This is a genomic window from Embleya sp. NPDC127516, assembly GCF_044765325.1.
GTDB lineage: Bacteria > Actinomycetota > Actinomycetes > Streptomycetales > Streptomycetaceae > Embleya.
In genome coordinates this window covers 115344-283011 of sequence record NZ_JBIWJT010000014.1, presented here as the reverse complement: position 1 = coordinate 283011, position 167668 = coordinate 115344, and the positions used below count along the sequence as shown (strand labels likewise).

General features: G+C 71.1%; 105 protein-coding genes and 11 pseudogenes (1 of these 116 running past the window's edge). 76 read left to right on the top strand and 40 right to left on the bottom strand.

Annotation, left to right across the window (positions count from 1 at the left end; genetic code table 11):
• Nucleotides 1-189, top strand: a 189-nt coding sequence (locus ACIRL2_RS27500) for a transposase (protein ID WP_402235300.1), incomplete at its 5' end; no start/stop codon positions are given.
• Between the two features lie 819 nt (nt 190-1008).
• Nucleotides 1009-2727, top strand: coding sequence for a choice-of-anchor P family protein (locus ACIRL2_RS27495; protein ID WP_402235298.1), 1719 nt, complete (start codon nt 1009-1011; stop codon nt 2725-2727).
• 694 nt (nt 2728-3421) lie between these two features.
• Here ACIRL2_RS27495 and ACIRL2_RS27490 read toward each other — a convergent pair.
• Complete coding sequence (locus ACIRL2_RS27490; protein WP_395861378.1) at nt 3422-3988, bottom strand: TetR/AcrR family transcriptional regulator; 567 nt, start codon at nt 3986-3988, stop codon at nt 3422-3424.
• Between the two features lie 146 nt (nt 3989-4134).
• Between ACIRL2_RS27490 and ACIRL2_RS27485 the strand changes: the two genes are divergently transcribed.
• Nucleotides 4135-5604, top strand: a complete 1470-nt coding sequence (locus ACIRL2_RS27485; RefSeq protein WP_395861380.1) for an MFS transporter — start codon at nt 4135-4137, stop codon at nt 5602-5604.
• A 310-nt stretch (nt 5605-5914) separates the two neighbouring features.
• Here the strand turns inward: ACIRL2_RS27485 and ACIRL2_RS27480 are convergent, their stop codons facing one another.
• From ACIRL2_RS27480 to ACIRL2_RS27470, 3 genes and pseudogenes are all read right to left on the bottom strand, one after another.
• Complete coding sequence (locus ACIRL2_RS27480; RefSeq protein WP_402235314.1) at nt 5915-6190, bottom strand: proprotein convertase P-domain-containing protein; 276 nt, start codon at nt 6188-6190, stop codon at nt 5915-5917.
• 93 nt (nt 6191-6283) lie between these two features.
• Nucleotides 6284-7075: pseudogene (locus tag ACIRL2_RS27475) on the bottom strand (S1 family peptidase); the annotation flags it as partial.
• Between the two features lie 368 nt (nt 7076-7443).
• Nucleotides 7444-7592 (bottom strand): annotated as a pseudogene (locus ACIRL2_RS27470) (zinc carboxypeptidase); the annotation flags it as partial.
• Nucleotides 7593-8543: 951 nt separating this feature from the next.
• Between ACIRL2_RS27470 and ACIRL2_RS27465 the strand changes: the two are divergent.
• The gene (locus ACIRL2_RS27465) at nt 8544-10580 is read left to right on the top strand and encodes a hypothetical protein (RefSeq protein ID WP_402235295.1); all 2037 of its coding nucleotides are present in this window, start codon (nt 8544-8546) and stop codon (nt 10578-10580) included.
• A 453-nt stretch (nt 10581-11033) separates the two neighbouring features.
• Here ACIRL2_RS27465 and ACIRL2_RS27460 read toward each other — a convergent pair whose 3' ends face one another.
• Complete coding sequence (locus tag ACIRL2_RS27460) at nt 11034-11363, bottom strand: hypothetical protein (RefSeq protein WP_402235292.1); 330 nt, start codon at nt 11361-11363, stop codon at nt 11034-11036.
• Between the two features lie 732 nt (nt 11364-12095).
• Here ACIRL2_RS27460 and ACIRL2_RS27455 point away from each other — a divergent pair.
• From ACIRL2_RS27455 to ACIRL2_RS27440, 4 genes are all read left to right on the top strand, one after another.
• Nucleotides 12096-12347: a DUF6400 family protein gene (locus tag ACIRL2_RS27455; protein WP_395861385.1), complete on the top strand. Its 252-nt coding sequence runs from the start codon at nt 12096-12098 to the stop codon at nt 12345-12347.
• The gene (locus ACIRL2_RS27450; protein ID WP_395861387.1) at nt 12331-12576 is read left to right on the top strand and encodes a hypothetical protein; all 246 of its coding nucleotides are present in this window, start codon (nt 12331-12333) and stop codon (nt 12574-12576) included. Before ACIRL2_RS27455 ends, ACIRL2_RS27450 begins: the two co-directional genes overlap by 17 nt.
• Before the next feature lie 517 nt (nt 12577-13093).
• A complete protein-coding gene (gene thpR / locus ACIRL2_RS27445; protein WP_402235289.1) occupies nt 13094-13723 on the top strand; it encodes an RNA 2',3'-cyclic phosphodiesterase in 630 nt (209 codons plus the stop codon).
• A 166-nt stretch (nt 13724-13889) separates the two neighbouring features.
• Nucleotides 13890-14093 carry a hypothetical protein gene (locus ACIRL2_RS27440; protein WP_402235286.1) on the top strand — a complete coding sequence of 68 codons (204 nt, stop codon included), beginning with the start codon at nt 13890-13892 and terminating at the stop codon, nt 14091-14093.
• A 379-nt stretch (nt 14094-14472) separates the two neighbouring features.
• Here the strand turns inward: ACIRL2_RS27440 and ACIRL2_RS27435 are convergent, their stop codons facing one another.
• Both ACIRL2_RS27435 and ACIRL2_RS27430 read right to left on the bottom strand, forming a co-directional pair.
• Nucleotides 14473-16980, bottom strand: a complete 2508-nt coding sequence (locus ACIRL2_RS27435) for an FtsX-like permease family protein (protein WP_402235283.1) — start codon at nt 16978-16980, stop codon at nt 14473-14475.
• A complete protein-coding gene (locus ACIRL2_RS27430; protein ID WP_402235280.1) occupies nt 16977-17744 on the bottom strand; it encodes an ABC transporter ATP-binding protein in 768 nt (255 codons plus the stop codon). Before ACIRL2_RS27430 ends, ACIRL2_RS27435 begins: the two co-directional genes overlap by 4 nt.
• 161 nt (nt 17745-17905) lie before the next feature.
• Between ACIRL2_RS27430 and ACIRL2_RS27425 the strand changes: the two genes are divergently transcribed.
• The 3 genes from ACIRL2_RS27425 (at nt 17906) to ACIRL2_RS27415 (ending at nt 20520) form a co-directional block, all read left to right on the top strand.
• Nucleotides 17906-19186, top strand: a complete 1281-nt coding sequence (locus ACIRL2_RS27425) for a sensor histidine kinase (protein WP_402235277.1) — start codon at nt 17906-17908, stop codon at nt 19184-19186.
• Entirely contained in the window at nt 19174-19827 is a 654-nt protein-coding gene (locus ACIRL2_RS27420) for a response regulator transcription factor (protein WP_402235275.1), read from the top strand. The genes ACIRL2_RS27425 and ACIRL2_RS27420 overlap by 13 nt, the downstream gene beginning before the upstream one ends.
• 237 nt (nt 19828-20064) lie before the next feature.
• Nucleotides 20065-20520: a GNAT family N-acetyltransferase gene (locus ACIRL2_RS27415; RefSeq protein WP_402235272.1), complete on the top strand. Its 456-nt coding sequence runs from the start codon at nt 20065-20067 to the stop codon at nt 20518-20520.
• A gap of 720 nt (nt 20521-21240) precedes the next feature.
• Here the strand turns inward: ACIRL2_RS27415 and ACIRL2_RS27410 are convergent.
• The gene (locus ACIRL2_RS27410; protein ID WP_402235269.1) at nt 21241-21723 is read right to left on the bottom strand and encodes a hypothetical protein; all 483 of its coding nucleotides are present in this window, start codon (nt 21721-21723) and stop codon (nt 21241-21243) included.
• Between the two features lie 377 nt (nt 21724-22100).
• A complete protein-coding gene (locus ACIRL2_RS27405) occupies nt 22101-22994 on the bottom strand; it encodes a MerR family transcriptional regulator (RefSeq protein WP_402235266.1) in 894 nt (297 codons plus the stop codon).
• 86 nt (nt 22995-23080) lie between these two features.
• Here ACIRL2_RS27405 and ACIRL2_RS27400 point away from each other — a divergent pair, with 86 nt between their 5' ends.
• A complete protein-coding gene (locus ACIRL2_RS27400; protein WP_402235263.1) occupies nt 23081-23410 on the top strand; it encodes a hypothetical protein in 330 nt (109 codons plus the stop codon).
• Between the two features lie 416 nt (nt 23411-23826).
• Here ACIRL2_RS27400 and ACIRL2_RS27395 read toward each other — a convergent pair whose 3' ends face one another.
• Nucleotides 23827-24354, bottom strand: coding sequence for a hypothetical protein (locus ACIRL2_RS27395; protein ID WP_402235261.1), 528 nt, complete (start codon nt 24352-24354; stop codon nt 23827-23829).
• A gap of 273 nt (nt 24355-24627) precedes the next feature.
• On the opposite strand from ACIRL2_RS27395, the gene ACIRL2_RS27390 reads away from it, so the two are divergent.
• Nucleotides 24628-25662: a hypothetical protein gene (locus tag ACIRL2_RS27390; protein WP_402235260.1), complete on the top strand. Its 1035-nt coding sequence runs from the start codon at nt 24628-24630 to the stop codon at nt 25660-25662.
• 131 nt (nt 25663-25793) lie between these two features.
• Here ACIRL2_RS27390 and ACIRL2_RS27385 read toward each other — a convergent pair whose 3' ends face one another.
• Nucleotides 25794-28040: an MMPL family transporter gene (locus tag ACIRL2_RS27385; RefSeq protein ID WP_402235258.1), complete on the bottom strand. Its 2247-nt coding sequence runs from the start codon at nt 28038-28040 to the stop codon at nt 25794-25796.
• 949 nt (nt 28041-28989) lie between these two features.
• On the opposite strand from ACIRL2_RS27385, the gene ACIRL2_RS27380 reads away from it, so the two are divergent.
• Entirely contained in the window at nt 28990-29160 is a 171-nt protein-coding gene (locus ACIRL2_RS27380) for a hypothetical protein (RefSeq protein WP_395861411.1), read from the top strand.
• A 531-nt stretch (nt 29161-29691) separates the two neighbouring features.
• Nucleotides 29692-30510, top strand: coding sequence for a BTAD domain-containing putative transcriptional regulator (locus ACIRL2_RS27375; protein ID WP_395861412.1), 819 nt, complete (start codon nt 29692-29694; stop codon nt 30508-30510).
• A 32-nt stretch (nt 30511-30542) separates the two neighbouring features.
• Here ACIRL2_RS27375 and ACIRL2_RS27370 read toward each other — a convergent pair whose 3' ends face one another.
• Entirely contained in the window at nt 30543-32063 is a 1521-nt protein-coding gene (locus ACIRL2_RS27370; RefSeq protein WP_402235255.1) for an AMP-binding protein, read from the bottom strand.
• A 311-nt stretch (nt 32064-32374) separates the two neighbouring features.
• Between ACIRL2_RS27370 and ACIRL2_RS27365 the strand changes: the two genes are divergently transcribed.
• The 17 genes and pseudogenes from ACIRL2_RS27365 to ACIRL2_RS27285 all read left to right on the top strand — a co-directional run bounded on the left by ACIRL2_RS27365 (nt 32375) and on the right by ACIRL2_RS27285 (nt 81024).
• Complete coding sequence (locus tag ACIRL2_RS27365; RefSeq protein WP_395861416.1) at nt 32375-33388, top strand: 4-aminobenzoate N-oxygenase; 1014 nt, start codon at nt 32375-32377, stop codon at nt 33386-33388.
• Between the two features lie 58 nt (nt 33389-33446).
• Complete coding sequence (aroF, locus tag ACIRL2_RS27360) at nt 33447-34619, top strand: 3-deoxy-7-phosphoheptulonate synthase (protein WP_402235251.1); 1173 nt, start codon at nt 33447-33449, stop codon at nt 34617-34619.
• Between the two features lie 49 nt (nt 34620-34668).
• The gene (locus ACIRL2_RS27355; protein WP_402235248.1) at nt 34669-40503 is read left to right on the top strand and encodes a type I polyketide synthase; all 5835 of its coding nucleotides are present in this window, start codon (nt 34669-34671) and stop codon (nt 40501-40503) included.
• A gap of 64 nt (nt 40504-40567) precedes the next feature.
• Nucleotides 40568-42688: an aminodeoxychorismate synthase component I gene (pabB, locus tag ACIRL2_RS27350; protein ID WP_402235245.1), complete on the top strand. Its 2121-nt coding sequence runs from the start codon at nt 40568-40570 to the stop codon at nt 42686-42688.
• 139 nt (nt 42689-42827) lie between these two features.
• The gene (locus ACIRL2_RS27345; protein WP_395861424.1) at nt 42828-44063 is read left to right on the top strand and encodes a cytochrome P450; all 1236 of its coding nucleotides are present in this window, start codon (nt 42828-42830) and stop codon (nt 44061-44063) included.
• A gap of 135 nt (nt 44064-44198) precedes the next feature.
• Nucleotides 44199-55256 (top strand): type I polyketide synthase, encoded by an 11058-nt coding sequence (locus tag ACIRL2_RS27340; protein WP_402235242.1) that lies wholly within the window; start codon nt 44199-44201, stop codon nt 55254-55256.
• 19 nt (nt 55257-55275) lie between these two features.
• Nucleotides 55276-61941 carry a type I polyketide synthase gene (locus tag ACIRL2_RS27335; protein WP_402235313.1) on the top strand — a complete coding sequence of 2222 codons (6666 nt, stop codon included), beginning with the start codon at nt 55276-55278 and terminating at the stop codon, nt 61939-61941.
• Nucleotides 61942-62003: 62 nt separating this feature from the next.
• Nucleotides 62004-69047, top strand: a pseudogene (locus tag ACIRL2_RS27330) (type I polyketide synthase); the annotation flags it as partial.
• Between the two features lie 71 nt (nt 69048-69118).
• Nucleotides 69119-69865, top strand: coding sequence for a class I SAM-dependent methyltransferase (locus tag ACIRL2_RS27325; protein ID WP_395861428.1), 747 nt, complete (start codon nt 69119-69121; stop codon nt 69863-69865).
• 1225 nt (nt 69866-71090) lie between these two features.
• Nucleotides 71091-71717: a hypothetical protein gene (locus ACIRL2_RS27320; protein WP_402235239.1), complete on the top strand. Its 627-nt coding sequence runs from the start codon at nt 71091-71093 to the stop codon at nt 71715-71717.
• Nucleotides 71714-73333 carry an amino acid adenylation domain-containing protein gene (locus ACIRL2_RS27315; RefSeq protein WP_402235236.1) on the top strand — a complete coding sequence of 540 codons (1620 nt, stop codon included), beginning with the start codon at nt 71714-71716 and terminating at the stop codon, nt 73331-73333. Before ACIRL2_RS27320 ends, ACIRL2_RS27315 begins: the two co-directional genes overlap by 4 nt.
• Nucleotides 73326-74162, top strand: a complete 837-nt coding sequence (locus ACIRL2_RS27310) for a GNAT family N-acetyltransferase (protein ID WP_402235233.1) — start codon at nt 73326-73328, stop codon at nt 74160-74162. Before ACIRL2_RS27315 ends, ACIRL2_RS27310 begins: the two co-directional genes overlap by 8 nt.
• Nucleotides 74159-75433, top strand: a complete 1275-nt coding sequence (locus ACIRL2_RS27305; protein WP_395861433.1) for an aminotransferase class I/II-fold pyridoxal phosphate-dependent enzyme — start codon at nt 74159-74161, stop codon at nt 75431-75433. Before ACIRL2_RS27310 ends, ACIRL2_RS27305 begins: the two co-directional genes overlap by 4 nt.
• A 95-nt stretch (nt 75434-75528) precedes the next feature.
• Nucleotides 75529-76770, top strand: coding sequence for an MFS transporter (locus tag ACIRL2_RS27300; protein ID WP_402235230.1), 1242 nt, complete (start codon nt 75529-75531; stop codon nt 76768-76770).
• Between the two features lie 521 nt (nt 76771-77291).
• Nucleotides 77292-77648 carry a hypothetical protein gene (locus tag ACIRL2_RS27295; RefSeq protein ID WP_402235227.1) on the top strand — a complete coding sequence of 119 codons (357 nt, stop codon included), beginning with the start codon at nt 77292-77294 and terminating at the stop codon, nt 77646-77648.
• A gap of 227 nt (nt 77649-77875) precedes the next feature.
• Nucleotides 77876-79345: a hypothetical protein gene (locus ACIRL2_RS27290; RefSeq protein WP_402235224.1), complete on the top strand. Its 1470-nt coding sequence runs from the start codon at nt 77876-77878 to the stop codon at nt 79343-79345.
• Nucleotides 79346-79968: 623 nt separating this feature from the next.
• The gene (locus ACIRL2_RS27285; protein WP_402235221.1) at nt 79969-81024 is read left to right on the top strand and encodes an RNA polymerase sigma factor; all 1056 of its coding nucleotides are present in this window, start codon (nt 79969-79971) and stop codon (nt 81022-81024) included.
• 9 nt (nt 81025-81033) lie between these two features.
• Here the strand turns inward: ACIRL2_RS27285 and ACIRL2_RS27280 are convergent, their stop codons facing one another.
• From ACIRL2_RS27280 to ACIRL2_RS27265, 4 genes are all read right to left on the bottom strand, one after another.
• Entirely contained in the window at nt 81034-81189 is a 156-nt protein-coding gene (locus ACIRL2_RS27280; RefSeq protein ID WP_402235219.1) for a hypothetical protein, read from the bottom strand.
• Nucleotides 81190-81200: 11 nt separating this feature from the next.
• Entirely contained in the window at nt 81201-81344 is a 144-nt protein-coding gene (locus ACIRL2_RS27275; protein ID WP_402235216.1) for a hypothetical protein, read from the bottom strand.
• 498 nt (nt 81345-81842) lie between these two features.
• Nucleotides 81843-82760 (bottom strand): esterase/lipase family protein, encoded by a 918-nt coding sequence (locus ACIRL2_RS27270; RefSeq protein ID WP_395861438.1) that lies wholly within the window; start codon nt 82758-82760, stop codon nt 81843-81845.
• A 747-nt stretch (nt 82761-83507) separates the two neighbouring features.
• Nucleotides 83508-84965, bottom strand: coding sequence for an MFS transporter (locus tag ACIRL2_RS27265; RefSeq protein WP_402235212.1), 1458 nt, complete (start codon nt 84963-84965; stop codon nt 83508-83510).
• A gap of 214 nt (nt 84966-85179) precedes the next feature.
• Here ACIRL2_RS27265 and ACIRL2_RS27260 point away from each other — a divergent pair, with 214 nt between their 5' ends.
• The 3 genes from ACIRL2_RS27260 (at nt 85180) to ACIRL2_RS27250 (ending at nt 89654) form a co-directional block, all read left to right on the top strand.
• Nucleotides 85180-86106, top strand: coding sequence for a helix-turn-helix domain-containing protein (locus ACIRL2_RS27260; protein ID WP_402235210.1), 927 nt, complete (start codon nt 85180-85182; stop codon nt 86104-86106).
• A 474-nt stretch (nt 86107-86580) separates the two neighbouring features.
• Nucleotides 86581-88074: an APC family permease gene (locus tag ACIRL2_RS27255; protein WP_395861441.1), complete on the top strand. Its 1494-nt coding sequence runs from the start codon at nt 86581-86583 to the stop codon at nt 88072-88074.
• Nucleotides 88074-89654: a serine hydrolase domain-containing protein gene (locus tag ACIRL2_RS27250; RefSeq protein WP_402235207.1), complete on the top strand. Its 1581-nt coding sequence runs from the start codon at nt 88074-88076 to the stop codon at nt 89652-89654. Before ACIRL2_RS27255 ends, ACIRL2_RS27250 begins: the two co-directional genes overlap by 1 nt.
• Here ACIRL2_RS27250 and ACIRL2_RS27245 read toward each other — a convergent pair.
• Nucleotides 89639-91255 carry a helix-turn-helix domain-containing protein gene (locus ACIRL2_RS27245; protein WP_402235204.1) on the bottom strand — a complete coding sequence of 539 codons (1617 nt, stop codon included), beginning with the start codon at nt 91253-91255 and terminating at the stop codon, nt 89639-89641. The genes ACIRL2_RS27250 and ACIRL2_RS27245 overlap by 16 nt on opposite strands.
• Before the next feature lie 138 nt (nt 91256-91393).
• On the opposite strand from ACIRL2_RS27245, the gene lysA reads away from it, so the two are divergent.
• Nucleotides 91394-92680: a diaminopimelate decarboxylase gene (gene lysA, locus ACIRL2_RS27240; RefSeq protein ID WP_402235201.1), complete on the top strand. Its 1287-nt coding sequence runs from the start codon at nt 91394-91396 to the stop codon at nt 92678-92680.
• 964 nt (nt 92681-93644) lie between these two features.
• Here the strand turns inward: lysA and ACIRL2_RS27235 are convergent.
• The gene (locus ACIRL2_RS27235) at nt 93645-94658 is read right to left on the bottom strand and encodes a saccharopine dehydrogenase (protein ID WP_402235200.1); all 1014 of its coding nucleotides are present in this window, start codon (nt 94656-94658) and stop codon (nt 93645-93647) included.
• Nucleotides 94659-94742: 84 nt separating this feature from the next.
• Between ACIRL2_RS27235 and ACIRL2_RS27230 the strand changes: the two genes are divergently transcribed.
• From ACIRL2_RS27230 to ACIRL2_RS27220, 3 genes are all read left to right on the top strand, one after another.
• Nucleotides 94743-95375 carry a TetR/AcrR family transcriptional regulator gene (locus tag ACIRL2_RS27230; RefSeq protein WP_402235198.1) on the top strand — a complete coding sequence of 211 codons (633 nt, stop codon included), beginning with the start codon at nt 94743-94745 and terminating at the stop codon, nt 95373-95375.
• A 270-nt stretch (nt 95376-95645) separates the two neighbouring features.
• Nucleotides 95646-97028 (top strand): zeta toxin family protein, encoded by a 1383-nt coding sequence (locus ACIRL2_RS27225; protein ID WP_402235196.1) that lies wholly within the window; start codon nt 95646-95648, stop codon nt 97026-97028.
• Nucleotides 97029-97069: 41 nt separating this feature from the next.
• On the top strand, nt 97070-97735 hold the full coding sequence (locus ACIRL2_RS27220) for a nucleotide disphospho-sugar-binding domain-containing protein (RefSeq protein ID WP_402235194.1): 666 nt from the start codon (nt 97070-97072) through the stop codon (nt 97733-97735).
• A 13-nt stretch (nt 97736-97748) separates the two neighbouring features.
• Here ACIRL2_RS27220 and ACIRL2_RS27215 read toward each other — a convergent pair whose 3' ends face one another.
• On the bottom strand, nt 97749-98018 hold the full coding sequence (locus tag ACIRL2_RS27215) for a hypothetical protein (protein ID WP_402235191.1): 270 nt from the start codon (nt 98016-98018) through the stop codon (nt 97749-97751).
• A gap of 552 nt (nt 98019-98570) precedes the next feature.
• On the opposite strand from ACIRL2_RS27215, the pseudogene ACIRL2_RS27210 reads away from it, so the two are divergent.
• A pseudogene (locus ACIRL2_RS27210) lies at nt 98571-99215 on the top strand (ABC transporter ATP-binding protein); the annotation flags it as partial.
• 86 nt (nt 99216-99301) lie between these two features.
• Nucleotides 99302-100087, top strand: coding sequence for an ABC transporter permease (locus ACIRL2_RS27205; RefSeq protein ID WP_402235310.1), 786 nt, complete (start codon nt 99302-99304; stop codon nt 100085-100087).
• A gap of 139 nt (nt 100088-100226) precedes the next feature.
• On the opposite strand, the gene ACIRL2_RS27200 is transcribed toward ACIRL2_RS27205, so the two are convergent.
• A complete protein-coding gene (locus tag ACIRL2_RS27200; protein ID WP_395861458.1) occupies nt 100227-101762 on the bottom strand; it encodes a serine hydrolase domain-containing protein in 1536 nt (511 codons plus the stop codon).
• Between the two features lie 434 nt (nt 101763-102196).
• Between ACIRL2_RS27200 and ACIRL2_RS27195 the strand changes: the two genes are divergently transcribed.
• Together ACIRL2_RS27195 and ACIRL2_RS27190 are read left to right on the top strand one after the other, a co-directional pair.
• Nucleotides 102197-102463 carry a hypothetical protein gene (locus ACIRL2_RS27195; protein ID WP_395861460.1) on the top strand — a complete coding sequence of 89 codons (267 nt, stop codon included), beginning with the start codon at nt 102197-102199 and terminating at the stop codon, nt 102461-102463.
• A 140-nt stretch (nt 102464-102603) separates the two neighbouring features.
• Nucleotides 102604-103170: pseudogene (locus ACIRL2_RS27190) on the top strand (IS5 family transposase); the annotation flags it as partial.
• A 412-nt stretch (nt 103171-103582) separates the two neighbouring features.
• On the opposite strand, the gene ACIRL2_RS27185 reads toward ACIRL2_RS27190, so the two are convergent.
• Nucleotides 103583-103936 carry a hypothetical protein gene (locus ACIRL2_RS27185; RefSeq protein WP_395861462.1) on the bottom strand — a complete coding sequence of 118 codons (354 nt, stop codon included), beginning with the start codon at nt 103934-103936 and terminating at the stop codon, nt 103583-103585.
• 218 nt (nt 103937-104154) lie between these two features.
• On the bottom strand, nt 104155-105864 hold the full coding sequence (locus tag ACIRL2_RS27180) for a PucR family transcriptional regulator (RefSeq protein ID WP_402235188.1): 1710 nt from the start codon (nt 105862-105864) through the stop codon (nt 104155-104157).
• Between the two features lie 652 nt (nt 105865-106516).
• Between ACIRL2_RS27180 and dnaK the strand changes: the two genes are divergently transcribed.
• The 10 genes and pseudogenes from dnaK to ACIRL2_RS27130 all read left to right on the top strand — a co-directional run.
• The gene (gene dnaK, locus ACIRL2_RS27175) at nt 106517-108433 is read left to right on the top strand and encodes a molecular chaperone DnaK (RefSeq protein WP_402235185.1); all 1917 of its coding nucleotides are present in this window, start codon (nt 106517-106519) and stop codon (nt 108431-108433) included.
• A gap of 10 nt (nt 108434-108443) precedes the next feature.
• A complete protein-coding gene (locus tag ACIRL2_RS27170) occupies nt 108444-109025 on the top strand; it encodes a nucleotide exchange factor GrpE (RefSeq protein ID WP_395861467.1) in 582 nt (193 codons plus the stop codon).
• Nucleotides 109026-109031: 6 nt separating this feature from the next.
• On the top strand, nt 109032-109967 hold the full coding sequence (locus tag ACIRL2_RS27165; protein ID WP_402235182.1) for a DnaJ C-terminal domain-containing protein: 936 nt from the start codon (nt 109032-109034) through the stop codon (nt 109965-109967).
• Nucleotides 109967-110335 (top strand): chaperone modulator CbpM, encoded by a 369-nt coding sequence (locus ACIRL2_RS27160; RefSeq protein WP_395861471.1) that lies wholly within the window; start codon nt 109967-109969, stop codon nt 110333-110335. The genes ACIRL2_RS27165 and ACIRL2_RS27160 overlap by 1 nt, the downstream gene beginning before the upstream one ends.
• Complete coding sequence (clpB, locus tag ACIRL2_RS27155) at nt 110326-112965, top strand: ATP-dependent chaperone ClpB (protein WP_402235180.1); 2640 nt, start codon at nt 110326-110328, stop codon at nt 112963-112965. The genes ACIRL2_RS27160 and clpB overlap by 10 nt, the downstream gene beginning before the upstream one ends.
• Entirely contained in the window at nt 112962-113420 is a 459-nt protein-coding gene (gene trxA / locus ACIRL2_RS27150) for a thioredoxin (RefSeq protein ID WP_402235177.1), read from the top strand. Before clpB ends, trxA begins: the two co-directional genes overlap by 4 nt.
• 6 nt (nt 113421-113426) lie before the next feature.
• Nucleotides 113427-113687 carry a UBP-type zinc finger domain-containing protein gene (locus ACIRL2_RS27145; protein ID WP_263233558.1) on the top strand — a complete coding sequence of 87 codons (261 nt, stop codon included), beginning with the start codon at nt 113427-113429 and terminating at the stop codon, nt 113685-113687.
• A complete protein-coding gene (locus ACIRL2_RS27140) occupies nt 113687-115468 on the top strand; it encodes an FAD-dependent oxidoreductase (RefSeq protein WP_402235174.1) in 1782 nt (593 codons plus the stop codon). Before ACIRL2_RS27145 ends, ACIRL2_RS27140 begins: the two co-directional genes overlap by 1 nt.
• A gap of 238 nt (nt 115469-115706) precedes the next feature.
• Nucleotides 115707-116840, top strand: a complete 1134-nt coding sequence (locus ACIRL2_RS27135) for a hypothetical protein (RefSeq protein WP_402235171.1) — start codon at nt 115707-115709, stop codon at nt 116838-116840.
• Nucleotides 116841-116968: 128 nt separating this feature from the next.
• A pseudogene (locus ACIRL2_RS27130) lies at nt 116969-117268 on the top strand (FUSC family protein); the annotation flags it as partial.
• An 18-nt stretch (nt 117269-117286) separates the two neighbouring features.
• Here ACIRL2_RS27130 and ACIRL2_RS27125 read toward each other — a convergent pair.
• The 3 genes from ACIRL2_RS27125 to ACIRL2_RS27115 all read right to left on the bottom strand — a co-directional run bounded on the left by ACIRL2_RS27125 (nt 117287) and on the right by ACIRL2_RS27115 (nt 120046).
• Entirely contained in the window at nt 117287-117760 is a 474-nt protein-coding gene (locus ACIRL2_RS27125) for a DUF3558 family protein (protein ID WP_402235307.1), read from the bottom strand.
• Nucleotides 117761-117938: 178 nt separating this feature from the next.
• The gene (locus ACIRL2_RS27120) at nt 117939-118325 is read right to left on the bottom strand and encodes a YciI family protein (RefSeq protein WP_402235169.1); all 387 of its coding nucleotides are present in this window, start codon (nt 118323-118325) and stop codon (nt 117939-117941) included.
• Between the two features lie 1067 nt (nt 118326-119392).
• Nucleotides 119393-120046 (bottom strand): DinB family protein, encoded by a 654-nt coding sequence (locus ACIRL2_RS27115; RefSeq protein ID WP_395861484.1) that lies wholly within the window; start codon nt 120044-120046, stop codon nt 119393-119395.
• A gap of 324 nt (nt 120047-120370) precedes the next feature.
• On the opposite strand from ACIRL2_RS27115, the gene ACIRL2_RS27110 reads away from it, so the two are divergent.
• Genes ACIRL2_RS27110 through ACIRL2_RS27100 form a run of 3 tightly spaced genes read left to right on the top strand, consistent with a single transcriptional unit; the run spans nt 120371 to nt 121511 of the window.
• Nucleotides 120371-120787 (top strand): phage holin family protein, encoded by a 417-nt coding sequence (locus tag ACIRL2_RS27110; RefSeq protein ID WP_395861486.1) that lies wholly within the window; start codon nt 120371-120373, stop codon nt 120785-120787.
• Nucleotides 120784-121248: a DUF3618 domain-containing protein gene (locus tag ACIRL2_RS27105; protein WP_402235166.1), complete on the top strand. Its 465-nt coding sequence runs from the start codon at nt 120784-120786 to the stop codon at nt 121246-121248. The genes ACIRL2_RS27110 and ACIRL2_RS27105 overlap by 4 nt, the downstream gene beginning before the upstream one ends.
• Nucleotides 121245-121511: a DUF4235 domain-containing protein gene (locus ACIRL2_RS27100; RefSeq protein ID WP_402235164.1), complete on the top strand. Its 267-nt coding sequence runs from the start codon at nt 121245-121247 to the stop codon at nt 121509-121511. The genes ACIRL2_RS27105 and ACIRL2_RS27100 overlap by 4 nt, the downstream gene beginning before the upstream one ends.
• Before the next feature lie 100 nt (nt 121512-121611).
• Here the strand turns inward: ACIRL2_RS27100 and ACIRL2_RS27095 are convergent, their stop codons facing one another.
• The gene (locus ACIRL2_RS27095) at nt 121612-122220 is read right to left on the bottom strand and encodes a TetR/AcrR family transcriptional regulator (RefSeq protein WP_402235162.1); all 609 of its coding nucleotides are present in this window, start codon (nt 122218-122220) and stop codon (nt 121612-121614) included.
• A 143-nt stretch (nt 122221-122363) separates the two neighbouring features.
• On the opposite strand from ACIRL2_RS27095, the gene ACIRL2_RS27090 reads away from it, so the two are divergent.
• From ACIRL2_RS27090 to ACIRL2_RS27080, 3 genes are all read left to right on the top strand, one after another.
• Nucleotides 122364-123167 carry an alpha/beta fold hydrolase gene (locus ACIRL2_RS27090; RefSeq protein WP_402235159.1) on the top strand — a complete coding sequence of 268 codons (804 nt, stop codon included), beginning with the start codon at nt 122364-122366 and terminating at the stop codon, nt 123165-123167.
• 169 nt (nt 123168-123336) lie between these two features.
• Nucleotides 123337-123480, top strand: a complete 144-nt coding sequence (locus tag ACIRL2_RS27085) for a hypothetical protein (protein WP_395861493.1) — start codon at nt 123337-123339, stop codon at nt 123478-123480.
• Between the two features lie 136 nt (nt 123481-123616).
• Entirely contained in the window at nt 123617-124177 is a 561-nt protein-coding gene (locus tag ACIRL2_RS27080; protein ID WP_395861495.1) for a GNAT family N-acetyltransferase, read from the top strand.
• Nucleotides 124178-124384: 207 nt separating this feature from the next.
• On the opposite strand, the gene ACIRL2_RS27075 is transcribed toward ACIRL2_RS27080, so the two are convergent.
• A complete protein-coding gene (locus ACIRL2_RS27075; protein WP_395861497.1) occupies nt 124385-124855 on the bottom strand; it encodes an SRPBCC domain-containing protein in 471 nt (156 codons plus the stop codon).
• Nucleotides 124856-126050: 1195 nt separating this feature from the next.
• On the opposite strand from ACIRL2_RS27075, the gene ACIRL2_RS27070 reads away from it, so the two are divergent.
• Nucleotides 126051-126488: an SRPBCC family protein gene (locus ACIRL2_RS27070; protein ID WP_395861501.1), complete on the top strand. Its 438-nt coding sequence runs from the start codon at nt 126051-126053 to the stop codon at nt 126486-126488.
• A 751-nt stretch (nt 126489-127239) separates the two neighbouring features.
• Here ACIRL2_RS27070 and ACIRL2_RS27065 read toward each other — a convergent pair.
• The 3 genes from ACIRL2_RS27065 to ACIRL2_RS27055 form a co-directional block, all read right to left on the bottom strand.
• Entirely contained in the window at nt 127240-128028 is a 789-nt protein-coding gene (locus ACIRL2_RS27065; RefSeq protein WP_402235155.1) for a DUF1365 domain-containing protein, read from the bottom strand.
• Nucleotides 128025-129353 carry an NAD(P)/FAD-dependent oxidoreductase gene (locus tag ACIRL2_RS27060; RefSeq protein ID WP_395861506.1) on the bottom strand — a complete coding sequence of 443 codons (1329 nt, stop codon included), beginning with the start codon at nt 129351-129353 and terminating at the stop codon, nt 128025-128027. The genes ACIRL2_RS27065 and ACIRL2_RS27060 overlap by 4 nt, the downstream gene beginning before the upstream one ends.
• A 1341-nt stretch (nt 129354-130694) precedes the next feature.
• On the bottom strand, nt 130695-131741 hold the full coding sequence (locus tag ACIRL2_RS27055; RefSeq protein ID WP_402235152.1) for a TerC family protein: 1047 nt from the start codon (nt 131739-131741) through the stop codon (nt 130695-130697).
• Nucleotides 131742-132296: 555 nt separating this feature from the next.
• Here ACIRL2_RS27055 and ACIRL2_RS27050 point away from each other — a divergent pair.
• From ACIRL2_RS27050 to ACIRL2_RS27035, 4 genes and pseudogenes are all read left to right on the top strand, one after another.
• Nucleotides 132297-132407 (top strand): annotated as a pseudogene (locus ACIRL2_RS27050) (RNA polymerase sigma factor SigF); the annotation flags it as partial.
• A gap of 498 nt (nt 132408-132905) precedes the next feature.
• Nucleotides 132906-133166 (top strand): hypothetical protein, encoded by a 261-nt coding sequence (locus tag ACIRL2_RS27045; protein ID WP_402235149.1) that lies wholly within the window; start codon nt 132906-132908, stop codon nt 133164-133166.
• Entirely contained in the window at nt 133159-134592 is a 1434-nt protein-coding gene (locus ACIRL2_RS27040; RefSeq protein WP_402235147.1) for an MFS transporter, read from the top strand. The genes ACIRL2_RS27045 and ACIRL2_RS27040 overlap by 8 nt, the downstream gene beginning before the upstream one ends.
• Nucleotides 134593-135166: 574 nt before the next feature.
• Nucleotides 135167-135388, top strand: coding sequence for a hypothetical protein (locus ACIRL2_RS27035; protein ID WP_395861514.1), 222 nt, complete (start codon nt 135167-135169; stop codon nt 135386-135388).
• A 649-nt stretch (nt 135389-136037) separates the two neighbouring features.
• Here ACIRL2_RS27035 and ACIRL2_RS27030 read toward each other — a convergent pair.
• Complete coding sequence (locus tag ACIRL2_RS27030; protein ID WP_395861516.1) at nt 136038-136310, bottom strand: transposase; 273 nt, start codon at nt 136308-136310, stop codon at nt 136038-136040.
• A gap of 269 nt (nt 136311-136579) precedes the next feature.
• On the opposite strand from ACIRL2_RS27030, the gene ACIRL2_RS27025 reads away from it, so the two are divergent.
• Nucleotides 136580-136837, top strand: a complete 258-nt coding sequence (locus ACIRL2_RS27025) for a hypothetical protein (protein ID WP_395861851.1) — start codon at nt 136580-136582, stop codon at nt 136835-136837.
• A gap of 209 nt (nt 136838-137046) precedes the next feature.
• Here ACIRL2_RS27025 and ACIRL2_RS27020 read toward each other — a convergent pair.
• Both ACIRL2_RS27020 and ACIRL2_RS27015 read right to left on the bottom strand, forming a co-directional pair.
• A pseudogene (locus ACIRL2_RS27020) lies at nt 137047-137250 on the bottom strand (ATP-binding protein); the annotation flags it as partial.
• Between the two features lie 261 nt (nt 137251-137511).
• Nucleotides 137512-137604 (bottom strand): annotated as a pseudogene (locus ACIRL2_RS27015) (integrase core domain protein); the annotation flags it as partial.
• A 278-nt stretch (nt 137605-137882) separates the two neighbouring features.
• Between ACIRL2_RS27015 and ACIRL2_RS27010 the strand changes: the two are divergent.
• The 7 genes from ACIRL2_RS27010 to ACIRL2_RS26980 all read left to right on the top strand — a co-directional run bounded on the left by ACIRL2_RS27010 (nt 137883) and on the right by ACIRL2_RS26980 (nt 157789).
• The gene (locus tag ACIRL2_RS27010; protein ID WP_395861518.1) at nt 137883-138014 is read left to right on the top strand and encodes a hypothetical protein; all 132 of its coding nucleotides are present in this window, start codon (nt 137883-137885) and stop codon (nt 138012-138014) included.
• A 959-nt stretch (nt 138015-138973) separates the two neighbouring features.
• On the top strand, nt 138974-141619 hold the full coding sequence (locus tag ACIRL2_RS27005; RefSeq protein WP_402235144.1) for a S8 family serine peptidase: 2646 nt from the start codon (nt 138974-138976) through the stop codon (nt 141617-141619).
• A gap of 1 nt (nt 141620) precedes the next feature.
• Nucleotides 141621-146234, top strand: a complete 4614-nt coding sequence (locus ACIRL2_RS27000) for a DUF6603 domain-containing protein (protein WP_402235141.1) — start codon at nt 141621-141623, stop codon at nt 146232-146234.
• Between the two features lie 28 nt (nt 146235-146262).
• Nucleotides 146263-147420: a Kelch repeat-containing protein gene (locus ACIRL2_RS26995; protein WP_395861524.1), complete on the top strand. Its 1158-nt coding sequence runs from the start codon at nt 146263-146265 to the stop codon at nt 147418-147420.
• Nucleotides 147417-150695 carry a hypothetical protein gene (locus ACIRL2_RS26990; RefSeq protein WP_402235137.1) on the top strand — a complete coding sequence of 1093 codons (3279 nt, stop codon included), beginning with the start codon at nt 147417-147419 and terminating at the stop codon, nt 150693-150695. Before ACIRL2_RS26995 ends, ACIRL2_RS26990 begins: the two co-directional genes overlap by 4 nt.
• A complete protein-coding gene (locus tag ACIRL2_RS26985; RefSeq protein ID WP_402235135.1) occupies nt 150676-155940 on the top strand; it encodes a hypothetical protein in 5265 nt (1754 codons plus the stop codon). The genes ACIRL2_RS26990 and ACIRL2_RS26985 overlap by 20 nt, the downstream gene beginning before the upstream one ends.
• Nucleotides 155933-157789, top strand: coding sequence for a hypothetical protein (locus tag ACIRL2_RS26980; RefSeq protein WP_402235132.1), 1857 nt, complete (start codon nt 155933-155935; stop codon nt 157787-157789). The genes ACIRL2_RS26985 and ACIRL2_RS26980 overlap by 8 nt, the downstream gene beginning before the upstream one ends.
• Nucleotides 157790-157871: 82 nt before the next feature.
• Here the strand turns inward: ACIRL2_RS26980 and ACIRL2_RS26975 are convergent.
• The 3 genes and pseudogenes from ACIRL2_RS26975 to ACIRL2_RS26965 all read right to left on the bottom strand — a co-directional run.
• A pseudogene (locus ACIRL2_RS26975) lies at nt 157872-158059 on the bottom strand (ATP/GTP-binding protein); the annotation flags it as partial.
• 106 nt (nt 158060-158165) lie between these two features.
• The gene (locus tag ACIRL2_RS26970; RefSeq protein WP_402235130.1) at nt 158166-158546 is read right to left on the bottom strand and encodes a hypothetical protein; all 381 of its coding nucleotides are present in this window, start codon (nt 158544-158546) and stop codon (nt 158166-158168) included.
• Nucleotides 158547-158567: 21 nt separating this feature from the next.
• Nucleotides 158568-159065 carry an Lrp/AsnC family transcriptional regulator gene (locus ACIRL2_RS26965; protein WP_402235127.1) on the bottom strand — a complete coding sequence of 166 codons (498 nt, stop codon included), beginning with the start codon at nt 159063-159065 and terminating at the stop codon, nt 158568-158570.
• 145 nt (nt 159066-159210) lie between these two features.
• On the opposite strand from ACIRL2_RS26965, the gene ACIRL2_RS26960 reads away from it, so the two are divergent.
• On the top strand, nt 159211-160890 hold the full coding sequence (locus tag ACIRL2_RS26960; RefSeq protein ID WP_402235125.1) for an MFS transporter: 1680 nt from the start codon (nt 159211-159213) through the stop codon (nt 160888-160890).
• A 379-nt stretch (nt 160891-161269) separates the two neighbouring features.
• On the opposite strand, the gene ACIRL2_RS26955 is transcribed toward ACIRL2_RS26960, so the two are convergent.
• Together ACIRL2_RS26955 and ACIRL2_RS26950 are read right to left on the bottom strand one after the other, a co-directional pair.
• Nucleotides 161270-162076, bottom strand: a complete 807-nt coding sequence (locus ACIRL2_RS26955) for a hypothetical protein (protein WP_402235124.1) — start codon at nt 162074-162076, stop codon at nt 161270-161272.
• Between the two features lie 293 nt (nt 162077-162369).
• Nucleotides 162370-163881 carry a hypothetical protein gene (locus ACIRL2_RS26950; protein WP_395861541.1) on the bottom strand — a complete coding sequence of 504 codons (1512 nt, stop codon included), beginning with the start codon at nt 163879-163881 and terminating at the stop codon, nt 162370-162372.
• Nucleotides 163882-164266: 385 nt separating this feature from the next.
• On the opposite strand from ACIRL2_RS26950, the gene ACIRL2_RS26945 reads away from it, so the two are divergent.
• On the top strand, nt 164267-164503 hold the full coding sequence (locus ACIRL2_RS26945) for a hypothetical protein (protein ID WP_402235121.1): 237 nt from the start codon (nt 164267-164269) through the stop codon (nt 164501-164503).
• Between the two features lie 266 nt (nt 164504-164769).
• Here the strand turns inward: ACIRL2_RS26945 and ACIRL2_RS26940 are convergent, their stop codons facing one another.
• Entirely contained in the window at nt 164770-165717 is a 948-nt protein-coding gene (locus tag ACIRL2_RS26940) for an alpha/beta hydrolase family protein (RefSeq protein WP_402235118.1), read from the bottom strand.
• A 164-nt stretch (nt 165718-165881) separates the two neighbouring features.
• Between ACIRL2_RS26940 and ACIRL2_RS26935 the strand changes: the two genes are divergently transcribed.
• Both ACIRL2_RS26935 and ACIRL2_RS26930 read left to right on the top strand, forming a co-directional pair.
• Complete coding sequence (locus ACIRL2_RS26935) at nt 165882-166253, top strand: MerR family transcriptional regulator (RefSeq protein WP_395861841.1); 372 nt, start codon at nt 165882-165884, stop codon at nt 166251-166253.
• 225 nt (nt 166254-166478) lie between these two features.
• Nucleotides 166479-167187 (top strand): annotated as a pseudogene (locus ACIRL2_RS26930) (transposase); the annotation flags it as partial.
• A gap of 65 nt (nt 167188-167252) precedes the next feature.
• Here ACIRL2_RS26930 and ACIRL2_RS26925 read toward each other — a convergent pair.
• Nucleotides 167253-167668 carry the final stretch of an NAD(P)-dependent oxidoreductase gene (locus ACIRL2_RS26925; protein ID WP_402235116.1) on the bottom strand. The gene runs 451 nt beyond the window's last position, so the window shows 416 of its 867 coding nt (coding positions 452-867); its start codon lies off the right edge, out of view — the gene reads right to left on this strand; it ends in the stop codon at nt 167253-167255.

Sequence of the window (167668 nt, the reverse complement as noted above, 5' to 3'; positions counted from 1 at the left end):
CGGATCGCCCGACGCGGCATCGACTCCTCGACGCGTCTCGGCCGACACCGATGGGTCGTCGAACGAACCGTGTCCTGGCTCAACGCCTTCCGCCGTCTCCACCGCCGATACGAGGTCAAGGCGGCGCACTTCGGCGCGTTCGTCAGCATCGCTGCCGCATTGATCTGCTACCGCCAATATGCCAAATGAAACGACTTCTTAACGGCCGGTGGTCCCCCGGCGCGTGGTGAACCTGTACGTGGGTGCGTGGTAGCCGCTGGCGTTGCGAGGTTTTGGGGCGGTTGGCCGCCGGGGACGGCCGGATCGCGCCGGCGAACGCGAACGCGATCCCGCCGTGATCCCGCCACCCGCCCGCCCCGGCACCGGCCGCTCCGGGACCCCGTCGCGCTCGGCGGGGCTCCGAATGCCGGCTTCGGGTCGGGTCCGGGTGTCGGGGGCCTGGGCGGGTGGGCGAGGCGGCGCAGGGCCGGTACGCGTTCGGCTATCCCGACCCGCCGACGGATTGCGGGCGGTGGGCCGGCCGGGGGCAGGGCGTCTGCGTGATGCCGGAGGGTACCGGGCTGGACCGTCAGCGGCGTGGCGGTGAGGGGCCTTGGCGATCTGCATGGCTACGTCGAGCGAATGGCACCTTGAAACCACGCTGGTGGTCGTCGGGTCGCGGCGGACGGCGTGGACGCGTTGTCACCGGGCGGGCGTCGCGGTCGGCCGAGCCGGGCGATCGTGAGGGGTGAGGGGTGGTGGGGGGCACGGTCGAGGGTGCGGCGCGGCTCCCGCGGTGGGGGTGCGCGGGGCGGTTCGGTGCGCGCACCGGCGCGCGACGGTGTCACCTGTAGGTGTGGTTTGGCTGCCGAGAGGCGGTCGTCCGGCGTTGTGGGTGCTGTGCTGCTCAAGGCGATGTGCCGGACCGGTCGTGGTATCCGCGATCGGTCGGTGCGGCCTCGCCGTCCTCGGCCTGCCCCGTGGGGCGGGTCGTGGGGTCAGACACCTTGCGACGTAAGGGGTTTCGTCATGTCCACGATGAGAAAACGGCTCACCGGACGCTTCGGCAGCGTCGGTATATCGATCGCGGTGGCCGTTGCGGGTCTGACCGCACCGTTCGCCGTCGGCGGCGCGCAGGCCGCGCCCGGGACACCGGGTGTGCCGCAGGCGCCCGCGGCGATCTTCGCCGAGGGTTTCGAGAACGGCCAGGGCGCGACGCCGACCCTGCTCACGAACTACATCGGCGGTCCGCCGGTGGGCGAGACGTACACCGCCGACCCGGCCTGGTTGACCGCGTGCAACGGCTGGGTCACGTCGCCGGCCGCGTCGACCACGCCTCCCGCCGGCAGTGGGTGCGTCCCGGGCGACTGGGCCCAGGTCAAGAACCTCGCGGGCGTACTCGGTCAGTGGTCGGGTGGTTCCTCGACCACGAACCACGCCGTGACGGCGTACACCGCGGGCAATCCGGGCGCCGGCAAGGTGCAGTTGGAGACGGCGACCCCGATCCCGTTGCCCGCGGGGCGGCGCTTCATCGCGTTCTCGGTCGACATCGCCGAAGTCAACTGCTTCGCCAACCACTCCAAGTTCAGCTTCTACCTGCTCGACGGCGACCAGGCCACGCCCGCGTTCACGCGCCCGATCGAGGCGTGCGTGGATGCCACGACGACGATCGGCGGGGCCAAGGTCGGCACCTTCACCAGCAACGGCGCCGTGCTGTTCGCCGGCAACCAGGCCGGCATCCGGTTGGTGAACGAGCAGCCGAGCGGCACCGGCAACGACGTGGCCTTCGACAACGTCAAGCTCGTCGACGCGAGCCCGCAGGTCGACATCGGCTTCGCGCCGACACCGGTGCTCACCGGTGGCACCTCGACCCTGACCTTCACGATCACGAACACGAACGAGCTGGGCGCCAAGCCCGGTTGGTCGTTCTCGGACGCGCTGCCGGCCGGGCTCAAGGCGACCGGGGTGACCACGACGACGTGCGATGCCGGCTCGGTCGTCGCGCCGGCGGGTGGGGGCTCGGTCGACGTATCCGGCAACCTGACGGCGGGTCAGGAATCCTGCACGGCGCAGGTCCAGGTGACCTCGGCGGCGCGCGGGACGTACACGAACTGCGCGGCGGGCTTTACGAACGTGGTCGGGGTGAGCCTGCCGGGGTGCGCGAGCGTCGTGTTCGACACGATGCGCTTCGACGCGCACGCGTACGGGGCCGCACTGAAGTCCCCGCTCGCGAACATCGGCCCGATCGCCGCGTCCGACGTGACGTGCTCGAACGTCGCGGCGGTCGACACCGACAACGTCGCGACGGTGTCGCTGGGCGTCGTCGGCAACGCGGGCGTGGTCACCACCCGCGCGGAGGGCACGATCGACGCGAACGGCCTGCAGCGGGCGAACGCGCGCGCCGAGACGGCCGGGGTGAACCTGCTCGGCGGACTGGTCACGGCGGACGTCGTCGAAGCGATCGCCACGGTGCAGGGTGACGCGAACGGCGGTGCGACGCCGAGCGGTTCGGTGACGTTGGCGAACCTGCGGGTGGCCGGGGTGCCGGTGGTGAACCCGAACGTCAACGTGGATATCACGATCCCGCTGGTGGCGACGGTGCGGGTGAACGAGCGAGTGGTCGACCCCGGCGGTCGGGGGATCACGGTCAACGCGCTGCGGATCACACTGTTGTCCGGCGTGAGCGTCGTGGTGTCGCATGCGCGGGTGGCGCTGACGCTGCCGGGAGGTACGTGCCCGACCGCGTGAGGTGAGGCGGACGAGCTTGGGCGCGGCGGCCATTCGCGGTCGCCGCGTCCGTGCGTGTCGGCATTGGTGTCGGGGCGCGTCCCGGGATTCGATTCGGCCTCCGCGGGGCGGGGGTCCGCCGCCGATAGGGCACCGTCGGCCCGGGACCTGTTCGACAGGCGTGGTCCGGGAACGGGCCGGGTTCTCGCGGTACAAGCGGCGCACCGACACGTCGATCACCGGCGGTCGCTCGAGTGTGGAGACGGGGCCGCCCGCGTGGACCTCGACACCGGCTCTCGCCCGGTGTGGTCGGCGGCCGGCGAACCATGCACAGGGCGTATACCTGCCGGGGATGGCGGAGTTGCGGCCACCCGGTGTCTTCCTGATCCGTTCCTGCTCGATCCCCGGGTCCGGCCGGACCGGGCGGCAAACGGGGCCTTCCGGGGGATGGAGGCGTTCGGCGACGACGGAACGCCCGTTGACCTCGCGGGGGTTGACGAGTGAGGAGGCCCGGGGCGGGTCAAGAAAACGCGCGACGCGCGACGCGCGTCGCCGGCCGACGGCTTCGGCCGGGCCGCGTGGGCCGGCCGGGGGCCGGGTGCCTGAGGTGGGACGGCACACGGCACACGGCACGCGGCGGAGCACCTCACGAGGCCCTGGTGCCGCGGACCCTGTTACCGCGTCCGAGGGCCGATCACGGGGACCGGGTCAAGGTTCACAACAATCGGTCGACCAGTCCGTCGACGTAGTCCGGGGTGAGCGGGCCCCTGCCGAACAGGACGCGGATGTACATCGGGGCCAGGATGTGGTCCAGCACGCCGAACGCGTCGGGTGGGTGCTCGCCGCGTTCGCGGGCGCGATCGAGCATGGACTGCAGTTGCCGGGCGCGTTCGGCGAGGAGGTCGTCACGCGCCTGCAGGCCCTGAGGACCGTTGTCGGACAGGGCGACGGCCAGGCGCAGCAGCGCCGGACCGTCGGGTCCGGTGATCTCGCGGGCCACGTTGGCCGCGTAGGTGCGCAGGTCGCCGGCCAGGCTCCCGGTGTCGGGCATCGGCGACTGAGCGTTGAGGCGGGTGAGCGCCACGTCGGTGAGCAGGGTTTCCAGGCTGCCCCACCGGCGGTAGATGCTGCTGTCGGCTACACCCGCGCGGGCTGCGACCTCGCCGACGGTGAAGTTGCCGTAGCCGCGCTCGCTGATCAGGTCGGTGACGGCCCGGTGTACCTCCGCGCCGACGCGGGCGCTGCGCCCGCCGGGTCGTCGGGCCGGCTGTCGCTCGTTCATGCCCCCACTTTAACGCAGCCGTGACTTGCGTTTTTGAAGCAGCCCTCCTTACAGTTGCCTAACGCAGCCAATGACTGCTTTAGGGCGCCCGGAGGCCGACCGTGTCGGCCGTGGAAAGGCGCCATCGACGATGGAAAGGAATTCCCATGGCTGCATCGCCCGCGGCCGTAGGCAGTCGACCGAACCGGGCCGTGCTGCTCACGGTGACCTGCCTGGGCCAATTCATGGTCCTGCTCGACAACACGATTGTCGGAGCAGCGCTGCCCGATATGCAGCACAGGCTGCACACTCGGCTGACCGGTCTGCAATGGATCGTCGACGCGTACGTACTGCTGGTCGCCATGCTGCTGCTGTCCGGCGGTGTCTTCGCCGACCGGTTCGGCCGCAAGCGGGTGTACCTGACGGGGGTCGCGGTGTTCACCGCCGCGTCGGTGCTGTGCAGCTTCGCGCCCACGGTCGGCTGGCTGGTCGCCGGTCGGGTGCTGCAGGGCATCGGGGCCGCGGCGTTGAGCCCTGCCTCGCTGGCCCTGCTCGCCGCCGCCTATCCCGTGCCGCAGGATCGCATCAAGGCGATCGGGCTTTGGGCCGGATTCAGCGGAATCGGTCTGGCCGCGGGCCCCGTGGTCGGCGGCGTGCTGACGGACGCCTTCGGCTGGCCCGCCATCTTCCTGGTCAATCTGCCCATCGGCGTGGTCCTTCTGCTGGTCGGCCTGCGCAGCCTTGAAGAGGCCCGCAATCCGGGCGCCCCCGCGATCGATGTCCCGGGTACGGTGCTGTCCGTTCCGGGAGTGGGGGCGCTGACCTACGGGCTGATCGAGGGTGGTGCCCGCGGCTTCACGTCGCCGGTGATCCTGGGCAGCTTCACCGCCGCGGTGATCCTCCTCGCCGCCTTCGTCGCCGTCGAAGCGCGTCGTTCCGCCCCGATGCTGCCGCTGCGGCTGTTCCGGCAGCGGCTGTTCACCGTGTCCAACACCGCCATGGTCGTGGTGGGGTTCGCGCTCATGGGCTCGTCGTTCTTCTTCTCCCAGTTCTTTGTGTACGTCCAGGGCAGCTCGATCCTGCGCGCCGGTCTGCAGACCCTGCCGGCAACCCTCGCCATGGTGATCGTCAGCCCGTTCGCGGGCCGGCTCGCCGCCCGTTACGGCTTCCGAATCGTGGTCACCACCGGCCTGGCCCTGGCCGGCCTGGGACTGCTGGCGCTCGGCATGGTGCACGCCGACACCGGCTATGGGAACGTGTGGTGGCGGCTGGGAGTCGTCGGCATCGGCTTCGCCCTGACAATGTCCCCACTGACGGGAGCCGCCATCCAAGCAGTCGGCCCACAGGAAGGCGGCCTCGCTTCAGGCATCAGCAGCACCACCCGGCAGATCGGCGCGGTGCTCGGCGTGGCGGTACTCGGAGCCGTCGTCCGCACCCGGCAATCCGGCGGCGCCTCCTTCGAGACCGGCCTCAACAGCGCCTTCCTCGCTGCCGGCACCGTCACGTTGGTTACCGCCGTGGTCACCGGCCTGTGGCTGGTGGGATCCGAGCCCGCGGAAGGCTCCGCGGCGCCGCGACGTTCCACCGATCCGGATGCGGTCCCCACCTCGAACGAGGCATCCGTGAACAGCCGTTGACGGCGACACCGACCTTGACCGGGAGATGAGCCAGGGGATGGTTGGTGGGGGTGTGGTGTGGGCCGGGGCGTTGCGGCCGCCGGTGGGTGGCCCCCCGTCGCGTCGCCGCGGGGTTTGCGCGCCCGATTGACGTACGACGTGCGGCTCGGCCCGGACCGGCGCGAGAAACCGCGTCGGGCCGAGCCGAGCCTGGATCGGTATGTCCCCGGCCCGCGCCGTGCGTGGAGGGCGTTGAGGCCGAGGAAGGGGGCTATCCCTGGAACGTGGTCGTGGGAGATAGGAAGGATCGTCGGGAGGTGATCCCGCCGGACTAGAAGGTGACCTTCCAGGAGTCGATCTTGCCGGTGTCGGCGGCGGCGACGTCCTGAACCTTCAGGCGCCAGGTGCCGTTGGCGAGTTCGCTGGAGGCGTTGACGGTGTAGGTCGTGATGATGTTGTCGGCGGAGTCGCTGCCGCTGGAGTTCTTGAGTCGGTAGGCGGTGCCGTCGGGGGCCACCAGGTCGACGGTCAGGTCGCCGCGCCAGGTGTGCTTGATGTCGACGCCGACCTTGAGGGTCGCCGGCGCGTTGCCCGCGACGCCGGTCACGGCGATGTCGCTGAACACGGCGCCGCCGTTGTCCGGGATCGCGACGTCGTTGGTGTTCTCGAACGTCTCACCGTCCGGGGGATCGACTCCGCCCAATTCGCTCGCGCCCTGCGCGATGGCGGTGGCGAAGGTGCTCACCTCGGTGTACACGCCCGGTCGGCCCGGTCGGGCGCAGCCGACACCCCAACTCGTGATCCCGATCTGGATCCAGGCGTTTGCGGCATCCTTGCGGAACATCGGCCCGCCCGAGTCGCCCTGGCAGGTGTCCGTGCCGCCCTGCGGATACGCGGCGCAGATCTCGGCCGCCGGGATCAACCCCGAATACCCGGGCGACGCCTTGCACGTCGCGTCGGTCACGAACGGGACGTCGGCCTTGAGCAGGTAGCGCTGCTGTCCGCCGCCCTCGGTGGCCGCACCCCAACCGGCGATGGTGAAGGTGCCGTTGTCGTAGGTCTTGTTCGTGGCGATCGGGATGGTCGCCGCGCCGGGTATCGGGGCGGCCAGCTTGATCAGCGCCCAGTCACCGCCCGTGGGGGTGTCGTACGTGGGGGAGCTGAGCACCTCGACGGACGTGCGCTTGACAGCCGCCGGGCTGTTCAGGTCCACCACACCGTACGTGGCCGTGATGCTCGAGTCGGGTCCGGATCCGTCGACGCAGTGCGCTGCGGTCAACACGATCTGGTCGGTGTACATGGTGCCGCCACAGCCCATGGACAGCCGTACCATCCAGGGGAATTCGCCCTGGGCGGCCAAGGTGCCACCGACGATGTGCGGTGTGACGTCGCCCGGGTTGGAGGGCGGCGGGGTGGGCGACGCGATCGTCTGCCCCGCGCCGCCGGCGGCGATTGCCGTCACAGCGGCGGTAACCACCAGGAGCCTTTTGATCAGAGAATGCCTGCTTACCATTTTCTTCCTTTCGACCCGCATGGGGGAGCGCGTGGATCCGGAACCGGGGGTGTGGAAGCCGGGGTGTGGAACCGGATGGACCCCGCGTTGCGACCGGGGAAATGCTTGTTGGAGCCACCGGAGAGGAGCGAACTCCGGGCGATGGAGCAGTGGTTCGGCGCACCCGACGCACCGCGACGAGGACGGTGCGGTGCGGGTGTTGCCGACGCTCGGCGGGAAGGGGTGGACGGCGCGGAGGGCGCGCACCGCGTGGACCGCGTGGACCGCGTGCGACGCGCACACCGTTCCCGACTCGTATGGCCTGTCGCGGATCCTGCCGGCAGGTGCCGGCAGGTGACCTTCCCGGCGTAACCGTCGCCGGGGAGTTTCACCAGGTAGAGCGCCGGCCGACGGTCAGGTGTTCGCGGGGATGCTGATGGTGGGCGAACAGCCCTTCCGGTTCGTTCTCGTCGACCGAGACGTTGTCCGAAATCTTCGGCACGCACAGCGCACGGCCCGACAGGGCCGGCCGATCACCTGCTTACCGATGCCTACCGACCACAACGCTGTATTCCGCCGAGGTACGAGCTTCGGCCGACGCCGGTGCCTTGTTGCCGACCGCGGGACGCGAGGTCCACCACGACCATCGCGAGAGCAGCGGTGAAGGCAGCGGTGACGACGGACAGGCGTTTACGTCTCACACGGGTACCTCCTCACGAGGGCGCCGGATTTCGCCGACGCCGGAGGGATGTGTTCCTGTGCGTGTCGACCGGAGACCGTCGGTGGTGGCCGACGGCATCCGTCGAGATGGATCGCAGTCGATGCACTGCGCCGCAGTCCCCGACTCGGTGCGCGAGCTGCGCACACGCGGGGTGGTGTGGGTGCGCGGAGGGGACGGCCGAAGGCCGGCGGGAAACGGCTTCCGGTCGCTCCGGGGGGTGTCTGACGAGCGAACCACGGATCAAGGTGCGGAGGGACGGCCGCGCATTGAACGGGAAACCGCGCTTGACTTCCGATTCCTGACGCCGGAGGCGTTCGGTACGGGGGACGTGTTCGGCACGAGAAGTCGAGGGGTACCGCTACCAAACGCTAGCCATCGGGAACCCGGCGCGAATCGGGGAAATCCCTTGTCGTTCCCGAGCTGTGGGAGAGGGCCGGCGCGCCGTCGCCCGGGTCCGCGCTCGACGCGTACGCGGTATCCGCCGGCCGATTGTGCTGCGGCGGCGTTCCTCGCGGCGGCATCATCGGTGCCATCCCGATCGTGCGGACCATTCCGCCCGGTCCGCCCTGCGAAGGAAGTTGGGATCCGACCCATGACGACCCCGGTCCGCGGAGTGCCCGATCCGAAGTGGACGGAGGTGTGCGCGGCCGCGTGGGGCGAGCCGAAGCGCCGCCTGTCTCGCCCGAATGCCCTCAGGGCGTCGACCGGTGCCGGCGACGCCCCGCGTGCGGTCGGCGGGAGGCGCGCGTGACGCCGGTGAAAGAGCGCTCGCTCCCCCTTCCGGACCTGGTCGCTCTCGGGGCGTTGACCGGCGCGGGCGACTCACGCCAGGCCGGTCTGGCACTCGCCCGCGTCGGAGCCGAGCTGCGCGCGCAGATACTGGAGTACTGCGTGCTACGGCCGAGCGCCGTCACGTGGTGCCTGCGGGATGGTGCCGCCGCCGACCGCGCGGCGTACGCCCGTAACCGATTCCTCGACCACCGGGCGATGGCCGCGCTCGCCGCCGACCCCGATCCGGACGTCCGGGCGGCGGTGTTCTTCCACCGCAGGGTCCCGGGCTCACTGCGCCGCCGGGTGCTGGCCACCCTCCCGATCGCGCCGGTGCTGCGCGAACGGCTCATGTGCACCGACGCGCTGCCGGAACTCGGCATGGCGATGGACTGCCCCGACCCGGAACTGGCCGCCGAGACATACCGGACGATCCTCGGCAGGCGGCCGCTGCCACCTCAGGGATCCGGCGCACTGGCGGCCGACCCCGACACGTCGTCGCCACGCGGCCACGACCGGTTCACCGAGACGCTCGCGCTGCTGCGCCCGGAGAAGTGGACCGCCGACGACTGGGCCGAGACCGCCGTGCGGCACATCGAAAAGCCGTGGCAGAACGAGGAGTGCGTCGCGCTCGTCGGCGAACCCGCATGCCCGGTCGAGACCGCGCTGGCCCTGCTCGCGTACGGGCCGACCGACAACCCGTACACGTTCCCCGCCCGGGTGGCGCTGGACACGGGCACGGTCACTCCGGACGACATCTTGCGGCGCGGGCCCGGTGCCGCACGGGTCCTCGGGCTGATCGACGCGCTGCACTGGCCGCCGCCCAACGAAGACTGGATCAGGGTGACCCTCGCCGAGGAGGAGGTGGCCGCCCTCGAACAGGGCCTGTGCGAGGCGGTGCGGGCCCGGCTCGGCACGGACCCCGGCGCCTGGCGCGCGGCCGTGACACTGCTCACCCGGGACGCCGAATACCCCGGCAGTGTCCTGGCGTTGCTCGACGAGGCAGCCACCGTCCCGTGGGTGAGGCCGTCCGGCTCGGCGAAGGCGCCCGCGGGCAAGGCGCCCGCGCAGTGGACCGACTTCCGCCGGCAGCCGCGGCCGGCCCGCCCGCCGTCGGCCGGTCCTTCTCCGCTGCGGCTGCTGCTGTCCTGCGCCGACGCGGACGCGCTGTCCGCGATCCTCGCGGCGTTCGACGACGACGTCCTCCCGGAGTTGGCCGGGGTCAGCCGCAGGGCGCCGGTTGCGCCGGCGCTCGTCCCGCCGATCGCACGGGAGTTGGCCTCGCGCAGCCCCGAGGTGCTGCGCGACTTCGTCGCGGGCGTCGAGCACGACCCCGACAAGCGTGCCGAACTGATCGCGCTCGGCTTGGGCGAGGTGGACGCCGCGCTGCTCGCGGGCGACGCCCTCACCGCGTACCAGCGCGCGGAGCTCGTCGCCCGGACGACCGGCACCGCGGCGGAACCGGGCCCCGTCGCGCACCACGCCCCGGTCGAGGCCCCGATCTCATGGGACGTGGTCCTCGACGAGGTGACCTCGGGACGCGCGGAGAGGAACGTCCTCGACACCTTCAGCCGCCATCCCGCGCTGCCGGAGTCGGTCGCCGCCGCGCTGTTCGAAGCCGATCCGCAACGTTACGCCCGGCTGCTGGCGGCGCTGCCCCGGTCGACCGCCCTGGCGCTCCTGCCCGCAGCGGCCCGGGTGTGGGGCCGCCGCGAAGGTTCGGGGTGGACACTCGTGCTCCCGGCGCTCGCCGCGTGCCTGCGTTCAGGCACGCTCACGCCGGACGACCTGCTGACGCACACCGCTGCGGCCTCGTTCCTCCTGTGGGCGTTCGGCGACGAGCAGCGGAGCCGCGGGAAACTGCGGCCGCTGGCCGAGCCGTTGCGTGCGCTCGTCGACGCGCACCTCGGCGAGGATCCCGACGCGTGGACGATCGCGATGCGGCTGCTGCCGGACTTCGCGGGCTCGGTCGACGAGCTGCTCGCCACCGCCGGTCGCGCCGCCGGTCGTTCGTGAGACCGCACTGTGATGTCCCGTCCCCGGAACCCGAGCCACCGCGACAACCAGACGCTTGGGTGGGTGGTTGACGACATTCGGTGAACGGCGGGCGGTGGCTCGCGGAAACCTCCGCGCCCGGCCGCAGCGGACGTCGATCAGCTTCACATCCGGTCGCTTCGAGATCGCTTCCGATGCCTGCGGGGGTGGCGACACCCCATGGATCGACACGGCGGCGGCTTGCGGCCGCACCTGCTTGACGACGACGGTGGCCGGCGGGTCGCTCGGCCGGCTGAAGAAACCGCACCGGGCACGAAGCGCGCCGTACGCCGAGCCCCGCGACTCCGGGACCTTGTGACCACCCGGGGACTCGCCCGAACCGGGCGCTGCACGATCCGCCCCCAGTCGCCGCGCCACGGACGTCTCCGGCGGCCCGAGGGCGTCACCGACACGCCTTGTGGCGCCCCGACACGGTCAGGAGTACCAGGACGCCTCCGTCGGCCGCGACCGCCGGGGCACCTCCCGAGCGGGCATCGGCCTGCGTCCGCCGGCCGCGAGCAGGACGCTCGCCGGATCGCCGCCGAGAGCGCCCGGGAGTGTCACTTCGACCTCGATGCCGCGAGGCGGGTCGGTGGGCAGGATCGCGGTCATCACTTGCGTCCGGGCGTGGTGGCCGTGGACGCGGGCGGCGGCGACCTCTTTCCCGTCCACGAGGAGCTCCAGCTCCCGCGTCCCGCCCATCCGCAGACACACGGTGACCGAGCAACCGGCGTGCTCGCAATGAAAATGATACTCGCGGCTCATGATCGCCTTCCCCAATCGCCGATCGAAAAGGCTCCTCCACTCCATCGTGGCACCGAGCGGCGGCCGCGCCAGTTCCCCTCTCGGTTGACGGCGCAACGGACGCTGCTTCATCCCATGGTTTTCTTGGTTCTGTCGGCCGATCCCGGTCGGGTCAGTCGTCGGATTCTCCGTCCAGGATCCAGGCGATTCCTTGTGCCGGGTCTGCGATGGCCAGGTGTGTCGCGTGCGGCGATTGGGGCCTGGTGTGCCGGTGGGTTCAGGTGAGGCAGTCGACCCGAGTGACGAAGGCGGCGACGGCTCGGGGTCCAAGGGTTCCGCCGGATCGGCCAGGTGTCCGAGCGGTCGCCAAGGGGCCGGCCGGCCGTGTGCCTTTGAGGAGGGCGGTCAGTGGTCGGACCATCGCCGCGCATCACCCGCCGTGTGCGAGCGACGTCGCCGGCGCGCACTGGAATGGTCCCCGTCGTGATCGCCGCTGCGCCCCACGGTCCGCTCGGTGCATGCTGCGGGGCGCGCCGTGAAATACGTCATAGTGCCGTGGGTGGGGCGTGTCCGTCGGTCGAGGCTTGGTGGCGGCAACGGCCCGCCTGTGTCGGCTGATCCGAGGGCGCCCCGTCGATGGGCGGGGGTGGAGCGTGGCCCCGGGGCGTCTCGAGGCGACTGGGGCCGCTCTTCCCTGCGGCAACGGTGCCTGGTAGAGATGGGCGGGTTCCCCAGCACTTCGGAAGTCTCGCCATGAACCAGGACAACACTCCCGATCTCGTCCCCTTCACGATCGACCTCACCTTCGAGGAGGCCCGGCGACGGGCCGAGGTCGTCGCAGCACTCGGGCCCGACTGGGACCCGGTGGCGGTCCTGCGAGGCGAGGACGAGGCGTATGCCCTCCTCTACTCGGGCCTGGACGCCGAACAGCAGCGCATCCACGACCTGCTGGTGGCGGCCGGTGTCCTGCCGGGGGAGGAGCCGGGCCATGCGGCTGCCCATTGATCCACAGGCGGACCTCGCCCGACGCGCCTGGGTGACCTGCCCGGTCTGCGACGACGCCCGCCATTGCGCGACCTGCGCCGACCGCCGCAACTGCGGCGAGCACTGGCGCTACCTGATCTCCAACAACGGGCCGGTCGTCAACCTCCAGTGCCCCCGATGCACGCACATGTGGTCCCTGGACACCCGGCCCGGCATCACCCGCTCCGGTGACAACACTCCCTGCTTCTGACGAGTCGGAGCGGAGGCCGGGGAGGTCCGTAAGCTGTGCCGGCGGCACGCAGATGCCCCGATGAGCCGCAGGAACAGGCGATTCGGGAGGTACGTACCTCTTGGGCACCCGGGTCGCCCGGGTCGCCCGGGACCTGGGCATCCACACGGAGGCCCTGCGGAATCGGGTCCGGGGGGCCGAGGCCGACGCCGGGGGAGCGGACCGACCGCCCGACCACCGCCGAGTCGGAGGAACCGAGGCAACTCCCGAGGGAGAACGTCGAGTTGCGGCGGGCCGACGAGATCCTCAGGGTCGTCTCGGTGTGCCTGGAGCACTTTCGCCGAGATCCCGGGCGTCACCGGCGCCGACAGCCCCGCCCTGACCGGAATCACGAACATCCCCGACGACACCGAATCCCCCACGGCCGCACGGTCGTGCTCTTCCGCCACTGACAAGGACAGGTGTACCGGGCGGGATGGGGTTGTTCGCGGTCGTGCCGCAGCCGTGTTCTGATGGATGGGTGAGCGAAAACGGCTCCATGCGCTTGTTCGTGGCGCTCGTGCCGCCCCCCGAAGCGGTGGCGGAATTGCGTCGTGCCGTCGACCCGATCCGCTCCCGGTACGACGGGCTGCGCTGGACCGGGCCCCAAGGTTGGCACCTCACTCTCGCCTTTCTCGGCACGGTGGAGCCGAAGACCCGGATCGAGTTGGAAACCCGGCTCGCCCGCGTCGCCGCACGCCATCCGCCGCGGAACCTCGCGCTCACCGGCAGCGGCCGTTTCGGTGATCGCACCCTGTGGATCGGGATCCGGGGCGATCGGCGGGCGATGGCCGCCCTGGCCGTGGCCGTACGGCGCGCGGCCGGTAAATGCCACATCCCGATCGAGGGCCGGCCGTGGCACGGTCACGTGACTCTGGCCCGCGTCGCCCAAGCACGCGGGGCGGGCGGGCGGCGCCCTCCGGGCAGTGCGCTCACCGACCCGGCGGCCGATCTCGCCGGATTCGACGGGGTGGAATGGACCGCGGACCGGCTGCACCTGGTGCAGAGCGTCATCGGCAACGGCCCGGCTCGGTACCACGACGTGGCGACGTGGCCGTTGGTGGGCAGGCGCTCATCGCACGTCCGCGCGGGAACCCGGGATGGTGCCGAGAAGTCCTGCTCGAAGTGAGCGCCGCCTGAGTCGGCCGACGTTCGTGCGACGCGCTCCCACCGGATCGAACGTCACCATTCCCATGCTTCGGGGAGTCGGTGGGCGCCCCGGGAACGTTCCCGTTAGAGCCAACTTTCGGACACATCAGGCCTCGACGCTTCCGACGGGCCAGGTCTCGGGGATCGTGGACAGGATCATTCCGCCCGGGGTGGCAGTCCGCCTGGACGCCGGGGTCCACGGGCTGGTGCCTGCCCACGACCCGGGCTTGGCACGGTGGGCGGCGCATGGGCGCAACCGCGCCGAGGGCGACGTCGTGGCGGCCGGCGTCTGCGGCATCAACCTGCGTCGGCGGCAGGTCCGACTCCGAATCCTCGAAGAGGTGTGCTGACGCTCTCGGTTGGTGGCGCCCCGTCTTTGAGACCGGCGCCGAGGGCACTGCCGTTGTCGAACACCCGCCACGTCCCACGCACATCGGGCCCCGGCCCTTCCACGAGTGCGGCGGCCGCCGCCCGAGGGCATCGTGCGGTGCCTGGAACGGGAAGCGCCCACCACCGCACCATCACGTCGAACGGCCGCACGCCGTCCGGGCTGCTCCGGATCGTCATCGTCACGGCCGACGACGAGCAGCTCGTCCGGGAGGGCGACCGCGACACTGGCCCCTCTGCGCGCAGCCGGTCCTTGAACCCGGCGGCACCCGCCGCTACGGCGGCAGTCGGTGCGCCGTCGGCACCCCGACGAGCGCACCGATGCCGACCCGAACGCGGAGATCATCGCCGGTCGCGCATGACGGCTCGGCCGGCGAGGGCGGTGGCGGAGAAGACGAGTACGAAGGTGAACGTGACGATCCCGGTGTAGGTGAAGGGATCGATTGCGGGCATGATGCGGTCGCCGTTGCTCAGGGCGTACGTCATGGCGAACAGGCCGGGCAGCGCGAACGCGGTCCCGACGATGCAGGCGGTGGCGCCCAGGATGGCGGCTTCCCAGCGCAGGATCGAGCGTCGTTGGCGTGGTGTGGCGCCGACGGCCGCCAGGAGCACGAATTCCGATCGGCGGGAGAGGGTTGCCGTCACGAGGGAGTTTGTGACCGCGATGGCGATATAGCCGAAGAGGACCAGCAGTATCAGCAGCCCGAACTTGTCCTCGCCGCCCGAGGCGCCGTCGGCGTCGGCGACGGAGGCGGACCGGGTGACCTCGGCTCCGGGCACGTCGGCCAGGTCGTTGCGGATGCGGCGTTCGACCCGCGCCACCGATTCGGATGCGGGGACCGTGACGGCCAGACCCGATGCGAGTCCCGAAGCGGTGGCCGGCTGCAGGTCGTCGAGTGGGAGCAGGACATCGCCGAAACCGAGGCCGCGTTCGTACAGCGCGCTCACGTGCCGCTTGATCGACTGTCCGTCCGCCAGCACGATGGTGACCTCGTCTCCCACGTGGGCTCCCAGTTGTGCGGCACCGAGAACGCCGAGCACGACGTCGCCCTGCCGGAGACGGATCGGACTGTTGCTCGTGGGCTTGAGATCGGCGTAGCGCTCCACTTGGTCACCGGCGATGCCGAGTGCCTTCAGGGTTTGGGGGCTGTTGTCGCTGCCGGCGGGCGGCTGCACGATGACGCCGGTGGTCACGAATGGGGTGGCGGAGCCGACCCCGGGCACGCCTCGCACGAGTTCGGTCGTCCGGTCGCCGACGCCGGCACTCGACACGGTGACCGTGAGGTCGGTGCGCGCGCCCGCGTGAGCCTGTGCCTTCGACACGGTGCCGATGGTCGCGGCGCCGGAGAGCTGGACCGCGGCCAGCGCGACTCCGAGGACGATCGGGGTCATCGCGCCGCCGACGCGGGCGGCCCGGTGGCGAATACTGCCGAGGGCCATGTATGCCGCGGCGGTCCGCGCGGCCGGTCGGCGCACGATCGCGGCCGCCGCGCGCACCACCTGCGGACTCAGCGGACCGATCGACAAGGCCATCACCAATCCCGAGATCCCGGGAAGTCCACTGGCCGCATCGACGTTGGATGTGTAGGTCGGCGCCAGGGCCATCACGATGCCCACCGCGAGGAGCACCACTCCGACGACGACGCGCCGCGCCGTCCGCGGCGATCCGGACGGACCCGTGTCGCCACCCTCGAGTTGCGCCAGCGGACTGCTGCGTACGACTCGGCGCACCGCGACGCGCATGGCGATCTCCGCGGCGACGAAACCCGTAAGCATCGCCGCGATGAAGGGGAACGGGCCGAAGACCGGCTGAAGGGTGCGGGGCAGCGCCCCCCAGGATCGGATGGCGTCGATCATGACCGCTCCCACGAGTGGTCCGGCGAGCCCGCCGAGGCCCCCTGCCGGCGCGGCGACCACGCGGATCTCCGCGCGAAGCAGCCGCTTCACCTGTCGTGGCGTGGCGCCGACGATGCGGAGCATGGCCAACTCGCGTGATCGCTCGCGGATCTGGAGCGACGTCAGAGCGATGACGGTGAACACGGCGACGATGAACGCGACAGCGCCGAGCGCGCCCGAGGCGGAGACGAGTGCCGCCGTCGCCCGGCCCTGGGAGACCGCCTCGACGGGCCCCCGGGCGCTTCGATCCCACAGCCGAGCGTCGGCGGGTGGGACCAGGCGAGCGAGTGTGTGCTCGTCGGGCATCGCCTGCGGCCAGACGCCGATGACCGCCACACCGCGATCGGGGTTGCCGCGCGTTGCGATCTGCCCGTCGCTCAGATAGACGTCCGGGACGTCGACTCCCGTGTCGTCGGCTGTGGTGGTGCCCGCGAGCGTGTACTCGACGGACCGGTCGCCGAAGCCCAGCGAGACCTTTCCCCCGGTCGCCAGGCCGTGGGAACGGGCGACGTGGCCCGGCAGCACGATTTCGTCCGGCCCGACGGGTGCGCGTCCCGAGGCCAGTTCGCGGTTCCCGAGCGCGAACGCCGACCAGGGATGCGCGTCCACCGGTTCGGCGTCGCCCGCTCGGCCACCAAGGATGGCGGGCACGATGCGGTCGGCGACCACGCGGGATGCCGGCAGCGCCGCCGCGATCTCGTCGACCAAGGAGGCGGGCAGCAACGCCCGGCCCGGAACCGTCATGTCGACGTCGCCGCCGACCGGCACCGACTGCCGGGCCGCGACCAACAACGGCGCGTTGTCGTACTCGCCGGTGGAGACCCGGCCGCGGACGCCGGTCTCCAGGAGTACTCCGAACGCCCCCACGAGAACAGCCGAGAAGAACACGGTCACAGCCAGTGCGACGACCTGGCCCGTGCGCGCTCGCAGCGTCAGTCGGGCGAGCTTGTTCACCACCGCAGCCCGAGGTCGGTCAGGGTCGCCGCGATCTGCCCTTCGGTGGCCCCGTGGAGCTCGCCGTGCCAGCGTCCGTCGCGGAGGAACAGCACACGGTCCGCGACCGCCGCGGCCCGCGGGTCGTGCGTCACCAGCAACGCCCGCTGTCCGAGGTCGGTGACGATCGAACGGAGCAGGCCGAGTATGACGTCGCTCGAGGCGGTGTCCAGCGCGCCGGTCGGCTCGTCGGCGACGATCAACTCCGGGTCCGTCACGAGCGCACGCGCGAACGCGACGCGCTGTTGCTGCCCCCCGGACAGTTGTGCCGGTCGGCGCTCGAGTGTGGCACCGACACCGACGGTCTCGGCCAGATCCCGTACGCGGCGCTGGTCGATCCGTCGGCCGGCCAGTCGCAGCGGCAATGAGATGTTGTCGGCGACGGTGAGCGACGGGATCAGGTTGTAGGACTGGAACACCACCCCGACGTGCGAACGCCGCATCTCGGCCAGTTGGGCCTCGTCCAGGCCGGTGATGTCCGTGCCGCCGATGTGGATCGAGCCGGTGTCGGGCTTTTCCAGGCCCAACAGGCAGTTCAGCAAGGTGGTCTTGCCGGAGCCCGACGGTCCCATGATCGCGGTGAAACTCCGCGGCGCGACGAAGAGGTCGATGTTCGCCAATGCCCAGAACCGGGTGGCATCGGCGCCGAAGCTTTTGCTCAACCCGCTGACCGTCACGGCGTGGTCCTCATGGTTTCCGGGGCGTTCGCCCTTGTGCGTTTTCACGTAATCGACCGTAGGATCGCGGTGCTTGCGACACAGTCCCCCGCTCACCCGAGCCGCGGTGGTACGTGCGCCCACCCGGATGGTAGTGCCGGCTATACCCCTCCGGGCGGGCAGCCCGACGGGCTCTGCCGGGGACTTGGTGGTGCCAGTAGGCTCACCAGGTGAGTTCCACCGAAGGCGTCGGCACCAGGCAACGACCACGAGACGCGAAGTCCGTCCGGCGATCGGCTCTTTCGGTTCGGTACCTGGCGGCCGGCACCCTCTCCGGGCTGTACGGCCTGTTGGTTCTCGCGGTCATCGTGGTGGTGGCCGCGCTGTCGGTGGTCGGTGTCGGGCTCCTGCTCACCGGCGCCGCGTCCGGGCTGCTGCGGCACTGGTGCGACCGTGAACGGGTCAGGGTCGGACGGGCGCTGGGACGACGCATCGGTTCCCCGTACCCGAGCCCTGCCGCCGGGGCGGACGTTGCCCGTCGGCGCATCGCCGACGGCACGTCGGCCCGCGATCTGGCCGCCGTCCTCCAGCGGATCGTCGTCGGGATCCCGCTCGGCGTGGTCACCGTCCTGCTGCCGTTGGTGTCACTGCAAGCGTTGGCATTGCCGACGTACTGGTGGGCGATGCCGGACGGCAAGCCCGCCGACCAACTGTTCGAGATCACGTCGTGGTGGCTCGCACTGGCATCAGGCCTGATCGGGCTCGCCGGACTGGCCGCGTGGGCGATCGCCGCGCCCCCCGTGCGCTCCGCCGACGCGAAGCTTCTCGAACTGCTGCTCGCCCCGACTCGCGACCAGGAGCTCCGACTCCGTGCGCACATGGAGGAGCAGCGCCGACGTTCGGCCGTGGACCTGCACAGCGCCGAGCTGCGGCGGATCGAGCGGGACCTGCACGACGCGGCCCAGAACCGGCTGGTGGCCGTCTCCATGTTCATCGGCACGGCGCAACGGCAGTTGAGCACCGGAACCGGCGACGTCGCGACGGCCCTGGCGAAAGCGCAGGACGCCAACCGCGACGCGCTGGCCGAAATGCGCCGCATCATCCGGGGCGTCTATCCGCCGGTGCTCGCCGAGGAAGGCCTGGTGCCGGCCTTGGGGCTGCTGGCCGACCGGATGCAGATCCCCACCCGGCTGCGGGTCGACGCCCCGGCGCCGACACCGGCGTCCGTCGATGCCGCCCTGTACTTTTCGGTCGCCGAGGCGCTCACCAACGTTGCCAAGCACAGCAACGCGACCGAATGCGATATTCACCTGACCTGGACGGAGGACGACGGCGAGATGCGCGTAACCACCACCGTGACCGACGACGGACACGGCGGCGCCGAGCGGTCGAAGGGCACTGGCCTGGCCGGAATCGAGAGCCGGATCGAGGCACTCGGCGGCACGGTCACAGTCGCCAGCCCACCCGGCGGGCCGACGTCGGTGCGGATGGAGCTGCCATGCGAGTCGTGATCGCAGAGGACGACACGCTGCTGCGCGAAGGTCTTGCGGCGCTGTTGTCCGCCGAGGGCATCGAGGTGGTCGCGGCGCGTCCTGACGCCGATCGGCTGTACGAGACCATCGAGGAGTTCGACGCGGGACTGGCCATCGTCGACGTGCGGATGCCGCCGACGTACACCGACGAGGGTCTGCGCGCCGCGATGCAGGTCCGCGCCGTGCGTCCCGGCTTCCCCATGCTTGTGCTGTCGGCCCACGTGGAGACCAAGTACGCCGGCGAACTGCTGGCCGACGGCGCCGGAGCGGTTGGCTACCTGCTCAAGGAACGGGTGGGCGCCGTCGAGGACTTCCTGCGCACCATGGACCGCGTGGTCAGGGGCGAGACCGTGCTCGACCCCGAGGTCGTGACGACCCTGATGCGCCGCGGCAGCAGCCGCAGCCGCAGTCCGCTCACCGCCCTCACCGCACGCGAACGCGACGTGCTGCAACTGATGGCACAGGGCCACCGCAACGGCGACATCGCAGCCGAACTGCACGTCACCGAGGCCGCGATCCACAAGCACATCCGAAGCATCTTCAACAAACTCGGCCTGCTCGCCGACGACGCGGGACACCGCCGAGTACTGGCGGTCCTCACCTACCTGCGCGAACAGTGAGAGCCACGGTGTGCATCACCGACCTTGCCGGCCAACGACCCCCGCCCCATTCGGTGGAGGCGCCCCTTCCGCGAACGTGACGGTCGTTCGATGTGATGTGAGCACGAAGCGGACGACGAACGTTCCGCCCTACGGGCCTCGCAACGTGCCGCGGAGGACGAACGCCTGCTCGCGCCGGACGTGGCGCCGTCGCACACTGACGGCGATCCGGGTGGGCCGTTCGCGTAGCCTGGCGGCATGATCGTGTTCCGCGAGGCAGGGCCCGGCGATTTCGATGCCATCCTGCGTCTGTACCGGCAGTTGCACCCCGAGGACCCGTCGATACGCGACGGCGTGGGCGTGGCTGTGTTCGCCGGGATCCTGCGCTCGCCCGGTCTGCACCTGTTCGTCCTGGAGAGCACGGGCGAGGTCGTCGCGACCACCTACCTCAATGTCATTCCGAACCTCACCCGCTCGGCCTCGCCGTACGCCGTCATCGAGAACGTCGTGGTCGACGCGGAACTGCGCGGCACCGGTCTCGGCCGGCGGATCATGGATGCCACGCTCCAGGCCGCCTGGGACGCGGGCTGCTACAAGGCGATGCTGCTGACCGGCTCCCGTGACCCGGACATCCATGCGTTCTACCGGGCATGCGGGTTCTCCGCCGAGGCCAAGACCGCCTACCTCGCCCGTCCTCCGTCCACCACGGCCTGATCAGTGGGGCCGCCCCGGCCCACCCCCACGGCGGCCCCGCGCAAGCAGGGAATCGCATCGAGCGGGCACCGTTTCATGGCTCGTAACGCCGAAGGGAAGAGTTCCGGCTCCGGCGGTGGCCGCGGCGGACTGATCGGGACGCCACCCCGAGCAAGGCTGCCGCACGGCCGTGCGGCATCGGGCTGGTCGCCGTCACCTCGCGGCCGTTGAGCGGGGCGATGTGGTTGGACATATGGGCCGTAGCGCGCGGCCGGGCCGCGCCGGTGGCCGGCCACGACATCCGGGCCGCGCGTCACCCGGTCCGTTTGGTGTTCACTCAGGCGACGTTCGAGCAGCGTGGGCAGGGGATCGACCTGACGCCAACCAGGAGGCGCGAGGCCGATCAGCAGGGCCCTTGACGGGTAGGTTCTCTCCACGACGACCTCTCGCGGCCGTGCTGTCGGGCCCATGCACGCGGCTGCGGTGAGTTCGAGGCGGTGGACGACGGGGATTCCCAACTCGGCGAGCGGTCGGAGAGGGTCTCTCCGGTCACACCGGCACGGTGCGGGCGGTGGCGTTCTCTCCGGACGGGCGCCTGCCGACCACGGGAGCAGGGGACGGAGTGATGGGCCGCTGGACCGTGCACCCGAGCGGTCTTTGCGGGTGACTCGCACGTCCGTTCCGATGCCGGCCCCGGCCGGGTGAACGGGTCCGTCGCGGCCGGTGGTTGAGCCGTGGTCATCAGCCGAAGCGTGCTGTGCGCCACGAGGTCTCGTATTGCCGGCGGGAGAAGGTGAGGGTTCCGATGGAGTCGTAGTTCCAGTCGCGGTAGGTGTTTTGCAGGTTCGACCACGTCACGGTGTCTTCTCCGGCGGTGATCGTCGCGGTCAGCGCCCAGCAGTCGAAGATGCCGCAGTCGCATCCGAGCAGTATGGTCTCGCCTTCCTCGGCGCCGTGCGGGACCATGTCCGGCTTTCCGCCGAGCAGGTGCTCCAGGCTGAAACCCTGGGCGTACATGTACGTCCCGGCCAGCAACGGTGCGGGGTCCGGCGCGAATTCGTCGGCGCGCTCCGCCTGCTCCGCCAAGGCGTCGGGAAGTTCCGCGCGGCGGACCGATTCCAGGAACGAGGCGCCGTCGATCAGGTAAGCCAAAACCTCGATACTCCCACCCTCGACCGACCATTGGGGGGCGTAGGGGACCCTGCGGAACTCGATTGAATGCATGCGCCGACGCTAGTCGGCACGCGTCCACTACCGAACCGATTTTTCATACGCGGTGACGGAGCCGATCGATACACGCATCCGCCGCAAGCCGAACTGCGCGCGATGGACGCGAGGACCGCGCCGCGTTCGACAGCGGCATCACCGCCGTCGCTCAGGACCCGTACGGAACCCAGCGGCATCTCAACCCCGCCCACAAGACCCCGCGAACTCATCCGCCGATCCAGGCCCTTGGCCGCCGGGTCGTCCTCGAACCCGCGGCCGTTCGACCGAACTCGTTTCGGCGCCCGGTCCGTACGCGGACCGGATGCCGCCGTCCGCCCGGCTGAGCATTGATTTTCCGATCAGCTGCAAGGGCCAAGCTCCGTAAGGGGCCGGGTTCAGTCCCGGGCGGAGAGTTCCTGAGCCAGTTCCATGCAGCGCAGGCGGGCCGGGGAGAAGTCGTAGGGCATCTTGCCGATCACCTCGACCACACTCATGCCGCCTTCCTCCCGTGGTCCGGCAACGTTGTCGGCCTCCTCCTGCCCATCGGCGGCGTCGGGCTGCATGGCTTCCCAGGCGTCGAACAGGGCCTCGTCGTCCTTCTCCAGCCCGGACTCCTCGATGACTGCCAGCAAGGCGCTTTCGAAGGCGTGCCGCTGGGCGGCCACCTGAGCCACGCGCGGATCGTCAACGGCGACGGTGTCGTCAAGTGCCTCCTCGGTGGCGTCGAGGCGGTCGGATTCGGCTCGCAGGTCGGGGTAGGAGGCCAGGGCGATGAAGCGGGTGGCCTGGACGGCCGCTCCGAGCGGGCCGAAGATCCGCTCGGTGATCAGCAACGTGTCCAGGTCCGACTGGCGCAGGCTCTCGGGCAGGCTCTTGAGGCGGTCGGTGACGATGTCGGGGAGCAGGCCCATCCGGCTGCCCTCGGTACGCATGCGCTGTACGGCGGTCCTTTGCCGACGCAGTTCGGCTTCCTGTTCGGAGAGGGTTTCCTCCAGCCGCTCCAGGGTGGCCTCGATGTCGTCCTCGCTGTCGGTGTCGTCGGAGGCCGTGGAGGTGGTGAAGGCTTTGCGGATGTCGTCCAAGGCGATTCCGGCGTCGGCCATCTTGAGGATCCACAGCAGTCGGATCATGTCGTCGTAGCCGTAGCGGCGGCGGTCGTCGGCGCCGCGCTCGGGCTCCGGAAGCAGGCCGATTTCGTGGTAGTGGCGGATCGTCCGCGGTGTAGTACCGGCGAAGGCCGCCGCGTGACCGATCTTGACCCGGCGGGGCGGAATGAAGGACGCGTGCATGGACAGAGCCTTTCCTGAACGGAGCGGGGGTGAGTCCACTGGAACACATACCGCTACGGAAGGTGCAACCCCTGTTCGCAAGCCGGATGAACCGCCGTGGTGAACCCGCCTGGAGACCCGCCCGGCCCGAGGCCCTCGGGCTCGACGCCGACCCTGTCCGGCGGTTCTTTCGCACAGCGCCGGGCCGACGGGCACTGGCCATCACCGCCGACCCCGAGGAGGAGAGCCACCTGGCCACCGTCCACCGGTCCACGGCCCGCCGCCACCTCGGTGAGGACGCGGACCACCACCCACGCCACCCGGCGGCGGTGGTCGCCGAGCGCGCCGGCAGCACCCTGGCCGCCCACCTCTCGGTCCCCTTCCACTTCGCCGATCCGGACACCCCGGACGACCAGGCCCCCCGATGGCGGTCCTGAGCGACGATGGGTCCGTGTCCCGGACCTGCTTCCGCCACCCCGCCATGCGGGGCGTGGCCCGGGTGGTCCAGCCGCGAGGCTTTCGGCGACCCATGGCCTGTTCGATCGCCGGCTCGACCGGGCCATGTTCGTGCGCCACCGGGCGTCGTTCGGTCGAGACGGTACAGGCGGTGCACAAGGCGGATTTCGCCGTCCCGGATACGGACTTGAACCGTATCCGACACGGCTCCCGACTCATCCCCGCCACCGGTCCCGCCGCGAGTGGGTCCGGGAGTCGAACCTGCCGAACGCGGCTCCGGCGGCCACCGATCGACCTCGCCCGCCGCTCCTCCCCTGTGGGATTCGGCCCGGACGCGGAACTCGTCGCGGAACCGATACCTTTCTCGGCCGGACGCTCTGCGGCCGTGCCGGTCCGTTCACATCCTCCAGCGTTGGTCCGGTGTACCCGCCCAGGCCCATTGGGCGTCGGGTTCGACGGTGATGCCGAAGTCGTAGGCGTGGATCTCGGCGTCGTCCTGCCAGGTGATGACGGCGGCCTCGTCCCAGAGCCGTCGGGGGCCGCCTTGGAGGGCGTGCCCGGCGCCGGGGGTGTCGTCGACCAGGGCCCAGGAGTCCTTGCCGTCGTGGAGCCACCATTTCGCGCCGCCCGCGCTCGCGCCGCGGTGGACGTCGGGGAGCCTGAGCGCGAGCGCCTGCGTGTAGTTGCCGTCCGTGGACACCCCGGCGAGATGCCACGCCACGGTGTCGACGGTGTGGGTCGGGTGCGCGGTCCGGATCTCCTCGAACACCGCGTGTCCGGGCCCGCGTTGCCCACGCAGGGGCATGAACGCCACACTCTTGACGAACCGCCCGCTCGCCACACCGTGCTCGTCGACGACCAGGCGCAGCAGGCTGCCGGATCCGAACGGCGGAGAGAACGGCACCACCAACACCACGTCGGGCACGGCGTGTTCGACCCAGATGTGGGGAGGGGAGGACGCCGCCGGCGCCGGTGCTGTCGTGGGGGAGGGCGCGGTCGGGGGCGCCCGTTGAGGCGGCGGGAGGTATGTTGGCGTCCGGGCGTGCTGGGTTGCCGCTCGGGCGTTGCGGTTTGGGGGATGGGCTGTCGTGGGGCGGTTCCAGGGTCGGTTCTGGTGATGGCCTGTTCTCCGGGTTGAGCGGTTCGGCGACGTGCGCCCTGGTCGTCCCCGCCGTACCGAGTCGGAGGAAGCGCTGCGATGAACGAGCTCGGGGATGCCGCCGCCGTTGTGGAAGGCGGGAGTTCGGGTGGGGGGTTGCGCGGGTCCTCGGAGGAGGCTTCGCGCGAGTTCGTCGAGGACATCGTCGCCGTTCACGAGGGCGGCGGTGTGGTGCATTTCCTGTTGATCGCGTACGCGCCGGGTGACTCGGGCAACGCGGCGGGGTACGTCTTTCGGCGGCCCGTCGGCAGTGACGAATCGGCCGAGAACATCCTCGCGACCAACGACACGCTCCGTGAGCTGTGGTGCTCGCCGCAGGGGCATGTGTGGGCGACGAGCAGCACCGGTCTGGTTTGGACGAGCGCGCCTGTTCCCTGGGTGGACACGATGCCGCCGGACCTGGAGTTCGACACGCCCGAAGGCGATGTGACCTGGCGTCACACCGCGCTGCCCGCGCAGGCGCACAACCGTGGTCGGCCGAACCCGGCGGCCGTGTGGGGGACTTCGGACGACGACGTACACATCGCCACCTTCGGCGGCGTGCTCTACCACTGGAACGGCCGCGACTGGTCGCAGTTCCACCCGGGGATCGGCGCACCGATCGGCGCCATCCGCGGGCGCGCGGCGAACGACGTCTATGCCGCCGGCTACAACAGCACCCTGCTGCACTTCGACGGCACCGGGTGGACGCGGATCGCCGATCCGGACGGCCCCGACGCGGCCGACCTGCTGGCGGGCATCGCCTTCGACGCCGACGGCGAGGTGTACGTCGCCGGCAGATCGCGCGGCGGCCGCATACTTCGCGGGTCCGCACAGCGCGGTTTCTCGGTGGCCGTACGCGACCGAGTGGGCGCCATCGGCGTGGCGTTCGTCGAGGGACGGTTGTTCTGCGCCGCGGGGAAGGGCGGCGTCGTGGAACTGACCGCCCGGGGGCCGAAGACGCTTCGCGACGACATCGCCGCCTGGTCGATCGCCGAGGGCGAGGGCCGCGTCTACGTGACGGAGACACCGGGAGAGGCCGCGTACTCCGAACTCGACCTCGCCACCGGGCGATGGCACCGCCGGTACTACTGAGCGACGTCTGGCGCGGTACGGCCGGAACCGCGGCGCAGTTGCGTTCGGGCGGCGTATCGGGCGGCGTATCGGGTGGCGGCGACGAGCGACCTTGTGGTCATCAGCACGGACCCGCAGTGTCCGTTTCGGGGTCAGACTTCGGCCGAGTTCTTTTTGTTCGAGGTGCCGGGCAGGTGCTCCGGTGAAGCCGTGGGCGGGGGTACGGTGCCGGTTTCGCCGAGGCCGAATCGGTTGTGGAACCTGCGCAGTGGGCGGGGTGCGTACCAGGCCGAGCGGCCGAGCAGGCGCATCGCGGCGGGGACCAGGATGCCCCGTACCGCGACGGCGTCGATCAGGATGGCCAACCCGGTGCCCAGGCCGAACATCTGCATGAAGCTGATCTCGGCCGTCCCGAACGCGAAGAAGCTCACCGCCAACAGGGCGGCGGCGGCGCTGACGATGCGTCCCGTGTGCCCGAGGCCGTTGACCACGGCCGACTCGGTGTCCTCGCCCTGGTCGTGGAGTTCCTTGATCCGGCTGGTGACGAACACCTCGTAGTCCATCGAGAGGCCGAAGGCGATGCAGAACATCAGTACGGTCGTCGACACCTCCATCGGCTGTGGTGTGGAGCCGAGCAGGGACGTGAGGTGGCCGTCCTGGAAGATCCAGGTCATGACGCCCAGAGTCGCGCTCAGGCTGATCATGTTCAGGACCAGCGCGCGCAGCGGTTGCACGACGCTGCCCGTGAACAGGAACAGGAGCAGGAAGGTGGTGAGGACGACCAGGCCGGCGGCGAACGGGAGTCGGCCGGCGATGGAGTCCTTGGCGTCGACCAGTTCGGCGTCGGGTCCGGCCACCAACGGACGCGTGCCGCCGGGCCCCGCGAGCGACCTCACCGTGGTGACCAGTTTCTGGGCATCTTCCGACTTCGGCGGCAGTGCGCTCACCACGTTGATTCGTTGCGCGTCCGGCCGGCCCAGGGCCGCATTGCCCGGACCCGGGGCGGTGGAGTTCCCTTCGGTGTAGGTTCCCGTGGACGCCTCGACCCGGACGATGCCCCTGTACCCGGAGAGTTGGGCCGCGTAGGCACCCAACGGGGCTTCGTCCACAGGCTTGTCGATGACGATGTGCAGAGCCGCGGCGTCGTTGCCGGCGAAGTTCTCCCGCAGCGCGGTCGCGACCTGTCGACTGGTCGCGTCCTCGGGCAACACGCGTTCGTCGGCCATGTCGAACGTGATGCCCAGGAGCGGACTCGACGCCAGCAGCAGGACGCCGAGCATCGGCGTCGCGGCGAGTACGGGACGTCGCATGACGGCGCCTGCCAGCCGGCCCCACACGGACGTCGCGGCGTCCGGGCGCGCGGGCTTCACCCATGGCATGCGGCCGCTGTTGACTCGGTGTCCCAGGACGGCGAGCAGGGCGGGCATCACGAACAGGGCGGCGATCGCCGCGACCATGATGACGCCGACCCCCGCGTAGGCGAACGAACGAAGGAAGGACTGCGGGAACACGAGAAGCGCGGCGAGCGCGGCGGCGACCGTGGCGGCGGAGAAGGCGACCGTGCGGCCCGCGGTGAGCACCGTGTGGCGGACGGCGTCGTCCACCTCGGCGCCGGACGCGAGTCGGTCCCGGAACCGGTTGATCATCAACAAGGCGTAGTCGACGCCCAGGCCCAGGCCCAGGGCCGTGGTCAGGTTGGTCGCGAAGATCGAGATGTCGGTGATGTCGCCGAGGAGGGCGAGTTCGGCGAAGGTGCCCATGACGGCGATGGTGCCGATCACCAGCGGCAGCATGGCCGCGACCACGCTGCCGAAGACGATCAGGAGCAGCACCAGGGTCAGCGGCACGGCGATGGTCTCGGCCAGGACGAGGTCGTCGGTGCCCTGCGTCGACATTTCCTTGGCCACGGCGGTGGCCCCGCCGGCCCGGACGACGAGTTCGTTCCCGCGCGGTCCGGTGTGGGCGGCGATGATGCCCTTGACGTTCTTCGCCTGCTCCGTGTCGTCGCCCTTGACGTGGGCGAGCACCATGGCCTCGCGGCCGTCCTTGGAGCGGAGGGCGGGGTTGTCCGTGTCCCAGTACGAGATCACGTTGTCCAGGGCCCGCTCTTTCCTGAGGTCGGCCGCCAGTGCCCGGCCACCATTTGCGACGGCCGGGTCGTCGATGCCGCCTTGGCGGGCGCGGACCAGCAGGACCAGATTCGTCTCCCCGCCGAACTTCGCGTCGATGACCCGACCGGCACGGGTGGATTCGGAGGCCGGGTCGTCGAAGCCGCCCCCGCTCTGCAACTTGGCGAACGCGCCGAAGCCCACGGCGGCCATGAGGGTCACGGCCACGGCCGCGACCACAAGAATCAACCGGGACCGACGGATCGCCAGTTCGGCTACGCGCTCAAACACGTAACGTCTCCTTTGAATCACGCAAAGTGAGGCTAGCATGCGGAGTATTGCACTGATCCGAGCGGAGGAGAATTCGGGGCTTTTCGATCTTGTCGGGCGCTGAAGGCGTCGAATATGCCTGAAATCCACGGGAGTTGACGTCCGGGCCCGGGTGCCGCCCCGGGGCGGTGGGCGGCGGACGCGAACTCGTCGGTGGAAGCACGGGGTTGGCCCGCGGGTCGGTCGACTTGATCGTCGGCCTCGAGCCGGCGCGTGGGCGGTGGGGCGCGTCAGACGCCGTTCGCGCCGGATGCGGCCGGCTTCGAGCGCGGCGGGCCCGGTAGCCGCGCGCCGCAGGCAACGACGGACCCGATGCGCCGCACCGCCGCCACCTGCTCGCGCTCCCCGATTCCGGCCCGCGTCACCGTGACGAGTAATGGGATCCCCGTCCGCTCGGCGCGCGCCGATGCCGAGTGCGCCCGCCCGGCTTCGGGCCGTGTCCACGAGCCTGCCGATCGCCGGAGGCAAGGCCGTTCCCACGTGCGACGGCTTTCGGGCAACATCGTTTCCGTTCGCGACCGGACGCCGAGGGGTGCCTTCCCCGCGTTCGAGTTCGCCTGCCGCGCGCACACTCGAGGAGCTCCGTGCTCGGTCGGCAATTGCGCCGACCAGGCGGGATGTTGCCACGAGACGGCGCTCGCCCGGCTCGTGTCGCGGTGCCCGGCGACGGAGCTCGACCCTCGCCCCGAGGCCCGGCGGGACGCCGGCAGGTACCCGCCGTGCCGGCGAAGTTTCGCCCGGCGCTCGCGGGATCGCGAGTGGCGCCAGGCGCACACAGGTGGTCAACCGGCGCGCAGCCGTCGCCCTCGTGCACCCGGGCGCCCTCCTCCGGCCGTGGACCGAGTCCCGTCGTCCGCGCGATGGTTGGTGGACGCACGGCCTTGCCGACGCCGCCAGTGAGGGAGCAACGATGAGCCGCCCCGTTTACATCCGAGAGACCCGGGCCCTGCACAGCATCGAGGGCCCGGTGAGCATCCGGCCGCGCGAGATCGGCGGCGCCGCGTTCCATGCCGGCGGGCGGACCCGTCGCCATCACGCCGCAATGCTCTTCGCGCCGCGCGGACATGTGCGTGCGCGGTGATGACATAGCGGTCGAGGCATTCGCATTTCGGCGCTCCGGAGCGGGATTCGGTGACGGCGCCGTTCCGACGTGCCCCGTTTTCGTTCACCGAGTGGCATTTCGCGGAGGGTGAGGGTGGCGGCGTATCCCTCGGATGTGTTGTCGCCGTCGTGGTGGTCCGGGGGGATGCGGTGCCGGGTTCGGTGCTGATGTGCCTCGGTCGCGAACACCTCACGAATCACGGTGTTCGGGCATGTCCGTCGAGCGGCGGATCCGGAACAGGGCGATCATCCACTCGCGGCGGCCGGAGCGGGCGCTCCCGGCGATCGAGACATGTCGACGGTGCGAAGGTTCGCCCTTCCGCCTCGACGAGTACACGGCGTGCGGGTGGCATTTCCCGGTGGCGAATGCCTCCCGGTTCCTTCTTCATGCGGCACAACGAAAGTCAGGGGGCGACTCGGTCGACTCGGGGCTCGGCGGAAGCGGTCGTTCCGACCGGCGGTCAGGGGGGACGGGTGGCCATTGAATCCAGTGTTGCCAGGTGGGAGTGTGATGTCTGCGAAGGCTATGACGCAATTGTCCGATGAACTCGTGTTCAACATCCTCGGGCCGCTGGCGGTGTCGTCGACCGCAGGCCCGTTGTTGTTGGGACCGGCGCGGCAACGTGCCGTGCTGTCCGCGCTGTTGCTGGCGCCGAACCAGGTGGTGGGTGCCGAGCGGCTCACCGAGGTCGTCTGGCCGACGGGGCCTCCCGGCAACGTGGCGGCGGGCCTGCATAGTTACGTCTCCAATCTGCGCCGCCAACTCGAACCGCACTGCCCTCCGCGGGGACGCAACCGGATCCTGCGGAGGGAGCCACACGGATATCTTCTCGCGGTCGAGGGGGAGCGGGTGGACGCCTGCCGGTTCGAGTACCTACTGCGCCACGGGCGCCGGCTCCTGCGCGAGGGCCGTTTCGAAGAGGCCAGTTCGGCGCTCGAGGCATCCCTGTCCCTGTGGCGCGGCGCGCCCTACGCGGAACTCGGCGACTACGAACCGGCCGTGCGTGAGGCGGCGCGTCTGGAGGAACTGCGCTTCCTGACCTGGGAGGCCCTGTGGGAGGCCGAGCTGTGCTGGGGGCGGGACAACGTCAACGCCGTGGCCGAACTGGCCGCCCTGAGCGCGAAGTACCCCCAACGGGAACGGCTGGGCTGGCTGCTGATGGTCGCGCTGTGCGAGGTGGGTCGGGAGGCGGAGGCGGTACGGGTCTACCACCGCATCCGTAGGGCGCTGGCCCAGGAACTGGGCGTGGACCCGGGACGGGAACTCCGGTTGTTGTTCACCCGGATCATTCGTGCCGAGTCCGTCGGACGGACGTGTCTGAAGTACTGACCGCGACTCGGCGGGGGCGGGACCGGCCGGCGTCAATTGATGCGCCGGTCCCGGCCCGACCAATAGGGCTCGCGCAACACGCCCTTTCGAACCTTGCCATTGCTGGTCCGCGGCAGGGCATCCGTGAAGTCCACGGACGTCGGTGCCTTGTATCGGGCCAACCGCTCCTTGCAGTGCGAGATGAGCTCCGCGGCGGTGGGCAGGACCCCGTCCACGGGCACCACCACCGCCTTGACGGTCTCGCCCCATCGCTCGTCCGGCACGCCGATGACGGCCGCCTCGGCAATCGACGGATGGCTCAGCAGGCACGCCTCGACCTCCACCGAGGCCACGCTTTCACCACCGGTGACGATGACGTCCTTCAACCGGTCGAACAGGACGAGGTGTCCGTCGTCGTCGAAGGAGCCCGCATCACCGGTGCGGAACCAACCCTCGTCGAGGGACGCCGCGTCGGCCTCGGCATCCCGCCAGTATCCGTCGAGCACCATGTTGGAGCGTGCGAGGACCTCACCGCGCGCGCCGGTGCGCAACCGCACGCCCAGGGCGGGCGCCCCCGCCCGGGCCAGACCTCCGCTGCCCGACGACGCCCCCGGCGGACGCCGGTTGAAGGTGAGCAGCGTCGTCTCCGTCAGGCCGTACACCTGGTGGAACGTCCAGCCCAGTTCGTCCTCCACCCGGCAGACGAACCGCTCGCTCACGGGCGCGCCCGCGCACACCACACGCACGCTGCCGTGCCCGGGGATCTCGCCGGGCCACGACTGTGCCGCCCGAAGTACCGCGTCCCACACGGCCGGAGCGCCGAACGCGAGGGTAACACCGTGTTCGTGGACGCGCCGTAGGATCTCCGTGCCGTCGATCCGGCGCAACAGCACCTGCTTGGCTCCGAGTCCGGCGAGCAGGAACGGCACGCCCCAACCGTTGCAGTGGAACGTCGGCAGCGTATGCAGATAGACGTCCTGCTCCCAGATCCGGGCGTGCAGGCCGAACGTCGTCGCATTGAGCCAGATGTTGCGGTGGGTCAGGGCAACGCCCTTGGGGCGGGCGGACGTTCCCGAGGTGTAGTTGAGGGTCGCGACGGCGTTCTCGTCGGGACACGACCAGGGACGGGGGGCGATGTCGTACCGCATGATCTGGGTGTCGGTCTGCTCACCGAGTAGGAACCGCTTCGGCCCCTCCACCGAGCCGAGCACGGCCTCGACCTCCGGATCCACGAAGACGACCGAGGCATCGCACTGCCGCAGGATGTACGCGATCTCCTGGGGCGTGAGGCGGTAGTTCACCGGAACGCAGATCCGGCCGCTCGCCGAGACCGCGTAGAGCAGTTCCAGGAGCCGGGAGGAGTTGGGGCTGACGACGGCGACCCGCTCGCCGACGCCGACACCCAGGGCGTCCAGACCCGCCTGCCAGGCCCGAACGCGTCGCAGTACTTCACCGTAGGTGGTTGTGGGCACCGGGCCGGACGGCTGGTCCGGCTCGTCCACGAGCGCGGTGCGATCGGCCGCGGCCGTCTCGGCGCGGTCCAGAAAGTCGGCCAGGGTGAGCGGAACGAGCATGATGCGTCCTCACGATGGGGTCTCACGGCGGGGTTCCCGGGAACGGGACGGGCGCGAAGGCACGAAGAACACGAACGGCGCGGCCGACGGCATGCGACGGCGAAGGAGGCCAGGAAGCCGACGCAGCGGGCCGGCGCGACGACGGTGCTCGCCCACGGCGTCCGCGCCACCGCGGCTTCGCGCCCATCGTGGCATCCCCGGTCCGAATCCAGAAGACTCCCTCGGACCCGCCCAAGTCGCGTTCAAGAAACCCCCAAGTCCGGCCGGTGAGGATGCAGCGTCGCCGTGGACCACGAGACGGGGAGAGGCGAATGCGCGAGGAGTCGGGCGCGGTGACCACCTGGGCATCCGGAGGGTGGGTCGAGGAGGACGGTATCGGCAGTGCGACGCTGCGCCGCCTCGTGGAAGCGTGGCCGCGGCGTGCCGCGGTGGCGACGAGTTCCGGTGTGCTCGGCGGGCCTGCGACGTACGACCCCCGGGTGCCGGACTATCCGCTGCGGATGGTGCCGTTCGCGCAGCACCCCCGGTTCCTCGCGGCCACCGGTGAACAGCGCAGACAGGTTCTGACGGGCCTGTGGATCGGTTACAACGAACGGGTCATCGCCACCGAGCACCTCATCGCGGAGCCCGCCTTCGACCTCGTCATGCGTGGCGTATTCCCCGGGAGCGATCAGCCGCTGGTGCGGCAGGGAGTGCAACAGGCCATCGTCGACGAGAGTTTCCACACGTACATGCACATGCTCGCCGTCGCTCGGACCCGGGAGTTGCGCGGCGTGCGCAGCCGACCCGAGCAGCCCGCCCTGGTCACGTATCGGCGGTTGCGCCAGGTGCTGGCGACGATGCCGGAGGCGTGGGAGCGCGACGTCGCCGTCCTGGTCTGGGGAGCGGTGGCCGAGACCTGCATCAACTCCCTCCTGGCGCTGTTGGCCAGGGACGACTCGATCCAGCCCATGCACTCCCTGATCACCACCCTGCACCTGCGGGACGAGACGGCGCACGGCTCCGTCGTCATCGAGGTCGTCCGGGAACTGCACGCCAGGATGGACGCCGACCGCCGCCGCGCCCTGGTGCGCTGTCTGCCGCTCGCCCTGGAGGCGTTCGCCGAGCAGGACCTCTCCACGCTGCGGCTCGAACTGGTCACCGCGGGCGTCGAGGGCGCCGACGAGATCATCGGCGACCTGCGGGCCACGCCCGCCGGCCGGCGTCTCGTGCGGGACTTCTCCGGGGCGCAACGAATGATCGAACGACTGGAGTTGACCCACGCGGTGGACTTCGACTTCCCCGAGAGACCCGAGTGGTCGCCCGGCGTGGGCGTGCGCGGATGAGCCCCCCGGAGTCCGCCGGTGTCCGCCGGCCTCCGCCACCGACGCTGAAGGGTGACCGATGATCGTTGCTCGATTCCGATCCGACGTGCCGATCGAGGACCGGAGCCGGCTGACCTGCGCGTGGCATCAGCGCGGATACCGGTCGCTTCAGTGCCTGGTCGGGCGACACACCCTCGTCACCTTCCCGGACCTCGAGGCGACATCGCCGAAGGGCGCGGAGTTCGTGGCCTTGTTGCAGGCCACCCCCGCGCTCGAATGGGTCGTCGACAGCGTCGACGCACCGGCCCTGGGCAGTCTCGCGGCCACGGGCGAGCCGACCGCGGTGCGGGTGTCCGACGACTGTGTCGTGGGCGGCGGACGCTTCACCTGGATCGCCGGGCCCTGCGCCGTGGAGAGCGCAGCGCAACTCCTCGGCGTGGCACGGGAGGTGCGGGACCGAGGAGCACACCTGCTGCGGGGCGGCGCGTTCAAGCCCCGTACCTCTCCGTACGCCTTCCAAGGACTCGGCAAGGCCGGCCTGGACCTGCTGCGGGAGGCGTCCGCCGAGACCGGACTGGGCGTCGTCACGGAGGTCGTCGACGTCGCGCACGTCGAGGCCGTCGCCGAGGTGGCCCAGGTACTGCAGATCGGCGCACGCAACGCACAGAACTTCGCGCTGCTCCACGAGGTGGCGTTGACCGGCCGCCCGGTGCTGCTGAAGCGGGGCTTCGGCTGCACGGTCCCGGAGTGGCTCCACGGCGCCGAATACCTGCTGGCGGCGGGCAACGGCAACGTGCTGTTGTGTGAACGCGGCGTCCGTACCCACGGCAACACGACTCGCTTCACCCTGGACATCAGCGCCGTGCCGCTGGCGAAGCGGCTCAGTCACCTGCCGGTGATCGTCGACCCCAGCCACGCCTGCGGGCGCAGTGACCTGGTGGCCCCGCTGGCCGCCGCCGCTGCCGCCGCCGGAGCCGACGGGGTGATGGTCGACGTGGACCGGGCCGGCCACTCCGCGCTGTGCGACGGCGAGCAAGCGATCACCCCGGACGCGTTCGGGGCGCTCGTGGAGCGCACGAACCGCATGCTGCGCAGTCTCGACCCGGAACCCGACCCGGCGCGCGAGGGTCGGCCGCCGACTCCGGGGTCGCGCACGACGACCGCGACGGGCTCTCTCCCTCTTCGTGCCCACGCCCCGCGCGACGCCGGCGACGACGTCGCCGGGCTCGAACGGCGCACGGACCTCCCCTAGCGCCCGCACCCGTTCCCGGCCGTCGTACCCAGGCAGAAAGGACACAAGGATGGACCGGAACGAGGGATACGACCGGCCGTTGCGACAGCGCCTCGCGGACGCAGGGGAGGTGGAGCGGCGCCGGCTGCTGCTCGATCTGATCCGGACGCAGGCCTTGGCCGTTCTGGACCGGGACGACCGGGTGCCGCTCGATCCCGGCCGGGCGTTCGGCGTCCAGGGGGTGCGGGGGCGGGCGGCGGCACGTCTGCGGGAACGGCTGAGCGAGGTTACCGGCAACGCCCTGTCCAGCACCGCCCTCTTCGACTATCCGACTCCCGAGGCCCTCGCCGGACACCTGTGCGCCCTGCTGCTCGGCGAGCGGCCCGCCCTCGAATCGGAGCCGGGGACCGGCACGCCCGCCGAGCGACAGGCAACGATGGAGGAGCCGATCGCGATCGTGGGCATGAGTTGCCGGTTGCCCGGCAACGTGTCGTCGCCGGAGGACTTGTGGGACCTGGTGAGTTCGCAGACCGACGCGATCTCCGCGTTCCCCACCGACCGGGGCTGGAGCGTCGAGTACGACCCGGACCCCGACCACGTGGGCACGACGTGCACCCGACACGCCGGATTCCTTTACGACGCACCGGACTTCGACGCCGGGTTCTTCGCGATCAGCCCCGGTGAGGCGGTCACGGTCGACCCGCAGCACCGGTTGTTCCTGGAGACGTCGTGGGAGGCGGTCGAACGGGCCCGGATCGACCCGACCTCGCTGCGCGGCAGCCGGACCGGCGTGTTCGTCGGCATCATGTACAGCGAGTACGGCGCCCGCATCCGGCGCGTTCCGCCGAGTGCGGAGGGCTACCGGGTCGTGGGCAGCATGCCCAGCGTCGCCTCCGGGCGCCTCGCCTACAGCCTCGGCCTGGAGGGGCCGGCGGTCACCGTGGACACCGCCTGCTCCTCCTCCCTGGTGGCCGTGCATCTCGCCGCCCAGTCCCTGCGCAGGGGCGAGTGCACGCTCGCGGTGGCCGGAGGCGTCACCGTGATGGCCACGCCCTGGGGCTACGTCGAGTTCAGTCGACAGCGCGGGCTGGCACCCGACGGGCGGTGCAGGTCCTTCTCGGCCGACGCGACCGGCAGCAGTTGGTCCGAGGGGGTGGGCGTCCTGCTCCTGGAACGGCTGTGTGACGCGCGGCGCAACGGGCACCACATTCTCGCCGTCGTGCGCGGATCGGCGGTGAACCAGGACGGCGCGTCGAACGGGCTGACGGCGCCCAACGGCCCGGCCCAGCAGCGGGTGATCCGCCAGGCACTGGTCCACGCGGGCTTGACCACGGCGGATGTGGACTGCGTGGATGCCCACGGCGCCGGAACCCAGTTGGGCGACCCGATCGAGGCGCAGGCACTCCTGGCCACCTACGGACAGGACCGGCCGAGCGACCGGCCGCTGTGGCTGGGCTCGCTGAAGTCCAACATCGGGCACACCCAGGCCGCGGCCGGGGTGGCGGGCGTGATCAAGATGGTGATGGCGATGCGCCACGCCGAACTGCCGCGCAGCCTGCACATCGCCGAACCGACGCCGCACGTGGACTGGTCCTCCGGGGCGGTACGGCTCCTGCGTGAAGCGAGGCCGTGGCCGCGGATCGACCGGCCGCGCCGGACGGCGGTCTCCTCGTTCGGCGTCGGTGGCACGAACGCCCACATCATCCTGGAGCAGGCGCCCCCGGAACCCGACCGGCCTCGTGCGGCACCGGCTGCCCCGACCGCGGGGGAGCCCACCGGTACCGCGGAGATCGCAGGCCGCCCGCTGCCGTGGATGATCTCAGGGGCCGGGCGGGCGGGCCTACGGGCCCAGGCATTGCGGGTGGCGGACTTCTTGACGTCGGACCCGCAGGCGCCGGACCCGGATCTGGCCTACTCGCTGCTGAGTTCCCGGGCCGCCCTGGCCGACCGTGCCGTCGTGGTGGCCCCGGACCGGACCGCGGCGATCGCCGGCCTGGCAACGCTCGCCGACGGCGACCAGGGCCCGAACGCGGCCCTGGGGACGGCCACGGCACGGGACCGGGTCACGTTCGTCTTCCCCGGGCAGGGCTCGCAGTGGCCGGGCATGGCCACCGAACTGATTCGCAGCTCACCCGTGTTCCGGGAATCGATCGACGCCTGCGCCGACTGCATCGCCCCACACGTCGACTGGTCGCCGACGAAGGTGCTGCGCGGTGAAGCCGACCCGTCGATCCTGGACCGGGTCGACGTCGTGCAGCCCGCGCTGTTCGCGGTGATGGTCTCCCTCGCGGCAGTGTGGCGATCCTTCGGCGTGGAACCGGCCGCAGTCGTCGGGCACTCGCAGGGCGAGATCGCCGCGGCCCACGTCGCGGGCGCACTCTCCCTGGAGGAAGCGGCCCGCATCGTGGCCCTGCGCAGCCGCGCCCTGCGAGTCCTGGCCGGCACAGGCGGGATGGTCTCGGTCGTCGCCCCCGTCGAGCAGGTGCGCCGCTGCCTTGCGCCCTGGGACGGTGCCGTGTCCGTCGCGGCGGTCAACGGACCGCGGTCGGTGGTCGTCTCCGGCGAACCCGTGGCCCTGCGCGAGGCCATGGAGGCATTCGAGGCGCAGGGTCTACGGGCACGGCGGATCCCGGTGGACTACGCGTCCCACTCGGCATCGATCGACCAGATCCGGGCGACCCTCCTGGCGGAGATGTCCGGCGTGCACCCGCGACCCGCGACCGTGCCGTTCTACTCGACGGTCCTCGGCGAGCCGATCGACACGACGGCCCTGGACGTCTCGTACTGGGTGCGCAACCTCCGCGAGACCGTACAGTTCCACCGCACGGTGGACCGGCTGCTCGCCGACGGCCACACGACCTACATCGAGATGAGCCCGCACCCGATCCTCACCGCCGCCGTCCAGGAGGCGGCCGACGCCGCAGGCGCCGAGCGAGCCGGTGACGTCCTGACCGTCGACTCGCTGCGACGCGGCGAGGGCGGCCCGGCACGGATGCTGACCGCGGTCGCCGAGGCCCACGTCCACGGCGTGGCCGTGCACTGGGCGGAGGCGTTCCGCGATGTCGACGCCCGTCTGACGGACGTACCCACCTACGCCTTCCAACGCACCCGCTACTGGCTGGAGGAGGCGGCGGCACCGGAGGCGGACGTGACGACGGCCGGTCTGGACGGCGTCGACCACCCCCTGCTGGGGGCCGCGGTCGCGCTGGCGGACGGGACCGGCGGCATGCTCTTCACCGGGAGCCTGTCCACCAGGACCCATCCCTGGCTCGCCGATCACGCCGTCGCCGACATCCTCGTCGTACCGGGCACGGCACTGCTGGAGGTGGCTCTCCAAGCCGGTGCGCACGCGGGCTGCGACGTGCTCGAAGAACTGGTCCTCCAGGCCCCGTTGATCCTGCCCGAGCAGGGCACCGTCCGTCTCCAGGTGACCGTGGGCGGACCGGACGATCGCGCGCGACGGGGGATCACCGTGTACTCCCGGGACGGCGATGCCGCCGACGCGCCCTGGACCCGGATCGCCGAAGGCACCTTGGCGCGCGGCGACGGCCGTGTTGCAAAGCCCCTGCGGCAGTGGCCGCCGGACGGCGCGCAGGAGATCGAACTCGAGCACTGCTACCGCGAGTTGGCCGGGATCGGACTCGACTTCGGCGCCGCGTTCCAGGGTCTGGAGCGCTGCCGGCGCCTGGACGAGGATCTGTACGCGGACGTCGAACTCCCCGAGAGCGCCGGCGGCGCCGATCGCTACGGGCTGCACCCCGCGCTGTTCGACGCGGCCCTGCACGCCCCGGCGTTCGTGTCCGCGTCCGCCGTCCCCTCCGACGCGGCCGTGATCCGACTGCCGTTCTCCTGGAGCGGGGTGACCCTGCACGCCACGGGCGCCACCGCGTTGCGCGCCCGCATCCGAGCCACCGGACCCGGCACCCTGTCGGTCACCGCCACGGACCCGGCCGGGCACCCGGTGCTGACGGTGGAGGCCCTGGGCATGCGCCCGGTGGCCGTGCAGTCCCTGCGTCGGGCCGCGGCCGTGGCCGACGCCGCACTGCTGCGCCCGCAGTGGCGGCCCGAGCGGCAACGCGCGCGCCGTGACCCGGCGCCGGTGCACTGGGCGTGGATCGGGGACGGAGCCGCCGAGACGAACGGCCCGTTGACGGCCCGGGGCATCGTGTGCGCCCACCACCGGGATCCGGCGGCGCTGCGGGCGTACCTGGACACCGGCGGCAGCGCACCCGAGGTCCTCGTCCTCGCCCAGCCGTCGGGGCACCTCGGGCTCACGCCGGCCGCGGGATCCCCGGCCGTCGACCCGGCCACCGCCGCGCATCGCAGCGCGCACTCCGTGCTGGCCGCACTGCAGGAGTGGCCGGCCGACGAACGCCTGGCCCACACACGTGTGGTCCTGCTCACGCGCGGCGCGGTCGCCGCGGGTCCGGGCTCGCCACCCGACCCCGCCCTCGCCACGGCCTGGGCCCTGGCGGCCTCGGCGCAGTCGGAGTACCCGGACCGCATTCGACTGGTGGACCTCGACGACCGCGACGCGTCCCGATCCGCACTCGTCGACGCGGTGGCCTCGGACGCGCCCCAGGTGGCGGTGCGCGACGGAGTCCTGCTGATCCCGAGCCTGGTGCGAGTGGCGGCGGCGTCGGCGGCCCGGGGTGCGACCTGGCGCACGGACGGGACGGTCCTGGTGACCGGCGGCCTCGGCACACTGGGCCGGTTGGTGGTGCGGCACCTGGTGGTCACGCACGGCGTCCGACGGGTCGTCGTGGTGTCCCGGTCGGGCGAATCGGGCCCGGGCGCAGCCGAGTTCGTGAAGGAACTGAGCGCCGAGGGCGCCGACATCCGGGTGGTGGCGGGCGATGTCGGGGATCGTCGCGCGCTGGAGGACGTCCTGGCGTCGATCCCGACCGAGTACGCGCTGACCGGCGTGGTGCACATGGCCGGCGTCCTGGACGACGGCATCCTGGCGGCACAGACCCCCGAACGCCTCGACCGGGTGCTGCGCCCCAAGGCGGACGGTGCCTGGCATCTGCACGAGGCGACGGCCGGCTCGGACGTGGCGTTCGTCGCGTTCTCGTCGGTGTCGAGCGTCCTGGGACCCGCGGGACAGGCCGGCTACGCGGCGGCCAACGCCTTCGTGGACGCCTTGATGGCGCAGCGCCGGGCCGCGGGTCTGCACGGCGTGTCGCTGGGCTGGGGACTGTGGCAGGCACGATCGGGGCTGACGGAGGCGATGGCGGAGGCGGACGTACGGCGGATCGCCCGCTCGGGCGTCAGGGCGCTCTCCGACGCCCAGGGGCTCGCCCTGTTCGACCTCGGCTGCGCCGCCGATGAACCCGTGGTCTTCCCGCTGCGGCTGGACACCGCGGGCCTGCGCGACGGCGACGACGTGCCGCGCCTGCTGCGCGGACTCGCCAGTACCCCGGTCCGCCGGACCGCGGTCGGCGCGGTCGACACGGGGGACGAGCCGGGCGGGGAGCAGCTGGCCACCCGGCTCGCCGGCCTCCCGGAGGACGAACAGGACGATCTCCTGCTGACCCTGGTGCGCACCCACGTCGCGGCCGTGCTGGCGTACGACGACCCCCGGGCCGTCGGCGAGCGGCGCTCCTTCGCGGACATCGGATTCGACTCCCTGCGCGCCCTGCAACTGCGCAACCGCCTCGGCGGCGCCACCGGCCTACGGCTGTCGCCCACGCTGGTCTTCGACTACCCCACACCGGTCGCCCTCGGCCGACACCTGCGCGGCCTGCTGCTGCCGCATGCTCCGTCGTCGACGACGACGGTCGGGCCGCCCGCCGACCACGCGCTCCCCCCTGCTGCGCACGGGAGCGGCGAGGACCCGGATCGGCTGCGCTCGGCCTCGCGGGAGGAGGTCTTCGACTACCTCGACAACCTGCTCGACGAGTAGGCCCGCTTCGGCACGCCGAATCGGAACGATCCGGTCCCGCTCGAACCCGACAAGGAACCGCTCGATGCGTGCGTTGCTGATCGACAACTACGACTCCTACACCTACAACCTGTTCCAGCTCCTCGCCCGGGTGTACGGCAAGGAGCCGACCGTCCTGGTCAACGACGACCGGGCCTGGGCGGTGCAGGATCCGGGGGCGTTCGACTGCGTGGTGATCTCACCCGGTCCGGGCCGACCCCAGCGCCCGAGCGACCTCGGGTTCTGCCGGGACCTGCTGGACCGCTGGCCGGACGTGCCGGTACTGGGGGTGTGCCTGGGGCACCAGGCGATCGCCCACCACTACGGCGGGCGGGTGGTGCCGGGAGCGCCCCGGCACGGCCACCTCACGCGGGTCCGGCACCGCGAGGAAGACCTGTTCGACGGCATTCCCCAGGACTTCACGGCGGTGCGCTACCACTCGCTGCGGGTGGTCGAGCCCCTGCCGAGCGGCCTCCGGGCCACCGCCTGGGCGGAGGACGAGACCGTCATGGCACTCAGGCACGAGAGCCTGCCCCGATGGGGCCTGCAGTTCCACCCGGAGTCCGTCGCGAGCGAGTTCGGCGAGCAACTCCTGTGGAACTTCGCCGAGTCGATAGGCGGGCACTACGCCTCCCCACCGCCCGAGTACGCGCGCTGGGCCCCGTCGTCGGACAGTGCCCCGGCGCCGCAATTCGAGCTGGCCGTCGAGATCGTCGACCGGGAGGTGGACACCGCGGCCCTGTTCACCACGTTGTTCGCGGAAAGCGAGTACGCCTTCTGGCTCGACAGCAGCGCCCCCGGCGTCGGCGGGGCCAGGTTCTCCTTCCTCGGCGACGACTCCGGTCCCCGTGCCGAGACACTGACGTACCGAACCGGGGAGAACGCGGTGACGGTCCACGACGCCGGGGGCGTACGGGAGGAGAAGGGCACCGTCTTCGAGGTGCTCCGGGACCGGCTCCGTACCCGCGAACTGCCCGCGGCGGACCTTCCCTTCGACCTCAACGGCGGATACGTCGGCTACTTCGGCTATGAACTCAAGGCCGAGTGCGGGAGCCCGAACATCCACCGGGCACAGACCCCGGACGCGGTGTGGATGTTCGCCGATCGTCTGGTCGCGGTGGACCATCAGCAGGAGCGGACCTACGTCCTGGCCCTGAGCGGTCCGGACCCGGGCGAGGCCGAGAACGCCCGTGCCTGGGTGGCGCGCACGGCGCTGCGCGCCCGCTCGCTGCCGGACCCCGCGCCCGCCCGGCCGATCGGCTCGCCGGCCGCGGCGCCCGACCCGGCGGTCGAACAGGAGGCCGAGGAGCCGGTCCTCGCCCGCGTCCGGGCCGACTACGTGCGCGACATCGAGGACTGCCTCGCGGAACTGCGCAGCGGAGAGAGCTACGAGATCTGCCTGACCAACCGGATGCGACTACCCGCCCTGCCCGACCCCTTGGGCTATCACCTGCTGCTCAGGCGCCTCAATCCGGCGCCCTACAGCGCCTTCCTTCGGCTCGGCGCGGTCGCCGTCGTCTGTTCGTCCCCGGAACGATTCCTGCGGATCGACCGGGACGGAATCGTCGAAAGCAAGCCGATCAAGGGAACGGCGCCACGCGGCGCCGACCCGGTCAGCGACGAGGCACTACGCCTGTCCCTGACGGCGTCGGCGAAGACCCGCGCCGAGAACCTCATGATCGTCGACCTGCTCCGCAACGACTTGGGCCGGGTGTGCGAGGTGGGCTCGGTCGACGTGCCCGCGTACATGGTGACCGAGTCGTACGCGACGGTGCATCAACTCGTCACGACGGTCCGCGGCCGGCTTCGGCGCGAGGTGGATCCGGTGTCCTGCGTCCGCGCCTGCTTTCCCGGCGGGTCGATGACCGGCGCCCCCAAGCTGCGGACGATGGCCATCATCGACCGCCTGGAGCAGGAGGCGCGCGGCGTCTACTCGGGCACCATCGGCTACTTCGGGCTCTGCGGCGGCGCGGACCTCAACATTGTGATCCGCACCGCCGTGACCTCGGCCACGGACACGGTGATCGGCGCCGGCGGCGCGATCGTGCTCGACTCGGACCCCGCCGACGAGTTCGACGAAGTGCTGCTCAAGGCGAGTGTGTTGCTGCGCGCGCACACCCTGCTGACGGCATCGGGCCGGCGGAGCGGGGAGCCGCGTGCGGGCTGACCCGACGACGGCCGCCTCCTCCCGCGGGAGCCGCGACCGGGCGAGCCGTTCAAGTCGACCCCAAGACCGCACCAAGACGCACCGAACAGAATGCGCTGCTGGCTGCGCACCCGCCTTTCCCCGAGAGAAGGACAGGGATATGTCGACCGTCGAAGGGTCTGGAGCATTGCGGCAGGTTGTGCCGTTCCTGGACATCACCGTGCCGGATTTCGTGTGGGACTCTCCCGAGGTGGCCGAGGCCAGGGAACGATCCTGGGTCGCCGAAACCCCGCTGGGACTACTCGTGTTGCGCTACGCCGAGGCGCACAGCCTCTCCCGCGACGCGCGCCTGGTCTCGGGTTTCCGAGACGTCGTGGACCTGGTCGGGCCCGGCGAGGGGCTGGTGCGCGATTTCATGCGCGACTTCATGCAGAGCCTGGAGGGCCCCGATCACCGCCGCCTGCGCGGTCTGGTCACCCACGCGTTCACGGCACGCCGCGTCGCCGCGCTGCAACCGTTCATACGTGCCACCGCGGAGCGCCTTGCCGACGAACTGGCCGCCGGGGGCGAACGCGACTTCGTCGACGCGTTCGCCGACCCGCTGCCCGCGGCCGTGGTGTGCGAACTGCTCGGCTTCCCTCCCGCGGACTACGACACCGTCGGCCGCTGGTGCCGGAACACCAACCTGGTCCTCGCGCTCGGCCCCGACCAGAGCAGGGTCGCCGAGGTCGAGGAGGGCCTGGCGGGGATGTACGACTACTTCGACACGGTGATCCGCGAGCGCAAGGCGAAGCCCGGCGACGACCTGTTCTCCGACATCCTGCGCGCCAAGCAGGAGGACGGCGCTCTCGACGACCGTGAACTGCGCACCCTGATCGCGACCCTGCTGGTCGCCGGGTACCAGACCACCAGTCACCAACTCGGCCACGCCATGGTGGCGTTCGCCGCGCACCCCGAGCAGTGGCCGCTGCTGCGAGAGCAGCCGGACCTGGTCACCCAGGCGGTGGAGGAGGTGCTGCGCTGGTGCCCCACGACGACGGTGGTGGCCACCAAGTCCGCGGCCGAGGACTTCTCCGTCAACGGCTACCCGATATCGAAGGGAACCCCGGTGTGGTTGTGCGCGCACTCGGCGCAGCGCGATCCCCTGGTGTTCGAGGGCGGCGACGCGTTCGACATCACGGTGCGGCGGGAGGCCTCCCCGCTGGCGTTCGGCGGCGGCGCGCACTACTGCCTGGGCGCGGCGCTGGCGCGCGTCGAACTCGCCGAGGCCCTCGAAGCCCTGGCCGCCCGTCTCGGGCCGCCCGAGGTCGCCGGACCGATCACCTGGCGGCCCTCGACCGGGGTGTCCGGGCCGGATCTGCTGCCGTTGCGCTTCGGCGCCCCGACCGGCGCTTGACGCCGCCCGGCCAGGCGGTGCGCCCCTGAGGCGGAGGCGGGCGTCACCGGGGACGGGTTCACGGGCCCGCCGTCCGCGCCGTCCTCGGCGGGCGCGCGTCTCCACATCTTTCGCGGGAAGGGCGGCACGTTCGACATGACCCACGACATCCACGACGCCAAGATGCTGGACTATCTCAAGCGTGTCTCCGCCGAGTTGGAGCGCACCCGCGAGCACCTGCGGCTCGCCCGGGCCGAGCACCGGGAGCCCGTCGCGCTGGTGTCGATGGCCTGCCGTTTCCCCGGCGGCGTCGCCTCGCCCGAGGAGCTGTGGCGCCTGGTGGCCTCGGGGCGGGACGGGGTCGGTGCGCTCCCCGTGGACCGGGGCTGGGACGTCGAGGGGCTCTACCATCCCGACCCCGAGCAGGTGGGCACCTGCTATGCGCGGGAGGGCGGATTCCTCGCGGACATCATGTCGTTCGACGCGGGGCTGTTCGAGATCAGTCCGCGTGAGGCCCTGGTGATGGATCCGCAGCAGCGGCTGCTGCTCGAGGTCTCCTGGGAGACCTTCGAGCGGGCGGGCCTGGCCCCCGCCGCGGTGCGTGGCAGCCGAACCGGCGTCTTCACCGGGATGATGGGGCAGGACTACACGGCGCGGTTGCCCGGCGCGCTGTCGGAGCACGAGGGCAGGCTGGAGACCGGACGCGCGGCGAGCGTCGCGTCCGGGCGGGTCGCCTACACCTTCGGTCTCGAAGGCCCGGCGGTCACCCTCGACACGGCCTGTTCCTCGTCCCTGGTGGCGCTGCACTTCGCCGTACAGGCACTGCGGAACGGGGAGTGCGACCTCGCGCTGGCCGGCGGAGCCACGTTGATGTCGAGCCCGGCGACGCTCCTGGAGTTCAGCAGGCAACGGGTGCTCTCGCCCGACGGCCGGTGCAAGGCGTTCGCGGGCCGGGCCGACGGCACGGGGCTCGGCGAGGGTGTGGGCGTCGTCCTGCTGGAGCGGCTCTCGGACGCGCGGCGGCTGGGGCATCGCGTGCTGGCCGTCGTCCGGGGCAGCGCCGTCAACCAGGACGGCGCGTCGAACGGCCTGACCGCCCCCAACGGCCCCGCGCAGCAGCGGGTGATCCGCGCGGCCCTCGCGGACGCCGGGCTCACGGGAGCCGACGTGGACACGGTGGAGGCGCACGGAACGGGCACCCGCTTGGGCGACCCCATCGAGGCGCAGGCGCTGCTGGCGACGTACGGACGCGACCGCGGGGCGGACCGGCCGCTGTGGCTGGGGTCGTTGAAGTCGAACATCGGCCACACGCAGGCCGCCGCCGGAATCGCGGGCGTGATGAAGACGGTCATGGCCCTGCGGCACGGGCTGCTGCCGCCGACCCTGCACGTCGACACCCCCACGCCACACGTCGACTGGTCCGCGGACACGGTGCGGCTCCTGACCGAGTCCCGCCCCTGGCCGGCCACGGGTCGCCCGCGGCGGGCAGGGGTCTCCTCCTTCGGGATCAGCGGGACGAACGCGCACGTGATCATCGAAGCCGCCGACGAGGCGCCGACCGACGAGGCCGGGGATCGCGCGCACCACGCGCCGGCGCCGCCGGCGGCGCCGGAACCGGCAGATTCCGACCCCGGGCCGGTGGCGTGGGTGTTGTCCGCGGGCAGCCCGCGGGCGCTGCGTGCGCAGGCGGCCCGGTTGCGCGAGCACATGGCGGCGCATCCGGCCCTTCGCGCGGCCGACGTCGCCCACGCGTTGGCGACCACCCGCGCACCACTGGCGCACCGGGCCGTCGTGGTCGGCCGCCGCAACGGTGAACTCCTGCGTGGTGTCGCGGCGTTGGCCCAGGGCGAACCCTGCGCGGGACTCGTCGAGGGCGTGGCGCGCGACCCCGGCCGGACGGTCTTCGTGTTCCCCGGCCAGGGTTCCCAATGGGACGGGATGGCCGTGGAACTGTGGAACTCGTGCGCCGTCTTCCGCGAGCGCATGCAAGAGTGCGCGGCAGCCTTGGACCCGTACGTCGACTGGTCCCTGCCCGACGTGGTGCTCGGCCGCGTCGACGACACCGGCAAGGACCGTGTCGACCGGGTCGATGTCGTGCAACCGGTGTTGTGGGCGGTATTGGTGTCGCTGGCGGAGCTGTGGCGCTCGCACGGCGTCGAACCGGCCGCCGTGGTGGGGCATTCGCAGGGCGAGATCGCCGCGGCCTGTGTCGCGGGCGCGTTGTCCCTCGACGACGGCGCACGCGTCGTGGCCCTGCGCTCCCGGCTGATCGCCGAACGGCTGGCCGGTGCGGGCGGCATGGTCTCCCTGACGGCCCCGGTCGAGGAGGTCCGCGCGCGGCTCGCGGACTTCGCCGGACGACTCTCGCTCGCCGCGGTGAACGGCCCCTCGTCCGTGGTGCTCTCCGGAGACCCCACGGCGCTCGACGAGTTGACGGGCGCCTGCGCGCGGGACGGTGTACGCACTCGGCGTGTGGCCGTGGACTACGCCTCCCACTCCCCGCACGTGGAGGCGCTGCGCACGGAACTGCTCGCCCGGTTGGCGGACATCCGTCCCCGGACGGGCACGCTGCCGCTGTACTCGACGGTGACGGGCAACGTGGTGCCGGGTGAGGAGTTGATCGCGGACTACTGGTACCGCAATCTGCGGCGCACGGTCCGGCTCTCGGACGCCGTGGAGCGACTCGGCGCCACCGGACACGGCACGTTCGTGGAGTGCAGCCCGCACCCGGTGCTCGCCCTCGGCCTGACGGAGACGCTCGGCCGGCTGGGCCGGGAGGCTCTCGTGACGGGCACGCTGCACCGAGACGACGGCGGCCTCGACCGGTTCCTCCTTTCCCTGGGCGAGGTGTACGCGGGCGGCCGATCGCCCGACTGGACGAAGGTGTTCGCCGGGACCGACGTGCGCCGGGTGTCGCTGCCCACGTACGCGTTCGACCGGCAGCGATACTGGCTCGACGCCACGCCGCCCGCCGGTGACGTCGGTTCGGCCGGGCTGAGCCCGCTCGACCACCCCTTCTGGGGAGCGGTCACCGACCTTCCCGACTCCGGCGGCGTGCTCCTGACCGGGCGGCTGTCCCGCGACACCCACCCCTGGCTCGGTGGCCATGCGGTCGGCGACGTCGTCCTGCTGCCCGGAACGGCCCTCCTGGAACTGGCGGTTCGAGCCGCCGAGCAGGTGGGCTGCGACGGGGTGGCGGAACTGACCCTGGAGGCCCCCCTGGTCCTGCCGCCGCGAGGCGGTGTGCAGTTGCGGGCCGTCGTCGGTCCGGCCGACGCGGCCGGCGACCGCGCGATCACCATCCACGCCCGGCCGGAGCACACCCCGGACGGAGCGTGGACCAGGCAGGCGGCCGGATCGCTCGCCCGTACCGTCGGGCACGAAAGCCGCGCGTCGCACGCCTGGCCGCCGCCCGGCGCCGAACCCGTGCCGGTGGAGGGCGTGTACGAGGACCTGGCCGCGCTGTCCCTGCGCTACGGCCCCGAGTTCCGAGGTCTGCGGGCCGCCTGGCGGTGGGGGGACGAGGTCCTCGCCGAGGTCGTGCTCCCGGGGGACGGCGACAGCGACGGGTTCGCGATCCACCCGGCCCTGCTCGACGCCGCGCTGCACGCGGCGGCGGTCGGCGACGCCGCGACACGTGCGCGGACAGGCCCGGCCTCCGGGCCTCGGCTGCCGTTCTCGTGGTCCGGGGTGCGGATCCACGCGGTCGGCGCGACGCGGCTGCGGGTACGGATCACCCCGCTGGGCCCCGACGCCGTCGCGGTGGAGGCCGCCGACGCGACCGGGGCACCCGTGGTGTCCGTGCAATCGCTCGCCCTGCGTTCGATGGCACTCGACCGCCTTCGACCCGCCGTCGCGGAGTCGACGGACTCCCTGTTCGCCGTCGACTGGGTGCCCGCCGCGGGCGGGGCGTCCCCGACGCCCCGGTCGTGGGTCGTCCTCGACGGCGCCGAGGCGGTCGTCGCGGCTCTCGAAGGCACCGACGTCCCGGTGCACAAGGTCGCGGAACTCGCGGCGGCGACGGCGGGAGAGCATGTGCCGGGCGCGGTCCTGGTGGCGCTCCCGATGCCCGCGCCCGGCTGCGCCGACCCGCGTGCGGCCGTCCGAGACACCGTCGGGGGAGCACTGACGCTGATCCAGGCGTGGCTCGCCGACGAACGCGGCAGCTCCACCCGCCTCGTGCTGTTGAGCCGAGGCGCGGTGGCGGCGCGCGACGACGAGACGTGCGATCCGACCCTGGCCGCGGCATGGGGCCTGCTGCGCTCGGCGCAGGCGGAGAACCCGGACCGGCTCGTCCTGGTCGACTGGGACGGCACGGAACCCTCCGGCGAAGCGCTGCCCGCGGTCGTGGGCGGCGACGAGCCGCAAGTGGCGCTGCGCGCCGGGAAGGTTTTCGTACCCAGACTCCGACGGGTGCCGCCCTCCGGCGGTGATCGCGACAACACGGGCAACGGCGCCACCGGCACCCGGGAAGATTCCGAACGCCCGGACGGTCCGAAGGACTTCGCCGGCTTCGGCGGCGAGGGCACCGTTCTGGTGACGGGCGCGACGGGTGTGCTCGGCCGGGTCGTGGCCCGCCACCTCGTCCGGGCGCACGGAGTACGGCACCTGTTGCTGACGAGTCGCCGCGGCGCGGCCGCGCCCGGAGCCGCCGAACTCGGCGCGGAACTGGCGGAACTGGGCGCGTCCGTGCACTGGGCGGCGTGCGACGCGGGGGACCGCGCGGCCCTGATGGAGGTCCTCGCGCGGATTCCGGTGGAACACGCGTTGCGCGGTGTGGTCCATGCGGCCGGCGTCCTGGACGACGCGGTGCTCCCGTCGCTGTCCCCGGAACGCATCGACACCGTGTTCCGGCCGAAGGTCGACGCGGTGGTCAACCTGCACGAACTGACCCGAGACATGGACCTCTGCGCGTTCGTCGTGTTCTCCTCCGGGGCGGGCGTGTTCGGTACCGCGGGCCAGGGCGGCTACGCGGCGGCCAACGCCTTCCTCGACGCGTTCGTCGGTGTCCGACGTTCGCTGGGACTGCCCGCGCTCTCCCTGGCCTGGGGGCTGTGGGCCGAGACCGGCGCGATGACCGGCGCGATGTCGGACACCGACCGCGACCGGATGCGCCGAGCCGGGGTGACCGCGTTGTCGGCGGGAGAGGGGGTCGCCCTGTTCGACGCGGCCCTGCGGTCGGGGCTGCCCGTCGTCCTCCCGGCCCGCCTGGACCTCGCCGCCGTACGGGCACGGGCCGCCGCGGATGGCGTACCGGCGCTGTTGCGCGCCCTGGTGCGGCCACCGGCGCGGCGCGCGGCAACGGAGGTCGACGGCGACTCCGCCCTCGCCCGCGAACTCGCCGACCTCCCGACCCGGGACGGGGCAGCGAAGATCCTCGACGTGGTGCGGGCCCAGGTCGCGGCCGTCCTCGGCCACCCGGACCCGAGCGCCGTCGAACCCGGGCGCGCGTTCAAGGAGTCGGGATTCGACTCGCTCACCGCCCTCGAATTGCGCAACCGCCTCGCGCGAGTGACCGGCCTCCGGCTGCCCGCCACGCTCGTCTTCGACCATCCGACGCCGTACGAACTCGCCGAGCACGTCCACGAACGGCTGACCGGAAGGAACGGGCGTCGACAACCCCCGGCACGCGGCGCGATCGCGGCGGACGAGCCGATCGCCGTCGTGGGCATGGCCTGCCGCTTCCCGGGAGGCATCGGTTCGCCGGAGGATCTGTGGAACCTCGTGGACCGGGGTGCCGACGCCATCTCCGCCTTTCCCACCGACCGCGGCTGGTCCCTCGACTCCGCCGGCTTCGCGACGGCGGGTGGATTCCTCTCCGACGCGGCGTGGTTCGACCCCGAGTTCTTCGGCATCAGCCCGCGCGAGGCGGTGGCGATGGACCCGCAGCAGCGACTCCTGCTGGAGATCTCCTGGGAAGCGCTGGAACACGCGGGTCTGGACCCGGCGGCCCTGCGGGGCAGCCGCACCGGCGTGTTCGCCGGGCTGATGTACCACGACTACACCACGCGGCTGGGCACCATCACGCAGGACATCGCCGGATACCTCGGTACCGGCGGATCCGCGAGCGTCGCCACCGGACGCGTCGCCTACACCTTCGGATTCGAGGGCCCGGCCGTCACCGTGGACACCGCCTGTTCCTCGTCGCTGGTGGCCCTGCACCTGGCGGCGCAGGCGCTGCGCGGCGGAGACTGCGACCTCGCCCTCGCGGGCGGGGTCACCGTGATGTGCACGCCGAACGCCTTCGTCGAGTTCGCCAGGCAGGGCGCGCTGGCCGCCGACGCGCGCTGCAAGCCGTTCGCCGCCGCCGCGGACGGCACGGTGTGGGGCGAGGGCGCCGGCGTGCTCCTCGTCGAGCGCCTGTCGGACGCGGTGCGCAAGGGCCACCGCGTCCTTGCCGTGGTCCGGGGCTCGGCGGTCAACCAGGACGGGGCGAGCAACGGCCTGACCGCCCCGAACGGACCATCCCAGGAACGGGTGATCACCCAGGCGCTGGCCGGTGCCCGGCTCACGCCCGCCGAGGTGGACGTCGTCGAGGCGCACGGCACCGGCACCACCCTGGGCGACCCGATCGAGGCGCAGGCACTCCTGGCCACCTACGGCAGCGGGCGCCCCACCGACCACCCGGCGTGGCTCGGCTCGGTCAAGTCGAACATCGGTCACACCCAGGCGGCGGCGGGCGTCGCGGGTGTGATCAAGATGGTCATGGCCCTGCGCCGCGGCATCCTGCCGCGGACCCTGCACGTGGACGCGCCCTCCCCCCATGTCGACTGGTCGTCCGGCGCGGTCGAACTGCTGACCGAGGCACGACCCTGGCCCGTCACCGGGCGACCGCGTCGAGCCGCGGTGTCCTCGTTCGGCATCAGCGGCACCAACGCGCACGTCGTGCTGGAACAGGCTCCCGCCACGCCGGACCCGCACGTTCGACGCGCACCCGAGACGGGGGAACCCGAACATACCGCCGCGAACGCCCAAGCGGCCGACACACCCGTACCGTTGGTGCTCTCGGCCGGGAGCGAGCCCGCGCTGCGGGCGAGGGCGGCCGGACTGCGCAAGCGCCTCGTCGCCGAACCGGGACTCGACGCCGTCGATGTCGCCCACTCGCTGCTGACGACCCGCGCCTCGCTCGAACACCGGGCCGTGATCATCGGCGGCGACCGCGACGAACTGTTGTCCGCCCTGGCCGCCGTGGCGGAGGGCCGGCAGACCCCCGCGGCGATCGAGGGGCTCGCCGGTGACCCCGGCCGGACGGTCTTCGTCTTTCCCGGCCAGGGAGCCCAATGGCCGGGCATGGCCGCACGGTTGTGGGACACCGCACCCGTCTTCCGGGACCGCCTGGCCCAGTGCGCCGACGCGCTGGCCCCGTATGCCGACTGGTCCGTTGTGGACGTCGTCCGGGGCAGGGACACCGGAGTCGACCCGGAACGGGTGGACGTGGTCCAGCCCGCGCTGTGGGCGGTGATGGTGTCGCTCGCCGAGCTGTGGCGATCGTACGGCGTCGAACCCGACGCCGTGGTGGGGCACTCGCAGGGGGAGATCGCCGCGGCCTGCGTCGCGGGCGGCCTCTCCCTCGACGACGGCGCGCGCGTGGTCGCCCTGCGCAGCCGGGCCCTGAGGGCCATCGCGGGCCGCGGCGCGATGGTCTCGCTGGCGCTGACCGCCACCGAGGCCGAGGACCTGACGGCGGCCTGGCACGGACGAATCCACCTCGCGGCCGTCAACGGACCGGCGTCGGTGGTGGTGACGGGCGACACGGCCGCACTCGAGGACCTCCTCGCGCACTGCGAAAGGACCGGACGGTGGGCGCGTCGGATCCCGGTCGACTACGCCTCGCACTCGCCGCACGTGGAAGCCGTACGCGAGCGGATGGCCCACGACCTCGCCGAGATTCGCCCGGAGCCGGCCCGCATCGCCTTCATGTCGACGCTGACCGGCGCCTTCCAGGACACCACGGGACTCGACGGCGACTACTGGTATCGCAACCTGCGCGAGCCCGTGCGATTCGAGCCCGCCGTACGGGAATTGATCACCCGGGGCTACGGCGCGTTCGTCGAGGCCGCCCCCCACCCCATGCTCACCATGGGCCTACGGGAAATCCTGGAGGAGCACCCGGGCACGCCGGGCGTGGCCGTCGCGTCGCTGCGCCGCGACCAGGGCGGACCGGAACGTTTCCTGGCCTCGGTCGCCGAGGCGTACACCCACGGTGTCGCCGTGGACTGGTCCGCGACCTGGACCGGCCGTGCACCACGCGTCGTGGACCTGCCGACCTACCCCTTCCAACGGCGCAGGTTCTGGCTCGACACACCCGCCGGTGCCGGCGACGTGAGCGCCGCGGGCCTGGGCCGCCCGGAGCACCCGCTCCTGGGCGCCCGCGTCGAACTCGCCGACTCCACCGAGACCGTGCTGACCGCGCGCTGGTCCCTGGACACCCACCCGTGGTTCGCCGACCACGCCGTCGGTGACACGGTGCTGGTGCCCGGTACCGCGTTCGTGGAACTGGCGGCGCTGGCGGGCGCCGAGACCGACTGCCCACACATCCGGGAGCTGATCCAGGAAAAACCCCTGCTCCTCGCCGGAGACGGCGCGGTGCGACTCCAGGTCCGGGTCGGGCCCGCCGAGGAGGAGGGCACGCGGGCCCTCGGCGTGTACGCCCGCCCCGAGGACGCGGCGCCGCAGGACCCCTGGTCGTGCCACGCGCGCGGCATGCTCACCGCGGCACAGGCCGCGACCCCGGCGGCCCTCGACGGCACCTGGCCACCCCCGGGAGCCGTAGCCGTCGACCTGACCGACTTCTACGAACGGCTCGACGAGATCGGCCTGTCCTACGGCCCCGCGTTCCACGGCCTGCACACCGCGTGGCGGATGGGCGAGGAGATCTACGGTGAGGCCGCGCTGCCGGACGACATGGCGGCCGAAGCAGGCCGCTACCAGGCCCATCCCGCGCTGCTCGACGCCGCGCTCCACTCCTGTCTGCTCCGCGACCAAGGCGACGGCCCCGGTGCGGCGGCCATGCCGTTCGCCTGGAACGACGTCGCGTTCCACGGGCCGTGCGGCCCGGCGGTGCGGGTCCGGGTGTCCGCGGGGACGAACCGGGACGTGTCGGTGGTGGTGGCGGACACCGAAGGCACCCCCGCGGTGACGGTGCGCTCGCTGGCCGCCCGTCCGGTCTCCCCCGAAGGACTGCGTGCCCCGAGTGATCGCCGGGACGACCTGTTCCGGCTCACGTGGGTGGCCGCACCCGCGGCTCCCACCGGGCGGGGTGAACCGCGACACCGCGCGTGGGCGGTGCTCGGCGGCGACGACCTGGACCTGCCCCCGGAGGTGAAGCGCTTCCCCGACCTGTCCGCGTTGCGCTCCGCGACAAGTGCCGGCGAGCCCGAACCCGACCTCGTGCTCGCGGTGTTCGGCACGGACTCCGGCGCCGGTGCGGAGGCGGTGCGGGCCCGGGAGGCGACCCGTCGAGCCCTGGACGTGGTGCGGGACCGGATCGCCGAGGAGCCGGTGAGCGCGGCGCGGTGCGTCGTCGTCACACGCGGGGCGTTCGCCACGACGGACGACGAACCTCCCGGCGATCCGTCCGCCGCGGCGGTCTGGGGCCTGGTGCGCTCGGCCCAGGCGGAGAGCCCGGGCCGGTTCGTCCTGGTCGACCTCGACGCCCACCCGGCCTCCGTCGCCGCGTTGTCCGCCGCACTGGCCACCGACGAGCCTCAACTCGCGGTTCGCGAGGGGCGGATCATGCTTCCCCGGCTCGAACGTGTCCCGGTGGTCCCGATCGCCCCGGTGGACCCGGAACGCGGCGACCCGGGCACGGCGTGGGACCCCGCGGGCACCGTGCTGGTGACCGGCGCCTCCGGAACCCTGGGGCGCGCCCTGGCCCGGCATCTGGTCGTCGAGCACGGCGTACGCCGACTGCTCCTGGTGAGCCGGCGCGCCGACGAGAGCGCCGAAGCCTCGCTCCTGACCACCGAACTGGGTACGCACGGCGCCGAGGCGACGTGGGCGGCGTGCGACGTCGGCGATCGCGACGCGGTGGTCGCGCTGTTGACGTCGGTGCCCGCCGCGCACCCCCTCACCGCCGTGGTGCACGCGGCCGGTGTCCTGGACGACGGCGTGATTCCCGCGCTGACCCCGGAACGGATCGACCGGGTGTTCCGGCCCAAGGTGGACGGAGCGTGCCACCTGGACGAGCTGACCCGAACCGCGCCCTTGGCGGCGTTCGTGGTGTTCTCCTCGGCCGCGGCCACCCTGGGCAGCGCCGGACAGGGCAACTACGCGGCGGCCAACGCGTTCCTGGACGCACTGGTACGGCGGCGACGTCACGCCGGACTGCCCGCGCTGTCGCTGGCCTGGGGGCTGTGGGCCGAGAGCAGCGACATGACGGCCGGACTCGACCGGGCCGACCGGGCCCGGATGGCACGCGCCGGCGTCCAGGGCCTGCCGACCCGGGACGGGCTGGCGCTCTTCGACCTCGCCGGGACCGTGAACGAACCGCTGGTGTTGCCGATGCGGCTCGACCTGTCCGTGTTCCGGACGCGGCCCGACACGCTGCCCCCGGTGCTGCGCGACCTGGTGCGCGGCCCGGCGCGACGCAGGGGCGCCGGGGGTACGAGCGCCGGGGCGCTGCGGCGTCGCCTGGCCGCGCTGTCGCCGGCGGAGCGGGACCGGCAACTGCTCGAACTGGTCGTCGCCGAGACCGCGACCGTCCTGGGCTACCCGACCGCGGAAGCGGTGGGACGGGACCGGGCCTTCAAGGACCTCGGGTTCGACTCGCTGACGGCCGTGGAACTGCGCAACCGGCTCGCCGGCGCAACCGGCCTGCGGCTGCCCCCGACGCTGGTGTTCGACCACCCCACCCCCACGGCGCTCGCCGAGCGCTTGGCCGCGGAGCTTGCTCCCCGAGAGGAGGGGACGGACGTACCGCGTGACACCGAACGTCGGGTGCGTGACGCCCTGGCCGGCATCCCGCTTTCCCGGCTGCGCGACGCCGGCCTGCTGGACTCGCTGCTGGAACTCGCGGGCCACGCCGCCGCGGCCGAGTCGGCACCGCGGGAGCACAGCCCCGGGCCGGGGTCCGGCTCGATCGACCGGATGGACGCCGAGGGGCTGCTCGCGATGGCGCTGCACGACGGCCCGTACGGCGAGCACGACGACCCCGTCACCGACCCCGACAACGCGGCACACGCACGGACGGAGGAGCACGATGGCGGTCGCTGACGAGAGGTTCGTCGAGGCCCTGCGGGCCTCGCTGAAGGAGGTCGAGTCGCTCCGCGCGCAAACGCGCGAGCTGACGGCGGCAGCCCACGAGCCGGTGGCGATCGTGGCGATGGGCTGCCGCTTCCCCGGGGGCGTGCGCTCGCCGGAGGACCTGTGGGAGCTGGTGGCCACCGGAACCGACGCGGTCTCGGCCTTCCCCACCGACCGCGGCTGGGACACCGGGACGCTCTTCGACCCGGACCCCGACCGGTCGGGCCACACCTACGTCCGCGAAGGCGCCTTCCTCGACGACGCCTCGGAGTTCGACGCGGACCTGTTCGGGATCAGCCCGCGCGAGGCCGCCGCGATGGACCCCCAGCAGCGGCTGCTCCTGGAGATCGCGTGGGAGACCTTCGAACGCGCGGGGATCGATCCCGGCGGTCTCAAGGGACAACCCGTCGGGGCCTTCGTCGGATCGGTCCTGATGACCGGCGGCAGCGGGGGCGGGACCGGCGACGGGACCGAGGGGCACCAACTCACCGGCGCCGCCGCCAGTGTGTTGTCGGGTCGTCTGGCGTACACGTTCGGTCTGGAGGGTCCGGCGATCACGGTCGATTCGGCGTGTTCGGCGTCGTTGACGGCGTTGCATCTGGCTGTGCAGGCGTTGCGGCAGGGTGAGTGCACCCTGGCGCTGGCCGGCGGAGCCGCAGTGATGACCACCCCGGGAATCTTCGTGGAGTTCAGTCGGCAGCGGGGTCTTGCGGTGGATGGTCGGTGCAAGGCGTTCGCGGCGGGGGCGGATGGTACGGGGTGGGGGGAGGGTGTGGGTCTGGTGTTGTTGGAGCGTTTGTCGCGGGCGCGGGAGCGTGGGCATCCGGTGCTTGCGGTGGTGCGGGGTTCGGCGGTGAATCAGGATGGTGCGTCCAATGGTTTGACGGCGCCGAACGGTCCGTCGCAGCAGCGGGTGATTCGGCGGGCGTTGGCGTCCGCGCGGTTGTCGGCGGATCTGATCGACGTGGTGGAGGCACACGGCACCGGTACCGCGCTCGGTGATCCGATCGAGGCTCAGGCGCTGTTGGCGACCTACGGTCGGGAGCGGCCGGCGGATCGGCCGTTGTGGCTGGGATCGATCAAGTCGAACATCGGCCACACCCAGGGCGCCGCCGGCATCGCCGGGCTGATCAAGATGGTCATGGCGATGCGTCACGGCGTGCTCCCGAGGACCCTGCACGTCGATGAACCCTCGCCGCACGTGGACTGGGCCTCCGGGGCGGTTCGCCTGCTGACCGAGGCGCGGGACTGGCCGCGGACCGGCCGGCCGCGGCGCGCCGGGGTGTCGTCCTTCGGGATCAGCGGCACCAACGCCCACGTGATCCTGGAACAGGACCCCCGGCCCGGCACAGTCGACGACACCGCCCCGGCCCCGACCGGGACGGACATCCCGCAGGGGCCGGTACCGCTGGTGGTCTCGGCGCGGGGCGAGCGGGCCCTGCGGGACCAGGCCGGGCGCCTGAGCGATCGGATCCGCTCCCTGCCCGACGCGCGTGCGGCGGACGTCGGTTGGTCGCTGGCCACCTCACGGGCGACCCTCGACACCCGGGCCGTGGTGTGGGCGCGCGATCGGGACGAGATGCTCGCGGGTCTGACGGCCCTGGCCGACGGCCGGCCGGCCCCGGGTCTGGTGCAAGGGGCGACCGCCGAGGGCGGGCAGGCGTTCCTGTTCTCCGGACAGGGCAGCCAGCGCGCGGGCATGGGACGCGAACTGTCCGCCGCCTTCCCGGTGTTCGCCGAGGCGCTGGATGCCATCGCGGGTGGGCTGGACCCGCATCTCGACCGCCCGCTGCGGGACGTCCTGTACGCCCCCGAGGGCACGACGACGGCCGCGCTCCTGGAGCAGACCTTGTTCACCCAGGCGGCACTGTTCGCGTACGAGGTGGCGCTGTTCCGGCTGCTCACGCACTGGGGGCTCACCCCCGAGCTGCTGCTCGGCCACTCCGTCGGCGAGTTGGCGGCCGCGCACGTCTCCGGCGTCCTGTCCCTGGAGGACGCGTGCGTGCTCGTCGCCGCGCGGGGCCGTCTCATGCAGGACGTGCCCGGCAGCGGCGCCATGGTCGCGGTGCAGGCGACCGAGGCGGAGGTTCTGCCGGAGGTGGCCGCACACGCCGACCGGATGTCCATCGCCGCCGTCAACGGACCCGCGTCGGTCGTCGTGTCGGGCGCCGAGAGCGCGGTGCTCGACCTCGCCGAGCGCTGGCGGAGCAAAGGGCGCAAGACGCGGCGGCTCAGGGTGAGCCACGCCTTCCACTCCCCACAGATGGCCGCGATGTCGGACGAGTTCGGCGCGGTCGCGCGGAAGCTGGACTTCCATCCGCCGACCATCCCGATCGTCTCCGACGTCACCGGGGACATCGCCGGCGCCGACGAGTTGTGTTCGCCGGAGTACTGGGTCCGGCACACCCGGGCGACCGTGCGCTTTCACGACGGGATGTGCCGACTCGTTGCCGCGGGGGTGCGCACGTTCGTGGAGATCGGCCCTTCCGGGACGCTGACGGCGATGGCCCAGGACTGCCTCGCGCAGGCACCCTCGAACACCCGCGCCGTGCCGATCCCGGCGGGGCGCGCCGGACGTCCGGAAGCCGACACCGTACGCACGGCACTGTCCCGGGCGTTCGCCCGCGGCGCCCGGGTCGACTGGCCCCGCTTCTTCGCCGACACCGGCGCCCGCAGGACGGACCTGCCCACCTACCCCTTCCAGCACCGCCGTTACCCCTGGAGCGCCGCGGCCCCTGCCGCCGATGTGCGCGCCGTCGGCCTGGACGTGCCGGAACACCCCCTGCTCGGCGCGGCCCTGGATCTGGCGGACGCCCAGGGCAGGGCGCTGATCGGGGTGGTGTCCCGGCGGACCGAGGCATGGCTCGCGGACCACGTCGTGCTGGGCACGACACTCCTACCCGGCACCGCCGTGGTGGAGTTGGCGATCCGCGCCGGCGCCGAGGCCGGATGCCGGCGCCTGGTGGAACTGACCCAGCAGGCACCGCTGGTCCTGCCCGAACACGGTGCCGTGCGCCTACAGGTGCGGGTGGGGCCCGCAGCGGAGGACGGACGGCGCCCGCTGGGCGTGTACTCCCGGGAGGAGGACACCCGCACGGCGACCCCGGACGCACCGGACGCCCCGTGGGTGAGTCACGCCCGGGGCACGCTCGCCCCCGAGGCGGTCGCCGCGCCGGCGCGTGCGGGGGAGCCATGGCCGCCTTCGGGAGCGGAACCCGTCGCGCTCGAAGGCTTCTACGAGCGCACGGCCGCGGCCGGCCTGGAGTACGGCCCCGCCTTCCGCGGGCTCACCGCAGCCTGGCGCCTGGGGGAGGAGTTGTTCGCCGAGATCACGCTCCCCGACGCGGCGCGCTCCGGCAACGGCGGATACGCGCTGCACCCGGCGCAGTTCGACGCCGCGCTGCACGCGGCCCTCCTCACCGCGGAGGGGACGACGGTGCATCGGGAGGGCCGGCGGACACAGGTCCTCCGAGTACCGTTCGCATGGCACGAGGTGTCCTTCCACGGCGCAAGCGCACCGGTGCTCCGCGCACGATTGACCCCGGCGGGTACGGACGCCGTCTCCCTCGCCCTGTGGGACGAGCACGGCGCTCCGGTCGCGTCGGTCGGATCGCTGCGGACCCGCCCGGTCTCCACCCAGCAGCTCCGGGCGGGCCACACCCGTGACAGCCTCTTCCACGTCGACTGGGTGGAGACGGCGCCTGTTCCGTCGGCAACACGGACGCGGACCCCTGTTCTTGCCGTGCTCGGGGACGGCGCTCCGGCGGAGCGGCTCGCGGCCACGACGCACACCGATCTCGGTGCTCTCGTGTCGGCGATCGAGTCCGGTGCACCCGTGCCGGACCTGGTATTCCTGCCGTGTCACGGCGACGCCGTTCGCACCGGCGGAGCCGAGCGATCGGACGAAGTCGGCAGCACGGACGAAACCGGGTCCACCGATGCGGCCCGCACCGATGACGCGGTCGTCGACGACCCGGCAGGCGCCGCCACGGCTCTGACTCTGTCCGTGCTCGACATACTCCGGACCTGGCTTGCGCAAACCCGGTTGCACGCGTCCCGGCTCGTGGTCACCACCCGCGGCGCCGTGCCCGTTGCCGGCGACGAACCGATCGCCGACGTGGCGGCGGCCGCGGTGTGGGGCCTGGTGCGCGCCGCGCAGACCGAACACCCGGGACGGTTCCTGCTCGTCGACTCGGACGGGCAGCGCACCTCGACGGCCGCCCTGGTCGGGGCGGCGGCCGGGGACGAACCGCAACTCGCGCTTCGGGCGGGCCGGATGTTCGTTCCCCGGCTGGCCCGCGGGGTGCCGTCCGGCACGCTCGTGCCGCCTGCGGGAATCCGGGAGTGGCGGGTCGACCTCGGCGGTGGCGGCACCGTCGACGACCTGCTCCTCGCCCCCTGCCCGGAAGCCGCGGCACCGCTCGGACCGGGTAGGGTCCGGGTCTCGGTGCGAGCCGCCGGTGTCAACTTCCGGGACATCGTGATGGCCCTCGGCATGGTCTCCGACCAGCGGGCGCTGGGCGGCGAGATCGCCGGCGTCGTCACCGAGGTCGGACCCGACGTCACCGGACTCACCCCCGGAGACCGGGTGTTCGGCCTCGCGGCCGGGTGCCTGGGGCCGGTGGCCGTCGTCGATCGGCGCCTGATCGCGCGGATTCCACGGGGCTGGTCGTACGCCCGGGCCGCGTCCGTGCCCGTCGCGTTCCTCACCGCCTACGAGGGCCTGGTGGACCTGGCCGACGTACGGCCCGGCGAGAAGGTGCTCGTGCACGCGGCGGCGGGCGGTGTCGGCATGGCCGCCGTGCAGTTGGCGCGCCACCTCGGTGCCGAGGTGTACGCCACGGCCGGTCCCGGCAAATGGGACGCGGTGCGCGCCCTGGGCGTCGACGACGCGCACCTCGCCTCCTCGCGTACCGTCGAGTTCGAGGAACGGTTCGGCGCGACGAGCGACGATCGCCGTGGCGGTCGCATCGACGTGGTGCTGAACTCGCTGGTGCGGGACCTCGCGGACGCCTCCCTGCGCCTGGTGCGGCCGGGCGGCCGATTCGTCGAGATGGGCAAGACCGACATCCGCGACGCCGACGAGGTCGCCGCCCGGTACGACGGGATCGCCTACCGTGCGTTCGACCTGATGGACGCCGGCCCCGAGCGCATCACCGAAATGCTCGCGGAGATCGTCGAACTGTTCGAGCGCGGGCGGTTGCGGCCGATCCCGGTCACCACGTGGGACGTACGGCAGGCGCCCGCCGCATTCCGCTTCCTGGCCCAGGCCCGGCACGTGGGCAAGGTGGTCCTCACGATGCCTCCCGCGTGGAATCCGGCGGGTACGGCCTTGATCACCGGCGCCTCCGGGGCGCTCGGCGCGCAGGTGGCCCGACATCTGGTGGGCGCCCACCACGTGAAGCACCTCGTGCTTGCCGGACGCCGCGGACCGGACGCGCCGGGCATGGCGGAACTGCTGGCCGAACTCACCGCCGCGGGCGCCACGACGGTGCGGGCGGTGGCGTGCGACGTGGCCGAACGGGGCGCGGTGGCTGACCTGCTGGCATCGGTGCCCGCCGAGCACCCGTTGACAGCCGTGGTGCACACGGCGGGTGTGCTCGACGACGGCGTCCTGGACTCGATGACGCCCGCCCGAGTGGGCGCGGTCTTCCGGCCCAAGGTCGACGGCGGCCGGCACCTGCACGAGCTGACGCGGGACGCGGACCTGGCCGCGTTCGTCCTCTTCTCCTCCGCCGCCGGCACGCTCGGCGCCCCCGGACAGGCCAACTACGCCGCCGCCAACGCCTTCCTCGACGCGCTGGCCCGACACCGCCACGACAGCGGCCTGCCCGCGACGTCGCTGGCATGGGGCCGCTGGGCCGAGGCCGGGGGGATGGGGTCGCGGTCGGGGCACACGGACCGGGCGGAGTACACCCGCACGGGCGGCCTCTCCACCGAGGAGGGCCTCGCACTGTTCGACGAGGCACTCGCCGCCGGCCGGGCCGGGTGGGTTCCCACGCACCTCGACCCCGGGGAACTGCGCGCCGCCGCCGAGAACGGCACGCTTCCCGCGCTGCTGCGCGGCCTGGTCCACGTTACGGCGACGGCGGCGGAGCCGGGCGCGGAGCACGCCCTGCGCGAACGCCTGGCACTCCTGGGAGCCGAGGACCGCAGCGCGCTGATCCTCGACCTGGTGCGCGATCGCATCGCCCTCGTCCTCGGTCACCCGACGTCCGGGCACGTGGATCCGCAACGCCCGTTCCAGGAACTGGGCTTCGACTCGCTCACCGCCGTGGAACTGCGAAACCGTCTGGACGCCGCAACCGGCCTGAACCTGCCCACCACACTCGTGTTCGACCACCCGACCCCCGCCGCCCTCGGTCGACACCTCGAAGCCGTACTGGTGTCGGGGCTGGACGCACCGGTCGACACCGTCCTGGCCGGCCTGGACGCCTGGGCCGTGCACCTCGCGGCGACATCGCTGGACGCCGCCGGACGCGAACGAGTGGCGGATCGGTTGCGCGCGCTCGCTCGACAGGCGGGCGAACACGCACCCGCAGGAGACCGGGCACCCGACGCACGGGAGGACGCCACGACCGTCGCGGACGAGCTCGACCTGGCGACCGACGAGGAGGTCATCGACTTCATCGGCAGGGAGCTGGGGATTTCCTGACCTCGGGCCGGAGCCCGCGAGCAAGGCACAACGGTGACGTCTCGACGAGGTGGTTGCACATGGTGACGGACGACCGGATTCGGTACTACCTCAAGCGGGTCACCGCCGACCTGCACGAGACACGAGCGCGCCTGCGGGAGTTGGAGGACGCCGACGCGGAGCCGATCGCGGTGGTGGCGATGGGCTGCCGATTCCCGGGGGACGTGCGCTCGCCGGAGGACCTGTGGCAGCTGGTGGTCTCCGGAAGGGACGCGATCGGGCCCTTCCCCCAGGACCGAGGCTGGGACATCGAGGGCCTCTACGACGCCGACCCGGACCGGCCGGGGAAGAGCTACGCACGCGAGGGCGGGTTCCTCGCCGACGTGGCGTCGTTCGACGCGGGCCTGTTCGGAGTGAGTCCACGCGAGGCGCTGACGCTCGACCCGCAACAACGTCTGCTCCTCGAGGTGTCCTGGGAGACGTTCGAGCGCGCCGGCCTCACACCGGCCTCCCTGCGCGGGAGCCGCACCGGTGTCTTCGTGGGCACCAGCAGCCAGGAGTACGCGCTCCTGCTGGATCGGGCCCGGGAGAACTTCGAGGGCTACGCGACCGGTTTCCTCGCCAGTGTGTTGTCGGGTCGTCTGGCGTACACGTTCGGTCTGGAGGGTCCGGCGATCACGGTGGATACGGCGTGTTCGGCGTCGTTGACGGCGTTGCATCTGGCTGTGCAGGCGTTGCGGCAGGGTGAGTGCACCCTGGCGCTGGCCGGCGGTGCTTCGGTGATGACCACCCCCGGAATGTTCGTGGAGTTCAGTCGGCAGCGGGGTCTTGCGGTGGATGGTCGGTGCAAGGCGTTCGCGGCGGGGGCGGATGGTACGGGGTGGGGGGAGGGTGTGGGTCTGGTGTTGTTGGAGCGTTTGTCGCGGGCGCGGGAGCGTGGGCATCCGGTGCTTGCGGTGGTGCGGGGTTCGGCGGTGAATCAGGATGGTGCGTCCAATGGTTTGACGGCGCCGAACGGTCCGTCGCAGCAGCGGGTGATTCGGCGGGCGTTGGCGTCCGCGCGGTTGTCGGCGGATCTGATCGACGTGGTGGAGGCACACGGCACCGGTACCGCGCTCGGTGATCCGATCGAGGCTCAGGCGCTGTTGGCGACCTACGGTCGGGAGCGGCCGGCGGATCGGCCGTTGTGGCTGGGATCGATCAAGTCGAACATCGGCCACACCCAGGCGGCGGCGGGCGTCGGCGGCGTCATCAAGACGGTGATGGCACTGCGCCGAGGCATCCTGCCGCCCACTCTCCACGTGGACGAGCCGACCCCGCACGTGGACTGGGCCGCGGGCACGGTGCGCCTGTTGACCGAGGCGCGGGACTGGCCGCGGACCGGCCGGCCGCGTCGCGCCGGGGTGTCGTCCTTCGGGATCAGCGGCACCAACGCCCACGTGATCCTGGAACAGTCTCCGGACGACACGTTCCCCGCGACCCTCGTCGCACCCCCGACCGCCGTAGCCGTCGAGTCCGACGGCTCTGCCGACCTCGCGGACGACCCCGCGCGGAAGCTCGTCGAGGGCGACCGTGCGCAGACCGGGCCGCTGCCGTGGCTGATCACCGCGAGGAACGCTCGGGGGCTGCGAGAGCAGGCGGCCCGGCTGCGTGAGCACGTACGTACCCGCCCGGACCTGGCGTCGGCCGACGTCGCGCATTCGCTGCTCACCTCGCGCACCCTGTTCGACCACCGAGGCGTGGTGCTGGCCGACGACCGGGACGCGTACCTCGTGGGCCTCGAAGCCATCGCCGAGGGGAAGAGTGCCGCCGGTGTCGTCACGGGCGTCGCACGCGATCCCGGGAAACCGGTGTTCGTCTTCCCCGGCCAGGGCGCCCAATGGGAGGGCATGGGAGCGGACCTGTGCCGCGACTCGGCGGTCTTTCGCGAGCGGCTGCACGAGTGCGCCGAAGCGCTCGCGCCGCACGTCGACTTCTCGCTCGTGGACGTCGTCCGCGGCGCCGAGGGCGCGGCCTCGTTGGACCGCGTGGATGTGGTCCAGCCCGCGCTGTGGGCCATGATGATCTCGCTCGCCGCCCTGTGGCGCTCGCACGGCATGGAACCCGGCGCCGTGGTGGGCCACTCCCAGGGCGAGATCGCCGCCGCGTGCGTCGCCGGTGCCCTGTCCCTGGAAGACGGGGCGCGAATCGTGGCAAGGCGCTCGCGCCTGGTCGCCGAACGCCTGGCCGGCAGCGGGGGCATGGCGTTCCTCGGCCTTCCGGCGGACCGGGCCCGCGACCGGCTCTCGGCATGGGGAACACGCCTGTCCGTCGCCGCGGTCAACGCCCCCGGGTCCGTCGTGGTCTCGGGCGACGCCGAGGCGCTCGCCGAACTCCTGGACGCCGCCGAGCAGGACGGCGTGCGAGCGATTCGCGTCGCGGTGGACTACGCCTCGCACTCGGCCCAGGTCGAGGCACTGGAGGCCGAACTCGTCACGATCCTCGCCGACATCGCCCCACGGGCGGCCTCGATCCCGTTCTTCTCGACGGTCCTGGGCGGCCCCGTCGACACCTCGGGGCTCGACGCCGCCTATTGGTACCGGAACCTGCGTGAGACCGTCCGCTTCGACCCGACCGTGCGCGAACTCCTGGCGGCCGGGCACCACACCTTCGTGGAGATGAGCCCACACCCGGTGCTCGCGGTGTCCCTGCACGAGATCACGGAAGGCGCCGCGAGCCCCGGGAGCGTCGGCGAAGGCACGGTGTTGACGTCGCTGCGGCGCGACGAAGGACACCTCGGGCGTTTCCTCACCTCCCTCGCGGAGGCGCATGTCCAGGGCGTGCCGGTGGACTGGTCGGCGCACATCGGAGGGCGGGCCCACCTGGTGGACCTGCCGACGTACGCGTTCCAGCGCCGCCGCTACTGGCCCGACGCGCTGCCCGCCGCCGCCCCGGACCGGGAGAGCGACGACAGCGCGGCCGCCGTGTTCCGCCGGCGCCTCGCGGAACTGCCCGACAGCGGCAGGGGGAACCTGGTCCTGGAGACGGTTTGCGAGCATGCCGCCGCCGTGCTCAACCGCGGCTCCGCGGCGGACGTCGACATCACCCAGGCGTTCACCGACCTCGGGTTCGTCTCGATGACGGCGATGGAGATGCGCAACCGGCTCGCCACGGCGACCGGTGTCCGCCTCTCCCCGGCGGCGGTGTTCGACCACCCGACGGCCGAGAGGCTGGCCGCGTACCTGCTGGCGCGTCTCACCGGCGCCACCGAGCAGGTCGACGAGCCGGCGACGGCCGCCGTCGCCGAGCCGATCGCGATCGTCGCGATGGGTTGCCGCTACCCCGGTGACGTGGCCTCGCCCGAGCAACTGTGGGACCTGGTCGCCTCGGGACGGGACGCGATCTCCTCCTTCCCGAGCAACCGCGGCTGGGACACGGCGGGTCTGTACGACCCGACCCCGGGCCGCCCGGGCCGCACGTACGTCCGCCGGGGCGGTTTCCTGCACGACGCCGACCGGTTCGACCCGCTCCTGTTCGGTATCAGCCCGCGGGAAGCACTGGCGATGGATCCGCAGCAGCGCCTGCTCCTCGAGGTGACATGGGAGGTCCTGGAACGCGCGCGGCTGGCCCCCGACGCCGTCGCCGGCAGCCGCACCGGGGTGTTCGTGGGGGTCAGCGGTCAGGACTACCTACCGTTGCTGACCGCCGATCCCGAGGGCGGCGCCGGCTACCTGATGACCGGTACCTCGACCAGCGTCGCCTCGGGGCGGGTCGCCTACACGTTCGGCCTCGAAGGACCGGCGGTGACCGTCGACACCGCCTGCTCGTCGTCCCTGGTCGCCCTCCACCTGGCCGTCCAGGCGCTCCGCCAGGGCGACTGCACGGCCGCGCTGGTGGGCGGGGCGACGATCCTGTCCACCCCGGGGGCGTTCCTCGAATTCAGCCGCCAGGGTGCACTGGCGCCGAACGGGCGATGCAAGGCGTTCGCCGCGGAGGCGGACGGCACCGGCTGGGGCGAGGGCGTCGGCGTGCTCCTGATCGAACCGTTGTCGGTGGCCCGAAACGCCGGGCACCCGGTCCTCGCCGTGATCCGCGGCACCGCGATCAACCAGGACGGGGCGAGCAACGGCCTGTCGGCACCCAACGGACTCGCCCAGCAGCGCGTGATCCGGCAGGCCTTGGCCCACGCGGGGCTGACCGTGCGGGACGTGGACGCCGTGGAGGCGCATGGCACGGGCACCACGCTCGGCGACCCCATCGAGGCGGAGGCCCTCCTGGCCACATACGGGCAGGGCCGGCCGGCCCACGCCCCCCTGTGGCTGGGGTCGCTCAAGTCCAACATCGGCCACACCGCCGCCGCGGCCGGGGTGGGCGGGGTGATCAAGACGGTGATGGCGATGCGCACCGGCGTGTTGCCGCCCACCCTGCACGTGGACGAGCCGACGCCGCACGTCGACTGGACCTCGGGCGCGGTGGAACTGCTCACCGAGGCCCGACCGTGGCCGGATACGGGTCGTGCCCGGCGAGCCGGTGTCTCGTCCTTCGGGATCAGCGGGACCAACGCGCACGTGATCCTGGAGCACGCACCGGACGACGCGGACGCGGTGCGTGAACCCGAACCGACCCCATCGAGCGCGGGGCCGGCGCGACAGACGTCCGGCGATCGGCATGCGCAAACCCGGCCTCCGGGTTCGCCGCGGCAGGCGCCGGACCCGTTCGCCACGCTGCCCGCGGTGCCGTGGGTGTTGTCGGGCGGGACCTCGGACGCGCTGCGTGCGCAGGCCGGCCGGTTGCGCCGGTTCGTTCGCGAGCGCGCGGAACTCGCACCGGTCGACGTCGCGCGTTCCCTGGCGGCGACCCGGGCCGGCCTCGCCCACCGCGCCGTGATCCTCGGCCGGGACCGGGATGCCCTGCTGGTGTCGCTGGCGGAACTGGCCCGGGACGGATCCGCACCGGGGCTGGTCCGGGGCATGGTGCGGGGCCGGGACCGGGTCGCGTTCCTGTTCTCCGGTCCGCCGCGCGAACCGGTGGCGGAACGAGCGGGACTCGTGGAGGAGTTGTCCGCGCGGATCCCGATGTTCGCGTCGGCCCTGGCCGAGGCCGATGCCGCGATCGCGGCACGGCTGGACCGCCCGCAGGGCGAGGTTCCACCGCGGCACGGCGAGACGCCGCAGGATCCGATCCCGGCCCAGGGCGCGCTGTTCGCCGGGGAGGTGGCGCTGTTTCGGCTCCTCGAACACTGGGGGATCGAACCCGGGCTGCTGCTCGGGCGATCCGTCGGTGCGGTCACCGCCGCGCACTGCGCCGGTGTGCTGTCCCTGACCGACGCGGCCGCACTCGTCGTCGCCCTCGGCCGGGCGTCGGAGTGCGCGGCGCAGGCCGACCCGACGGTGTCCGACGACTCGGCGGTGTCCGACGACTCGGCGGGGGAGGGCGTGCGACGGGCCGTCAAGGAACTGACCTTCCGCCGGCCGCTGACCCCGCTCGCCTCCGGCCGCACGGGCCGGCCGGTGACGTACGAGGAGTTGTCCTCGTCGGAGTACTGGGTGCGGCTGATTCGGGACGACGGCGCGCCGACCGAGGCCGTGCGCGGGCTCGGGTCGCAAGGGGTGTGCGTCTGCCTTCGGATGGGGGCCGACAACACCTTCGCGGAGCGTGTGGGGCCCGGCGCCGCAGCTCCGACGGACGGTACCGAGGACACGAACGGCACGGGTGGCGCGGACGCCGCAGACGCGGCGACCGCCGCGGCCGAGAACTTCACCGTTCTGCCGATGCCCGGGCCGGAATACGACACCGAACTCGGCGCGTTCCTGGGCGCACTGGCCCATCTGCACGTCCGCGGCGTTGCGGTGGGGTGGGACAGGATGCTCGCCGACTGCGGTGCCCGCCTGGTGGACCTGCCCACGTACGCGTTCGGGCGCGAGCGATACTGGCCCGAGGGCGGCGGTCCGACGATGGGCGCGGTCCGGTCCCCGGGCGAGTACGGGTCGGTGCGGCCGGATCGGGGCCGGGAGATCAGGGAGCGCCTGGCGGCCGCGAACGGGGAGGAACGGGCGCGATTGGTCGTCGCGTGGGTTCGTACGCACGTGGCCGCGGTCCTGGGGCTGGCGGACCCGGAGACCGTCGACGCCGATCGGCCGCTGCCCGAGCTGGGGTTCGACTCGCTGACGGCGGTGGACCTGCGCAACCGCCTCGGCGCGGACACCGGCCTGCGCCTGGTGCCCGGCCTCGTCTTCCAATACCCCACGGTCGCCTCCCTGGCCCGACACCTGGTCGAGCGATGGGAGGAAACGGGGCCTGCGGGCGACGAGGACACCGGCGGCGCGGAGCCGGCACGTGCCGGGACGGGCGGGGCCGGGTTCACCCTCGGCCCCCTGTTCGCCCGCGCCGGTGACCTGGGCCGGACCGACGAGTTCGAGGAACTGATGCGACGCATCGCCCGGTTCCGTCCCATCTTCGACAACCCCGACGAGCGGTTCCGGCCGGCGCACGTCAGGCTGGCACGCGGCTCCGCGGCCCGCATCGTCTGTTTCCCGACCTTCGCCGTCGGCTCGGGAGCATCCCAGTACGCCCGACTCGCGGCCGCTTCCCGAGGCGAGCACGACGTCTGGGTACTGCCGGTGCCCGGTTTCGGTCCGCACGAGTCGCTGCCCGCATCCGTGGACGTCTTGGCACAACTCCAGGCGGACGGTGTCGTGCGGTGCGCCGACGGCGGTCCCGTGGTCCTCCTCGGCTACTCCGCCGGCGGCTGGATCGCCCACGCCACGGCGGCTGTTCTGGAAGCACGCGGAGCCGGTCCCGACGCCGTCGTCCTCCTGGACAGCCATTGGCCACGCAGCGCGATGCTCCGACACCTCCACGCCCGGATCGAAGCGGCTCGCAGATCCGGAGCATCGGACGAGCCGTGGGCACAGGAGGCCGAGGACGACACCCACCTCACGGCGCTGGCGCACTACACCGGTCTGTTCCAGGCGTGGACCCCCGCGAAGATCGGCGCGCCGACGCTACTCGTACGGGCCGCGGAGGCAGGCTTCGACGACCCGCCGCAGGACTGGCGGCCCCGCTGGCATCTGCCGCACACGGCAGTCGACACGCCCGGAACGCACTTCTCCATCATCCGTGAGCACAGCGGCCCCGTGCTGCGCGCGGTGGGCGACTGGCTCGGCGGTTCGCATCGAGACCACGACAGCCAACCACCCCGAGGCACCCAAGGAGCATGATGACGTCCGACAGCACCAGCGACAACAAGCCGCTCGAACGCCTCGACACCAAGCCGCTCGAACGCGCCCACGACAAGCCGCTCGACCACCTCGACCAGGCCGTCCTCGACGGGCAGGCCGGATACTCGAAACCCTTCCTCAACCTCTACGACCTCGTGGTGTACCGAGGCACCGCACCGCTGTTGTGGCGCTGCCCGCCGACGGTCTCCCGACGCCTGTACGACACCGGCGTGGGTGCGCGCCACATGGACATCGGCGTGGGCAGCGGGTACCTGCTCCACCACGCGCGGTTCCCGGTGCCCGACCCGCGGATCACCCTGGTCGACCTCAACCCCAACTCCCTGGCCCACACGGCACATCGCCTGCGCCGCTACCACGTCGCCACGGTGCGCGCGAACGTGCTGGAGCCGCTGCCCGTACCGGACGGCTCGCACGACTCGGTCGGGATCAGCTATCTGCTGCACTGCATCCCGGGAAGTCTGCGGGAGAAGGGGATCGTGCTGGCGCACGCCGCGGCCGTGGTCCGCCCCGGAGGTGTCGTCTTCGGCACCACGGTCCTGTCGGCCGGCGTCCCGGTGTCCCTCGCCGCCCGCAAGGCGATGCGGCTGCTCAACAAGCAGGGGGCGTTCCACAACGACGGCGACACCCTGGACGACCTCCGTGCGCAGCTCGATCGGCACTTCGATCACCACGAACTGTCCGTCCGCGGCTGCGTCGGCATCTTCCGCGGCTGGACGGCCGACTGACCGAGCTGCCACGGACATCCCGCCACCGGCAATAACTCACCCGCGGTGATGAGCCCGGTAGTACGGGATCCGACGGTCGCGCGCCGATGTCCCGTTCGACCTCGGTGACGGTCGCCGACGACCCGGTCGATGACGCACGTGCCATCTGGTTCCTCGGTTACACGCTGGTCACCGCAGGCGAGGACCTGTCCCGCAGCGAGACTCCGGTGGAGCGCGCCCTGGCCGAGGAACCGGCTTTTCGTACGGACGCGGCCGACCGGCTCACCGGGCTGGGCAGGGCCGCCCTGCCGACCCGCGACTACGAGCGGGGGCGCCGAACTCCGGGCCGCGATGGATCCGGTGCCGTTCCCGGAGCACGCGGACGGACAGGGGGGAACGGAACGGTGGTCGGGTGGGGTTCTCCAGCCCGGTTCCCAGCTCCGGGCGTGGGGACGCAACGAGCGTGGGCGTGCGGAAACCGCCGGGCCTCGGCGTCGACCGAGGCATCGCGGATGGACCGGGTGTGCGCTCGATGGGCCGTCGACCCGCGGATGTACCGAACCGCCGCCGAAGTCCCGTAGTTCTACGGATTACGTACCGCGAACCGCCTCCTAACGTCTGTGATCAACAACGAAACCTTGCCGTACGGGCGCTGCGACCGACCATCCCCGGACCAGCCCGCGGCCTGCTCGACGATCACGTGACCGGGCGTGGCGCGTGCCGTCGGCGGCACGCGGGGAGCGGCGTGCGGCGTGCGGCGAGGCTCAGCCTCTGGGTGCGGCGTAGCCGAGCCGAGAACCCGCTATATGCCCATTCACCGCGAGTGACACTACTCCTCAGGCCGAGAAATAATTACGCCAGTCGATCTTCCCAGCACCTGCCCGACGTGCAAATATTCCAAAAGAAATTGCGATCCGGCGAGCACGGTTCGTCCTCCGGAGTCTCCAGGACAGGGAAGAATGTTTCTTCGGCGCCACCGGACATGCATCGAGGCAGTCAATCCACTCGCTCCGAAAATGGATGCGCAACCCTCTTGTGGATTCCCCGGATCCTGATAAAGATTCGCTCGCAAGAGCGCGGTATTTCGCATCGCAGTCACGAGGCGCCTTCGTCGTGCGCAGTCGCCTCGCGAACGAAAGGCACGATCATTTCGGTCGAAGCAGTGTCGCTCGGATCGAGCGACACATTAAGCATCGAAGCATCGGTCCTCCAGACGGGGACTCTCCTCCCCCCGCCGTTCGGGGCCATGCTCGACAAGGTCGTGCTTCCTGCTGCTCAGGGATTCATCGGCGAGGAACGCACCATGGTCGAGGAATATCTGACCACGAACCGCCGGCGCACATACCGCAGCCTCATCGCGATCGGCGACGCCAGTCAGCAGTACCAGGACATGGCCCGACGTCTCGGATACCACTACGTCTGCGTCGATCCGCACCTGGCGCCCGGACTCGCGGGCCGAGCGCCCGCCACCGAGCCGGATCCCGGCGGATTGCTCCTGCGTCGGCGACTCGACACCGTGCGACCCGAGCACCTCCCCGTCGGTCCTGCGGTCTGGATATTCCACTTCAACGTCTTCCCGTATCTGGATGCCACATTGGAAATCCTCACCGAACTCTGTGCCGCAGACGATCTCATCGCCATCGCCACATGGAGCAAAACGGCGGAGGCATCCGAAAGGCGCGCCGTATACGACCGGTGTCTGGAACGCCACACGCGAAACGATGCCGCACAGGCCGTCGAATCCTCACTCACTCGCCGCCGCGTATCGGTCACCTTGCCGCCGCATCGCAATCACACCACGCTGCGCGGGCGCTTCGTCGACGTCCGGATACTCGATGTGGTGCCCGAAACCGACCGGGAGTTTCTCCGATGAGCGACAGCGCCAGGACCGTTTCTCGCCTCCTGCACGAGTATCTCGCCGAACCGGCACGGGAAACGCCCGACGCGGTGGCCGTCCGCCACGAGGACGGGACCACTCTGACATTCGGCGAATTGGAGGCCCTGTCCAACCGCTGGGCCCATCATCTGGTCGATGCCAAAAGCGCCGCCCGAAACGAACGCCCGTATGTGGGCGTACTCGCGACTGTCACACCGTGGTCCATCGCGGCCGTGTTCGGCGCTCTCAAAGCCGGTTACGCCTATGTGCCCCTGGACGAACGCAGCCCCACCGCCCGGCTGCGGGGAATCGTCGACCAGGCCGGGATCGACGTGCTGATCGCCGAGCCGGCCGTCCTCGACCGCCACCGGGAGATACTCGACGCCCCCGGCCTCGAATGTGTCACGCTCTGCGCCCCGGGCGCCACGCACACCGGCACGCACGGTTTCGATGTGATCGCCAAGCACAGCGCCGCCCCGATGCATCGCCGGGTCGTGGACGAGGACTTGGCCTATGTCCTGTACACCTCCGGCTCCACCGGGGTTCCCAAGGGCATCATGCTGACCCACCGCGCGGCATGCGCATTCGTCGACTGGATGCGCAAGGAGTTCGAGCTCACGGCCGACGATGTCGTGATGTCCCGCGCGCCCTTCCGATTCGACCTGTCCGTCTTCGACGTCTTCGACACCATCGCCGCCGGTGCCACGCTGATCACCTTCGACTGGGAGCGCAACCGCCCCGGAGACGCGAGGCATCGGGCGTACGTCGACCTGTTGACGGCCTCACGGGCGTCCATTCTCTACACCACGCCGTCCACGTTCGTGACGCTCATGAACCGAGGCGGCCTGGGTGAGTCGCCCACCGCGCTGCGCACCGTGATGTACGCCGGAGAGCCGTTTCCCACACCCCAACTGCGCTCCCTGGCAGCGGCCTTGCCCGGCGTACGGATAGCGAACATCTACGGACCCACCGAGACCAACATCATCACGTGCCAATGGGTGCGCGAGCACCACCTGCGCACCGACGCGCCCATTCCGCTGGGCGTGGAAGTCGACAACGTCGAGATCATCCTCGTCGACGAATCCGGAAGACTGTGCGGGCCCGGCGAGTTGGGCGAGCTGTGGTGCCGAGGCGCCACCAACACGATCGGCTATCTGGGCGAGCCGGACAAGACCGCGCAGCAGTCGGTGCTCAGCCCCTTCCACGCGGCGCCGGCCAGATTCTGGCGCACCGGCGATCACGCGGTTCGCGACCACGACGGGATACTGCACTACCGGGGTCGTCGCGATCACATGGTCAAGGTGAACGGGTTCCGCGTCGAACTCGGCGACATCGAGGCAGCGGCCGTCGCGCACCTGGCCGTCCAGTCCTGCGTCGCGCTGCCCGTCCCCTCGGACGACCCGCTCCTGGGCACTCGCATCCGCGTCTACTACACGACGCCCGACGGCAACCCTCTCGTCGCCGCACTGCTGCGCGCGCACCTGGCCGACCGGCTGCCGGCACACATGCTGCCCGACACCTTCCGACACCTCGACGACATGCCGTTCACCTCGTCCGGCAAACCCGACCGCCAGTTGCTCGCGGAACTCGATCGGGAGGCGACGCATGCCTAGCCCACCGACCGCACACGCCGCCATTCGGGCGAACAACCTCGTGTGGTGGTGTCTGTACTACGACGAACTGCTCGACGACGAGGCTTACCAACTCACGCACCTCGCGGACGCCGACGCCTTCTACAACTGCGCGCAGGCCGTGTCCGATTCCGGCGACCACACCTTCGCGGCCGTCGAGGACTTCTATCGCCGGCGGGGCATGGTCCCCGCCCTCTACACCGATCCGAACCAACCGGAGGACCTGCCGAGCCGAGCCCGTGCGCACGGCTATTCGCCCGTCCCCGCCGAGGACGAACTCTGGTTCGGGTACGACCTCACGGACGACACCGCGTTCGAGCGCCCGGATCACGACGTCCTGCGCGTCGAACCCGATCGCGTGCGCATCCTCGAGATCGACCCGCACGGTCGTGATCTGGACACCTTCCTCCGCATCAACGGCGACAACAACGATCTGTCCGCGTCGGTTCGGAGTCGGTTGGCGAACAACCTCACGCGCCGCCGGCTCCGCGGTGTCGAACTCACCCTCCTGCTGGTGACCCTCGACGGCGAGCCTGTCGCCACCGGCGCCATGGGCCTGTGCCGGGACATGGCCTTCATCTGCGAGTCCGCCACCGAACCACACGCCCGCCGCAAGGGCATCTACTCGGCGCTCCTGCGTCGACGGCTCGAAACGGCCCGCGAGTCGGGGGCGCGACACGCGTACCTGACCACCGCCTTGGACGCCCAATCGGGACCCGCCGCCCTGAAGCTCGGCTTCGAGCAGGTCTGGCGGCGCGAGTACCTCCGGCAAACCCGGACCGACAACCGATCGTTGAGGAAGACAATATGAGCAGCGCCATCGACGCGATGATTTCGGCGAGCGTCCGCGAGAGCCGTCGAGCACTCATCGGAGGCCTCTTCGACACCGTCCGGCAGTACGACGTCACGGCTCAGGGCATCGACGGCCGGCGTATCCGCGTCGACGAGGACCACTGGGTCGTGGATTTCGCGTCCTGCAACTACCTGGGTCTGGACCTGGATCCCGAGATGACCGCCACGGTCGCGGAATCGGTGGCGCGCTGGGGCGTGCATCCGAGCTGGTGTCGGCTGGTGGCCAGTCCGCGCCTGTACGTGGACCTGGAGGAGCGGCTCGCCGATCTCATGGGCACGGAGAAGACACTCATCCTGCCCACGGTCACCCTGATCTCCATCGGCGTCATACCGGCCCTCGTGGGTCGAACGGGCGTCATCCTCCTGGACAAGTCCGGGCACGAGACGATGTACGAGGGCGCGAAGATCGCCCGGGACAACGGCGCGAAACTCGTCAGCTTCCGCCAAGGCGACTTCGAGCGGCTCCGCGAACTCCTGCACGAGCACCGGGACAACCCCCGCAAGCTCATCCTCGTCGACGGGGTCTACAGCATGACCGGCGACTACGCCGACATGCAGCGGTTGTCCGCCCTGGCCGCCGAATTCGGCGCGGTGGTCTACGTAGACGACGCGCACGGCTTCGGGGTCGTGGGGGAAAAGCCGGACGAAAGCGCCCCGCTCGGCCGTGCCGGCAACGGCATCGTGCGCCACTTCGACAGTGGCTACGACAACGTCGTGTACGTGGGCGGCTGTTCCAAGGCGTACTCCTCGCTCGCCGCCTTCGTCGCGTGTTCCGCCCCCATGCAGAAGTTCATCAAGACGTTCGCCACCCCCTACGACCTGTCCGGTCCGTCACCGACCGCCTCATTGGCGACCCTGTGGTCCGGGCTCGACATCAACGAGCGCCGCGGCGACGTGTTGCGGGACCGTCTGTGGCAGCTCACCGACAAGGCGCTGGTCGGTTTGCGCCACCTGGGCTTCACGGTGGACAACACCAGCGGTTTCCCGATCCTGTCCGTCGTCATCGGCGACAGCAGCGTTCTGGTCGACACCGCGAATCGCCTCTTCCAAGCCGGCATCCTTGTCACCGTCTGCCCCTATCCGATGGTCGAACAGGGCAGTGAAGTACTGCGGATCACCGTCACGGCGGCCAACACCGACGCCGAGATCGATCACCTCCTGCACGCCTTCGGTGAGATCCGCAACCATCTCGCCGAGGTGATGCCGTCGGCTCTTCGCCTCCCGGAATGACCGAGCCCGAACCGGTCTCGGTTCCGGCGGGGCCGGCTGGATCGGCGGCGGCAGCACACCCGCCGCCGGTCCCGGGATATCGGGACCTCATCCGCATGGGTGACCTGGGGCCATTGATCCTCGTGGTCTTCCTCGGGCGATTCGCCGATGCCGCGTCGCACGTGGCCCTGCTGCTGTTCGCCCTGGAGCAGTACGACTCCCCGGCGTTGGCCTCGGTCCTCCTGTGCTGTCGTCTCCTGCCGGGACTGCTCGTGAGCCCCTTCGCCGGAGCCTTCCTGGACCGCGGCGAACCGGTACGCCTGGTCGGCGTCGACCTGGCGGTGGCCTGCGGTGTGACGCTGGCGATTCCCCTGTCGAGCCAACACCGCCTGCTCCCGGCCGTGCTGCTCGTCATGCTGGTCTGTGTCGCCTCGTTGACCAGCCCGTTCACCAACGCGGGCCTGCGTTGCCTGGTCGTACTGAGAGTGCCGAAACCTCTATGGGAACGGGCCAACGGGCTCGACAGCGCAACCTACGTCACGGCGTTGATCGGTGGCCCCGCCGCCGCGGGTGCGCTCACCGCGTGGATGGGCGCCCGATCCGCCCTGCTCATGGTCGCCATCCCCCTGGCCGTGGGTGCCGGCATCGCCCTGACCCGGCCGGCCGGCCCGCGACCCGCGCCCGCGAAGGTCTCGCTGCTCGAGGACACCCGAACCGGAGTCCGGTACCTCCTGCGGCATCGGCGGCTGCGCAATCTCGCGATCGTGGTCTGCGTCCTGAACATCGCCAACGGAATCCACGAGGTCGTCATCCCGATCGCGCTGGTGACCCGGAGCGGCGGCGGCGCGGCGACGGTGGGCGTGTTCCTGGGCATTGCCGGCGTGGCCGGCATCGTCGCCGGGTTGATCCTCGGGCGCCTGGACAGCAACGGACGCGAACCGCTCCTCTTAGCCGTGGGCATGGCAGTGGAGGCGGTGGGCCTGGCCGTGCTCGCGACCGGGCAATCCACGATCATCGTCGTCACCGGGCTCGTGGCCGTCGGCGCCTCGGGTGGGATCTTCGACGTGGCCTTCCTGACGCTGCGACAGCGCCTGACCGACCCCGCGATGTCGGGACGCGTCACGACCGTGTCCTCCGCCGTCAACCTGAGCGGCGCTCCTCTCGGCTCGCTCTTGGCCGCCCCGTTGATGGGCAGCTCCGCACACCACACGTCCACGGCCCTGCTCGCCGCCGCGGGGATCAGCGTGGCCGCCGCATGCCTGGTGCCCCTCCTCCTCGGCCGAGGCAAGGGGGAAGGCCCGGACGCGTACGCACTCACACCGCCCGGCACGAACGCCGGGTCCCGCAAAGGCGCGTGACGCGCGGACGAACGCCGAATCCCGCGAGGGCGTGTGCCGCCCGGACGAATGCCTCGCGACGCCCGACGCTCGAACGAATGCCTTGCGACGCCCGACACTCGGACGAGTACCTCGCAATGCCCGACACCTGGACGAACACCTCGCGACGCCCGACGCGAACCGCGGCCACCGCGTCGGGCGCCCCGCGTCCGCCCGGTCACGACGGGTCGCGGTCTTTGCCACCGGCGACCCTCGACGGAGGCTGCGGGCTGTCGGACACACCGCCCACCTCCCCGAACGCCGGGCAACGCGCGGCGGGCGGATCGCGCCTCGGCCCATGTTTCCGCCGGCGGCGGTGTCCGCGAGATGGACGACGCCGACGTAGGCCCGGTCGTGCTGCCCCGCCACCGTCACACGCCGGTGTGGGGCGCACCCGGAAGCGTCGGGTCCGCAGGAAGCCCGCAGGAACGCGTCTCGGGCCGCGATAGGCGCCCAGGTTCACTCGGGGCGGGCAGGCGTTCGCGAGTGGGCTCGCCGCGGCTGTGATCTTGCCGCTGCCCGGTGCCGTGCCGACCTCGACGGCCGCGCGTGGCCGCGCGTATCGGGAGCTTCTCGGCGACGGTGTCGAGGCGGACGCCCATGTGAGCCGGGCCAGGGACGTCGTCGCACGCCACCGCGCGCGTCGAACGCCCCCGCACGTTGCGGGAATCGCCGTACCCGGCGGCGGAGCCCGGGCCCGCGACGAGGCGATGATCCTCGATGCCCACGATCACCACCGGGCGCAGACGATTCGAGGCCGCTCGAAATTCGGCGTGGCCGAGGCGTCGCGGATGGGCCAGGGGTGGCTTGATGGGGCCGTTGGCCTGCGGATCCCCCGAAACGCAGCCGAGGTACCGTAGTTCTACGGATTCCGGCGCGCGAGCCGCTCGTTAACGTCCTACATCGAAGGGCACGCGCCGTCGGGAACCGACATGGCTCCGCACGGCACGTGGCCCCCGGCCCGCCCGCGGCAACTCCATGTCCACGCACCGCCGAGCGCGACCCCGCTCGGGTCGGGCAAGTGTTGGACAAAGCCCCGCGGCCCGCCAGGTTCCCGTACTCGGGCGGACGCCCACGATGTTCGAAAGTGAGGCCTCCGCCAGTGGTGGACTCGGCACGCGACGCTTCTCCCACCGAGCCTGCTGTCTTCGACGCTCGTACCCGACTCGTTGCGGCCAAGATCGAACATGCTTGGGGCAGCAGCGTCGGCGAGAAGAGCTACGGTGCCCCCGACGAGGTGGCCGAGCGTCTCTATGACGCGCTCTACTTTCCCGACCGAGTGCGGGCGGGCATCGGGGAGCGGCTCCCCGAGGGGGCGCCGGTCCCCGTACTGCGCGAGACGACACAGGCCGCTCTCGAAGCCCCGCTGGACATGGGCCCGGCCCCGGACCGCGACCGGTTCGTCCGAACGGTGTCCGACACCATCGTCCGGGGCGTCCCCGTTGCGCAGGCCCTCCTGCCGCATGCCCGGGAGCAGTTGGCAGAACTGATCCGACGCGGTGTGGAGGTCCTGGCCTGGTCCGCGGGCGAGCCGAAGCACCAGCATCACAAGCTCGGCGACATCGGGATGGTCGATCCCCGCATCGCGCCGACCGTGGTTCCGCCCGTCGAGGTCAGCCGCGATTTCGGTGAGCCTCTGTACGTGGGCACCGCGATCGCCCCGGACAAGACGGTGCCCGAGAACATGCAAAAGGTGGAGGACGCCGCGGGGAACCGTCACATGGTCGTCGTCGACGACCGGACGAGGAACCTCATCGCGTTCCAGCGGCGGTTTCCCAACGCAACCGCTTTGTGGGTCCAGTACGGCGCCCACGCGCAGAAGTCCGTGGCGAAACTCGAACGCGGTGAGGAACCCGAGCTCGCCCGGGCGATCGAACAGGGAACGATCGTTGTGGTCGCCGAGATCGGCGACCTCGTCCCCACCATCGAACGCCTCCAGCGGGAAGGCCGACTTCCCGGGGACAAAGACCTGTTGCTGGCCACGGACGTGGACGACACGCTGCTCGACAACGACCTGCGACGCGATCTCCAGCACGTCGCCACCCGGAAGGCCCTGGAGTCCCGGGGCTGGGTCGCCGCGCCGTCCCACGACGGGCCCCGATCCGAGCCGACGACGGTTGTGCGGCCGACCCGCAATCCCTGGCTCGGTCTGAACGCCCCCTCGCCCGCCCCGTCGGCCGAGGAACACAGGTCCGCCGAGGAACACAGGTCCGCCGAGGCACCCAAGGCCGCCGAGGTACCCAAGGCACCCGAGGCACCCAAGGCACCCGAGGCCGCGAAGGCGACCGACGCCCGTCCCATGGGTGGCGAGGAAGTGATCGCCGCTCCCGTGCGCAACCGGTCGACGGCCCTGGACGCGGAATCGGCGGGGACGTCGGCTCAAGCTCCCGCCGCACTGGCCGCAACCGCATTCCTCCCGCTCTCGTCGCTGGCCGGCCCAGGGCAGGGATCGGCCCGTGAGGTCAATGTCGGGATTCCGAGGCAGATGACGGCCATCCGGCACGTCGCCGCGCACCAGGACAAGGGCATCGACCTCAAAGCCCAACGCTCGCTTTGACCTTGACTCTGTCGGTGATCCTGGATGGGCGAGGTCGGATGTCAAGAGTCCGCCAGGACTTCGACAGTGGGATTTCGTGCTGGTCCAGCGCCACCAACCTTCCCCGCCCGGGTGGGCCACGCGAGGACGAAGGCCCGCACCCCGCAGCCGGCCTGACGAAGATTGTCCGCGTTTATGGGATCCGTCATTGGCTCGAGCAGAGTTGCAAGCAGATGAAGGACGAACTCGGCAGGGCCGACTTCCAGGTCCGCTCCGACCCGGTGATCCGTCGCCATCGGACTCTGGTGAACTGCGCGTTCTCGTTCTGTTGGGAGGTCCGGTTCACCGAACGGGGGTCGAGGAACGCCCCGGCGCCGCAGCCCCGCGACGACGCCGGAGAAGGAAACGCCGGAGAAGGAGGGGGACCCGAACCGCCCCGCCGCCCCCAGTGCCGTGGCGGGCCCGGGTGATCCGGGTCGTCCGCGCCTGGATGACCCCCTGGACCGTGCTGCGACGCTCCCGGCGTGCCTGGTCGAAACGCGGCGTAGCCCGACCTTGCAGTTCCATGACTATCGTGCGGTGGCGCAGACTCAGCCAGTCGGCCGAAACCGGGAACCCTCAGGTCCGCGCGGACAGAGCATGGTGTGGACCAAGACCAACTCAGACCCCGAATACGCGCAGGCGACCCGGAAGCGTTCGCCGCGCTGTTCGACGCCCATGCCAGGGTCATACACCGGCACGCCGCCCGCGTCACGGGTGATCCCTCCCTCGCCGACGACATCGTCTCGCTCACCTTCCTGGAGGCCTGGCGGCTGCGCGCCAAGGTCGCCCCCGAAGGCGAAAGCCTGCGCCCCTGGCTGTTCGGGATCGCCGTCAGCGTCCTGCGCAACAGCGCCCGCGCGGCCCGCCGCTATCAGGCGGCCCTGGCCCGGATCCCGGCCTGCGAGTCGGTCCCCGATCTTGCCGACGAGGTCGTCGAACGATCGGCCGACGCCGAGGAGTTGGCCGCCGCGCACCGTGCGCCGGCGCGCCTGCGGCGGCCCGAACGCGAGGCATTCACTCTCGTCGTCTGGGCGGGACTCGACTACGCCGCGGCGGCCGAAGCCCTGGGCGTACCGATCGGCACACTGCGCTCGCGGCTGTCCCGCGCCCGCCGCAAGCTGCGCGACCTGATGGCGGAGGAGACGCAACCGTCCCCACCGCGCGGACAGCCAAGGGCCGACCGCCTTCCGGCGGTTCGGCGGAAAGGGAGAAGACGTCGTGAAGTCCGACCACACCGAGCACATCGACCAGGGTCCGCTCCGCGCACCGGTGGTCGCCGACCTGACCGACGAGCGGCACCGGCAGCTGCGGACCCATTTCCTGCATCACCTCGCCGAGGTCGCGAACCCTGTGGCGAGTCCGCGCCCGAACGCTCGGCGCCGTTTCGGCTACGTCCTCGCGCCCCTGGTCGCCGCAGCCGTGCTCGTCGGCGCGGGCGTGGTCTCCAGAGGGTTCGACCACGATCGGCCGACCACGCCGGCCGCCGCGCCGCCGCTGATCGTGCCGATTCTTCCCGGATCGCGCTCCGAGGCCGCGGCGGTGCTCGAACGCCTCGCGGTCGCGGCCGGCCGGGAGGCGACGAACCCGCCGGGCACCGGTCGATTCGCGTCGAACCAGTCCCACAGCAGGATCTTCAGGCCCTTGAGGATCGGGCGTAGGAACCACGTTCAGCACAGGATCCGGATCCCCTTGCCGATCAGCTTGAGCAGTTCCCACAGCAGTCGCAGCGGGACCACGACGATCACGGCGATGATCCGGGCCGGCCAGCGGATCACCGCGTACAGGCGGCCTTCATCCGGCTCTCGCGACTTGGTGGTGGTCACCGTTCCGGTCCTCAATCGCTCTCCCTGGCCGGGAGCCGGGTGAGGGCGTACCAGGAGACCACCACGGTTGCCGCGTACGGGGCCGGGTTCCACCATCGCCGGATGTTGCCCAGACGGACGGTGGGCCACGCGCAAGCGGCCGGCGCGATGCCCACGGAGAGCGTGTTCGCGGCCCCGGACAGGAGGCACCAGGCCCTGCACCCGCCGCCGTCGGTGCGGGAACCGGGCGGCCTCGACTACATCGTGCACGAACTCTTCGACCGCGAGGAGGCGTTCGTCCCAGGCGACGTCGCCCACGCCGGCCCACCCTCCGGCGCGGCACGGGCCGGTCTCTCTGGTCGGTCGGCTTTCCCAACGCGCCGGCGTGTCACGTTTTGCACCCTATCGCCGGCAGTACAACCCCGACGGGGGTGTCGTCCCGGTCACCACCGGGACGACACCCCCCGTCACGCTCTCCGGTGAACTGGGCCCAGCCGCCCCGCAACCTGCGCGTTCAGTGGCGGCACAACAGCCAGACCGGCTTCCGTGATGTCTGCCCAACCGCCCCCGTTCAATAGGCGCCCTCGGTGCGGGCACCTCAGGGCAGTGGTGCGCCGTCGGCCATGGCGACGGGACGGACGTCGACGGTTACCGTCGCGGCGAACCGGGCCGGTTCACCACCGGCTGTGCCAGTACAGCGCGTTCATCGTCACTCGTAAGGGCGCGGCACCATCCCGTTGGCTTCCCCAGGCGCCACCGTTGTTGGTGTATCGGAGTGGGAACGCGCCGGCCCGGCGGACCGTACGCAGTTGGCTGTGGTCAAGGTCCGCTCGCTCCGAGTACCGCACAAGATGCTGCGCCCCGACGTCGGTGGGGGCACCATTCCCCGCGCTGACGGAGAAGTCGGCATTCGAGCCGACAAGAGTCCAGTCCGTTCCCCCCTGCGCCTGGTGGAGCTTCGGCCCGAGCCAACTCCGGAAGGCTCCGCGCGGGTAGTACATCTCCCGGCATTGCAGGTTGGCGAGGCAGCCGGCGCCCATCCAAGCAACCTTGTGCGGAGTGCCCAGGGTGACGACATCCTCCACGTACAGCGTGTCCGGCCAGGTGGGGTCGCCCTTCGCGTATCCAGCCAGCGCGGCACGGATGATGAGCCCTCCCATGGAATGCCCGACGAGGTCGACGGTCTGCCCCTTGACGGAGTACATGTCGTGGATCTTCCACGCCAGCCCGCGCCCCAGATCCTTCAGGGACGTGTCGACGGTGCCCTTCCCTTCCGGGTCGATGCGAACGTCGCACTCCGGATCGTCTTCTTCGTAGAAGCCGACACGGTGTAACGGGCCCTCCCAGCCCGACCTGTTGAACAGCGTGGCCGCGGAGTTCCACTTACTGCCGCACGCGTCGCCGGGCGTGTACCCCTTGACGAAGAAGACGGGACGCTGCGTGCTGTCCTTGCGTGTAGGCGGTCCGGCCTCGATCGCGGCCTGGTCGGATGTAGTTGCATCGAAACGGTCGAGAGCGGTCGCCGTAGTGGTCGTAGCGAACATGAAGGTGGCGCTCAGTATGAGCGTCGCGAAGGACGAGCGGATTCTCATGCGCACTCCTTTCGGGTATCGGACAGCGTGCCGAGCGCGAGCACCGCACCGAGAGTCGCAGTCACCCGGGCGTGCGCATTCGCCTGAAGGGCTGCTCCCTGTCGGTTCGGGTAGGGAATCTCTGAGCTCCCGCCGGGATTCGCCGAACCATCGCGCAGACACATGTTTGTTGACCGGTGGTCGGATCCGGCGCAGCGGCATCGCCTGTCCCGGGCCGTCGAAGTGCTTGACGCGTTCGGGGCGGGATCCTTGCGCGTCCGGCGGGACTGCTCACAGCTTGCTGATTTCGCGTCAGCCGGGTCAATGGCACGCGGCCGTCCCGGACTGTCCCGGACTGTTCGGGACAGCCGGGTCAAGGCACTGGCTGTCCCGGAACTCGGCCGGCCGGCACCGCGGAACGCGTCTCGTCCGGAAGGTCGGGGACGTCCACGCCCGCGGCCGGCCGAGGTGCGGTGGGCGCGGCGCTCGCCTGGACCGTGCCTGGTCGAGGACCCGGTGCCGGACGCGTTGCGTGCGGTCCCGGAGGAGACGGTCACCGGGGAACTCGATCGACTCGTGTCGTCGATCCCGTGGTTGCAGGCCATGGACGCCGCCGGGTGGCCCCGCTTCCTGGAGCGGATATTGCTCCCCCCAGGATCCGGCTGGGGCGTCGTGGCGGTCCGGACTCCACCCCGGATGCGCCGTCGGACACGGTCCACGCCAACGCCCTTGTCCTGCCCGGAAATCCGACGAACGGTCAGCCCGGCCTCAGCGGTCGCCGGACCGCTCGGGCCGACGCCCGTTCGCCGCGCGCCGGAGACCGATCCGGGCCGCCACCGGAACGGCGACCAGGGCCAGTACGGCCGCCGCCGTCGCGTAGGCGGCGTGGTGGCCGATCGGCCCGGGATCGCCGTGCGCGGTGGGACCGACCGCGCCGGCGATCGCGGCCAGGACGGTGGGACCCACGCCGCTGCCGATCTGAAGGGCGGTCACGGTCACCGCCGATGCCGTGCCGTGCGCGGCCGGCGGCACGTCGCGCAGACCCGTCGTGGTGATCGCCGGAAACGCCAAGCCCTGACCGATCCCGCTCACCACGAGTCCGACCGCGACCGGCCCCCAGTACGGCGTATCGGCTCCGGCCAGGCACCACAGCAGCACTCCGCCGGCGGTGAGCAGCACCCCTGTCACCAGCACCGGTCCGGCACCGAATCTGGGGAGCAACCGGCCGGAGAGCAGCGCCGCGCCTGCCACCGCGATACTGACCGGCAACACCGCGAGCCCGCACTGCGCCGGACTCAGCCCGCGTACCTGCTGGAGGTAGAGCGGCAGCAGGAACAACGATCCGGTGACGCAGAAGTAGAACGCCGCCGCCACGATCGCCGCCGTCCGCACTCCGCTCGAGCGCAGCAGCCCCCGATCCAGCAGCACCGCGCCGGGGTCTCGGTCGCGACCCCGCCGCCACCACACCGCGGTGGCCATCGCGGCGGCCACGAACACAGCGCCCGCGAGCGCACGTACGCCGGGTCGTGCGGCCAGGTCGGCGCTCAGCACGAGCAGCACGATCGCCCCGACCAGGGCCGACGAGCCCACCGGGTCCGGACGCCGCGCGCGACCGGCAGTACCCGCCGGCAACCGGCGCCACGCCGCCACCGCGGTCGCACCGGCCACCACCACCTGGAGCACGAACACCCAACGCCAGCCGACCGCGCTGGTGACCACGCCGCCCAGCACCAGGCCCACCCCGTAGCAGCCCGCCTGGGCGGACGCGAACACGCCGTACGCGCGCGACCGTGCCGGCCCGCTCGGATACACATCGGCCACCAGCGCGGTCGCCGCCGGCATCGTGATCGCGGCTCCCGCACCCTGCACCACCCGACCGACCGCGACCAGCCAGAACGCGGGTGCGACGAGCGCGAGCAGCGCGCCACAGGTCAGCGTCAGCAGGCCGGCCATCAACACCCGCCGGCGCCGGAAGCGATCCGCCAGCGCGCCACCGCACAGCAGCAGCCCGGCGAACGCCAGCGCGTACCCGGTCACCGCCCAGGACAGGTTCTGCGCGGACGTGCCCAGGTCGGCCCCCATGCTGGGCAGCGCGCTGTTGAGCACCGCCACACTGCCCGCGTCCAGACCGGCTGCCGCGCTCAGGACGACCAGGGATGCCCGGGACGGCGATCCGGGAAGTGCAGCGGCCGGCGCGGACGCAGGCTCGAAGGCGGGTGCAGGCATGGCGAACTCCGTGCTGGACGTGGATGGCGACCTCGCACCGGTCCGAGACGGACCGATCGCGAACGATGCGCGGCGCCCGGTCCGAACCGGGCCACCGCCCGGGCACCACTCTCGGCCGGAGCAGACCGCCGGACCAGATACCGCCCGAGGCCGGCCCTCGCAGGGCCACCCCCGGGGATGTCCTTGCCGGGAGCCGCGACCGATACTGGAGGACATGGCGCCACCCGTACCGTCCGTACCGCCGTCCCGGACGACACCCCCGACCGGGACCGCACCGCGGGAGCGGGCCGCCGAGACCGATCCGGCCGCGCCGCTGCCGGACCTGGCGCACTTCCTGCGCTCGCGGCGCGCGCGTCGCACCCCGGAGAGCGTCGGACTGGCGCGCACCGGTACCCGGCGACTGAGCGGACTGCGGCGGGCCGAGGTCGCCGCGCTGGCCGGGATCAGCCCCGAGTACTACACCCGCCTGGAACAGGGCCGCCAACGCCGACCCTCGACCGAGGTGTTGGACGCGCTGGCCCGGGCGCTGCACCTGGACGAGGACGCCCGCCGGCATCTGCATCGCCTCGCCGCCGGCCCGCCCCGGCCGCTCACCGAAGCGGTCGAGCCGCCACTGGTGCCCGCGGCGACCCGCCGTCTGCTGGACGCGCTGGCGGAGTGGCCCGCCTACGTGGTCAGCCCGGTCCGGGACATCCTCGCCTGGAATGCCGCGGCCTCCTGGTTGATCACCGATTTCGCCGAACTCCCGGCCGAGCAGCGCAACTTCGCATGGTTCGCGTTCCGCGATCCGCGCGCACGGCGGCTGTACGCGGACTGGCCGGCGGTGGCGCGCGGCAACGCTCATCGTCTGCGCGACGCGGTCGCGGACAACCCGCATGACCCGCGCGGCAGCCGGCTGGTGGCCGAACTGACCACGCACGGCGACCGGTTCGTCGAGTTCTGGGGGGAGCACGAGGTGCGCGGACCGACCACTGGGCACAAGGAACTGCACCACCCCGCGGCCGGCCCGCTGAGCCTGGACTACACCGTGTACGTGTTGCCCGGCCCGCACGCCTTGGAACTGGTGGTGATGACCGCCGCCGAGGACTCCCCCACCCACCGTGCGCTGCGGCACGCGGCACACGGCAGGGCGGTGCGTTGACCGGGCTCAGCGGAAAGGCTCCCCGACACGGCGCGTTCGAGACCCGCGGTGACGACGGGGACCGATGCCGATACCGGAGAACCGCCTCCCCCGCCGAAAGCCGGCTCTCCTCGACCCTCGCATACGAGCAATTCGACCACGGAAGCCATGCGGCCTGATTGGTCGGCCGCGCCTGCCCCTCGGCGCCGACGGGGCGGCCACGTACCGGGTCCGGGTCCACGCGCACGGAAGGGACCTGGAATACGACGGCAGAGCCGGCGACCCGGCGGGAGAGCGCTACCTCGTCCAACTGTGGGCAACGGCCCACGCCCCTGATCGCGTCGTGCGTCTCATCGACCGTTCGGCGTGGATCAGCCCGGCGTTGATGGCAGCCACAACCGACCGGCCGCGGCTTTGGCGCGCACGACAAGGACGGCCCCGGTGACGCCCCCATACGTTGTGCCGACCAAGCGCGGACGGAGAGTGGAGCCCAGGATGACCGAACTGACCCCGTCGGAAATCACGCGGAAGGCGCCCGGCGCGGGCAGACGCACGATCGGCGTGCTGCCGCTGGTCGGAATCTTCTTCTTCACGGTGTCGGGAGGGCCCTTCGGGCTCGAAGCCTCACTCTCCGGTGCCGGCCCGGGCCTGACCCTGCTGATGATCGTCCTGGTACCGGTGGTCTTCGGCGTGCCGAACGCGCTGGTGGCAGCGGAGTTGAGTGCCGCGATACCGGTCGACGGCGGCTACTACTACTGGACGAAGATCGCGCTCGGCAGAGGTGCGGCATTCGTGTTCGGGGCCTGGAATTCGATCGGGTCGGTGCTGAACCTCGCCCTCTACCCGATCCTGCTGGTCGACTACCTGGCCACCTGGGTCCCGGACATCGCCCGCGGGAAGGGGCTGGTGATCGTGGACCTGTTCCACGGCGGTTTCGTCGTGGACCTGCACTGGATCGTCACCGTCGCCCTCATCGTCCCGATGGCGTACCTGAACTACCGCGGCTCCAAGGCGGTGAGCGAGTACTCGGTCGGGATGATGCTGCTGGTCCTCGCACCGTTCGCGGTGCTGACGGTCCTCGGCATCTGGCATGCGGTCGGCAACGGGATCAACGTGCTCTCGCCCTTCACGACGCCGGGGCAGAGCGTCCACTCGTCGGTGGCCGCCGCGCTCAGCGTGATCGTGTGGCTCTACCTCGGCTTCGACGGCCCGAGCACCGTGCTGGGCGAGGTCGCCGACGCGCACCGGACCTACACCCGGGCCCTGGCCATCTCGGTTCCGCTGATCATCACCGGCTACCTGCTGCCCACCCTCGCCGCCATCGGCAGCGGGCTGCACCAGGGCTCGCCCGCCGACTGGGTCCAGGGCGACTTCGTCGTGGTCGGCGACGCCCTGGGCGGAACCTGGCTGAAGGTGCTGATCTCCCTGGGATCGGCGCTCTCCCTGGTGGGGCTGTTCATGGCGATCCTGCTGACGAGCACCCGGGTCCCGCGGGCGCTCGCCGCGGACGCGTACCTGCCGCGCTGGATGGCCCGGGACAGCAGACGATTCAACACGCCGGTGGGTGCGCTGTTGGCGAGCACCACCGTCGTCATCGTGCTTTCCGCCGTCGACTTCAGCTCGATCCTGCGGGCCACGGTGCTGCTCACCCTGGCCTCGATCCTGCTGGAATTCGTGGCCTTCCTGGTCCTGCGCTGGAGATATCCGCAGATGCTCCGGCCGGTTCGGGTCCCCGGCGGCCGGTTCGGCGCGGTCCTGGTCGTCATGCTGCCCACAGCGATGATCGTGTACCTGGCGTGGAGTACGGCGGTCGAAGAGGCCGCGACGTTCGGCACGAGTGTCGCGGTGTCGCTGCTGGCCGTGCTGCTGTACCCGCTGTGCCGACGGTTCGTCAAAGGCGACCGGCCGGACGCGGAGATCGACTTCTCCCAGGTCGAGCTGGGTCCGGACCGGTTCGCGGGGTTCCGTTCACGGAAGGCGGGCGTCTGATGGATGTGCAACGGGTGATCTCCGGGCTTGCGGAGCGGTTGCGGACCTGCCGGCCGGTGCCGGGAATCGCGATCAGCGTCGTCGATGGGACCGGCGAGTCCGCGTTCGTCAGCGCAGGTTTCGCGAACGCGGAGTCCGGGGCGCCGGTCTCCCGTCGCACGCGGTTCGAGATCGGTTCCATCAGCAAGACCTTCACCGCCTTCCTGCTCGGCATCCTGGCGGACGAGGGGAAGGTGGACCTCGACGCGGCGGTCGCCGACCACCTGCCCTGGTTCGCCCCGAACGGCGGCTCCCGCGCGATCACCGTCCGGCACCTTCTGCAGCACACCTCCGGCCTGGTGGCCGGGGCCGACGCGCTGCCCGATGCCGCCGCACGTGGCTACGCGCTGCGTGATGCGAGGACCTGGGCCGAACCGGGTGAGCTGTTCCACTACTCCAACGAGGGCTACAACCTGCTGGGGTTGATCGTCGAGCAGGTGACGGAGGAATCGCTGGCGGACGCCATGGCCGGACGGCTGCTGCGGCCCCTGGGCATGCGCGACTCGGCGGCGCGGATCACACACGAGGACATCGCCGAACTCGCCACCGGGTACCGGTTCCTGCGCGACGACCGGCCGCCGCTGCCGTCGGCCCCGCTCGCGCCGGCCGGCTTCTTCGAGTATTCGGCGGCCGATGGGAACGTGCTGGCAACCGCTTCCGACCTGGGCCTGTTCGCCCGCATGCTGCTGGGCCGGGGCACCCTGGACGGCACCCGGATCATCGGGCCGGAGAGTTTCCGACAGATCGTCACCGTGCCCGCCGACGCGGTCGGTTGCGGCTACGCGCTCGGCGTGGACGTGGAAGTGATCGACGGCCGCACCTGGCTGACGCACGCCGGGGGGATGGTCGGATACCGCTCGTACCTCGCCGTCGACACCGACGGCGGGCACGGTGTCGCCGTGCTGACCAACGCACCCGGCGAGTGCCAGATCATCGACCGCTTCGCCCGCCATGTGCTCGCCGTCGTCCAGGGAGCCCCGGCGGACCCGGCGCTGTTCGACCCGGAGCGGATCCCCGACGCCCAGCGCTATGTCGGGATCCACGGAACGACGCCGCGTCGGATCCGCGTCGAGGCCACGGGGGACGACCGTCTCTCGCTCATCTCGGACGAGGTGACCGGCAGGCTGTACGACGCGGGGGACGGGCGGCTGGTGTGCGATCACCCGGGATGGTCCGCCTACCACCACTCTCTGGACGGACGCTGGCTCTACGGACCCGAGTCACTGGGCCCCAGCCACTCCGCGCCGACCGCTCCTCCGCACGCACTCGCAGGTCACTACCGGAGCTACACCCCCTGGTATCCCAGCTTCGGCATCGTGCAGCGGGCGGGACGATTGCACATGATCGCCGCGACCGGCGTGGAAGCGCCGTGCGACGAACCGGAACTCGTCCCGCTCGACGACGGGACGTTCCGCGTCGGAGCCGACCCCCGGCTGCCGGAGCGCCTGACGCCCGGCCCCGCCCTGGACGGCGCGGTGCTCTGGGTCGACCTGGACGGGTGCCGCTACACGCGCTCGTTCCGGGATCAGCCGGAGCCCTGAGAAGCGCCCGTCCGCAGTTCGCGCACCCGGAGTTGGAGGTGCGCGAGCAGCATGGCGTCGGCATCGGCGAAGTCCAGCCCGGAGACCTCGCGGATACGGCGCAGCCGGTAGCGCATGGTGTTGGGGTGTATGTGCAGGGCCTCCGCCGCGGTGTCGGTGGCTCCCGCGGCGGCGAGGTAGGCGGCCAGGGTCGCCGCCAGCGGACCGTCCGGGCCCTCTTCCCGGCGCAGCCGGCGCAGCGCTCCGCCGGCGTCCGGCAGGCCGAGCGCCTCGGTCGCGTCGGCGAGGTGCAGCAGCAACACCGCCAGCGCCATGTCCTCCACGGCGCGCACGGCCGGTCCGCGGACGGCCGGGTGCCGCAGCGCCCGCAGCGCGGCGTCCGCCTGCGCCCGCACGGCGGCGATCCTGCCCATCGATTCGGCCGGGCCGCCGACGGCGACCACGTAGTCGCCGGCCAGTGGGGTCCGCGCGAGGAAGTCGCGGGCCAGGGCGACGGCCGACTCCAGGGCCGTGGCGTGTCCCGCAGGCCAGGCGGCCAGTACGTACACCACTCCGGTGCCCGCCACCAGGGCTGAACGGGGGTGCACGGCCGCCAGGAAGTACTCCAGCGTGTCCGCGAACCGGCGCAGCCCGGCGGCGTCCAGCGCGTCGGAGCCCGTGCTCCCGGCCGGTCGCGGGGCCGCGGCCAGGACGCAGACCGGGCCGGAGCCCAGCTGCAGCCGGCTCGCCTCCACCGGGTCGGCCGCCCCGCCGAGTACCGCGGCGGCCAACTCGCCGCGCTGGCGGCGGGCATAGCTGGTCTCCGTGCGCAGGCCGACCAGCTGCAGGGCGACCACGGGCGCGAATTCGCGCAGCCGGGCGGTGGCCGCCTCGTCGAGCGGCCCGGTGACGGCGGCCCAGATGTAGCCGACGACGTCCGAACCGGCCCGGACCGCGATCGCCAGCCTTGCCAGTTGATCCGCCCCGGTCGCCTCCATGTACACCGGTTCGGTGCCGGCATGGAGCCGCTCGAACTCCTGACGCTCGCGCTGTTCGGCGAGCGTCCGCTGGTGCACGGCCCGTCCCAGGATGGTCTCGATCCGCTCGGAGTCGGTCCGGTCCTGCCCCTCCGACCAGGCGACCAGCGCGGAGAAGCGGTCCTCGATGGTGACCGGGGCGCCGACGGCCTCGTAGACCGCGTTCGCCAGGGCGAACAGCTCCGCGCCGCTGCCGGCGGAGCGCACGCGCGTCCTCGCGTACTCGAGCAGCTGCTCACGGACGGTCGTCGCCACGTGCATCCAGGACGCGTCCCGGTTGACCTCGATGATCGCCGGCTTGGCGTCGGCCGACGGCGGCACCGGGGCCTTCACCGCCAGCACCTCCGCGCCGGCCTGCCGCATGGCCGCGGTCAACTCACGCAGCTCGGCCTCCGTGGTCACGCCGACCCCGAGCACCACGCACCCGGGTCCGAGCTGTGCCGGCGCACCCGGGGCATGGATGGCGATGTCGGTGAGCGGCCCGCCGCTGCCGGTCCCCTCCTGGACCAGGCGCAGCAGCGCCGGGCCGATGTTGTCCACGAGCTGACGGACGGGCAGGTGGCCCCGAGCGCCGGACTCCCGCATGGTGCACCCCCGACTCGATGGACTGTTGTGGGCGTCAAGATTGGGCGACCTGCATTGACGATGTCAACGATGATCCGCCGTGACCGAAGCGGGAGCATGGCAGGAGAGCGGGACGGATCAGTGGCACAAGGAGCGCGGATGGCAACGGTGCAGACGCAGGCAGACCGAGAACTGTTGGGGCTGTTCCCGCCCGGGACCACCCGGGACGGGAACGGCGGACTGGCGATCGGCGGCGTACCGGCGGCCGAACTCGCCGAGTCCTACGGCACTCCCGTGCTGATCCTCGACGAGGCGTCGGTCCGCGCCCGCGCCCGCCAATACGCCGACGGCCTGGCCGCCCGTTGGCCGAACTCCCGCGCCGTCTTTGCCTCCAAGGCCTTCCCCTGTACCGCCGTCATCCGGCTGCTCGTGGAGGAGGGCCTCGACTTCGACGTGGCCGGCGAGGGCGAGCTGACCCTCGCCCTCGCCGCAGGCGCGGACCCGGCCGGCCTGGTCGTCCACGGCAACGCCAAGACCGAGGAGGAGTTGCGCCTCGCCGTCGAGGCCGGCGCCGGGACGGTCGTCGTCGACAACTTCGACGACATCGACCGGCTGGAGAAGATCCTCGCCGGCACCGCGGCGGAGCAGGGAGTGCTGGTCCGGGTCACCCCCGGCATCCGCCCCGATACCCACGAGGCCGTGTCCACCGGCCAGAACGGCTCCAAGTTCGGTCTGCCCCTGCCGCAGGCCCGGGCGGCGATCGCGCGGCTGCGCGGCAGCGACCGGCTGCGGCTGGACGGCGTCCACGTGCACGTCGGGTCGCAGATCCTCGACCTCGCGCCCTTCGCGCAGGCCGTCGAGGCGGTCGCCGAACTCGGCGAATTCGCCGTCTACGACCTGGGCGGCGGGCTCGGCTCCCGCTACACGTACGCGGACCGACCGCCCACGGTGGAGGCGTACCTCGACGCCGTCACCGACGCCGCCCGACGCGTGCTGCCCGCCGACGCCCGCATCCTCATCGAGCCGGGCCGCTCGATGGTCGCCGAGTCAGGCGTCTCGCTGTACCGGGTCGTCTCCGTCAAGCGCGGCGGAGGCCACACCTTCGTCGCCGTCGACGGCGGCATGGGCGACAACCTCGAAGTCTCCCTGTATCAGCAGCGCTTCGAGGCCGCCGTCGCCGGCCGCCCGACAGGCGAGGGTGAGCTGTGCCGCCTGGTGGGCCGGCACTGCGAGTCCGGCGACACCCTCAGCGCCGGCGTCCCGCTGGCGGACCCGCGCGTCGGGGATCTGATCGCCGTGCCGGTCACCGGCGCCTACACCTATGCGCTGAGCAACAACTACAACGGCGCGCGCCGCCCGCCGGTGGTCTTCGTCCGCGACGGCGCACACCGCGCCGTGGTGCGCCGCGAGACCTACGCCGACCTGATGCGCCGGGACCTGCCGTAGCGGCGCAGTCGGCCGAGCCCGGGCCGCTCCGGCCACCGGCCACCCGTGCGTTGGTAGTCCGCCCGTCGGCCGCCTCGTCATGGTGTGGTGACCCGAACACGGTGAACAGGTCCTGGAAGAATCGCAGGACGTGCCGCTCGGGGAGCTGCTGGAGACGCTCTGTGCGCGACGCATGGACCTGTTCCCGGGCCCGGAATGGACCTGTTCCCGGGCCCGGACACGAATCGGGCGCGCGAGGGATGCCGGCGTCGGTGCCGCCGTGGGCGGTCACCGCGCGGCCGGGGGCGTGGTCGACGACCACGGTCGCGTGCTCGACCAGCGGGGCGATCGCCCCGCCGACGGCCGCGGCGTAGCTCGCCTGTCCGAACGCCAACGGTTGGTGGCCCGCCGCGTGGTGCGGGGGCGTGTGCCGATGCATGGTCTCCACGCCCGTGTCCAACGAACGCACCCGCTCCGGGTCCCGCGGCAGCTCACGCCTCGGTTGCGGCGCGCACCTGCCGGTCGGGCCCGGCGCGGGCGGTCGGCTGCCGGGCCGGAAGGGTGCGGCGGCCCGGACGCCTCGGGGGACGTCCGGCGCCGCCGGGGTGCGGGAAGGCCACGCGCCGGTGGGGGAGTGGAGCACGCGGGGCCGTGCGGCGTCCGGACCGAGGTCCGTGCCGCCGTACGCTCAACGACGCGGCACGCGACCCGGTGGCAGCGATGCGCGGCTTCATCAGTGGGTGGTACCCGCGACCGCGGAGTTGCGGCATGTGTGATTCGGTCTGCGGCTGTTGTCGGACCGCTGCCGCGGGCGCCGGCCGAGCTTTACCGCTTGGCCGACGGCTGCCACAAGCACGCGCTGGGGGTGGACGAGATCATCCGGAGTCCGGACAGGCCGCAGGTGGAAGTGGCGACCGGGCGCCTGAGGTTCGGGTGGGGATGTGTGCCGGGTCGTGCGGTGGCTCGCCCCTTGGGTGACAGGCGTTCATTCGTCGCCGGGCGCGTCGACGAACTCGGCGCCGATTTCCGCCAACCGCTCGGCCGCGTAGGACGCGTCGAGCAGCGCCTCGGGGGTGTGGACACCCGGCGGTATGGCTTCGCCGCGCAGCCCGAGCAGTCGCTCGACACCGAGGGCGATGCCCAGCGCGGTCAGCGGTCGCTGCCCTTCCGGATGGACGAGGTAGCGGTGCAAGCTGCGTGGTTGCCCTCCTGGGCCGGTCCCTTCGATGTCGATCCGGACCTCGACGGAGGCGGGGCCGCCGCGTCGCCGACCCGCGGACTCACCGACGGCGAAGTCGAAGCGGACGTTCGGCGCTCCCGTCGCCAGGGCAAGACTCGGCACGTCGAGGATGGCGATGCTCTGGCCGGGCACGAGAATCCCGTCGGTACTTGGCACATCCGTCCGTGCATCGGGCTCGGCGACCCACGTGAACACGCCGTCACGGCGTACCAGTCCGGCCGAGGTGGCGGTGGCCCATCGCTCCAGATCCGCCAGCCCCGCCGGGCCGCCGGCATCCGACTCGTCCAGGACGGCGCCGATCCGGATCGTGTCGATCCGTTCGAACTCCCTGGTGGCGTACAGCGTCGCCAGAACACCGATTCCCGCGCAGAAGTGACTCGCCACCAAGACCGGTGGACCGCTCGGCCGTTGGGCGCTCGCGACGATCTCCGGTGCGATGTCCACCAGGCCGCTGGAGATGCTCAGGTAGGGCAACCCGCGCTCCTGCGCGTACCGCAGCCCCTGCAACCGGTTGTCCCACAGCGCGGCGACGACCGCCAGATATTCTCCGTCGGCCGGGAGGCCCAGATCGGCGCGCCGCAGGTCGACGGTCGTGGCTGTGGCCGCGCCGAGTTCGTCGGCGACCCGCTGCGCGCGGCCGATGTCGCGGCCCGCGAGCGTCAGGGGCAGTTCCGGGTGCCATCGGCGCAGCACGGCGGCGGCGCCCGCACCCGCCTGCCCCGAACCGCCCAGGATCAGAACCGAGTTGGGCTGTCCCATGGTGAGTCTCCTTCGCAATCACTAACCTACATTTTGTAACCTACGTTTTGTAACATAGTCTGGGGGCGACAGCAAGGGAGGAACATGGCGACCACACCGACCCGCCTGTCCAAGCCGGCCAGGCGGGAGCAGTTGCTCGACACCGCCGTGGCGATCGTGCGCGCCCAGGGCGCCGACGGGCTCACGCTGGTCACCCTCGCCGAGGCTGCGGGCGTCAGCAGGCCGATCGTGTACGACCACTTCGGCACCCGCCCCGGCCTGCTGCTCGCGCTCTACCGGCGCCTCGACGAACGCCACCGGGCCTCGGTTATCCAGGCATTGCAAGGCGCCGCGCCCGCCGCGGAGGAGGTCGCCCGCGTCATCAGCGCCGCGTACTTCGCCTGCGCCACCGACATGCCGGAGCTCAACGCCGTTTCCGCGGCGTTGAAGGGCAATCCGGACATGGAGGCGGGCAGACAGGAGATGACCGACAGCTATGCGGACCTGATGGCCGCCGCGCTGCGGCCGTACGCGCACCTTGAGCCCGACGCCCTTCGGCTGTGCTGTGCCGGCGTGCTGGGTGCGGCCGAGGCGCTCGCCGCCGAACTGAACCGCGGGCGAGCGTCCGTGGATGATGTGGTCGACGTGCTGACCGGTCTGGTCCTGGGCGGGCTTCATCAAACCAGGGGCGGCAGGCGTCACAAGGGCGTTTCGCGGACTTCGGCGCGACATGGATAGCAGTGCGCGCGCACGCCCCCCACCCCGCGCGCATGAATCGGTCACCACCGGTCCCGGAACACCACTTGCACACCGCGTCGGCGCTCACCGGGTCCGGCCGGGCTCTCCACACGCGCACGTGGACATGCAAATCCCCTTGCCACACGGTGGCATCGGGGGCACCGAGGCGGTGGCGCCCGGCGCGTGGAGACCCTACGCTGACGGGCTCAAGTTCGGTTCTTCGCCGGCTGGGGATTCCCCGTCCTGGCATCGAGGTGGACGGCGGTCGCGATGCTCGACCCTCCCGGGCGGTTGCTGCTGAACGGCCGAGGCGCGCGGGAACAGGCCCTCTTCGACCGCGCGTTCCGGGACGAATTGGTGCCGCGTTTCCTGCCCGAGGTCGCGGGTCCCGGTGTCGCACGGCCCCAGGCGTGGTTCCTGATCGGGCAACCGGGCGCGGGCAAGACCACCCTGGCCGAAGAGATCGCCGCGCGTCTGGACGCGGACGGCGGATGCGATCGGGTCGACGCGGACCGGTATTACGCCATCCACCCCAACTTCGAGGCCGCCCGGGCCCTGGGCCCCACGGGCCCCGCCTCCGAACTGATGCCCGACATCCAGGACGTGCGCGACCGGGTCATGGCGCTACTGGCCGACCGACACCGCAGGGGTGTGGGCCGACACGTCCTGATGGAGACCACCGCACGACTGGACCGGGACTTCGCACTGCCCGCGAGAACCCTGCGCCGCGACGGCGAGGGTCATGAGATCGTCGGGGCCATGATCGCCGCTCCCGCGGCGATCAGCGCCCACGCGGTCCTCACCCGGTTCGTCGCCGGTGGACACCTGGTCGCCTCCGACGACCACGACCGGTCCGTCGAGGCCCAGTTCATCGCCGCCAGGATCATCGACGACCCCGAACTGGTCGACCGGGGACTGATGTACGTACGATCGTCGAACAGAGCGATGAGAAAATTCGATCTGGTCCACGCCCAGGGCCCATCCGGCGAGCACCGGATGACCGACCGCCTGATAGATGTGCACCTGCAGGAGATGACCCATCGGGACCTCCTGCGCTTCACCATCGAACTCGGCGTCGCTCACATGCAGGCGGGATCCGCCCTCGACGAGCCCGTGGCACGCGTCTACGAACGGGTGGCGCACCTGGTGCCCGAAGAACTCAAACCCGCGGTGGAATTGATGGCCCGACAAGCGACGCTGTTCCGGAAGCCCGAGGGCGACCTGCTCTTCCGCCCAACGGGGCGTGAGCCCGCCACACACGGGTCGGCCCCGACACACGAGGACCCCGGCCCCACCTTCGCACCCGCCGGGCACACGCGACCGCCCCGCCCGGCTGCGGTCCGTCCCGCCACGCCGGACAGCGTCACTACGGCACGCGAGCCGGGTGCTCGGCCCGCCACCAAAGGCGCACCGGTCCTGAACAACGCCATCGGGGTGGCTCGCGAACGAGGGATCCGGACACCGGTATCCGACCCGGCCGTCGACCCAGTGCTCACCCATCTGGTCGCCAGGTCTTTCGGCCCCGCGCATCCCAAGGGGGGCGCCGGCACGGAACCGGCCCTCCCGTCCCCGGGCGTCCCGGCCACGTTCCGCTCCCAACGCGCCCTGGGCGAAGGCCCGGCCCCAAGCATGGAGAGCGACTTGAGCCCGTGATGGCCACCAACCTTCGCCGGCAAACGGAGCCCACGTGGGCGATGGAGCACGTGTCCGCCGAGGAGCACCGGCAGCAGGTCACCGCCAAACGCCTGGCCGTCGCCGGAGCCATCGAGAACCGCGACGGCGCCAGGGCCTTGGAACTTCTGCGGGCACACTTCCGGTGGTCTGCCGACTCGATGATCAAGCGCACTCGCCCCGGGCCGGAACACGCCGACATGGCCTTGGCCGACGACGACGTGCTCGTGGTCGCGGCGACCGGCCGCCTCGATGGCCCCCTCCTCGTCAGGAGGCTGATGGGCGACGTTCCGGCCAACGCGCGGCCGGCCGGCTTCATATCCTTCGAACATCTGCTCCCGCACACCGATGTGTTGGTCACAAACGGCGGCTACGGGAGCGTGCACACCGCCTTCAATCACGGTGTTCCGTTGGTCGTGGCCGGCAGCACGGAGGACAAACCGGAAGTGGGGGCCAGGGTTGAGTGGAGCGGCACGGGCATAGACCTGAAGACGAGCAAACCTGACGGATCAGCCATCCGCACCGCTGTCCCGGATGTCTTGGCGAACCCCGAGTATGCGGAGCGAGTCCTCCGACTACGCAAGGAATTCTCCGAGTTCGACCCGTTGGGGACGATCGCCGAACTCATTGCCAGGATCGATCCTCCCGACCCCGCACATCCCATCACTGCTCCTGCGCCTGGGATGTAGGCATCCTTGACCTTCACGTCGCCCACGCGCATCCCTCGGTGAACACGGTGCGCCAGTCGCCGTCGGTGAGGTGGAGTTCGTCGGTGCCCATCACGGGCATCACGGTCAGGCCGCCTTGGTGGGCCTTGCGGGCCTTGAGGGCCTTGAGGGCCTTGACCCACAGACTGGTGAACGCCTGGGAGCGGATGACGTGCATCCAGCCGGGGCGGTCGATCTCCCGCTTGTAGTTCGAACCACCCATCGTGGACACGCGTTTGGCGTACATCCGCTTCACATGGTCCAACGTGACCTCTCGTCGCCGCAGTCTCCCGTAACAGGTCCAGAGTCGGATCCCCGCCGTCGTCCAGGAGCAGGCCGTCGGCGGCCAGGCGCGTGGACGCCGCAGCGGCGGCGCCGGGCCGGAGCAGTGGGCAGCCCCGGAATCCCTCGGAGCGGCGCCTCGGCAACGAAGCCCGAAGGTGGTCGATATCGGTGTCGGCGGGGGCGGGGGAACCAGGGCATCGGATATCCGAGCCCGACGCCGTCATCGAGGCCGGGGAATCCATGGCAGCCGGGAACTACGGACGCAGGCCCGAGGACAGGTCGAACGTACGCGTGTAGGTGATGGGTGCGACGAACGGCCGCCCGCCCCGTGCAGCGTGGTGCGTACTGGAACTCCCCATCATCGTGCCGGGTCGCGCTGCCTCGAACCTCCCCCGTACGGGGGAGGCCGTCCCCACGGCCGGGGGATCCGGCGAAGCACCCCGACATCGCAACCTTGAGGCACTACGGCAAGCGGACGGCCCGACCCCGTGGCCGACTCCACGACCCGACCGCACCTCAGGGAGCGAAGCACATGATCCGGATCCGGAACCTGACCAAGCGTTACGGCGACGTGCTCGCCGTCGACGACCTCTCCTTCGAGGTCGCCTCCGGCACCGTGACCGGCTTCCTCGGCCCCAACGGCTCGGGCAAGTCGACCACGATGCGGATGGCGTTGGGTCTGGACCGGCCCACGTCCGGTGGCATCACGATCGGCGGCCGGGAGTACACCGAGCTGCGCGAGCCGCTGCGACACGTGGGGGCCCTGCTCGACGCCGGTGCTGTGCACAAGCGTCGCCGGGGGTACGACCACCTGCTCTACCTCGCGCAGTCCAACCGCATACCGGTCTCGCGCGTCGACGAAGTGCTGGCCGAGGTCGGCATGACCGATGCGGCCCGGCGTCGCGCCGGCGGCTACTCGCTGGGCATGCGCCAGCGCCTGGGCATAGCCGCCGCGCTACTCGGCGACCCCGAGGTGTTGATCTTCGACGAGCCGGTCAACGGCCTGGATCCCGAGGGCATCCGCTGGATCCGCGACCTGATGCGATCGCTCGCCGCCGAGGGGCGCACGGTCTTCGTGTCGAGCCACCTGATGAGCGAGATGGCACTCACCGCCGGCCACCTCGTGGTGATAGCCGGCGGGCGACTGCTCGCCGACACCGCACTGAACGAATTCGTCGGTACGGGCGAGGCATTGGAAGACGTCTATCTCCGGCTGACCGCCGGGCGTGAGCAATTTGTGGGAGGTGGCCGAGCGTGAGCACGATGACAACGGCGCGGATGGTCGAGACGGGTTCGATGTTCCCGGCCGCCGTGCGCGCCGAATGGACAAAGATCCGTTCGGTGCCCTCGACCGGATGGCTGCCCCTGGTGACCGTGGTTCTGATCGCCGGAGTGAGCACTCTCGTCGGCGCGTTCGTCGCCGAGGGGCAGCGCCGGGAGGACGGCGCCGAATACGACCCCTTCACCCTGGTGCACTACGGCGTCAACTTCGGGCAGATGGCACTCGTGGCCTTCGCCGTCCTCGCCGTGGCCGGAGAGTACGGCAGCGGCACGATTCGCTCGTCGCTGGCGGCGGTGCCCGATCGCCGGGTGTTCGCCACCGCGAAGTTGACGGTGATCACCGCGATCGCCCTGGTCACCGCCGTCGCATCGAGCCTGAGCTGCACGCTGCTCGCACGCTTGGTCATGCCCGCCGGCGACATCTCTCTGACCGCGTCGGAGACTTGGCGGACGGCGTTCGGACACGTCGCGTATCTGACCCTGTTGGCCGTGCTGTGTGCGGGAGCCGCATTCCTGCTGCGCACCCCGATGGCCTCGATGGGCCTGCTGATGCCCCTGTTGTTCCTGGGCACGGCCGCGCTCACGGCCATACCCGGGGTGCGCGAGGTGGCCCGGTTCCTGCCGGACAAGGCGGGCCAACGCATCATGCGACTGCGCGACTTCAACGCGCACGAGGTCGACCCGTGGCTGGGCATCGGTGTCATGGCCGTGTGGGCGATGGCGGCGACCGTCGCCGCGCTGGCCGCAGTCCGCAGGCGCGACGCGTAACGGCCCCGGCCGGCGTGATCGGGGTGGGTCGGGCAGCCGGCCCAATCCTCACCACCACACGCCAATTGCCCGGGGCCACTTCGGGCACTCCACCGGTGTCGTGCCCCGAGCGGTCATCCGGCATCCGGACTGCGCGGCGTCAGGTGATCTGTGGCAGCACGCGGTCGCTCTGGCACACGTAGCGCGTGCCGTCCAGGGTGAAGCACTTGAGCGGCTCCCAGTCGCGAACGCCGGGCAGGCGGTGGACGTAGAGGTCCCGGCCGGCGGGGTGGAGCTCGAACTCGCTGGGGGTGCCTCCCGTGAAGGTCCGGCGCAGGAACAGCCCACCGCCGCGTTCGAGGATCTCTTCGAGCACCCCCACGCGTTGGTATCGGCCCAGGTAGCCTCCCGCGTCGTGCGGTGGCCTGGTGCCGTCGGGGGCGTGCGGCGGGCGGGGCGCGACTCCGGCGAGGTCGGTGAAGATCTCCCGGTACAGGTCGTGGTAGAGCGCCTGGGCGTCGCCTCCGTTGGTGAGCAGAACGACCGCGAGACGGGCGTCGGGCAGTACACGAAGATAGGACGACTGACCCTGGGTCCTGCCGTCGTGGCCGTACACGGACCGACCGTTCCAGTCCCAACGGGCCCACCCCAGGCCCCAGCTGTCGCCGGTGTCCGGGGTGTTGGGCGTGGCCGTCTGGAACGAGCGCATCTCCTCGGCGGCGCGCGCCGACAGCAGCCGGGTGCCGTCGGGCCCGAGGCCGTCGTTCAGGTGCAGGCGGACGAAGGCGAGCACGTCGCCGACACTGGAGCACACGATGCCGCACGGGCCCTGCGAGCGGGGCATCCACGTGGGGTCGACGCGCGGCCGCCCGTCCGGTCCCGAGGTGTGACCCGCGGCGGCGCGATGCGCGAGCACGTCCTCCGGCAACGTGTGGCTGCGGGTCAGGCCCAGCGGCCTGATCACGCGTTCGCGCAGCGCGGTGTCCCAGGTCGTGCCGGTGCGGCGTTCGATCAGCCGGCCGGCGAGGATCAGGCCGACGTTGCAGTACGAGTGCGCGCGGCCCAGCGGGTGGACCGCCGGAACGTCCTTGAGCAGGGCGGTGAACCGCTCCAGGCAGTCATCGCCGCGTCCGGTGTCGGGGAGCACGTCGCCGTCGATCCCGCTGGTGTGGGCGAGCAGGTGACGCAGCGTCAGGCGCCTGGTCCGGTCGGGGTCGGGCAGTCGCAGCTCGGGCAGGTAGCGTACGACCGGAGTGTCGAGGTCGATTGCGCCCTCGTCCACCAGGCGCATGGCGAGTGTGGCGGTCCAGACCTTGGTGATGGAGCCGATCTGCCAGAGCGTGTCGGGCGTGGCCTCGATACGGTCGTCGGCGTTGGCCAGACCGGTGGCGACCTTGACGACCCGGTCGCCGGCCAGAATGCCCAACGAGGCGCCGGGGACCTGGTGTCGGGCGGCCAGCGTGGCGAGCCTGGAGCGCCAGTGCCGGGCCGTGGACGTGTCGCCCGCACTGTCCGCCTCGGCCGGTGGTGCGTCGCTCGCGGACGCGGCAGGCGCGGCGCCGACGACCACCGTTCCGGCCGTGCCCGCCACTGCGGCGGCGGCCAGCGAACCGCGCAGCACGGTGCGCCGGGTGGGTGTGCTTCGGGTGCCGTCGGCGGCTTCCGCCGAGGAAGGGATCCGGGGAGGGTGGGTCACGAATCTGCCTCTCGATCGATGTCGGTCGTGCAGGCGGGGAAGCGACCGGACCGTGCGCGCCCGAAGACGCCGACGACCGTCTTGCCGTCGTCGCCCCGGGAACACGGCGTCCACACGCGACGCGTCCCGGCGACGTCGCGCCCCGGGTGCGGGCGCGTCGCTGCCCCGTTCGACGAGAGTAGGAAGCGGGGTCTCGAGCGGCATCGTTCTCACGTGGGAGGACTCGGATACCTCTCCGGTTCCCCTTACGCCCACCGCCGGTCGCGCGAACCCAGGACAAAGATCAGCCGTCCGGGGGGTTCGGACGTCCGCGTCGGTGTGGTGCGTGACCTCGCGCTCGGTGCCCGAGCCCACGACGACCGCCCGGTGAACCGACGACGTGGTGCTTTCGACACAGGGCGCCGAGCGGCCACGAGGCCGTCCGGGACGTCCCGATGCGCACCGGACGGCCCGACCGTGGGCGGATCCCGCTGATCGACGCGGGGGCGACGGCGCGGATCCAGGGCCCCGACCATCGGCACTGCCGCGACGTGGTCCGCGCGCACCTGGAGACCGAGGAGCCGCGCTTGTGCTGCCGGGGCGCCCGCGCGAACGTGCACGCTTCCGACATGCTGCTCCAGTTCCCGAACGGCCGGGAGACGTCCGTATCGGAGCGGAGCCCACGGCGAACGACCGTGAGCGGCACGCGTGTTCGACAGTGAGCCGGCCGACACCCGCGCGCCGCCGCATCCGCTACCGCATCTCCCGCTCCGTGAAGGCACGGAAGTCGCGCAGCGGGCGGCCGGTGAGGTGTTGTGCGATGTCGTCTGCAAGGCCTGGGGCCTGTCCGACGATGATCTTTGTGGTGTCTCGGGGTGGGTTGACGGATGCGGCGTGGGTTCGGATCGAGCTGTTGTTGCCGGTGGTGGACGGTCGGGGTCGGTCTTGGTGTGATCATCGGCAGGTGGTCGACGGGGTGGTGTGGCGGTTGCGCGCGGGTGTCCGTGGCGGGACGTCCCGGCACGGTATGGGCCGTGGCAGGCGGTGTACGAGCGTTTCTCCCGGTGGGAGGCGGACGGGACGTGGTCCGTGGTGCGCGAGCATGTACGGGTGCGTGACGACGCGGTCGACCGAGTCGACTGGTCGGTGTCGGTGGACTCCACGATCGTCCGCGCCCACCAACACGCATCCGGCGCACGGGGGTTGCGGATACGCGGACCAACCGGCCGGCGTGGAGCGTGCGGCGGCGGGCGCGGCGCGTTCGGCTCGCGAGGCTCTCGGCCGCTCGCGGGGCGGGTTGACCAAGATGCTGCACGTCGCGGTGGACGGGCGGGGCCTGCCGCTGTCGCTCGTGGTCACCCCGGGATTTCGGTCAGGTCGAGGCCCACGCGGTGGACATCGCGGCTCAGGACGGCCGCCGAGAGCGCCGGGGCAGGGCGGCCGGGGAGATGAGGAGCAGGCACAGTGTGGTGGGCTTGGGGAGTGGTTTGCCGACTCGGGATGAAGCTCTCGTCGGGCTTGTTGGCCGGGCTTGTCGGCCGGGCTTCCGCGCCCCGGGGTTTAGACGTGTGCCGGTGGGTTGCAACTCGCGCCCGATCGGGTCGAGGCGCGTACGACTGCCTGTCGTGGGAGCAGGGAGCGGCCGACGTGCGTGACGATCAGCCGGCCTGCTCCGGCCGCGCGGGCGGTGTCGCCGGCGTCCCCGGCGGGCCGTACAGGGGGACGCGCGGCCGGAGTTCGCCGTGGGACGACGGTCGCCCGGTCGCCACCTCACCCCACCGCCGAGGTCCGCTCGCGCGAAACTCGCGCGGGATCGGCGCCGTCGCGAACATCATGTACGGTCACTGCTCGTGGACGCGCCTGCACACGACGAATCCGTCTGCGTCTTTCGTGCATTCGAAAACGGGCTGAGAGAACCCCGCCGTCGTTGTTGCACCCGAATCTTCTCCGTCAGCCTCGGGGTAATACGCGAGCGAGAAGTGCCGGGCCGCGCTGGGGTACTTGTCGAGCAGACCGCGAAACTCCACGATCAGTCCGTCGAACTCCTCCGGGATGGTTTCGTTCCTGTTGCGCTGCTCCGTCATGGTGGCCTCCCTGTTCGGAGAAGCGCTGATACCGCTTCGAGGGGCAGTCACAGCCATCGACGCCGTACCACCGCTTGAGAACTTCACGCCGTCGCCCACCTCCAGCTTCACACGACGAACGCGCGTTCGCAGCGTGCGCACCAGGAGGCGCTGCGCCGGCTGCTGCCGCCGGAGAACTCGATGCACGTCCAGGCGTCTCGGTGCGTCGCGCGTCGGCGAATGCCAAGGGCCGGCCGGACACCGTGGCCGGTGCCACGGCCCTCGCGCCGCGGCGATAGACGATGTCCGCGAGTGCCGACCCGCTGCGCCGGCCCTCCGGGTATCCGCAGTCAGCGCCGCCCGCCCAGGATGATCTTCCAGACGCGCGTTGCCACCTGCAGATTGAGCCGGGTGTCCACATCCGCCAGGTCGCGGTGGCTGATCTCACGGATGCGCTGCAGCCGGTAGCGCAGGGTGCTGCGGTGGACCATCAGCGCGGCGGCCGCTTCGTCGTAGTTGCCTCCGCAGTCGAAGTAGCGCGAGAGCGTCTCCACCAACTCCGTGTCGTGCCCTGCGTCGTAGTCGATCAGCCGGCCGAGCCACTCTCGCACGAAGTCTTCGAGCTCCCGGAGATCGTTTCCGGGCCCCAGGATCCGGTACAGCCCGAGGTCGTCGAAAAACGTCGTCCCGCTGCGCCGGCGGGAGTTCTGCCGCACCTCCAGGGCCCGCAGTGCCTCCTGATAACAGCGGGGAATGCCTTCCGGGGAGTCGCAGCGGGAGCTCACCCCGATTGCTCCGTCGGGCGTCCCCAGCTCACGGGCCAGCGCTGTGTACACGGCATCGTCGTCAGGCCTGGCTTCGGTCAGCAGGACCATCCGGTTGCCGCGCCGGGTGATCAGCGGACGGGTCGCCGAGGTGGCCGTCGCCTGCTCGACGGCACGGGTGAAGGAACTGCTCACGGCGTTTCCCGGCCAGTGCACCACGACCACGTAGTGCGTACGTTGCAGGTCGTGGCCGACGGCTTCGGCCCGGGCGTAGGCGCTCGTCTCGTCGGTGCCCTCCAACAGGTCGTCGATCAGTCGGCGGCGCAGCCGCGTTTCGACCTCGGCGAGTTCGCGCATATGCATGAGCTCTTGGGCGAGCGACTGCTGGGCGTGATCCAAGGCGAACCTGGTGCGCTCGTTGGCCGTCGCTTCGGGGTCCTCGATGGCGAGTACGCCGAGGACGTCACCGCGCGGGCGGGCCAGGGCGATCAACCGGTCCTCGACTCTGACCGGGCCCGCCTCGCGCGCGACCTGCCGCAGCATCTCTTCCTGGTGGGTCGAGGACCGCACCGGATAGGGATCGGGCCGGTCGGGACCGGCCCAGGACCTCAGGTTGCCGAACCGGTCCTCGACGAGCGCCGACAGCCCGGTGAGCTCGTACAGCGCTTGGGTGATGGCGTCCTCGCCGCCGCCCCGGGCAGTGACACGGGCGAGGGTCTCGTACACGGTCGTCTGCAGGTGCAACTCGGAGCGCATGGTGTCCAGTTGCCGCAGTGCGGTGTCCCGTTCGGTGCGGAGTCGGCTCAGTTCGCCGGCTCGGTCGCGCTGCTCGGCGCGCGTGACCGTCAGTGACAGGGCCGCCGATGCGATCCCCACGAGGGTCGAGAGGAGGAAGTGGCCCTGCTCGTCGGGCCCGGACTGGGAGGAGACCAGGATGTAGCCGAGCAGACCGCCGGCCCCGCGCAGGCCGTACGCCCAGGTCCAGGACCGCTCTGGAAGGGATACGCAGCCGTCGGCCTCGCCCAACTCCTTCATCCGTGCGTCGGCGACCCTTGGCGCTCGGGCGTCGTGGCCGCGGACGCGGGACAAACCGTCGCCCGTCGCGAGGTATCCGGCCTCGGCGTGGTAGGGACCGAGGGCACTGACGTGCCGCATGGCCAACCGTACGATCTCACTCTGTTCGGCGCAGGTGAACAGAGTGTGGGACAGCACCAGCAGCCCGTGTGGGTCCAGCGCCGCGAGCGGACGGGGGTCGTGCCATTCGGTGCCCGCAGTGTCGCTCGGATGGCGGGTCACTTCCTGGTCGGCGGCGTGAGGGGGCAGCCTTCGTGACGGATGGCAGGCCATAGATCATCACTCCGTTCTCCTCGGGTCGTCGAGGGCGATCGAGCGAGTCGTGGGATCCACGCCTGGGTGAGCCCGGAGCATCCAGCCTAGGCAAGGCCATCTGATTTGTCTGAATGTGAGCCTTGTGCTCGTGGACCGACCGGCTGCGTCGATTTCTGACCTGCCAGGTGCAGGCGGAGTGGCTGCTCTCTTGCCACTCTGGGCTTGTCGGGGATCGCCGGGCCCACCGGTGGCCGTGGAAGGACCGGCTGATGAACGAGCAGGCCCGCAGGACCCTCGCCGGACTGCCCCTCGCCCTGTACGGGCCGGTTCCGCAGCACTCGTCGGCGCTCTGCTCGGCCTGCCGGTGCCTGTGACCCAGTGTGGCCGCCGGGACTTCGCCCTGGTGAGCTTCATACAACCCGGCCGGTACGACGACGTCGTCGCCGAGGAGGCGGTGCGGCTGCCGGCCGAGCTACCCGGGGGACCGGCACCAGTACCAGCAGCGGAGCTTGGAAGAGCAGCCGCCCGCGGAGCGGTCCCACCGTCACCTGAGCGAGTGCGGAAGACCGGGCGCGATTCCGAGGGCGAACGGGGCCGTCCATCGCGGAAGGAATTCCTCATGGCCAAGGCAGTAGGCATCGACCTGGGCACCACCAACTCGGTGATCGCCGTCTGGGAGGGCGGCGAGTCGACGGTCCTACCCAACAGCGAGGGCAACCGCACAACGCCCTCCGTGGTGGCCTTCACCGATACCGGCGAGCGCCTGGTGGGCCAGCTGGCCCGCCGTCAGGCGATCCTCAACCCCAAGGGCACCATCTACTCGGCCAAGCGGTTCATCGGCCGACACTTCGACGAGATCTCCGAAGAGGCCAAGGCCGTCGCGTACGACGTGGTCGAGGGAGACGGCGGCGCCGCCCGCATCAAGGTGCGCGACAAGCTCTACGCGCCCGAGGAGATCAGCGCGCAGGTGTTGCGCAAGCTCGCCGACGACGCCTCCAAGCAGCTGGGAGAGCGGGTCACGGAGGCGGTCGTCACGGTGCCCGCCTACTTCAACGACGCCCAGCGCACCGCCACCAAGGACGCCGGACGGATCGCCGGTCTGGAAGTGCTGCGGATCATCAACGAGCCGACCGCGGCCGCCCTCGCCTACGGCATGGACAAGAAGCAGCACGAGACCGTGCTCGTCTTCGACCTGGGCGGAGGCACCTTCGACGTCAGCATCCTCGACGTCGGCGACGGCGTCGTGGAGGTACGGTCCACGGCGGGCGACAGCCATCTGGGCGGCGACGACTTCGACCGCCGGCTGGTCGACCATCTCGCCGACGGCTTCCAGAAGGAGAACGGCATCGACCTGCGCAAGGACCCGCAGGCGCTGCAACGCCTGTTCGAGGCCGCCGAGAAGGCCAAGACCGAGCTCAGCTCGGTGACCCAGACTCAGGTCAGCCTGCCGTTCATCACGGCCGACGCCTCCGGGCCCAAACATCTGACCACGACGATCATGCGGTCCACGTTCGAGCAGATCACCGGCGACCTGGTGGAGCGCTGCCTGGGCCCGGTGCGGCAGGCCATGGACGACGCCAAGGTCAGTGACAACGACATCGACGAGGTCATCCTCGTCGGCGGCTCCACCCGCATCCCCGCCGTCCAGGCCCTGGTGCGACGGCTGACCGGCGGCAAGGAACCCAACATGAGCGTCAACCCCGACGAGGTCGTGGCGATGGGCGCCGCGATCCAGGCCGGGGTTCTCAAGGGCGAGGTCAAGGATGTCCTGCTGCTCGATGTCACCCCGTTGTCGCTGGGCGTGGAGACACGCGGCGGCGTGATGACGAAGATCATCGAGCGGAACACCACCATTCCGGTGCGCCGCGCCGAGACCTTCTCCACCGCCGAGGACAACCAGCCCGCCGTCGACGTCGTCGTCCTGCAGGGCGAGCGCGAGAGGGCCGCCGACAACCGGGTCCTGGGTCGTTTCCAGCTCACCGACATCCGCCCCGCGCCGCGCGGCGAGCCGCAGGTCGAGGTCATCTTCGACATCGACGCCAACGGCATCCTCAACGTCACCGCGCGGGACAAGGACACCGGCAAGGAACAGAGCATCACCATCAGCGAGAGCTCCAACCTCGACCGCAGCGAGGTCGAGCGGATGGTCCATGAGGCCGAACGCAACCGCGGCGAGGACCAGGCCCTGCGCGAGGCAGTCGACGCCCGCAACGAACTCGACGCCATCGCCTACCAGGTCGAAAAGCGCCTCGGCGAGCTCGGCGACGCCGCGCCCGCACACGAGAAGGCCCGCGCCGAGATGCTGGTGGCCGAGGCCCGCGAGGCGGTCGAGAACGAGGCCGGGGCGGACAAGGTCCGGCCGCTGACGTCCGAACTCCAGCAGGTCTTCGCGGGGCTCGCGGCCCATCAGGGGGAAGCCGCCGCGGGGGGTCCGGCAGACACCGGCTCGCCGAACGGATCCGGTCCCGGCGGGGCCCCGCCGGGCGGAGCCGGGGGCGACGACGATGTGATCGACGCCGAGTTCGACAAGGGCTGAGGTGCCCGCCATGCCCATCACACCCCGGGGCCGAGAGCCCGACCCCCCGGAAGGCGCCGTACAGCCGCCGCGCGGGGATCTCACGCAGTCCGGACAGCCGACCGAACAGGCCGAGCCGGGGCCCGACGCCGCAACCGGCGCCGCCGCACCCGACGACGAATACGCGGCCGCGCTGCGAGAGGCCGAGGACGGCCGGCTGCGCGCCCTGGCCGACCTCGACAACCTGCGCAAACGCCACGCCAGGGAGCTGGAGCGGGTGGCCGCGGCCGAACGCGCCCGTACGGCCGCGGCCTTCCTGCCCGTCATCGACAACCTGGAACTTGCCCTGGGCCACGCGGCCGCCGACCCCGGTGCGATTGTCGAAGGAGTCCGGGCTGTGCGTGATCAGGCCGTGAACATCCTGGAGCGGCTGGGCTACCCGCGCAACGCGGAGAACGGAGTGCCGTTCGATCCGGCCCGGCACGAGGTGGTCGGGGTGGTTCAGGATCCCGACGCCGATCCGAACACCGTGGTCCAGGTGCTGCGACCCGGTTACGGGGAGGCCGAGCGGCAGCTGCGGCCTGCCGCCGTAACCGTCGCCAAGCGGGAGTGACCGTTCATGGCACGCGACTTCTACGAGGTGCTCGGCGTTCCCCGCACCGCCGACCGGGACGAGATCCAGCGGGCCTACCGCACCCTGGCCCGCAGGTACCACCCCGACGTCAACAAGGACCCCCAGGCGGAGGAGCGGTTCAAGGAGATCAATGAGGCCTTCAGCGTCCTGTCCGATCCGGAGCAGCGAGCTCGGTACGACCGCTTCGGCGAGGACTTCCGGAAGATCCCGGAGGACTGGGAGGAGCGGGTCACTGCCGGCGCCGGAGCCGGCAGTGGCTCCCGGCGGACCACCGGCGGCGGTCCCCGGGTGCGGTACTCCACGGCAGGCTTCGGGGGCGAGGGCGTCGACGTCGAGGATCTGTTCGGCTCGCTGTTCGGCGGCGCCGGGCGAACGCGGGTTCCCGGCGCCGACCAGGAGGCCGAACTGCCGCTCACCGTCGAGGAGGCCTATCGGGGCGGCCTCCGTACGGTCACCCTCGCCGGGCCGACCGGGCAGCGGCGCTACCGGGTCGACGTGCCGCCCGGCACCACCGACGGGCAGCGCATCCGGCTGGCCGGGGAGGGCGGGCGTGGAAGCGGCGACGACGCTCCCACCGGAGACCTGTACCTGAGGGTGCGGATCCGGCCGCACCCCGAGTTCCGCCTCGACGGCCGGGACGTCCACGTGAGGCTTGCGGTCACACCGTGGGAGGCGGCGCTGGGCGCGACCGTACCGGTGCGCACGCCGAGCGGTGCCACGGCGAAGGTCACCGTACCCGCCGGGTCCTCCAGCGGACGGCGCCTACGGCTGCGCGGCGAGGGCATGCCGGGCCCGCGCGGCGCGAACGGAGACCTGTACGCGGAGCTGCGGATCATGGTGCCGCCCCGGCTGAACGACCGGGAGCGCGAACTGCTGGAGGAACTCGCCGCCGTCTCCTCGTTCGATCCCAGGAGGACCTGATGACCGACCGACCGGCCGAGGCCCGCCCGTCCCACGCACGCACGACCGAGGTGGGCGTGCACTACGCGATCGTGCCCGTGCCCAGGCTCTCCCTGGAGACCGTGGCCCGCCGCTCCGGCCTCCATCCCGACCTGATCCGTCGGTTCGTCGCCCTCGGACTGGTGGATGCCGACCGTGACGCCTCCGGCCGGCTGGTGTTCGCCCCCACGGCCCCGGCCGCCCTGGCCCGCGTCCAGCGGCTGCGCACCGGGCTGTGCCTGAATTACGCATCCCTGGGTCTGGTGCTCGACCTGCTCGACCGCATCAGCCTGCTCGAAGCCGCGCTGCGGCGTGCAGGCATGAGGAGTGATCTACCACCATGGACATGAACCGCCTGACCCAGAAGTCACAGGAAGCCCTGCAGGAGGCCCAGAGCGCCGCCGGCCGCCTGGGCCACACCGAGGTCGACGGCGAACATCTGCTGCTTGCCCTCCTCGACCAGGAGGAGGGCCTGATCCCGCGGCTGCTGCAGCGGGCGGGCACCGAGCCGAAGGAGTTGCGGGCGGCCGTACGCGAGGAACTCTCCCACCGGCCCAAGGTGACCGGCCCGGGCGCGGCGCCGGGCCAGGTCTTCGTCACCCGGCGCCTGGCCCGGCTGCTGGACGAGGCGGAGCGGGAGGCCAAACGCCTCAAGGACGAGTACGTGTCCGTGGAACACCTGCTGCTGGCCCTCGCCGAGGAGGGCTCGGCGACCGCCGCCGGGCGCCTGCTCAAGGAGCACGGCGCGACCCGGGACTCCTTCCTCGGCGCGCTCACCCAGGTCCGCGGCAACCAGCGCGTGACCTCCGCCAACCCCGAGGTGGCCTACGAGGCACTGGAGAAATACGGCCGCGACCTGGTCCTCGAGGCTCGGTCCGGGCGGCTGGACCCCGTCATCGGCCGGGACGCCGAGATCCGCCGCGTCACGCAGATCCTCAGCCGCAAGTCCAAGAACAACCCCGTCCTGATCGGCGACCCCGGCGTCGGCAAGACCGCCATCGTCGAGGGTCTCGCCCAGCGCATCGTCCGCGGCGACGTGCCCGAAGGACTCCGAGACAAGATCGTGTTCGCCCTCGACATGGGCTCCCTGGTCGCCGGCGCCAAGTACCGCGGCGAGTTCGAAGAGCGCCTCAAGGCCGTGCTGTCCGAGGTGAAGGCCGCCCAGGGACGCATCCTGCTCTTCGTCGACGAACTGCACACCGTCGTCGGCGCGGGCGCCGCCGAAGGGGCCATGGACGCGGGCAACATGCTCAAGCCGATGCTCGCACGGGGCGAACTGCACATGATCGGCGCGACCACCCTCGACGAGTACCGCAAGCACATCGAGAAGGACGCCGCCCTCGAACGCCGCTTCCAGCAGGTCCTGGTCGAGGAACCCAGCGTGGAGGACACCATCTCCATCCTGCGCGGACTGCGCGAACGCCTCGAGGTCTTCCACGGCGTCAAGATCCAGGACACCTCGCTGGTCGCGGCGGCGACGCTCTCCCACCGCTACATCACCGACCGTTTCCTGCCTGACAAGGCCATCGACCTCGTCGACGAGGCGTGCGCCCGGCTGCGTACCGAGATCGACTCGATGCCCGCCGAACTCGACGAGATCACCCGCCGCGTCACCCGCCTGGAGATCGAGGAGGCGGCCCTGTCCAAGGAGACCGACCCCGCCAGCAACGCCCGCCTGAACGAGCTGCGCAGGGAACTGGCCGACCTGCGCGGCGAGGCCGACGCCAAACACGCCCAGTGGGAGGCCGAACGGCAGGCGATCCGCCGCGTGCAGGAACTGCGCCAGGAGCTGGAGCAGGTCCGCCACGAGGCGGAGGAGGCCGAACGCGCCTACGACCTCAACCGAGCCGCCGAACTCCGCTACGGCCGGCTCCAGGACCTGGAGCGCCGACTCGCCGCACAGGAGGAGCAACTCACCGCCAAACAAGGGCAGAACCGGCTGCTGCGCGAGGTCGTCACCGAGGAGGAGATCGCCGAGATCGTCGCCGCCTGGACCGGAATCCCCGTCGCCCGCCTCCAGGAGGGCGAACGCGAGAAAGTGCTGCGCCTGGACGAGATCCTGCGCGAGCGCGTCATCGGCCAGGACGAGGCCGTCAAGCTCGTCGCCGACGCCATCATCCGCGCCCGCTCCGGCATCCGCGACCCGCGCCGCCCCATCGGCTCGTTCATCTTCCTCGGCCCCACCGGCGTCGGAAAGACCGAGCTGGCCAAGACCCTCGCCCGGACCCTGTTCGACTCCGAGGAGAACATGGTCCGCCTCGACATGAGCGAGTACCAGGAGCGGCACACCGTCAGCCGACTGATGGGCGCACCGCCCGGATACGTCGGCTACGAGGAAGGCGGCCAGCTCACCGAGGCCGTACGCCGCAAGCCGTACTCGGTCGTACTGTTCGACGAGATCGAGAAGGCGCACACCGACGTCTTCAACACCCTGCTGCAGATCCTCGACGACGGCCGCATCACCGATGCGCAAGGCCGAACCGTCGACTTCCGCAACACCGTGATCATCATGACGTCCAACATCGGCTCCGAGTACCTCCTCGACGGCGCCACCGCCGAGGGTGAGATCAAGCCCGACGCCCGCGCCCTGGTGATGGGCGAGCTGCGCGGGCACTTCCGCCCGGAGTTCCTCAACCGCGTCGACGACATCGTGCTGTTCAAACCGCTCGGTGAGCGGCAGATCGAGCGGATCGTGGAGCTGCAGTTCGACGAACTGCGCCGCCGCCTCGCCGAACGCCGCATCACCATCGAACTCAGCGACGCAGCCCGTGAATTGATCGCCCACCAGGGCTACGACCCGGTGTACGGGGCCCGGCCACTGCGGCGTTACATCTCGCACGAGGTCGAGACGCTGGTCGGGCGGGCCCTGCTGCGCGGCGACGTCCAGGACGGCGCAAGGATCCGCGTCGACGCCGAGCACGCAGAGCTGGTGGTCACCTACGACCAGCCCGAGGACGTGAAGGGAGCGAGGGTGGCATGAGCAGCGTGCAAGCCACCAACGTCACCTGCCCGCACTGCGGGCGCACCAACCGGGTACCCGTGGCCGCCGAGGGCCGCCCCAGGTGCGGCAACTGCAAGCAGCCTCTGCCGTGGATGGCCGACGCGGGCGACGACGACTTCACCGAGGTCGTCGAGCAGGCCACCGTGCCCGTCGTCGTCGACCTGTGGGCCACCTGGTGCGGCCCCTGCCGCATGGTGAGCCCCGCGCTGGAGAAGGTCGCCGCCGATCTCGCGGGAACGATCAAACTGGTCAAGGTCGACATCGACAAGAACCCGCGCCTGGCGCGACGGTTCGAGGTCCAGGCCGTACCGACGCTGCTGGTCCTCGACAAAGGACGAACCATCGCCCGACAGTCGGGTGCCGCACCTGCTGCTGTCCTGAGGCAGTGGGTGGAGCAGTCGATCGCCGGCCGCGAGCCGGCCGGGAAAGGATGATCGACCATGACCGTACGAACCGACCCCCACCTCGCCCTCGTACGCCCCGTCACCCCGCGCGCCCCAGGATGCGAGGAATGCCTCGCCACGCATTCCCCCTGGGTTCACCTTCGGCTCTGCCTGACCTGCGGCCACGTCGGCTGCTGCGATTCCTCGCCGAACCGGCACGCCCGCCGGCACGCCGCCGCCGACGGCCACCCGATCGTGGCGTCGCTCGAGCCCGGCGAGGACTGGCGATGGTGCTTCGTCCACGAGGCGTTCGTGTGATGCCCGGCGACGAGACGCGGCCGGGTGCGGCGCCGGTGCCGGACGAGGCGCAGGAGAGCGTCCCCTTCGAGACCCCAGACATCTACGGCGCGTATCCCCGCCTGTCGGACGACCAGATGGCCCGCCTGGCGCAGCATGGCCGGCGGCGCGCGATCGACGCCGGTGACGTACTGATCCGGGAGGGGGAGCGGTGCGAAGCGTTCTACGTCGTCCTCAGTGGTTCGGTCGCCATCGTCGAGGGCTTCGGCACGCCCGGCGAACGCCTGCTGCGTGTGCACGGCCCTGGGCGCTTCATCGGCGAACTCGGCCTCCTGAACGGACAGGTGGCCTTCTACACCGCCGTGGTCAGGGACCCCGGCGAGATCCTCGCCTTGTCCGTGGAGCAGCTGCGCGACCTGGTGACCCGGGACTCCCTCCTTGGTGATGTGGTGCTGCGCGCCTGCCTGGGGCGCCGTGCCCTGCTCGTCGGTCAGGGCGCCGGTTTCCGCATCATCGGCTCGCGCTACTCGCCCGACACCCGGCGGCTGCGCGAGTTCGCCGCCCGCAACCGGCTGCCGCACCGCTGGATCGATCTGGAGACGGACCAGGAGGCCGAGGCGCTGCTGCGCCGTTTCGCGGTCGGTCCTGAGCAGACGCCGCTGGTGATCTGGCGGGACACCACCCTGCTGCGCAATCCGAGCAACGCCGAACTGGCCCGGTTCATCGGCCTGCCGTCCCTGGAATCGGGCAACGGCCGCGGCGATCTCCTGATCGTCGGCTCCGGTCCGGCCGGTCTCGCCGCCGCGGTGAACGCCGCCTCGGAGGGCCTCGGCACTACCGTGGTCGAGGCGCTGGCCACCGGCGGCCAGGCCGGGACGTCCTCCCGCATCGACAACTGCTTCGGTTTCCCTTCCGGCATCTCCGGCGCCGAACTCACCGAGCGCGCCGTGCTCCAGGTGGAAAAGTTCGGCGCCCGAATCAGCGTCCCGGCGGAGGCGGCCCGGCTCGAACGGCGGGACGGCCACTACGCCGTCGGGTTCGCCGACGGCAGCGAGATCACCGCCCGTACCGTCGTCCTGGCCACCGGCGCCCGCTACCGCCGCCTCCATGTACCCGGCATCGAGCCGTTGGAGGGCACGAGCGTCCACTACTCGGCGACCGTCTACGAGGCCCAGCAGTGCCGTACCGACCCGGTGGCGGTGGTCGGCGGCGGCAACTCCGCAGGCCAGGCCGTGCTCTTCCTGGCCGGGTACGCGCCACAGGTGTATCTGCTCGTCCGCGGCCCGAGCCTCGAGGCACACATGTCCCGCTACCTGATCGATCGCATAGAGCGCCACCCGCGGGTGCGGGTGCTGCTGCACACCGAGATGACCGAGGTGCTCGGCGACGAGGCGCTGGAGGTGGTCACCGTGGTCGACCACCGTACGGGCGAGAACCACCACCTCCCGGTGCGGGCCCTGTTCGTCTTCACCGGCGCCGATCCCCACACCGAGTGGCTGTCCGGCGCGCTCGCCCTCGACGCGCGCGGCTACGTGCTCACCGGTACGGAGGCACAAGCCCGCTCCGTTCCCGAACTGTGGCAGAGCCAGGGCCGCGACTGCCTGACGTTGGAGACCAGCCTGCCTGGCGTCTTCGCCGCCGGCGACGTCCGCAGCGGCTCGGTGAAACGCGTGGCCTCCGCGGTCGGCGAAGGCGCGATGAGCATCCACTTCGTGCACCGTCACCTGAGCGACACGGCCTCGCCCGGCGGCACCGACACCTCGCCGCGCACCCGTCCGAAAGAGTCCGCTTGGCTCGGATGACGCCCAGCGGGCGACGAGAAGGCACCGAGAGCAGCGGCCCGGACGCGAACGCCGCGGTTCCGAACACCCCGTCCGGCACCGCGGCCGGGCCGGCGAGGCTCGACACCCGGGGTGACTCATGAACGACGTCCCATCTCCCGACCCTCACGGCGGCGGACACGTGGCATGCGGCGTGGACGTTACCTGGGCGGCGTCTGTGGGCACTTGGGATCGGGGCAGCCGACGAGAGGGTCCAGTCATGCGCGCGTCGTCTCGGGGCGTTACGGTCGTGGCTCTCCTGGCGGATCCGGACGCGCCGACGGAGATCGCGCAGCGCATGGCCCGGACTCTTCCTGCCCGGCTCGCGGACAAGTCGGGCCGGAGGCGACGGTTCGACGTCGAGGTGGTCAGTGAGCCCTTCACATCGGGGACGGAGGACCCGCCCACCTTGATGCGCCGGATCATGGACCGTGGGAGCGCGGAGAACTGGGACATCGTCGTGGCCCTCACCGACCTTCCGCTGCACTCACACGGACGCAAGCTCGCTGTGAATCTGAGCCACGAACACGGCTTGGCGCTGCTCTCGCTTCCTTCGCTGGGGGGCTTCCGGTTGCAGACAAGGGCCCGGCGGGCCGTCGAAGCAGCCGTGCTCGGCTTGGCGGGTCCGCAGACCACCGGGGTTGAAGGGTCTCCGCGAAGTCGGCCCGTTCCGGGGCCATTCGTCAGCCGTCTCGCGCCCATTCATGCGGACCCGATCGGTGAGAAGGAGACCGACGATCTTCGTTACGTCGTCAGCGGGCCGCGCGGTGACCTGCGGGTGCTCTTCGGCATGGTCCGCGCCAACCGGCCGTGGCGGTTGGTGCCGGGCTTGTCGAAAGCCCTGGCGGCCGCACTCGCCACGGGAGCGGTCGCCACCGTGAACTCCACCGTCTGGAGCCTGGCCGGGACCCTGAGCGCACCACGCCTCGTGATCGCCACGGTCGGATCCGTCGGGCTCATGATCGGCTGGCTGATCGTGGACGCGGAGCTGTGGCATCGGTCGGCGGAAAGCTCGCCGGAGGCGAGGCAGCGGGCGCGGCTCTACAACGCCTCGACGGTCGTGACCGTGGGTATCGGGGTGCTCGTCTGCTACGTGGGCCTGATGGTCATCAACTGGGTGTGGGCGCTGTTCATCCTCAACGACCAAGTGTTCGCTTCCGCTACACAAACCCCACTGCACGCCGAGGAGTACTTGACGCTGTCCTGGTTCGTCGCTTCGGTCGCCACCGCGGGCGGCGCGCTGGGATCAGGCTTGGAGAGCGACGATGCGATCCGGGCAGCCGCCTACTCCAAGCGCGAACAGGAACGTCGTCACACGCTCCAAGGCGACCACGGTGATCGGCCCTCGAAGTGAACCGATATCGGCACAACCAGCAGTGCGAAGTGCGCCGACGGGTCGATCATGGCGACGACGGTTCGAGATGTCGTCCCGGTAGGCCAGGGCCGCGGCACGCCTCCTTCAGCCGGTACGCGGCCGCTGGGGGCCTCGCCGAGCGCATTCTGCCGGTCGTCGCCGCGCTCGCCGACCCGGACGTCGGCGCTCCGGCGGACGGACCCGGGCGGGACCGCGCACGGGAACTGCTCGACACGGCCGCCGACGTCCTGGACGCGGCCGCCCGTTCGATCCGCCACGGCACTCCCGGCGAGGTGCCGCCCGGGAGCGCGGACGTCCTGCGCGTCGACGAGGAACTCGAGGCGCTGGAGGGGCCCGCCCGGCAGGCCGCCGAACGGCTCGTGGAACTGCTCGCCGAGGCGTTGGAGATCGGCGGGAGCGGCCCGGCTCCGGGGTGCTGATGCCTGTCATGTTCGGGTGGTGGCGGCGACTACCTGCTCGGCGAAGTGCACTGCCAGATCGCACAGCTTGCCGTTGACCGCGGGGGTGTCGCGTAGAAGTTCTCCACCCATGTGCAGCAGGTCTTTGCCGACCTGAACGTCCAGCCCGCATGAGGTGGCGGTGCCGAACGACGCCACGTTGGGGAAGCCCGACACGTCGAATGTCCGGCAGTTGGATGTGTCGAGCGTGATCGTGTCGATGTCGACGACCATGGCCACCCTGGTGCTCCGGTTGTCGTACTTGCAGCCCCCGTCGTAGAGGTTGCTCATGGTGTCCGGCTTGCCATCACCCGGCTGGTGTCCGAGTGGGCCGAGCGAAGCCGCGCTCGGAATGGCGCAGTAGTCCAGGCCGGCCGGCGTCGCGGCGGACCGTCCGACTTCGTGGTCCTGCCGCCGCTCGAAGCGCTCGGCGTCCTCGTGGGTGAGGTGGTTCCCGCCGATGATTCGCTCGGCGGGGAATCCGAGTCGTCCCCGCTGTATCCGACACCGCCGACCAGGACGGTCAGTATCGCTGCCGTTGCGGCCATCCGTCGTTTATGCATGGGGGCAAACCGGCACACGACGGCGCCGCCGGGCCACGAACCTCGGCGGCCACTCTGTCGCGCGTCCCGGTCTGCCGCTACCCGGGTGGGTGGGGGAGTGGTGACGAGGCGGAGGAACGCCCGCTGTGGCAGTTCGACGACACCACCCCCTGAGCCTCGGGCGAACTCTGGGCGCGCCGACCATCGAGGCGGATCGTCCATGGCTCGACGCCGTCCACTCGAAGGTGCGTCCCGCTCCACGGATCACGCGCGAGCATGGCACGGACGGTGTCCTGCGATTCGGCCTCGACGACGAGCACCACGCGATGCTCGTCGGCGAGTGGTCCGCCCAACACGACGACACCCGAATTCACGAGCTCGTCCATAAAGGATGCGTGGGCGGGCCAGTCGGACTGCTCCTGCATGGGGCGGGACGGATCCCAGTGCGGACCGGAGCGGCGGAGGAAGACGAGGAACACAGCCACGCTTCGACTCTACCGAACCGCGGGAGGGCAGCAGGCCGCACGCCTGCGTCGCACCCACGAAGGCCCTGGGCCCCCGCGCCGTCGTTGCGGATGTGCACGAGCGGTTTGCGGTCGGGCTGCGCGGCCCGAAGTGCCGCTGCTCGCTGGGCTGGGGAGGGGCGACGAAGCTGACGAGTGCACGCTGTGCCTGTCCGACATGCACCTCTTGGGCCTCCGGCCGACTCGATCCCCGGCCACACCCGGCCCCGCCGACTGTGGGACGAGGCAGCGGCCGCATACCGCTGGTGGGAGGACCACGGCCGGCCGGCGAGCACCCGATTCGGCGTGCGCTCGACGGGAACGGACAGCGGTACCGGCGTGATTACCCGTGACGACAGGAGCACTTCTCGCTGCTGTTCCTCCGAATTGCAGACGGGCTCGGCACACACGAGTTCAGCATCCGCGTGGTCCCAGGCACCGCCGGCCGAGCACGGTGGCCGGACGCCGGCGCCGCATGTCCGAAGACGGGCGACGGGTACGGGCGGGTGAGATGCTCCAGGCTGCAATCCCAGTACGTCGCGAGGCCAAACCGAAGTCGGGTTTGACGGCCGCCGTGGGGAGCCGCAACTCCGAGCCGCAGGCGAGCACTTCCACTCATGGGGTTCGCCCGACCGACCACGCCTCGACGGTAGTGAGGTGTTGTTCTTCATGTGTGAGCCGCGTGGCTCTGCGGCGGGTCGGAATACACGGAACAGAAGTGCGGCCGCCTACACTCCGCTGTGTCCGCGCGATGTGGATACGACCGACCAGACAGCGCACTCCACTGGTTGCGGTACCTCGCGATGGAAGCAGTAGCGAAGCACATTCGGTTGGCGGGCCAGTCGGTCCTCGGAGAGTTCGGGGACTCGAGCGTTGTCCAACGCATGGTGTCGAGGGCTGGGCGGTGGACTCGATCGCGGCGCGCAGCTTTTCGAGACGGTCTCGACGCGAGGCCGGAGGGCACCGGAGCGATCGCTGCGGTAGTCCGAGGCTGACCTGCCGCCGTTCACGGTTCGTTGCGCGTGCCTTGTACGGACGTGTCGTTCGAGTCATGTGCTGCCGAGGGGCGCGCCGTGCCAGCGCCAGTCGGTCCGGCGGGGGCGATCGGGCGTCTCGACGCGTCCGGTGGCCCACAGCAGGGTCGACCATGGTGTGTCGATGACGGGCACGTCGGGGAACAGGCGCGCGAGGGCCCGCTCGCTCAGATCCTGCGGGGGCTCCCAGGCACGGTCCAGGCCCTGGGTGATGTCGTGGGTGTGGACGAGTGTCTCGACGACGCCCATGGCTGCGAAGCCCTCCGGGTCGGAGGCTCCGAAGACGTGTGGTGCCAAGGTGGTTGCGGCCGTGGTGTCCACGACGGTTGCGAGCAGTCCACCGCAAGCCTCCACGACGGTCAGGAGCCCCTCCGGCCCTGCCTCGTGGTCTCCGAAGATGACGTTGGCCGGGCCGCCGGGGCGGTTGCGGGAAACACGCAGCGGGACACGTGGCACGCCCATGGGCTCCGCGAGCCCGAACCGCAGGGCATAGGTGAGCAGGTCGTCCGCGAGGTGGCCGAGAGTCTCCCAACACGTCCATTCCAGGCTTCCGGCCCGGTCGTGCCAGCGGGCCGCGGGAACGCCTTCCAAGGCGTCGAGGCAGTGGGCGACGGCTCGGCGTACGTGTTTCCCCGACACCGGCTCGTACGGTTCTGTGGACTGTGGCATGCGAGGACCCTACAAAGCCGGGTCGAGGTGCTCTCGAGCCGCCACATGCAGCTCTCGGATCACCGCGCTGGTGGCCGACCCCGCGAGTCGCAGTCCTCGCGTCGCGTACGCCTACGTGTCCTGAGCCTGCTCGCCGAGGCGGCCGATGTCTCCGAGCGTCGTCGACGACGTTCCGCAGCCCGGTGAGGAGAACAGTGGGCGGGTGAGTGACCTGCGGGTTGTGGGGTAGCCGCGCTCGTATGCCCCCATCACCCGGGAGCGAGGTCGTTGGCCGCCGTCGCGCCGAGGAACTGCACCGAGCGCGAGGAGGAAGGTGAGGATTCCATGAGCACCGTTGGACAGCCGGGCCGCGGCGGTTCCCAGGAGTCGATGGGCGATCTCGTCTCGCGAGCGTCGCAGCAGATTTCCGAGTTGGTCCGCGAAGAGATGCAGCTGGCCCGGGTGGAGATGACCCAAAAGGGCAAACGCTTCGGGCTGGGCGGCGGCCTGTTCGGCGGCGCCGGCCTGGTCGGCATCCTGGCCGCGCAGGCCCTCGTCGTCACCGTGATCGCAGCCTTGGCCCTGCTCCTGCCGGTGTGGGCCTCGGCTCTGATCACCGCCGCCCTGCTGGCGGCGATCGCCGCAGGAATGGCCGCCGCCGGGAAGAAGCAGATCGCCAAGGCCGGCACCCCCGCACCCGAACAGACCATCGACAGCGTCAAGGCCGACGTCGCCGCGATCAAGGAGAGAGCACACCGATGACCCACGAACCCCAGGACGAGAAATCCGCGCCCACACCCGAACAACTGCGCGAGAAGATCGAGGACACCCGCGACGAACTCGGCCGCACGGTGGAGGCGCTGGCGGCCAAGGCCGACGTCAAGGCCCAGGCCAAGACGAAGGCGGCCGACATCAAGGAACAGACCGCCGAGAAGGCCGCTCACCTCACCGACCAACTCCGGGACAGAGCGGCCCAGGCCACCGAACTGGTCAAGGACAAAACGCCCGACCCGGTCCTCGACAAGGCGACCCACGCCGCCGCCCACGTCCGCGACGGTGTGGCCCGCGCCGGACACCTCGCCGCCGACAAGACCCCCGCCCCGGTCCGCGAGAAGGCCCAAACGGCCGCAACCACGGCAAAGGCCAACCGGACCCCGCTGATCGGCGCAGCGGTCGTGGTGATCGCCCTCGTGCTGCTGCACCGAGGCCGGAAGCGCCGGTGAAGATGTCCAAGGTCGCCTACAAGCCGGTCGGCCTGGTGCTCGGTGCCACCAGCGGCATGATCGCCGGCGCGGCCTTCAAGCAGGCGTGGAAGATGATCGGCCACGACGACGACGCCCCCGATGCCACCGACGAGGACCGCACCTGGTCCCGGGTTCTGCTCGCCGCCGGCCTGCAAGGGGCGATCTTCGCCGTCGTCAAGGCCGCCGTCGACCGCGGTGGCGCGGCAGCCACCCGGCGCCTGACCGGCACTTGGCCCGGCTGAACCGGGTAAACCCCCGCCGCTCGGTGGTGGGCGCAGCCCGGCCTGCGGTCGGGTGTTGCACCCGGCAGATGCGCGTGAGTCGGCGAGGCCGGGGCGGTGGTCAGCGGTAGGCGGCGAGGAAGACGCGGGCGCCGGCGGCGGCGTAGCGGTCGAGGTCGGCTTCGGTGTGCCGGACGCTGCCGGTGAACATGGCCTTGTTCACGGGGATCCACAGCAGCAGGCCGGAGAAGTGGTTCGCGGCCAGGAGTGTGTCGTCGATGCGGAGGAGCCCTTGGTCGGCCAGGCGCTGGAAGGTTGCCGCCAGCGTGGTGAGCCCTCGTTGGAAGCCTCGCTCGTACCACTCGGTTCCCAGGTCGGGGAAGACGTCGGCGTTGGCGACGATCAGGCGCCGCAGCTGGATCACGCGGGGGTCGGTGAGGGCGGTCAGGAACCGACGGGCGAGCCGGGTCAGGCTCTCTTCCAGGTTGGCGTCGTCGGTGGGGAGGTCGGCCGGCAGGTTGATCGTGGTGTCGAGCCGGTCGGTGGTGGCCAGGACGATGTCGGCGAAGAGCTTCTCCTTGTCGGAGAAGTGCTTGTAGACGGTCTGTTTGGACACCGCGGCCAGCTTCGCGATGTCGTCCATGCTCGTTCCCGCGTATCCCTTGTCCAGGAAAACGCTGGTCGCGGCCTCCAGAATCGCCTCGTGCTTGCGCGCTGAACGGCTGTCCATCATCGGCTCCTTCGCTTTGCGTCTGCCCCTCCTGCGGAACAGTACTGGACTGACCAGTACCCATGTGGGTACTGTACCGTCCAGTTCTGAAGCGGGCTTCTCGGCCCTGCGCACGCGCAGATATATGGATGGAGTGGTTTTTCATGGACAAGGTGTTCTCCGCCGACGGCACGGCCATCGCCTACGAGCGGCAGGGCTCGGGCCCTGCGGTGGTGCTCGTCGGCGGCGCTTTCATGACGCGCGGCGATTCCGCCGAACTCGCCGGCCTGCTGGCCGAACACTGCACCGTCATCACGTACGACCGCCGGGGCCGTGGCGACAGCGGGGACGGCCCGGAGTACGACGTACAGCGCGAGGTCGAGGACCTGGACGCCCTGATCGGGCGCGCGGGCGGTGAGGCGATGGTCTTCGGCATGTCCTCCGGCGCCGTACTGGCGCTGGAGGCCGTCGCCCGGGGCAGTGCCGTCTCCAGGCTGGCCATGTACGAGCCGCCCTTCATCACCGACTCCAGCCGCCCACCGTTGCCCGCCGACTACGTCGCCCATCTGACGGACCTCGTGAAGCAGGGGGCGTACGGTGACGCCGTGGCCTACTTCATGACCGCGGCCGTGGGCATGCCCGCCGAGGTCGTCGCCGGGATGCGGCAGGCGCCCTTCTGGGCGGGTATGGAAGCCACCGCCCGCACCCTGCCCTATGACGGCCGGGTCATGGGTGACACCATGTCCGGTCGGCCCCTGCCCGCCGACCGTTGGCGGTCTGTGACGGTGCCCGTTCTCGTCGGCAGCGGGGACGCGGGCGCTCCGCACATGCTCACCGGCGCGCGGGAACTCGCCGCACTGGCCGACAACTTCACCCTGCACGTCTTCCCCGGCCAGGAGCACAACATCGGCCCGGAGCTCCTCGCCCCCGTCCTGACCGGCTTCTTCACCACCGGAAAGCAGGCATGAGCAAGGTCTTCGCCAGTCCGGGCATGTCGGGCCCCGGCTGCTCAGCTTCGCCGACGCCGTCGGCGAGATCGCCCGGGCGAGCGGACGCGAGATCACCTACGTCCAGGTCCCGGCCAACGCGTACGCGGCCGCGCTCGCCGAACACGAAGTCCCCGCAGAGGTCGCCCGGTTGCTGCTGTTCCTGTTCACCGAGGTGCTGGACGGACGCAACGAACACGTCTGCGACGGCGTGCGCCGCGCCCTGGGACGCGAGCCCCGCGACTTCGCCGACTACGCCCGTGACGCCGCCGCGCGCGGTGCCTGGAAGGTGTGACCGCGAGCGGCCCCTGGTCGCTCTCACCGGCCCACGATCTCGGGCGTCCGCACAGCCGGTGAGTCCGCCGACGCATGTACCGGCCCGCTGCGAATATCCGGTGGCGGGCTCTTGCGCCGGTGGTGAGGATCACGGCATGAACATCCTCTTGGAGACCGATCGGCTCGTGTTGCGCGCGTTCACCGAGGCCGACGTCGACGACCTGGTCGCGCTGGACAACGACCCGGAAGTCATGCGCTTCATCAACGGTGGCCGGCCCACGAGCCGCGAGACGATCCGGGCACAGGTCCTGCCCGGGTTGCTGCACGACCACCCGTGCGTCGGGACCCGCGGCTACTGGGCCGCGCAGGAGAGGGACGGCGGAACCTTCCTGGGCTGGTTCGAATTCCGTCCCCTGGACGACTGCAGCCCCGCCGTGGTGGAACTGGGCTATCGGCTGAACAGGGCCGCCTGGGGCAAGGGCTACGCCACCGAGGGGTCATGCGCGCTGATCGACAAGGGGTTCACGGACCTCGGCGTGGAGCGAGTGACCGCGAACACCATGTCGGTCAACGCGGGATCGCGGCGTGTGATGGAGAAGGCGGGTCTGTCGTTCCTTCGCCACTTCACCGGGGACTGGCCGGAGGCGATCGAAGGTTCCGAGCACGGCGAAGTCGAGTACGAACTCACCCGGACCACGTGGGAGCAACGTTCGTAGGAGTCGGGCGCAACAGGTCATGCGTGTTCGGGACCGTCCCGGACCCGTATTGACGTGTTCGGGACAGGGGCCCACGCCCGACCAGGGCTGCTCCGACCCGCGCGCCTGTTCGGGACCGCCTGCTCGCGGGGGCGCGTCGCGAAGGCAAACCGTTCCTGGAGCGATGCACCGCCGGAATACCGGGCGCCGACGCCCGCGAACGCGGCGTCAGCCGTCATGCCCGCGGTCTGTCGTCGAAAATCGGCGACCCTCGAGGTGGGCGGCGAGGCCGTCGAGGAGCATGTTGCTGCCGGCCTCGGTCCGGTCGCGGTTCTCGACGCTGTCGCAGGTCTGCGAGACGACGATGTCGGTGCGGGTGCCCCGATCGGTCAGTTCGACAGTCATGACGTCGGGTTCCGCGCGTCCGGGGACGTCCATCGCGACGACCAGGCGGCGCTTCTCGACGACCTCGAGGTACGAGCCGGTGATGGGGAACTGTCGACCGTCCGGGAGCACCACGGTGCCGCTCCACGAGCCGCCGGGTCGGGCGTCGAGGGTGACGTCTTTCGTGCCCGCCCACTGCGCGTACTGCTCGGCTATGGTCCATGCCTGCCAGACGTCCGCGACGGGGGCGTCGAGGGTGCGAGCGATCGTGTAGCGGAAGCCGTCGGTGGTCGCGGCCTCGTTGTTCTCGATCATGGGGATTCCCTTTCGTTCAGGCCCTCTTTTCGCGAGGGCCGGCTGTTCACCGACCGGGTGCCCCCTGTTGACGGTGGGCGGAGCGCCACCGCCGCGGTCGTGTCGTGGACGAGGGCAGGGGAGCGGTATGCCCGGTCGCGGGTGTGCCGTTCGTGTACTCCTTCAGAGGCGGCGAAAATCGAGGAGGCGTCCATGCGGGTCGACACCCCTGCGCGATTCTTGCGACTGGGTAGAGCTTCTTCGGTCGAGACGGGTGGCGACAACGGCTTTCGGGTGGGACCGAATGTCCCTGGCCACCGGGCCACGGTGCCCAGCAAACGGATAATGGGGGACGCATGTTACGTATTCACTTCACCGCGCAGGATCTGGCAGGGTTGGTGTCCGCACACCACCGCGCGCTTCCGATCAGCGAGGTGGTGATGAGTCTGCGGGTCCCGCGCCAGGGTTCCGCCTCGCCGTTTCGTGCGTGGCGGCCTCACGTGCTGGAACGGCTGCCCCCTCATGCGTCGTTGCTCGGGTCGTTGGTCCCGGCTGCCGGCTGGGTACCGGACTTCCTCACCCCAGCGCGCCGGCGTTCCCCGGCACGGGGGTCTTCGAGGCGATACGAACTACGTCGCGCGAGCGCCTCGCCATCGATGTGCACCGCCTGTCATGGCACCGCCGCCCGCCCGCGTGGGTGCGGCAACTGGCCGACGGAGACCGAGACACCCTGGACACGGTGGCCGACACCCTGGCGGCGTACCGACATCGCCATAGCGCCGTTCACCGAAGGCGAGGACGAGTTCGGGATCCTCTCGTTCGCCGCAGAACGATAGTCGCCGGCAGACCCGCGATCCGCACCACCGCCGCATCCGGCGACTCGTCCCGCAACAGCGATCCGCACACGACGCGGTAACCCATGGCACGAGACGCCCTGGGCAACAGGACCTCCACGACGACGTCGCGCGCGCCCTCGACCGCTCCGAGGCGGCGCTCGTCCGGCACACGCGGCTCGGCCGACCCCCATCGGGCGGACGACCGCATGGAGCCGGCGGCGCCGTTCCCGAGTCTCGCGTCGTGGGCACGCCCGAAGCGTCGATGACGAAGACTTCCGACGTCGTCGGCGATCTCGGATGCCCTCGGCGGGTACGGGTCGGGGACAACGCCGCACAGGCCCGGCCGCATCACGGCACACCGCCGAGAAGGAGTCGAAGACATGGTCGACGTACAACGCACGTTCACCGTCCCACGCCCGATCGACGAGGTCGTGTCCTATCTGCGGGACTTCTCCCATGCCGTGCATTGGGACCCCGGCACGCACGAGTGCACCCGGATCGATTCCGGACCCATCGGAGTGGGTTCCCGATGGCACAACGTCTCCGAGTTTCGTGGCAGGCACACCGAACTCGCCTACGAACTGACCCGCTCCGAACCCGCGCGACTGACCTTCGTCGGCACCAACAAGACCGCCACCTCCACGGACGACCTCACCTTCGAACCGGCCGGAAGCAGCACGAAGATCACCTACCGCTCCCACGTCCGCTTCCACGGCCTGGCTCGACTTGCGGATCCGTTCCTGCGCCGCGAGTTCGAGCGTCTCGGTGACGAGCTGCTCCGCACTCTGCCTCGCGCCGTGACGGACCGACGAGACTGAGCCCGAGATCGCCCACGGTGATCGCGGCGCGGGGTATGGGCTGCCGCGCAAGCACTGCTCTGCCACCGCCTCGACCACACCGATGCCACGCGGTGGGGCCGGTCGTGCGTTGCCGCAGCCCCGGACGGGCCAACGCAGGCGTCGCGTGAATGCGATCGGGGTAGCGGGCCGACACGTCCGGGTCGCGGCGGGGTCTTCGTGCGCGTGCCGCCCCTCACACGCGCGAGCGGGTGGCCCGCTCCGACCCGGACTCCGAACGCGGCCGGAACATGGTGAAGGAGCCCGGCTGCGAGAGCGAATCGGGGTCCTGGTGTCGCCGGACGCCGAGGCACAGCCCGCACGGCCACCACGAAGGAGGTGTCTTCAGCAAGCTCGGCTGCCGCCCAAAGGTCCTCGCACGGATGCCTGGTCAAAGAAATCCGGCGCACGCCCGGGTGAGGTGCGTGGTGCGGGCGCCCCCGTCAACTCGTGAGCGGATCAGGATGATTCACGCCTCTGTCGGCCCAATCGCCCTGGGCCTCGATGACGAAGCCCAGGAGGTTCCCTGCGCGGTGCGTGACACGATCGCGTGATGTTCACCGAGGGGATCGCACGCGAACTTGTGACGGCGGAGATCGCGCAGCCGGCACGTCGCCGATTGTGCCGAGTGCCCACAGCCGCACCGAAGGTGCGCCGACCACGAATCGTGTGGCCGGAGCGTCGGTTCGCCACGGTCGGAGCGGGCACCGTGCGCCCGGTGAGGTCTGTGTGGTCACGACGTGGGCGGCTCTTCAGTGGGGGTGGGGTCCTCGGCCGATCGGGGGCGGCCGGGGGCGGGACGGGGGTGCACGGGAACGCCGCGCAGCCATAGGCGGACGCCCTGGTAGCGGATGTGGAGGCTGACGGCCCAGGTGGCGAAGGGGTGGGTGAGCGCGGCACGCAGCAGGGCGGCGGAGCCGGCGGGGCGGCCGGTGCCGTGGACGGTGGCGGTGAAAGCCCGGCCTCCGGCGCGTTCCAGGTGGACGGTGAGGTGGAGATACTCGTCCGGCTCCGGCAGGGTCATCCGGTAGTGGCCGTCGACCGGGAAGAACGGCGAGACGTGGAGCTCCTTGGGGGTCCGGGTCCTGCCTGCGGGATCCGGGCGCAACAGGTAGCGGTGCCGGTCGCCGTAGGTGTTGTGCACCTCGGCGACCGTGCACAGTGGGCGGCCCGCGTCGTCGCGGCACCAGTACACGGTCAGCGGGTTGAAGACGTACCCCAGGGAACGGGCCTGGGTGAGCATCAGCACTCGGCCGTCGCCGAGCCGGACGCCTCGCGCGGCGAGGTAACGGTCCAGGTCCTGTCGGATCGTCAGCTCGGGGTGGGCGGCGTCCGCGGCGTGGTCGCTCGGGCGGAATCGGGCCAGGGGCCGTAGTGGCCAGGGCACGGCGGGAAGCCGGTCGGGGTCGACCAGCCACAGGTATCCGCGGTGGTGGAAGGCGTGTCTGCGGGGCGTGGTGCGCACATGCGTGGTGCGGGTGTCGTAGAGGACGGCCCCCCAGCGTCCGGGCAGGGTGTTCACGACGCCCTCACTCCCAGCAGGGCCCCGGCCGCCTCGACGCCGGAGCGGCAGCCGTCCTCGTGGAAGCCCCAGCCGTGGTAGGCGCCGGCGAACGCGGTGTGCCCGGTGGTCAGTTCGGGCAGGCGGCGCTGGGCATCGAGGGTGCTCGCGGTGTAGATCGGGTGCTCGTACAGGGTGCGGGAGAGCACCAAGTGCTCGGGGATCGGGTGCCGTGGGTCCTCGTTGAGGGTGACCAGGTAGTCGGTACTGGTGTCCAGGCGCAGCAGGCGGTTGAGGTGATAGGTGAGTTGCACCCGGTCGGAGGGTGCGGTGCAGTGGGGCATGCGGTAGTTCCAGGAGCTGCGGGCCGGCCGCGCGTCGGGCAGGAGCGAGGGGTCACGGTGCAGCACGGTGGGGTTGTGCGAGTAGGCGAAGGCGCCGAGGATTTCGCGCTCGTTCGGGGTGGGATCGGCGAGCAGGCGTAGTGCCTGGTCGGCGTGGGTGGCGACCACGACGGCGTCGGCCCGGGTCCGGTGTCCGTCGTCGGTGATCACGGTGACAGCGTCGTTGTGGCGGTGTACCGCCCGGACGGGGGTGGAGCGGTGCACGGCAGTGAGGCGTTCGGCGATTTTGTCGACGTAGGTGCGGGAGCCGCCGACGACGGTGCGCCAGGTCGGTGAGCCCGTCACGCCGAGCATGCCGTGGTTGGCGAGGAACACGAACAGGTAACGCGCCGGGTAGTCGCCGGCCAGATCGGGGGCGCAGGACCACACGGCCGAGACCATCGGGGTGACGAAGTGGTTCACGAAGTAGGGCGAGAACCGCTCGGCCGTGAGGAATTCGCGCAGGGTGGGGTCGCCTGCCGAGGGGTCGGCGAGCAGCCGGCGGGCGAGCCGGTGGAAGCGCGGCACCTGGGCAAGCAGGTGCAGGTAGCGGATGCGCAGCGCGGCACCGGGCCGGGCGAGCAGACCGGCGGGGCCGCGCGCGCCCGCGTACTGAAGACCGCACCCGTCGCAGTGCACGGACATGCTCATGTCGCTGTCCTGGGTGCGGACTCCCAACTCCGCGAAGAGTCTGATCAGGTGGGGGTAGGTCCGCTCGTTGTGGACCAGGAACCCGGTGTCCAGGGCCGGCTCCCGCCCGTCCGGTTCGATGGTCGTCTGCGTGTGGGCGTGGCCGCCCAGGCGGCCGTCCGCCTCGAACAGTTCGACCTGGATCCCCGCCCGGGACAGCCGATACGCGGCGGTGAGCCCGGCGACGCCGGAACCCACCACCGCTACCCGGCGCATAGGCGCGCCGGTGCGGGCGGGTGGGGTGTTCTGGGTGGTGGAGACGGTGTCGGACATCGATGCGTGTGCTCCTCGTCCGGGACCGCGACACGGTCCCCTTTGTCTTGTCGCCCGTACCGGTTCTCGGGGCGCGTACGCGGGTGGATCGGCCGGCTTGCCCGCCGCGCGGATCGGAGGTGGCATCGGCCGCCCCGGTCGATTGCGATGCGGCCGATGCGTCCCCGATCCCGAGACCGACGGAAGGCTTCGAGAGCGTGGATGCCTTCGACCGGGTGGGGGAACTCAGTTCACAACGGCCCGCTCCAGACGGTCGACGGCGCTCAGTCCCCCGACGGCTGGGCCTATCGGGCACACGACCATCGAGGCGATCCCGATGCGAGGGCTGCATGCGCGCCGACTTCCTTGCCACTCGGCGGGGTTCGCCGGCGGGACGCCGATACCGGTCGACGCCTTGCCCTCCGGGGCCTCGGCGGGAGGGCACCCGTGCCCGACTACGAGGCGGCTCGGCTTCATGGTGCCCTTCCGCGTCGGCAACATTTCGGGTTCCTGCGCCACACGCGTCTCCGCGGTGTCGGCGGCAAGCGCATCGACCAACCGCCTCGACTCGCCCACGACGGAGGTCCGCGCCGCCCGGGACGCCTCGTGGCGCCTGTTCCGATATTCGCAATCTCTCACTTAAAGCACCAAACGCAACGTTTATGCATCGTATGGGAGCAAGGTGCCGGCGTACGCACGGCGGCCCGCCCCTGCGGGGAGCACATGCACCGGGTCGGCTGCGGGGGCCGGAGAGTGACCGGGTGGGCCGCCCGAAGCGCTTGGAGTCGGTGGGGAGGGGCGCTGGGGCGCCCGGTTGCTCCTGCGTTGCAGGCAGACGCCGCTCATTCCGAGCGCAACCCCAGTCATGGCCGTATGCCGCGATCGGGCCGCGCCCATGGCCTCGTTCCGTTCGGCGGGTTCACGCGCCGTCCCCGCGAGAACAGGAGCGGCCCCGCCCGCCCAGGATCCGCATGCGCACCGACCGAGCACGAAGCGGTGAGCCGGCGCTGCGGCAGGGTATTCCGAACCCCACAGTCGACGCCGGCGAGGGGTCCTGCTGTGAGCGTCGTCGACCCGACTCGCAGAACGGGGCGAACCCATGAAACCGCGGGCGGAACTGCCGGCCGACCACCGTCGGGCCGCCGACCGCCCCACCGCGGCGGCCGTGTCGGGCGCCGGCACCCAACCGATCGTGCTGCCCGGAGGCGCGGCATGAGCGGGCCACGTCCCCACTGGATCTTCGGCGGTCGGCCTCCTGCGCATGCGCCGAAGAAGATCTTCCGTCCACCGGCGCGTGAACGTCCGACACGACGACGATCTACCAGATCAGGACCACCTTGACGACGAAGCTACGATCGCGGGTCAAGCGTCCCGACCTGGTGAACCGGGTGGGGACTCGGGGCTGTCCGCCGCAGGTGGTGGGCTGGGCTGCTCGGAGTCGGCCCGTTGTTCGTCGGTCTGTTCGACAACGCCTGTCGGGGCGGGCCTTCTGAGGCTGAGCACCACGGAACCTGTCAGGACGACGACGATGATTGCGAGGCTGATCGGTGAGGGGACTTCCGGGATGCCGGGGCTGATCATCTTGTGGGACGCCTGAAGGATGAGCTTGACGCCGATGAAGGCGAGGATGATCGCCAAGCCCGTGCCCAGGTAATGGAAGCGGTCCAGGAGGCCGGCGAGCATGAAGTAGAGGGCCCTCAGGCCGAGGATGGCGAACGCGTTGCTGGTGTAGACGATGAAGGCGTCGTCGCTGACCGCAAGGACGGCCGGGACACTGTCGACAGCGAAGATCAGGTCGGCGGCCTCGATGGCCACGACCACCGCGAGCAGTGGAGTCGCCACCCTCTTGCCGGCTTCCCTGACGAAGAACTTCGCCCCGGCGTACTCGTCTCGGACCGGGACGACCTTGCGGAGCATCCGCACGGCGAAGCTCTTGCCCGGGTCGAAGCTCTCATCCTCGCCCTTGAGGAGTTTGTAGGTGCTGTAGAAGAGCACCGCCGCGAAGGCGAACAGCACCGCGGTGAAACGGCTGACCACGGCCACGCCCAAGGCGAGGAAGATCCCGCGGAAGACGAGTGCGCCGATGACGCCGAAGAACAGCACGCGGTGCTGGTGGGCGCGGGGCACCTTGAAGTACGCGAAGATCACGGCGAAGACGAACAGGTTGTCGACCGACAGGCTCTTCTCCAGCAGCCAGGCTGTCGTGTACTCGGTGCCGGCGGTGGTGCCGAGGACGAGGAAGACGACCACGCCGAAGATCAGGGCGAGACTCACCCACAGGCCGCTCCAGGCAGCTGCCTCCTTGAAGCGGATGACGTGCGCGGTGCGGTGGGAGAGCAGGTCCACCACCAGCGATACGACCACCGTCGCGGCGAACGCCACCCACAGCCAGAGCGGGACCTCAAGCACGCCGACCACCTCACTATGGCCCGCGCGAAATACGCCGGCCCCTACACGGGAGTGTCCGGCATTGCGCCCCCCGGAGCATGTGGAGCGGGCGAAGTCGGCCGCAGGCATGATGTGAGCAAAGGCGGTGGTTTTTCACAAGACGCGTGATGGCGCGAAGTCACCCACCACCTCTGCCAAGCTGGGGACTCCGCTCCCTCGGCTTTGTCTGCACCCCCAAGTACCACTACGCCGCAGGTGTCCATTTTGACCGCGGCACGCGTCTACGAAGGCACGGTCCGGATCCGCCACCTTGACGTCGGAACCGACGCCAACGCCTCACCGGTGGGCCGCGACGGCCTGGTACGTCGACTTCACAGCGACGCTACGGGAGGGTCAGCCGAGCTACGGCCGGAAGGGATGGCAGCACGATCTTGTCCGTCCCGCAGTACCGGGCACAATGCTGCGGCCCAGAGTCGGCCCGAAAGCAACGCCGACATGAACCCACACCGCCGCGACCGCCTTGCCGGACCCCGACGCGACCGCGACCGCCGCAGCCGGAACGGTGCGCTCGCCGACCTGCCGATCGTCGACGACCCGGGCGGTGTCTCGGCGACCGACGCGCGGGCGATGTCGAAGGTCCTGTTCGACCGGCTGCGGGTGTTGGAGGAGGGCACGCACGAGTACGCCCGTTCCGGATCCTGGTCCGGGAATGGGTCGGTTGTGCGAACGACGTCGGCGCCAACCGACGCTCACGATTGTCTCGTTGCGCCTTTCCGGGCATATCCGGGCTCACCCCCTCCCGGTTCCGGGAGATGCCCGGCGCCGACTCGGCGGTGGTCGGACTTGTAACCGATACCCAGGTTTTCTCCGAGCGGCGGACGGTCCTTGCGGCCCGGACTCACTGTCCCGTTCGCCGACTGTTCACCCGTTCGGTCACCGCGCGTTGTCCGACCGGGCCGGAAACCTCGCGGCAGAGTGTGCCTGAGGGCATGACGAGCCATGTCTTGGTGCAGGCGCTGTAGGAGTCGCGTTTCGTTTGCAGTGTGACCGGCCGGCCGGACTTGCGGGCCCGTGCCGGGGCGCGGGTCCGGATTTTCGAGCCGGACGTTTCCCGAGGGCGCACCCCGATGTTCCTGTCCGGGTGTCGGACGCCGCCGCGGCTCCAACGGACGACGGGAGATTCTTGTGAGCACCAACCCCGCTATCGCCGATCATGGGACGGTCGGTGATCTCCTCACCGCCGCGCCGCTGTATTCCGGCAAGACGATCGACCGGTGGCGCACGCCGCGGCTCGAGGGCCCCGGCGTGTCCGCTTCGCTGCTGGACGGCGAACGCGGAGCCACTGCGGGCCGTCCGCTCATCTCCCGGGCGGACACCCCGGTCGCCGCGGCCATCGCCCGCGAAGGGCACCTCGACAAGGCGGAACGCGGTGGCGCCGGTGAGTGACACCGCCCCGGCCGCGCCGCCGCCCGGCGGTCTGCGGCGCGTCATCGCGCCGCTGGCTCTCGCCCAGTTCATCTGCAGCTTCGCCGGCTCCAACATGAACGTGATGATCAACGACATCAGCGAGGACCTCGACACCACAGTGCAGGGCGTCCAGGTCGCGATCACCATCTTCCTGCTGGTGATGGCCGCCCTGATGATCCCCGGCGGCAAACTGACCGACCGCTACGGCCGCAAGCGGTGCCTGCTCACCGGTCTCGTGGTGTACGGCGTCGGCGCGCTGCTGAGTGCCATGGCACCGGGCCTGGGCGTCCTCATCCTCGGCAACTCGATCCTCGAAGGCGTCGGCACCGCCCTGCTCATCCCGCCCGTCTACATCCTCACCACACTGCTGTTCACCGATACGACCTCACGCGCCCGCGCGTTCGGGACGATCATGGCGCTCGGAGGAATCGGCGCCGCGGCCGGGCCGCTGATCGGCGGGCTCATCACCTCGGCCCTCGGCTGGCGCGCCGCGTTCGTGTTCCAGGCCCTGGTCATCGTCGTGATCATCGCCCTCAGCCGCCGCATCGAGGACCCCCTGCCGCCGGACCCCACCCGCCCCTTCGACACTGTGGGCACCCTCCTGTCCGCCACCGGGCTCGTCCTCGTCGTCACCGGCATTCTGGCCGCCGACGACAACATCCGGCTCATGCTCGCCCTGCTCGCCCTCGGCGTCCTCTTCCTGACCGCCTTCCTCGGATGGATCCGCGCCCGGGAACGAGCCCACAAGGAACCACTGCTGTCCACCGACCTGTTCCGCAGCCGCACCTCCAACCTCGGGCTCGCCACCCAGAACACCCAATGGCTCCTCCTCATGGGGGTGTCCTTCACCGTGGCCTCCTATCTACAGGTCGTCCGCGGATACGACGCGATCCAGACCGGTGTGATCTTCACCGCGGCCACCCTCGGAATCCTCCTCTCCTCCCTCGCGGCCGAACGCCTCGCCAAGCGCCACGCCCAACGCACCCTCATCCTCACGGGATTCGTCACCACCATTGCCGGCATCGTCGTCCTCATCCTTGTCGTCGCCGGCTCACCCAGCCCTTGGGCCTTCGCGCCCGGACTCCTTCTCATCGGCCTCGGCCTCGGCGTGATGCTCACCCCCTCCGTCAACATCGTCCAGTCCAGCTTCACCGAGGACCGACAGGGCGAGATCTCCGGCCTGTCCCGCAGCATCTCCAACCTCGGCTCCTCCCTCGGCACCGCGATCGCCGGCACCATCCTTGTCGCCGGCCTCACCAGCCACGCCTACGCCGCCGCCATGATCACCCTGGCAGCCGTCGGACTCGTCGGCCTCACCGCCGCCGTACTCCTCCCTCACCACCCGCCACACACCCACGCCCCCACCGACCGACAAGACACACCGAGCCCGGCCGGCGACGAATGAGGACCAGGCCGCTACTCCGAGGACGCGGGCGCGACCGCAGGTCGCTCTCGGCCACCCACCGCCCGCCCGACCCCGCGACGGGCGACGCCGTCTTCCAATAGGCCGGAAAAGGATGGGTCGACGGTTTCGCAACAGCGATTCCCAAGCTCCGGAAAGGCGTCGAGAGTGCGGAGCCACCGCGCGGGCCCGGTGACCGGTTCGGTCCGAAACCGCGGGCGCACCCCGCCCACACCCTGCCGGCGACACAAAATCCATCCCGGGCAGTCCCCGAGCACAAAATCGTCATCCGTGAAACGGAACGAGAGTTCGGATGAAGCCCTTCTCCAGGACTACGGACGCAACTCGGGCGACGAGCACAGGCCGACGCGAACCCGCGCACACGAAACGAGATCGGCTTCGCGCATCGCTCGAACGACCGAGGACGAGCCCCAAGCGCGCTGACATCATCGCTCAGCCCCCACCCGCTGCGCTGTTCCCACCCCACCGCGCCCTGTTCGAGCCGCCTCCTGCTCGCCCGTCACCCCGCCCCAACCGAGCTCCTCAGGACCGCACCGCCCCCGCGCGGGCGGCGCGGTTGACCCGCACCCGGATCCAGGCCGCGCTCAAGCGAGCCGGGCGCCGGCGCGGGGGCGACTGGCCCCACCAGCCGCCGCCGCTGGTCCAGGACGCGCTCGGCAAGCAGGTGCTCGCCCTCCTCATCCAACCGGACGCCGCCTGCATCTCCACCGAGCAACTCGCGGTGGATGGCGTCCCGCAGCGCCGACAACCTCGTTCCCCGTCGGCAAAAGAGCCCTGACCAGGGGCTGAATCGGTCACGCGGCACGTTGTCCGCAAGATCGCCCTTGCTGGAGGCCCCAACCCCAGTGGCTTGACGGCACCTGCGGCCGCGGGACGGTCGGAGCATGTTCCGTGGGCAACCCGCGGCGGCCGCGCGGCCTGCTGTCGTCGGGCGGGCGGAAGTCTCCGGCTCATGGGGACTTGCCCCGGCTCGGCGCCTCGACGATGCGCTCGTGGCGGACGCGTGTCAGACCGACGCCCGCTACCCACGCGGAGTCCAAGTGCGGTTCGGCGGACGCCTCGTTCGCCCGGCCCCGTCGAAGTAGACGCTCCAGCGGGCCAGGGTCCAATCGCCGAAGACGAAAACCTCCTGGGCTTGATGGCGGCTGGATCCAGACCGTTCGGAGCACGGCCACCGCAGGGATCTCGCGCAGCCAGGCCGGTGCCGTGGAAGCGTGCACGGCCGAGCAGGCGATAGCCGTCGACGGCGATCTGCCGGGCCAGTCGGTCGCGTTCGGACCGCTTGGACGGCAGACGGTAGGCATCGGTCCCGGCGCTGTCACGCTCCTGCCGTGCCGGGTCCATCCAGTTCGCGAGCCACGGGGCATTTGCCGAGGACAGTGTTTCCAGGCGGGCCCGGAGCGTTTCGCCGACGAACTCCAGTCGGTTCAGGCGCCGGACGGCCGCCAGGACATGAGTGGAGTCGGTGCGCTGCCGCCCTCCGGCGCTGACCAGGCCCTCGTCGGCCGGGCGCTCCAAGAGCAGGTCCAGCACCCGCTCCTGCAAGCCGTGGCCGGCAGCCGTTGTCGGGACCCGGTGAGCACCGTGAAGTCGAAGCCGGGGTCGGTGAGCTCCATACCCAGTAGGTACTCCACGTCGATCCTGGCCCGCACCGCGTGCGCCGCCTGCCGGTCCGTCGGATTCTCGACGAAGTGCAGCACACCCCCAGGTTTCGGTGCCCTCACGTGGCGAGTGCCGTATCAGGCGGTGTCCCATGACTCAGGCAACGGTCGATCACGGCCTGACGAGCCGCCGCTCATCCCGTACGGCTGTGCGGACGGCCTCGTCCACTCGCACGCCGTGGGCACGCCGAGGGTTTCCGGTTTTGCGTTCCCTGGCTTGCGATCGCGCGAACCGGCCTATGCCTTTGACGAGCTTTGCCTGCTGCGCCAAGATCGCGTTGACCTGATCCATGGACGGAAGGTGCGCGATGGGTACTGTGAAACGACGGGTTGCCGGAGCCGCGTTGACGATGGCGGCCGCGGCCGGGCTGGTGATTGCCACGACGGGTCAGGCCCATGCTGCGTACTCGTGGCAGCACGTTGCCACGTACTACGGCGGGTACTCCGCGAAGGTCAAGTGCGCCCAGGTCGGGCAGAGCTATGTGCACTATGGCGCGGCCAAGGTGTGGTCGTGCCTGGGCCGGCAAGACGGTTCTTGGCGGCTCTCGATCTCCAAGACGGTGTGAGGCACCCCCTGAAACGACCTGCCGAATCCCATGGCGGTCGACGGACGCGTCAGCGTCCGGCGTAGCGTGGTAGCACGAGCGGAACACGCCGACGACCACGGCGTGTTCCGCTTCGCTGACAGGAGGCGGCGCGTGCGGCCATCCACCATCTTCCGGATCAGACCGGCGACGGCGTACGTGACTCGGGAAGGTTCCTGGCGAGGTCCACAGACCCCCTGCCGGAAGCGGCGGTCGTCACGGGCGGCGAGTTCCTCGGCCGGCACCAGATCGAGGAAGTCCCAGGTAGCCCAACTTCGCCCCCTCCGCACGCTTGGTGAACTCGGCGACGGTCTCCGCGAGGTGCGGCCGAGTTTGCGTGCGGTGGTGCGGATGCGGTTGCCGGTCAGCTCGCTCGAGACGCTGCCGCCGTGGATCGGTTCGTGAACGAGCCGGTGCCGGTCAACTTGTCGTAGACCGACATCGGACGCCGCCCGACCTCGATCTGCGCCGCGGACCAGCAGAGACTGCAGCGACCGAGACTCTTCGCTTCCCGGCTGTGACCGCTGCCGGGCCGGGACGTGGCCCGTCGTGGTCCGGCGCCCCTTTCCCGTGGGCAACCCGTCCCAGTGCCTCTCGTCCACGATGCGGGCGCCCCGCCCGAAGGTCCGTGGGTGGGCCGCCAGCAGCGAGTCGGTGCCCACATCGGTGGGCGTGGAGTGCAGCATGACCTCCGACTTCGTGGCCCGCACCTCGATCAATTGCCGCGGCCGAACCCGACGCGCAGGCACCGAGTAGAGGTTCTCGTCGAACGCGACCAGGCAGTGCCACCCCGGGTCCCCGACCGATACCGGCCCCGCCCCGCGCACATGGAACCGGTGCCAGCTCAACTGGCCGAACACCCCGATCGTCAACAGCCATGTGGGTCCCGAGGGGTGGGCCCCTGCAACATTCCGGAAGGCCAGAACAACGAGGGCGGCGCTGCCCTCAGGGCTTTCTACGACAACGAACGCGTTCTCAACGGGGATAAGTTCAACGTCGGAGCAGGTCCTTGAGGAGGCGAGGCGGCATGGCCGACAGAAAACAGGGCACCGTCTTCACGGAATACGGGAGCTTCTACCTCGTGCCCGGCTTCGAGTTCCCTCAAGGGGACTGGCCGCAGTTCACCCTCTCCAGCCAGGTCGGCACGGTACCCACCTGAAGGTGCAGTGGGCCCAGGGCGACCGTGCCCGCCCCGGTCGGCCTGACGTCCCCCTGCAATCCCGTGGCCGTGACCCCGTCCCGGTCTTGAACGGGACCCTGGCCGAGGACCGCCGAACCGTCTCGCCCCGCCGCCCGGCCGGGTTGAGCACGTCGGCGGGCGTCATGAACGGCTCCTGCCGGACCAACTGCGCGGTCCGCTCGATCTCGCCGTCCAGGAGTTCGGCGAACCCCGCCGCGGTCCGGTCCGCCTGCCCGGTGCGGTCCTCGTCGACCGGATCTTTGAAGGGCAGGATGCGTATCGACCGGGAATCGCGGCGGGCGGCCACCAGGAGGAGCAGCGCGACGCCGACGGCGACCCACATGAGCGGAGACATGTTCCGGGACAGGAATCCGACGGCGCCCGTCGTCGTCGGGGCGATGAGCCCGGCCGCGATTACCACGATGAGCACCCTGCTGCTGCGCGCCGCCCACCAAAGTCGCACGATCCGCCCCACCGGACGTGCACGCGTCGGCGGCCAAGGCCACGCGATACGCAAGGATTCCCCGACGGGATGTTCGAGCGAGCGCATGACCGCATGCCCCTCTCCCGCCACCCACCCCTCGTCGCTGCCCCTCCTCCTTCCAGCCTGCACCCGCGACAGGCGCGGGGTAGAACCGCCGGCGCGGCCCTTCGGGTGGGTGCGCCGGCTGGTCCGGTCGGGTGAGATGTGGGGGTGTCCGGTGGGCGGGTACACCCCTTGCGCGGGTGCGAAGTCGGCCGGAACGGCGCGGTACACGGGCCGCCACACCGGGGGTTCGGGTGATTGACAGCGCGTTTTCCCGCGATTCATGCTGAGCGCTAACCGCCAAGTTGGGGTAATCGCCGGCCGGTTTCGAACCTCGCGTCCACCGAACATTCGGTTCGCCATGCCTGCCGCACCGTCACCGCGAACGTCGACGATCGGGTGTGAAGGCCGAATGGTGAGCACGAAGCTCGACGAAGCGTTGTCGGCACGGGTGCGCGCGCTGGAGTACACCGCTCCGAACGGCCGGGAGCAGGCGGACGCGGGCCTGGACACGGACGCGGGGTTCGTGCGACTGGAGCGCGTCAAGGTCTCCGTGCGCTTCACCGGGGAGCTCGCGGTGGTGGAGGAGGCCGGCCTGTGGACCGAGTTCCGGTCCGAGCGGGTCGCGGTCGGCACGATCGCCGCCGGCGATCTGGAGCGTGTGGCCGACCTCGACAACGTCGTCGCGATCCAGGGCAATCGCCGATCGCGACCGCTGATGCCGGCGACCGCGTCGGCCGCGTCCGCCGCGGGCGACGACCCGCTCGATCCGGCCGATCCGGTGCACGCCTTCGCGCCGACACTCACGGGCGAGGGTGTGGTCGTCGGCCTCGTCGACTCGGGTATCGACATCTTCCACCCGGTCTTCCGCAAGCCGGACGGGAGCACACGGATCACCTCGCTCTATGACCTGACTCTCCGTCACACGCTGGTGGCGAACGGAAATCCGACGGGAGGCACGCTCGTCCTGTCGTGGCAGCCACCGGGTACGTTGCCGCTGCAGAAGACTCCGGTCCTGTCCCTGCCCCTGACCGCCGCCACGGTGCAGACGGCCCTGAACGCGTTCGCCGGGATCGCCCCCGGCGACATCACCGTGACCGAAGGCCCGCTGCCCACGAGATCGGTGATCATCGACTTCGGCGGCAAGTACCACGGTTCCACATTCGACAACGCCGGCATCAACGACATCGCCGTCGCGGCCATACTCACCGGAGGGAGCGGGCCCAGCATCTTCGTGCGGCGCGGCCGGACCTTCAGCCGGGATCAAATCAACGCGGCCCTGTCCGCCAACCCGCCCGCTCCCTTTGCCTCCCGTGACTGGAACAAGCACGGAACCCACGTGGCCGGCGTCGCGGCGGGCTTCGGTCCACCGGGCTGCTGCAGTGGCAAGCGGACGGTCGGCATCGCGTACAACGCCGATCTCGTCATGGTTCGTTCACTCCACAGCGACCATGACGACATGGCCGGCGTCACGTACATCCTCGATCAGCCGTGGCGCCCCGACGGCACCGATCCCCGACCCGTGGTGGTGAACCTGAGCTTCGGCGGGGACGGCACCCCGCACGACGGCACCGCCAATTTCGAGGTCTTTCTCGACGACAGGCTGGCCGGCTCGGCCAAGAGGTCGATCGTGGTCGGCGCCGGGAACAACGGCGGCCTGTTCCGTCCGCCGCCGTCTGCCACGCCACCACCGGTGCCAGTGCGCTTCAAGGGCCACGGGTTGCACGCGATGGGCAGGGTACCCGCCGGGCCGACAGGAGCTCCGGTCACGCTGACCTTCGTCGTCGAGGTCGACGACCGCGTCGCCGACGTGTTCAACATCTGGTATCCCGGCCCCGGCCGGCTCAGCTTCGATCTGACCGCGTCGCCCCTGGCCGGCGGCGGGCCCCAGCCCGGAGTGGGGCAGTCGCTGCCGGCACCCGTCACCCCCGGATCCAACGTGGTGGCAACCCTCGGGACGGGAACGACGGCGCACAGCGTGTCCGTCACCTCCGTCCTGACGGATTCGCCCAGCGGCAAGCGGCATATCTCCGTCGTCGTCAACCCGGCCGGCAACGGGCTGATCTCCCAGGGAGCCTGGACGATCACACTGCGCGAAATCCAGGGCACCGAAACCCCGTTCGACTGTTGGCTCGGGCTGACCCCGACGGACCCGCCCGCACGTTTCGCCCTACCGGATCGAGACCGGACCCGAACCGTCATCAGCCCGGGCAGCGGCCGCCTTCCCCTCACCGTGGGCGCGTACAACCCCAAGGACAACACACTCGCGGACTTCTCGAGTCGGGGGCCGACCGTCGACCTCAGGCTCAAACCGGAGGTATGCGCCCCGGGTGTCGGAATCGTCTCGGCCGACGCCGGCGCCAAGCCGCCCAACCTCCTCGTGCCCCACGACGGGACAAGCCTGGCCGCGCCCTTCGTCGCCGGCGTCGTCGCGCTGATGTTCGAGGCGAACAAGAACCTCGACCATCTCACCATCGTGAAACACCTGATCGAGACCTGCGACGCCCCGGTCCCCCCGACGCCCCCCACGCAGTTGGACAGCGGTTGGGGCTTCGGTCGGGTCAACGCCGAGAAGGCGATCCTCGCCGCGATGCCGACCACGCTCGCGAGGGAGCACGCCGCCGCGGGGGAACCCCTCGTGCTGCCCTCCGCCGCCTATCCCGCCGCGCACGTGCCCGTGGTCACGCGCGTACGCGAGGTGCTCGATCGGCTGGCCACCACCCCGACGGGCCGACGGGTCGCCGAATTGGCCGCCACGCACCACGAAGAGGTGCGACTGCGCGTCGAACACGACCGTCGTGTCCTCGTGGCCTGGCGCCGCATGCATGGTCCGCTGCTGCTGCGCCGGATGCTGCTCAGTGATCTCGCCCACGACGAGCCGGTACCGCGCACCCTCGGCGGGCAGTCGGTGGGCGACGGGTTGGCCCGTCTCCTCGACGAACTCGCCCGCGTCGGGTCGCCCGCGTTGCGCGAAGCGATCAGCGAGCACCGCGACTTCCTGCTCGAACTGCCCGGAGCACGGCTGTCCGATCTCGACGAACGAGCGGGGTTGAGCTGACATGGCCGCCGGCACGTTGGAGTTGCTCGCCCGGGAGATCGCCAACGCGTTGCGTCCGCTGGAGCAGCGGCTCGCCGCGGACCGGCGGGAGGCGTACTTCATCGAGCTGGGCCTGTGGCTGCCGGGGGGTCTGGGTGCCGCCTCGGGCGCGATCGGCACGGTGGCCATCCAGTCCGGCGGCCTGGGGTCGATCGTCGCACGGCTGGACGCGGCGATTGCGGCCGACGACGGGGCGCGGATCACCCTGGAGGGCGTCAGCCTCCTGGGGGCGTTGCGGCAGGTCTTCGACGCGATCACCGCGCTGACCCCCGCCCTGGACGCCGCGGTGGTCGGCGGGGTCGGGCTGAGCGACGCACAGCGGGTACGGCTGCGCGCCGAAGTGGGGCAGGTGCCTCGCCGGATGCTCGACCACGCGCTTCTGACCCACCTCGAGGGTCGGAGCCGCAACGCGCTCGACGTGCTCTCGCTGCTCGGGATCGTCATGGACGTGCCGGGGGCCGTCGACCCCCAGGATCCCACCGTGTTGCAGGTTCGACGTCGCACACTGCGGCTGGACCGCCTGCCCACCCTGTTCACCGCCCCCGGCGATCTCTTCGGCGACGTCTTCGATTTCGGTCGACCGTCGTTCGACGGCAGGGAGTTGTTCCGGCTGATCGCCGAGCATCTCGACGCCCACGACCGAGACTTCACCTACGAGGCGCCGGCCGGCGGGCCGAAGGCGCTGGACGCCTATGTGTTGCGGCTGGCCGTCGACCCGAGCAATACCCCGCCCACCCTGGCCGCGCGCGTGGACGTCGCTGCGACCGAGGACTACCTCCGGTCGTACACCCCGAGCCCGCTGTGGAAGCTGGCCGTGGAGGCGCGCACCCGGTTCGAACCGGGGCTCGAAGGGCACATCCGGCCGCCCTTGAGCATCGAACTCCGGCCCGCGACGGGGGGTTTGACCCTCGATGCCGGTCTCGCACTGACCGCGGAACACGCCGACGGCAAGCCCATCGTGCTGCTGGGCAAGTCGGGGGGCTCCCGGCTGGAGGTCGGTCGGCTCACCGCGGCGCTCGGCCTGAAGGCACAGGCCGCGCCCGGCGCCGCGGCCACCGTCGAACCCACCGCGCACGTCGACCTGGTGGACGGTCACGTCCTGATCGACCTCGCCGAGGGCGACGGCTTCATCGGCACGATCACCGGCGGCGGACGCGTCGAATCCGACTTCACGCTGCGCGCCCTGTGGTCGCCCTCGGACGGCCTGCGTCTGGAGGGCAGCGGTTCCCTCGATCTGGCCATCCCCACCCACCTCGAACTGGGCCCGGTCGAGGTCACCACCCTGTACCTGAGTGTGGGCGTGGGTGCCGACGGTTCGCTGCCGCTGGAGATCTCCACCGGATTCACCGCGGAACTGGGCCCGATCAAGGCGACGGTCGACCGGGTCGGTGTCATCGTCTCCGCGCGCTTTCGCGACGGCGGCAATCTCGGCCCCCTGGACATCGGCTTCGCGTTCAAGCCGCCCACCGGCATCGGTCTCTCCGTCGACGCCGGGGTCGTCGCCGGCGGGGGTTTCCTGTCCGTCGACTCCGCGCGGGGGGAGTATTCCGGCGCACTCGAGCTGAAGTTCGCCGGTTTCCTCGACCTCAAGGCGATCGGCCTGATCAGCACCCGGATGCCGGACGGCTCCGACGGGTTCTCGATGCTGATCGTGATCACCACCGAGTTCGGTGCCGGCGGCCTGCAACTGGGCTACGGCTTCACCCTGCTCGCCGTCGGCGGCCTGATCGGGCTCAACCGGGGCATGAACCTGACCGCGCTCGCCGAGGGGGTGCGCACCGGCCGGGTCGAATCGGTGATGTTCCCCAAGGACGTGGTGGCCAACGCCCCGCGCATCCTCAGTGATCTGCGCGCCTTCTTCCCGCCGGAGCAGGGCACGTTCCTGATCGGGCCGATGGCGAAGATCGGCTGGGGCACACCGACGCTGGTGAGCGTCTCGCTCGGGGTCGTGATCGAGATCCCGGGCAACCTGGCGGTCCTGGGCGTGCTCAAGTGCGCGCTGCCCACCGAGGAACTCGCGCTCTTGGTGCTGAAGGTCGCGTTCATCGGCGCGTTCGAGTTCGACAAGTCGCGGTTGTGGTTCTTCGCGCAACTCTTCGAATCGCGCATTCTCACCATGACCCTCGACGGCGGCATGGGCCTGCTCGTCGCCTGGGGCGACAAGCCCGATCTGGTGTTGACCGTCGGCGGCTTCCACCCCGCGTTCAAGCCCCCGCCGCTGCCGTTCCCGGTACCCAAACGGCTGTCGATCGACATCCTCAACCGGCCCGGCGGCCTGATCCGGGTATCCGGCTACTTCGCTCTCACCAGCAACACCGCCCAGTTCGGTGCCGCTGCCGAACTGCGGTTCGGCTTCTCGGACTTCGGGATCGAGGGGCATCTCGCGTTCGACGCGCTGTTCCGGTTCTCGCCGTTCGCGTTCGTCATCGAGATCGGCGCCGGGGTCTCGCTGAAGGCGTTCGGGGTCGGGGTCTTCGGGATCGACCTCCGGTTCCGCCTGGAGGGGCCGTCGCCGTGGCGGGCCCGCGGTCGCGGTTCGATCTCCCTGCTGCTCCTGGAGATCTCGGCCGACTTCGACATCGCGTGGGGCGAGGAACGCAACACGACGCTGCCGCCGATCGCGGTACTGCCGCTCCTGGCGAGCGAGATCACCAAGATCGAGGGCTGGCGGACCGTCCTGCCCCCGGGCGGCGGCGACACCCGGGTCACGCTGCGCACGCTGCCCGACACCGACCGGCTCGTGCTGCACCCGCGCGGCACGCTGTTCGTGCAGCAGCGGGCCATCCCGCTGAACGTGCGGATCGACCGGGTGGGTGCGCAGCGTCCGAGCGACGGCAAACGTTTCACGATCGCCCCCGCGTCGGACAGCGGACTCGTGCAACTGTCGCTCCCCGACGACAAGTTCGCGATGGCCCAGTTCCAGGACATGGACGACGCGGCGAAATTGTCCGCCGCGGCGTATCAGGACCAGGACGCCGGCCTGGAGTTGAGCGCGGAGCGCGGGGCACTGGCCTCCGCCCGGGTGGTCCGCCGCAGCACCCGCTACGAACTGCACATCTTCGACAGCCGAAAGAGCAATGCCGCCGCGATGCGGGCGCAGCGCACCGCCGCTGCGCCGGGATCCACCCGCCGCGAGCGCTTCCACAACGTCGGCGGCGCGATCTACGACCGGCTCCTGGAGGGCAACAGCACCAGTCGCTCGTCCCTGTCCCGGCGCGAGGCCGAGCAGCGCCAACCCTTCGCGGCCGAGGACACGGTCCGCATCACCGGGCAGCGGTACGCCGTCGCCTATCGGCGTGACAACCTCCAGGCGTTCCCGCCGACCTCCGACGTCGACCGGGGGGCGACGAGTTTCCGCAGCCTCGCGAGCGCGTCCGACGCGCTCGCCGACTGGGTCCACGCCGACCCGAGCCTGGCGAACACGCTGCATGTGATTCCGGTGTCCGAGGTGGCCGCGCCGCTGTCCACCCCCGGTACGTGGACGGAGGCCACCGCGCTGCCGGTGGCGGCCTCGGGACTGGAGGCGGTGCGTCCGGGCGGCGGCACCGTGTTCGTGGCCGGCGGCGCCGACGACGGTGGTCGGGCGATCAAGGCGGCGGCTCTGTTCGATCCGGCCCGCAAGAGCTGGAAAGCCGCCGCGGACCTGGCAGTTGCCCGCCGGGGGCACTCGACCACCGTGCTCGACGACGGCCGGGTCCTGGTGGTCGGCGGATGGGGCGCCGACGGGGCGCTGCTCGCGTCGGCCGAGATCTTCGATCCGATCGCCGGCACCTGGAGCCCGGCCGGAACGGGCCCGAAGACCGCCCGGGCGCGGCACTCGGCGACGCTGCTGAGCACCGGTTCGGTGCTCGTGGCCGGCGGCACCGGGGCCCGGAGCACCGAGAGCCGCGCGCTGTACTCGGCGGAGCTGTTCGACCCGCGCACCGGCGTGTGGTCCCCAGCGAAGGCGATGACCGATGCCCGTTCCGGGCACCGGGCCGCGGTGCTGTCCGGTGGCCGGGTCCTGGTCGTCGGCGGCGCGACGGCCACCGGCGGCCGACCGAGGGGGCTCGCGTTCTGCGAGGTGTACGACCCGGTCGCGGGCACCTGGTCCGTGGCCGCGAGCCTGAACACCCCGCGCAAGGGGCACCAGGCCACGACCCTGGCCGACGGGTCCGTGCTGGTGACCGGGGGCGATGCGACGGAGATCCCCGCGGCCGGCCGATTCACGCTCGCCCCGCTCGCCTCGGCGGAGCGCTACGACCCGGGCACCAACGCCTGGGCTCCGGTGGCGAACATGCCCGGGGGCGGGCGCAGCGGCCATCGTGCGCTGCTGCTGCGTTCGGGCCGGGTCCTGGTGTCGGGCGGCAGCGCCGGGTCGACCGTCGCCGCGGGTCTGCGCAGCACGATCCTGTACGACCCCGTCGGCCGCGTCTGGACCTCCACCGGGGGGTTGGGCGGCGGCCGTACCGACTTCGCGGCGATCGAACTGGCGGACGGGCGGGTGCTGGCCGCGGGCGGTGTGGTGCTGGCCGGGCCGGCCGCACCCACCGAAACCGTCGTCGTCACCGCCGGCACCGAGATCCTCACGCCATGACCCCCGCCACCACGAAGGGTTCGACCCCATGACCAGTCCCGCAGCCGCGGCCGTCGGAACGTGGACGAAGACCGGCGACCTGCCGGTATCGGCCGCCTGGTACGGACAGTACGACAACGCCGTGCTGTTGAAGAACGACAAGGTGTTGCTGGTGGGCGGCATCGACGCCGCGTCGGTCGTGCTCACCAGGACCGCGGTCTACGAACCGACGGCCGCGACCTGGACGGCCGCGGTCCCGCTGCGCTTCCCGCGCCGGCAGCACACCGTGACCCGGCTCGACGACGGCAACGTCCTGGTCGCCGGCGGCACCAGCGGGTCGTCGCCGCTGTCCCCGGGCCTGGCCGCCGCCGAGATCTACAACACCGGCGACGGCTCCTGGAAGCCCGTCGCCGACATGAACGAGGCCCGCTGGGGCCACAGCGCCGTGTTGTTGGCGGACAAGACGGTGCTGGTAGCAGGTGGGGTGGCGATCCGCTCCGGGGACTCGCTCAAGGCTTTGCGTTCGGCGGAGATCTACGATCCGAACGCCGACACGTGGACCGACGCCGGGCCGATGACCGACGCCAGGACCGGCCACTCGGCGGTGCTGCTCAAGGGCGGTCAGGTGCTGGTCTGCGGCGGCACCGCGCCGATCTCCGGCGGCGACGACGCGTCGTTGGCGTTCTGCGAGTTGTTCACCCCCGCCCAGGGCTGGGCGCCCACGGGGAGCATGCTCCAGCCGAGGAGCCGGCATCAGGCCGTCGCGGCGACCGACACGACCGTGCTGGCCTTCGGCGGCGCCACCCCGGGCATCCCCGGCGACGGCACGTTCGATCCGTTCCCCACCCTGACCACCGAACGCTTCGACCTGGCGACGGGGAAGTGGACGGCCATGCCCGGCACACCCGGCGGTCGCGGCTTCCACCGCGTCGTGCCCCTGGGTTCGCGCAAGTTCCTGCTCGTCGGCGGCACCGCCGAGGTGCGCGACGGCGTCGGCTATCGCAGCGCGCTGATCTTCGACGACGCGGCCCGGACCTGGAGCGCCGCGACCGGACCGGCGATCGGCCGCTGGGCGTTCGCCGCCACCGCGCTGTCCGACGGCCGGCTCCTGGTCGCCGGCGGGACCGTGCGCGCCGGACTCGCCGCCGCCGACCCGAGCGTCGGCGAACTCACCGCGACCACCGAGGTGTTCGGGAGCGGTTCGTGACGGCGAACGCGTATTCCTTCCTGCCCTGGCTGCGCGGCGGGATCGCCACCCGAATCGCCGCGGATCCCACCGGCTCGGTCACCCGGGCCGAGATTCCGGTCAAGCTGCACCTGACCGCCGAGCCGATCGGCGGGCAGCCGTCCGAGCGCTTCGTCGAGCAGAAGGTGCAGCTGTACGGGCCCGGCGACATCGTCGGCATCGACCCACGGGTCGTCTCGCGGACCGAGCCGCGCGAGTGGGTCACCAACGCGGAACCCAACTACCTGGCGCACATCGAGTTCTACGACGAGGACTTCCCCTGGCAGTACAGCCCGCTGGCGCCCGAGGCGGACACCGGAAGGCTGCGGCCGTGGCTCGCGTTGATCGTGCTGGCGGGACCGACGGACTCGGGTGAGGTGGGCGAGTTCACCGAGGGCACGCTGCCCGGCCGGCCGCTGCCCTTCGTCACGGTCGCCGACCCGGCCGGCACCCTGCCGCCGCCCGAGCAACTCGGGGCGTGGGCACACGTGCACGTCGACGGCGAACTCGACGATCCGATCGTCTCGGAGAACATGTCCTCGGCGCTGTCCGCGCTGCGCGGGGTGCTCGGCTCCCGGCCGGACCGGGCCTGCTCCCGGCTGATCTGTCCGCGCCACCTGCTGCCGAACACCGGATACCACGCCTTCGTGGTGCCCGCGTTCGAGACCGGACGCCTGGCCGGACTGGGCCTGGACCCGTCGGCCGCGCCGACCGCCGCCCACCCCGCCTGGGGGACGGACTATCCCCATCGTCAGGTACCCGGGCAACTGCCCTACTACCACCGGTGGTTCTTTGGCACCGGCAGCGCGGGGGACTTCGAGTACCTGGTCCGCCTGCTGCAACCCGGGCACGCCGACGAGCGCGTGGGGCGGCGCGACGTCGACGTGCGGCGCCCACCGGGTCCCGGGCTGCCCGGGATCACCACGCCCGCCGAACTCGAGGGTGTGCTCAAACTCGGTGGAGCGCTGCGCGTCCCCGACCGCAAGCAGGACCTGTGGGACAACTGGGACGGTCGCTTTCCCCCTCCACCGCCCCCGCCTCCACCGCTGCCTCCGCCGCCGGTTCCCCTGCCCTATCCGCACCCGTTCCAGCAGGCGCTCGCCAAACTGGTCAACCTGGCCGACGACTACCTCGAACACGCGCCCGCGATCGCGCACGCCGAGTCGGCCATCGCGCCCGACCCGCCGAGCGCGACCGCCGAGGTCGACCCGGTGATCACGCCTCCGCTGTACGGGCGTTGGCACGCGCGCACGGCGCGGCTGTTGACCGGACGCGACGGCACGCCGATCGCCGCGCCGGAGAACCGCAACTGGGTGCACCGGCTCAACCTCGATCCGCGCTTTCGGATCGCCGCGAACTTCGGTACCCGGGTGGTGCAAACGCGGCAGGAGGAGTTCATGGCCGCTGCCTGGGCACAGGTGGGCGACGTGCTCGCGGCCAACGACCGCATCCGGGCCGCGCAACTGGCCCGCGAGGTCGGCCGCGTGTTGCACGAAAAGCACCTGTCGCCGCCGAGCGTGCCGACCGAGCGGTCGGCCGACGACCCCCTCCCCGTCCCCACCGGCCGGGCGTTGCGGCTGACCACGCCGACCGGCTCGCGGGTGACGACGCCCGAGGCCACGGGAACCGCCGCGGCCGACGCGGGCCCGCTGGTCGCCGTCGAGTTCAAGGTGGGGGGCAGCCGGATCTCGGCCGCGCCGGTGTCGCCGGCGATGCGGCGGATCACCCGCCTGGGATCACGACTGATGCGCACGCTGCCGTTCGACGACGACCGACCGCCGCCGGACGCGCTGTTGCCCAGGATGGACGACCCGGCCTCCGGGATCGTCGCCGCCGCGCCGAAGAGCACGCCGGCCGCGGTCGTCACCCCGGCGAAACTGGTCTCCGTACTGCCCCCGCCGAACCCCCCTCCGGCCGCGTCCGCCCGGTCTTACGCGCCGGGCGTCGTCGCATCGTCGGACCCCCTGGACGGCTTGCCCACCAGCGCCGATTTCCTGATCAGCCTGCCCGGCGAAGGCGTGGTCCCGCACCCGGGCGGCACGGACAGCAAGGAGGCGGAGCGGTTCAAGATCGGAATCGGGGACCTGCATCGGGGCTTCGACACGGCAGCCGTCGGCGGGCGTGCACCCTCCCGCGATCCGCTGGGCGTGGTCCCGGTCGGCGATCGCGTGCTCGGCGAACTGCACTCCGACGAGACCGTGCCCAGGCAGCTGTTGAGCGAGGTGAGCCTGCCGACGCGGCTGCGGCCGTGCGCCCAACGATTCATCGAGGCGATGGCGTATCCCGTCGTCGACCTGCCGATGTACCGAACGCTCCTGGACATGTCCGTCGACACGTTCGTACCGAACCTGGGTCTGATCCCGCCGAACACCATCACCCTCCTGGCTACCGACCAGGAGTTCATCGAGGCCTTCATGGCCGGCCTCAACCACGAGATGGCCCGCGAACTGCTGTGGCGCGAGTATCCGACCGATCAACGCGGCACGCCCTTCCGCCAGTTCTGGGACCCGCGCGCGGAACTGCCCCAACCGGGCGAGACACCCGACGAGCGACGCGAACGCCTCTACGACATCACCCGCATGGACACCTGGACGCCGGCGACGGTGCTGGGCGGACACGACAATCGTGATCTGGTCCAGGCGGAGGAACTGGTCCTGGTCATCCGCGGCGAGTTGCTCAAGAAGTACCCGACGGCGGCCGTGTACGCGCACCGCGCGACCTGGGGGAAGAACGACGACGGCGTGGTCGACCCGACCGTGGAACGTACGCTCGCGACGGTCCCGGACGACGAACACCCCTCCCCCGACCTGGTCAAGCTGCCGATCTACGAGGCCAAGGTCGAACCGGACATCACGCTGCTCGGCTTCGACCTGACGGCCGCTCAGGCCCGGGGGAACCCTCCCCGGGACGCGGGCTGGTTCTTCGTGATCAAGGAACGCCCGGGCGATCCCCGATTCGGCGCCGACGACGGCCCGGGCACTCCGATCGAAGTGTGGAACGACGTGTCCTGGCGGGACGTCGACCCGCACGACCGCGGCTTCGTCACCCTCGATCCGGCGGTGCAGTTCCCGCTCGTGTCCTTCGACGGCTCCGAGGACGACCGGGAAAAGCGCGAACAGCGCCGCGAGGACGCGGCGCTGCCGCTGTGGCACTCGCGGCTGAGTTCCGCGGACGTCGCCTACATGCTCTTTCAGGCACCGGTACTGATCGCCGTACACGCACAGGAGATGTTGCTCGATGCTCGATCGGCTCAGTGACGACCTTCCGGTACTCCTCGGTCCCGTCCGACTGGAGACCTGCTTCACCTCCACCGAGCTGCTGATCCGGGTGTTCCCGGACGAATGGGCCGTCGACACCTTCGAACCCCTGCCCAGTGAGGCCGAGTTCGCCGCCTTGAGCGCCTATTGGACCGCGGTGTGGCGGGCAGGTGGCGACGCCGGCGCCGAAGGAGCGGCGTGGCACGAGTTCGTCGCCCGGGTCGCTCCCGGTCGCGCGACGTGGCTGCGCGGCGAACACCCGCCCACCAACCAGGCCGAGAAGCCCGCGAACGTGCCCGCCGACACCGTCGTGCTGGTGCTCATCGGCCCGACCGCGCCGGCCTCGGCCGACCGGCAACCCACGATCGCGTACTGGACCGCCGTTTGGCGGGCACACGGCGACCGCGCCCGACTGCGCTCCGCCGACGCCGCGTTGCTGACCGCCGTGGGCCCCGTACGCGCCCAGGAGATCCGCAAACGACCCCCGCCCGGAATCGACGCCGCGCCCACCGACCCCCGCGACAACGTCGTGGTGGCCTTCCCGGTGCTGCCGCGCCCCGCCCGGGTCGCCGCCGACTCGTGGACCCGACCCGCCAAGGCACGCCTGCTGCCCGACCGGTTCGTCGCCCTCGGATACGTCGGCGAGACCCGGGTGTTCTCGGTGCCCGGCAAGCCGGTGCCCGACGAGTTGACGGTCGGCCCGGACCCGGGCACGAGTACGAGCGAACAGCTCAGGGTGGACGAACGCACCGGCGTACTGCGCGTACCACCGGCCCTGCGCTGGCTGACCGACTTCACCGCGGCCGTCGACGTGGGCATGGGCATCCGCGTCCCGCTCGACGAACACAACCGCAACGGTGTCGACCGGCTGATCGTGCTGGGCCTGCGCGAACGCACCGACCCGCAGCAATCCGCCGTCGAACTGGGCGGGTTGATCACCCGGCAACTGCGCAGCCCGGCGGGCTACACGCTGCTTCCCCAGGGCACGCCCACGAACAACACCGAGCAGGCTCCCGCCGGCCAGGACGCCCGCGAGGAGATCGACGCCGCCCTGCGCACGACCCTCGGGTACACCGCCACGGCCGCGCCCGACGACTGGACCGCCCGCACCGACGGCCAGTGCTTCGCCGAACTCCTGGGCATCGACCCCGCGGTCCTGACCGGCATGCCGAACGCCGACCGCACCGACCAGCGCGACGCACGCGCGGCGAACACCGCGCTGTGGCCCGCGACCTGGGGCAACTTCCTGCGCACCACCCTGCATCCGATCGTGCCGGAGCAGACCGTGGAAAGGACCCGCGACTTCTTCGTCCGCAACGTCAGCGGACGCGGCCCCATCCCCTCGGTCCGGATCGGCCGACAGCCGTACGGAATCCTGCCGACCACCGCGTTCAGCCGGATGACCTGGCCCGCCGCGTCCACCCACCGCACCGCCCTGAACACCCTGCTGCGCGCCGCGCTGACGGACTGGCGGGCCGCCGCGAAGACCAAGGTCGCCACCGCCGACACCGGAAACCCCGATCCGCACCAGCGACTGCTGGACATTTTGGCGCTGCACCCCACCTCCGCCGAGTACCACCAGCGGCACGCGCAGAGCGTCGAGGACATCTTCAACCGGGAAAACCTCCGCGGCCTCGGCACCAAGGTCACCGAGGCACTGGACACCATCCTGCACATGCCGGACCCCATCCGCGGACTCCTGAAGCGGCTCGGCTACGACGCGCATCCCCCCGAGCGCCCCGACCCGGCGCTGCTGCGCCGCCTGTTCGTCGACACCCAACACCCCCTGCTCGCCCCGCTCGTCGACGACCGCCCGCTGTCCGAGACCGACCCGGTCCGGACCTACACCGCGCCGCCCGACGCGCGCAACTACCTACATTGGCTCGTCGACAACGGCCGCACCGACCTGGACAAGGTCCGCCTCGAAAGGGGCTTCGCCCGGGATCGGCCGCCCGCCGCGCTGCTGTACCTGCTGCTGCGCCACGCGGTCCTGCTCGGCTGGGAGGACACCGGACGCCGACTCGCGGTCGCCGCGCATCGACCGCCCGACTCGCTCGCCGATCCGCCGTTCGTGCACGTACGGACCCAGCGGCCGGGCGAGACGCAGCCGCCGGTGAGCGAGAGCCGATACCGGCAGTTGTACACACCCGACTTCGAGATCACCCACAGCACCGACCCGAACCTCCTGGTGCACCGGTTCATCCCCGGCGCGCTCGCCGCCGGCAATCCGCACACCGAGCCGCTCGCCGACCAACTCGACGCCATCGCACTGCTCGCCGACCTGCCCACGGCCCGCCTGGAGCGGGTGTTCGCCGAACACCTCGACTGCGCGACCTACCGGCTCGACGCCTGGCTGCTCGGACTGGCCAACGAACGCCTGTCCGAACTGCGGTTCGGCCCCGACGGCGGCGGAACCCCCCGCCGCGGGCTGCACCTGGGCTGCTACGGGCGCCTCGAAAAGGTGCGCCCGCGCGATACCGAAGGGCTCACCTCGGTACCGCTGAGCGGGGAACTCGCGACCGTGTTCGGAACCACGTCGATCACCCACGACCGCCGCAACGGCGGCTACACGCACGCCCCTTCGCCGGCTCACGCGGTGACCGCCGCAGTTCTGCGGGCCGGCTACCTGGCCAACGGCTCGCCGACCCACCCCGGTTCGTTCGCGGTGAACCTGAGCTCCGAACGGGTACGGATCGCGCTCGGTCTCCTCGACGGGCTGCGCGCGGGCCGGTCACTCGGGGCGCTGCTCGGGCAACGGTTCGAACGTGGGTTGCACGACGGCCACCCGGGCATCGAACTCGACCGCTTCCTGCCCGCGTTGCGCCGCGCCTTCCCGCTGCGCGCGGGCCGACTGTCCGAGGTCGCGGAGCGGGAGCGCAACGAGATCGACGTGATCGAGGCGCGCAACGTCGTCGACGGGCTCGAACTCGTGCTCCGGGCCACCCGCCCGCCGGCCGAGCCGACGTACCCCTTCGGGGCCGAGGACATGCCCGACGCCTCCGACGACGAACAGGCCGCGATGAACACCGAGGTACAACACCTGCTCGACATCCACGACGCGCTGGCCGACCTCGCGGTGGCCGAGAGCACCCATCAGGTCATGCTCGGCAACACCGAACGCGCCTCCGCGACCCTGGACGCCTACGCCAAGGAGGGCTTCCCGCCCGAACCGGCCGTGGTGCAAACCCCCCGCAGCGGCACCACCCTCACCCACCGCTTCGCCGTGCAACTCACCGCGGGACTGGCCCCGAACAACGGTGCGAGCCGTTTCCGCGGCGACGGCCCGCGCGCCAAGGCCGAGCCCGCCGTCAACGACTGGCTGCCGACCCTGCTGCCGCCACAGTCCGACGTCGCCGTCCTGGTCACCTGGACCGATCCGCTCGACGGCACGCCCCGCAGCAGTGTAGTCACCCAGGCCGACCTCGAACTGCAACCCATTGACCTGCTGTGGACAATCCGGCCGACCGACGACGCCGCGATGACCGACCTGGACGACCGGATCATCGGCGTCGTGGTCACCCGCGACAAGCCGCGCCCCGACGTCCCCCTGGCCATCCGATACGCCACGCGGGTGACCGGCAAGGTCACCGTGTTCGAGATGTCGCCATTGGTGGAGACGCTGCGCTCGCTGGCGACCACCTCCCGACCGCTGCGCCCCACCGACCTGATGCCCGCCTCGGGAGCCGCCACCGTCGATCGTTCGGCCGACGACGCGGTCGTGGTGCCCAGGGAACGGCCTGCGGCCGTACGCACGGGCCTGGACGCACTGCGCGCCAGGGTGGCCGACCATCTGACCGCCCTGGTGTCGCTGTACCCGCCCGACCCCGCTCCACCGCGGCGCGCGGACATCCTCGCCCGCATCGACGCGCTCCTCACCACGCACTGCCAACTGGCCACGACCGCAGGTGGATTCGGTCTCCTGCGCAGCGGCTGGGCGGAGCTGGTCGAGTGGCGCCGGGGGCTGTTCCGCGACGTGTTGGACACCGTCGACGTGGCGGCGGACCGGATGACGCTCTCGCTCGCCGAGGCCGACACGCTCATCGCTCGCTACGACGCGCTGCCGACTTCCACGCCCACCGAAGACCGGTACCGGCTGCTGGAGGCGGCCGAGCGCCTGCTCACCACGACGCCGACCAGCCCACGCCCGTCGACCCCCGCGAAACTGCGCACCATCGTCGGCACCAGGAGGTCGGCGTTCGACTCCCGGTTGCAGGGGCTCAAACGGGTCGCCCGCACTACCAAGACCACGCTGAGCGCGCTGCTCACCGAGGTCCGCGCGCTGCTGCCGCTGAGCGCCTTCGACGCGGTCGGGTTGGACCTGACGCCGCTGGAGGACCGCATCGTCACGCTGGGGCGTGATCTGCTCGGCCGGGCCCAGGCGTTGCAGGTCGACGTCACCGGCCGGCTCACCGCCGGTGACAAGGCGCTCGGCGCGTACGATCAGGCCGCGACCGACCCGGATCGGGTCCGGGCCGCGACCGAGGCGCTGGTGGCGATGCTCGGCGAGGACGTCCTGGTGGTGCCCGAGTTCACCCCATCGGACCAGTTGGCCCAGGACTGGAAGAAGGCCCGCACCGACAGCACCGCCCTGGTCCGGCACCTCGTCGACGACTTCGGTCGGGACTTCCCCGTCGACGACTGGGTACACGGCGTCGCCCGGGTGCGGGACAAGCCCCGCCTGTGGGAGAAGGCCGTCGCGCTCGGGGACGCGCTGCGCGGCCCGGGCGGGCTGCTGAGCAACGTGGTGGGGTGGCAGGAACCGCAGTTGACCCCGGTCCAGTTCCCGTATCGCACCGGTGACCACTGGCTGGCGATGGAGTTCAAGGCGGGTACCGGGATCGTCGAGGACCGACTGCTGTTCACCGCGCAGTACATGCCCGAACCCCTGCTCGCCGGCCCTCGACGCTGCGGCCTACTGTTCGACGAGTGGACCGAGGTGATCCCCGCCGAGCGGGAGACCACCGGGATCGCCGTGCACTTCGACGCGCCGGACTCCGAACCCCCACAGGCGATGCTCCTGGTCGTACCGCCCGTCACGACCGACCCCTTGGCCTGGGAGGACCTGGTCGCGGCCGTCGAGGAGACGTTCGAGCTGGCCCGGATCCGCGCGGTGGAGCCGCAACACCTGGACGACACCGCCTACGCGCAACTGCTCCCGGCCACGGTCATGTCGGCGACCCGACAACCGATCACGATCAGCACCGATCTCGCGATCGCCAACCTGCGCTGGAAGACCCGTGACTGAGCTCCGTATCGAAAACCTCCGCGAGGCACTGGAACAGCGCTCCGCGCCGACGGTCGGCCTGTGGAACCGCCTCGAGGGACGACCCCGCACCACCGACTTCGATCGCGCGCTGCGCGCGGAGGTGCGCGATCCGCTGTGGATGCTCACCCGGCAGTGGCAGATGGGCGAGTTCCGCGGCGCGGACGCCGGTTCGCCGGTGACCGCCACGTATTCGGTCGTCGCCTCGCCCCCCACCCGGTTCCGACCCATCGACGGCGCGGTCGAGCCGCTGCCCGCCGACCGCCCGCTGGAGACGATCGCCGAACGGCGCGTGCTGCCGTTCACGTTCGGCGCGGACCGGATCTCCTTCGATCTGCGGTTGGCCATCGGCCGCCGGTGGATGAAACTCGTCGGCCGCAACCTGCTGCTCAACCTGATCAGCCTCAACGTGCGGCAGAAGTACATCGCGCGCTACCCGATCGCGCTGCCCGATCCCGCCGTCGACGCCGACACCCCCCGGGTGGCGCATCCCGAGGTCTGGTCCACGATGCAGGCGATCGCAGGCCGCCGTATGGACGGGTACGAGTTCTACCTGGACCTCAAGCGCGGACGCCCCGCCTACGAGGGCATCGCCGGGCTGTTGGGTCTGCATCGAGACGAACTCACCAAGCAGGGCAAACGGTTGGTGGACTGGTTCGACACCCTCATCGATCAGCCGACCGAGAACCCCACCACCCACACCGGCAACACCACCTGGGACCCCGCACGCCTCGAACACCGATTCTCCGTCGCCGCCGGCACCCCCGGCGGCACGGAGAAGGTGCTCACCGCGCGGGAGTATCCGGGCGGCACCCTCGACTGGCACGCGTTCTCCGTCGATCCGACCGGACCTCTCGGCGGGACCGCCGCGCCGCCGGCGGCGCTCAACCGCACCGTCTTCCCCGCGCCGGTGCGGTTCTCCGGCATGCCGCTGCCGCGCTGGTGGGCCGTCGAGGACGGCCGTACCAACTTCGCCGCCGTACGACCGGACAGCACGGACCTGGCGCGGCTGATCTTCCTGGAGTTCGCGCTCGTCTACAGCAACGACTGGTTCCGGCTGCCGTGTGATCTGCCCGTCGGCACGCTGGCCTCGATCCGCGGCCTCGCGGTGACCGACGTCTTCGGCCGGAAGTTGTGGATCACGCCGGCGGGTTCGGGTGACGACGCCGACTGGCAGCGCTGGTCGATGTTCACCCTGGACACCATCGGCGACGCCTCCGTCACCGCGGACACCGACCTGCTGCTGCCGCCGAGCGTGCCCAAGGTCGCCGAGGGGCCGGTCCTGGAGGAGGTGGCACTGGTTCGCGACGAGAGCGCGAACATGGTGTGGGGCATCGAGCAGACCGTGCGCCTGGCGACCGGAGAGCCCCGGCGCGGCAGCGAGGTGGCCGCGGAGATCCTCGCGCACCGGCTGCGCCTGCACCCGCCCGCCGACCCGCCGCCGGCCGTCGCGCCGGTGGCCTACGAGGCGATGAACTCGGTGCCGGAGAACTGGATTCCGTTCATTCCGGTACACGTACCCGGGCAGAACCGGAAGATCCGGCTGCAACGCGCGGCCATGCCCGGGGTGGTCGACGGTCTGCCGGTGCGGGCTCGTACGTCGTTGTTGCGGGAGGGGTTCGACCAGGGCCGGCCGTACTTCGTCCACGAGGAGGAGGTCTCGCAGACCGGCACCGGGGTGACGGTGGCCTACAACCGCACCCGGTGGCGCAATGGCCGGGTCTCGGTCTGGCTCGCCACGCACCGCACCCCCGGCCGCGGCGAGACCTCCAGCGGGCTGGCCTTCGACTTCCTCGCCGACACCACCCCGCCGTCCGGCGGAGGCGGGTAGGCGCGAGGGCGTCCTCGCCGATTGAGCCTGGGGGTGGTGTTTGGTGTCCGGGATGGTGGTGTGGGTTGGGGTGGTGTGGGTTGGCCCGTCCGGCGAGTTGTGCCCCGCGTACCCGCCGAACAGCGGTGTGGCGGTCACGTCGATGCTCGCGTACACGAGCGTCGCCCCGATGCGTTCGGTGAGGTCCTTCAGCAAATCGGCGGTCTCCGCGCCGGTGGTGGTGTGCGGGTTGAGGCGGTGGATTTCGTCGATCGCGACCAGCCTCACTCCCGACAGGATGGCGATCGCCGCTGACAGGCAGGGAGTGAAGATCATCCGGCACCGGCACGACGAGCCCTTCGACGCGGTCGACCAGTAACGAGCCGAGCGTCGCTCACTACGCCCGCGACAGGTCGGGGTCGACGACCAGTCGGCCGCCGGGTTTCACCGGGGTCTCGGTGACAAGCGCGGTCTCGTCGACACGCCACATGGCGTTGGCGTCGGCCTCGCGCCATGACGTGCCCGCGAACCACTCCGGCTTCGCGATCCCCGTCAACACGGCCGCGCTCTCGACGCCGTTCCAGCCCTGACCGTCGATGCGCTCCAGGGGACGGCGCTCGATCCGCACCCACGTCCCCCGATCCGTGGCGGCCCCCACCGACCGCCGCTTGCGCACAACCGAACCCCGGTCCAGCCGCACCCGCAGGCCGTGGTCGACCAGATCCAACGCTTGCTCGACCGACTCCACCCGCAGGTCGACGACACTCCCAGATCGCATGCGGGTGGTTCGGGGGTGGGGCTATTCGGGCTGAGCGTTGCCGGAGTCGGTTGTGGGGGATAGGTCGGGGGTGAGGGGGCGGGCAGGGATGGGGCTGGCAAAGACGATGTTGGTTGTGACGTGGCCGAAGACGGCGATCCTGGTCGAGATGGTCTCCAGGTCTTCCATGGATCGCGCCGCGACCCGGATCAGGTAGCAGTCCTCGCCGGTGACGTGGTGCGCCTCCAGGACCTGCGGGGTGTTTCGGAGCATGTCCAGGAAGGCGCTCTTGGCGGCGCCGCCGAAGCGGAGGCGGACGAACGCGGTCAAGGGATGGCCGATCGCGGCCTGGTCGATCACGGCTCGGTAGCCGTTGATGATTCCGTGATCGGTGAGCCGGCGCAGTCGGTCCGCCGTGGACGACGGGGACATGTTGATCTCACGGGCCAGCTCGGCCGTGCTCATACGGCCGTCTCGCTGGAGCAGGGACAGGATCGCCACGTCGGTCGAATCGATCGCCTGCCGTGGATTCGACGCCATGACGCGGACGATACCGCAGGATGCGAGTCCGTGAAGGGTCGGATGCCGGTGATCGCGTGTTCGTTCGTCGGGCCGTCCCGACGACGATGGACGCTGGTTCGGCGATCCGTCGGGCCGGTGATTCGAGGGGAGGAACGGACTCGTGATGAAACACCCGCGCGCCGACGGCAACGCGTTTCTCGCGTTGGCGGCGATCTGTCTGTCCGCGTTGATGTTCGGGCTGGAGATCTCCAGTGTCCCGGTCGTCCTGCCGACGTTGCAGACCGTTCTGCACGGCTCGTTCTCGGACACCCAGTGGATCATGAACGCCTACACGATCGGTGTGACGACCGTGCTGATGGCGACCGGGTCTCTTGCGGACCGGTTCGGCCGCAAGCGAGTCCTCGCGGCGGCGGTGGCGGCGTTCGGTGCGACCTCGCTGGTGTGTGGGCTCGCGACGACGACACCGCTCCTGATCGCCGCCCGCTTCCTCCAGGGGGCGAGCGGTGGGGCGATGCTCATCTGCCAGATCGCGATCCTGGCCCACCGGTTCCCGGACGGCCGGGCGCGGGCCCGGGCGTTCGGCGTCTGGGGCATCGTCTTCGGCGCGGGGCTCGGCCTCGGGCCGGCCATCGGCGGTCTGATCGTCGAGGTCGCCGACTGGAGGTGGGTCTTCCTGGTCCACGTGGGGATCGCGCTGCTCACACTGCCGCTTCTGGCGTGGGGCGTCCGCGAGTCCCGCGACCCGCACGCGACGCGCGTGGACGTGCTCGGCCTGGTGACACTGTCGTCGGGCATCTTCGGCCTGGCGTTCGTCATCACACGGGCCCCGACGTCGGGCCTCGCGAACCCGGCGATGACGATGGTGCTCGGCCTCACCCTGATTTCGCTCGTGGGCTTCGTGGTGGCCGAACGGGTCGGTCGACACCCGATGTTCGACTTCTCCGTCTTCCGCAATCGTCGCTTCTCGGGCGCGTTGCTCGGCTCGGCCGCGATGAACTTCAGTTTCTGGCCGCTCATGATCTACCTGCCCGCGCACCTCGAACACGGCCTCGGGCACGCGGTCGTGACGGCGAGCACGGCCCTGCTCGCGTACACGCTGCCCACCCTGGTGCTGCCGCCGCTCGCGGAACGCCTGCTGCTCCGGTTGCGTGCGGAAGTCGTGATACCCGCGGGGCTGTTCGTCATCGGGTGCGGATTCTTCCTGATGTGGATCGGCAGTGGCACCGACAACCCGACCTGGGCCGACCTGTTGCCCGGCATGACCGTGGCGGGCATCGGACTCGGGCTGGCCAACACGCCCGTCACCAACACCACCACAGGTTCGCTGCCGACCGCGCGCGCCGGCATGGCCTCGGGCCTCGACATGACCGCCCGGATGACGTCGCTCGCGATCAACATCTCCATGATGGGGCTGCTGCTCACCGCCGGTGTCTCCGCCTACCTGCGCGCGCATCTGCCGGAACGCCTGCCCACCGCGCGCCTGCGGTCGCTGACCGAGCGCGTGGCCAACGGCGACGACGCGGAGGATCTGCGGCGTGCCTTCCCCGAACTGCGCCGACTCGACCCGACCGACACGATCCGGGCACACGCGCTCATCCAGGGGTTCGAGCTGATCACCCTCTACGGCGGCATCGCCGTGTGGCTTTTCGCCGCGGCGAGTTGGGCGTTGTTCCGTTCGGCGCCGAGCCGGGAGAAGGAGGGAGTCGAGGAAGCGGAGCAGATGGAGGATGTGGTCGAGGCGAGCCCCTCGACCGAAGGTGAGGGGATTGGGAGCCGGGCGACTCCGGGAGTTCCGCGGTCGGTGGGAGCGCCGTGCGGGTTGGAGGGCCGGGGGTGTTCGTGAGGCGGGAGTCGCCTTTCCCCGGGGATGTGAGTCTGCGTCTGGGGGGGTGGTGGTTGGTCGTTGGTCGGGTTGATGCGTGCTGTGGGGGTCTGCGTGCTGGTCGGGGTGTGGATGACCGTGATCGTTTCGACTGTCGCGGGCGTGACCACCGAGTAGCACATGCGACGAATAGGAGCGACCGGCAGTAGGCCGTGCATTGTCGGGAAACCGAATGGGTCGCGACGAAGCGAGCAAGACGCTCACATGATCACGGGCGTGTTGACGTTTTGTGGCCGCGAAGGACCTCTTACCCGTGTTGCGTCATCTCTGTTCGGAGCGCGCCATCCCACGCCTCGGCGGCGGCATGATTGAGGTCCTCATGAAACGAGTACTCGACCGGTCACCGGGCTCGGCGCCTCGTGTCCTGCTCCACGGCCCAGGTCCGCAGCCCGGTCACGGCCTCTTCCCGTGACAGCGGGCCGCGTTCGAGATGCAGATCTTGTAGATGGCGAGTGGCCGCACCGATCAGTGGGCCCGGAGGCAGGCCGAGCAGCTCCATGATCGCCCTACCGTCCAGAGCCACCGGAACGTTTGGGAGCCTCCTGTATTTCTCGCACTCCGCAGCAGCACGCGCTGTTCTCTCGTGCTCCGCGAGCTGTTCCGCATGCCACTCGTCGTAGGTTGCCGCCCATCGAGCGGCCCGGCCGGCCAACTGCCAGCCGTCCATGTCCTGTTCCCAACCAAGCCCCGCCTCCAGGAACAGGTCGTCGTGGGAGCTCGCTTCTTCGGAACTGCTCGGAACGACATCGAGTAGGGCGAGCGCGGCATTGATCGGCCAGTCTTCCCGCGGGCCGGTGAAGACCCGGGTATGGGCCGGACCCCACACTTTCGCGCCGGTTCGCCACACGGCAGCGGTCTGGTATCCGTGTCCCCCGTGGAAGTCAGCCTCCACGTAGGCGATCGGCCCGCCCCGGGACCAGTCGCTCAAGATCTGCTCGAAGGCCGGGGACATCACTGTGAATGGTTGACCAGACCCGGCGCCGTCCTGACCGGTGGGCAAACCCGCCGGCTCCTCGACGAGCTGTTTGGTGACGGGCACCAGCCCCATGCGCTGTCGGAGCGGGGCGACAACCGCTTCCCGAGTCCCGGCAATCCGGCTCCTGAGCAGGTCGAAAACCCCAATGACGGCGTTGAGCTGGTACGGCATTCCCGCAGGGTAGCCGCACCGCCGCCGCACGGAGTTTCGATTGGCTGATCGACCACATCGACAAGAACTCCGGGCCCGCACCGGCAGGTCCACGACCAAGCCGTCCACCTGGCCGACCGTGCGACGCAAGCATCCACGTCCGCAAACTGGCGAACGGCGAAGTGGTTGCTCGTATGTGGACCGATCGGCGTGACTCCCCGGCCGCCTACCGCACGCACTCGACCGACGAGGGCGACGTCACGCCCGACGCCGTCCTGCAAGCCGACCTGAGCGCACTTCGCCCTGCAGTCGGTTCACCGCGTCGGGCTCTCCGGTGGGATCCCGCGGCCGGCCACGCCGGGGGCGGCCCGCAGGGGGGTCCACTCGGGGACGTGGACGACCCAGGTCGAGTCGGTTGCGGTGCCCGGGACGACGTGGCGTCGCCATGTGGCCGCCCACGCCGGTGGGGCGGCCCCGTTCTTGGTCAGCAGTGCCGAGGGCACACGGTACGTCTCGGCGATCAGGTGATCGCGGGTGTGCGTCGCGTTGTTGCCCGACGGCGCCGCCGAGGCGCATCCGGCGTAGTAGGCGATGGGGATCGCCTCGGTGCCGGTGAGCAGGCAGGGCGGGCGGATGCCCGCCGCGCGCGCAGTCCGCGCGATCCGTTCCCAGTCCCGACGCGTCTCCCGGTGACTGTCCGCCCAGTGCGCGGTGATCAGTACCTGGACGGCGAGGTGTCCGGCAAGCGCCACACCGAGCGCCGCCCCCAGGACGAGTCGGGGCCGCCGACGCCCGAGTCGACCTCGGACCACGTCGATCACCGCGAGCAGACCCCAGACCGCGGGCAGCGCGAGCAGGGCGTAGGTCGGCAGCAGGAAACGTGGCGCGGAATAGTCGATGAGCAGGACGTAGGTGACGGCCAGGGAGACGCCCACGGCACAGGGCAGCCAGGCAAGCGCCGACAGCCGCGCCCGCCGCGCGGCCCACACGCCGGCGATCACCAACACCGGCAGGGCGCACCACCACACGAGCGCCGGGGCGGCTACCGAGTCGCCGGTACAGGGTCGGCACAACAGCGGCCCGTCCAACGCGGAAGCGGTCTCGCGAAGTGAGAAGGTCAGCCCCGTACCGCCCTGGATCTCGCCCGCGCGGTGCACCCGTTCGAGGATCCCGCCGAACCGAAGGTGCGCCTCGACCAGCCACGCGAGCACGCCGGCGAACGATCCGCCCACGATCACCGCGAACAGGTCCGCCCGCCGCCACGCCGGGACCGCGAGCGTGGCGACGATCAGCGGCAGCGCCAGCCAGAAGGCGTCGCCGGGCCGGACCAGACCCGCGACGGCGAGCGACCCGGCCAGTGCGAGCCGCCCGTGCCCACCCCGAGCCACCCACAGGTACCAGCCGACGGCCGAGACCCCGGCCATGGCCGAGTAGTGGTTGGGCATCGCCGCGCCCGCGTAGAACAGCGTGATCCACAACGTGGCGTAGCCGCCCACCGCACCGAGCACGACCGCCGGCCGGGGCACCAGTCGCAACCACGGCAGATACCCGAGAAACAGCGCCGTCGCGGCCGCCCCCGACAGCCAGTACCGCAGCAGAACCGTCGAATCGGTGACCATCACCACCGGCGCGACCAGCAGCGCCACACCCCGGGACCGGGGCGCGCTGAAGAACGCGGCCGGCGTGCTCGGGGCGTACTGGCTCACATAGACGATCTCGTCCCACCCCAACCCCATCTCGGGAGAGGTCAGGGCGAGTCCGCCGGCGGCACACACCACACACACGAGCCCCAACACCAGCGGCGACCGAAGGGCAATTTGCGACATTTAGCAATCTTGATCCCCAATATTGCAAAACAACCCAAAAGCCTCGTAAGCCATTTGGGTACGGCCGCGACCGTTACCCCGGGTGCCAGTAGGAACCGTGTCACCAGCCGCCAACGGCAGTGATCTTGCGAGGCATCCCTCGTGCGGGTGAGCCCCTTGGCCGTACGGCTGCGGTGTGTGAGCCCGCGCGAGGACCATCCACGAACGTGGCCCGTAGGCCGTTGGACCTGGACGAACCGGTCGAGCACTGGACGCTGTTGCAGGACGAGCAGGCGCTTGTGTCCGGCAAGCGGGGTGTGACGCGGCTGGGCTTCGCCGTGCTGCTGAAGTTCGGCGGCAGTACGGCCGGTTTCCACGCGGCCGGGTCGAGTTGCCCGGTGAGGCCGTGGGGTTCGTCGCCCAGGTGCGGGTTCCTCCTTCGGAGTCGAATTCCTACGACTGGGCGGGCCGTACGGTCGAGCACCACCGCGCGCAGATCCGGGAACACCTCGGGTTCCACGTGCGCCCATTCGGCGAGGTCGACCTGAACATGGCCGCCTGCCTCGATCTCGCGGCGGCCACCGTGGCCGCTCCCCGTGCCGCGGGCGATGGGGAACAGGCGGCGGAGCGATCACGCGCGTGAGCCGGCCGGCCCCCACCACACCCACATCTCGGAATCCGGCGAATCGAGACGCGCCAGGGGCGGTGGGCTACGCATCGGGGACGATACCCACGGAGCCCGGGGCGACGGATGTGATCTGCTCGGCGAAAGCCTGGGGCAGGCCGAGACTGCGCCACGTACGGCGGCGGTACCCGTCGGCGGAGGCGGCCCGCGCCATCGCCGTGCATATCGCGAACGCCACCTTCGCCGCCCACAGCGCCCCCGGAGGTGGTTCGTTTCGCGGAGTTTCACTTGGATTCGATCCGCCCCATGGGGGCGACACTCTGCGACAAAGCGTTCTGCGCTGTCGTCCAGCCCGCGTCCTCGATGCCGAGCGCGTGGCGAAGGTAGGCCCAGGTGACCCGTTGGATCAGGGACACGCGCTCGGGGTTCTCGTCCGTCGTCTCCCGGACTTCGTAGCCGGCGATTCCACCGAGGGAGTGCTTTGCCCCGAACAGGGTGAGCAGGCTCTTGCGCCCCGGGCTCAGGTGGTACGGGTCGGCGAGCCACTCCGGCCCCCTGACGGACAGCGGTATCTCGTCCTCGTTCCCCGCGACCACGAGGGTCGGCGTGGTCATGTGCGCGAAGTCCTGTCCCTTCAACCACGGGAGATTCTCGGCCGCGAAGGGGGTCAGGTCGGCTCCGCCCCTGCCGGCCGTGGCAAGCAGCACGCCCGCCTTGATCCGCGGGTCGGACAGGTCTTCCGCCTTCCGGCTCACCGGATCGAGGACGCGCAGACCCAGCAGATTGCCCGCCGTCTGGCCACCGAAGGAGTGTCCGGCCGCGGCGATGCGGCTTCGATCCAGGCGCCCGCCGAGACCGGGAACGGCGGCCTCCAGCAGGTCGAGCCGGTCGAGGACGCGCTTTATGTCCTGGACGCGGAAGCGCCAGAGCCGCGGTGTGCGGGGATCGTCCCGGGGAAGACCCACGGTCCTGGAGTCGAGATGGGTGGGCTGAATCACCACGAAACCGTGAGCGGCCCAGAAGTCGGCCAGGGGACCGTAGCCGTTCAAGGACGACCCGAAACCGTGCGAGAAGACGATGATCGGCAGTTCGCTCCCGGTTGTCGGCGCGGAGATTCTCACCTGCAGGCCCTCGCCACGGCCCGGTGCTTCCAGTACCACCGGCTTCACCGAGACGATGGGGGCGGGGGCGGTGACGGCCACGTCGGTGGCCGGCGCGTCTGATGTGGTCATGGGCGGATCTTCCTTCGCATTTCCGGTGGGGAAGCTGTCGAACAAGCCGGTCACGGTCTCGTCCTTCGCCTGGGCGGAGGGGGCGAGCCGTCGCGAGATACGCTAAAACCTGACGCTGACGTCAGAGGCAAGAAGTGTGGTCCGGCTCACATCGGAGAGACATGATGCGTATCGGCGACCTCGCCACCAGGGCAGGCGTCAGCGTTCGGGCGCTGCGCTACTACGAGGAACAGAACCTGCTCGCCTCGGAACGCAGCCCCAGCGGCCAGCGGCAGTACCCGGACAGCGCGGTCGACCGTGTCCGGCTGATCCAGCAGTTGTACGCCGCCGGGCTGCCGAGCAAGACGATCGCGGACCTGCTGCCGTGTGTCGTGAACGGTGAGGCGACGCCCGAACTGCTCGACCGGCTTTCGGCGGAACGGGATCGCATCGACAGCCGGATCGGCGATCTGGTGAGCGCCCGGGACAGACTGGGCACCGTCATTGCCGCCGCCACCGCGAACTGGCGAACGGGCCAACGCTGCCGGCCCCGGTAGTCGGCAGCCGAGCTTTCGCGCGTCCCCGTCCGGCCGTCCAAGACGGCCGGACGGCGGCACGTGGCGAGGGGAGAACCGGGCTCTGCGGCCGGGAACGGAGATGTCCAGCAACCGACCGATTGACGAGCAAGGTCGTCCAGGGGGCGGTGCGTGTCCTCAACCGCTCACTCTCCGGCCGAGTGGTGCTGTGCGACCTCTTCGGCGCACAGGCCCCGGACCCCTTTCCGGGCTGCGGGGCTCGGCGAGGACATCGTCTTCGCGACCAAGCCGGACTGGCCCGGGTAATGTCGAACGGCTCCTGACCGCCGGACACCGCATGGGCTGGGTCACGGGTGACGAGGTCTACGGCGGTGTCCCGAAACTGCGGACGGCTTTGGAGGAACGCGGCATCGGATACGTCCTTGCCGTGGCCTGCGCGGCCGAAGTGCCCACCGACGCAAGCGCGTTCCGAGCCGATGCCCTGGTGAAGAAGGTGCCGAAACGAGCCTGGCAGAGGCTCGTCTCGGCCGGACGCGGAGCAAAGGGACAGCGGTTCTGCGACTGGGCTGTCATCGGCCCGCCGAAGCGGCACCGGGCCGCCACAGGTGCTGATTCGCCGCAACCGCATCACCGGTGAACTTGCCTACTACCGCTGTCACTCCACCACGCCGGCATCCCTGGCCACCCTGGTCGAGGTCGCAGGTTCCAGATGGCGGGTGGAGGACTTCCGGAGCGGGAAGGGGCCGGTCGGGCTGGATGATCACCAGGCCCGCCGCTACCCTCCTGGGTCCGCCGGACAGCGACGGTGATGAACCGACCTGATCCCGCTGACCTGCAACGCCGACGAACACGCACACCGCCGGCCCATCGACTCAACCGGTCCGCCCGGCGGCGCCGCCACCAGGCACGATCACGAGCCGGTCATTATCGGCGACAAGCCGCATCCCAGACATGAAGATCACGACCTACAGCTGGAGTACCGGATCAACGACGGCGCCCCGTCCCGGTCGAGAGGCGGGTTCAGCCGCGGAGGAGCTCGGCGACGTGGGCGTAGGAGTCGTCCGCGTAACCGGCCGCCATGCCCCGGCGCGCGATCTCATGGGCGGCGGAGATCACCGTACTGTCGACGCCCCGGCTGCGCGAGGCCTCCAGGACATGGGACATGATCGCCGTCGCCGAGCGGAGGTTGGAGCCCCCGGCGGGGTAGTTGCCGGTGTCGACCTGCTCGGCGAACGCGTCGATCACGTCGGGCAGGAGCGCGGCGACGCCCTTGGCGTAGGGGGCCAGCTCGGATGCGGTGACACCCTCGGACCCGGCGAGGGCGAAGGCGTGGACGACACCGGTCAGTGCCGTCCAGAAGATGTCGAGCAGCGCGACGTCGTGCGCCGCCGCACGGCCCGGGGCCGTGCCCAGGTGCACACAGGTGCCGCCGATGG

Excerpts from the sequence above, each read along its gene's own strand:
- ACIRL2_RS27160 (WP_395861471.1), top strand. The coding sequence starts at position 109,967 with ATGACCGACCGACCGGCCGAGGCCCGCCCGTCCCACGCACGCACGACC.
- ACIRL2_RS26970 (WP_402235130.1), bottom strand. The coding sequence starts at position 158,546 with ATGCGATCTGGGAGTGTCGTCGACCTGCGGGTGGAGTCGGTCGAGCAA.
- aroF (WP_402235251.1), top strand. The coding sequence starts at position 33,447 with ATGATCGTTGCTCGATTCCGATCCGACGTGCCGATCGAGGACCGGAGC.
- ACIRL2_RS27135 (WP_402235171.1), top strand. The coding sequence starts at position 115,707 with ATGCGCGCGTCGTCTCGGGGCGTTACGGTCGTGGCTCTCCTGGCGGAT.
- ACIRL2_RS27095 (WP_402235162.1), bottom strand. The coding sequence starts at position 122,220 with ATGGACAGCCGTTCAGCGCGCAAGCACGAGGCGATTCTGGAGGCCGCG.
- ACIRL2_RS27235 (WP_402235200.1), bottom strand. The coding sequence starts at position 94,658 with ATGGGACAGCCCAACTCGGTTCTGATCCTGGGCGGTTCGGGGCAGGCG.
- ACIRL2_RS27080 (WP_395861495.1), top strand. The coding sequence starts at position 123,617 with ATGAACATCCTCTTGGAGACCGATCGGCTCGTGTTGCGCGCGTTCACC.
- ACIRL2_RS27410 (WP_402235269.1), bottom strand. The coding sequence starts at position 21,723 with ATGCATTCAATCGAGTTCCGCAGGGTCCCCTACGCCCCCCAATGGTCG.
- ACIRL2_RS27165 (WP_402235182.1), top strand. The coding sequence starts at position 109,032 with ATGGCACGCGACTTCTACGAGGTGCTCGGCGTTCCCCGCACCGCCGAC.
- ACIRL2_RS27400 (WP_402235263.1), top strand. The coding sequence starts at position 23,081 with ATGAACCGCCGTGGTGAACCCGCCTGGAGACCCGCCCGGCCCGAGGCC.
- clpB (WP_402235180.1), top strand. The coding sequence starts at position 110,326 with ATGGACATGAACCGCCTGACCCAGAAGTCACAGGAAGCCCTGCAGGAG.
- ACIRL2_RS27075 (WP_395861497.1), bottom strand. The coding sequence starts at position 124,855 with ATGATCGAGAACAACGAGGCCGCGACCACCGACGGCTTCCGCTACACG.
- ACIRL2_RS27370 (WP_402235255.1), bottom strand. The coding sequence starts at position 32,063 with ATGCTCGTTCCGCTCACCCTGGCCGACTTTCTGGACCGCGCCGAGACG.
- ACIRL2_RS26950 (WP_395861541.1), bottom strand. The coding sequence starts at position 163,881 with ATGTCGCAAATTGCCCTTCGGTCGCCGCTGGTGTTGGGGCTCGTGTGT.
- ACIRL2_RS27110 (WP_395861486.1), top strand. The coding sequence starts at position 120,371 with ATGAGCACCGTTGGACAGCCGGGCCGCGGCGGTTCCCAGGAGTCGATG.
- dnaK (WP_402235185.1), top strand. The coding sequence starts at position 106,517 with ATGGCCAAGGCAGTAGGCATCGACCTGGGCACCACCAACTCGGTGATC.
- ACIRL2_RS27105 (WP_402235166.1), top strand. The coding sequence starts at position 120,784 with ATGACCCACGAACCCCAGGACGAGAAATCCGCGCCCACACCCGAACAA.
- ACIRL2_RS27415 (WP_402235272.1), top strand. The coding sequence starts at position 20,065 with ATGATCGTGTTCCGCGAGGCAGGGCCCGGCGATTTCGATGCCATCCTG.
- ACIRL2_RS27305 (WP_395861433.1), top strand. The coding sequence starts at position 74,159 with ATGAGCAGCGCCATCGACGCGATGATTTCGGCGAGCGTCCGCGAGAGC.
- ACIRL2_RS27070 (WP_395861501.1), top strand. The coding sequence starts at position 126,051 with ATGGTCGACGTACAACGCACGTTCACCGTCCCACGCCCGATCGACGAG.
- ACIRL2_RS27365 (WP_395861416.1), top strand. The coding sequence starts at position 32,375 with ATGCGCGAGGAGTCGGGCGCGGTGACCACCTGGGCATCCGGAGGGTGG.
- ACIRL2_RS27310 (WP_402235233.1), top strand. The coding sequence starts at position 73,326 with ATGCCTAGCCCACCGACCGCACACGCCGCCATTCGGGCGAACAACCTC.
- ACIRL2_RS27455 (WP_395861385.1), top strand. The coding sequence starts at position 12,096 with ATGAACCAGGACAACACTCCCGATCTCGTCCCCTTCACGATCGACCTC.
- ACIRL2_RS27260 (WP_402235210.1), top strand. The coding sequence starts at position 85,180 with ATGGCGCCACCCGTACCGTCCGTACCGCCGTCCCGGACGACACCCCCG.
- ACIRL2_RS27355 (WP_402235248.1), top strand. The coding sequence starts at position 34,669 with ATGGACCGGAACGAGGGATACGACCGGCCGTTGCGACAGCGCCTCGCG.
- ACIRL2_RS27225 (WP_402235196.1), top strand. The coding sequence starts at position 95,646 with ATGCTCGACCCTCCCGGGCGGTTGCTGCTGAACGGCCGAGGCGCGCGG.
- ACIRL2_RS27265 (WP_402235212.1), bottom strand. The coding sequence starts at position 84,965 with ATGCCTGCACCCGCCTTCGAGCCTGCGTCCGCGCCGGCCGCTGCACTT.
- ACIRL2_RS27250 (WP_402235207.1), top strand. The coding sequence starts at position 88,074 with ATGGATGTGCAACGGGTGATCTCCGGGCTTGCGGAGCGGTTGCGGACC.
- ACIRL2_RS27230 (WP_402235198.1), top strand. The coding sequence starts at position 94,743 with ATGGCGACCACACCGACCCGCCTGTCCAAGCCGGCCAGGCGGGAGCAG.
- ACIRL2_RS27140 (WP_402235174.1), top strand. The coding sequence starts at position 113,687 with ATGCCCGGCGACGAGACGCGGCCGGGTGCGGCGCCGGTGCCGGACGAG.
- ACIRL2_RS27025 (WP_395861851.1), top strand. The coding sequence starts at position 136,580 with ATGGGTACTGTGAAACGACGGGTTGCCGGAGCCGCGTTGACGATGGCG.
- ACIRL2_RS27115 (WP_395861484.1), bottom strand. The coding sequence starts at position 120,046 with ATGCCACAGTCCACAGAACCGTACGAGCCGGTGTCGGGGAAACACGTA.
- ACIRL2_RS27005 (WP_402235144.1), top strand. The coding sequence starts at position 138,974 with ATGGTGAGCACGAAGCTCGACGAAGCGTTGTCGGCACGGGTGCGCGCG.
- ACIRL2_RS27485 (WP_395861380.1), top strand. The coding sequence starts at position 4,135 with ATGGCTGCATCGCCCGCGGCCGTAGGCAGTCGACCGAACCGGGCCGTG.
- ACIRL2_RS27320 (WP_402235239.1), top strand. The coding sequence starts at position 71,091 with ATGCTCGACAAGGTCGTGCTTCCTGCTGCTCAGGGATTCATCGGCGAG.
- ACIRL2_RS26965 (WP_402235127.1), bottom strand. The coding sequence starts at position 159,065 with ATGGCGTCGAATCCACGGCAGGCGATCGATTCGACCGACGTGGCGATC.
- ACIRL2_RS27450 (WP_395861387.1), top strand. The coding sequence starts at position 12,331 with ATGCGGCTGCCCATTGATCCACAGGCGGACCTCGCCCGACGCGCCTGG.
- ACIRL2_RS27270 (WP_395861438.1), bottom strand. The coding sequence starts at position 82,760 with ATGAGAATCCGCTCGTCCTTCGCGACGCTCATACTGAGCGCCACCTTC.
- ACIRL2_RS27245 (WP_402235204.1), bottom strand. The coding sequence starts at position 91,255 with ATGCGGGAGTCCGGCGCTCGGGGCCACCTGCCCGTCCGTCAGCTCGTG.
- ACIRL2_RS27205 (WP_402235310.1), top strand. The coding sequence starts at position 99,302 with ATGACAACGGCGCGGATGGTCGAGACGGGTTCGATGTTCCCGGCCGCC.
- ACIRL2_RS27220 (WP_402235194.1), top strand. The coding sequence starts at position 97,070 with ATGGAGCACGTGTCCGCCGAGGAGCACCGGCAGCAGGTCACCGCCAAA.
- ACIRL2_RS26995 (WP_395861524.1), top strand. The coding sequence starts at position 146,263 with ATGACCAGTCCCGCAGCCGCGGCCGTCGGAACGTGGACGAAGACCGGC.
- lysA (WP_402235201.1), top strand. The coding sequence starts at position 91,394 with ATGGCAACGGTGCAGACGCAGGCAGACCGAGAACTGTTGGGGCTGTTC.
- ACIRL2_RS26960 (WP_402235125.1), top strand. The coding sequence starts at position 159,211 with ATGAAACACCCGCGCGCCGACGGCAACGCGTTTCTCGCGTTGGCGGCG.
- ACIRL2_RS27255 (WP_395861441.1), top strand. The coding sequence starts at position 86,581 with ATGACCGAACTGACCCCGTCGGAAATCACGCGGAAGGCGCCCGGCGCG.
- ACIRL2_RS27060 (WP_395861506.1), bottom strand. The coding sequence starts at position 129,353 with ATGTCCGACACCGTCTCCACCACCCAGAACACCCCACCCGCCCGCACC.
- ACIRL2_RS27420 (WP_402235275.1), top strand. The coding sequence starts at position 19,174 with ATGCGAGTCGTGATCGCAGAGGACGACACGCTGCTGCGCGAAGGTCTT.
- ACIRL2_RS27495 (WP_402235298.1), top strand. The coding sequence starts at position 1,009 with ATGTCCACGATGAGAAAACGGCTCACCGGACGCTTCGGCAGCGTCGGT.
- ACIRL2_RS27145 (WP_263233558.1), top strand. The coding sequence starts at position 113,427 with ATGACCGTACGAACCGACCCCCACCTCGCCCTCGTACGCCCCGTCACC.
- ACIRL2_RS27090 (WP_402235159.1), top strand. The coding sequence starts at position 122,364 with ATGGACAAGGTGTTCTCCGCCGACGGCACGGCCATCGCCTACGAGCGG.
- ACIRL2_RS27315 (WP_402235236.1), top strand. The coding sequence starts at position 71,714 with ATGAGCGACAGCGCCAGGACCGTTTCTCGCCTCCTGCACGAGTATCTC.
- ACIRL2_RS27195 (WP_395861460.1), top strand. The coding sequence starts at position 102,197 with ATGCGCACCGGACGGCCCGACCGTGGGCGGATCCCGCTGATCGACGCG.
- ACIRL2_RS27390 (WP_402235260.1), top strand. The coding sequence starts at position 24,628 with ATGAACGAGCTCGGGGATGCCGCCGCCGTTGTGGAAGGCGGGAGTTCG.
- ACIRL2_RS27405 (WP_402235266.1), bottom strand. The coding sequence starts at position 22,994 with ATGCACGCGTCCTTCATTCCGCCCCGCCGGGTCAAGATCGGTCACGCG.
- ACIRL2_RS27460 (WP_402235292.1), bottom strand. The coding sequence starts at position 11,363 with ATGAGCCGCGAGTATCATTTTCATTGCGAGCACGCCGGTTGCTCGGTC.
- ACIRL2_RS27010 (WP_395861518.1), top strand. The coding sequence starts at position 137,883 with ATGGCCGACAGAAAACAGGGCACCGTCTTCACGGAATACGGGAGCTTC.
- ACIRL2_RS26935 (WP_395861841.1), top strand. The coding sequence starts at position 165,882 with ATGCGTATCGGCGACCTCGCCACCAGGGCAGGCGTCAGCGTTCGGGCG.
- ACIRL2_RS27000 (WP_402235141.1), top strand. The coding sequence starts at position 141,621 with ATGGCCGCCGGCACGTTGGAGTTGCTCGCCCGGGAGATCGCCAACGCG.
- ACIRL2_RS27300 (WP_402235230.1), top strand. The coding sequence starts at position 75,529 with ATGGGTGACCTGGGGCCATTGATCCTCGTGGTCTTCCTCGGGCGATTC.
- trxA (WP_402235177.1), top strand. The coding sequence starts at position 112,962 with ATGAGCAGCGTGCAAGCCACCAACGTCACCTGCCCGCACTGCGGGCGC.
- ACIRL2_RS27170 (WP_395861467.1), top strand. The coding sequence starts at position 108,444 with ATGCCCATCACACCCCGGGGCCGAGAGCCCGACCCCCCGGAAGGCGCC.
- pabB (WP_402235245.1), top strand. The coding sequence starts at position 40,568 with ATGCGTGCGTTGCTGATCGACAACTACGACTCCTACACCTACAACCTG.
- ACIRL2_RS26955 (WP_402235124.1), bottom strand. The coding sequence starts at position 162,076 with ATGCCGTACCAGCTCAACGCCGTCATTGGGGTTTTCGACCTGCTCAGG.
- ACIRL2_RS27375 (WP_395861412.1), top strand. The coding sequence starts at position 29,692 with ATGTCTGCGAAGGCTATGACGCAATTGTCCGATGAACTCGTGTTCAAC.
- ACIRL2_RS26985 (WP_402235135.1), top strand. The coding sequence starts at position 150,676 with ATGCTCGATCGGCTCAGTGACGACCTTCCGGTACTCCTCGGTCCCGTC.
- thpR (WP_402235289.1), top strand. The coding sequence starts at position 13,094 with ATGCGCTTGTTCGTGGCGCTCGTGCCGCCCCCCGAAGCGGTGGCGGAA.
- ACIRL2_RS26940 (WP_402235118.1), bottom strand. The coding sequence starts at position 165,717 with ATGACCACATCAGACGCGCCGGCCACCGACGTGGCCGTCACCGCCCCC.
- ACIRL2_RS27345 (WP_395861424.1), top strand. The coding sequence starts at position 42,828 with ATGTCGACCGTCGAAGGGTCTGGAGCATTGCGGCAGGTTGTGCCGTTC.
- ACIRL2_RS27340 (WP_402235242.1), top strand. The coding sequence starts at position 44,199 with ATGACCCACGACATCCACGACGCCAAGATGCTGGACTATCTCAAGCGT.
- ACIRL2_RS27380 (WP_395861411.1), top strand. The coding sequence starts at position 28,990 with ATGAGCCGCCCCGTTTACATCCGAGAGACCCGGGCCCTGCACAGCATC.
- ACIRL2_RS27490 (WP_395861378.1), bottom strand. The coding sequence starts at position 3,988 with ATGAACGAGCGACAGCCGGCCCGACGACCCGGCGGGCGCAGCGCCCGC.
- ACIRL2_RS27325 (WP_395861428.1), top strand. The coding sequence starts at position 69,119 with ATGACGTCCGACAGCACCAGCGACAACAAGCCGCTCGAACGCCTCGAC.